Below are 230,686 nucleotides of genomic sequence, written 5' to 3' on the forward strand. Positions count from 1 at the left end.
TGCTTCTTATACGCTTGACGGAAAATCCACGGAAATGCTCGTTGTGTACAGCACGATGGACACCTCGGGTTGGAAACTGATCGGCATGGTGCCAACGTCCATGCTGGTCAAAGACGCCAAAGGCATTCTGACGACGACGCTGTGGATGGCTTTGGTTGACGCAGCCATTGCGGTATTGATCGGCATGTGGATGGTACGCATGATTGCCCGTCCGCTCGCCAAATTAAAGGATTTGATGCAAGAAGGAGCGAAGGGAAATCTGAGAGTGCGAACACCATTCACTTCGCGTGATGAAATCGGCCAATTGTCGTCCGCCTTCAACCTCATGATGGAGCAGATTACCAATCTCGTCGAGCAAACCAACCGTTCGGCCCGCGAGGTATTGGATACCGCTACCGAATTGAGCAGCGCTTCGAAGAAAACGGCGATTTCCGCTTCGGAAATTGCTGTCGCCACGGAGGAGATTGCCGGCGGAGCGAGCAGCTTGGCTACTGAAGCCGAGCGTGGCAATGAATTGACCGATAACATTTCGACCCAGATGGCCAGCGTGATATCGGCTAACGAACAGATGGGGCAATCCGCTCGCCATGTTGAACAGTCCAGCGAGCAGGGAACGCGGCATTTGAATCAGCTCATGACCAAAACGCAGAAGACCGAAGAAATGATTGGCGCACTCGTCAAAAAGGTCGATTCCCTTAAAGATAGCACGTCGTCCGTGCTCAAAGTGCTTGAAGTACTGCAAAACATTACGAAGCAAACGAATATTTTGTCCTTGAATGCGACCATTGAGGCCGCCCGAGCCGGAGCGGCAGGCAGAGGATTCATGGTTGTGGCGGACGAGGTTCGCCAGCTTGCGGAGCAATCCAGAAAATCCATCGACATGGTCGGCGAGATTGCCGACAACATTATGAACGAGATGAATGCAACGGTGGAAGCACTGTCTGCCGCGTATCCTTTGTTCAAAGAGCAAATGGATGCCGTTAAAGACACCAACGTCATTTTTGACTCGGTTCAGCAGCAAATGGGTGCTTTCGTTGAACGTCTGGATTCCGTGACGGATTCCATCGAGGATTTGAATGAAGCTCAAACGACGTTGTCCGAAGCGATGAGCAACGTAAGCGCAGTGGCAGAACAATCTTCGGCAACGTCCGAAGAGGTTGCTTCACTGAGCAGCGAGCAGCAAAACATCAGCAACCAACTGGTGAAACTGTCCGAGAAGCTGGAGAACGTCTCCGCCGAACTTAAAGATACATTGTCCCGGTTTACAGTCTAATGTGAGCTGTTAACCATTTCATTTCACGCCGTTCCGGCATCATCCGGAACGGTTTTTTTCTTTTCCGAATAATCCCAGTTTGGATGATGGATACTATCCCAAATGATGAGCGGAAGGCAGGGGATGATTATGGAACGGCAGCGGAGAATTTGGATCGGATGCATGATGTTGACGGGGTTGATCGCATTGCTTGTGCTCCGGCTCGGGTGGATTCAAACGATACAGGCCAATCGGGTCGTACCGGGCTTTCAACATACGCTGCGGGAAATGTCCGTATTGCAGCGGGAGCGCGGGGTTATGCTCGATTCGGGAAGGGGGCATTTCACGGATTTCCAAGGCAGGCCGATCACGGGAAATATGCATTGGGGGCTCGTGCTTTTTCCATCCCCCAACCCGTCGGAAAAGAAAGCTGCTGCTTCTGCAAACCATCTCGCCGCAGTGAAGTTGGCGAATATTTTGCATACCGCCCCTGAACAAATCTTAAGCGAATGGGAGCAAGGATATGCTCCCCATTTCTGGACGGCAGGCAAAAATGCTCCCGCTCCGTTAAATGAGCGGCAAATATTGCGCATTCGCCAATTGAAACCGGCCAACGCAGAGGTTTATCCGATGATGACGCGTTACGAAGGATTACAACGTTCAGGCATGCAGTGGCTCGGCTATTTGGCTGAACTGCCAAACGAGGCTGGAAAGCTGCAAGGTCACCGGGATGAGGTCAGGCAGCCTTTTGCTTTAAAACGAGGTGCAGCCGGACTGGAACGGACGTTGGAGCCGTTGTTGATGGGGGTCGGTCCCACGTTGTTGACCAGAATGGTGAATGGAGCGGGGGAAGCCATTCCAGAACTCGCTCCTCGCGTGATTGCACCCCATAACGGCCATTATCCGTTAAAAGTCGAAACGACCATCGATGTAGAAATGCAGCATAAACTGGAGCAGATGGCCGAGCGCTCCGGCATGAAAGAGGGGGCTGTTGTTGTATTGGATGCGGCGAACGCCGATGTACGCGCCATGGTGTCCATGCCGTTCTATAATGCTGCCCACGTCGATCCTGGGCAATCTTTCTGGGCCAATCGTGCCGTAAAGGAGGCTGCGCCCGGTTCCATCTTCAAAATCGTGACGGCGGCGGCAGCGCTTGAAACCCATGCCGTATCGGGCAAAGAGAAATTCCATTGCGAAGGCGATTGGGGGAAATACGGCCTTTCCTGCTGGAAAGAACACGGGCATGGTACGCTCAATCTGGAGCAGGGGTTTGCCCGCTCCTGCAACATCGTTTTTGCCGAGACGTCCGAACGACTCACGATGAAACAGCTTGAACGTACTGCGGATGAGCTTGGTTTGGCCCGAACAGTTGGATGGGAACATAAGCAAATGGCAGGCATGCCGCTCTTGCGCCATTTTGACCACGAAGATGCGGGCAGGGTCAGTCTGCCGACGGTTGTCGCGGATGATGAGGGGGCTAGGGCACAAACGGCAATCGGGCAGCGAGACACCCGGGTTACCCCGCTCCAAGCGGCCAACCTGGTCGTAACATTACTGCATGACGGCGAAGTGAGAGCCCCGCGACTGGTCCAGCGCATTCGTTATGCCGATGGAGGAACCATGCTGGACATGCCCCTGCAAACGTCGCCGTCCCGCTTCGGGCGCATCTCCCCGTCGACGGCGCATCGCCTGCTCACATGGATGGGCAAGGTGGTCAGCGATGGAACGGGAAAATCCCTGCAGCGCGCCAGGTGGCATGTTGCAGGGAAGTCGGGCACCGCTCAGGTTGTAAGGAAGGGCGAGAAGTTGAATCATCAATGGTTTATAGGCTACGGACCTGTGGAGCAACCGCGATATGCCGTTGCCGTATTGGTTCAGCATGTGAAGCCAGGTGGTCGCCATCAAGCGACGGATTTGTTCCGTCAAGTGATGGATTATTTGTCCGAATCCTCTTCATGAGCTTGGGACGCTGCAGGGAACTCGGCTTGATCACCCTCAGTCCCGGCTCTGGTTCCGCTCTCGTGAACAGGGGTGTCCATGACCAGAGGGGACGAATCGAACTCGTCTTTAGGCAGGTGAATCCATCGTTGAAGGTAGCCCTGCTGCAGCAGCTCTTTGAGCAGGATCAACAGCACCGGAGACAGGACCACCCCGGCTATGCCGAAAATCGAGAGCGAGATCAGCATGAAGGAAAGCATCAAATACGCGGAAGATACCCCGATGGAATTTCCGGATATTTTGGGCTCCAGCAGTTGGCGTGTCAGCATCGTCACGGCCAGCAATACGATTAACCCTATGGCTAGCGAACTGTCCCCCACTACGAAAAGATAGGCAATCCAGGGAATGAACACAACGGGCACGCCGAGCAGAGGCACAAGATCGACGACCGCGCATATAGCTGCAATGGTGAATGCGTTGTTCGTTCCCAGAATGAGCAGTCCAACGTAAATAATCACAAAGGTGATCAGCATCATGACGACCTGTGCCTTCAGGTAAGCACGAATCGTTTTGAAGACGTGGTTCCGCATGAAATCCACGGCATTCTTTAACGTTTTTGGCGTCTTGGTTCGCGCAAAATTGCGCCAGGATTCAATCTCGATGCTAAGGAAAAAGGCCAAAATGATCGCAATTCCAAAATTGGTGATAAACGTGGAAAATGACGTCAAAAATCCGATGATGTACTGTGCACCGTTCGTGACCCAACCCGAGAGAAGGCCTGTCAGCGTAGCAAAGTAATCGTTGATTTTTTCCATGATTCCGTCGGGCAACGCATCAGACGTATCCTGCGTCCAGATGACAAGGCTGGTAAATTCTTTTTGAAGCATCGCGATGTACGTAGGGAAGCTGCCTTGCAGATTGGCAATTTGCGACACAATAATCAACCCGATCCCAAAAAAGGCAGCCACAATCAGAGCCAAAAATAACAAAACCGAAATAGCAGAACCGGCAGCCTTGGGCAATCCCTTCCGGTGCAAGAACCTCGCCAAGGGTTCGATCATCCAATATACAAGAAAGGAAAGGAATACCGGTGCGGCGAGCTGATATAATCGACTAAAACCGTACATGATAAAATACACTGTCAATATCAGAAGTGCGATGTCAAACACGGTTCGTCCATATTTTCGGTACAACGGAAGCATGGGCTTTACTCCTTTGTCATGTCGTTAATCCATTTATTGTACACGATAGCCTTGTTTTTGGAAATCGGCATTCAAGAAAAGCGTGAACTGTGATAAAATTAAAGGTGGTTTACTTTTCATAGTCATCATTTAGGCAATTCAGCATTAGAAGCGGGGAATTCAAGCATGACAAATTTACTTCAGAGCATTTTGCTGTGGCTTTTGTACATCTCAACGTTCTATGCCTTTATTCCGAGCCTGATCAGTCGCATCTTCGGTTTGCGGGTATTCAGGCGTGGCAAAAGCGATACGGATTTTTCCTTGACTTTCGATGACGGGCCAGATCCCGTTTATACGCCAAGGCTGCTTCGGCTGCTGAAACAATATGACGCCAAGGCAACGTTTTTTGTCGTAGGGGAGCATGCTGCCAATCATCCGCAGCTGATCCGGGATATTTATGAGGAGGGACATCTTCTCGGCATTCATAACTATATCCATAAAACCAATTGGTTAATGCGGCCTCGTACAGTTCAGGAACAGATTCGGCGTACCGGTCAGATCATTGAGGAGATTACCGGGGAAAAAACGTGTTTTTACCGTCCACCGTGGGGCATTATGAATTTGTTTGATTTCTTCAGCAAAAAGGATCGTCAGATCGTTCTATGGTCATCCATGTTCGAGGATTGGAAAAGCCGTGTAGGTGCCAAAAAGCTGACAGAACGCATGCTCAAGGAACTGCGCGCCGGTGAAGTCATGCTGCTGCATGATCGCGGCACGACATTCGGAGCGGACGCGAATGCTCCGGAACAGATGCTGCAGGCGCTTGAGGTCGTATTGCAGAAGGCGCAAAAGCAGGGACTGCGAAGCGTGCGCATCGATACGTTGATGAGAGGGGGGAAAGAAGTGGCGGTATCCCGAAATGGACAACAGGAGTCGGCCAAACCACTCACCTTATGGAAACGCGTGATCGTTGCTGCTTGGTTAGGTTGGGAGAAATTGTTCCACTGGGTTTACCATTTGCGGACGGCATCGCCGAAGGACCCCATGCTTCATTATCGAACACGGGTGTATCATGGGGCACAGGTCGAGTTAGAAGGCGGAAAAAGGCTCCGCAATGGCGATCCGATGATCGAGCTGCATTTCGACAACAAAAAATTGTTCGAATTGGGCAGCACCTCTCGCTCCAGCATGCATTTAGCCATACGCATGATCCGTACGATGGAACAACAGCTTCCGGATCTGGCGCGCCAGATCGCGGCCGATCCCGAACTTTCATCCGCAAAAGCGTTGTATGGCGTGAGCATGATCAATCGCGGACCGGAGAAGTTTGGTTTTACGATTCGCGATTTGCCGCCAGGGCCGTTCAGTTCCGCCTCCAAAGTTTACCTCAAGCTGTTGCTAAGCGTCATTCATCCTTCCGGTACAAAGCGGCTGCGCGAGCGATCGGAAAAGCTTGTGCCCAAGTTGATTGTGATTCCCGTAGAAGACCTGCTGCAACGTTACGGCCAGACGGAATTTGTTGCAGCGAAGGCGAAGGAAACGGAAGAAGAGTTTGTTGCTCCCGAAAACGATATACTGGCAGAGCGGAGCTAAAGCACGCTGCCCCTGCGCTGAACAGACGAAAAAGGCTGCCCTTCATTCTGATGAAGGAGCAGCCTTTGTTCGTTCCGGTGTGTTGTGAAGCGGACCCCTAAAGATCCGCTTCGCCGATTAAATTTTCAATACACCGCCGTTGCTGGCGTTGGTTACGAGTTTGGAGTAACGGGCCAGATAACCGGTTTTTACTTTCGGTTCAAAGCCTTTCCAGCCAGCGCGGCGAGTTTCGAATTCTTCGTCGCTGATGTGCAATTGGATCACGCGGTTATTCAGGTCAAGCTCGATGATGTCCCCATCCTCAACAAAGGCGATCGGACCGCCTTCAGCCGCTTCCGGAGAGATATGACCGATGCTGATGCCGCGGGATGCGCCGGAGAAGCGTCCATCCGTGATCAAGCCGACTTTGGCGCCGAGCCCCATACCAACGATTTGGGAGGTAGGAGCAAGCATCTCAGGCATGCCCGGGCCGCCTTTCGGTCCTTCGTAACGGATAACGACGACATGACCCTCTTTGACTTTGCCGTTGGCGATGCCATACAGTGCATCATCCTGGGAGTCGAAGCAGATTGCAGGGCCTTTGTGATAGCCGCCAACCGACTTGTCAACCGCACCAACTTTGATGATGGCGCCTTGAGGGGCCAGGTTACCGAACAATACGGCCAAGCCGCCTTTTTCGGAATGGGGGTTATCCAGCGAATGAATCACGTTGTGATCCAGAATCGGCGAGTTTTCCACGTTTTCGCGGATCGTTTTGCCTGTTACGGTGATGCAGTCGGCGTGGATCGCACCCGGTTTTTTGAGCAGCTCGTTCAGCACGGCGCTTACGCCGCCCGCATTATGAACGTCTTCGATGTGAAGATCGGATGCAGGCGCAAGTTTGGCCAGATGCGGAACGCGGTTGGCTACTTCATTGATGCGTTCGATCGGGTATTCAAGACCCGCTTCGTGCGCCAGCGCCAGCGTATGCAGAACCGTATTCGTGGAACCGCCCATGGCCATATCCAGGGCAAACGCGTTGTCGATCGCTTCCAGCGTAACGATATCGCGAGGCTTGAGGTCCATTTTGATGAGTTCCATCAATTGTTTTGCAGACTGTTTAACGAACTCGCGGCGTTCAGGAGCTACCGCCAGGATGGTACCGTTGCCCGGCATAGCCAGACCCATCGCTTCGGCGAGGCAGTTCATGGAGTTGGCCGTGAACATACCTGAACAGGAGCCGCAGGTAGGACAACCGTACTGTTCGAGTTCCAGCAAACCTTTATCGTCGATTTTGCCGGCTTGATAAGCACCTACGCCTTCGAATACGGATGTCAGGGAGAGTGCTTTACCGTTGCTGTCGCGTCCGGCTTTCATCGGACCGCCGCTGACAAACACAGTAGGGATGTTGACGCGCAGTGCGCCCATCATCATGCCTGGCGTGATTTTGTCGCAGTTCGGAATACATACCATGCCATCGAACCAGTGAGCCGATACAACGGTCTCCAAGGAGTCCGCAATGATATCGCGGCTTGGCAGCGAGTAACGCATGCCGATGTGTCCCATCGCAATGCCGTCATCGACGCCGATGGTGTTGAATTCAAAAGGAACGCCGCCAGCTTCGCGGATGGCCTCCTTGACGATTTTACCGAATTCCTGCAGGTGAACGTGTCCTGGCACGATATCGATGTAAGAGTTACATACAGCAATGAACGGCTTGCCGAAATCCTCTTCTTTGACGCCCGCCGCGCGGAGCAAACTGCGGTGAGGTGCGCGGTCAAAACCTTTTTTGATCATATCGGAACGCATCTTCTTGGCTGACATGGTGTATTCCCCCCAAATATATATTGTGATCGAGCAACATGAATGGAAATAAAAAGGCAGTGCATCTGTCGTTTAATTTCATCTTGTACTCTAAAAAATAGACCGGTTTGGCCGGTATCAGGCTGCCATCGTTTAAACATTCCTTTGCTGCTTTAAACTCATGAAAAGCCCGGTTTTTCTATTGAGTCTATCACAATCGTCGTCATATTTCTACATTCAATAAGAAAGAAGCCGTCTGCCCAATTTACTGGAGCCCGGCTTCCTCTGGATGAAGCGAAGTGTTTCAAACATTGATGGGTGGAGCGCAAAAGCTTTAAACAGCTTCCTTCTTTGCGATATCTTTTGCAGGCTGCATCAGGCCGAACGCTTGAAAATGTGGTGCCGTTTCAATGAAAAACGAGTCAAATCCGGTTCGACCAAAGGACGAAACGTTTGCCGAACGGCCGGATGGGCGAGCGATACCGCAAACAGAAGAGCCACCGCGATGACGACCGGAATATACAAGCTGCTCTCAATCTGTCCAAAGATGCCAGACCAGACGGCCAAGCGGACGATAAAGCCGTGCAGCAGAAATACGTACAGCGTTCTTCGGCCGAGCTCGGTCATTCTGGAGGTCATGAACGGTACCCACGCAAGAAACATGGCGGCCGAGACCACCTGCAGCCCGTAAATGCCAAGCCGGTAAAAACCTGCATACCATTCGCGGTGTCCGAGTTCCATATAAGTCATGTTGCCGATCAGCCAACCATGCGCCACCCGTGGTCCGCCAAGTAAGAGCCATATCAGCATACCGGCCGAAAATATGGCGGCGAAGCGTCGTCCCCAGCCTGAACGCAGACGGGAACGGATGCTGCTGCCGTAATCGTATCCTATAATGAAGAAAGGCAGGAATACAAAAGTGCGGCTGAAGCTAAGCCAAAATCCGTCCACAGGCATGTACCCGGCAAGAACGCCGAGCAGGATGGACGCCGTCAAGCGGTGCACGGGTTTCCATGACAGGGTGAGCCGCAGCAGGAGCCTCCAGCAGAAATGGCTTGCCAAAAACCATAACAGCAAATAGGGAGCAAAGAAGGAAAGCCGCATGTGCGGCGTATGGAATAACGTATAATCCATCAAGGAATACAACGATTGAAACAGGATATATTGCAATGCGATGTGCGCCAGCGTGCTGCGCCCGGAAGTTCCCCTCAAGGAAGGTTTGGCAAAATATCCGGTCACCCAGACGAACAAAGGCATATGAAATGTATAGATCCAAAAGAAGAGTGCTTCGGCTTCTGCAAAGCGGGCGACAAGCGGTTCCAGCGCGTTCCCCACAAGTACGCATACGATGAGCAGAAAGCGCAGGTTATAAAAAAAGGATTCTTGATCATCGCGAAGTCGAATTCCGCCATTCATGCTGTCGCCCCCCAGTTGACTCGTCATAAGCGAGTCTTTTGCATCTGTATTAAGGGTAATACGGAAGTTGTGTATTGATTGTGATATAATTCACAAGGGAAAGCGCTATCCATTCCATGAACTGTGACAACAAAATGAACGGCAGGGATTGACAACGGTTACATCGAACATGACAATGGTAAAAGAAGATGAGGATTGTAAATATAGGGAGGAAAGAGATCATGCCTGTTATTGCTTCAGGAAGTCCCGAAATCATTACTTTCGGCGAGAGTATGGGATTGTTGACGGCAAAGGATACGAGAGGGCTGGAATATGCGGCTTCGCTGGATAAATCGTTCGGCGGTGCGGAGAGCAATCTGGCGATCGGCGTATCCCGGCTTGGACATACAAGCGGCTGGTTTGGCCGCCTTGGCAAGGATCCGATCGGCCATATGATTTTGAAGGCGATCCGCGGCGAAGGCGTGGACGTTTCGAGAGCCCGCATGAGCGATGCGGAACCGACGGGTTTGATGATTCGTGAGAACGCTTCCGGCAAAGCTTCCGTCCACTATTATAGGAAGCTTTCCGCCGCCAGCGCAATGACGCCGGATGATCTTGACGCGGATTATATCGCCGGTGCCAAAATATTGCATGTCACCGGCATTACGGCCGCCATCAGCGCGTCGGGGCTGGAAACGGTGGAGGCAGCCATACATATCGCCAAACAGGCTGGCGTGAAGGTGAGCTTTGACCCGAATCTGCGCCTGAAGCTATGGTCGGCCGAGGAAGCCCGTCCCGTGCTGCTTCGGCTTGCCGAGCAGGCCGACTACTTTTTGCCGGGGCTGGACGAGATGAAACTGCTTTACGATGAAGATAGCGATGCCAAGGTGTTAGAACGACTGTCCGCCATGAATGCAATCTGCATCGTGAAGGGCGGACCCGATTTGACCTATGCATTGGTCAATGGTACCCTAACGGAAGTTCCGTACTTCAAGGCAGATCACGTGCTCGATACGGTGGGTGCGGGGGACGGTTTCTGTGCCGGATTTTTGACGGGCATCCTGAAAGGGTATACTCCCCAGGAAGCGACAAGACTGGGTAACCTGACCGGTTCCATGGTCATTCAGGCCGTGGGTGACTGGGAGGCTTTACCGACCTGGGATCAGGTGGAGGCCAAATTGAACAACGTGGCTCATGTTGAGCGTTAGTTGTTGCTGAAATCATGCATGTCTCATCTTCTTTTTTGAAAATGTAAGGGATGTACCGAACAACCACATGGACAAGGGAGAGAACGAAATGAAGAAGCTTCAGCTGCTGCAGAAAATTACGGAAAATGGCGTTGTCGCCGTATTGCGCGGCGATTCCGCCGATCAGGTCATTGCCATGGCTGAACAGGCCATCGCGGGCGGCATCAAGGTAATCGAGATTACGATGACGGTGCCTAGCGCCCTGAAAGCCATTGAGAAACTGAGCCGCATGTATCACTGGAATACACAGGATCCCGAAAAGTTTGCCATCATCGGGGCCGGGACTGTCCTTGAAGCCCAGACGGCGCGTGCAGCCATCATGGCTGGGGCCGAGTTTGTCGTTGGACCGTCCTTGAACCCCGAAACGGTGCAGATCTGCAACCTGTATCGCATCCCTATCTTGCCGGGGGTGATGACGATTGCCGATGTTCAGCGGGCGCTTGAGCTTGGCGTGGACATCGTGAAGCTGTTCCCAGGCAATCTGTACGACCCATCTATCATCAAAACGATGAAAGGCCCGATGCCGCAGGCGAATTTCATGCCAACCGGCGGCGTTTCGCTTTCCAACCTGGGAGACTGGATCAAAGGGGGAGCGGTGGCCGTGGGCATCGGGTCCGACCTGACCAGCGAAGCGGTCAAAACGGGAGATTTGAGCCATGTGCGGCGGAAGGCGGAACAATACATGGACGCTTATCGCAAGGCCAAGGCCGAATAGAACGGAAATATGCGAAGACGAGGGCCATGCGGAAGCTTTGGCTCTTGTCTCGCGGAACCCGGTACCAGCGATAGCGGAGAAAGGTGATCGTCGTTGGCAAAAAATTATAATACAGGGCGCAAAAGAAGAGGCGTCGGCAAATTTTTGCTGGTGCTTTTGGCGCTTGTCGTCATTGGTTGCGGATATGTCGGTTGGAAGCTGTTGACCCCTTACGGGCCGCAGGAGCTGGCTGGCAAAGCTATGGAAACCTCGGAGCAGATTACCGTCAGCGAACAGGAAAAGTGGATTGATTTCGCTCCTGCAAAATCCATAGGAGTCAGCGTCATCTTTTATCCTGGCGGTTTGGTCAAACCGGAGAGTTATGCCCCGCTGGCTCGCGGGCTTGCCGAGATGGGACATCACACCATTATTGCCAAGATGCCTGTTAACCTGGCGGTACTGAAGCAGAACTTGGCGGATGACATTCGAAATGCATACCCGGAAGAACAATTCGTTATGGGCGGTCATTCGTTGGGCGGCTCGATGGCTGCGAGGTATGCTGCGTCTCATCCGGACGCGTTGAAAGGCATATTTTTTCTCGCCTCCTATCCTGATGAAAAAGGAAGCGTGAAATCGTTAGGCATGCCTGCTTTGTCCATTCTGGGCACGAAGGATGAGGTCGTCAATGCCGAAAAGTACCAAAAAGGCCGTTCATATTTGCCTGAAGATACCGTATATTACACGATTGAGGGAGGCAACCACTCGCAATTCGGCGATTACGGCCATCAGAGCGGAGACGGTGAAGCCGGCATCGATGTGCAGGAACAGCAGTCCCAGACCGTAAAAACAATCTCCGACTGGCTTCACGGCATCGAGTAATACATCCTTGTTTCCGGGAGGAATATCCATGGCAATACTTCAGGTGCAAGGCAGACAGATCGCCTGCGACGGCATTCTGTTCGACAAGGATGGCACGCTGCTGGAATTTTTGCAGTTATGGGGGCCGTGGGCCGAATCTTTGCTGAATCAGCTTGAACGGAAGCTGGAGCAGATGGGTGGCACGTTTACGCTGCCGAAGGAACAGGTCTTCGGTACGGTGCACGATCCGCATGGACGGATTGTGGGTTATGATCCGCAGGGCCCGCTGGCCATTGCCACCGTGGACGAAAGCACCGGTTTGCTGGCCGGGCAGCTCTATGCGGCGGGAATGGCGTGGAACGACGCGGTGACCGCAATCCGGAGCATGTCCACAGAAGCGATGTGCCATGTGCGGGAGAAGCGGCATGCCGAGCCTTTGCATGGGCTGCCCGCATTTGTCCGGAGCTGCATGGAAGCAGCGCTGCCGCTCGCCGTCGTCACCTCCGATAGCACGGCGGCAGCGGAAGAACATCTGGAATGGATGGGGCTGCGTCCTTTTTTTGCATCGATCGTGGGCTGCGACCGGGTGACCCTGGGCAAACCCGACGGAGAGTCGGCCTTGCTGGCTTGCCGTGAGCTGAACATTCGTCCGGAGTCTGCAGTAATCGTCGGCGACAGCAATGGCGATATGCAGATGGGGCGCAGCATAGGCGCTGCTTTGCTCATTGGCGTAAGTCCGCCAGGAGGCGAAGCGGCCCGGTTACGAGACGCCGATATCATGATTCGAGATTACGCTGAACTCAGCATCATCAAAGATGCCTGACGGAGCATCATCACATAAGGGGGAGAGAGGATGAACGCAACCGAGCAGCTCATTTCCTGGATTCGGGAAAGCGAGAAGATCGTTTTTTTTGGAGGGGCAGGAACTTCGACGGAAAGCGGAATTCCCGACTTTCGCTCCGCTGCAGGCCTATATCAGACGGAACAGCACTCCCCATATCCGCCGGAGGAGCTGCTGAGCCGCAGCTTTTTTGATCGGCATGCCGATATCTTCTTTGATTTCTACCGCAGCAAAATGCTTCATCCAAACGCAGAGCCGAACGGTTGCCACCGATTGCTTGCCCGTTTGGAGCAAGAAGGACGCCTGCAGGCCGTCATTACGCAAAACATCGACGGCCTGCATCAAAAAGCAGGCAGCCATACCGTGCTGGAACTGCACGGATCGGTCCACCGGAACTATTGCATGGACTGCAGACGTTTTCATACATTGGATCACATGATCGATTCTGCATCGATCGTGCCTCGCTGCACGGCTTGCGGCGGAATCGTCAAGCCGGACGTCGTGCTTTACGAGGAGCAGCTCGACCAATCGGTGTTGTTTGGGGCAGTCGATGCGATCTCTTCCGCGGATCTGCTGCTGGTTGGCGGAACGTCGCTGACCGTCCAGCCCGCCGCGCAGCTCATTACCTATTTTCGCGGAAAACATACGGTGCTGCTGAACGCAACGCCTACCGCCTACGATCATCGGGCCGATCTGTTGATTACCGATCCGATTGGTGAGGTAATGAATACTGTTGATCGGCTTCTCGGCTGACCGTGACATGTGTTGAATGACCGCATTTCTCGGCAGACAGCCGGCAAGGAAGCGGAACCTGGGGAAAGAAGGGATTCATTTATGGTCTATGTGGCAAGCGATGCACGCTACGAAACGATGAAATATAACCGTGTTGGACGTTCGGGTTTGAAGCTGCCGGCCATTTCGCTCGGGCTGTGGCATAATTTCGGCGGAATCAACAATGCGGAGAACGGCCGCAACATGATTACCCGGGCGTTTGACCTGGGCATCACCCATTTTGATTTGGCCAACAACTATGGCCCTCCCGCAGGTTCGGCGGAGCAGATGTTTGGACAGGTGCTGGCCCAGGACCTGAAGTCTTATCGGGATGAACTGGTCATTTCGACCAAAGCGGGGTATTACATGTGGCCAGGGCCTTACGGCGATTGGGGCTCCCGCAAATATCTGGTATCCAGCCTGGACCAAAGTTTGCGGCGCATGGGCCTGGATTATGTGGATATTTTTTATTCTCACCGCTTCGACCCGGACACACCGCTTGAGGAGACGATGGGAGCGCTTGACCATATCGTTCGATCCGGCAAAGCGCTATATGTCGGCATATCGAATTACCCGGCGGAGAAAACAAGGGAAGCGGCAGAAATTCTCAAAGGGCTCGGAACCCCGCTATTGATTCATCAACCGCGTTATTCCATGCTGGACCGCTGGATCGAGGATGGACTGCAGGATGTTCTGGAAGAGTATGGCGCAGGCAGTATCGCATTTTGCCCGCTGGAGCAAGGGGTGCTGACCAACAAATACCTCAACGGGATTCCGGAGGATTCCCGGGCCAAAGGGCCCTCGGTTTTCCTGAACGAAAACAACATTTCGCCGGAAACGCTGCGCAAGGTCCGCGCGCTGAACCAGATTGCGGCGGCGCGTGGACAGAGTCTGGCACAGTTCGCGCTGGCATGGGTGCTCCGCAACGGCAAAGTGACGTCCGCATTGATCGGCGCCAGCCGGCCGTCGCAGATCGAGGAGAATGTCGCGGCGCTCAGCCAGCCCGATTTCTCCGAGGAGGAACTGGAACGGATCGAATCGATCCTGCGGCCGGAGCATGGTGACCGCTCGAAAAAATAAAGGCGGCACAGTGCTCGCCCTACCGCTTAATGTGAATTTTCAAGAAAAAGGTGCAAATTCGGTTGATTCTGAACCGGGATTGCCCTTTTTTGCATTCCTTTATTTTTGTAAAGGCATGTCCCTCGAAAGAATGCGTTCCCGGTAGTGGCTCGGCGCTTCGCCGTGAAATCGCTTGAATTGTTTCGAAAAGTAGAGCGCATCCGGCAATCCAACCGAAGCCGAGACCTGTTCGATGGACAGATCCGGTCGTTCCCGCAGCAGCTGGCGCGATTTGTCGATGCGCAGCTTCAGCAGGTACGTCACGGGCGACAAGCCGGTTTCCTGTTTGAAAATGCGGGAAAGATAAGCGCGATTGTACCCCAGGCTGGCCGACATCTGTTCGATGGATACCGGATATGCATATTGCGTGGACATATATCGAATCATTTGTTTGACCGTGCGCCGAATGGAGGATTCCCCCGAGATGGGTGTCTCGTCCTGGGCCAGATGATTTTGGGCTTCGGCGAGGATCATGTACAGCATGCCAAGTGACGTAAAATGAGAGCTCTCCTTCCGCTCGGTGAATGCCGCCTGAATCCTGGCAAGCTGTTCTGCGACGCCGCAGGCCGTTCCGGCATGGAAAACGGATTTTTCTGGCCGGAATCCCGCATCATGCGTAAGTTTTGCTGCTTGTTTGCCGGTATAAGCCATCCAGCGGTACTGCCAAGGATCCCGCTCATCGGACTGGTAACTGACCAACTGGCCGGGATGAATGAGAAAACAGTCGCCTGCGGACAATTCGTAAGTATGAAGCTCGGTCTGGAAGGTTCCGGTTCCTTTTTCTACATAATGAAGCAGGAAGTAGTCGTATAGCTTGGGGCCAAGCGCATGCCCGGGCAGGGTTTCGCTCGCTCCGGCAAACAGGACATGCAATGTCCCTTGTTCATGGTACTTCGGATTGGAGGCGACCGAGTAGGTACGGGCACCGCTTTTGACCGAGAATTCCTGTTTCTTGTCAGCTGCTGCTTCCCGTGCGGGTGGCGGATCATGGTGCTGTTTGGCCATCCTGATGCTCCTTTTCATGTCTTTTTCCACTTTGATGATCGTGGCATACTCTTCTCATTATAGATATAAAGGTCACATTTATCCATATAGATCACACATGCATTCATTTCGATGGAGATCGCTTTCTTATATAATGAGCTTAGAAAAACAACAACATCGAGATGAGGTGCCGCATCAATGGACATCCAGCAATTGAAACAAAAGTTTATTGAAAGGTATGGAGAGAGCAAAGATGCCATTCGTGTATTCCACTCTCCGGGGCGCGTGAATCTGATCGGGGAACATATCGATTACAATGGTGGCTACGTTCTCCCGGCAGCGCTGGAATTCGGAACAACATTGATCATCCGGGAACGTCAGGACGACAAGCTGCAGCTGGCTTCGACGAATATGGAGTACGAAGGGCTGCTGGAGATTGCAACGATCGGCAAGGCGAAAACGGGAGAGTGGACGGATTACCCGGTCGGCGTCATGGTTGAACTGCAGGCCAAAGGCGTGAACGTCACCAGAGGATACGATTTTCTCTATCATGGCGAAATTCCGAATGGCGCGGGCCTCTCGTCCTCGGCTTCCCTCGAAGTGTTGACGGGATTCGCGATCCAGGCGCTGGAAGGGATCGAAAATATCGACACCGTACAGCTTGCCCTTCTTTCCCAAAAAGCGGAAAATGAATTTGTTGGCGTCAACTGCGGCATCATGGACCAGTTCGCCGTGGCGAACGGAGCCGAGGATCACGCGATTCTGTTGATGTGTGACACGCTTGAATACAAAAAGGTGCCTTTCCGTACCGGTGCATACAAGCTGATCATCGGCAATACCAACAAGCGCCGCGGTCTGGTGGACTCCGCGTATAACGAACGTCGTTCCCAGTGCGAGCAAGCGCTCGCGATTCTGAAGGAGCAGCGGCCGGAGCTCGGCTATCTGGCGCAGCTGACGCCGGAACAATTTGCAGAGCATGAAGGACACATCACGGACGAAAAGGTAAGACAGCGTGCACGGCACGTCGTTGAAGAAAACGCTCGCGTGCTTGCATCCGTAGAGGCGCTGAGCAATAACGACCTTGAGACGTTCGGCCAGCTGATGAACGCATCGCATGAATCGCTGCGCGATCTGTACGAGGTCAGTTGCGAAGAACTGGACGTGATGGTGGAAGAGGCAAGACGTATTCCGGGCACGCTTGGTGCGCGCATGACGGGCGCAGGATTTGGCGGATGTACAGTATCTTTAGTTCATGAAGATGATGCAGAACGTTTTGTGAAGGAAGTAGGAGCAGCGTACGAGTCTCGTACCGGACTAAAGGGCGAATTCTACGTTTGCGGTGTAGGCGACGGTGTCAAAGAATTGAAGGAGGCGAAGTAAGATGGCGATTTTGGTAACGGGTGGAGCAGGATATATTGGGTCTCATACAGTGGCGGCTTTGCTTGAGCGTGGAGAAGAAGTGGTTGTGCTTGACAACTTGCAGACAGGGCACCGGGAGGCGCTTCTGGGCGGTAAATTGTACGAGGGCGATTTGCGCGACAAAGAACTGCTGGCGAAGCTGTTCGCCGAAAATGAGATCGATGCGGTCATTCATTTTGCAGCAAACTCCCTGGTTGGCGAAAGCATGCAGAATCCGGTCAAGTACTACGACAATAACGTATTCGGTACGTTGTGCCTGCTGGAAGCGATGAACGCGGCGAACGTGCGCAAAATCGTCTTCTCGTCCACGGCGGCTACGTATGGCGAGCCGGAGAAGGTGCCGATCGAGGAAAGCGACCGCACCGAGCCAACGAACGTATATGGCGAAACCAAACTCATGATGGAACGCATGATGGCCTGGTTTGACAAGGTGCAGAATATCAAATACGTGTCCTTGCGTTACTTTAATGCAGCCGGGGCCCATGAAAGCGGCAAAATCGGGGAGGATCACCAGCCGGAAAGCCATCTGATCCCGCTGGTGCTGCAAACGGCGCTGAAGCAGCGCTCGCATATCGCGGTGTTTGGCGACGATTATCCGACGGAAGACGGCACTTGCATCCGCGACTATATCCACGTCAGCGATCTGGCCGACGCGCATCTGCGAGCGGTGGATTATTTGCGCAAGGGCGAGAACAGCAATGTGTTCAACTTGGGGAATGGCCAAGGCTTCTCCGTCAAACAAGTCATCGAAACGGCGAAAAAAGTAACCGGACTCGACATTCCGGTTGTGCAGGAGCCACGTCGCGCGGGTGACCCGGCTGTGCTGGTTGCGTCGTCCGCCAAAGCCAGATCGGTATTGGGATGGAACCCGACACGCTCGAAGCTGGAAGACGTCATTCAGAGCGCATGGGATTGGCATCAGTCTCACCCGCAAGGCTATGGAAACAACTAGGAGGCGAAAGGATATGTCACAGACAACCACTGGAGCAGGCACCACAGAACGGACCCCGGAGCAGCAGGAAGCACTGCATGCCATTGAGCGTCTGGTACTCTTTGCCCTGCGGAAACGACTGATTGAGGAAGCAGACCGCGATTACGGCCGCAACCTGCTGTTGGAGCAATTCGGTTTTTCCGAGCCTTACGATGGCGTGCTCGATGAAACCGTATTGGACGGACCGCAGCCTCTGATCGACACGTTGATCGACTACGGGTTCGAAATCGGGCTGATCCCGGAAAATACCGATACGTATCGCGACCTGCTCGACGCCAAGATCATGGGCCACTTGATGGCCAGACCTTCGGAAGTCGTTCGGGCGTTCCGCGAGAAGGCGGAGAGCGAAGGAATTGAGGCGGCGACAAGCCAATTCTACGACCTTTCGATCAACTCCAACTATATCCGTATGGACCGAGTTTCCAAAAACGTCTACTGGACGCAAGAGACGCCATACGGCGAGATGGAAATTACGATCAACTTGTCCAAACCGGAGAAAAGTCCGAAGGAAATCGCCATGGCGAAATTGCTGCCGCCGCCGGTGTATCCGAAATGTCAGCTGTGCCGCGAAAACGTCGGCTATGCGGGTCGGGTCAACCATCCGGCGCGCCAGAACCTGCGCATCATTCCGTTGGAGCTTAACGGTGAGCCATGGTTCTTCCAGTACTCGCCGTACGTGTACTATAACGAGCATTGCATCATTTTCCACCATGATCATGTGCCGATGAAACTGACGAAGGATACCTTGCGCAGATTGCTGGCTTTCGTTGGCGAGTATTCGCATTATTTCATCGGCTCGAACGCGGATCTGCCGATCGTGGGCGGCTCGATTCTGACGCATGACCACTTCCAGGGAGGGCGGCACACGTTTGCCATTCAGAAGGCCAAGGCGGAAGCGGTCTTCCGTCATCCGGACACACCGGGTCTTACCCTTAGTTTGGTGAAATGGCCGATGTCTGTACTTCGATTGTCTTCCCACGATCCGGCACAGCTGCTGGAGGCGGGAAATGCCGTTTACGAGGCTTGGAAAGGGTACAGCGATCCTTCCGCCGAGGTGGAAGCATTCAGCGAAGTGGATGGAGCGCGCGTTCCGCACAATACCGTGACGCCGATTGTACGGCGCAGCGAGAACGGCGGCTACGAGATGGATCTTGTCCTGCGGAACAACCGCACGAACGAGGAACATCCGGAAGGCATTTTCCACCCGCACCGCGAGATGCACCATTTGAAAAAGGAAAACATCGGCCTGATCGAAGTTATGGGCTTGGCGATTTTGCCGGGACGCCTTAAAGAAGAATTGGACGGCATCGCCGAAATCCTTGCCGGCAATAGCGAGCTGGCCGAAGCGGCAAAATCCGAAGAACATGAGCTGAACAAACATCTGCTTTGGACAGAAGAGCTGCAAAGTCGGTTCGGATGCCAGCTGGACAAGGAACAGGCAGTTGCGCTTGTGCAGCAGGAAGTCGGCCTGAAATTTTCGCAAATTTTGGAGCACGCCGGGGTATACAAACATGATGAGGCTGGCCGTGCGGCCTTCCGCCGGTTCATTGCCAGCATGGGATACACCGAATAGTTTGTTCGTTAAAGAAGGGTTGAAGAATGGATCCAGTCTCCCGGGAGGCAGGGTCCATTCTTATTTATATGCTTCCGCATCGCCTGCGAAACCAATTTCAAAACCCGGTGCTCTTCTTCATAGGCAAAACATGGAATTGCGATATTCCGCAATGTATAATGAAAAGGGAATAAAGTGTCATTGCGATTAAGGTATTCTGATTGGAATCCTTCATAATCCAGTCCGTGAAAGGTCACACTAACGAAGCTGTTTGTGAAGCATGTCTCCATTGAAATTCGTTTAGGACCATAAAGCAAATTTACGATCGAGCATAGATATATATATATTTGTTTTCATAGATATAGGGTATTATAATGGGGGTTGCGCTGAAAACATCAAATTCCTCTGGAGGCGACATAGATATGAAAACTTTTCAATTTTATAACCCGACCCGCCTGATTTTTGGCAAGGGCCAAGTTGAAACGCTGAAAACCGAAGTTCCGAAGTATGGCAAACGCGTTCTGCTGGTTTATGGCGGCGGCAGTATCAAACGCAACGGGTTGTACGACCAAGTGATCGGCCTGCTTAACGACATCGGTGCAGAAGTGACCGAACTGGCTGGCGTTGAACCGAACCCTCGTCTCGCAACCGTGCATAAAGGCGTGGATCTGTGCAAAACGAACGATATCGAACTGATCCTTGCTGTCGGCGGCGGCAGTGTCATCGACTGTGCCAAAGCGATCGCAGTAGGCGCCAAATACGAAGGGGACATGTGGGATTTTGCAGCACGCAAAGCCGTCGCGAAAGACGCTCTCCCGCTCGGAACGATTCTGACCATGGCGGCTACCGGATCGGAAATGAACTCGGGTTCCGTCATCACGAATCAGGATACCCAAGAAAAACTGGGATGGGGCAGCCCGGTTTCTTTCCCTACGTTCTCCATTCTCGACCCGGTGAATACGTATTCGGTGCCTCGTGACCAAACCGTTTACGGCATGGTCGACATGATGTCCCACGTGCTCGAGCATTATTTCCATCTGGATGAAAACACGCCCGTGCAGCTCGGTTTCTGCGAAACGATTCTGCGCACTGTGATGGATGTGGCCCCTCGCCTCATCGAAGATCTCGAAAACTATGAACTGCGCGAGACCATTCTGTACTGCGGTACGATGGCTCTCAACGGCGTGCTCAACATGGGCCTTGCAGGCGATTGGGCGACTCACAATATCGAGCATGCCGTGTCGGCTGTGTACGATATTCCGCATGGCGGCGGTCTGGCGATCCTGTTCCCGCACTGGATGAAGCATAATATCGACGTCAAAGTGGATCGCTTCAAACGTTTGGCGGTCAACGTATTCGGCGTGAATCCGGAAGGGAAATCGGACAAGCAGGTTGCCGAGGAAGGCATTGAAGCTCTTCGTCAATTCTGGACCTCCATCGGAGCGCCTAGCCGTTTGGCCGATTATGATATCGATGACAGCAAAATCGATGTTATGGCTGACAAAGCGATGCTGTTTGGTCCTTTCGGCAACTTCAAAAAGCTGCAGCGTGAGGATGTTGTATCCATCTACAAGGCATCTCTGTAAGCCTATATGGATCGTTTCATTTCAGATTTGGGCCGTAAGGTTCCCCAGCGGGGAGCTTTACGGCTTTTTTGCATGCTTTGAATGCGATCATGCCCAATAACGGGCGCTCAATACAAAAGAGGGAAGATTTTGAAACATATCCGGATTTGGTACGTATTTATTTACATGAGGAAAGTCATCTATCGAAATGGAGTTGCAGCAGAAGAGGGGAGGTAAAGGGATGGAGTCGATTTATTGGGGGTGTTTGATCGGGGGAGCGATATTTGCGGTCGTCAGCCTGATACTGGGAGATCTGATTGATGGTTTGCTGGATGGTGCTTTCGAGTTTCCGGGCGTTGATATTTTCAAACCGGTTGTACTGGCTGGTTCCATTACTGCTTTTGGCGGGGCGGGAATCATGCTGACGCGTTACAGCTCGGTAAGTACGATGGCCGCCTTGATTCTGGCCCTGTTGATCGGAGTCGCTGCAGCCATGCTGGTGTTCTTTGCTTATATTAAGCCGAGCCGCAACAGTGAGGTGTCCATCGGTTTCTCCATGCAGGAACTGGCGGGAAAGATCGGCGAGATCACGATTCCCGTGCCGGAAAAGGGTTTCGGGGAAGTCATGATACGCATTGCCTCGGGCAATACGATCCATACCGCATCGAGCTTCGAACATCGCCCCATTGCGGCTGGGGCGCGTGTCGTTGTAGTAGACATATCGGATGGCGTGCTGCGTGTGTCCGAATGGGAAGAGGATGTACTTAAGTAACACAGGGGTTTAGCGCGTATGATGTAGTATTGATTACCATTTACAACGAGAAGGGGAGAGATGTGGAATGAATCTGGATATGGAAGTGTTGTTGGTTCCCGCGATTGTTGTCGGCGTGATTTTGATTTTGGGTCTTGCGTTCTGGGCCAGATACAAAACGGTGGGTCCTGATGAAGCGATGATTGTAACCGGTTCATTTTTGGGCAACAAAAATATATCCGAGGACGAATCCGGCAGGAAAATCAAAATCGTGCGCGGCGGCGGTGCATTTATTTGGCCGGTCTTTCAGCAGTCCGAGTTCATCTCGCTGCTGTCCCACAAGCTCGACGTAACCACGCCGGAAGTTTATACCGAGCAAGGGGTGCCCGTTATTGCGGACGGCGTCGCGATCATCAAGGTAGGAAGTTCGGTCGAGGACGTGGCGACGGCAGCCGAGCAGTTTATCGGCAAACCGGTGGAAGCGCTGCGCGGGGAAGCACAGGAAGTGCTTGAAGGGCATCTGCGTGCCATCCTGGGCACAATGACGGTGGAAGAGGTCTATCGGAACCGTGATCGTTTTGCGCAGGAGGTTCAGGGCGTGGCAGCAAGAGATCTGAAGAAGATGGGTCTGCAAATCGTGTCATTCACCATTAAAGACGTCCGCGACAAGCAGGGTTACCTGGATGCGCTCGGTAAGCCAAGAATCGCTGCCGTGAAACGGGATGCCGAGATTGCCGAGGCTGAGGCCGTCAGAGATGCCAGAATTCAGAAGGCCAACGCGGAAGAGCAGGGACAAAAGGCGGAACTGCTGCGCGATACGAACATTGCGGAAGCCGAAAAGGATAAAGAGCTGAAAGTGGCGGCGTTTAAACGAGATCAGGATACAGCTAGAGCGGAAGCCGACCAGGCCTACCACATTCAGGAAGCCCGGGCGAAACAAACGGTGGTTGAAGAGCAGATGAAGGTTGAATTGGTTCGGAAAGAACGGGAAATCGACCTGCAGGCGAAAGAAATCATGGTTCGTGAGAAGCAATACGACGCGGAAGTGAAGAAAAAGGCCGAGGCGGATCGTTACGCCGTCGAGCAGGCTGCCGAAGCCGACAAGGCAAAACGAATGCGCGAAGCGGATGCGGTGCAGTATTCGATCGAGACGCAGGCCAAGGCAACGGCCGAGCAGAAGCGGCTTGAAGGTCAGGCCGTGGCTGATGCCGAACTGGCAAAAGGTTCGGCGGATGCCGAGGTTATCCGTCTGCGAGGTCTTGCCGAAGCGGAAGCCAAAGAAAAGCTGGCCGAGGCGTTCCAGAAGTTTGGCGAAGCCGCGGTATTGGACATCATCGTCAAAATGCTGCCTGAGCTTGCCGGCAAAATTGCGGAACCGATCTCTTCCATTGACAAGTTGACGGTCGTGGATACAGGCAAAGGCGAAGGTGCAGCTCGCGTGAGCAATTATGTCACCGAATTGATGGCGACTGCGCCGGAAATGCTTAAGAGCGTGTCCGGCATCGATGTGGAGCAGCTGATTCAGGGGTTAACCAAGCCCAAAACAGCGACGCCGGTTGCTGTGGCAGCATCGCCAACAGACACCATTTTGAATAAAGCGGGAACGGAAGAGTAGGGAATGCTTGTGCCGTAAGGCAGCTCTATTGACCTTGACGCGAAATTTTGTTACTTTTTAAGCGAGACGTCCGGCGTGGTTTGCCCGCGCCGGGTGTTTTTTCGTTCTTTTTATTTCATGTATGAAAAGACGTTGCAATCGACTATCGGAAGAATCAAGACGGTTTGATAAAAAGAGGTGCGAACATTGAGCGGCCTACACGTAGCCAAAGCCCTGAACAATAATGTAATCATTGCACAGCATCCCGAACATGGTGAGGTCGTCGTCATCGGCAAGGGCATAGGCTTTAACCGAAAAACAGGCGATATCCTTCCGCTGATGGCTGTGGAGAAAATGTTCATTTTGAAGAACCAGCAAGAGCAGGAGCAATATAAGCAGCTTCTTCCGCAAGTGGACGAGGCGTTGATCGAGATCATTAACGAGTTGGTTACGTATATTTCAGAGCGAGCGGACGCGCCGTTGAACGAGCATATTCATATCGCGCTCACGGATCATATTTCTTTTGCATTGAAGCGCAAGGAACAGGGCATCGTCATTCAAAATCCGTTCCTGTACGAAACCCGGGAGATATACCCTGAAGAGTTTCGGATGGGCGAGTATGCCGTCAGGCTGATCAAGGACAAAATGGGCGTAGATTTGGGAAGGGATGAAATCGGATTTATTGCGCTGCATATTTATAGCGCGATGACAAACCAGAACATCTCCCAGGTGCGGCAGCATTCGCAGTTAATTACGGATCTGGTGAATCTGGTCGCAGACCAGCTGGATTATTCTTTTGAAACGCAATCATTGGATTATTCCCGTCTGTTAACGCATCTACGGTTTGCCCTTGAGCGTATACGTCGCGGAGATAAAGTGGAGGAGCTTCACAAGCTGGATTCCCTGCTCAAATTGGAGTATCCCGAAATGTACTCGCTTGCATGGAAGCTGACCAAAGTGATGGAGCAACGACTAAAGCTGCCTGTTTATCCGGCAGAAGTTGGCTACTTAACGATACATCTTCAGCGGCTGAACCAGCGGAAAGAAGAAAATCAGTAAAATAAGCTCTGAAATAACACCGGAATAACGTTTTTTCTGTAAAGGCTTGCAATGCGTCCAAAGTGATGCTACAATGGTGACCGTAATCAAGCAACTGAATAAACATAAGCGACGTGTTACTGACTCGATCAGGCATGAGTTAATTAGAGTGTGATTGTTCTACCTTTTTAAGGGTATGCTATACCCCAAGGTAGGCACAGTTCACTTTTATTAGTTCATGCCTTTTTTGTGTTCCCTTGCTTGCATCACGACATACTCACATGAAAGGAAGAATACGACGCGATGTTTAAAAAGCTTTTTGGTGTATTGCAAAGAGTAGGTAAAGCTCTCATGCTGCCTGTAGCGATTCTGCCAGCCGCAGGTTTGCTGCTCGGAATTGGTAACATGCTGGTAAATCCGGATTTCCTGCAATATGTTACTGCGCTCGATACCCCTTGGGTAAACTCAATTGCAACCATCATGATGAACGCAGGTCAGATCGTATTTGATAATCTGGCATTGCTGTTTGCGGTCGGCGTAGCCGTCGGGCTGGCTGGAGGTGAAGGCGTTGCAGGACTTGCAGCCATCATCGGTTATCTGGTCATGAACGTAACTTTGGGCTCTGCCGTAGGTGTTACACCTGCCATGATTGGCAATGTGCCAGGTTATGCGAGTATCCTGGGTATTCCAACTTTAAGCACAGGGGTATTTGGAGGTATCATTGTCGGTATCATCGCAGCACTGTGCTACAATCGTTTCTTTAAAATTGAACTGCCGTCTTACCTTGGATTTTTCGCGGGTAAACGTTTTGTTCCAATTGTCACTTCGGTAGTTTCCCTGCTGCTCGGGTTGCTGCTCGTGGTCATCTGGCCTCCAATTCAGAATGGATTAAATGCCGTTTCTCACTTCATGGTTGATACAAGCCCGACCCTGTCGGCCTTCATCTTCGGTGTAGTAGAACGGTCACTGATTCCGTTCGGGCTGCATCACATTTTCTACTCCCCATTCTGGTTTGAGTTCGGAGAGTATGTGAACAAAGCGGGTGAAGTCATTCGCGGAGACCAAAAGATTTTCTTCAGCCAGCTGCGTGACGGCGTTGCGCTGACTGCCGGAACGTTCCAAGTCGGTAAATTCCCGTTCATGATGTTCGGTTTGCCAGCAGCCGCACTTGCGATGTACCATGAAGCAAGACCTGAACATAAAAAATATGTTGCTGGTATCATGGGTTCAGCTGCACTGACATCATTCCTGACGGGGATTACAGAGCCGCTGGAGTTCTCGTTCCTGTTCGTTGCACCGATTTTGTTTGCTGTACACTGTATCTTTGCGGGTTTATCGTTCATGACGATGCAGCTGCTTAATGTCAAAATCGGGATGACCTTCTCAGGCGGTTTCATTGACTTCCTGATCTTTGGTATCATTCCAAACCGCACGCCATGGTGGAACGTTATCATCGTTGGTTTGATTCTTGCTGTGATCTACTATTTCGGTTTCCGATTCATCATTCGCAAGTTCAAACTCAAAACGCCTGGACGTGAAGAAGCATCTCCTGAATCCTCATCCAGTGGCTCTTCAGGTTCCACGGACGATTTGCCGCATAACATCCTTGAAGCCTTTGGCGGCAAGGAAAACATTAAACATCTGGATGCATGTATTACTCGCTTGCGGATTGAAGTAAATGAGAAATCGAATGTGCAAAAAGACCGTTTGAAACAACTGGGTGCATCTGGTGTGCTTGAAGTGGGTAATAATGTTCAAGCCATCTTCGGAACGCGTTCCGATACGATTAAATCACAGATGCAGGATATCATTGCAGGACGCACGCCTGCACCAGCTCCGGCGGAAGAAATTAAACCAACTCCTGAAGAGGAGAAGGCGCAAGGAGAGCAAGGTGAGCGCATTGTACCAGAGGATATCGTTATGCCGGTGAACGGAGAGCTGCTTGATATTACAAACGTGCCTGATCCGGTCTTTTCTGAAAAAATGACAGGTGACGGTTTCGCTATTTTGCCGCATGATGGAACGATTACCTCCCCAGTGTATGGTAAAGTATTTAATGTATTTCCAAGCAAACACGCTGTAGGCATTATGTCCGACGGCGGCAAAGAAGTGCTTGTTCATATAGGTGTCAATACGGTGAAACTGAAAGGTCAAGGTTTCAACGTACTGGTTCAGGAAGGTGACCTGGTATCTGCTGGTCAGCCGATTATGGAAGTGGATCTGGAGTATGTAAAAGCAAACGCTCCGTCGATCATTTCTCCAGTCATTTTCACCAACCTGCCAGAAGGCTCCACGATAACACTCAAGAAGAGTGGAGTACTCAAAGTTGGCGATCAGCCGATCATTGAGATAAAATAAGAACTGTCCCAACGATGGCAAGCAAGTGTAAATATAATGCAATGCCTAAATCAAATTCATGAAAGCGAGATGATTGTAATGCAACAAACATTCAGAATTACAGACGAAGACGGTATCCACGCACGCCCGGCGACAGCCCTGGTTAATAAAGCAAACCAATTCAAAGGCGCAGAATCCTTTGCAGAAGCTAACGGTAAAAAAGTAACCCTGAAATCCATCCTGGGCGTTCTTTCCCTGGGTCTGGAGCAAGGCGACACCATCACGATCATCTCCGAAGGCGATGAGGCTGCTGACGCTCTTAAAGCACTGACTGACGTTATGGTTAACGAAGGGCTGGGCGAAATCCATGCTTAATGTTTCCGGGATCGCGGCTTCGGCGGGCATTGCCATCGCCAAGGCGTTTATCTTGGAGCATCCCGATTACTCTGTAGAGAAACGTCAAATTACCGATGTTGACGCAGAGATCGCTAAACTCGACTCGGCTTTGGGGAAATCCCAAGCTGAGCTCGAAGCGATCAAAGAGCGCACGATGCAAGAGCTTGGCGAGAAAAAAGCGGAAATTTTCGCTTCGCATTTGCTCATTCTGAACGACCCGGAACTGATTGATCCGGTCAAAGCGAAAATTGCGGAGGAAATGGTCAGTGCAGAGTTTGCATTGAACGAAACGGCTTCCCAATTTATCGAAATGTTCGAAAACATGAAAAGTGCTTACCTGCAGGAACGTGCAGCAGACATGCGCGACGTAACGAAGCGTGTGCTGAACCACCTGCTGGGCATCGAATTCATGAGCCCTGCCGAAATCAGTGAGGAAGTGATCGTGCTTGCGGAGGATTTGACGCCTTCCGACACGGCTCAGTTGAACCGCAAATATGTTAAAGGCTTTGCCACAAACATTGGCGGACGCACGTCCCACTCGGCAATCATGGCACGCTCCCTGGAAATTCCTGCGGTTGTGGGAACCAAGGACATCCTGACCCAAGCCAAACACGGTGATTTGATCATCGTTGACGGCCTGGACGGACATGTGCTCGTAAATCCTTCGGAGGACGTAGTCGCCGAGTATCGTTCCAAACAGGAACAATACGATGCACAACGCGCCGAGTGGAGAAAATTGCGTGACGAACCAACCGTGACGGTGGATGGCGTGCACGTTGAATTGGCGGCAAACATCGGTACGCCAAACGATGTTGCCGGCGTATTGGAAAACGGCGGCGAAGGCGTAGGCTTGTACCGTACCGAGTTCCTGTACATGGGCAGAGACAAACTTCCTTCCGAGGACGTTCAGTACAATGCGTACAAAACGGTGCTCGAAAAAATGGAAGGCAAACCTGTCGTTGTCCGCACGCTCGATATCGGTGGAGACAAGGAGCTTCCTTACCTTGACCTGCCGAAAGAAATGAATCCATTCTTAGGCTTCCGCGCGATTCGTCTGTGTCTGGACCGTCAAGATATTTTCCGTACACAGCTTCGTGCTTTGCTGCGCGCCAGCGTGCACGGGAACCTGCGCATCATGTTCCCGATGATCGCCACGCTCGGCGAGTTCCGTGAAGCAAAAGCCGTCCTGCTCGAAGAGAAGGACAAGCTGGTAGCTGAAGGGATTGCTGTTTCCGACAGCATCCAACTCGGTATCATGGTCGAAATCCCTTCGACTGCAGTTCTTGCGGATCAATTTGCCAAAGAGGTTGATTTCTTCAGTATCGGAACGAACGATCTGATTCAATACACCATGGCTGCTGACCGTATGAACGAACGTGTCTCTTACCTGTACCAACCATACAATCCTGCTATTTTGCGTTTGGTCAAAATGGTCATCGATGCGGCGCATCGTGAAGGAAAATGGGCTGGCATGTGTGGAGAGATGGCTGGAGACGAAACGGCAATTCCGTTGCTGCTTGGTCTTGGACTGGATGAGTTCAGCATGAGCGCAACCTCCATTCTGCCAGCTCGCAGTCAGATCACGAAATTGTCCCGTGCCGAGATGCAGGAACTTGCTGCCAAAGCACTGGATATGCAAACCGCTGAGCAAGTGGTTGAACTGGTTAAAAGCATCTAAGCATCACTGGGTTCGGGGTTTCCCCGATGTTTAAGGGTCTTTTCTTTTTCCGATTGAAGGGGCTGCAGCGATGCAGCATATGGATGCCGGTGTCTGCGTAAAGCGGATGCCGGCTTTTTTTCCTCGATTGCAAATGCCGGCCAAGAAAGCCGCACACGGTTGTCGATAACCTTGTGCGGCTTTTTGTTATGGCCTGATCAACTGCAGGCGCAGTTCAACACAGGCTTGCGTGCAGCAGTTGTTTCGTCGAGACGGGTCACAGGCGTGCCGTAGGGTGCATTGAGCACGACCTCCGGCGTTTCCTCAGCTTCCTTCGCGATGCGGATCATCGTATCGATGAAACCGTCAAGCGTTTCCTTGCTTTCCGTCTCGGTCGGTTCGATCATGATGCACTCTTCCACATTCAATGGGAAGTATACCGTTGGCGGATGGTAACCGAAATCGAGCAAACGTTTGGCGACGTCAAGCGTGCGTACGCCGTATTGCTTGAGGCCGCGTCCCGACATGACGAATTCATGCTTGCACACCCCCGGATACGGAATCTCGTAATAAGGAGCGAGCCGGGCCATCATGTAATTGGCGTTGAGAACGGCGCATTCGGAAACGCGGCGCAAGCCTTCCGGCCCGTAGGTGCGGATGTAAGCATATGCGCGTACCAAGATGCCGAAGTTGCCGTAAAATGCTTTGACCCGACCGATCGATTGGTCCCCGGCATGATCAAGCGTATATCGGCCTTCATCATCGCGTACGACGACAGGTTTTGGCAGGAACGGAATAAGCAGACTTTTCACGCCAACCGGACCGGCTCCAGGACCGCCGCCGCCATGCGGAGTGCTCATCGTTTTATGCAAATTGAGATGCACGACGTCGAAGCCCATGTCGCCAGGCCGGGCGATGCCCATGATGGCATTGGAATTTGCGCCGTCGTAATAGAGCAAGCCGCCGGCCTCATGCACGATCGAGGCAATTTCCTGAATGTCCTTTTCGAACAGGCCAAGCGTATTCGGATTGGTCAGCATCAGAGCCGCCGTATCGCTGCCGACGGCTGCGCGCAAGGCGTCCAGATCGACGAGCCCATCCGAACGGGAAGGGATGGTTACGGTCTCGAAGCCGGCAACGGTAGCGCTGGCCGGGTTGGTGCCGTGGGAGGAATCCGGCACGATGACTTTGGTGCGCGTTTCGCCCCGGCTTTCGTGATAGGCCCGGATCATCATCAGCCCCGTCCATTCGCCATGCGCGCCAGCGGCAGGTTGAAGGGTTACGGCATCCATGCCGGTCAGGCCGGCAAGGTCGTTTTGTAGCGTGTACAGTAGTTCAAGCGCCCCTTGGATGCTGGATTCGTGCTGATAGGGGTGGATTTTGGCAAAGCCGCTGTATCGGGCGACGTCTTCGTTGATTTTGGGATTGTATTTCATCGTGCACGATCCTAACGGGTAGAAGCCGTTATCCACGCCGAAGTTGCGACGGGAAAGGGCGGTGTAATGCCGGATGACATCCACTTCGTAAACCTCAGGCAATGCGGCTGCTTCGGAGCGAAGCATTTCCCGGGGAATCAGGGATTCGATCTCTTGCCTTGGCACATCGCATTCCGGCAGGGAATAGGCGACGCGCCCGGGGCTGCTCAACTCAAAAATAAGCGATTGCTCGGGAGTGACGTTGGCGGCGGGGTTCATCGCGGTTTCTGTGTTGGCATCCCTGTTATTTCCGTTTGTGTCTTGAACTGCGGATTTCGTTCCGGTTTGCGTTGTTGTCTCCTGCGTCACAGCGATCCCTCCAGTACACGTGCGAATTCGTCGATCTCTTCTTTGCTGCGGCGTTCGGTTACGGCAATCAGCAGATGTCCGGCCAGTTCCGGATAATGGCGCCCCAGATCATAACCGCCGATAAAACCTTCCTTGAGCCATTTCAACTGCAGTGCTTCGATATTCGTTCCTTCCGGCAGCCGAATGACAAATTCATTAAACGTAGGTGTGGAAAATGCAATGCTCACGCCCGGAATGGCTTGCAGAATCCGGCGGGCATAATGGCTCTTCTGAACATTCAGGTCGGCCACGTCGATCATGCCTTGTCTGCCCATGGTGGACATGTAGACGGAGGCGCTAAGGGCAAGCAGCGCTTGATTCGAGCAGATGTTGGACGTCGCCTTCTCGCGGCGAATGTGCTGCTCGCGGGCTTGCAGCGTCAGCACAAAACCGCGTTTGCCGCTGCGGTCGGTCGTCTGGCCGACGATGCGTCCGGGAATGCGGCGCATGTGAGCCTGGGATACGGCGAAATATCCGCAAGTCGGTCCGCCGAGCGAAGCGGCGATGCCAAGCGGCTGCGCGTCGCCGACGACGATGTCGGCGCCAAGCTTGCCGGGAGCTTCAAGCAGGCCAAGCGACAGCGGGTTCGCGCTAACGACGAGCAGGCCTTTGTGCGCATGCACGAGGTCTGCGGCCTGTTTTACATGTTCCAGAGCTCCGAAGAAGTTGGGGCTTTGAATCATGACGGCAGCGGTGTCCCCGGATACGGCGGCTTGCAGGGCATCCCAGTCGGTCACGCCGTCTTTGTGGCCAATCTCGACGATCTCCAGATTAAGGCCGTGAGCATATGCTTTCAGGACTTGGCGGGACTCGGGATGCACTGTGCTGGACACGATCAGCTGCTTGCGGCGGGTGGCCGCAGCAGCCAGATTCCCGGCTTCCGCAAAGGCTGTAGCGCCGTCATACATGCTGGCATTGGCAACGGCCATGCCGGTCAACTCACAGATGTATGACTGGAATTCAAAGATCGCTTGCAGCTCCCCTTGGCTGATTTCCGGTTGATATGGTGTGTAAGCTGTGTAAAATTCGGATCGCGAGATGACGTGATTGATGACGGAAGGAATGTGATGATCGTAAATGCCGGCGCCAAGAAAGCTGGCGTGTGTATCGAAATGGGCGTTAGCTCCGGCCTGTTTGGCCATATGGCGACTCAGCGCGTGTTCGTCGAGCCGGGAAGAAATGGGCAGTTCGCCCTGGAAACGAATGTCTTCGGGAATGTCGCGGAACAGGTCATCGATCGTATCCACGCCAACCGTTGCCAGCATGGCGTTCTGATCCTGCTCGGTCATCGGGATGTAACGGTGCTTGGTCATGTTAGATCAGCTCCTTGGATGGTCTCTTTTGCATCAGGTGTCTTTGGTGCGCGCGTCCGTTTGTAAAAAGGGGTTTTGACGACCTCGGCTTTCAATGTTTTGCCGCGAATCCCGATCTCAAGCGGAGTACCCAGCGCAGCATGCCTGCTGTCGATCAGGGCGAGCCCCAGATTGCGCTTCAGCGTAGGGGATTGGGTGCCGGTCGTCACTTCGCCGATCTGTACGCCATCCGCATAGATCGGATAGTGCGGCCGGGGAATTCCGCGCTCCAGCACTTCAATGCCGACCAGCTTGCGAGCAGGGCCTTCGTTCTTTTGCTGCAGCAGCGCTTCCTGACCGATAAACGGTCCGGCATTCCATTTCACGAACATGCCAAGCCCGGCTTCAAGCGGAGAAATGGTCGCGGACAGCTCCTGTCCGTACAACGGCAATCTTGCTTCAAAGCGCAGCGTATCCCTTGCGCCAAGTCCGGCAGGAATCAGTCCGTGCGGTGCTCCGGCTTGCAGCAGTCCTTTCCAGATCCGGGCGGCCTGATCGGCCGGGACGTAGAGCTCGAATCCATCTTCGCCCGTGTAACCCGTGCGTGAGAGCAGGAGCGTAACGCCGCATACGTCGGCATCGCGGACAAACCGGAACGGCTCGATGTCGCCGAGATTCGTACCCGTTGTGACTTTGGCCAGAATATCGGCAGCCAGCGGGCCTTGCAGCGCCAAAAGCGCGGTCTCTTCGGATACGTTGCTCATCTCAACACCGGCAATGATGTGCTCTTGCAGCCATGCCCAGTCCTTTTCGATATTGGAGGCGTTGACGACCAGCATATAGCGCTGTTCTTCCAGTTTGTAGATGAGCAGGTCATCGACGACCCCGCCACTCGGATAACACATCAATGTGTACTGAGCTTGCCCCGGAACCAGTGATGTCACGTCATTGGTTGTCATTTGCTGCAAAAAGGCCTCGGCTTGTTCGCCTTGGACTATGAATTCACCCATGTGGGATACATCAAACAATCCTGCACGTTCGCGCACGGCCTCATGCTCTTTCTGGATGCCGCTGAACTGCACGGGCAGTTCCCAGCCGCCAAAATCGATGCAGCGCATGCCTTCGAATTGCTGATAATGCGGGAAGAGAGGAGTTCTTAACAAATCGGACATCATATCACCTCGTTGTAGGCCGCCAGACGGGCCGAATGTGAAACGAAACCGCGGAAAAGGGATGGTCTATACGTCATGAGGAAGCTGCCCTATGCAGGATTCTTATGCACTGTTTTCGTTTTTTTGGGAAAAAGGAAAAGGACAGGCCAAAGAACCGGCATGCGGCAGCATGCTGAATTCCTGGGCTCTGTCCTTGGTACCTGAGAGTTACCCCGTCGCAGATTGCGTCAGGTTTCCCCTTGGGTGATCAAAACGCCCTTCTTGGGCGAATGGATGCTCTCCAGAGTTGCGTCCCGTAAAAGTCCTTTTGCCTGAGAGATTCACCCGCCGCTTGTCGGGGGTTTACTCCTTCGGCGCCACCACGTACGATCCCGAAGCGGGACGGGGTGATCTCTCCCTTTACGTTCATCCGCGAATATTGCTTCTGTCAGTTGTTTCTCACCTCAATTAAAACGCGTTAAAGCTATTTGTGTCAAGAACTATATCATAAGAATAGAGAATAAAAGCGAATATTTATTTCTTTTGACCTTTTAATGTTCGTGTTTCCGACAAGGTAGCGATTCCATATCCAGTATATGATTGAATGCCTATAAAAAGGATGTCACTTTTTGGAGGGTGAAAAGAATATATTGTTAGGTATATTGACATTTATGGCCGACATGTCATACGCTATGTTTTGGGAAAAAGGGAAGGTCAAGGAACGCATGCACTCCACTAATGAAAAAGCGAGGCGGATAACCAAATGAGCGAATTGAGAAACGATTTCCTGTACAGTGAAGAACACGAATGGGTGCAAACCGTCGGTGAAAATACTGTGCGTATAGGCATAACCGAATTCGCGCAGCATCAGCTGGGTGACATTGTGTTTGTTGAACTGCCTGACCTTGACTCGAATGTGCAAGCGGAGGCAGGCATTGGAACGATCGAATCCGTAAAGACGGTTTCGGATCTGTTTGCGCCCGTGGGAGGAATCGTTGTGGCCGTAAACGAGGCGCTGCAAGAGGCGCCGGAGCTGGTCAACACTTCTCCTTATGAAGAAGGCTGGATGGTTGAAATCCGCGTGGACGGCGATTTGAGCGCGGCGCTGTCAGGGCTGCTGGACGCGGATGCCTACCGGAAGCATACCGAAGAATAATCGTTTGCACTAATTTACGTATTATTACTGAAAATATAAGTGTATATTTCATGGGTTTGAAAAGCCGATGCGGCCAAGCTGCCGCTTGGCTTTTTTGCGTTGTTTAAGGGGAAAGTTTGAAAGGGTGTATCTCTTGTGCCTCTTAAAAAACACTGTTTTTTTATATTATGCATTCTTGTTTTAATAAGCCAGGGCTATGATTGGGCATGATACATAGAAGAATTGGTACGTTGCTGTTGAACTTGCGACAACGCAAAACAGATCCAATTTAAATCTTGTCATCAACGTTCATGACGGGAGTTGATTTTCATTTCGTTGTAAGGGATACCGTTTTCATTTAGTATGAACTTGAAAATCACGAATACAGGATTTGTACCTTTATTCATCTGAACTGCGTGTTGATATGTTCAGTCGAGTCAAGGTTTAACATGTTGAGGAGGTTATCAATATGAGTTCAGTGGACGCAAAGTCCGGGAAAGCCGAAGGACTGCGGGTAGGCGTGCAAAAGTTCGGACGTTTCCTGAGCGGCATGGTTATGCCGAACATGGGTGCATTTATCGCATGGGGCTTGATCACGGCTTTATTCATACCGAAGGGTTGGTTCCCTAACGCCGATTTTGCGCAGCTCGTTGATCCGATGATCAAATATTTGCTGCCATTGCTGATCGGTTATACGGGCGGCACGATGGTGCATGGCACGCGCGGGGGCGTCGTCGGTTCGATTATGACCATAGGCGTCATCGTGGGCAGCGACATTCCGATGTTTCTTGGCGCAATGATCGCAGGTCCGCTTGCGGCTTGGATCATCAAACAGTTTGACAAAGCCGTTGAAGGCAAGATCAAATCCGGTTTTGAAATGTTGGTCAACAACTTCTCTGCCGGTATTATTGGCGGAATTCTGGCCTTGATCGCCCTGAAAGGGATCGGTCCTCTGATCGAAGCGTTGAGCAAAGTTTTGTCAGCGGGTGTTCAAGGATTGATGGATCTGGGCTTGCTGCCACTCGTCAACCTGATCATCGAGCCGGGAAAAGTGCTCTTCCTGAACAATGCCATTAACCACGGGATTTTGACGCCTTTGGGAACGGATCAGGCTAGAGATCTCGGTCAATCCATACTGTTTATGCTGGAATCAAATCCGGGTCCCGGACTTGGTATCTTGCTGGCATATTGCTTCTTTGGCCGTGGTTCTGCGAAATCTTCGGCTCCAGGTGCTGCCATCATCCATTTCTTTGGCGGGATTCACGAAATTTATTTCCCTTACATCCTGATGAGACCGATCCTAATCCTGGCCACTATTGCGGGTGGCGTCGCTGGAACGCTGACGTTCATGTTGACGGGTGCGGGACTCGTATCCGCTCCATCTCCAGGAAGTATCATCGCCTATTTCTTGTTGACACCTAAGGGCGGGTACGTTCCGATGTTGGCAGGCGTAATCATTGCAGCGGTCGTTTCCTTCCTGGTTGCTGCCGTTCTGCTCAAAACGGGCAAACAAAAAGACGAGGATTTGGAAGCTGCATCCAACCGGATGAAAGAAATGAAAAATCAAGGCAAGACGGCGAACGAAACCGTAGCCAACGACAACCGTGAAGCAGACCGTGCGGCAGACATCGGGGCTTCCGCAGTGAAGAAAGATGTCAACAAAATCGTGTTCTCGTGCGACGCGGGAATGGGATCAAGCGCGATGGGTGCTTCGATTTTGCGGAAGAAAATGAAGCAGGCCGGTGTGGACGTGAACGTCACCAATACGGCGATCAGCGAAATTCCGCAGGATGCGGATATCGTCATTACGCAAAAAACGCTGACCGACCGGGCCAAAACGGTCGCGCCGAACGCGGAGCACATCTCCATTGAAAACTTCCTGAAGAGCCCGGAATACGAGGCACTGGTTGAACGCCTCAAATCCAATTCCTGAACGGAACCACAACAATGAATATTTCGAAGCGGCAACGCGAGATTTTGGAATTTCTCCTGCAGCAGACCAAAGAAGTGACCGCCGGGGACATCGCGGCCCGGATCAATGTGAGCACCAGAACGATATTGAGGGAACTTAGCGCATTGGAAGAAAAACTGGTCTCTTACGGGGTCGAAATCAAAAAAAAATCCGGGATCGGCATCTATTTAGATGCAGATCCCTCCTGTCTTTCACGGCTAAGACAACAGCTGTTTCAAGTCGAGCCGATGGAATGGACGCCCGAAGAGCGCAAAATTTACGCGCTCAGCCTGCTTCTGGACGATAATCAAGAGCCCATTAAGCTGCTCGCGATCGCATCCGATTTGAAAGTCACCGTCGTAACGGTCAGCCACGATCTCGATGAATTGCAATCATGGATCGAGGAGCAGGGACTCGTTCTGGTGAGAAGACGTGGATACGGCGTGGAAATTACCGGGAGCGAATCTTATATCCGTCGAGCAATGGTGGAACTTGCCATGGAGCATTTGGACGAATCGGATCTGTTCGGCGCCCGATCGGAGCACACCAACTCCAAGGCAAACAGCAAGCTGCTCGAAATCATCGGGCATGATCATGTATTGAAAGTAGAAAACGCCTTATGGCAGCCCGATATCGAATGGCTGGAGAACATGCCTGAGCGCCAGTACATGAGATTGCTGCTGCAATTGTCGGTGATGGCGGCCCGTGTCAACAAAGGCCGTGCGATCGAGAACGATATGCCGCACGTACAGATCCCTGAAGACAGTGTTCCGGAATACATGGCTTTGCGTCTCTGCACCATTCTTGCCAGTGAACTGGGCATCGAACTCGATTTGGCGGAGCGGAAATACGTTCACGGCCTGCTGATCGAAGCCAGGCAATTGATGCATACCACCCGGCTGCTGCCGGTGGATGATCTGCTTGTGCTTGACCGGGTCGTTTCGCTGATCGACAGCATGGAGAAGATCACGCATTACGATTTTCATGAAGACCGGCTGCTGCGCGAAGGTTTGATTGCCCATATGGAGCCTGTTCTGGAACGAATCGAAGGGCGGCAGCTGATCCGCAACCCTTTATTGCAGCAAATCCGTCAGGATTACGAAGCCTTGTTCGCGGACGTTAAACGAGCGGTGAATCAAGCTTGGCATGGCATTGAAGTACCTGATGAGGAAATCGGTTTTTTGGTCATGCATTTTGGAGCTTCCATTGAACGGTTGCGGACGCTGAAGCGCGAGGTCAGAGCCGTCATTGTGTGCACCAGCGGCATCGGATCGTCGCGCATGCTCTCAAGCAGGCTCGCCAAGGAAATTCCCGAAATTCGCATTGTGGACAGCGTGTCTTGGTACGAAGCGGCCCGAATTCCTAAGGAGCAGTACGATCTCGTATTGTCGACCGTGGATTTGCCGATGGAAAAGCACCAATACTACAAAGTCAGTCCGCTGTTGACCGGCGAGGAAAGCGAACAGCTTCGGCATTTTATCAAAACGACGACGCTGCAGCGGGAACACAGCCCGCCTTCAAGCGGGCATTCCCCTGTCGTTCGCGAAACGCAGTGGTCAGGACTTGAGGCCATGCTGGTAGAGATCGTGCGAATCATCGGCGAGTTCCAGGTATTTCCGTTGGACAATAAGGGCCTGGAATTGGATGAAACAGTCTATGCCATGTGCAAAATACAGCATGAGCGCGGCGTGCTTCAAGCTCCGCACAAAGTAACCAAATTGCTGGAGGCCCGTGAAAAAGCAGGCAGCCAGAAAATTCCGGGCACTTCGCTTGCCTTGTTTCACACGCGCAGCGAAGGCATCTACAGGGCAACGATCAGCTTGTTTCAACTGACGCAGCCGCTGCTGATGTCCGAAGACGACCCGGAAGGCGTCAGCCACGTCTTGCTGATGCTGGGCCCTTGGGAGCTGTCGAAGGAAAGCCTGGAGGTGCTTAGCGAAATCAGCGCCCTGCTTCTGCAGGAAGAAATGATCGAATTGTTGGAAAAAGGGAACAGGGATGATCTCATTCATTATCTTTCCCGTGAACTGGTCGGATTTTATCGCAGCAAAACCGAAATTGGAGGGCAACAACCATGAGTATTTTAACGACAGACAAAGTCGTCCTGAACGCGACGGCGCAAGATAAATATGAAGCGATTCGCATGGCCGGGCAAGTGCTGAAAAATGCTGGCCACATTACGGCGGAGTACATCGACAAAATGCTGGAGCGAGAAGAGATCGTATCGACGTACGTCGGTAACGGGCTTGCCATTCCGCATGGCACGAAGGAATCGAAAGGATTTATTTTGTCCACCGGCATCTCGGTTATTCAATTCCCGCAAGGTGTTGACTTTGGCGACGAGAAAGCATACATGGTCATCGGCATCGCCGCGCAAGGCGGAGACCACATGGAAATACTGACCAGCATCGCGGTCATTTGTGCAGAAGAAGAAAATATGGAGATTCTGCGCCATGCCAAAACGGCCGAAGAAATCATCACTCTTCTTGAAAGCGAAATGGAACTATGAAGGCATTACATTTTGGTGCAGGCAACATTGGACGGGGCTTTATCGGGCTGATCCTTTCCCGTGCAGGCTATGAGGTCGTTTTTTCGGACGTGAACCAAGGGCTTGTGTCCACGCTGCAGCAGCGCAAACAGTACACGGTGGAATTGGCGAACGAATCCAAAGACACGGAAACGGTCACCCATGTTGATGCTATCGACGGGACCAACCTGGACACCGTTGCGGAAACGGTGGCGGAAGCGGACCTTGTCACCACTGCCGTTGGCGTTAACATTTTGAAACATATTGCACCGGGTATTGCCAAAGGACTCGAAAAGCGGCTGGGCAAAGGCGGAGCGATCGAACCGCTGCACATCATCGCTTGCGAGAATGCGATCGGTGCCAGCACGCAGCTGAAAGACCATGTCTATTCGCTGCTGGAGGAGTCCACCCGACGCTTGGCAGACCAATATGTTTACTTCCCGGATTCCGCTGTGGACCGGATCGTTCCGATTCAGCATCATGAGGATCCGCTGCATGTTCAGGTAGAGCCTTTCTATGAATGGGTCGTGAATCGTTCACAGATGTCTCCTGCCCTCAACCCGATTGAAGGTGTCATGTATGTGGAGGATCTGGAACCGTACATCGAGCGCAAGCTGTTCACCGTAAACACGGGACATTGTGTTGCGGCTTATATCGGCAACGTCTACGGTTACGACACCATTCAGCAAGCCATTGCCGACGAGAAGGTCCGGTCCATCGTGCATGGTGCTTTGCAGGAGACGGGAAATGTGCTTGTGAAACGGTTTGGGTTCGATGCCGAGGAACACGGGAAATATATTTCGAAAATATTGGATCGTTTCCGCAATCCGTACCTTACGGACGAAGTCTCGCGCGTAGGAAGATCTCCGCTGCGCAAATTGTCCCCGAACGATCGGCTCGTACGCCCGGCTACCCAGGCTTACGAATACGGAATGGAGACCGTGCATTTGGCCATGGGTATGGCAGCGGCCTGCAAATTTGACGTGGCTGAGGACCCGGAAGCCGTCGAACTTCAAGGCCTGATTCGCCAAAAAGGCGTTGCTGCTGCGCTGAGCCAGGTGACATCCCTGGACGAATCCCATCCGGTGCTGCAACAGGCCGTGAAGTACCACTCTGAAATGTAACGTTCAATCAAGAGAGGACTGCTTGGAGCAGTTCATTTCAAACCAAAAGGAGCGAACCACCCCGGATGATCGGGGCGATTCGCTCCTTTTGTCATGCTTGAATTCTTCGAGACCACTCTTGGCGAGAGATTCCCCTTGTCGAGTAAACATTCAGACTAAGGGCATATGCTTCGTTCATGCGTTGGCACGCTTGGTATAATCTTCGACGCACCGCTGACAGATGCAGGACTTCCTGCGCTGCGCGGGCGGAATGCGATCCAGAATGCCTTCCGGAAATTCGGCGGCCTTGCACCAGCATTCCTCATGAGGCCGGCCTGCCGCGTACGTGCATCCGTTGGCTTCGCCGCACAACGGGCAGGTCAAAGCATTGGCTATGCGCAGGTTGTCGTGCACGGAGCCCGATTCCAAACTCATGGGCAGCCCCTCTTTCTAATAGCGTTCCTTTCCCCAGTATAACAGCTTCGGCTTCAATGTTCAGGAGGCGTTTCGATGATCAATCCATCCACGTGTTTTCTCGCCATCTGTTTACGTTTTTTTCGGTTCTCTTTGGTATCCAGCACGATGTCGAGATCGTAGTGATCCAGATCGGGATAGAGCTCTTCCGCAGCGATGTGCAGCGTCAGCCGTTTTTTGTGGATTTTGATTTTGTTTCCGCGCATCAACACACCGATGTTTCCGCGTTTGTCCTCCGTTTCGTACACTGTGCCCGTCTCGTTCAAATAGGCCGCGAATACACGGTCGCCTTTTCTGAATGCTTTGGTCCGGTGAGTGGATTCAGATTCATCCGAGTCCGAGGCTGGCTGTGCATTGGTCCGCTCGGGAACGGCGGCATCCCATTTCGAAGGTCGCTTGGCATGCTGCGGCCCTGCTCCAGTCTGAGACCGCGCCGGGATTGGAGCGAAGGCGGACGTCTGCCCGGAGGCGTGAGGGTCCGGATGCCCCAAGCCCTGCTGAGAAAAACGTTGTGCTTCCTGAACGGAACGCTGATCGCCTGGTTGGCTTCCTGAACGGGGGCGAATGGAATCCATTTCTTGTTCAGATACATCTCGTCGTTCCTTTTTCTCCGTTATTCCATGAGAAGAAACCGCTTTGGAACGTTCGATGATGCGTTCCGGCATGCCAAGCTTTTGCGCGATGGCGTAGGCGTAACTTTCGCCCGCTTCTCCGATCCGCAGCCGGTAAAGGGGCTGAAGGGAGACGGTATCGAATTCCATGCGCGCATTTTCGAATCCAGGCGTCGCCGCAGCGAAATGTTTGATCTCGCCGAAGTGGGTCGTTGCCACAACGGTGGCTCCCCGGCGGTGAAGCTCTTCAAGCATGGCAATGGACAACCCGACGCCTTCGCCGGGATCCGTACCGGAAGCCATCTCGTCGATCAATACCAGCGTGGATGGGCCGGCTTGCTCCAGAATGCCGATCATGTTCCGAATGTGGGCGGAGAAGGTGCTGAGCGCCTGTTCCATGCTTTGTCCGTCTCCAATATCTACCGCCATCTCTTCAAAGACGGCCATCTCGCTGCCTTCCGCAACAGGGACGAGCAGACCCGACTGCATCATGAGCGTAAGCAAGCCGAGCGTTTTGAGCGCGACCGTTTTGCCGCCCGTGTTCGGACCGGTGATGATCAGCGACGAGTAACTGTCCCCGATGGAGAAATCCAGCGGAACCATGGATGTGCCCATTAACGGATGTCTTGCCTGCAGCAAACGGGTGCGCCCCTCAGTATTGACTCGCACGACTACGCCGTCCACGCTTGCGGCAAATTTGGCTTTGGCAAACAGAAAATCCAGTATGCCTACCGTATCCACGTTAAGCTTGATCTCGTGGCTGTAGGATTCGGCCAGCGCGGTCAGGTCTCCCAATATTTTCATCTCTTCCCGCGATTCTTCCGTCTGAAGCGAAGACAGCTCCATTTGCAGTCCGACCAGCTCGGCAGGTTCGATGTAAACGGTTTGGCCGCTGCCGGACTCATCCAGCACGCTGCCCTTCACCTGTTTGCGGAACTCCTTTTTGATCGGCAGCACTGCCCTGCCGTTCCGTTGGCTGATGACATGCTCCTGCATGATCGAGCGGTGTTTGCTTACCAGCGCGTCCAGCTTTCGTTTCATGCGTTCGCTGCTGACAGCCATTTTTTTGCGGATGCGGGCCAGTTCCTTGCTGGCATGGTCCTGGATGCGCCCGGCGTGGATGGAGCGTTCAATCTCGCCCAGCAGCTGCTCCATTTGCATCATGGAGGCCGCATAACGGCTGACCGTAGGCGCAACCCCCGCTTTGCCCTCCATGTATTTCATCAGTTGGGCGCAGCTTCGCAGAAACTGGGCCAGATGACCGAAATCCTGTTCGTTGAACAAATATCCGGTACCAAGCAAATTCATGATGGTCTCCATGCCATCGAGTGAAGGGATGGGCACACTTGCTCCGTAACGGATCAAGGCAACGGCTTCGTCTGCCTCCCCAAGTCGTATTTGGATCATGCGGGCATCGGCGATCGGTTTCATGTCCTGGGCGTGCTTTCTGCCGAGATAGGACAGGGCACAGCTGGAAACGAGCTGTTGAATTCGATGATAATCAAGACGCTGCAGCGTTTGTTCTTTCATAAGGGAATCTCTCCTCAGTATAGATTTGGTATCCTCACTCGTTTTCGCATCACGGTGCAAGGTTTGGCCCGGAAACGCAAAAAAGGGCGAAGAATGAACATACGTCATTCTCCGCCCGCATACTGTACGGGAAAGAAGGGCAACCGGACCCAAACAAGAAAAACGTCAATTGTGAAGCATGCTGAAGATGCATACACAAAAGAGAGGCCGCGTTTCGCGGAGTTTTTCTTGAACGGCCAGAAAGAAGCTGCACGGAAGCTGCACACCTTTCTGACACAAAAAAACCGCACTGAACAACAGCGCGGCATTGGATCCGGTCCCATAACAATCCCGAAGATGATGGTTGATATCCGCTGTTCTTAACTAAGTACAGGGTTCTGGCGCAGCAAGAAACAAACATACGCCATTTGGGCATATGCACAGGTGCAAGGCCATAATCCTGAATATGAAGCTAATTAGTTAAGAACGCTCACCGACATCAAAATCTCTCCTTACGATTGAGGATATGCTTACACTATAAACTGGAAAATGCTCTGAAGTCAACAATGAATAAGAAATAGTGGACTTGAATAACGATGGGTTTTAAAATAACAATAGTAAATTAATCCAATGAAAGCGATATTATACAAAGGAGGTTGCTCTACTTGCCCAAATATTTGCTGCGATTGCTGTGCTTTACGATGATTCTTGGGGCTCTTCCGGTGATCGTGATCGGTTCGGTGTCCTATTCCATTGCTTCCCAAGACATTGAACAGAAAGTGCGTGAGAGCAATCTGCAAATTTTGCACCAGACCCAGATGAGAATGGAGCAGGTGTTGAGTAGCCTTCAGTTGTCCTCCATCCAATACGTGAATTCTCCGCTGGTGCTTCAAGCGATGAAACAGCCGCTCGACAGCAGCGAATTTGAGGAAATCAGGGATCTCACATCCGGGTTCAACAACCTGCAAGCGGTTACAAGCATTGATCAGGCTTATTTGGTCAATCTGGAACAAGACTGGGTTGTCTCCATGCGTTCTTTTGGCAAAGTGGACGATTTCAGCATACGCGACCGCGTCGATTCTTATTTGACATATACGAACAGTCTTTTTTGGGTCACGCGGAATGTGCATTCGGCCAAGGAGAGCGTGCCGGTATCCGCAGGAATGAACGAAACCGGGCAAGACGTCTCCCCGCCAAGCCTGATTTCTTCGGATAACGTGGTTAGCATGGTATTCAAAATTCCGATGGTGCCGGGCAATGTCAAGCCCAAGGGGTTCTTGGTCATCGACATCGCCGATGCGGAACTGGGTGCGTTCTTGAGCCGCAATCCCAACTCCGGCGATATGTACGTGCTGGACAAGGAGCGCCATTTCTTTCTGGACGATGTGGAGCAAGGAGAGAAATATGAGCTCCTGAACCGTGAAATCGATCAAAAGATTCGGTTGGCCGGCGAGACCGAGGGCTTTTTCAATGCAGAGGTGGGAGGCAAGCCGATGGCTGTCAGTTACAGACAATCACCGTTAAACGGCTGGTTGTACGTATCGGTGGTATCCCTCGACCAAATTACCGCCCAATCGCGAAAAATCGCGATCGTTACGGGCGTGGCGACCTTGGTCATGTTGTGTGTTACCGGCCTGGTTGCCGTGTATGGCAGTCGGCGGATGTACTCGCCCATTTCAAGGCTGCTGCAATTTACCAAAGGCCTGGATTCCCCTTCGGCGCAGGCGAATCGCAGGCAGGATGAATTCGGGTACATTGAGGAACAGCTGCAAACCCTGTTCAGCTCGGAGAAAACGTTGCGAGAGCAAATGAAGGGGCAGCACGTGCATTTGCAGGAATTTTTTATGACGAAGCTGTTAACCGGCAAAATATCCGAGGAGGATTTCAGATATCAGGGGCAACGGTATGATTTTCCCACAGATTGGTCCAGGCTGGGCGTGTTGACGCTGCAGATCGATACGATGGAAGGGACCAGGTATGAAGAGCAGGATCGGGATTTGCTGTTGTTTGCCGTGACCAACATGGTTGAGGAGCTGCTGCCTCCCGAGATGCGATTTACGCCGATCATGATCGATGATGCGCAGGTGACGGTGTTGGCCTCCAAGCTGGAGGACGAGGCTCAGCTGAAAGCATGGATGCATCAGCAGGCAGAGGGCATAAGGGAGCGGGTCGTGACCTATCTGCAATTGCCGGTGAGCATCGGCATCAGCCGTGCCTATACCGCGATCGGGGATACGCCGCAGGCTTACCATGAGAGTCGAGAGGCCCTGCGCGGAAGGGTAAGCCTGGGCAGCCGCATTATTTTGCATTATGAGGATATTCAGCCGCGAGGTCGGACCGAAGCGGCGCTCTATACCCAGCTGCGCATGATCGAAGATCAGTTGGCTTCCGCATTGAAGCAAGGGGATCAGGACAAGACCGATGAATACTTTGCGCAATATTTGGCTTTGCTCGCAGACAAAAAGCTGCATTTCAGCGAATATCCCGTCATTATGGTGCAGCTGCTGTCCAGGGTGTATCAGCTCGTTCAGGAGCAGGGAGGAGACGTGGCCGAGGTGCTCGGCGAGAAAGCATCGATGTCACGGTTATTGAAGTTATCCACGCTGGACGAAATGACGGGTTGGTTCCGCCGCCGTCTGTTCGAGCCTGTGATCCGCTTTTGCCATGAACGGGAAGAATCGCAATACATGAACATTGCCCATCGCATGATCCGGTTGATCGAGGAACGGTACGATCGTGAGTTGTCGCTTGAGGTATGCGCCGAGGAGCTGAATTTTCATCCGGTATATTTGAGCCGTGTGTTCAAGAAGGAAGCTGGCGTGAATTTTACCGAATACCTTGCCGAATACCGCATGGAAAAAGCCAAAACGTGGCTGCAGACGACCAACCTGAAAATTTCGGAAATCGCGGAAAAGTTGAATTATACGAATCCGACGGCGTTTATCCGCACGTTCCGCAAAATTACGGGAACCACGCCGGGGAAATACCGCGAGCAGCAGAGATGACCCTGCGTCGGGAAGCCGGCTGGGGATTTCGCGGAAATTGCCGGAGTCCTGTCTGGTTGTCTCCTGAATGGGATTGTCCTTGCAACGAATATAAAGCCTGCTACGCCTGCCATGGCGGGCAGGCTTTTTTCGGTGATTCCGTCCCCATAACAGCATGCAGCAAGCCGCTCCCCAGCATGATTCCCGGCCGGTTAAGGTCGGAGGATGCAGGTTAAAAACGGTCCATCCCGCTTGGAAACGTCATTGCCGAAAACGATGCAAACCCTTGCTGCATAAGGAAAAACAAGAAGCTAAAACAAGATGATAGCCAGTTACCCGTTTATCCCCGACAATGAGAACATGAATTTCAGGAAGTGATAAATGTAATCGTTTCCAAAGTGGGGAGGAAGACACTATGAAAGCCGAAACGGCGGCCCGGACAAAGCCCGCTGCCCGCAGTGACAAAACCTTGTTGTGGAGGGAAATCATCAAAAACCGGTGGCTGTACATCATGCTGCTGCCCGGCGTGCTTTACTTCATTATTTTCAAATACATACCCATGTATGGCATCACGATGGCGTTTCAGGATTATACGCCATACAAAGGCATCTTCGGCAGCGACTGGGTCGGGTTCAAGCACTTCCAGCGTTTTTTCGGGGAACCTCAATTCTGGATGCTTTTCCGCAATACGTTTTTGCTTGCGATTTATAACCTGATCTTTTTCTTTCCGCTGCCGATCGTGCTTGCGCTCATGTTGAATGAAGTTAGGCGGGAGCGCTTCAAACGGTTCGTGCAGACGCTGGTATACGTGCCGCATTTCGTCTCCTGGGTTGTCGTTGTCGGCGTATTCTACATGTTGTTCACGACCGAAGGCGGGGCCATCAACGAGATGCTTTACAGCCTGACGGGGCAGAAAATCGCCTTCCTGCTGGAACCGGGCTGGTTCCGTTCGATGATCGTGGGACAATCCATATGGAAAGAGGTCGGCTGGGGCACGATCATATTCCTTGCGGCGCTGTCCGGCGTGGATACACAGCTCTATGAAGCTGCCCGCATCGACGGAGCCAACCGCTGGCGCCAGACATGGCACATTACGCTGCCGGCCATCCGCAGCACCATCATCATTTTGCTCATTCTCCGTCTGGGCAATTTCCTGGACACGGGCTTTGAACAGATCTTCCTGATGCTGACGCCAACCAACCGGGACGTGGGCGAAGTCTTCGATACCTACGTGTATACGAAAGGTCTCACCCAAGCCCAATACAGCTATAGCGCCGCGGTAGGTCTCTTTAAATCGGTCGTCGGACTGGCGCTGGTGCTCGGTGCCAACAGGCTCGCCAAAAAATTCGGGGAGGAAGGCGTCTACTGATGCAGAGCATTGGACGTTCTTTACCAGACAGGAGTGAACTTAACCATGCAACAGGACAAAACGTGGGGTAACCGAATCTTCGATATCGTCAACCATGGCCTTCTGCTGTTGATCGGTATCGTGACCGTCATCCCGTTTATCTACATTCTGGCGGTATCCTTTACGAGCCCGCATGAGGTGGCCAAGGGCGGTTTCATTCTCTTTCCGAAAGAGTTCTCCTTGGCGGCTTACCGGTACATTTTTTCCACGGATACCCTGATTCGCAGTTTGGGCGTATCCATCTACATTACCGTGGTCGGCACGCTGATTAACCTGCTGTTCACGTCGCTCATGGCCTACCCGTTATCCCGCAAATATTTGCGCGGACGCCAGGCGATCCTGCTCGGCGTATTGTTCACGATGCTGTTCAGCGGCGGCATGATCCCTACCTATTTCGTCGTCAAATCGCTGCATCTGACCGATACGCTGTGGTCGCTCATGCTGCCTACGGCTATCAGCGCATTCAATCTGATCGTGCTCAAAAACTTCTTCCAGGCCATTCCTGACGAGCTGGAGGATGCGGCCAAGATCGACGGCTGCAACGACGTCGGCGTGCTGTTCCGTGTCGTGCTTCCCTTGTCGATGCCAGCGATGGCAACCTTCTCGCTATTTTACGCCGTTGCCCACTGGAATAGCTTCTTCAACGCGATCATCTACATCAACGATAGCGAAAAGTGGCCTGTGCAGGTGTGGCTGCGCGAAATCGTCATTTTGGCCCAGAGCCGGATCGGGGATACCAGCATCGAAGAGACGGAAATTCAGCCGCTGACCATCCGGATGGCCGTCATCGTCTTTTCCACGTTGCCGATCATGATCGTATATCCGTTTCTGCAAAAGCACTTTGCCAAAGGGGTGATGCTGGGTTCGGTAAAAGGTTGACCTTAATTTGCATGCGAACGTCAGGACCGATTAAAAAGGGGAGGTATTCATTTCTTATGAAAGCAACGAAAAAGAAAGCAGTGGCTGTACTGAGCACGCTGGCATTGGTAACCGGTTTGCTGGCAGGCTGCGGCGGGTCGGACTCCGGTCAGGCGGCGGAAGGCGGGGTTCAGAACATATCCATCGCCATCGCCCAAGTCGGCGACGTGCCGGCCAAAGGCAACGAGGTTCAGCAGAAAATCGAGGAATACACAAACACCAAGCTGGACATTCAGTGGATTCCCGCATCGGCGTACAACGACAAAATCAACGTCATGATCGCCTCCAGCGACCTGCCCAAAATCGTGAAGGTCCAGTACACGCCGACCGTGACCAATGCGATGCGCAATGACGTCTTTTGGGAAATCGGCCCGCTGCTGAAGGATTACAAAAACCTGTCCGCCCAGAACGAGCGCTTCTTCGAAAACGTCAAGGTAGACGGCAAAATTTACGGTGTGCCGGTATTCTCCGACATTGCCCGCGCGACGGTCATTTACCGGAAGGACTGGTTCGACAAGCTGAACCTGAGCGTGCCGACCACGCCGGACGAATGGTACGAAACGATCAAAACGCTGGCTACTTCCGATCCGGACGGTGACGGCCAGGACAATACGTTCGGGCTGATGCTGTTCAAGAAGTACAATGAGGACCAATATTCCTTCACGACCCGTCTCGGAGTCAGCTTCGGCGCGCCGAACAAGTGGAAGGTCGAGGATGACGGCAGCTTCACTCCCGAGTTCATGACACCGGAATACAAGCAGGTGCTGGATCTGCTGAAACGCCTGTACGACGAAAAATTGCTGAACCAGGACTTTGCCGTATTCGATTCGACGGAAGCGGAGAAAAAGTATGATTCCGGCCTTGTTGGCATGCGCATCGGCGTGGCCCAGAACGGCAAGAGCCAGCAGGAGCGCCTGTCCAAAAACGTGCCGGACGGCGTTGTGGACATCGCGGGACTCTTGGGTGTGAATGGTGATCGCGTAGCGGGGCAGACGGGCAACTCCGGCATCTTGGCTTTCCCGAAAGCAACCGTGGGTTCGGAAGAAGAGTTGAGAAGCCTGCTTTCTTTCCTCGACAAGCTGATGGAGCCTGAAATGGCCACACTTCTGATGCGCGGCATTGAGGACAAACATTTTGTCAAGGTTGGCGAAAATGAAGTGGAGATGAGCGATTTCGATGCGTTCCAACGCGAGGTGAAGCCGTATCGCGATAATCTGCCTTACGTCGAGGGTTATAACGTGCCCAAGCTGAAAGATACCGAACTGGGCGAGAAAGGAACGACGCTGGCCAAGGAACTGGCAGAGCATGCCGTGCCGAATCCCGCGCTGACGCTCTATTCCCCGACCTATGGTGACCGCGGGGCGGATCTGGACCAGATGATCGCGGATGCCCAGACGAAATACATCATGGGCAAGATCGACGAGAACGGCTGGAACCAGGAGATCGAGAACTGGAAGAAGGCGGGCGGAGACAAAATTCGTGAGGAATACGCGGAAGATTACAAAAAACAAGCTCAATAAGCAGCCGGAAGCGGAGGATGTCCATGAAGGAAACGTTGCAATTCACGCCGGTACGCATGGCAGAGCAATTTATGGAAAGTTACCGCCAGCATGAGCTGTATGCGAAATGGCACTACGAGAACGGATGCGTGTTGAGAGCGCTGGAAGAGCTTTATTTTCGCACAGGGGAACAACGGTACTTCGACTACATCCGCGAGTTGATGGACCACTTCATTCTGGAAGACGGAACGATCCGCACATACAAAGTGGAGGAATATAATCTGGACCAGATCAATCAGGGGAAATCGTTGTTTCTGCTCATGGAAGAAACGGGGGAAGCCAAATACCGCAAAGCCGCCGATCTGCTGATGGTCCAGTTAAAGGGGCAACCGCGCACAAGCGAGGGCGGGTTCTGGCACAAAAAAATCTATCCGTTCCAGATGTGGCTGGACGGCCTGTACATGGCAACGCCTTTCATGACCCGATACGGCGCGGCAACAGGGGATGGGCAGTGGTTCGACAAAGCGGCCTTGCAGCTGCTGTTAGTCGAGCGGCAAACGCGGGATCGGCGCAGCGGGTTGCTGTACCATGCATGGGATGAAAGCCGGGAACAGCGCTGGAGCTCGGGCGAGACCGGCTGTTCTCCGCATGTCTGGAGCCGGGCGATGGGCTGGTACGTCATGGCGGTCGTCGACACGCTCGATCATCTGCCGGTAGATCATGAACAGCGAGGCCAGATCGTAGGCATTTTTGAGCGGATCGCAAATGCGTTGGTGAACGTGCAGGACCAGCAGACCGGCCTGTGGCCGCACCTGCTGGATCAGCCGGGCCGTGAACGCAATTATTTGGAAGCTTCGGGCAGCTCCATGTTTGTGTACGCGCTGGCAAAAGGCGTTCGAAAAGGCTATCTCAGCGATACATTCAAGCCGGTTGCGGAAAAAGGATACCAAGGCCTGATACAGCATCTCTTGAAAACAGACCGCGAAGGCATGCTCTCCTTGACCCAGTGCAATGGAGGTGCTGGGCTTGGGGGTACTCCGTATCGTGACGGTTCATACGAGTATTACATGACCGAATCGATCCGGATCAATGATCCCAAATCGGTCGCTCCGTTCATTTTGGCAGGGACAGAGTTGGAACTGGCGTAAGGCCGGTTCCTTCTTCAACTCAATTATGATAGCGCATTCATAATATGGTAACCCAAAGGAGAGATGGTTCATGAGCCCACGAGTACGGATGTCCCGATTAGGCGCGGGGATGATGGTCTTGACCTTGTCCGCCGGATTGTTGGCAGGATGCGGAGGCGAAAAGGCGCCTGCCGAGGGGGAAGGCCCGTTTCCCATCAACATTTCGTTGATGCAGGTGGGCGACGTGCCTGCCAAGGAAAACGGGATCGAGAAAAAGATCGAGGAATATACGGGTACCGATCTGAATGTACAGTGGATACCGCAGTCGGCTTTTGACGACAAAGTCAACGTCATGGTGGCATCCGGCGAAATGCCCACCATCATGCGGGTGAATTATGTGCCAACCACGTTTAATGCAGCCCGATCTGGATTGTTCTGGGAACTGGGCCCTTACCTGAAGGATTACAAAAACCTGTCTGCCCAATCGAAGGCATACTTCGACAATATCAAGATTGACGGCAAAATCTACGGCATTCCCAATTTCCGGGACATTGGCCGTACGGCGATCGTATACCGGAAGGATTGGTTCGACAAGCTGAAGCTGGACGTTCCGAAGACGCTGGACGACTGGTACGACATCATGCTGGCGATGCGCAAAAACGATCCGGACGGCAACGGCAAGGAAGATACTTACGGCACATTGTTGTACAAAAAGTATAATGAAGGCGTGTCCTCCCCGCTCACGCGCATTGCCGTAAGCATTGGCGGCGTAAACAAGTGGGGCGTGGACGAGGCGGGCAAACTCACTCCCGAATTTCTGACGCCGGAGTATGTGGACACGATGAAGCTGTTCAAACGCTTATTCAGCGAAGGGCTGATCAACAGCGATTTTCCGGCCCTCGATCCTTCGGATGCGGACAAAAAGATCGACTCCGGCCTCGTCGGCATGAAGCTGAACGGCGTGGCCCAGAACGGGAAGTCCTTCCAGCAGCGTCTGACCCCCAATGTAGCGGACGGAGAAATTGACGTGGTTCCGTTCCAGGGCAAGGACGGCATACGCATTGCCGGCGAGCCAGGCAACTATGGCATGCTCGTGATTCCAAAAGCTTCCGTGCCGGACGAGGAGCAGTTGAAGCAGGTGCTCACCTTCCTTGACCAGCTTCTGGACGAAGAGTTAAGCACGTTGCAATTGCGCGGGCTTGAGGGAGTGCATTATACGAAAACGGCGGACGGCAAAACCGAATTCAAGGACTTTGATGGGTATCAACGCGAGGTGAAGCCGTACCGCGATAACCTGCTTAACATCGAAGGCTATAACGTTGCCGAGCTGGTTGATCTGCCCATCGGCATGAAGGGAACCAAAATGGCGCGCGAAAACGAGCAATATGCCATTGCGAATCCTGCGTTAACATTGTCATCGGATATCTACACCGAGCGCGGGCAAGAGCTGGATCAGATGATCTGGGACGCCCAGACCAAATATATTATGGGCAAAATCGACGACGCCGGCTGGGAGCAGGAGGTTGCGAACTGGAGAAAATCCGGAGGCGACCAGTTGATTCAGGAACTGGAAGCTTCCTATGCCGAATTGAACGGGAAATGATCCCGTAAACAAGTGACTGTAAACAGGCCGTGTTTCATGTCATCAAGACGTGAAGCATGGCCTGTTTTTGGTTTCCTGCTTATGGACGTGGCTCAGAACGGGTATACAAAGAAGAGCGTGCATTTCGTAGATTCATTCTCTTTTTTTTTATCAGGAAAGTCACAAACGTTGTCAATCTGAGGCGCTTGTTTACATATGCTGATTCTGGAAGCGATTGCTCTTCAACCAATGATGATGCTATGGCAAGCGGAGATTCAGCCGATATGTGATGCATGGTCCTAGGTTGACAAATGGCGTCCCGGTCCGTAACATCGGGACGAAACCGAAATTCATGGATACAAAGGCGGTGGGAACGATGCTGGAATGGACCGAATTTCGTTATGAGGGCAATGATCTTGGTTTAACCTATACTCGTGCTGCAAGCACGTTTAAGCTGTGGGCGCCCACAGCTCGGCAGGTTACGCTGCTGATTTTTGATGAGCAAGGGACTTATGGTGAGGATGGACGGGTAACCGAACACGAGGGCGGAATTTCCCATACCATGACTCGAAGTGCCGAAGGGATATGGAGTCTGCGCTTGGATGGGGATTGGAACAGCCATTATTATATGTACCGACTCGTTCACGAGGATGGGCGCATTGCCATTGCGCCGGACCCTTATGCGCACGCGGTCACAGCCAATGGGCAGCGCACGGCCATTATCGATATGGACGCAACGAATCCTGCTGATTGGGAGAATGATGCCAGACCCGCATTTTTGCATCCGATTGATGCCGTCGTTTACGAACTTCACGTTCGCGATTTCTCTTCCGATCCCCAAGCTGATATTCCGTTTAAAGGAAAATATCTGGCCTTTGCTGCATCAGGGCTGACGGATCGGGACGGAAATGCCATCGGGGTGGACCACCTCGCCGAATTGGGGATTACCCATGTGCATTTGATGCCTGTCGCGGATTACCAAACCGTGGATGAACTGCTTCTGGCGGATGCGGGTCCCCATGAAAGGCTGCCTTACAATTGGGGTTACGATCCCCAGCATTACAATGTGCCGGAAGGATCGTATTCGACCGATCCGCGGGACCCTTCAACAAGGATCCGCGAATTCAAGACCATGGTCCAATCCCTGCATAGGCAAGGCATTCGCGTCGTGCTTGACGTGGTATACAATCACACGTTCAGCGTGAATGAAGGACCTTTCGACCGGATTGTACCGGGGTATTATTACCGTTATTGGGAGAACGGGACGCTTAGTAACGGATCAGGGGTTGGCAATGAGCTGGCCACGGAGCGGCCGATGGTGCGGAAATACATTTTGGATTCCCTGCTTCATTGGGCAGAAGAATATCATGTAGACGGATTTCGTTTCGACCTAATGGGGCTGATCGATACGGACACGATGAACGAACTGACGCGAGAATTGAAAGAGAGAATTGATCCGGCGATACTGATTTATGGCGAGCCATGGACGGGCGGGGATTCGCCGCTGAATCGAAAAACGCTCAAAGGCGCCCAACGCGGTCAAGGCTTCGCCGTGTTCAACGATCATTTTCGTGGAGCCATTAAAGGGGACAGTGACGGTGCAGGCAAAGGATTCGCTACCGGAGCCGTCGGCAAGGAGAAAGACATCGTCGCAGGTGTTGCGGGAGCCATCGACGACTTTACGATCACGCCAGCGGAAACGATCAATTATGTTACGGCCCATGACAATCTCAATCTATGGGATAAAATCGCCACGACGATGAACTTGAGGCCCCAGCTTGGTTTTCCCGAATGGCAAGGGGGACAGCCGGTTGGCGGCGGGAGCGCGGAATCCGCAGTAAGGGCAGCAGACCCGTATCGTTTGGTGGATGAAGAAGATGTGCTGGAATGTGATATGGTTCGGCGTTCGTTGTTGTCTTCAGGCATTGTGCTGACCTCGCAGGGGATTCCGTTTCTGCATGCCGGAGATGAGATGCTGCGCTCGAAGTTTGGCGACCAGAACAGCTATCGCAGCGATGATGTGGTGAATTCGATCGTTTGGAAAAATAAATCCAGGTTCAGGGCCGTATTCGACTATTATCGCGGGCTGATTCAGCTGCGCCGGACGCACCCTGCCTTTCGCATGATTCATGCGGATCAGATCAGGAAGCACCTGCAATTCCTCCGGGCCGAAGGGCAAATGGTTGTTTTTATGCTTAAGGACGGAGCCAACAAGGATAGCTGGAACCGAATCGTTGTCATCTACAATGCTTCTGCCCAGCCTCAGCCGTTAACCCTGCCTGAAGGGACTTGGCATGTGGTCGTCAATGACCGGCGGGCCGGCACGGAGGCGATTGACAGCGTGCAAGGGACGGTGCTGGTTGAGCGTTTGTCGCTGATGGTGTTATATGACATGGAGCAGGCAGGCGTTACCGAACCCGCCGTGATCGAAGTCAATGCTCCGCGGCAGGCGTATAGCCCTGGCGAGAAGGCAAGGATACGCGCCGTCGTGCTTGACAGTTTGGGCAATGTAGTGCCGAATGCGAAGACGACGTGGACGTCTTCTGCCCCCGAGGTGCTCCGGATCGAAGAGGATGGAACGATCGAGGCAATCCAAGCCGGAGATGCGGTCATTACGGCCCGATACGGAGATATCGCTGCTTACAGTCTATTGCTGGTCGAAGAGCGATATGCCGAACGGCTCGAAATTGTTGGAGAAAACGTGTTGTATACGACGCGCATTAGCCGGCTGAGGGCATTGGTGCTGGATCAGTTCGGTCAGCCTCTATCGGGAATGCGCGTTCGCTGGCACTCTTCGCATCCGGAAACGGCCGCGGTCAGTTCCGCCGGGATCGTTCGCGGCTTGGCACCTGGCCATGTCCGGATTACAGCGGAGACGGAAGGAGTCCGGGGATCGATCGACATTGCGGTTCATAGGCAGACGTCGCGGTTGGTCACGCTTCGGTACGAGCGTCAGGATCGGCAGTATGACGGATGGGATGTATGGGTATGGGGCACGGGCATGCAGGATGGCGCCGTGCGCCTGGAAAGGAACGGCGATGCGGCGGAGGCGCGTTTCCGGGTGGCCTCCGGTCTGCAGCATCTCGGGCTGATCATTCGCCTGAATGAATGGGAGGCCAAGGATACGTGCGGCGACCGATACGTTGATATTACGCCCGAGGACGAGAATGTGCTGATCGTCGTCCAGAGTGGTTCCGACCATATGCAGGTGATACGCGATGCAGGGAGAATGAACGATCTCAGCAGTGCATAATGCTTCATAAAGAGTCATGTATGTATTTGAGCAAAGGCAGCCGGAGGATCTCCGGCTGCCTTTGCCGTGAACATCGGAGCCGATTGGCAAAAATGGATTAATGTGAAAAAATGAGCGGATTAACGTTTGAGATGCGGTGGCTTTGGGGTAAGTATAGATATGGCCCGAATGATGGCCGAAGATCATATTGTCGTGCAAAAGAGAGACCTGTGTGTCAAACGAAAACCTTGGCGCATGGACCATGAAGGAGGATGTTCAATCATGAAATCCAACGGAGAAATGGCTCAACTGACGGCTACACCCAGAACCGAAAAAAAAGGCGCCGCGCTGCGCCTGTTGAGACAAGGCGGCCGGATTCCAGCGGTAGTGTATGGACCGGGAATCGAGGGAACCGCCATACATGTCGATGAAAAAGAAATGCTCAAAGTGGCCCGAACCGGTCGTTCCGAAATGTTCAACCTTGAACTGGGAGGCGGAAAAAAAGTGCCTGTTCTGATCAAGGACCAGCAGGAGCGCAACGGCCGCCTGCTGCATGTGGACTTTTTGCAAATATCGAAGAATAAACCGGTTTCGGTCAGCATTCCGCTCGATTTCCAAGGGACGGCTGCCGGTTCCAAAGCGGGCGGCGTATTTCAGTCCCAGGAGGTACAGCTCGAGGTCGAAGGTTTGCCTGCCGATCTCCCGTCCTCCATTGAAGTGGATGTTAGCGGCTTGGAAATCGGGGATCGTCTGACTGCTTCCGACATTACCCTTGCCAAAGGGCTTAAACTGGTGACGCCTGCAGATTCCATCATTGCTTCAGTCATGCCGCCGCAAGCTTTGGTTGAGGAAGAAACAACCTCTGAAGAGGCTGATGCAGAATCGGCAGCTTCCGGAAAAGATATAGAAGAAGCATAATGTGTGATGGTTTCGAGGTGCTTGAAACCTGTGGCCCGGTCTTCTGACCGGGCCTTTTTGCCGCCTTGATCATGACAAAAGGCTTCGTCAATGTGACAATGGTTTGACATATGTTTTTTTATATTACGGCGAGTTGGGAAATTTGGAGACGAATTGGGATCGTTTGCGTAAAATAAAATATGTCGCCCTGGAATGGAGACATTTATTGGTTACCTTCTTTATCTAACAAGAGCTTCTGCTAAGGGCACGGAGTAAATGAAGAAAGAGGTTTGATGGCATGTTTGATCCAACCATTTACGACAATTTGAAAGTGGGGTTCGAGAACGCGCTTTATGATCTTGACAACTTGGACGAAATCATCCAGGTTACAGGCAGAAAGGATATCTTCGAGATGGCTGCAATGTCCAGGGAACTTGTTCTTCAATGCTGCCTGAGAGGGCAGCCGCAGGTGACGGCAGAAGTGATCCTTAAGAGTTCGCTCTCCGATCTTGCGGCTGAAATATTGGAAACGCCGGACAGCCGGCCTGGCTGCCGTTTACAATTACGCTATGAGCTGCTGGTTCAGGATCCGGGAGCGTCTTGTCCGGTGATTCGTTCCATCCTGGACGAGGGTTGGCCCGGACAGCGCGTGGAGCTAGAGGTTCATTATACATACGGGGGATCCAATGGTTACCGCATTACAGCAGATGTTCATTTTGTCCGCACCGTGAATGAAGAGCAGATGGAAGATATCACAGAGCTGTGTGACCATATGATCAACGTGCTCCCCCCGCTGCTGCAGCTTAGCCATTCATAAATCCGAAAAGCCCTGTTTCTTGATTCAAGAGACGGGGCTTTTTTTGTCGATTCAACCCTTTTGCGTATAGGCTAATAGGCGTAGGAACGCGAGATCTCCGCAAAAAATTTACGCAAGCAAGTAAGGGAAGGTATATTGGGATAGCGGGATAAGTGCAATCGGACTATGCCTGGAGGGTGAATTTGCGAAATTGATGTTGGGTCTAAAGATTTATTTCAGTACTAAAGGAACTAGTTTTCCTTGCCGATAAAATATCGAAGGGGAGAAACTGCATGACAGAGAAATTAATTCGTCTGCTGCGCATACTTCAAGCTATACAAGCGAATCCCGGAATTTCAGCCAAGGAATTGGCTTTGAAATGCGACACCACCGTTCGTACGATCTATCGAGATCTGCGGATTTTGGACAGGGTGGCCCCCATTATCAATGAGGGTTATGGAAAGGGTTATCGTTTTATAGGCGAGTTTGCCTTATATCCCTTGAACTTTACCGAACAGGAGGCGATGGTATTTTCCATGCTTCCGTCCGTGGTGGATACTTCGCAGCTGCCGGCTGGATTTGACTCGGCATTTGACAAGGTTATTTCGGCTCACACCAAATCAAAATCAAAAAATAGTGAAATCGTGGAAAACATTGCAGGCATTATTCGCATGGGTACTCCCGCATATCGGGAAGAAGGCAAAGATCCCAATCTGCTCATCCCCATTATTGAAGCGATCCTTGATCAGCAAACGATTCGAACCCAGTATCATACGCTTACGAACAATGAAATTACAGTCAGGGATATTGATCCCTATTATTTGATTCCGCGCGACCAGCGTTTCTATCTCATCGGTTACTGTCATATGCAGCAAAGGGTAAGATTGTTCAGAATCAGCCGTTTTCTCGATGTTTTGCAGACCAACAAGCATTTTGACAAGAGTGATTTCAATATCATTCAATATATGAAAAATACGTGGTCTGTCGACCGTGGCGACGAACATATTCATTTCAAGGTGAGATTTACCGAAAAAATAGCTCCCTACATAAAAGAAGAAGAGATGTTTGTCCGTCCGCGAATGACAGATCTGCCCGATGGCAGCTTGTTGTTCGAGGTAACGTTAAACAGCAGTCGAGAGTTTCTGCAATGGTTGTACCAATACGGACCTGAAGCAGAGGTCCTCGAGCCCCGGGAATATCGCAGAGAGATCCGGAATCAACTGATGGAATGGTTGAAAAGCTATGAGGGTGATCATTAGTTCAATCCCCTGTCCGGACAGGAGAAATAAACAACAGAAGGAGCAATATGATGATCAAATTATTTGTGGCCATGCAAGGAATGGAAAAGTATCATGGCACGGAAGCGTTGAATGTCGGAGATACTCTCTTTTTGGTCAAGGATCCGGATAACCGCACGGACCGTCAAGCCATTAAAGTCGTCATGCCGCCGATCGGCACTGTCGGTTATATCGTAAACAACTCGCTTGAAGTGCCCCATGGATGCTGGACAGGCAGCGGGGTATATGACGTATTCCACCAACAGACCTGTGCCAGAGTGCGATTCTGCATGAAGGACCTGATCATTCTGGAGATGATTGAAATGATGCATGTGCCCATTCCCCATATGGATTCGTTTATCAAGGGCCGGAAGATACAAGGCACTAAGCACGAGGGCAGAACAGGAGGGCAATAACATCATGCTGAAAAAAATTCAAAGGAGCTCATTCGCGGCTATCCGCGAATGAGCCGGGTATACGCTGCTTCCAGGTGCATGGCCGTACGTGACCAACTGTATCGGCTAACTGCGCAAATCCTTCCTTTTTGGCCCATGCTTTGGGCGAGTTCAGGGTTGGATGCGAGCTGATTCAGACGCAGGGCAAACGATTCCGGTTTGTCGTAGGCATACACCAGATATCCTTCGTTTCCAGTCTGGATGATCTCGCGAATACCTCCGTTGTCCGATGCAATGACGGGCAATCCGGATGCCATGGCTTCAACGTTGACGAGGCCAAATGCTTCATGTTTTTGCGATGGGCAGACGATACAATCGGCAGCACGATATAATCGTTCCATCCTTTCATGGGCGATCTGTCCGCAAAAAGTTGCCTGGACCTGTTTTCTGTCGGCTAAACGCCGCAGCTTGCGTACGTAACTTGGCGGCCCTTTACCCGCAATCAACAGCTGTACAGGGTGTTTCTGCTGAAGGATGGCGACGGCTCGAATGAGAACGTTCACGCCTTTGCGAGGTATGAGTCTTCCTGCGTAAAGAACGCAAAACGGTTGGGTGACCCCTAGTTGTTTGCGCAGCTGTTCTTTCTCGGCACGGCTTGCAGGAGCAAATCGATTCAAATCGGTTCCGAGCGGAACGATGCGCATGTGCTGTTTCAAAGAAGGAAATCGGCGACCAAGCCGCTCCTTAAGCGATCTGCTGTTGACGGCAATCAAGTCCGCCTGGCGAAGCATCGCCAGTCTGGACGCCCCCGGTTGTGCAAAGGTGAGGGAATGCAGGTAAAGCACAACCGGAATGTCGGGCAAGCTTCGTTTGATGGTAGCCATGGATCGTGGCCGGTTATCGACCTGGATCAGGTCGAAGGCTTCATTTTTCAATACACGGAGCACCGCCCTGGTATAACTGTCCGGGCTTGGAGCAGGAACGCGGCGAATGGTGATGCCTTGCCGTTGTTCTTTCTGCGGAAATCCCGGCACCGTGCGGCTAATAATGGTGACTTCGTGCCGTTCAGCGAGTTCGCGGGCAATGGCCAGAATGCAGATTTCAACAGATCCGTTTCCGGGCAGAGGCAGCTTTTCGGGTGCAACCATCGCTATTTTCATTCGCAGGTCCCTCCTTGTCCCGCATTCCCAATATAAGGTTCTCCCTATGATATGCCGGCTTCAGACGTTTTGACCCCATGCAACCAAGGGCGCCGCAGTACGTAATAAAATGAGAGGCCGATTCCACGCGTTCAACGTTCTCTCAAAAAAAACGTGGGGCCTGCCCAAATAAAGCTTGACTTCAAATGTCGTAATGAATATGATTAAAGCAGGTTATATGAAACATTGAAATGATTCAACTTTGAAAACTACATATCCTTCGTTAAAGGGGAGTAGCTTTTACAATAAAGTCGTCAATTCGGGATTTCATCCCCGGCTTTATTGGCAGCGTTTGTTGTTAGCGAGACCTTTACCAAGTTGTTATGCTGGGTAAAGGTCTTTTTATATGTAAAAAAAAGGATCTTTGCCAGCGATGGTAAAGGTCCTTTTTTTTGTACATCCTATAGAACCTAAGGAGGAGTCATTTTGGATTTGTCATTATTGTTGGAGTATGGTTGGGTATTAATTGTACTCGTTGTATTGGAAGGACTTCTGGCAGCGGATAATGCCTTGGTCCTGGCAATCATGGTTAAGCATTTGCCTGAGGAAAAGCGCAAAAAAGCGTTGTTTTACGGTTTGCTCGGCGCCTTCATTTTCCGTCTGGGCTCATTGTTCCTGATTTCGTTCCTCGTTGACGTGTGGCAGGTTCAGGCCATCGGTGCATTGTATCTGCTGTACATTTCTATTAACCATATCGTGAAAAAAATAATGAGCGGCCGCAATAAAACCGATGAAGCGGCAGAAGAAGCTCCTAAAAAGCCCAAAAAACAATCCGGTTTCTGGATGACCGTGTTTAAGGTCGAGGTCGCGGATATCGCTTTTGCCGTTGATTCCATCCTGGCGGCTGTCGCGCTGGCCGTAGCCTTGCCACCAAGTGGGCTGCCCAATATCGGAGGTTTGGACGGAGGCCAGTTCATCGTGATCTTCCTTGGCGGGTTTATCGGTCTTGTCATTATGCGTTTTGCTGCTTCGTTCTTTGTCAAATTGCTTCATTCCCGTCCCGGACTGGAAGTGGCCGCGTTTGTCATCGTTGGCTGGGTAGGGGTCAAGCTGGCCGTAATTACGTTGGCTCATCCGTCTCTCGGCGTGTTGGATGAACATTTTCCGGAAAATAAAATCTGGAAATTCGGGTTTTACGTCGTGTTGATCGCCATCGCTTTGTTCGGTTGGTTCATGTCTTCCAAAGTTCCGGAGAAGGAAGACGAGAACCCGGTCGGCGAGGTCGAAAAACAAGCGGGCTTGTGACGCAAAATGTTAGCCGCAGCATGACATGCACGATTTCCAATCGGCATGAGGCAGGAGTTCGGAAGAACTCCTGTTTTTTCTTTTTCCAAGAAAAGGGTTGACAATCTGAAAGGCACCAGCTTAATATGGTTTATAACAATTCATGAAGGGAGGCTGAAGGACATGATGGTGGGTTATGATTTCACCCAGGCACAACGCAGCACGTTTACAATTTCATATCCTGCTCATTGTCTCTTTGGCCTCTTACGGGCGACATAGGAATGGCGGCATATCGTTTGGAATCAGGGAGCGTTATTTCCTGGCCGTTTCGGTGTGCCTCACATAACCTATATCATGATGAATCATTGACAGCGGCATGCCAAATGCCGTCCTTGTCATTCATCGATGTACTTCAAGAAGCCATGGGCAATTTGTCCATGGTTTTTTTGTGTTTTTAATCCAATGGACGTTAACGGGCGATATGAACGATTTACATGAAAATCATGATCAAAAGGTTTTAACATGACTGCGGATATCCAATGAAGCTGCATGTTGAAACAACGGAAAGGGTTTGTACAACGTTTATGAATAATACGAATAAAACGAATATGAATATGTTATCTTCGGACCATACGATGAAAGCTTACCGGCATGAGGTAAACCTGCCTGCAGGCAATCTGACGGTATATGCGGCACAACAGCTTTTTTCATCGCTGGACTATAAGGTGTTCGAGATGGCCAACAACAATTTGCAAATTCCCGGCATTTCGTACATGAGCTACACGCCTGACGTGCATGTTGGCGTAGGAACGTGTATTGGCACCACAGCAGTATGGGATGCGCAGGACGGATACGTCTCTCCCAGCATCGTGGGAAGTGACATTGGCTGCGGCATGCGGGTGCATATGACCAATTTGCACAAGGACGACTTGAAAGACGTGAAACTGCGCCGGAAGTTGGTCAAGGCCATTGAGAAGGTATTGCCGATGGAAGCGAACCAGCGCGGGCATTACTCCGATCTTCGTTTGGAACACATCGTACGCAAAGGGCTTCACGGTTTGCCGAAAAAATACATTCCGGACAGCTATACGCCCAAAAAATCGACCTCCCTGACCCATGTGGAAAGCAGCAAGTTTGCTTTCGACGAGGAGGTATTGAACCTTGTGCCCGATATGACCTGGCATCGGTCGCATCGTCAGCTTGGCACGCTCGGCGGAGGAAATCATTTTGCCGAAATTCAGTCGATTGAGATTGCTGAAGAAAACCGCGACATTGCTGAAGCATGGGGGTTGAAAGACGGCCAAATTGTAGTAATGATCCATTCGGGATCCCGCGCTTGGGGCGGATATGTGAGCCAGACGAGTTCATCGGCCATCGCCAAAGTCATGCACCGGAACGGGCTCGGGACGTCTGACCCCAAGCTGGTCTTTGCGCCGCTCGAACATGCAGAGGGCAAGCATTACGTGAACATGATGTATTCCGCGCTCAATTATGCGGTGGTGAACCGCCATCTGATTGCGTTCTCCATCCGGGAAGCGTTTCGTGAAGTGTTTGGCCCAAAATGCGAGTTTCGCACGTTGTACGATCTGATGCATAACTATGCGTGGGAAGAAAAACATGAGGATGCGGGCAGTGTATTCGTGCATCGCAAAGGAGCGACGCGGGCATTGCCGGCAGGCCATCCCGATAATCCAAAACCTTATCTGGCCACAGGCCACCCCGCACTGATTCCGGGTTCGATGGGGACCGCCTCGTATATTATGGTGGGCCGGCCGCAGGGTGCGGACAACTATTATTCCATTTGCCATGGGGCAGGCCGCGTACGGTCGCGTTCGGCAACGAAGCGGCTCGTGACCGTCCAGGATTTCGAGTCGGCGCTGGGCGTGGGGACCGAGCATGAAATTGTGGTGAACCAGCGTTCGCTGGAATCCATCATCGACGAATCCCCGCAAGCATACAAAAATGTGGACGAAATTATTGAAAGTGTGACCGGCGCAGGGCTGGCACAGGTCGTGGCAAAGTGCAAACCGCTTGCGGCCGTGAAGGGAGCCAAATAAATGACGATACAGAACTTGAAGCCAAGTGAAGACAATACCACCATCTCATCCATCTATGCCTTTGACGAAAAGCATGATGGCCGCATTGAAGGTTATGCTACTTACGCTCGCCTGATCCGCGGCATCATTGCCGCATTGTACAAGCGATACGGAATTCGTTACGAGTTATATGCCAGCGATGACCCGAACAGCGAGTATTGGAGCTTGCTTGATGAAGATCTGCGTTCCGAAAGCCCGGATGTGGAGCTGGTCGCCCGGATTTTCGAGGATTTGGAATTGCGGACGCTCCATTACGACGATGATGATGGGGACGAGCCGTCTTATGGGGTGCAGTATTCCATTCGCAATAATGTGTTCGCTTATCCGAAATGGGGCGTTGCGCTTGTGCGAATCCCTTTTTTCCGCAGCAACGGCATTTACAATGAGGACTTTGTGTTTGCGGCGGGCGAAGAACATCTGAGGCAATTTCTAGGCAGCGTACGTGAGCGCGAGCGCCAGCAAAACATGAAGAAGGTGACCGTGTACACCGATGCCCGAAGCGGCATCCATCGGCAGACCGAGTCCATTACGCGTTCCGTAACGCGGGAGGAGGTTGTATTGTCCGAGGAGATCAAACAGGAAATTTTCCGCTCGCTGGACCAGTTCTTCGAGGCGGACCGCACCTTTTACCGCAAATATGACATTCCGTACAAACGGGGCATCTTGCTCTATGGCCATCCCGGGAATGGGAAAACAACCCTGGTCAAATCGATTGCGGCCAGCATTCCAGGCCCGGCAGCGTACTGGCAGATTACGGAATACACGACCAGCGAGTCCGTGCGCGAAGTATTCGATGCCGCCAAGCGGCTCGCGCCGATGGTACTGATCATCGAAGACATCGATTCGATGCCTGCCGAGGTGCGCTCGTTCTTCCTGAACACGTTGGACGGGGCCACGTCGAAGGAAGGCATCTTTCTGATCGGAACGACGAATTATCCTGAAAAAATAGATCCGGGCCTCATGAACCGTGCTGGTCGGTTCGACAGGGCTTACGAAATTCCAATGCCCGACGAAGCGCTGCGGCTGCAATATTTGCGGCAGCGCGGATTCGACGCCTTTGCGGACGAGGAGGGCACGCTGGAAGCGGCGAGACGTACCGAAACATTTTCGCTGGCCCAACTCGGGGAACTGTACGTCAGCGCCGCGCTGGAATGGCATCAGCATGGACAGGTGGACATCGGAAAGCTCATTCAGGGTATGCGCGGCGAACTGGACAAGAGCCATAAGCACAACTGGATGGAGCAGCCGGGCCAGGGTCGGGTAGGCTTTTTCTAAGTTTCAAAGCGGGAACGGGCCATGATGCAACAAATTTGCCTATCCAGGTTATACTAATGCTGTTTACATGAATCCGGCAGAACGCTGACCATCTTTTGGGGTGGGGGTGTTTAAAATTCGGCTCAACGGTTAATAGTAGACAGACACAACAATAACTTGTAATTGAGGTGAATGACATGGGTTGGTTATGGTCATTAATCGTAGGTGGTATCATTGGATGGTTGGCAGGTTTGATCGTAGGCCGTGACATTCCTGGCGGCGTCATCGGAAACATTGTAGCCGGGTTTATCGGCGGCTGGCTCGGTGGAGTCATTCTCGGGGACATGGGTCCTGAGATGGGCGGATTTTACATTGTTCCGGCATTGATCGGGGCCATTGTGCTGGTGGCGATCGTGAGCCTGATTTTCCGCTCCATGGGCCGCAGTCGGGGATAATCTGTCGTTAGAATGTTGAGTCCGGGCTTGAAGAGCATGCACTTGCATGACGATTGACTCGGAATGAAGAAGGTTAAGCGAGGCCGCTTCAAGCGGCCGCGTTTAACCTTCTTTTGTTGTGTGACGCTGGCAGACCGGGGAGAAGTCTGTTATCGTTAGATTGAGGCCAATCCTGTATTTTTGACCCGGGATGGCGAAACTTATATTTACGAAAATCAAGTGTGTTATGGAAATAGGGGAGATGAACAGCATGGAAAAGGCGACATTTGCCGGCGGGTGCTTCTGGTGCATGGTGACGCCGTTTGAAGAACAGCCGGGCATTCATGGCATCATATCAGGCTATACCGGCGGTCACGTCGATCATCCGACATATGAACAGGTCAAAACAGGGGAAACCGGACATTTGGAGGTTGTGGAAATTACGTTTGATCCGGAGGTGTTCCCGTATGAGCGGTTATTGGAATTGTACTGGCCGCAAATTGATCCGACCGATGATGGCGGACAATTCCAGGATCGGGGTTCCCAGTACCGCACAGCCATTTTTGTGCATAACGAGCGACAGCGCGAATCGGCAGAACGTTCGAAGCGGGAGCTTGCGGCAAGCGGACGCTTCAGCCAACCGATCGTGACCGAGATTCGCGACGCGTCCGTATTTTATCCGGCGGAGGACTACCATCAGGATTATCACAAAAAAAACGAGAAACATTACAAGGAAGATCGGGCCATGTCCGGACGGGATGAATTCATAGAACGCAACTGGAAGTAAGGAGGCTGACCGAGGCTGACTTCTTGATTGCAAAGCAACAAAGCCGGGAGGCTCCTGCTGGAGCGCTCCCGGCTTTTGTTTATTTTGCTCCTGTCCAGATCTCTACATCAATGGTGATCTGCGAGAGGGTGTGGCTTGCTTGCTGCAGCTGGTCATCCGAGCTATGCCATGATAGCGGAGTCATGTGCACGAGCGCAGCGCGTACGGCTTCGTCTACTTGAAGCGTATACGTAAGTGGAATTCGGCTTGTGAGCTTAAAATGCTCTTTGAAGCGCTCAAGCGACAGATGTTCTGGATTGCTTCGCTCTATGCGGCCTGAATGCAGCCGTTCCCTTAATTCCGTTAGATAAAGCTTTCGCGGCACAACTTTGATGAGCCTGCCGCCCGGTTGAAGGATTCGCATGAATTCCTCGTAATTGGAAGGGGACAGAATGTTGATTACAGCATCCAGCCGTTGGTCCGCAAACGGACTGCAGGCCAGGTCCCCCACCATCCAGATTTGGCTGTCGTAGGCCGAAGAGGCCATGGCGATGCCTTCTTTCGCGATATCCATACCCCAGCCTACGGCGGGCAGATGTTGAGTCACCTGTTGAAGAAGCGATCCTTCGCCTGCGCCGGCATCCAGAACATGGATGGGCTCGCGCTGCCGGAGAGCGTGTTCCGTAAGCTGCTCCCGAAGCACGGCAACCAAAGGAGCATAGAGACCCGTGCGGGACCATACTTCCCTTTTTGCGGCGAAGAGTCTTTTGTCATACCGGCCGTTGAACGGGCGGGTCAGAACATTGATATACCCTTGTCTGGCGTAGTCAAAGGTATGGTTTGCGGTGCATAGCACGGAGTCGGCATTAACCGCAGCCAGTTCATGATGGCATAAAGGACAATGAAGCATGTGGATATATGGACGCAGCAAGGCTGCGCTGCGTTCTCTTCGTTGGATGGACATATGGACGAGCACCCCATTCATTCAGATTTGATAACTGAAGAAAAGGGCATAACAAATAAACCTTCGCAATCATTCAAAAAAAAGCGAGGTTCAAGGTTATGCCCCTAGTTATCGATATCGAATGAATTGAATAATCATGGGATCGCTGCGCTCCTTACTTGTGCGGAAGTGAGTTTCAATGAAGATGGCGTCAATACAACGACTCAGTCTAACGCATAAGTCAAGCGATTCGACCTTGTCCATTATAACATCGGTTCCGATGCATTGCCAAAAAGGAAAGTTGCAAATGAAAGAGCGCCGTCCCCTTTTATAATATAAACCGCAATAATAAATCCCACTAGGCCACTGCGAGCGCAGTACCATCTCCGTTAACGTGTGGATGTTTTCTACGGTTTATTTAGAAGGAAAACAGCGCTCTAAAGTTTATTTGCCCGACGAAGCGGACGGGATCACGTATTTGTTCAGCGCATCCTGACGGATCGCATAAAACACGTTATCGATGTACGTTGCTGCATTTTCGAACAACGGTGATGTAGAGCTTGTATAGGTATGCACGGTTTTCAGCGTTTCCGGATCGAGGATATATCCCGTTTTGGCAAAATCAAGTCGGTACATGCCATCCTGTGTGCGAACCATCTGCATTAGAACAGGCTGCTCATCTTTGAAAATACGTTCCGTAACTTTACCTTTCATTGTGTAAAGCTCCAGCTTCTGTCCGGTCAGCAGGGTATAACCCTTGCCAGACGTTTGGATGTAGGCGTTGCCTGCAATGCTGCGTCCCCATGCCAATTTGCCGTCGGTACCGAAGCCCATCAGCTTGTTGCCCGTATTGGCGAAATTGGCACGCATAATGACAGAGCCGTCCTCGAGTACGGCAAGGGATTCGCCTCCGCCGTCTCCAATCGTGTTGGCATTGCTCGGGAACTGGTAGAAGGACAGGCGATTCAGCGTTTGATCATAAATTTCGACCTTCGGATTCGCTGCACGCTGCCAATAACCGCCGACTTTGGTTTGTTTGCTGGCATCTACGACGACTCGATGGTTGCCTGCTTGCAGCACTGCACCGTTGATCGTTTTGCTGCCGGTCAACGTCCCTTTTCGATCATACAGGGAGAGGGTGGAGCGAACGGTCCCGTTCGTTTGAACGCCTTGGCTTGAGCTGACCAGGAGCGTGTCGTTGTCAAGCAGGTAGATCTCGGAAGGAGCCTGAACGTTCTTCACCCAATTGGTTTTGCCGGATGTATTATACGAATACACTTTCTTGGTTCCATCGGAGTATGCCATGTAGACGTATGCCGTGCCGGTGCTGCTGTACAGGGATTTGGACGAGATCGTGTAAGGCCCGCTTTTTTCATGAAAAATGGTGCTCCATTTCAGCTGCCCGCTCGTGGCATCATAGGCTTGAAGAGAGTCAAGCTGCCAATCCAGGGTTGTATTGCTGCTCGTTTTGGTCACGGGCTGAGACGTATGCACATAAACGAGATTTTTGGTGGGAACGGCATGAAGCTCCTTGATCGAAACCTGTTCTTCCGTGTTGGCTTCGGACAACACCACGGAAGGGGACGTCCACGAAGGCTTCGTTAACGCTTCAGCGGAACCGGCTCCGGTAATGCCGAAGAACAGGGCGCTGCCGAGCAGCAAGGCCGTCAAAGCTTTGGTGTTTCTTTTGTGGGAATGATGCAAGAGATAGACCACCTTTCAGTTATCGAAATACATGTAACTGTTGAATTCTACCATTTCGAGTTGCATGAGTTCAACGGGATGATTGTAACCTTTTGTAGAGAAACGGGAATAAATTGTCGTTGTTTGGAGAATTATCGTCGTTTTTCGTGGTTACAAGGCATTCATTTTCTTTCTGCCAGGACGAAAGTTTGATATATTAATCGGATGAGAAGGCGTGGTTGGACTGCAGCCGGGCTGAAACGGACAAGGAGAAAATCTGATGAATGGGAACGATCAGGCAAGTATGCTGCTGGTAGGCTGCATCGTTTTTTTGCTTCTGCTGGCATGGGTCATACGTCGGCGAATGCAACGGGGACGGCGCATACGGCGGGAAGCCAACCCGCGGAAGATCACGATGCGCGATATCGATAAAATGGAGGATGGTTCCGAATTCGAGCTGTACCTGTTTCATCTGTTCCAACAGATGGGCTACGGAGAAGTGCATAAAACGACGAGCAGCCGGGATTTCGGCGCAGATCTGGTATTTGTGGACAGGCAAGGCCGTCGCAGCGTGGTCCAGGCCAAGCGGTACGGTGCCAACCATCCGGTGGGTCTTAGCGCCGTGCAGGAAATCTATGCGTCCATGCGCTATTACGAGGCGGATCGGTCGATCGTGCTGACGTCAGCGCGTTATACCGAGGCTTGCCGCACATTGGCTGCGGTCAACGGGGTGAAGCTGCTGGATCGGGAGGATTTGGATGAATTGATTGTTTTATTCAAATCAAGGCGGATCGATGAGGCCATGGAACTTATTGAAGACGACGACGACGTCCCGATCGAAACGTGGCAATCCCGCAGGAAAAGGACGGTTCGTCAACGGTGATGCTTGCCGTACGGCGTTCATTTGCGGTCCAGGGTTTTCCTCGAAGCAGCAGGGCGATGACACCTTCACTTGCAAGGCAGCACATGGTATATTTGGTGCATACCAATTTCAAAGGGAGTGTTGTACCGATGGCGCGTACGCAAACGCAAAAAGCACTGCGCAAAGCACAGCGGACGGGAACCTGGTGTCCGGAACAAAGCCGGAGAGTCAATGGGGATTACGGAGCCTTGTCCCAACATGTCAGAGTGATGCCGAGCAAACAGGAAAAACGGAATAAAGTCAAACATAAGAAGCGGATCATCCAGGATGGTGGCGCTTCTTTTTATATACCAAGAGGCTTACCTTTACATAGAAATATTCAAATGTCCGAATCCGTTGCCTGATCGCCGTCGCTGCTTTCCGGAAAATCTCCCTTGAATTGGATACAAATGATCGGAATGGTATGATAATGTCGATAGAAAGCGGCAGTGATCTAAGCCGGAATTATATTCAGTACGGAAAGGACGAATTTTACCCATGACAACTGTGCTGCATACAAGCAAAGCTGCGGTTCGGCGTCTCCTGCTCCACACCCAGTCTTTATTGGGACCATGGCCAACCCCATCCCGACAGTCCCAACCGGATGAAATTATGAACCTGATCCGTTCCCTCGGCTGCGTGCAAATCGACCCTGTCGCAGCCGTCGCCGGAAATCAGCATTTGGTGCTGGGGGCGCGTGACGCAGGTTATACGCCTGGCATTTTGCATGGGCTGTTGAAGGAACATCAAGTATTCGAATATTTTGCCAATGCCGCCTGCGTTATTCCGATGGAAGACTATTCGACCTATGAGCCGATTCGGGCCAGATACCGGGAGCGGCTGGCTCCTTCGCTGGAAAACGTTCGCCAAGCGGCAGACCACGTGCTGCAGCGATTGAGAGATGAAGGACCGCTGCCTTCGAAGGCCTTTCAGGCGACCCGGCGGGTAAGCGGATATTGGGACAGCCCTGATATGCTCAAAACGAAAGATACGTCATTGGCGATTAACCTGCTGCGGGATTCCGCCGCGATTCGCGTTGTAGCCAGACAAGGAACTGAACGTTATTTTGCGATTACGGAGGCGCATCTGGAACAGCAAGGATTGCAGTTCGGCGAAACATGGGATGCGGAAAAGCAAAAGCAGGCGCTGATGGACAAGTATGCCCATGCTTATCGCGTCATCGATGGACGAGACCCTCGGCTCGGCTGGTTTCCGCGAACGGCGGCCGAGCGTCGGTCCGAACTTGCTGCCAGGGTGCGGGACGGGAGATTGATCCCGCTGCAGGTGGAGGAAGTCGCCGCGCCGTATTATATTCGAGCCGAGGACGAACCGTTGCTGCGCGAGATGCAGCGGGAGGAAGCGCACTATGAACCGGTCGGTCCGGTCCGTTTTTTGCCGCCGCTGGACAATTTGTTGTGGAGAAGAGAGCGCATCGTCGATCTTTTTGATTTTCATTACAAATGGGAAATTTATACGCCCGAGTCGAAACGGACGTACGGATATTATGCCATGCCCATTCTTCATGGCGATCGGCTGATTGGGCGCATGGACCCTCGATTGGACCGGAAAACGGGCGAGCTTGCGATTCAGCTGCTGCATATTGAAGCAGGCGCGCCCGCGGCAGACGAGTGGCTGGATGATTTCAAGGAAGGGCTGGCGCTGTTCGCCGGCATGCACGGTGCACGTTCCATCACGGTCCGCAAGACGGACCCGAAGGGATTGAGCAGGTTGTTTCGCAAGCTCAAAACGCTTTGAAACGTGAGATGGGCTGCTAAAATGAATCGCATAGTGCGGCCGAGTATATAAGGATTATGCCCGAGCAAAATGACAAAAAGACAGTCCACACGCCATACATTGGTGCTGGACTGTCTCTTTGTCATTTAAGGATGTCGGCTTAGCGCTGATGCAGCACTTCGACGTTTGGATCGACGTCTGCATCGTAATCGACGCCTTCGGTTTCGAAGCCGAACAGTTGGAAAAACTCTTTACGGTACCCTTCCAGATCGGACAGCTCATAGATGTTGTCGGTCGTGATGCGGTTCCAGATGTCGGCAACCTCTTGCTGAACGTCCTCGCGCATCTCCCAATCGTCGATGCGAATACGTCCTTCCGCATCGGTTGGCACTTCGCCGCCTGCATACAAACGGTCTGCGAACAGACGCTGCAGCTGCTCGATACAGCCTTCATGCAGTCCTTTTTCTTTCATCACTTTATAGAGCGCAGAAATGTAAAGCGGCACCACCGGAATGGCGGAACTGGATTGGGTCACAAGCGCTTTGGCCACAGTCACGTACGCCCGGCCTCCGGTTGCGCCAAGACGTTCGTTCAATTGGCGTGCCGTCGCTTCGAGATGATCCTTCGCTTGGCCAATCGTTCCTTCGCGGTAAATAGCATGCGTCAGTTCCGGACCGATATAAGAGAACGCGATGGTGGTTGCGTTGTCGGCAAGCACGCCGCCTTCCTGCAAGGCATCGATCCACAGCTGCCAGTCTTCGCCGCCCATGACTTTTACCGTTTGGCGAATGTCTTCTTCCGTCGCAGATTCCAGTGTTACCTCACTGACTTCCCCTGTATGGAAGTTGACGGTTTTGTTGGTATAGGACGGACCAATTGGTTTCAACACGGAGTTGAATACTTCGCCGGTATTCGGATCGGTACGGCGTGCCGAAGCGACGCTGTATACGACGAGGTCGACTTGGCCCAGCTCGCTGCGGATCAATTCAACGGCGCGTTCTCTTGTTTCGTTGGCGAATGCATCGCCTGTAAGGCTGTACGATTTCAGTCCGGCTTCTTCGGCCGCGCGCTCGAATGCAGCGGAATTATACCAGCCTGCGGAAGCGGTGCGTTTGTCGGTGGACGTGCTCGGGCGATAGATGCCGATCGTGTTCGCTCCCGCGCCAAATGCGGCGACGATGCGCGAAGCCAGTCCGTAGCCGGTGGAGGCACCGATGACAAGCACGTTGCGCGGCCCGTTCAGCTTCGGCTGGGACTTCACGTATTCGATCTGCTCCCGTACTTGGGCGGCGCTGCCGACCGGATGGGAAGTTGTGCAAATAAAACCACGCGTTCTTGGTTTAATGATCATGATTAGCATCCTTTCATGTTCAGCTCATGTGTACATACCTTTCCATTGTAAAACAATTAGGCCCGAAACGGAAACCGTTTGGAATGATTTTGCCCGAATGCTGGCATTCGGTTTGCGAATTTGGGATGATAACAACTAGAGGGACGACCCCCGAGTTGGTTGGAAAGGAATGCTGTCATGCTAAAAGAACGGATTGAATTTCTAAGCAAACGAAAAGGCATTTCGCGCAAAGATCTGGTGGAAGGGCTGGTGACGCAGGCCCATTTCGCGAATATTCTTGCGCAGCGCTACCCGCTGCCCGAAGATTTGGCGGAAGCCATTGCAGTGCGGCTTGGCGTTCCGCCGTCCTATGTACTGCAAGCCGGGGCACAGGATGAAGGCACGCTGGCCCGGGCCGAAGCCGTCTTTGAACAGTTGTCGGTTCCGGCATCGATGCTTGCAGAGGAAACAGTGCATGCGCTGGACGACAGGGACGATGCACTAGTCGTGGAGCTGACCACCGCACTGATGAAGGCGGTCTATTATCAGCAACTGAACGATGCGGATGCCCATGAATACATCCATACATCCTATTTGAACTTTTACCTTGAGAAATACGGACGGCCCGACGACGTGGACCTTCCCGCCCCGCTGTCCAAAGCGCTTTTATATTACAAAGTGCAGTATTATCGCTCCAAGCATGCTTTTACCGACGTATTGACGCATGCCACGCGCCTTGGCGACCTTGTGGCACCTGGCAGCGAGTTCTGGCTGTCGGTGCAGAACATCAAAATGGAAGCTTATATTCAGGTCAAGCAGTATGAGGAGGCTAAACAGACGTTTGAGCTGACCATGCGGCAGGTGTACGATCGGCGGCTGTTTCACCGCTTGTCTGGACTGTACGTAGCATATAGCGGGTATTGTTTCGCAATGGGGCTCGCGCAAGAAGCGCTCTCGGCGCTGTCGATGGCGGAAGCCAATCTCGTCTACGCGGCGAATCAGGGCGATCTCGTGACGGCGATCGCCAACAACCGGATCGTCATGCTGACGATGACGGGCGAGCTGGATCAGGCCCAGGACGAGATCGACCGATTCGAAGCACTGCTCGGACGGGAACCGGAGGAGACCCGGCAGGCGATGGCGCCGCTGCTCTGGATATATCGCTGTGAGGTAGCCCTGGCCCGCAAAAACTGGGGCATGCTGGCCCATAGCGTGGACCGGCTGCAAAAATGCGCAATCACGCAGGATCAACAGATGGCTGCCACGTTTTATCAGAGCCAGCTGGCGCTTGCTCACGGCGAACGGGAGCCGTTTCTTGCGAAAGCGCTGGCCTGCCTGCCGTATTTTGAGTCGGTGCAGCATGCGCTGCGGCTCGAGCGGCTGTATGAGGGGTTGGCCGTCGTAAACGAGGAGCTGCGGCGGTACAAGGAGGCGGCGACGTATTATCGCAAGCTCGTATATTGGCTGCGAAAAAAATAAGCTCCATACCGCAAAACATTTCCCTAAAACAGTCATTAGATTGTGGTAAAGCTATCGTTTTTTTGCAGAAACGACCCTTGAGGGTATGCAAAACCGGGAAATCGGAGATTTAAACGGCCGATCTTTCCGGTTTTTTTGTATGCTTCCGAACCCGTATCCAATCAGGGGATGGCGTGTTTATAATGAAACTATAACCTATATAAACCGCAAAAAACATTCAAACCTTACGTAGAGGCAGAACCAATCTGGAGAAGCAAAGCGGTCGCCTAAAAGCTTTCTGAAAGAAAGCTGCATCGGAAGCATAGACTGATCAACGGATTTTCCCCTTGAAATAAGGGAATCAAAAAATCTGGGGATAACAGCGATCGGAAGATGGTACTGCACTCGCAGTGCCTTGTGTGACTGATTAGTGTGGTTTATATAGAACAAACCAAACGAGGGGTTGATCATGATGGGATGGTTCGGACGAAAAAACAAACAGGAAGATGCGATCGCAAAGGCCGATACATTGATGAACAAAGGATTGACGGGCATGCTGATGAAAGGGATGGTGCCGAAGCAGCATCGCAACGCGATCAATCAGAGCCTCGATTCGGCCAGACAGGCACAATTGGCGGCAAGCGGTTCGCTGCCCATGGCAGCAACGGCGACGGTGGTGAGCGTTACCGATACGGGCAAGCTGATCAACTTCGATCCCATCGTTGTGCTTGTTCTTGACGTGACCGAGACGGATGGCAGCAGGTATCGGCGAACGCTGGAGACGCTGGTGTCCAAAATGCAGATTCCCAGAGCTGGCGACCGGGTAGGTTTAGGAAAAAATCCCGCAAACCCGGCAGAACTGATCTACATGGGATGGATATCGGGCTGATGGCCACGGAATGAGCATGAGGCAGTGGATTCATCAATAAATTCATATAACAACGAATTGAATTGATTTTAAGAGGTGATAACGTGCTATCGTTTTTTAGACTAATCGGTATTTTGCTTGTATTCGGCGTAGGTTTCTCCCCTTTTCTGGCTCGACATCTATGGGATGATCCGTTCCTGATTATGGACGCTTGGTGGTATAAGCCAGCGATTTATGCGGGGTTTGGCCTGATTTTCATTCCGTCGTTGCTGAGCATGTTTTTAGGGACGCGCCGCATCAAATCGGGGCTCCCTGCGGTCGGCATCATTAACGCCATTCAGCAGACAGGCACCTACGTGAATGAACAGCCGGAGGTCAGGCTCCGGCTTACCGTCTCCCGCAAAGGACGGGAGAAGTATGATGCCGAGCTGCGCACGATCGTTCCGCTCACGTCATTGGCCCAATTCCAGCCGGGAAGCTTCGTGCCATTGATCGTCTCTGAGAAGGATGAGCGGAAGGTGGGGTTGGACCTGAAGGGACGGCTGTCGCAGGACGATTTGCAGGAACTGTTAAACGAGAAGATGGTGCAGCAGGGCGTATCGCCGGAAATGATGGAGATTGCGCGCACCGGGGAGAAGGCAATGGCCAAAATTATGGACGTAACTCCGCTGGGTAGCATTACATCCGGCAAGATCAAACTCCAGATCACGCTAAGCATAACGAAGAGCAGTGGAGAAACGTTTACCGTCACGACGCAAAAGGAAATCATGTCCTCCGCGCTGCCGCAGGTGCAGCAGGGACACATCATTCAGGTCATGTACTCGCCGCAGGACCCTTCCAAGGTAGTGTTTGCATTAAACGCACAGGAAGACCAATTAAGCCGCATGTTCTCTTCCTGAGGGGAAAAATTGAAACAGCCGCTCTCCAAGGAACGGCTGTTTGTAATTCATCATTTCAGCGATGCGGGACTTCCTTTGGCGGAGAGAAGCATGTCCCGGAATGACGGAAACAGCGGCTTTGCCATTGCTTCCAAGCGTGCGCGGCTTCCGGCATCTTCGGTTACGAATTCCTCGTGATCAAACCAGACAATATCATAATCCCCATCCGGAAGGGGGTTCTGCGTATCGCAGCAAACGGGACTTGCACCATCTTCATACGTGGCAATCGGAATATATCCATGCTGAATGAGCTGCTCCCAGTTCATCCACATCGTCCGTACGTCGCGTAAAGCATGATCGGAGGGCAGGTCCGGCAAAGTAACGATGAAGTCATCGTATCGAAGATTTACGTTCAACACGAAACGTGTAGTGAGATAAGCCAGATACAGCGGAGGAACGGGAGCGGCGAGGCGGTAAGTACGCTCCATCTCCCTTACTTGCTCTGCCGTGACCGTGGAGGCGACCATTTTCCAGCGCACCCAACCTTCTTCGTCGACCTTGCCATCTTGCATCGCTTGCGGCACGCCGTAGTCTTCAGCATCCGTTTTGGCGGGATAGGACATGACCATTTCCCGATGTGGCGTATCGAAATGGGCGTCCAGCCATTGGCCTATCCAATCTTCATACGTCTTAACGTGCAAGTCTGATCACTCTCCTTTGGTGCGTACATCATTCTTCCGTGCCAACGATCAAACGACTCCCAAACGCATGCGATAGGAGAATAGAGCGGTCCGGGTCTGACCCGCAAACACGTCTTCGGCTTGCTGCCTGAACGCATCTGCCAAACCGTTCAGCTCTTCCGCTCCTAGTTTCAATGCGGTTTGCAGTCCGCCTTGGCTAAGCGCGAGATTAACGAAACGTTCGGCCGTGAAGGTCTCGTGATGATGAAACACGATTTCCCGGACATAACGAAAGAGTCCCGACTTTTGAATCTGCTCCAAATGCCCTTCTTTACTCCATTTGTGGGCCTGGTGATCCGATTCCGATAGCGTGAATGCCAAATCATCGGCCTGTGCGATCAGACGTTGATAGGCCGTTTCCAACGACCAGTCCAGCACGGGCGGCCAATCGCAGTCATAGGCGGCGAAAATGCCCCCGGGGCGCAGCACACGCGCGAATTCCCGCAGGGTGGTCACGGGCTCCATCCAGTGGAAGGACTGGGAACATGTCAGCACGTCCACGCTTCCATCCGGAAGCCCGAGCTCGTGGGACATGCCGGAAACAAACCTCAGATTGTCCGGCTTGCCCGCAGCTTCCCATTTGGCTTCCGCAACGGCGCGCATGTCGTCGCTCGGCTCGATACCGATGATGCGCTCGGCGTGGTCCAGCCAAACCCACGAGGACAATCCGGTGCCGCAGCCAACGTCAGCGACAAGCCGCGGCTGCCCGCCCAGATAGGCGGTCAGGATTTCGACCACTTCCGTCGGGGCGGAAGGCCGATTTTGGTCGTACAGCGTGCCAAATCCTTTGAAGCGTTCAACATTGTTGCGTCGGATGTGTTGGATCATGGACAAGCCTCCTTGGCAAGAGATAGGTATAATTCGAAAAAAGACAACGCTGGTTCCATTATATCACTCCTCCTTACCCTCCACGCCACTTTCTTCCAGTAAATGTTGAACGGCCCGCCGATGCCGCCTCAACAATTCTCCCCTGACTCTCGCTGGTTCTACGACCGTGACTTCGGCACCGAAGGACATCAGAAAGGAATACAGCCGTTCGCCCTCGTCCAGGTGCATGACTACCCGCAGCGTACCGTCTTGTTCAGGGTGGATCGACACCGGATCAAAGAAATCATGTACTCTGTACGCCACAATATCCGAAAAAAGCAACTCGATCCGGACCAGTTCCTCCGGCGTTTGCATGGCTTCATCCGTCGGTAAAGCGAATGGATCAAGGACAGGCAGGCCGGGGACAAACCGCAGCTGGCTGATCCGTTTGATTTTGAAGGTTTCGACGACGGCCGTGCCGCTTTCAAGCTGCTTCAATCCTTTGAAGTACCAGGTGTTGTTTTTGAATACGAGTTTTACGGGCTGAGCCGTTTGCATGCTTGCCTCGCCATTGGAATCCACGTAATGGAATGAAATCGGTTGGCGCGCAAATATCGCCTGCTTCACCTGATTGAACAGCTCCATTTCTTTATCAGGAATGCTGCCCCACGGCGAATGCTCGAATTCGATCCAGTCCAGCTTGTGGTCGAACAGCGCCGTCAGCCTTTGCAGCATCCGGGCGCCATTCAGGTGGGGAATGGCACTGACGCTGTATAAACCGAGCAAAATTTCATTTTGCTCGTCCTCGCTGAGCAGCGATTTGTCCATGACATAGTGGTCCATCAAATGAATGCCGCCATGTTTGCCGGTCGTCGTATAAACCGGAATGCCAGCGGCGCTCAAACGGTCAATATCCCGGTAGACGGTGCGCACCGATATTTCGAACAGGCGCGCAAGCTCCGGGGCGGTCGTTTTCTTTTTTTCCAGCAGAAGCAGCAACATTTTGAATAATCGATTATGTTCCATATCATGATTATACCATGACAAACGTTGTCAGGGTATGAGTGGTACACTTGTGTTGAAGGCTTGACCAGACATGAAGGAGGATGCAGAGATGAAGATGAAAGACGGATTCTTTTGGGGCGGCGCTACGGCGGCCAACCAGTTTGAAGGCGGATGGAATCAGGGCGGCAAAGGACCAAGCACGTCCGACATGATGACCGGGGGTACGCACACGACGCCGCGTCGCATTACGCCTGTCCTGGAAGAAGGGACGTATTATCCGAGCCACGAGGCCGTTGATTTCTACGGCCATTACAAAGAAGATATCGCGATGATGGCCGAGATGGGCTTCAAAATGTTCCGCATGTCCATCAACTGGTCCCGGATTTATCCGAACGGTTACGACCTGGAGCCTAATGAAGAGGGCCTGAAATTTTACGACAACGTTTTTGCCGAGCTGAAAAAATACAACATCGAACCATTGGTTACGATCTCTCATTACGAAACGCCATTTGGGCTGACTCAAAAATATAACGGCTGGGCTTCCCGTGAAGTCATTGATTGCTATCTTCGCTATTGCGACACGATCTTCAACCGGTACAAAGACCAGGTCAAATACTGGCTGACATTTAATGAAATCAACTGCCTGACGATGCCGATGGGCGCGTACATGGCCGCGGGCATCCTGTTCGACGGCAAAACGACGCTGACGGACGGCATCGACGATCCGCAGACTCGTTTTCAGGCATTGCACCATCAGTTCGTGGCGAGCGCCAAAGCGGTGAAACTGGGCCATGAGATCAACCCTGACTTCAAAATCGGCTGCATGGTCGCGTTTATGACGACCTACCCGAACACGTGCAACCCGGATGATATTTTGCTTGCACAGAAAAAAGACCAAATCTCCAACATGATCTGCGGAGACGTGCAAGTCCGCGGAGCGTATCCCGGCTTTGCCAAACGTTTCTTCGCGGAACAAGGCATCCAGATCGAGATGCAGCCGGAGGACGAGCAAACGCTGAAAGAAGGCTGCGTAGACTTCTATTCCTTCAGTTATTACATGTCCCTCGTGGAAAGTGCTGATCCATCGGTGGAAAAAGTCGGAGGAAACTTGCTCGGCGGCGTCAAAAACCCGTATCTGGAAGCGTCCGATTGGGGCTGGCAGATCGATCCGCAAGGATTGAGATATACGCTGAACCATCTCTATGACCGCTACCAAATTCCACTCATGGTTGTGGAAAACGGCCTGGGAGCCGTGGACGTTGTGGAAGAGGACGGTTCCATCAACGACGATTACCGCATCCGGTATTTGCGCGACCATATCACGCAAATGAAGGAAGCGGTGGCTGACGGGGTGGATCTGATCGCATACACGATGTGGGGGTGCATCGACCTGGTCAGCGCATCGACGGGCGAGATGAAAAAGCGTTACGGATTCATTCACGTCAACAAAGACAACGACGGCAACGGCGATCTGAGCAGAACGCCGAAGAAAAGCTTCTACTGGTACAAAGACGTCATCGCGTCCAACGGCGAACAATTGTAATCCGTGATTTGGACAGGCCTTGCCGGATCATTCCGATCCGGCGAGGCCGTTTGGTTTGAAAAGGATCGCCGCTGGCGGTCCTTTCTTTTTTTGCATAAAATTTCGATTTATTTCCAACCTAATCTCAAGGAAAAACGCATGATGATGACGCAATCGTTACCATCCGATTCACTTGAGAAAGGGAGATCTCTGTGAACACTTCTGAAAATCGCTACGCGATGTCCCCGCTTCATCTATATTTCGTGCTCTATGTAAGCTTCGTCGGTGCAGGTTTGATGAATTTTCAACACAATATGCTGCGCGGCGCGGCGAATGACGGCTGGATCAGCATTTTGGCCGCAGCCGCCATCATCGGCCTGATCATCAAGATGATGTTTGTTCTGCTTGGCCGCCAATCTCCGGACCGATCCTCTCTTGTGCATATCAATCGTCGATACTGGGGTTCCTACCTGGGAGCCTTCATCAACTGGATGTTCATTCTGTACTTTATCATGGGGGCGCTCGTGACGTTCCAAACCTATGTCCATATCATCCAGCTCTGGGTTCTGCCAATGCAAAACGCGTGGATGCTTGGTCTGGTTATTCTCATCCTGATCTATTACTGCGTCTCGGGCGGGATTCGTTCGGTTGCCGGCATCTGTCTGTGGGGCACGTTGTTTATCCTGATTTTCGTTTTTCCCCAGACCTTTATGGTTGCCTCCTACCTGCATCCCCGCAATCTGCTTCCCGTGTTGGATCACGATGCGGGAGCGTTATGGGTGTCCACGCGGCAGATGCTGCATGAATTCATCGGCTGCGGGATACTGCTGGTGATCTATCCATACGTGAAGTCTCCGGAGCGTTCGGTGAAATGGGCGTATTCGGCATTGTTCACCGCAACGGCGGTTTACCTTGTTTTTTTCGTTCTTGCTTACATGTTTTTCAGCCCCGGACAGATGAAAGAGCATTTGTGGCCCACGCTCAGTCTCATCAGCATCATCGAACTGCCGCTCATCCAGCGCATGGAATATTTGGCGCTGTCCCTCTGGTTGCTGAAAATGTTGTCGATCATCGCTTTAAGCCTTTGGGCCTCCTGCCGCTGCATGAAGCTGCAAAGCGCCATCCGGCCCAGCCTTGGATTGAAGGCGATGATACTGCTCTTTGTGACGATGCTGTTCGTGGTCAAGGATACGGTCATGCTCGAAAAACTGACGGCCTGGTATGACTTGACAGGGGAAATGCTGATTCTGATGTACGTTCCGCTGTTATTTCTGGTTTCATTGATCCGGCGAAGCGACAGGGATCGTCCGAGACAGGGCGAGCCACTTCATCCAGGGAAAGGGGAGGGCGTATGAATACGGAGCAAAAAGAGACATCTCCGAATCCGGAGCATCAGGACAAAGACCTGCTCTCCTCCTGCCGCCGTTCCGACGACTTTATCGTTCAGAATATGGAATTGGACGGAAATGGTCTGGAGCTGCAGCTGTGTTACTACAAGACCTTGGTGGACAGCCGTCTGCTGGAATTGGTCATTCACGGATTGCAGGACCAACTTGCTCCCCGTGCGGGATTGGAGCTGCACGATCTGTTGCGCTGCATCCCGATCGAGGAAACGAAAGTCGAGCAGCAGACGGATCAGGTGATACCGCTGCTCCTTCAAGGAAATCTGATCATTCGTGAACATGCCCGGGCGGAGCAGGTTATTATTGTTCCGATGGTCGGTAAAGACGGGGTGCGGGGCGACAACGACACCGAGAACGAATTCAGCGTCATCGGCCCGAAGGTGGGGTTCGTGGAAGCATTGCCGGTGAATTTGCATTTGATTCGCATGCAGCTGCGGACGCCGAATCTGATCATCAAACAAATGACGCTCGGCTCTTTATCCCGATCCACCGTGGCCATCCTGTACGTCGAGGGCATCGCTCATCCCGAGAACGTATCCAGGATGGAGGAGAGACTGAGGGGGATCGACTTCGACGTAGTCTTCGACACGTCGCAACTGGATCAGCTGATCACGGACAATTCGCTGACCCCGTTCCCGCTGTTCACGACGACGGAGCGCCGCGATCGCGTCGTCTATGCCCTCATGCAGGGCCAAGTGGCCGTCATCAGCGAAGGCTCGCCAAGCATCGTGACGGGACCGTCCACGCTGTTCGATTTTTTCGTTTCGCCGGAGGATTATTATTTGCCTTGGGCGCTGGGTTCCTTTTTTCGATTGATTCGCATCTTTGGCGTCGTTTTCTCCCTGTTTGCTTCGGCTCTCTACGTGGCATTGATGACCTATCATTACGAAGTGGTGCCGAAGGAACTGCTCGGCAAGCTGATTGCGTCCCGGCAGAACGTGCCGTTCCCTCCCTTTATCGAAGCCATTTTTCTTGAAATTACGATTGAATTTCTGCGGGAGGCAGGAGCGAGATTGCCGAACCGGATCGGACAGACGCTGGGCGTGGTGGGGGGCATCATTCTTGGCCAGGCGGCCGTAGAGGCGGCCTTAACCAGCAACGTGCTGATCATTATCGTTTCGCTGTCCGCACTCGCTTCTTTCGTGACCCCGATCTATAAAATGTCCAATGCCATCCGCTTTTTGCGTTTTCCCATCATTTTGCTGGCAGCCATCTGGGGTGCGCTCGGCATCGCGATCGGGCTTTGCTTTCTGCTGGTGCACCTTTCCAGGCTGCGCTCGCTGGGTTCTCCGTATATGGCCCCCTTCTTTCCGCTGCGTTTCAAGGATCTCACAGACAGTTTGATTCGCGCGTCCTATGAGGTGACCGATACCAGACCGAGTTATCTTAAGCCTTTGTCCATGAGGCGCTACAATCCGAGGACATCCCGCCAAACGAATCGACTCGACGAGGAGTGACACGTATGGTTCGTGCATGCAAAATACTGCTGCTGTCCTTCACCCTGATGCTTCTCAGTTCGTGCAGGGATACCAGCATCATTAACGAGATCAGTCTGGTGCTGACCTCCGCGTACGACCTGAAAGACAACCAGATCCACAATGGCGTGCTGATCGGCGAATATACGGACAAGGACAAGAGCGGGGTAGACCTGCTGGAGATCGATTCGACCAACAGCTTCGACGTAATGCCGCGCATGAATGCACAGGCGAAAGAGCCGATCGAATACGGTCAACTGAGAGTCATGGTGCTGGGCGAGGCATATGTCGAGCGGGGAATCGCGGACATTCTGCAGGTGCTGGCCCATAACACCCGGGTGTCCCGAAGAATGCAAATGGCCGTGGCCGAGGGGGAAGCGCTGGAGCTGATCAAAAAGTCGATGAAATTCAACGATCCGCTGTTCCTGTTAAAGCTGATCGAGCAAAATTCCAATGCTCAAAACAGTCCCCATTTTAGCCTGCACCAGGCATTGTTCCAATATTTCAGCAAGGGACAGGACGTATACCTGCCTCGGCTCAGGCCGATCGGAGAGGACCGCATCGCCGTGGACGGGGTGGTCGTTTTCAAAGGGGACAAAGCTGCGTTGCAGATCAATGAAGAAGAAGGGCTCTGCCTGAAGCTGCTAACGGAAAACGCGAAAAACGGCAAGTTTCTGGCCCCGATCGGCGATTCGGCGAAGAACCGGCAGACCACTCCGCCCGGGGATGATTACGCGCTGCTGAAAATAACGTCTTCGTCGGTGAAGCATCGTTTGTTGGGCGGCCATTCGGCCGCACCTGCGATAGAAACCTCCGTGCAAATCCATGCTTCCGTCATCAAAGCGGCGCGCAACGAGTTTCTGCTTTCCGGCCGGGACATGAAAGCCCACGAAACCGAGATGAAGAAACATCTCGAAACCAAAATCAATCAACTGGTGCGCAAATTTCAACAAGCCAATGTTGACCCCGTCGCTTATGGCGAATATGTGCGAAGCTGCACTCCGCACTGGAACAGCGAGAAATTTTATGCGAATTACGGTTCTATGGACATTCGGGTCCATGTCGATTTGCATCTCATTCAGGATGGCATTGTGGAATGACATCGCTGTTCTGAAAATCTTTCCTTGAAAAATGCTTCGGCTGGCGAAGCCGTGAAGCTGCTTGGGACAGGCGCGACCGTCTTGTTACGCATTCAATTGCAGCATGTATTCATGGGGCGTAATGCCGAATACTCTGCGAAAATGCCGGTTCAGGTGTGTCAGGTCGGCAAAGCCGCATTCTGCCACGGCGGCATAGATATCCATTTGCCTTTCAATGACATGCCTTGCCCGCTCCACTTTGCAATTCAGGAAGAACTGGTATGGCGATATGCCTGAGAGTGCTTTGAACTCGCGGATAAATTTGTACTTGGACATGCCGAATTCGCTGCACAATGCCTCAAGTTGGAGTACGTCGTCCGTACTGCAAAACATGATTTCTTTGGCTTTCCGGACAAACTCGTGATGGGGCCTGAGTGCCGGACTCCGGGTTTCGGATCGGGCCAGAAAATGAACAAGGTCCAGCAAAAGTTCGCTGCACAGCGGCTCGTCCTGACGCTGAACGGCATCGTTCAGCTTCAAGATGCTGCTGGCCATTCTGCGGTCATAGACGATCGGCGCGTCGAAACGCAGCTCCTTTTTTCCCAGAATATCCTGTACGAGCTCCGGCCGAATGTACAGCATGACATAATCGATGCCGTCTTTGTCGTAGGAGCTGCCGTCATGGGACTGTTCCCGGTTGAACAGCATAACTCCGCCTTTATGGGAAGCTTGGTAATGCCCATCCAAATGGTATTGTTGAATGCCGCGCAGCGTGACCCCCACCGCATATTCCTCGTGGCAATGCTTTTTATAGGCGAATTCCGAGAAGCTGGCCGTCAGGGACAGCACGTCGGTCGTTTTTTTGTAGTTGAACATATCCATCCTGTCAGCCCCTCTCTATATGATCCCGGATACCATGATAGCTGAGTATACCAAAAATAATGCCATGAGTGTATTTGCTATTTTTCGGTGTTTTTGAAGCCAGGTGCGAAAGACGGCCCCGAAAACCAGCCAACTGGAGTACGCGAGAAAACCGATGAATGTAATCAGCAGCACGAAGATGAACGACGTTTGTGGATTGTTGTAATAGGGCAGCACATAGCTTGGAATGACGGTAAACGTAAACAGGATGACTTTGGGATTCACAAATTGCATCAGCAGGCCGTTTATAAAGCCGGTCGTATGCCCACCCGTCGATTCGGTTGAACCCATTTTATAGATTTGGAATGCCAGATAGAGCATGTAGACGCAGCCGATGATCTGAATGGTTCGAAGAATGCCCGGCAGCATGTCTGCCAGCAGATGATTGAGATACGCCGAGGCGGCCAGCAGCAGGCCAAAGGCCAGCGTAGCGCCCCATACATAGGACATCGTTTTTCGCACGCCCGCATGTTGGACGGAGGACAGAATGACCAGGTTGCTGGGTCCCGGGGTAAACGTGACGATGACGCAGTAGACGAGAAAGGACGTAAGATTCATGGTGCCTCCTTGGAATTGAAGTCCCCTGAATCATACCTTGGCGGCATATGTTCGTTATAGTACATTATTGCAGAAAAGTCGCTTTAGGTTGTTAGAATAGTGCTTAAGGGTTAGGAACATTGGGGTTGAATACGATAAAAAAATATAAAAAAGAAAAAGTTTTACCAAATCTATTGTTTTTATGATTCTTAAAGACTAATATTTCATTATGTCTTTTTTACTATAATGATCCAAAAGAGAGTCTTAAAGACTAAGTCGACTATAATTGCTGAAGGGAGGGATAACAAAACTAGCCTTTACCAATTTTTGAAGAGGGAGTCCATAAAAAATGAATAAGAAGTTTTCGAGAAAGATTGTAAGCGCTAGCCTTGCAACCGCACTTTTATTACCGGGAATAACTCCAACTTTTGCTTCATCCTTTGAAATTATGAATTCAAATGCGGAAACCATTTCTACAGAGAGTCTCAACAGCAAGTCCTTGTTCGGGGATATTTCAGGACATTGGGGACAAAAAGCAATTGAAGAGTGGACAGGATACGGCGTAGTAAAAGGATACAATGGCAAGTTTCGTCCTAACTCACCAGTAACAAGGGCTGAGTTTGCCGCCATGATTGACAATATTATGAAATACATAGAAGAGGGAAGCAATTCATTCTCGGATTTAGAATCGAATAAATGGTACTACGGTGCGATTCTAAAGCTGGACAAGGCAGGCGTTCTTAAAGGAACGAATGGTGAGGCTCTGGCGGAGAAAACCATTACGCGTCAGGAAGCGGCAGTGCTTTTGGCCGGAGCATTCCAAACGGCTGCTGGTACAGATTCGGTTACATTCAAAGACAGTGATCAAATCGCTGATTGGGCCAAAGCATCGGTACAAAGCCTCGTATCCGCATCAGTAATTAACGGCAGACCGGATGGATCGTTCGAGCCCCAGGCCAACCTTTCTCGAGCAGAAGCGGTCACTTTATTTGATCATTTGATACAGATGCTCGTCACAACCCCTGGAGAATATTCGCAAGACGTCCAAGGAAATATTGTGGTCAATACCCCTGATGTGATTTTGAAGGATATGACTATTTCCGGAGATTTGTATGTCACACAAGGTGTCGGAGAAGGTGAAGTAACCCTTGATAACGTCCAAATCAAAGGCAACGTTCACATTCAAGGCGGTGGGGAGCACTCCATTATTTTTAATAATGTAGATGTACAAGGAGCACTTGTCGTTAACAAATACAATGGCAAAGTGCGGATTCTTGCTACAGGAAGCACATCGGTATCTTTAACTGTACTTGAAAGCGGCGCTTTGGTTGTCACTAAGGACCTTACCGGTGGCGGATTTGAGACAGTTGAAATCCCGGCCGATATCCTTGCAGGCCAAGAAATCAAACTGGACGGCAACTTCAACAAAGTAGTGAACCATGCCGCGAATGTACAAATTACAGCGAGTGGGTCGATCAAGGAGTTTGTTGCTGAAGCAGAAACGAATATTACCGGAAACGTCAACATTGACAAGTCTTCAGGCAACTCAAGCATTGTAGTTAACGGTGCTGCTTATGTACCTTCGGCTGGAACGACAGGATCGAGTACAGGTACTGGAAATAGTGGTAATGCTGGAAATGCTGGAAATTCTGGTGGAAGTAGCACCGGAGGAGGAAATTCGGGAGGCTCTGCACCAGGGAATGGAAACGAATATGTTGCGGTGACAGGCCTAACGGTTGCACCTGCATCGGCTTCTCTTGTGGTTGGCCAAAAAACGCAACTTACCGCAACGGTTTCGCCCGGCAATGCGACCAATCCCAGAGTCAACTGGAAAGTAGCTGACGGCCAGACTTCGATCATTAGTGTAAGCGATTCTGGTTTAGTAACGGCCTTGACTCCCGGTACAGGAACAGTTATCGCTACGACTGAGGATGGAACATTTAGCTTTAGTTCAACGATTACGGTTTCAGCACCCGCATTGGGTATAACATTGTCTAAATATGAAGGGTCCATTGTAGATCCCGATACCCAACTGGATGAGGAAACAAAAACCAATAATGAACATGTTACGATACTAAGCAGCGATCAATCGTTAATTCAAGCAAATCATTACGATGCTTCGATAACAGCAACGCAAGCTTTGCAGGGAACGGTAACTACCTCTGTATACAGTGTTGTTTCTTTAACGGACGCAGATGCAAATCCGTTAGTGGATGTTTCTGGGGTAAAAGTAACTTTGGATGGGATGGAGTATAATCCTGAATTTGGAGTGGGACTGAGTCAAGGAAATGAAACCAACCGTTTCTTGCTCAAGTTAGACATCCATCAGCCAAGAAACATTGAACAGCATCAGCTCATCATCTCTCGTGAAGGGTATGCGGATACTTCTATGACGATTACGTATCGTCCGGAAGGAACAGTGGTTCTACAGGCAATCGATCCGATCGCAGGGGAGCTATTGGTAGGATCAGAGTTAAGTGCAGGAACAGTGCATTACGAAGGTGGGCCTGTAAATCAAGAGGCTTTGTATCAGTGGTATCATTCGGATACAGAGACAGGATTGTACAGTAAAATTGATGGGGCAACATTTGCAAAATATACGTTAACTGAAGACGATGGCGGAAAGTATATTCGTATTCATGTTGCGTCTGACGAAATCCAGGCTAGCGGTTCAGCCATAAGTGCAGCTTTCGGACCTGTTCAAACTCCCGTAAGCGCAAAGGAAGTATTCGCTGAAATCGAGAAAGTGTTCCTCGGGAAAAATACAGATAAAAATAACGTCATTAGTGATTTGTTTCTTCCGACTTCCCTGCCAGGCTATCCGGGAGTTCTAATCAGTTGGTCGACTGATAATGAGTCTGCATTGTCCAGCACAGGGGTCATCACCCGAATTGAAAAAGAGGATCAATTCGTAAAATTAACAGCGACTTTAAGCGGCGGAGCGGCAGGAACACATGAATACGATTTGACGATCAGGGCCGCTGGAACGAACAATGTAGGCATTGACGGATTTATCGATCCGTATTTTGTGAGCAGCTATCCACAAGCTTATATTAAAGATGGCACAATTCATGTTAAATATGCACTAAACGCGCCTGCGGAAGTCTACATGATTGTCAACGTTATTAATGGTGGGTGGAAGTCAGATGTAAAGGCTGTCCTTGAAGGGCATTCAGGGGAAAACAATAAGCTTATTTATACGAATCAATGGCCGTATTTTGAAATAACCTCCGATCAAATCAACCAGGTTCAGGATTTCGATACAGGGGTCAGAATCTCTGATAGTAATAAGTCAGAAGCCAAAGTGGAATTTGTTATTGCTAACCAATCCCAAGGGTATGTTTCAAGCGAAGTCACTCGAATTCAATTCGACCAGACCGTCGTCGGCAGTTTGGATACCCAACCTCCAGTTTCTTACGCAAAGTATATTAACAGAGATCTGGACTCGATTTATGTCTATTTCAACGAGAAACTAAACACAAGCAGCGTTCCTTCCATCCAAGACTTTACGCTGAGCAGTGGCCGCGTGGAATCTTTAAGCGTAGTTAACAAGCAGACAGGGATCCAACCGGCCTATGTCAAGCTTCATGTCAGTGGCATCACAGAGGCTGATTTGAGTACTCTGAGAGTCAGCTATAACGGCACTGCATTGAAGGACTTGAGCGATGCTGAAAATGAGGTAGTAAGCTTCTCCAATGCAAAAATTAATGCGTATAGTCCAAAATTCACAAATATTATGCTTAGTTCTGATCGTCGTTCTGTTTTGGTAGACATAGAGCCCGGCTGGGATCCGTATGATTTTCCTGAGTTGAATTTCGACGCGGCTTCTAGAGCAAGATTCAGTATGCAAATTGCAAGTGTGAGTTACAATCCGAATTTCATCAAATACAGCTATGGATCGAGCGAGATCACGTACACACTGCAATTTGATTCACCTCTTCCTGAAGGGGAAGCAACGTTAAAGTTCAATTCAACCGGATTGATCGATTGGGCCCAGGATTCATATCCAGAAGAGATAATATCAGGACCGATTTTGCAGCTTCCTGCTTCCGGGTCGCCAACAGCAAGTTATTCTCAACAAAACGGTAAAATTATTTTATCATTTGCGAACGGATTCGAAATAAGTAATTCTTCGACAGCGGCAGCAGGATTAACGTTGAAGATCGATGGCGTGGAATATGCTCTTCGCGGGTACCTGATGTCGCTTAACTGGAACAGCAAAAATCAAATTTATATTGATCTCAATGAAAAATATTCTTGGAAATTTAAACAGGCTGTGGAGCAAGGCAGCGACATTCAAATCAAATATTCAAAAGTCAATCAAGAAGACCAACAACAATTGTCTGATGCAGCTGGTGCACTTATTCCGGATTTCGATTATATTCAAGTTACCAAACAATAGTAACGGGCAAGGAAAAAGAAGCGACGAGAGAAACTTTCGTCGCTTCTTTTTTCAGTGAAGTAGGTTTCTCGATTTTGCAATCTTGCTCAAACATTCCTGTGAGGCTTACAATCACAGGCTTAAAAGTTATACTTGTAGATACATATACTATGTAAACCGCAAAAAACATACACACGTTAACGGAGAGGCAGAACCAATCTGGAGAAGCGAAGCGTTCGCATTTATCACCGGATTTTCCCCTTAAAAAAGGGGAATCAAAAAATCTGGGGATAACAGCGATCGGAAGATGGTACTGCGCTCGCAGTGGCCTTGTGTGATTGATTATTGCAGTTTATATATCAGAGGAGGACCCGAGTGATTACTGATGTGCGTACCGAATTGTTGTCCCTGGCCGAACCGGAATATCAAAAATTTGCGTCGGCGCTCATTCCCAACATCACGAATTTGCTCGGAGTGAGGTTGCCGGCGTTGCGCAAGGTGGCGAAGAGAATCGCGGCCGAAGACTGGCGCGGTTTCCTGGAGACGGCGAAGAACGACTATTTCGAAGAAGCCATGCTGCAGGCGATGGTGCTTGGTTATGTCAAAACCGATCTGGAGGAATGGCTGCGGCAGATTGCCCGCTTCGTTCCCAAGATCGATAACTGGTCCGTTTGCGACAGCTTTTGCATCGGATTGAAAAGGGCGAAACAGCATCAAGACGAAGTGTGGGCTTTTTTGCAGCCATACCTGATTTCTGACCAGGAATACGAGATTCGCTTCGGGGCGGTCATGCTCCTGAATTATTATATGGACGAGCATTATATCGACAGGGCGCTGGCTGCGTTGGACCGGATCAAGCATGAGGCATATTACGTCAAAATGGCCGTGGCTTGGGCCGTTTCGATCGCTTATGTGAAGCAGCCTGACATTACGATGCGTTATCTGCAAAACAATACGCTGGACGATTTCACCTACAACAAGGCGCTTCAAAAGATTACGGAATCGCTCCGCGTGGATGCAGAGACAAAAGCGTTGATTCGCAGCATGAAAAGAAAGACTGCCAAAGTGCAGCATACTGCACGGAGCAGCAAGGGTTGAACGGAATGGAGGACAACCGATGAGACAAAGCATAAAATGGACCGCGTTGGAGCTGGATGGGCAGCCCTGGATCCCGATGGCTACCGAAAAAGGGGTGTGCCGCATCGTGATGCCGAACGAAACGCTGCAGGACTGGAGCGCATGGGCTGCGCGGATCTCGCCGGAAGCGGAACTGCAGGAAGACGCGTCCGCGCTGGAACGAACGGGCATCGTCGATTGGCTGAAGGCATACTTCAACGGAGAACGGATGGCGGTATCGCGGGACATTCCGCTGGATTTGGTCGGAACGGCGTTTCAGAAGCAGGTATGGCAGGAACTTGGACGTGTGCCGTACGGGGAGACCCGGACGTATGGGGATATTGCCGTGGCCATCGGCAGACCTTCCGCCGTACGGGCTGTAGGCGCTGCGAACGGAGCAAATCCCATTCCCCTCCTTCTGCCATGCCATCGAATTATCGGGGCCAACCGGAAGCTGACCGGATTTCGCGGCGGCCTTGAATTGAAGCGAAGATTGCTGGACATGGAGCGCATAGACGGCGTGGCCGATGGCGGCCATGAGCGGTTTCGGTTTTAATGACTCGTGATGTGACGGGAAGGGAAGAGAAATGGAGGGTGGGCCTGAAATGAGGCGCACTACAGCGGAAAACCACGGGAAACCGTGGTTTTTTTTGCTGTCACATCTTCCGATATATGGGTTATGATGGATATGAATGAAGAAGGGTCGGGGAGAGGAGAGATGAAATGATGACGGATTCAAACTTCATTGGCATACTTCCCGGCATCGAGAGATTTGAAGAGGACATCCGGGAAATTGGCTACCCGGTAAAAGGGCGACCCGGATCTATGAAACAGCAGCGGCCCGAAAACGAAAAGAAAGGGTGACGGATGATGGCTGCTATCCCGCGAAAACTGCTTTCGGCATTGCTTGCGTCCATCGCATTTGCATGTATTCTAGGTCTTCTATCGGTAGGCATGAGGGGGGCGTACGATTTCCATATGTACGTTCTGATTTATGCGATTTACGGTACGCCGGGGCTTCTGTTGATTGGGATTCCCGTTTCGTTCCTCCTGGATTACGGGTTGGGCAAGATTCACACGGCAAATGCCGGTGTCAGAACGACGTTAACGACGATTGGGTATGCAATCGCTGGTTTTGCTGGAGGAACCATCTATTTGATCGTTATTACCTCCGGAAGGGCGCTCCAAAGTTCTTTTGGCGAGTGGCTGCCGCTGAGCTTGCTTGGCATTTTGGCCGCCTTGTTATTCGCGTGCATCGATCGAAGGCTGCTTGCCTCATCCAAAACGATTAAACCTCCGGTTGGATGAGCGATGCTCATTATAAAATATTGGAAGCGGAGGAATGGGGATGAGCAACTCAAAAGCACTTCTAGTTATCGACGTTCAGGTAGCCATGTTCGATGAAGCCGACCCTGTAGTCCAGGGAGAGGCGCTGCTTCAAAAAATCAAAAGTTTGATCGCCAAAGCACGCCAAAACGGTCATCCCGTGATCTACATTCAGCATACCGAAGGAGCGGGCACCCCGCTGGAACGGGGGGCGAACGGCTGGGGAATTCATCCAAGCATTGCGCCCCTGCAAGGGGATGCTATCGTCGAGAAATTGACGCCGGACTCCTTTTATGAAACGCAATTACATTTATTACTGCAAGAGATGGGCGTGAAAGAGCTCATCTTGTGCGGCATGCAGACAGAGGTATGCGTCGATACGACCTGCCGCAGCGCGTTCAGTCACGGGTATGGTGTAACGCTCGTGAGCGATGCGCACAGCACCTGGCATTCCCCGCAGCTGCAGGCAGGCCAGATCATCTCACATCATAATCATGTGCTGAGATTGTTCGCGACAGTGGCGGGCGAGGAAGAAATATGGACCGGCGGAGCATGACATGATTCGAATTTCCGCCAGGAGCCTTGTAACCGCATCTGGCAGAAATGTTTTTGAGGGGGAGTAGGGGAGGGGGAACCAGATTGCATGGCAGTGGTGTTTGTGCATTGAAAGATATTCATTGGATCGAGCTCCATCAGGACATTCGGGCACTCATGAACCAGCCATGGCATGTCGTCCCCTTGTCGCCAGGGATGGAGGCAGACGTATATCGGTACGGGTTCGAAGGCAGATCTTGTGTGCTCAAAATTTGGAACAAGGAATCCAGGCCCAATATCGCCAATCAGTATCGGCTGCTTTCCGAATTGCATCATCAAGGTGTGAAGGTGTCCATCCCTTATGGATGGGGCGAAGATGCAGAGCGGAATCAGGTTTTGCTTATGAACGACGCCGGCATCCCTGTAGACACGCTGACTTCAGAGAAGCTCAAGGACCTGGCGTTAATGCTGATGGAAGTACACCGCTTTAGGAAAAGCCCCCAGGATGATGATTTTATTCCAGCCTATGATTTCGCCGGTTACTTTTTTCCCGGCATTGCAAGTCATCCGGATCTGGAACGGATTTTATCCGATGCGCTTCAGCGCGTATCACTCAGGCGGGACTGCCTGATTCATGGAGACTACAATTTGTGGAACGTCCTGGAGGCGAACGGGTGCTGCACCATCATTGACTGGACGAACGGACAATGGGGCGATCCCAGATACGACGTCGCATGGTCTGTTTTCCTGATGGACGTCTATACCGGCCACAAATACGGAAAAACGTACCGTGTGGAATTTCTCCAGTGGAACGATTATGCCAGTGAGGATATGATTTGGTTCGAAGCCCTTGCCTGCTTGCGCTGGCTTTTGCTGAAACGGACCGGAGGCGTGCCTTTGCATGGCGAAACGCTGCAGCGTATGACGGCCATCCTGCATCGTAATCCATATGTAAGTACGGATTTGTTGCTCCGGTAGTTGAAGGGCGACAGTACGAATGGCGGCAACGTTTGAAACACGACACCCTGCAAGCTTCATTTCATGAAAGGGGGAAACATGAATGATGAATGTTTTATTAGTGGATGATGAGCCGTGGGTACTGGAAGGCCTGCGAACCATGGTGAATTGGGACAAATACGGTTTTCGAATCTGCGGAGAGGCCGAGAACGGCAATGCCGCCTGGTCGATGATTGAGGGGCTTCAGCCGGATCTGGTGTTTACAGATATTCACATGCCTTCCGTAAGTGGTCTCGAACTGATCGACCGTTCTATGCATGGGCTGGCCAAACCACCGCGATTCGTCATATTAAGCGGATATGACAACTTCGAATATGCCAAAACGGCGTTGGAACAGCGTGTGGAGGATTATTTGCTCAAACCTATTGATGAGGCCGAGATTGAAACCGTATTGGAGCAGATGAGCCGTAAAATCCAGGAGGAGCATGCTTCGAAGGAAGCGCATCAGCGCGAGCGTGCTTTATATGTGAATTGTTTGTTCAACCGTCTGCTGCAGGGTGAGGACGACAGCGAACTGCAAGCGGAGGTGATGGGCATGCTGCAAATGGAAGGTCGTGAGAGCATGGCCTGTCTTCTGATTGAAACGGATGCCGGCACAGAGGACGTGAAGGCACGGGTACGCCTGTTGGCCGACGAACATTGGTCAGAGCCTTTTATGGATGCCGAAGGAAGAATCGGCGTGTTCGCTGCCGAAAGCGGAGGATCTCTGGAGCGGCTTGAAACATTGGGGAGAAGTCTGTTTGAGACATACTCCGGCCATGCGTCGATCATTGTTTCATTCGGTCATCAATCAGGCGGAGTAGGCGCGCTGCGGTCAGCGTATGACAGAGCGTTATCCGCGCTGAAATGGAAGCGTTACCAGCATGGAGGCGGCTTCGTGCAGGATCAGGAATTGCCGCAGTACGAGGACGTGGCCTGCGTAAATCATAAAGCTCTGGCAAACCTGCTTGCAACGATTTTGTCGGGCGAACAAGACAGGCTGGAGGGAGAGGTGCATGCGCTGTTGACCAATTCGGACGCAGGAAGCCACGGGTCGGACATTGAATATGTCCGGGTTCAACTGCTGGCCCTCGAAATGGGGGTCCTCAAGCAGCTGAAGGAACTGGACGGGGATATGGACAGCTTTATGCTGCACGTTCAACAGATGCCGGTCGGCCTTACCGGCATACATTCCTATCCCGCGTTTCGGGAATATGCGCTCGAATTAAGCCGCATTGCCTCGAAGGCGCTGCAGGAGCAGCGGAAAGAAAAGGAATGCAGCACGGCCTTTCGGGTGGTGCAGTATGTCAATCAGGAGTTCCGGGAGAAACTGCAGCTTCAGGAGCTTGCTCAGAAATTTCATATGAATGCCAACTATTTGGGGCAAGCCTTCAAACAGCAGACCGGAAAGTCCTTTCGGGAGTATCTGAATGATAAACGGATTGAAGAGGCAAAGCGGCTGTTGCGCCAGAGCCGTCTAAGCATTGCCGATGTCGCGGTAAACTCAGGGTATCCGAATGCCGACTATTTTGTAAGTCAGTTCAAGCGAATGACGGGCATGTCCCCTTCCGCATACAGAAAGCAACCATAGTTCCGACTCGGAAAGTAACGAATGAAGGATGGCGATAGCAAATATGTTTAAAAAATTCCGATGGCGCGGCATCGTGAACGATATTCCTCTGAACTACAAGTTTATGCTGATCTACATTATCGGGATTTTGCTTCCCATCATCGCGAGCAATTATTTGTTCATGGATCGCATGACCGGTCTGATCAAGGAGCGCGAGGAACAGAATTTGCAAATATCGCTGGAGCGGGCCAGAAAGGACATTCATACGATGATTGACGGCGGCATCGCCGTCAGTCACGCCTTGATTACGGACAAGCTGTTGTCCGAATCGATGGATCGGGAGTACAACGGCCAGCTGGATTTCTACACCACGTTCGATGAGCAGCTCCGCCACCGGGTGACCTCGTATATTCCCGTGAACAACCAAATTCAGCGAATTGGCATCTACACGGACAATCCAACGATCGTGCCTGGCGGGGATTATTACTATCTGGACGATACGATGCGCGCCAGTACTTGGTTCAGGCAGTGGAAAGCGGCAGGAGAATCGCTGAGAGTGATCGCTTACCGCGATCAGGCTGCGAATGATCGGGCGGCGATCGCTTCGTATTTTAGCGTAATTGAAAAAATGGACTATTACAACGCGGACAATTCTTATCAAAAGCTGGTCCGCATTGACTTTTACCTTAATCGTTTCTACGACGTTATTGCCAGAGAAAAAAGCTCGTTGGATCTGTATCTGGTCAACGCCCAGAATCAAATCATCGTGTCGACGGATGACAAGTATCAGGGCGAGGTGGATAGCGACTACGCCTTGTTCGATATGAGCAAGACGGCAGACAAGGACCTACATATCGTTACGATTGGCACCGCCAGCTATGTGAAAGGCTGGAAGCTGATCGGCGTGCCCCAGGAAACACGCGTCAAACAAGCGATGCTGTCCATGCAGCTTTATTTCGGCATGCTCGCCGGCATCATTACACTGATTACGTCGGTTTTCATCTATGTCATGCTGCGGTCCTACAATTATCGGGTGAAGCGTCTGTCCAGACATATGCAAAAGGTGGGCAACGAGAAATTCGATCTGATCAACATTGATGGCGGAAAAGACGAGATCGGCCATCTGATCCGCAATTTCAATATGATGACCGCTCAGATCCATTCCTTGATCAACAATGTGTACAAACTTGAAATTCAGCAGCGAAGCCAGGAAGCCGAACGCATTCGTGCCGAGCTGAATTTGCTGCAAAGCCAGATGAATCCTCACTTTTTATTTAATACGCTGAATGCGCTGCTTGTCGTTAGCACCAAAAACAATTATGTAGATGTCAAGGATATCATCAAGGACCTCTCCAAACTGCTGCGCCGCCTGCTGAACTGGAAGGATGACCTGGTAACGCTGGAGGAGGAGATGAGTTTTACGGTCATGTACCTGGGGATCGAAAAGTTCCGTTTCCGGGACAAGTTTGAATATTACATTGACATCAGCGATGAAGCGAGGCATTATAAAATACCAAAAATGAGCATCCAGCAATTGGCAGAGAATGCTTGCAAGCATGGCATACAGGCTATTGAGGGTTTTGGCTATGTGAAGATCCGAGCCGAAATCGCAAGCGAGCGCCTGCGCATCGTTGTATCCGATAATGGCAAGGGCATGAACAAGGAGCGGCTGCAAGAGGTTCTGTACCACATGCGGAGCAAGGAGGAGAGCGGGGGCAGCAATATCGGCCTGCGCAACGTCTATCGTCGTCTTGAATTGTATTACGACGATAAGGTGAATTTCAGCCTGGTGAGCAGAATGGGCGAGGGGACCGAGGTGTCCTTTGAAATTCCGTTGCACCTGCTGGAGCATCAGGGTGGAGAAGGAGGCAAGGACATTGGCATTTAAAGTACTGCTGATCGATGATGAGCCTTGGGCGCTGGAGGGCTTGCAGCTGTGTATCCCTTGGGAAAGCCTTGGGTTTGAGGTGTGTGCCTTGTGTGGAAACGGGGCGGAAGGGTTGGAACGGATGGAAGAGCTGAAGCCGGATCTGGTCATGGTCGATATTCATATGCCGGTCATGGACGGGTTGGAGATGATCGAGGAATGGCGGCGCAGAGGCAACTGGTCAACCAAGTTTATTATTTTGACGGGATACAGCGATTTCGGGTATGCGCGAAAAGCGCTGAAATTCAGAGTTTCCCGGTATCTGCTCAAACCGCTGGATGAGGAACAGGCAGAGTCCGAGGTGCGCGCGATAGGTCAAGAGCTGATCAAGGAGCAGGAGCAGCTTTATATCGGACAGGTCGCGCAGAGAGAGCAGGAGATTTTGGCGATTAAGGAGGCGCTGACGGGTACAGCGCTATCCACAGAAGCTGCTCGATTCATGGAATCCCTGTCCCGGTCCGCCGATGTCTGGAATGTATGCCTGGTTCAGGTGTCCGGAGAGGATTATAGCCGATGGAACAGCATTGCAGCAGAGTTTCTGCACGGGTGGAACGCCATCTATATGATCCGCTTGCGCAACGATCTGGTTTCCATTGTGTTCGGAGATGCTGCCCACTCCTCCCAAGGATCGGGAGAAAGCGTAAGGAAGCGATTGGAGGCACTGGCTCGCCATCTGGCGGGCTTTCGTGCCTTTATGGCGATTGGCGCAGCCGAATCCTCGCTGACGCGCATCGGCCATTCGCGAATCACGGCCGAGGAAGCGCTGCTGCACGCCTTTTATGAAGCGGAGAGAAACGAAGTATTGGAATATGACGCGCTCAAGGAGCATGTTTTTCAAAGGCATTACGACCAGGTGGAGCTGCTGGATCGCATGCTGGGAACGTTTCATCTCATTGACCATGCGGCCTATCGGGCCGTTGTGGATCATATGAATCAATCCTTCCGTCAGACGCGGGTTCACCCGGATGAGGCCCGAAAATTCGTCATCTACCTTCTTCATGAAATTCGCGCGTATATGGGGGAACAAATGGAAAAGGATTCAGGCCCTTCGAATCGTCTGTTCGAGATCCCCAATCTGGATGAAGTCCTGTTGACCTTTGATGACTTGATCGGCATGCTGCATTCATGCGGACGAGTCTGCTTTGAATTGCTGCTGAAGGAGAATGCGGCCGAGGCCCAGGGCATTGTGCAGGATATCAATGACTATATCCATACGCATTTTCGCGAAGGATTGACCATTAAGCTGCTGGCGGAACGTTTCTTTCTGCACCCGGCTTATCTGGGGCAATTATTGATACGGAAAAACGGAATCGGCTTCAACGAGCTGCTCCATAATCTGCGCATTGAGGAAGCTTGCCGGCTGCTTCAGACGAATCTGTACAAAAACAGCGAGGTGGCAGAAAGGGTTGGATACGCCAGCTACAATCATTTTTTGAAACAATTTGAGAAGCGTCTTGAGATGTCCCCCAACGAATACAAGAAAACCTGAGCTTTTCTCGGAAAGAGCTATAATTCGAATATAGTTTCCAGACAGCTGTAAATTTATAATGAAATCATTCACATGAAAGGGCTTTCACAAAAGCAAGATCAAATTTTGGAGGTGCTTTATGGGGGACAGCAAGAAAAAGTTTTTCCGCATGGGGGCAACACTGCTGCTATCACTTAGCGTTGCACTGGCCGGCTGCTCAGGCGGCGGTGCAAATGAACCAGGCAGCGGCGAGGCAAGCAGCGGCAGCGAGGTTGGACCTGACAATCCGATCGAAATCTCGGTATTTCTGAACGAGGCCGGACAGCAGCCAACCGCAGACAACAAAATCTACAAGAAAATGAAGGAAGAGCTTGGCGTTACGTTCAAATTCGAATTTTTGGCCGGCGACAAAAACCAAAAGCTCGGCGTCATGATTGCCGGAGGAGATTATCCGGATCTGATCTCAGCGGATACCAAGCTGACTGCAGCCGGTTCGGTCATTCCGCTCGAAGACCTGATCGAGGAGCATGCGCCTAATCTGAAGAAGCATTATGAAAAGTACTGGAACCAGATGAAGGACCCTAACGACGGGCACATCTATTACCTGCCCAACTACGGGGCTTACAACGGCGAGGTAGCGGATACTTATTACAGTGGACCTGCCTTCTGGATTCAGAAAGCCGTGTTGAAAGAATTCGGTTACCCGACGCTGAAGACACTGGACGAATACTTTGAGTTGATCGCGAAATACAAGGAGAAATATCCAACCATCGACGGCAAGCCGACCATCGGCTTCGAGGTATTGAACTATGACTGGAAAAACTGGGGCCTTTTGAACCCGCCACAGCATTTGATCGGTCATCCGAATGATGGCGGCGTCGTTGTAAACGATGGCAAGGCAGAGATTTTTGCGGACAAGGATTACGCCAAAACGTACTATGAGAAGCTTAATGAAATTAACGCACAAGGCTTGCTCGACAAGGAAGCGTTTGCGCAAAACTACGATCAGTACATGGCTAAATTGTCCAGCGGCACAGTACTCGGCATGTTCGACCAGCACTGGAACTTCGGCAGCGCTGAAGATTCTTTGGTAACACAAGGCAAAATCGAACGCACGTATGTCGGCTTCCCGCTCGTGTACGATAGCAGCACGAAGGACTACTACCGCGACCGTGCAGCGCTCAACTTGAACAACGGTTTCGGTATTACCGTAAGCGCTAAAGATCCTGTAAAAATTATTAAAGTGCTCGACAAGTTGATGGAAGAAGAATGGCAGAAAACGCTCACTTGGGGCATTGAGGGCGAGGACTACTACGTCAACGACGAAGGACGCTTCATGAAAACGCAGGAACAACGCGACAACGCTGCGGATGCTGCATGGAAGCTGGCTAACAAAGCGGACGCCTACTATGCCACCGCACCGAAGCTGGAAGGTTATTTCAGCGATGGCAACGCCACTTCGGCAAGCAATCAGCCCGAAGAATATCAATCCAGCCTGAAACCGTTTGATAAGGAAGTTCTGGATGCATATGGATTCAACAGCTACGTGGATTTCTTCAGCGATCCGCCGGAAAATCCAATCTACTACCCGGCCTGGTCCGTCGATCTGGTTGAAGGTTCTCCAGCCAAGATTGCCAATACCAAGCTGAACGAATTGTCGACCAAATATTTGCCGAAAGCGATTCTGGCCAACCCATCGGAATTCGGCAGTGTCTGGAACGAATACGTTTCCGAAATTCAAAAGCTGGATATCAAGGCTTACGAAAGCCGGATCAATGAAGTATTGCAGTGGAGAATCGATAACTGGTCCGTGAAATAAGACAACGGTCATCAGGAAGGGAGGCAGCTTTCCTTCCTTCCTGTTTTTGCAAAAACGCGTATTGCTGGACGCAGTCTGTCATCTTGGAAAAACGTCGCTTGACGTTTTCTTTTCAATACAAAGCTGGATAGGGAGCTTGATATTATGGAGGAAATCGTAGTGGGCAACAAGCCGCTCGGCCCGAAGAAAAAACCGAAAATCCGACGGCTGACCTGGCAGAACATCAAAGCGCAGAGACAGCTGATCTGGATGTCTGTTCCTCTGCTTGCGTATATCGTTACCTTTGCTTACGTCCCTGTCTGGGGCTGGACCATGGCTTTTCAGGATTATAAGCCTGCAAGAAGCTTCTCACAGCAAACCTGGGTAGGATTCAAGCATTTTCAATTTTTATTCACGGATGACAACTTTTTGCGAGTGCTTCGCAATACGCTGGCGATGAGTGTGATCAACCTCATATTAGGCTTTGTAACCGCGATTATTCTGGCCCTGCTGCTCAATGAGATCAAAAAGGTCATGTGGAAGCGGACGGTGCAGACGATTTCGTATCTGCCCCACTTTTTATCGTGGATTATCGTTACCGGCATCGTGGCGACCTCGCTCGCTTCCGACGGCATCGTTAATGATATTTTAATGAAATTGCACCTCATCAATGAACCCATTCTCTGGCTGACGGAAGGAAAGTATTTCTGGGGAGTCGTTGCGGGTTCCCATGTCTGGAAGGAAGTCGGCTGGAACACGATTATTTATTTGGCGGCTATGGCCTCTATTGATCCGGCGCTGTATGAAGCCTCCGACATTGATGGAGCCAATCGGTACCAAAAAATGTGGAACATCACCCTGCCGGGAATCAAGCCAACCATTGTCATCCTGCTGATTATGTCGATCGGACATATTTTGGAAGCAGGCTTTGAGGTTCAATATTTGCTGGGCAACGGACTTGTTGTTGACTGGTCGGAAACGATTGATATCTTTGTGCTCAAATACGGGATTGCCCAGGGCAACTATTCGCTAGCTACTGCCGGCGGGATATTCAAAACCGTAGTCAGCATTACCATGTTGCTCATCGCGAATTGGACCGCCAAGCGGCTTGGGGAAGAGAGGCTGTTATAATCATGAAAAAAACTACATTGTCCGGTTCAGGGAATACGGCACTTTCCGTACGCCGCCCGGGTGGCAGGGGCATTGAACCGATTCTGTTCAACACCTTCAATACCATCTTTATGATTTTGCTGGTCATTGTCACGTTGTACCCGTTTCTGAACACGATTGTCGTTTCGTTCAATGCAGGGAATGACACCATCCGGGGTGGATTGTACTTATGGCCTCGCGAGTTCACGATGCAGAACTACAAAGCCGTGTTTGCATCAGGCACGATTTATAATGCGTTCATGGTTTCCGTGGCGCGTACGGTGCTTTCCACCGTGCTCAATATATTCCTGACCACCATGCTGGCCTATACGCTGAGCCGCCGGGAATATATTTTCCGCAAGCTGATCACGACCGTGTTTGTACTGACGATGTATTTCAACGCAGGGCTCATTCCGGGGTATTTCCTGATGAAGGACCTGCATTTGATCAATTCGTTCTGGGTGTATGTCATCCCGTCGCTGGTCAGCGCGTTTAACTTGATCGTCATCCGTACTTATATCTATACCATCCCCGAAAGCCTGATCGAATCAGCCAAAATAGACGGGGCCGGAGATTTCAGGATTTTCTGGAAAGTCATCTTTCCGCTGTGCAAACCCGTTTTGGCAACGATTGCGCTCTTCGTCGCGGTAGGGGCATGGAACTCCTGGTTCGATGCTTTTCTGTATACGTCCTCCCGTCAAGAGCTGAGCACGCTGCAATATGAATTGATGAAGCTGTTATCCTCCAGCATGAACGCCAACAGCAACCCTTCGGTAGCCAACGGCGTTGGGGTGGAGCATTCGACACAGGTAACGCCGATTTCAATCCGGGCCGCGATTACCATTGTTGCTTCGGTACCGATCCTGCTCGTATATCCGTTCATGCAAAAATACTTTGTCGTTGGACTTAACGTAGGGAGTGTGAAGGAATAATGCCACAGCTTCAATCGCATACGATCCGTTATGCCAATCCGATCCTGCCTGGATTTTATCCGGATCCGAGCATCGTGAAGGCGGAGGATTATTTTTACCTTGTTTGCAGTTCGTTCGAATATTTTCCCGGAGTACCGATTTTTCGGAGCCGGGATCTGATTCATTGGGAGCAGATCGGCAATGTACTGGACCGGATCAGCCAGCTTGATTTGACCGGGCAGAAAAGCTCGGACGGCATTTACGCTCCTGCGCTGCGTTACCACGCAGGCACGTTCTATATGATTACGACAGATGTGAGAGGCATCGGCAACTTCTACGTGACGGCAACCAACCCTGCCGGACCGTGGTCCGATCCGATTCGCATTCCGTATGGCGGAATTGACCCATCGCTGTTTTTTGACGATGACGGCAAAGTGTATGTTACGGCCCAGCAAGGCGCGGATTACGACTCTCACGCCATTCAGTATGAGATCGACATTGCGACGGGAGAGGCGCTCTCCGAACCGCAAGTCGTATGGCATGGAGACGGCGGTCCATGGACCGAAGGGCCGCATTTGTACAAAATCAACGGCATGTATTATATGATGTCCGCTTCGGGCGGAACGGCCAAGGAGCACCGCGAAATCATCGGCAGAAGCGATAAACCTTACGGTCCGTTCGAACGCTATCCAGAGCCCATCCTGACCCATCGCCATCTGGATCATCCAATCCAGTATTTGGGCCATGCCGATCTGGTGGAGGATCACCACGGCGACTGGTGGGCCGTATTTCTCGGCGTGCGGTTGACGGAGGAAGGATATAGCGTGCTGGGACGGGAAACGTTCCTCGCACCGGTCGTTTGGAATGACGGTTGGCCGCACATTGACAACAATGAAGGAATAGTGAGCCTGGATATGACGGTTCAGCGCCAGCCCGTGACGGCCCCTTCTTTGTTGGAGGAAAATGGAGCCATCGTTGTCGGCCGGGACGAATTCGATGGAGAACTTGGACCGCAATGGATGTTTGTACGCAATCCGACAGAGGGAGCATGCTCGCTTGCAGAAAAACCGGGTTTCCTGACGTTGTATGGTCAGGCGGCGGGTCTCGGCGACGTTGGCCAGCTCACGTTTGTCGGCCGGAGGCAGCAGCATCTGCATGCCAGCTTTACGGCATGTATGTCATTCGTGCCGGTCGCCGACGGGGAAGAAGCGGGGTTGTGCATCCGCCGGGATGAGGACGCGCACTACGAGCTTGGCATAAGACGGTTGGAAGACCGCAATGTGCTCTTTGCCCGTCTGACGGTGCGCGGAGAGTCGCACACGGTTCATGAAAGCGAAACGCAAGCGGAGCAGCTATGGCTCCGGATCGAATCGTCAGAAAAGGAATACAGGCTGGCTTGTTCCGAGGACGGGGAAAACTGGAGGGGTTTGGGGTCGGGTTCGGCGCGTGCCATCTCTCCGGAGGATTTTGTCCATAAAATGTGCTTCACCGGAGCGGTGATCGGGCTATACGCTACGGGCAACGGCCGGGCAAGCAGCACTCCTGCCCGTTTCGACTGGTTTGAGTATTCGATCTGACCTGCCGCCAACACAGGCTGCAAGCTTCAGCCCAAGAGGAACAGGGCAATAACGAGGAGGGAAATGATGGTTTCGTTTCGAACAGAGGCCCCACTGAAGGAATTGTACAAGGACGCTTTCCATATCGGAGCAGCAGTGAATCCGGGCACGATCGAACGCCAGCGTTCACTGCTTGCATATCACTTCAACAGCCTGACGGCGGAAAATGAAATGAAATTCTCCAGCGTGCATCCAAAGGAGGAACTGTATACATTCGAGGATGCGGATATCATCGCGGCCTTTGCCCGGGAGCATGGGATGGCGCTGCGCGGCCATACGCTGGTCTGGCATAACCAGACTCCCGAATGGCTGTTCGAGAACAAAGCTGGCGGGCTGGTGGAACGTGCTGTATTGCTGGAGCGATTGCGCGCACACATTCAAACCGTCGTTGGCAGATATAAGGACGTTATCTATGGTTGGGATGTCGTGAACGAGGTTATTTCGGATGATGCGAACGACGAAAATGCATTCCTGCGGCCTTCCAAATGGTTGGATATCGCGGGAGAGGACTTTATTGCCAAAGCGTTCGAATTCGCCCATGAAGCAGACCCGCAGGCGCTTTTGTTCTATAACGATTATAACGAGTCCAATCCGCACAAGCGGGAGCGCATTTATCGGCTCGTCCGTTCGCTGCTGGATCAAGGCGTGCCGATTCATGGCGTCGGCCTGCAGGCGCATTGGAATCTGTATGATCCGAGCCTGGACGATATGCGCGCCGCGATTGAGCGATATGCGCAGCTTGGCCTGCAGCTTCAGCTTACCGAACTGGATGTCTCGGTATTCCGCTTTGACGACAGGCGCACGGATCTGGTTCATCCTACGGAGGAGATGCTGGAGTTGCAGGCCGAGCGATACGAATCCATTTTCCGCCTGCTTTACGAATATAAGGAACATATCAGCGCCGTGACATTCTGGGGGGCAGCCGACGATTACACCTGGCTTGACGATTTCCCTGTCCGAGGGCGGAAAAACTGGCCTTTCCTGTTCGACGAGTCGCATCGTCCGAAGGAAGCCTATCAGCGTGTTGCGCAAATCGCCGCGCCCAAGTGAAGCTAGACGGATCACCCGTCATCGTTGAACCCGTCGCCGCGTCCAGAAGCTGGGCGCGGTTGCATATCTTTTGGAAGGAGCCATTTGCATGTCCGAATTGCCTAAACCGCATCAACCTTTAGTAACCCATATCTTTACTGCCGATCCGTCGGCGCATGTGTTCGAGGATCGCATCTATATCTATCCCTCCCATGATCTCGACCATGATGGTCCAGTGAATGACAACGGGGACCAGTACAAGATGGAGGATTATCATGTGCTGTCCATGACGGACATGGATTCACCCGTGACGGATCATGGCGAGGCGCTGCATGTGAAGGATGTCCCTTGGGCATCCAGCCAGATGTGGGCACCGGATGCCGCGTTCAGAAACGGCACTTATTATTTGTTTTTCCCTGCGCGGGACCATGATGGCATTTTCCGCATCGGTGTGGCTACATCGTCGTCTCCGGCAGGCCCGTTCAAGCCGGAGGAGCAGTACATTCAAGGCAGCTTCAGCATTGACCCCGCTGTGTTCGTCGACGAGGACGATCAGGCCTACATGTTCTTTGGCGGGCTATGGGGCGGACAGTTGGAGAAATGGCAGACAGGAAGCTACGTGGAACATGCGGAAGGTCCTGCCCCGGATGCTCCCGCCCTCGGACCAAGAGTGGCCAAACTGAGCGATGATATGCTATCGCTGGCTTCGGAGGCGCAGGAGATCGTCATCGTGGATCAGGAAGGCAAACCGCTGACCGCAGGCAACGAGGATTGCCGATATTTTGAAGGACCATGGATGCACAAGTACAATGGCAAATATTATTTGTCCTATTCTACAGGAACGACGCACAAACTGGTGTACGCCATCGGCGACAGCCCGGTGGGGCCGTTTACATTCCAAGGCACCATTTTGCCGCCCGTCATAGGCTGGACAACGCATCATTCCATTGTACAATTCCGGGAAAAGTGGTATCTGTTCTATCACGATTGCTCCCTTTCCGGCGGCGTCGACTACAAGCGCTGCGTGAAATTTGCCGAGTTGGCGTACAATCCGGATGGCACCATTCGCATGATTAACCCTTATCCCGAGAAGTAATGCGGGTGGAGAAGTTTTGTCGGCTTGGACGACATCGACAGTAACCTCTTGCCGATGTACTTTTCGCAGAGAACATTCTTGTCACGAATACGTGGCAAGAATGTTTTTTTTGCATGACATGTGGCTGACCATCTTACTTTAATCATGAAGCGGCGCACCACATGCATCCGGGCATGCATCCTCACAAGGGCATCAGCGGACAATCTTCAGGATGCAAGTCCTAATCTTCGCCTCTTTGCATATGAATTAAGCTATAAGGAGGCGGGACCATGGAACAAAAGGTTACGGAGTATTTCGAATTGAAACGGCAGCAAAAGGAGATTGAGCAGCGCTTGGCCGTACTGCGCGACGAAATCGTCGCATACTGCGAAGGGCAAGGAGTGTACGAGACGTGCATTGGGGGATTTTCCATCAAAACGGTGCTGCAGCACCGCAAGGAATACGATGACAACAAGCTGTATGCGTCTCTTGCCGATCCTGAGCTGTGGAGGCTCGCGTCCAGGGCGGATGGAAACAAGATCAAAAGCTTGATCAAGCTGGGCGTGCTGACTGAAGAAAGGCTTCGCTATGCCGTCACCGAGAAGCAGGTTATCGTGCTGCAGGTAGACAAGTTATAAAAGGAGGACGCAGGTTCCAACAGGGGCAAGCCGCTTCCAAGCTGCTGTACCCAAACCAAAATTGAAGATGACGATTCAGGCGGCATCTTTTGGTATCCCCCTACATTCGGGTGGAACCGGAAGATGTCTTTGTCGTGATCGGAAGATGGTACTGCACTCGCAGTGCCTTGTGTGATTGCTTAATGGGGTTTATATAGTTGCAGCCCAACACTTTCTTCCAAAATGAAATTAAGATGATATAATTAAATAAAGCAAAGACCATCGAAGGGGGTACGTTTTATGGATCACAACGAACGGGACGGTAACCAGGCCTCTTGCTGCACGCCGGGACGCGGAAAAACGGCGGTCAACATCAAGCCGGGGAAGCGTATTACCCTAAAACAGGCTTGCTGTCAGGAAAGCGACACAGAGAATGCACCTGCAGCGGAGCGCCCAGGCATGATTCGGTTGGAGGGTGGAACGTTCCGTATGGGAACGGACAGCACGGAAGGTTTCGAACAGGACGGAGAGGGACCGGCCAGGGGAGTCACGCTCTCATCGTTTTACATCGATCGTTATGCCGTGACGAATGCGCAGTTTGCCGATTTTGTCCAAGATACCAACTATGTCACGGAAGCCGAGCGGTTCGGCAACTCCTTTGTGTTTCATTTATTGCTACCGTCGGAACAAAGGCAGAACAGAGCCACGATGGTCATGCAGACGCCGTGGTGGCACATCGTGGAGGGTGCGGATTGGAAACATCCCGAAGGAAAGGGTTCCCATGTGGAAGATCGCATGAACCATCCCGTCGTTCATGTATCATGGAACGATGCGCTGGCTTATTGCAAATGGGCCGGAAAACGTCTGCCGACAGAGGCGGAGTGGGAATATGCTGCGCGCGGCGGTTTGGATCAGGCGAGGTATCCGTGGGGAGACGAGTTGACGCCGGACGGCAAACATATGTGCAACATTTGGCAAGGAAAGTTTCCGATCAGCAATGATGCCGAGGATGGATATGTCGGCACCGCGCCGGTAGATGCGTTTGAGCCAAACGGGTTTGGATTGTATAATGTGGCAGGCAATGTGTGGGAATGGTGTGCGGACGAGTTCGATCCGCATTATCATCGCCAATCGTCCAACATCAATCCGCTCGGCGTGAGCCGCGGAAATGCGCGATCCATGCGTGGAGGCTCGTACCTATGCCATGACTCCTATTGCAACCGGTACAGGGTCGCGGCACGCAACAAAAATACGCCTGACAGCTCCTCAGGCAATACCGGATTCCGCTGCGCTGCGGACGCGGATGATGAACAACGCGGCTGAGGCTTCCAGAAGCTAATGCAAGCACCCGTATAGGGTGCTTTTTTGGTCACGCCGATTGTCGTTTTCAGGCTGTGGCATACGAAAACAAACCTCTGTTCTCGCGGTTCGCGATCGTTCAGAGGTTTGTTTTTTGGCATGTGTTTGGCACGATTTGCAGATGGTCATCCATCCCATTCCTGCAAAATCATCAGCGCCGCGCCGGTGACCACGCCTTCGTCCCGCAGCTCCCCTTGAGAGAAGACCGGATCGTACTCGGGATAATGATAGATGTTTTTGCGGGCAATCTGAATGGCCGTCTCGTAGACCAGCGGATGCGCGTTGACGAGAGCTCCACCCAAAATGACGTATTCCGGATGAACCGTATTGATCAGGTTGGCCAGCCCGATGCCCAGATAAGAGGCGGTTTCCGTAAAAAGCTCCTTGACCAAAGCGTCGTTCTGTTCAAGCGCTTCAGCCAATGCCGCGAAATGGATTTGCTCCGGCGGCAGTCCGGACAGGACGCTTTCCCGGCCGATTTTGAGCTGAGCGCTTACCCGCTCCTCCAGCGACGGGACGGAGACGTAGGCTTCCAGGGCGCCGTAGTTGCCTTTGTCCCGCAGCCTTTTGCCGCCCGTCTGAATAATCATCTGTCCGATGGCCCCTTCGGTATCCGCCGCACCGCGCAGGATTTTGCCGCCGGACATGATGGCCGAGCGGATACTGACCCCCGAGTGCACATATAACATGTGTTCACAGGTATCGTCTCGCAGCGCCCAATGCTCCGCAAGCAAAGCCGTGTTGGCCCCATTGTCCAGCCGTGCCTTAATATGAAGCTGTTCCTCCAGCATACGGCAGATCGGCACGTTGTTCCACGCTTCGGACGGGAAAAAGTCCGGCTGCAGGATAATGCCTTGCTTCGGATCCAGAGGTCCGACAGCACCTATGCCGAGCCCGAGCACCTGCTCTGCGGCAATCTGATGTTTCTCCAGCATCGCTTGCGTTTCTTGGACTACCAGTTCCACGAAGCGCTCCGGCGTTAAATCACGATCCATTTTCCAGCGAGAGAGGGCCAGTGGTTGGAGGTGAAGGTCATATAACCCCAGCGAAGAGCTTATTCGCGATATATCCAGCCCAAGCAAATAGCCGTAGGATGGGTTGGTTTGGAACAGAATCGGCTTGCGTCCTCCGGTGGAGCTGCCCAATCCGGAAACGACGATCTTTTTTTGGCCCAGCATATCTTCCAAAATGCGTGTCATGCTGCTGCTCGTAATCGTGAAATATTCCAGCAGATCGGCTTTGGAGACGGTGCCAAGGTAAGCGATCCGATCGTAAATCTGTTTATGAATTGAAGAATGGGAACGTTTAAGCATCAGTATACGGCTCCATTTCCAAGTGAATGAGTCGGGATAGATAAATTCAGTATAACGGAAGAAAGTCACGTTTTCCAGCTAATGTTATAGGAATAATTGAGTTAATTCTATTATGGAATTAAGATGTGGAATTATGTGGTATTTTTTCAGGTTATGAAAGGGGGAATAACTTTTAGGCTAATATTTTTTGATGACTTTATTCCAAAATGGAATAAACATGCTATAATGAAGTATAAGAGTTATTGAACATGAAACGGGAAGGTGTTATATGAACACACAACGCAAAATTAACCTTAACCTCCTTGTCCAGTTGTGTGCCGTGTTTCTGAAGCTGGGTCCCTCTACCTTTGGGGGCGGTTATGCCATGATTGCTGCGATCGAGCGCGAGGTCGTCGAGAAAAAGAAATGGCTGGATCGCTCCGAAATGGCAGACATGATATCGGTGGCCGGTTCGGCACCGGGCGGCGTCGCCGTCAATTCGGCCGCGTTTGTCGGTTATAGAATGGCAGGAGTGATTGGCGCCATAGGTGCCGTTGCGGCGATTACGCTGCCTACGTTTATCATCGTATTTGTCCTCAGCCTGCTTGGCATGATGTTCCAGGACGTTCCCAAAGTACAGGCGGCTTTAAAAGGAATCCATGCAGCCATAGTGGCGCTGATCATCGTGGCTGCATTCAAGATGGGCAAACGGTCGATCATGGATGCCGCGACTTTGCTGCTGACCGCCGCAAGCGTATCCGTGCTGCTGTTCACCCAGGTTCATTCGCTGTACCTGATTATCGGTGGTCCGATCATCGGCGTGCTTGTAGTGTTTGTCAAACGTGCACTCGGCATGGCGGCACAAACGGAGAAGGAGGACAACGAGAACAAGCAGGAGCCTCATTTTCCCGAATATTACATCTGAAGGTGATTACATGCTGTGGGAATTATTTTGGTTGTTTTTAAAAGTGGGCTCCCTCTCGTTCGGCGGAGGATATGCGGTAATTACCCTTATTCAGCGGGAAGTGATGGATAAGGGTTGGATCGAACCGGAACGGTTCCAAGAACTCGTTTCCTTGGCCGGCATGGCCCCAGGCTCGATTGCCACCAATACGGCCACGCTGATCGGATATTCCGAGAGCGGGATCCCGGGAGCGATCGTATCCACGATCGGCATTATTTTGCCGTCGCTTGCCATCGTTATTTGTTTCACTGCGTTTTTCCTGCGTTTGCAGAACAATACGTGGGTCCGCTCCTCTTTTTATGGCCTTAGGCCAATCGTGACCGGACTCATCATTTACGCGGCCATTCACTTTGGCATTGGCGGCAATACCGGATCGCTGCTCGACTGGACGACGCTGGGGATGCTCGTCATCTGTGCAGGCTGCCTGCTTGGGATCATCAAGTACAAGCTGCATCCGTTCGTCGTCATTTTGCTTGCGGCAGCGGGCGGGATCGTTATATTTTAAATCGGAAAGAACAAAAGTCATTTGGGGCATGAGACCCAATCGTCGCTTTTGTTCTTTTTTTGCATGATTTATTATCTTTTGGAAACTCTACAACCTATATGGAGGTTTTGGAACGGGGGATGGACCATGTGGCAAACGATCATGCATCATCTGCCGAAATGGAACATGATAGCGGAAGCAGTATGGCTGACATTGTTTCCTTTGCTCATATGGCAGGTCTTTCAACAGATCCAGGCCTGGGACGGAAGGCACAGCAGGCGCAAACAGAGGATGGAAGAGGTACAAAAACAGCCTTCCGCTTACTCCGATGCGGACCGGCAGGACACCGAAACGGGGGATGGGGAAGCTGGCGAAGAAAGGCTGTCTTTTACGATGGATCATCTGCTGAATCTGGGCAAGTTCAGGGCTTCAGCCAGAGACATGCAGGACATCAACGAAAAAACAATCTATTTGCAAAATTTGAACGTGAAAGCGGTTCTGTTTTTCATTGACGGTCTGACCGATAAGTCCGGTTTGGACGAAAATGTGATCAAACCACTGCTGGATTGGGGCAGCGCGCCATTGGATTCGGAACGGTTCGCAGCAGATCGGACGCTGGAGGATTTTCTGATGCAGCAATTGCTGCCGATCGCAGAAATCGAATGGGTTGCGGATGTCAAGCAGGCGCTCCGCAAAGTTTTGTTCGGATCGGTGATGCTGCTGGTGGATGGTGCTCCCGGCGGGATTGTGCTTGGCATTTCCGGGGGAAAAAGCCGCTCGGTTGAAGAGCCCGTCTCCGAATCGGTCCTTCGCGGTCCACGCCTCGGTTTTACGGAGGTGCTGAGCGACAACACGGCGATGCTTCGCAGGCATGGCGAGAGCGCCAGCCTCTCGATGATATCCTACAAGGTGGGGACCCGGGTTGAAAAAGAACTGATGGTCGTCTATTTCAAGGATATTGCCAACCCCGGGCTTGTGGAAGAAGTGAAGCGGCGCGTCGGCACCATCGAGGTGGATGAAGTGATGGAAGCAGGTTACGTGGAGCAGCTGATCGAGGACAACTTTCTGAGTCCCTTCGCGCAAATCCAAAGTACCGAGCGTCCTGACAGGGTGATGGGGGCTTTGTTGGAAGGCAGGGTAGCCATTTTGCTCGACGGCTCCCCATATGCATTGCTAATGCCCGTAACTTACGGCATGATGCTGCAGTCTCCCGAAGACTATTATGAGCGGTGGCTGCCCAGTTCCCTGATTCGAATCCTTCGCTTTGTAGCCACGTTAATCTCGTTGTTCGCTCCGGCAGTTTACATTTCCTTCATTTCGTTTCATCCCGGCCTTATTCCGACGAAGCTGGTCGTTTCCATTATCGGCACCAGGCAGGGCGTTCCCTTCTCCACATTGATTGAAGCGATGATCATGGAAGTAGCGATCGAAATGCTGCGGGAAGCAGGCTTGCGATTGCCCAAACCGATTGGTCCGGCGATGGGGATCGTCGGCGGTTTGATTATCGGGCAAGCTGCGGTCAATGCTGGCATCGTCAGCCCCATTCTGGTCATTGTCGTGGCGGTGACGGCCATTTCGTCGTTTGCCACGCCGATGTACAGCGCAGGCATCTCCATGCGCTTGCTGCGGTTTCCGATCATGTTCAGCGCCGCGATCTTTGGGCTCTATGGCGTTATTATGTCTTTTCTGTTTTTGACGATCCATATGCTGAAGCTCAAAAGCTTTGGCATTCCCTACGTGACGATGGCGGTACCCCAGTCTTTTAAAGACTGGAAGGATTATTTAATCCGCGTGCCGCTGCAATTCATGAAAAGTCGGCCGAACGTATTGAAAACGAAAGATCCGAAACGCAGCGATTAACCCAGGAAGGGGGTGCAGCGATGTCAGCCGGGTTGCCTCAATCCAACCAGCTAACGACGTTACAAGCCATGAGTGTGATTGTTTGTTTCATCATTGGCGCGGAGCTGCTGATCTTGCCGAGGGAATTGGCCGAGGCAGTCGGCACGCCCGATGCCTGGATGACGGTGGCTGTCGGAGGAACATGCAGCTTTGTTAACGCATGGATCATCATCAAGCTGAGCCAGCGTTTTCCGGAAATGACCTTTTACGAATACGTGCAGGAAATTGCCGGTTCTTTCGTGGGCAAGTGCATCGGATTGATCTTGATCCTGTATTACATCAATGTGGCCAGTTACGAACTGCGATCCATGGAAGAAGTCACTTCGTTCTTTCTGCTGGAAGGAACGCCAGGCTGGGCCATCTTGGCTTTGTTTATATGGACATCCCTGTACCTGTGTATGGAGGGAATTACCACGATCGGGAAAGTGTGTCAAGTGATCTTTCCGATCATCGCTTTCGTCCTGATTCTGATTTTTTCGCTGGGTTTTCATATTTTCGATGTGGACAATCTTCGACCGGTGCTCGCCAAAGGGTTCATGCCTGTCCTGCATGGCATGGGATCGACCACGCTGACCTTCAGCGGGAGCGAATGTCTGTTGTTCATATTGTGCCGAATGCAAAACCCAAAGAGAGCGACGCTGATTGCCGGCTGGGGCATCGGGTTGGCTGTCGTATTTTATACGACGGCGGTGATCATTTGTATCGGCGCATTTTCGATTGATGGCGTCCTGACGCGGACCTGGCCCTTTTTTGATCTCGCGCGCAGCGTGGAGGTGGAGAACCTGTTGCTGGAACGCTTCGAATCCCTGCTGTTGTCCATCTGGATCATCCAGATTTTCGCCACGTTCACGATTGTGTTCTACTGTGCGGCTCTAGGGCTGTCCCAGATCACGAAAATGCCGTACAAATGGAGTCTGTATGTGATCGTGCCCTTCATCTGTGTGTTGTCCCAACTGCCTCAAAACATGAATGAAGTATTTGCTGTAGGCGCTTTTATTGGAAAAGCCAATTTGATCCTCTTTTCGTGTTTTCCGATCATCCTGCTCCTGCTTTCCGTTTGGAGGTCGAAACTTTCATGAAAAAAGCACGTCTCGGCATGCTGCTGATCAGCGCGCTCACAGGATGCATCCTGCTTGCGGGGTGCTGGAGCAGTTCACCGATTGAGGAGCGCAATCTCGAGGCCGGGATTGCGCTGGACTGGATTTCCCCGGACGAGAACGGCGCATCGTCAGCAGTGGGGAAGGAGAGCAATGACTCCAAACAATACATCCGGCGAACCGTGCAGTTTGTTTTGCCTGAGAAGGGGGATAATTCCGGTGCCGCTTCGCCGGGAAAAACGTTCTACAACGAACAGGAGACGGGAAATTCCAACATGGAAATGACCAGGGAAAGTTATCTCAGCAACCAGTCTCCGGCAGGCTTTCATCTGAAAACGATTGTCATCGGTTCGAAACTGCTGGAGCAGGTACCCATGAATGAGCTCTTGGACTTCTATCTGGCGGATAACGATATTCGATTGAGCTTGCTGCTTTTTACGAGCACGGGAATGGCCAGCGATGCGTTTAAAGAAACGCATTCCGGACAGACGCCGGCCTTCATGCTTAAGGACCTGTTCAACAACCGATCCCGCAGCGCCCGTATGGTCAAACCGGTTTCGCTCGCCAAAGTCATCGGTCCCTTGAAGTCGGGTTCAAGCTTCATCTTGCCCAATGTCATCGTCACGAAACAAGGTGTCAAGCTGTCCGGTGCGGGCATAATCCGTGGTAAAACGCGGGAATACGGCGGTCATTTAAGCGAAATCGATGTGGAGGGGCTGCAGTGGATCACCGGCGATCTGGCCGGAGGCATCGTGAGAGTCGCGGAGCCGGGTTCACAGCGAAATTTCACCTACGAAATCAAGTCTGCCAAAAGCGAAATCAAAGCCAACGTTCGGGGAGACGAGCTTTCGTTTCATGTCACGTTAACGTCGACCGGTCGAATCTCGGAAAGTTTTGTGAACAAAGAGAATAAGGGGAACAATGCATTGCTCGCCAAACAAGCCGATATCGTGGAGGAGCGGGTGATCGCGCTGGCACAGCAGGCCGTCGCCAAAATGAAATCGCTGCGGGCGGAAGCAGCCGGCTTCGGCAAAACCGTACGGATTCAGCATCCCGCCCTGTGGGAACAGCTCAAGGACGACTGGGACCGAGAGTTTGTTGCGATTCCCGTTACGTTTAGCGCGAAGGTTCATATTGAAGATTACGGGGCTTCGATCATGACGGTGGATTAAAGCCGAAGGACGGATCAGCTTCGTTTACATTCGTTTGTACGGAATATATGAATGCCGACTCTCGACAGAGAGTCTTTTTTTTGTGTACAGTGGGGACAAGATGAGGCTTACTCCATTGGCATGCAGTTTCACGAGAATGTGGGCGAAGCTCCGGATTTCGACGCACTGTCATCCCGTATTTCGAGCTGCTCCAGTCGTAAGGGGCCGAGCGGCCTTTGTCTTTGCCTTTTATGTCAGCCTTTCGTTTGCATCGGATGGTTCGGTAGCTTACACTGGATCATGCAGTGCTGTTTCGCCTACTCTAATTCCATACATTCGGGAGGACATATCCATGCATCAAACATCACATATTCATGAAGCGAGAGATTACATATTGGGCAAAATCGGCGCAAGCCGACCTGTTGTCGGCATGATTTTGGGCTCAGGCCTTGGGGCGCTGGCGGACGAGATCGAAAATGCAACGGTGATTCCGTATGCAAGCATTCCGCATTTTGCGCAATCCGAAGCCGTTGGCCATGCGAACGAACTCGTGATCGGTGAGCTGCAGGGCAAAACGGTTGTTGCGATGAAAGGGCGCCTTCACTATTATGAAGGATTTACGCTGGATGAAGTGACGTTCCCGGTTCGCATCATGAAGGCGCTGGGCGTGGAAAAGCTGATCGTTACCAACGCTTGCGGCGCGGTGAACACCGGCTTTGCGCCAGGTCAACTGATGCTGCTTACGGACCATATCAATTTGGTGGCCAACAATCCGCTCATCGGCCCGAACAATGATGAGCTTGGCGTTCGATTCCCCGACATGTCCGAGGTGTACAGCAGTGAACTGCGCCATCTGGCATTGCGGGTCGCCGAGGAACAAAATATCAGCCTGCAGCAAGGCGTGTATGCGTGGTGGACAGGACCAGCCTACGAAACGCCGGCCGAGATTCGCATGATTCGCACGCTGGGCGCGGATGCCGTCGGCATGTCCACCGTTCCGGAAGCAATCGTGGCGATCCATGGTGGCATGAAAGTGCTTGGCATTTCCTGCCTGACCAACATGGCGTGCGGCATTTTGGACCAGCCGCTGAGCCACGATGAGGTCATCGAAGTGGCTGCGCAGGTGAAAACGACGTTTATCGGTTTGGTCAAAGGCGTTTTAAAAGAAATGTAATCTGCTCCGGCAGCATGCCGGGAATCTTACGGGGAGAGGATGAAGCCGAATGGTCAGCAAAGCAGAAACGTTGTGGCAGCGCATATTTGCGAAAGGAGCAAACGAGCGTCCGGATTTCAGGGAGGCGTTGGGTTTGCAGCAGGGTGCAAGCGAAGAGGAGTTTCGCGATGTCGAGACCGGACTCGGCTTCTCCCTGCCTGAAGAAATGAAGGACCTCTATCGCGTGCACAATGGACAGGTGTGGGAGATCGGGACGGAGTGTTTCGTCTGCAACCTGACCCTGTCCCCGCTAGCGGAGGTGCTGGAGAATTGGCGTTTCCTGCAGGAGGAGTTCGAACCGGATGAAATGGAACCGGAGGCCGATGCCGAAATCAAACCGATGGCTTGGAATCCGAAATGGATTCCGATTGCCAGCAACGGCGGCGGGGATTACTTGTGTCTTGACATGGACCCGTCAGAACGTGGGCAGGCGGGGCAGGTGCTTTACTTTTGGCATGATTGGGGCAGGCGTGCGGTGGAGGCATCCGGATTGTTTGCATTTTTGGAGTTGTGTCTGGAAGAGGAGGAGCGTTTATGATTGTGCAAAAAGGACAAAAAGTGGAACTTACTAAAGGCAGGATATTTCCTGAATTGGCGATTGGGCTTACGTGGCATACGTCGGGACCATCCATCGATATCAACGCTTCTGCGTTTCTTCTTAATCATGAAGGGAGATGCACGAGAGACGATGATATGATTTTCTATAACCAACAATCGGGCAGGCAAGGAGCCGTTAGGCATAGTTTCGGTGGAGACGGGCAGATGGAATGCATTCATATTTCGTTTGGCAAAATCCCGCCCGACATCGATAAAATCGGAATCACGCTGACGATCCATGAAGGAGAAATCAACGGAAAAAATTTTTCCATGGTCCGGGACGCCTCATGCCTGATTTATGATCCTTCCAATGGCGAACAAATCGCTACATTTCATTTCGGAGACGGATTGAATCTGGAAACGGCCATCGTTGTGGGCGAACTGTACATTCATAACGGGGACTGGAAATTCAATGCCGTCGGGAGCGGGTTTCATGGCGGACTTGCCGCACTCGTCACCAATTACGGCCTTGCGCTGGAGGATGCCGCCGAAGAAGCTGCTGCCGCAATAGAAGAACCGCCCATGCCATTGAAGCTGGACCTTAAAAAGCAAGAAAGCATCAACATTAAGAAGTCTGAAAAAGTTACCGCCACGTTAGAATGGAAAAAAGACAAGGATCTGGATCTCTATTGCTTCTATGTGACGAAGGACAACGAGATCGGAAAAATTTATTATCGCAACCTGGGATCCGCTCTTGAACAACCCTACATACAGTTATACGGGGATGCATTATCCCATGGCAAAGAAACCATCGTCATCCATCGCCCCGAGGCATTGAAATACATTCTGTTTGCGGCATACAGCGCGCTCAGCAACGGGATTGGAAGTTTCAAATCCATGAAGGTCCGAGCAGTGGTCGACAATCATCAGGGGCAAGTTGTGACCACGCCGCTGCACCAGAAAAGCCATCTTTCATATTGGGTAGCGATTGCTCACATCGATTTTACCGATTCTAAGCAAATGCGCGTCTCACACGTAGAGCAATACTCTCGCAAAAACGTTGAACGCAGTCCGTTATTGTATGCTGATGGTACCTTTGCGATGGATGTCGGTCCGGAAGAGTTTAAGTAAGCTGACAATAATGGAGAACCACGTTAGCATCCATTTTTGCAACGATAAGAAATCATCCGTAAATGCAGGATGGTTTCTTTTTTTTGGATTCAGGGTGGGCCGGGGCATCCCTCATAAGAGCAAAAAAGATGAAGAAAAGGCGAAATGCACATGGAACGATTAAAAAAACGACCTCTCAATCCACTATAATGGGCGTGTTTCCATACGACGAACTGGAGGAGAGTTATGTTGAGAACGTTTCAAAACCCGGTACTGCCCGGATTTTATCCCGACCCGTCGGCCATTCGCGTAGGCGATGACTATTATCTGGTGACATCCAGTTTCGAATATTTTCCGGGCGTGCCGCTGTTCCACAGCAAGGATCTGGTTCACTGGCGGCAGCTTGGGCATGTGCTCGACCGCGCCTCCCAGCTCAATCTGGACGGCATCCTGCCTTCGCGAGGCATCTGGGCTCCCACGATCCGGTATCATGATGGCGTATTTTACATGATCACGACTTATGTCGACAACGACAAAAAAGAACATAACTTTTACGTCACAACCAGGGACCCGGCCGGCGACTGGTCGGACCCCATTTGGCTGGAGGACGCACCGGGCATCGATCCCTCACTCTTCTTCGATGAGGACGGCCGTGCATATTATACGGGCAATCGCGTCCCGCCGGAAGGGCAGGACCATCCCAAACATATGGATATTTGGCTGCAGGAAATTGACCTGAAACAAGGACGGCTGATCGGCGAAAAAGAAAGCATCTGGCAAGGCGCGCTCAAAGTCGCGCATGCTCAGGAAGGGCCGCACTTGTACCGCATCGGGGATTGGTACTATCTCTTGATCGCTGAAGGCGGAACAGGGCATACGCACGCGGTAACGATTGCCCGCAGCCGCAGCGTGCGCGGTCCATATGAAGGCCACAAGGCTAACCCGATCCTGACCCATCGGCATCTCGGCCGGGAGTATCCCATCGTCAACGTGGGCCATGGCGAATTGGTCCAGACGCAGCATGGCGATTGGTGGATGTTCTGTCTTGCTTCCCGAACGGCGGGTGGATATTACCGCAATCTGGGCAGGGAAACGTTTCTGGCTCCGGTAGTGTGGGAACAGGAATGGCCTGTCGTCAGCCCGGGTGCGGGCAGGCTGGAACTGGAGGTCCAGGCGCCGGATTTGCCGGAAACGGTCTGGCCCGCCGATCCCGTCCGGGACGAGTTCGATGGAAGCGGTCTTTCCCCGGTCTGGAACTTTCTCCGCACCCCGCGCGGCGACTTTTGGAGCCTTGCCGAACGTCCCGGTTATCTGCGGTTGAGGCTGAAGCAAGAAACGCTTTCCGGACAGGGCAATCCGGCCTTCGTCGGACGCCGCCAGCAGCATCTGAGCTTCAGGGCAGCCGTGCAGTTGGAGTTTAAGCCCGGGCATGAAGGCGAAACGGCGGGGCTAGCGCTGTTCCATAACGGGGATCATCATTTTCGATGCGAGATCGCCTTGGAGCGGGGCGAGCGTGTACTACGCCTGATGGAGCGCCAAGGCGGACGGGAGAGACGGCTGGCTGCGGCAGCATGGGCAGCCGATCGCATCCAACTGAAGGTAGAAGCACATCATCAGGATTACCGTTTCGACTATCGCGAGCATGACTCGGCGGAATGGACGCCTTTGTGCGAACACGCAGACGGCAGGCTGCTCAGCACGGACCGGGCCGGGGGATTTACGGGCACGTACATCGGCCTGTATGCTTGCACGCAGCCGGGCACAGACTCGACCGGAAACGAGGCATTGGAGAGCGCTGGAAGGGATGATGCATTCGCTGACTTCGGCTGGTTCGAATACGAGGGGCTGGATTAGAATCCGCGAGCATTACCCGGTCGAACAATGCTCACGCGTTGGACCCGCAGGGGAAGGAGAACTAATGACAGGAGGAACACGGAATGGATCACGTGAAAACAGCACAGGCAAGCCGCGCACGAACCATTGCAGAAATGATTCTGGGACAGTGTAATGATCGGGGAGAACATGAATATATATTGAAACGATGGGCTTATGTGCCCGGCATGCTGCTCATGGCCATGGGACGTGCAGGCGAGCAGCTTGGAGCGGCCGAATATGTTCGCTTTGTAAAAAGGCATATGGACGCTTTTGTAAACGAGGATGGATCGATTCGCACGTATTCGTTGGAAGAGTACAATCTCGATCAGATCAATCAGGGCAAAAACCTGTTTCCGCTCCTCCGGCAGACGGGGGACGAACGTTATGCGAAGGCTGCCCATTTGCTGGCAAATCAGTTGATCAGTCAGCCCCGGACGTCGGAAGGCGGCTTCTGGCACAAAAAAGTGTATCCCTTTCAAATGTGGCTGGACGGCTTATACATGGCATCCCCGTTTCTGGCGGAATATGCGAAGGTGTTTGCCCGTCCCGAGCTGATGGATGAGGTTGCTCACCAGCTTGAGCTGATCGAGCGCAAAACCCGCGATCCCCGGACTGGCCTGCTTTACCATGGATGGGACGAATCGCGGGAACAGGAGTGGGCCGATTCGTTGACAGGCCTGTCGTCGCACTTCTGGAGCCGGGCCATGGGATGGTATGCGATGGCGCTCGTGGACAGCCTGGAGCATTTCCCGGTCACTCATCCGCGGCGCGGCACGCTGGTAGGCATCTTCCACCGCATGTGCCATGCCTTGCTGCGCGTCCAGGACGAAGCCACGGGGCTGTGGTACCAGGTGCTGGATGAAGCGAAGCGCCCTGGCAACTATGTGGAAGCCTCAGGTTCCTGCATGTTCGTCTATGCACTAGCCAAAGGCATCAGGCTGGGGTATTTGGAGAAGTCTTTTGCCGCAGGCATGCTGCGCGGTTATGAAGGCATTGGAACACATCTGGTGTCAGAGGACGAACAAGGACTGCACTTGCATTCGATCTGCAATGGGGCCGGGTTAAGCAAGGATCGCAACGGCTCCTATGATTATTACATTTCGGAACAGGTCGTTGCCGATACACCGATGGGCGTAGCTCCCTATCTGCTGGCATCGTTGGAGGTGGAACGATACGGTTCCGCAAACGCCGGCTCTGTGCCCGGATAAGCGCGGTGCGGACTGAAATAATGGATGGCTGGACGATGGAATAAGGGAAAGCAGGCAATGCAATCCATCATGGCATGAACGGATAGGGGGGATCGATGTGATGGTCAAAAGCATGCAGTTCAACTTCACGGCTTTGCCAAAAAAGGGGTATCGGTCCGTTGTGCAGGAAGAGCAGGGCGTCGTCCCGCGTTATGACGATGCCGCCGGATATGGTTTCGTGGAAAGAACCTGCGCCCAGCCGCCACGAGAGGTTCATATTGAACAGATCATGCCGGTTCAAGAGGGGTGCGTCATCCTCGAGGAACGATTTGCGGATCGAAACGAATCCACGGAGAAGGATTTCAACCATTACGGCATGTGTTTCCGGGTCAAGGCCGAGCCTGGCGCATATCGGATACAGGTACGTACCACGTCCGGGCTTGGCGACACGATGATCGCGATCTCGGGCATGCATGCGGATGGCTTGCTGAATGCGGATTATTGGGATGCGGCACGGCTTGTACCCAATAGGACACGCGTTTTTCAGGACGAGCGGTTATGGAGTTACGACTATGTGAACGGACGCGACTTTATCGACGTTGAAATTGAACCTCGCCGGTTGGGCTGTCCTGTAGGCATCGCCGAGCTGGTGCTGACGCCCATACCGGTCTACCCGCGCCCTGAAAGCAAGCTGCCTGCACTGTTTACGCTCGGGGACTCCACCGTGAAATCCTATATTTTCATGGAAGCGCCGATGAGCGGCTGGGGGCAGGTGTTCGATGATTTGTTCGACCCGAGGCAGGTGCGGGTGATCAACTATGCCATGGGCGGACGGTCCTTCAAAAGCGCTTATACGGAAGGGCGCTTCAACGATATTTTGCTGACGGGAAATGCAGGGGACGTCGTGTTGATCCAGTTCGGGCACAACGACGAATCGCGTGACGAGAACCAGCGCTTTGGCAGAGGCGCGACGGAAGAAATGTACCGCACGTATATTCGCGAGGTGTACATTCCGGCGATCCGGTCCAGGCGGATGATCCCGATGCTGGTCACGCCAATGTCCCGGGTGGATGGGAATGCCGCGCCCGGGCATGTCTACGCGGACTCTTTCCGCGAGCGGCAATTTCCGAAGATCATGCGTGAACTGGCCGAACAGTTGAACGTGCCGCTGATCGATTTGAACCGGGAGAGCGTGCGGTACTATAACGAGATCGGTGTCGAAGGCACGACCGCCGTCTTCATGTCGATCGAAGCAGGGGAGACGCCGGGCAAAACCAATGACGGCAGTCTTGCGAACGGTCATCCGGCGCGCAAGATCGATGGCACGCATTTCAAAGAAAGCCTCTCCAAGTCGTTTGCCCGCATCGTGGCAATGTGTCTTGCGCGGCTTGCGGAGCAGGGGCAGCCTGATGCTGCCCGGGTTGCTTCGTGGCTGAAGCCGGAGGTGCAGGCAGCGATTCGGAATCAGGATTGGTCGGCCGTATATCCCGAGATGGCTGTCGATGCCATGACAGGACGCGGGGCGTATTACCGGAATCAGATTGAGAAGCTGGTCCAGCTGGGCGTTATGAAGCTGGATGAACGATCCTGCTTTCACCCGGAAGCGTTGATGGAGTTTGGCGAATTTCGACATGCATTGTCCCGGTTATTGGATCTGGCCCCAGACGTATTAGGTCGGGACGTGCAGGCGGAAGGGACATTGTCCAGAGAGACCATGGGCTGCATGCTGTTGGATGCCTTTGAGGCAAAATTCGGTGCGAAGGTGCTCCCGGCTTACATGACCGACTATAACGGGGAAGCAGTTCCCCCGGACCAACCGGACTATGATGCTCATTTGGCGCCCGACGAACGAGGAATCATGTATTATCCGCTTGTGTCCTTTGAACAGCTGCAGGATACGGACGAGATCGACCCGGCTCTCTACGATCGGGTGAGGAAGGCGTACATGCTGGGATTGTTGCGCTCAGAGAAAGACATTGAACGGGGAAGAGTCTGGAACGGCCGGGAACTGGAACCCAAAGCAGGGGTCACCCGGGAGAAAGCGGCCAAATCGTTATACTATATGTGGGTGCTTTCCCAGCCGATAAATATCGAAAACGACCTTTCCCGGCTGAAGACCAAGTCGGCGCATTGGGTCGGTTAAGGCTCCTCCAGTACTGTCAAAAGGGTTTCCGTGCGTTCAAGGTTGAATGCGGGAGCCCTTTTTGGTGTTGGGCGCTTACATAGATGGATACATTCATCCAAAGTTGAGGTTAGGGCGGAAAACGGATAATGCAACGAACCTAGGACGCGCTATTCAGGTAGTTTTGGCACTCAAGCCGCTCTAATGAACCTGAAACACGTTATTTCCTGGAAATGGTGCATAATCGCCCATTTTCCGGTCAAATAACGTGTCTGAGTTTCGTTAGAATTCCAATCGCTCTCCACAACATCATATAAGGTGTGGGAGGTTCGTTACAGCATGCGGCATGTGGTGGGGGCTAAGCCGCAGTTTCCGTGGATTCCAGGCAAGTCCAGCGAACGGGCTGACCCTTCAAAAGTTGATAGAATGGAGCGGCTTCGACTGGACCTCTCGGATTCGTGGCAGCAAAAAGGAGCTCCCGCAAGGGAGCCGCCATGTTGTGCGTATTTATTTTTTCGGCGCGTAGAACGTGCCTTCCACCTCGACGATGTCGTCCTGGTTCAGACGATCCACTTCGATAATGGTCCGCGGAGGATAAGGTCCGTCGCCCCACAGTTCTTCCTGGATTTGATTGACGATTGGACGATACCGGTACATGTCTGTGACGTACACGACGATCCGGGTAGCATCCCGCAGCGTGGCGCCTTCGGATTCGGCGATCAGCTTCATGTTGAGAAACGCTTGGCGAATGCGGCCTTCTTCGTCGGACACGAGATTGTTGGAGGCCGGATCGATGCCGCGCATGCCTGCCACATAAATGGTATCCCCTGCACGCGTTCCAAGATCCCATGTACCTGTAGTCTGGATGGCGCCTTGAGGAGCAAGGGTTTTGACGCCATTAGGCGACACGTTTGTTCCGTTCGCGGACGGCCCCTTCTGAGCTGCCTTCGATGTTTTCTCCGGCGCGTAGAATGTGCCTTCCACCTCAACGATGTCGTCCTGGTTCAAGCGGTCTACCTCGATGATCGTGCGCGGAGGATAGGGTCCGTCGCCCCACAGTTCTTCCTGAATCCGGTTCACGATCGGGCGATATCGATACATGTCGGTCACGTACACCACGAGACGGGTTGCATCCTGCAGCGTGGCGCCCTCGGATTCGGCAATCAGCTTCATGTTGAGAAACGCTTGGCGAATACGCCCTTCCTCGTCCGACACGAGCTTGTTGGTGGCCGGATCGATGCCGCGCATGCCTGCCACGTAAATGTTGTCGCCTGCCCGCGTTCCGAGATTCCACGTCCCCGTGGATTGGATCGCGCCTTGAGGAGCAAGGGTTTTGACGCCGTTAGGCGACACGTTCGTGCCGTTCGCGGACGGTCCCTTCTGAGCTGCTTTCGATGTTTTCTCCGGCGCATAGAATGTGCCCTCTACCTCGACGATGTCATCCTGGTTCAAGCGGTCCACTTCCACGATCGTACGCGGGGGGTACGGACCCTTGCCCCAAAGTTCTTCCTGGATCTGATTCACGATGGGCCGATACCGGTACATATCCGTCACATACACTACGAGGCGAGTCGCGTCCTGCAGCGTGGCGCCCTCGGATTCGGCAATCAGCTTCATGTTGAGAAACGCCTGGCGAATGCGGCCTTCTTCGTCAGCGACCAGTTTGTTGGTCGTGGGGTCAATGCCGCGCATGCCTGCCACGTAAACATAGTCTCCCGCGCGCGTTCCTACATCCCATGTGCCCGTGGACTGAATGGCGCCTTCCGGCGATAAGGTTTCCACGCCATGAGGCGAGACGATGGTCACTTTCGAAGCGAATGCGGGAACTCCGAATGCGGTGATGCCAATTTGCAATGCAAGCATGCCTGCGGTCAAACGCCGTACGGCTCTTCCTGTTTGTTTATTTGTCATCTCCAACTACCCTTCCTATGTAGGCATATTAAAATATTTCTCGACTACTATATCACAAGTACACATCCTGTCAATTGATTTATTGGGTATTTCATCCTAAATTTTTGGATGATAATGTATCTTTTGCGCAACTAAAAGACTACTATGCTAGCAAGTTTGAATAAAAATTTGCTGATATGCTCTAATTCCCAACAAGGAAAATGTCGAAATTTATAATTTTCATTAAATCAAAGGACTTTTAGCCTAAAGTTATCGGCCTGTCATGCCGAAATATATAAAACTGCCACTTTCTATGCATGACGATTATGGGTAGAACTATGATGCCGAAGAAAGGATAGGATTCATGAAGAAGCAAAAGACAAAACGCAGCAAGCCTGTCGTTCAACCTGGCGTCCCCAAAACCGGAAGGAAGTTTACGATCCGGGCACGCCTCACCTTGGCCTTTCTGGTGATTCTCGTCGTTCCGACAGCCGGTTTGGGATGGTTGTCGTATCTGACCGCCAAGGAAGACATCACGGAACAGTTTCTCAAAAATACGCGTCAATCGGTAGAAACCGTGAATACGCAAGTGGAAACACTGATCAACACTAGCCTGGAGGATCTGAAATACCTCTCGCAAACGGTGAACAAGGGCATGGTCGACGGTGACGAAAGTCCGCTGCTTCGTCAAATTTTGGACCCAATCAAAGCGGTGAAATCCGAGTACGACCATGTGCAATTTGCGACAACGGAAGGAAAGCTGCTCAACTCGCCGCAGCAGACCTTTGCGGAAGATTTCGATCCGAGGGAACGGGCGTGGTATACGCTGGCCATGGAGAATAAAGGGCAGACGCTCGTCAACAATCCGATTATTAGCCAGGACGGCAAAGTGATCGTTGTGCCTTCCATGGCCACCGCCGACGACTCCGGCGTAGTCAGCATCGTGCTTAGCCTGACCAATCTTGCTGAGCAAATCAACAAAATCAAAGTTGGCGAGACAGGTTATGTCTCCGTATTGGACAAAGATAACAAGTACATAACCCATCCGACGATTGAAATAGGTTCCGAAGATACCGAAAGCTACGTAGAGCAAATGAAAGTGGAACCGTCAGGGAATGTCGAGTATTCGTCAGACGGAACGGACAAAATTGCCGTGTACGCGACCAATGAGGCAACCGGGTGGAAAATCGTGGGTGTCATCGACGTGGAAGAAATTTCGGCAGCAAGCCGCGGAATATTGTATACCACGTTGGTGATCATTGCCGTCTCCATCGTGGGCGGAGCGCTGGTGGCCGCCTGGATCATTCGCTCCATCGACGCGCCGTTGAAACGGCTGATGGCGGCAACGAACAATATTGCCGCGGGTGACCTGACCAACGAGGTGAAGATCACTTCGAAGGATGAACTCGGCGAGTTGTCCGGCGCCGTGAATCAAATGTCCGCCAATTTGAGAAGTCTGGTGTCGCAGGTCGGATTCAATGCCGAGCAGGTGGCGGCAACCTCCGAGGAATTGTCCGCAAGCTCCGAGCAGACGCGGACAACTGCCGAGTACATCTCGGAAGCGGTGCAGCAGATCGCCGACGGTTCGGACCGGTTGGTGAACAACTCGGCCGCGTTTAATCAGGCGACCGAAGACATTTCCAAAGGCATGAACCAGGCATCGAGTTCCATCCAGTATGTTACGCAGCTGACCCAGTCCGCGAACGAAAAGGCGCAGGAAGGCGCCGAAGTCGTGAATCATGCGGTGGCCCAAATGAACACGATCCACGACAAAGTGAATCAAACGGCCGATGTCGTTCACAAGCTTGGACAGAAGACGGATGAAATCGGCGAAATCATCGGTTTGATCACCCAGATTTCCAGCCAAACGAATCTGCTCGCCCTCAATGCGGCCATCGAGGCCGCCCGTGCAGGGGAGCATGGCCGGGGATTTGCGGTCGTTGCTGACGAGGTCAGAAAGCTGGCCGAGCAATCTACGCGCTCCGCAGAGCAGATTCGCAAACTGGTGCAGGAAGTGCGTCAGGAAACCGGAAACGCGGTAGCCTCGATGAATGAAGGGACGGAAGTGGTCCGCGAGGGCATTTCATTGGTTTCCCGCACGGGAGAAGCCTTCGGCGTCATTGCCGATTCCATCGATCAGGCGGCGTCCGAAACGATCGAGGTTTCCGCGATCGTGGAGCAGGTGCACGCCAGCGCGCAGAGCATGGTTGAAATGGCCCAAAACGTGGCCGTTATTGCCGAGCAGTCGGCGGGGAACACGCAAAGCGTCGCAGCATCGACGGAACAGCAGAGCGCATCGATGGTCGAGGTGTCCGCGTCTGCGGACAGTCTGAGCAAAATGGCGCAGGAGCTTCAAGAACTGATCGGCAAATTCAAGGTATAGAAAGCAAGTTTCTGGGACGTCACCTTAGAATACGGTATTACATTGGGTGAAAAGAAGGAGAGAGCAGCGTATGACAGCGCGGCTCTCCTTTTTTTATGTCTGGAGGTGTGCTGGGCATACCCCATATGCCCGATTCGCGGATGCGGCAAAAACATGCCGCTATTCAATTATTAAATACGCCGATCGAACTTTTCTATTACACATGCCGCAAGTATTCCGTTAACATGATATATAACCTAGTTACCTGATAGGAATTTAAACCTATGGAGAAGCATGCCATGCCGCATTGGAAGCGAAACCTGTACATCTTATGGCTGGGCCTGTTTCTCAACTATATGGCGTATACGCTCTCTGTGCCCTTTTTTCCGTTGTTTCTGCAAAATGAGCTTGGCGTTCAGTCGGGACTTGAAGTCTGGTCGGGGATATCGATTTCCATCAGCTTTCTGATCAGCGGCTTGTGCGCGCCGTTCTGGGGATCGCTGGCGGACAGGCACGGCAGCAAGCTGATGCTGCTTCGCTCCGGCGTAGGCTTGGCTGCGGCCCATTTGGCCAATGCCTTTGTCCACGACCCGTATTCCTTTCTGGCCGTGCGCATATTTCAGGGGTTGATGGCCGGTTTCCATCCAGCTTCCGTCACGCTGGTTGGCACCAATACGCCGGAAAAGCATGTCGGTTACGCGATGGGCGTGATATCGACTTCCACGGCGGCAGGGGGCATTCTGGGACCCCTTGCCGGCGGCGTGATCAGCCAATGGGTCGGGCTGCGGGGCTGTTTTGTCGCTTCGGGCATCCTTACGCTGGTGTCTGCAATGATCGTCATGGGGGTTCGCGAAAACCAAGCGAAACGGGTGAGCGTCCGCACAGGCTGGATCGCCGATTTGAAGACTGCTGCCGCCACGCCGGGCTTGATGCGCATTTATGGCTTGATCCTGCTTGTATCCACCTCGGTCATGGTGCTGGAGCCCTTGCTTACGTTATATGTCGTCTCCATTGGAGGAAATCCGGATACGGCGACGCTTAGCGCAGGGATCGTATTCTCCGCAGTCGGCGCGGCCACGGTCATCATGGGCCCTCGCTGGGGCAGGATCGGCGGCAGGCTTGGATACGAGAAAACGTTGATGATCGGATTGGTTGGCGGCGGGATTGGCAATCTGCTGCAGGTACTCGCATTCAACCTGTATGTGTTCGGGGGAGTCCGCTTCGCTTACGGCCTTTTCTTTGCTGCCGTTTATCCAACGCTGAACGCGATGGTTGTGCGGCATGCAGCCCTTGAATTTCGGGGTAGAGCGGTAAGTTTGAGCCAATCCGCCAACCAGTTCGGCATTGTGCTTGGTCCGCTGGTCGGAGGTTTTATTGGCGGCTCGGCCGGCATTCCCGTCGTATTCCTGTTAACAGGCATCGCCCTGTTGGCTGCGGCGTGGATGGTGCGAAAGAGCGCGGTTACCCCACAAAAGCTGGAGCAGGACAATTCAGGCACTGTCGCCGGGGCAGGGCAAAGCAGCAACCACTAATTCATCCATTCGGGGAGGAATACACGATGAGCAAACGACAATTGAAACTGGGAGCCAATCTGAGCGGGGTCGGCAACAGCATCTCTTTCTGGCGGCATCCGGACATTCCGGTCAATGCCAGCGTCAGCATCGAATACTACAAACAGCAGGCGCGCAAGGCGGAGGAAGGCAAATTCGACCTGTTGTTTATCGCGGACGGTTTATATATCAACGAAAAATCCAACCCCCATTTCCTCAACCGTTTCGAGCCGATTACGCTGTTATCCACGCTGGCTGGCGCGACGTCGCACATCGGTCTTGTGGCTACGTTGTCGACCTCGTATAGCGAACCGTTCACCGTAGCAAGGCAGTTCGCTTCGTTGGATCAGATTAGCGGCGGACGGGCGGGTTGGAACGTCGTTACTTCTCCGCTCGAAGGCTCGGCCCTGAATTTCGGCAAAGGCGAGCATCCCGATCATTCGCTGCGCTACGAAATTGCCGAGGAACATTTGCAAGTCGTCAGAGGACTGTGGGATTCGTGGGAAGATGATGCCTTCGTAGGCGACAAGGAGGCCGGCATTTTCTTCGATCCGTCCAAGCTGCATGCGCTGAATCATCGCGGAAAGCATTTTTCCGTGCAGGGTCCACTCAACGTAGCCCGTTCCTCCCAAGGACACCCGGTCATCTTCCAAGCCGGTTCCTCGGAATCGGGCAAAAATCTTGCAGCCCGGTCGGCAGATGCGATCTATACCGCTCACGAAACTTTGGAAGAAGCCAGAGAATTCTACCGGGACGTAAAAGCGAGAGCGGCAGCCCATGGACGCAAACCGGAGGAACTGCTCATTTTCCCAGGCATCGGTCCGATCGTGGGGCGTACCGAAGAAGAAGCCGAGCGCAAATATCAAGAAATCGCCGCTCTCGTATCCATCGACCAAGCGCTGAATTACTTGGGGCGCTACTTCGAGCATTTCGATTTTTCGCAATATGCGCTGGATGAGCCGTTCCCGGACATCGGCGATTTGGGCAGCAACAGCTTCCGCAGCACGACGGACAAAATCAAGCAGCAGGCCCGCGAGCAAGGCTTGACCTTAAGGGAAGTGGCATTGCTGGCATCCACGCCGCGCACTTCCTTTATCGGCACGCCGGAGAAGATCGCGGACCTGATACAGGAATGGTTCGAGTCGGAAGCGGCGGATGGATTCAACATCCGGACGGTCGTGCCGAACGGCCTGGCGGATTTCGTAGACTTGGTGGTGCCCGTTTTGCAAGAACGCGGTTTGTTCCGCACGGCGTATGAGCAAACGACGCTGCGGGGCAATCTGGGCCTTGAAATTCCGTCCAACCGTTACGCATTGGAGTCGGTAAAGTAGAATTATAGATCAGCATCAGCAGGCAAAAAAAGCTGAACGTCAGACCACGTCTTCCTAGGGCGTGGTTTTTTCGTTTCATCCTGCGGCAAGCATGGATAAGCCCATCACCCCGGAACCGGGTGATGGGGGGAGAATCCGTTTTCAGGATTTTGGACAAACGTTTGCGCGGACATGCTTAAATCTGTCTTGGCAAGGTATAAAGTGAAGATTCCCGGACCATCAAGCGATGGGGGATGATAATCGGGTTCGGCGAGATTGCGCCTTCGTCGCCTTGGATGATCTTCAACAGCAATTGAACGGCGGAATAGCCAAGCTGATAGGTGCCGATATCGATGGAGCTCAGCGGCGGTGAAGCCAATTCGGACAGGGCGATATTGTTGAAGCTGACGACGCTGATGTCCTCGGGTACGCGATATCCCAACTCATCCAATGCACGCAATACGCCAAAAGCCACATGATCGTCGATGACCACGATCGCCGTCGGTCGGTTTGGCAGTGACATAAATAGCGACATGGCCCGGAATCCGCTGTCCTGCAAATATTCTCCTTCCAGAATCCAATCGGAATGGGTCGGCAGCTGCGCATCTTCCATCGCTTTGGCATATCCCGTCATGCGATCATGAGAAAGGGTGAACTCCGGCGGTCCGCTGACGAACCCGATGCGGGCATGTCCCTGCGCAATCAAATGGCTGGTCGCGTCATAAGCCGTTTGCACATTATCATTGTCCACCATGGGTGCATCAGGATGGGTTTCGCTGCGGCCGATCAGCACAAACGGAAAACGCTCCTCTTCCAGAAACACAATATGCGGATCTTCCCGTCGCGACGAAAGCAGCATAATGCCATCGACTCTTCTTCCATAGACCAGGCGGGAGATGGCGTCAAGGCCGTTGCCCGAAGTCGACTCGGTAGATAGCAGCACTTCATAATTCATGCGGGTGGCATGGCTCATGATGCCTCGCAGCAATTCCCCAAAGAAGTAGTTCTGAAACAGCTCCTCCGCCGGCCGCGGCAGCATGATGCCTAACGTTTGCGTTGTTTTGGACACCAGGCTCTTTGCCATGATGTTGGGATGATAGTTGTGTTCTTTCATGATCTGCCGGACCTTGACCGAGGTTTCGCGACTGATCCGGGGATGATTCGAGATCACCCGGGATACTGTAGAAGGGGATACTCCCGCCATTTTGGCAATATCTTTGATTGTAATCATGTGAAAAATCCCTTCCCTACCGTCATATCAAAACATGCTCCTATGTTAATTCATGGTTTGGAAGAAATCAATCGGCAAGTATGCGGGACAATACTCCAGAGAGGAAAATGAAGGAAAATAAAGACAGATCAAGCAAAACGTCACTTTTTCAAGACAGATAACAAATTTTGGGGCAATTTCGTCTAAAATCATTTGTGCAAACGTTTGTTCAAGGGGAGAACCCTAGTGTATGATGTGTGTATTATTACAGCGCTTACATGGACGATTTTTGGGTGTTAACGTCTGTTTCCTCCTTCTTGATGAATAAGCAAAGACGCTTGATTTGAATTTTGGGCAAACGTTTGTCCACGCGTAACACGCAGTCTTTGCTGTGATTCGAAGCTTTGGCGACAAGAGCACGGCAGAGGGGGAAAGAGCGCAACAATAACGCTTTACCAATCAGGGGGAAGGGGAAATGAGAATGAAGAAATGGCAGGGGATTCTACTCGCGGCATTCACGTCGTTATCGCTGGTTGCTTGTTCGGCAGGCGGAGGCGGGGGAACGGCGGGAACAACGCCGGTCGCCGAAGAAAATACGGAAGGACCGGCCGTCACTCCAGACACGCTGCAACCGGAACCAGGGGCCACGTTGGTCATTTGGGAAGACAAAAACCAGAGCAGCTTCATTGCGGACAGAATCAAACAATTCGAGGAGAAATACGGCGTGCCGGTCAAATTCGAAGAATTGCCGCCGACGGACCAGGTGACAAAGCTTACGACGGACGGACCGGCCGGATTGGCCGCGGACGTTGTCGTCTTCCCGCACGACAAAATCGGAAGTGCCTCCGAAGCGGGCCTGATTTTGCCCAACGACGTATTTGAATCGAGAACGAAGGAATCGACCAGCGAAAACGCTTTGAAGGCAGTAACGTTCAAGGACATTCTGTATGGATATCCGTACAGCGTGGAAACGTATGCCTTGTTCTATAACAAAGCGCTCTATCCGGAAGCGCCGAAATCGTTCGATGAAATCATCGACTTTGCCAAAACGTTCAACGATACCAAAAACAATAAATATGCACTCATGTGGGAGCTGCAGCAGTTTTACTACGACTTTGCGTTCCTGGCATCCCAAGGCGGATACATCTTCGGGGATGACGGCATGAACAGCGAGGATATCGGTTTGAACAACGAAGGCGCGCAAAAGGGCGGGGAATTCCTTCAAAAGCTGAGAGCCGAGGTCCTGCCTGTCAAGCTCGGCGACGTGAATTACGATATCAAAAAAGGATTGTTCAGCAGCGGCAAGCTCGCGATGGATATCAATGGACCATGGACGATCGCCGACTATCGCAATGCAGGCATCGATTTCGGCGTTGCGCCCCTTCCGCAAATCGAGGGACAACCGATGACCTCGTTCTCCGGCGTCAAGGCGTATTACGTCAATGCATTCACGCAATACCCGAATGCATCGAAACTGCTTGCGGCATTCCTCTCCAGCGAGGAATCGCAGATGCTTAATTTCGAGATGAACGGAACCCTTCCGGCAGATAAAAACGTGGCGGCAGACCCCAAAGTTCAAGGGGACGACATCACCAAAGCGTTCCTGGAGCAATTCAACCATTCAACGCCGATGCCTTCGCTTCCGGCCATGGATAGCGTATGGGGACCGATCTCTTCCGCCATTACGGACATTTGGGACGGGGGCAAAGACGTGAAGTCATCGCTCGACAATGCCGTCAAACAGATTAACGAGAGCCTTGCTACCACGAAATAATCGCGTCCGGACCGTGTTCGTTACGATGGATTGCTGAACGTTCGACTTCGACTACGGCAGCAGTCCATGGTGGCAAGGTACGGCCGGCGGATAAAGACCAGCCTGTCCGCACTGCGGGCAGGCCACTCTAATGCCGGAAGGAGCATATCCATGAAGCAGCAGCATGTTCCGGTGAACGTAAAACCGGAAGGAGCGAGGCAGCACCGCGTGACCGCGGCCGTGCTGTCCGTTATTTTGCAGGGACTGGGGCAGTTGTACAACGGCCAGTGGATCAAAGGACTGATTTTGATCGCGCTGGAAGCCGTAGGGCTTGCCTACCTCATTCCCCGCCTGAACCATGCGGTCTGGGGCATCTGGACCTTGGGCGAGAATACGCAGCGGTTCGTGAAGGTCAATGGATCGACCGTTCTGCAGAAAGGGGATCACTCGATCTTTTTGCTGCTGGATGGCTTGATCGTACTGTTGGTTCTGTTCGTATTTCTACTTATATATACGCTTAACGTAAGGGATGCATATTTAACGGGAAAATGGAGGGAAGAAGGCAAACAGCCGCGATCCGCCATGAATTCTCTTCGAAGCGCGCTGGATACCCAGTTCCCGTATCTGTTCCTTGCCATTCCTGCTTTGGGTGTCCTGTTCTTCACGATCATGCCGATCTTGTTCACCATCACGCTGGCTTTCACCAACTACTCGGCTCCGGATCACATTCCTCCAGCCAAACTCGTCGATTGGGTCGGGTTCGGCACGTTCAGCGACCTGGTCCAGTTGAAATCCTGGAGCCAGACGTTTATGGGCGTATTGGGTTGGACGGTCGTTTGGGCCGTGCTGGCCACCGTCACGACGTATTTTGGCGGCGTGTTGGTTGCGCTGCTGATTGAGCAGCGCGGCATTCGTTTTAAGAAGCTGTGGCGTACAATCTTCATTCTTCCTTATGCCATCCCGCAGATTATTTCCTTGCTCTTGATGCGCAACCTGTTCAACGGACAGTTCGGTCCGATCAATACGTACATGAGAGCGTTCGGTTTGGAAGGGCTGCCTTGGCTGACCGATCCGTTCTGGGCCAAAGTGACGGTCATCGTCGTGAACATGTGGATCGGCATCCCCGTCAGCATGGTGCTCATTTTGGGTGTGCTTACCGCCATTCCTCGTGATTTGTACGAAGCCGCCGAAGTGGACGGGGCGAGCAGCTTTCAGAAATTCCGCATCATTACGATGCCGTTCATCCTGTTTGCCACAACGCCTGTGCTGATCATGCAGTTCGCGGGCAATTTCAACAACTTCAACGTCATCTACCTGCTCACGAACGGCAACCCGCTTCGCGGCGATTACCAGTATGCCGGGTCTACCGATTTGCTCGTGACATGGCTGTACAAACTGACGCTCGATAACAACAAGTTCAACATGGCGTCGGCGGTAGGCATCATCATTTTCCTTATTATTGCATCGTTCTCCATTTGGAACTTCCGCCGTTCGAAATCATTCAAGGAGGAGGACATGATCCAATGAAGAAACGAAACAATCCGCTGCGGCTGGTCCTCAGCTATGTCCTGCTGGTCATCATTGCCATCGTTTCGATCTATCCCGTGCTGTGGATCGTTCTCTCGTCCTTGCGCCCGGGCGCCGCGTTATTCAGTGAAAGCCTGTGGCCGGAAGCGTTCACGCTGGCGCATTATGGTGAACTGTTCACGACCCCTTCTTTCCTGTACGGCAGATGGTACATGAATACGCTCAAAATCGCGTTCTTTACGATGATTTTCTCGACGCTGCTCGTCACGCTGGGAATGTATGCATTGTCCCGCTTCCGCTTCCGCGGGCGCAAGACCATCCTGTCCACGATGCTGATTCTGGGCATGTTCCCAAGCTTCATGAGCATGATCGCGATCTACATCATCCTGCTGCAAATTCAGCTGCTGGATACGCATGCCGCGCTGATTCTGGTGTATTCGTCGGGTGCCGTGCTGGGCGGTTTCATCGTCAAAGGGTTCTTCGATACGATTCCGCGCAGCCTGGATGAAGCGGCACGGATCGATGGAGCGAGCCATCTGCGCGTCTTCGTCAGCATCATTCTGCCGCTGTCCCGTCCGATGTTGACCTACGTGGCGCTCACCAGCTTCACGGGGGCATGGATGGACTTTATTTTCGCCCGGCTGGTGCTGCGCACCAAAGAAAATTGGACGCTGGCCGTAGGCATGTGGGATCTGGTCAGCCGATATCAGGACAGCAACTTTACGATGTTCGCCGCGGGTGCGGTGCTGATTGCGATTCCGATCACGCTGCTCTTCGTGTTCCTGCAGCGCTTCCTGGTACAGGGGCTTACGACAGGAGCCTCCAAAGGATAAACATACATTCATCACCTCTTCAGGCGCTTTGATCGAAGGAATTGCACAATGACTCCTTCTTTCGGAGCGCTTTTCATGCATGTCCTATTTACGGCTGGAATGATCGATACAAACGGGAGGGAAACGAAATTATGGATACTGTTCGTCCGGTGGATTCGGGCTCCGGCTCTGCGGATTTGCACCCAGGCATGGGTACGGCTTGTCCTGCAAACGATACCGCGTCCGAACCGGCATTGCGGCACAACAAAGCTTTTCGAAGACTGCTTTACGGCTACGGCATTTCCGTCTTCGGCGATTGTTTCAACGGCATTGCCATCAGCTTGTGGGTCTTGCAGACGACGGGCAGCGCCAAGAGCATGGCCGCCGTGCAAATTTGCAACATGGCGGTCAGCTTTGTTTTCGGTTCCCTTGCAGGCACGCTGGCAGATCGCTTTGACCGTCGCACATTGATGCTGTCCTCGGATCTGTTCCGGGCTTTTATGGCCGCGACCATTGCCGTAAGCCTGTTTGTGCTGCATGCCCCTTTTCCATTGCTGCTGCTCATGCTTGGCCTGTCGATGTTCTCCAGCTTGTTTCAGGCACCTGCCTTTTACGCTTCGGTTAGCCGCCTGGTCGGCAAGCCACATCTGCAGCAGGCTACGGGCGCAATCCATTTGGTCGACAACATTGCCCGGATCAGCGGACTTGCTGCGGCAGGAGCGGCGGTGGCGCTGATCGGCGGCTTCTATGCCATTCTCGTTACGGCAAGCACGTTTTTGCTCTCGGCGGTCTGCGTGGCGGCTGCCGGCCGTTTTCCATCCGTGGAACGGACAACGACCGCCAAAACCACCTTTGTTCAGGAGTGGAGAGGCTCCTTCGCTTATCTCTTCTCGCAGCCGCTTGTGCGCGCCATTGTTGTGCTGCAGCCGATTCTGCTGCTCTTTTTCATGTCTGCCATGATGCTCGTGCAGGTGATGGCGGTAAAGGTATGGCAAGCGAATCCGGTGCAATTCGGATTGATCGAAACCTGCATTCCGCTCGGGTACATGCTTGGTTCTGCCGGGCTTATGGCCATGGCGGGCCGGATGAAGCACCGGGGAAGGTGGATATTTGTTGGCCTCCTGCTGCTGGGACCGTTGTACGCGGCGTTATCCTACATCACTTCGCCGTATTGGGCTTTGCCGCTCATTGTAGCCGGCGGAGCCATGTTCGCCTGCTGCACGATGCTGCCGCAGATCATGGTTCGCGCTGAAGTGCCCGATGAACTTCAAGGGAGGGTTTATGGAGTCATGGGCACGCTCACAAGCACGGCGCCGATCATTGGCCTATCGGTCGTGTCCGTTTGGGCGGACCGCTACGGAGCTCCGGTGGTGCTGGAAGGACTGGGAGCTCTGCTTTTGTTGACCGCGTTTGTTATGGCAGTGGCCATGAAGCCCATCCGTGCTTATAAGTAGAAGGCATGCTTGGGACTTGAGGAAAACACGTACTGCGGTTTCGCCTGCTTGGTGCGATCGTTTAGTTTCCACTTGGGAATTCGTCCGGTCGGCGTCCGTTCCCCCGTTCATCTTGCGATCTGATGGTGGTCTTTGAATGCGATTGGTCGTATATTAATAGTATGCGGTTACATGCGGAGAACGTGGCCGTATGGCGCAATAATTATCAATTCTACATATAAAGGGATGAGCGAACATGGATTTTAAACCGCTTGCTTCATTTATCGACCGCATCACCGCTTGGCGTATTCCGTGGGCGGAAGTACTTGTCATGCATCGCAACGAAACGGTTTTCCGTTATCGCAACGGCTTTGCTAATTTGGAAGAGCAAACGCCCATCGGCGAAGGCGCGATCATCAACTTGTACTCCATGACCAAAATCATGACCTGCGTCGCAGCGCTTCAGCTTGTGGAGAGAGGACAAATGCTGCTTGGCGACCCGATCTCGAACTATCTGCCGGAATATGCCGAGATGACGGTCAGAAAAACTTTGCCGAACGGGGAAGTACGGCTGGAGAAAGCGACAAAAGCCATTACGGTGCGCGACCTGTTTACGATGACGGCCGGATTTTCCTATGACGTTGGAGCACCATCTATCCAGGAGGCCGTGAAGAGCACGAACGGAACGTTGTCGACGCGTGAATTTGCGAAGGCGCTTGCGAAAGAGCCGCTGCTGTTCGAGCCCGGGACGCAGTGGAATTACAGCATGTGCCACGATGTGCTTGGCGCTTTGATTGAAGTCGTGGATGGCAGACGGTTCGGCACATACTTAAAAGAGGAAATCACCGACCCGCTCGGCATGCACGATACGGCATTTGACCTGAATGACGAGCAGCAGGCCAGATTGATTCCGCAGTATGCGTACAATGACGAGCTTGGCAAAGCCGTTCGCATGGACGGCAACGGTTTCCGGGTAGGCACGGCGCTGGAAAGCGGGGGCGCAGGATTGTTGTCTACCGTCAGCGATTACGCGCTGTTCCTGAATGCGTTGACTGGGCGCGGCACAAGCCCGGACGGCGTACGCATCTTGTCACAGGCTTCGGTCGAACTGATGCGTACGGACCATCTGAATGATTTGACCCGAGGCGATTACTCCTGGGATCAAATGAAAGGCTACGGCTACGGGTTAGGCGTACGGACCCATGTCTCCAAGGCCGGCAGCGGCTCCTTGAGTCCGCTGGGCGAGTTCGGCTGGAGCGGCGCTGCCGGCTGCATGGCCATCATCGATCCGGATTCGGAACTTACGGTTATGTATGCGCAGCACCTGTTGAACAGTCAGGAGCCGTACATCCAGCCTCGCTTGAGAAATATCGTTTACGCTTGCTTATAGAGCAGATGGGAATTCTTGTTTATCCATTAATCAGCGATGCAGCTTGAAAAGCAAAACGGAAATACGGACACCCCGAGCATACGCGAAATGCGTGCTGCATCGGGGTGTTTGGTTTTGCCGAGTTATTTTATTGCCAGTTCACGTTTACGGTTGCGGTGCCGCTGGCTGGCGTGGTGAAGGTGTGATTCGATCCGCTTTCCCATGTGACGGTAGAGCCGTTTTTCTTGAAGAACTTGAACTCGAGCGGCGTTCCGGCAGGCACGCTAACGTCGTAATACCATGTCGGATAGGCGTGAATGACCTGGTTGAAGGTTGGCCCAACGGCGTTTGCTCCTGTGGACCAGTTGCCGAGCTCGGCAACGTTGCCGGTCAAGTACACGTTCTGGCCCAGGGATGTCGATGCATTATTGACAACGAATCGAACGGTGACCTGCTCGCCGGTCAAAATATTAAACCCGTTATAGCTGTTGCTGGTTACGCCGCCTGCGGTTACCTTCACCGCGTAATTGCCCGCTGCAACGGCAGGAACGGTAACTTTGATTTGGGTATCTTCCCACGATTGGATCGCAGATCCGCTTACGGCCGTCGTGCCGAAGTAAACGGTGCCTTTGGTTGCGCCGAAGCCGCGGCCGTCGATCGTGACGACGTTGCCGGGTTTGCCCATCATCGGTCCGACGTGCCCGATCGTCGGCGTGCTTTCGGAAGCCGTGTACTGCCACACTGCCGTCCCGCCTGCGGCCAACGTGAATGTAGGAACGCTGCCGTTGTTGGACGTAATGCTGTTGCCGTTCAGCGCGCCGCCAAGGACGTCCGTGTACGTTCCCGAAGGCAGGGACGTTGCAAGTCCGCTAATGGAGGCAGAGGACGATTGGTTGCGGTTGATCGCCACGACGGCAACGCTTTTGCCGAATTTGCGTTCATAGACGTACACGTCATTATTAATCCAGCGCTGCTGCGTCGAGCCGTAAGCGATGGCCGGATTGGATTTGCGCAGCGGAGCCAGCTTGCTGATCACGTTGAATGCCGTCGTTGTTTTGGAGAACGATGGCATTTTGGCGCGGTTGTTCGGATCGCCGTTTCCGGTCAGGTATTGTTCAGTGCCGTAATAGATGGCAGGCACGCCGCGGGATGTCAGCGTGAAGGCCAAGGCTTGTTCCAGCTGCCGGTTGTTGACCGCGCTTGTTTTGAAACGGTCCATGTCATGGTTATCGATAAAGGTCACCTGGTCATTGACTTGCGTGTAGTCTGCTGCTGTGCTGCTGATCATGGAATCCAGTGCATGCATGTTCGACGTGTTGTCGCGGAACACGTTCCGCACTTCGGCATTGAAGCGGAAATCAAGCAGGCTCATGCCTGAAGTGTTCGCGAATTTGGTGTTGTCCGCATCCGCAGCAGAAGAGCCGAGGAACCACTCACCGAACGTGAATACAGGCTGATGGCTGTAAATGCCCGACATCCAGCTCTTTTGCCAGCCTTCCGGCATGTGTTTGACCGCATCCACGCGGATGCCGTCGACGCCCATGTCAAGCCAGAGGTTGATGGCGTCTTTGAAGTATTTGTCAATGGTCGCATTGTTGTGGTTCAAGTCGGCGAGATCATAAAGGTTTTTGTAGATTCCGTTCTCGAGGGAAGAGAAGTCCGAGCCGCCGTTATGGTGGAAGTAACCGTTGGTGTCGTTGGTGTAACCGCCAAGGAGCGTGCCGTTGTCATACAGCTTGCCGTTCTCGGCGAACGAGGTATCGGTCTCCATGGCCGGTGACGTATGGTTTGGAGCAAAGTCGATGACGATTTTGATGCCTTTGGCATGAGCGGTCTGAATAAGGTTCTGGAAGTCGGTCATGGAACCGAAGTACGGGTTGGTTTTCTTGAAATCCCGCGCCCAGTATCCATGGTAGGAAGTGTTGTTGACGCCGGAGTAATTGACGACGGCATGGATGTTTTCTACCGGCTGCGAAATCCAGAGCGCCGTGATGCCCAGGTCCGTGAAATAGTTGTCGTTGATTTTGTTGATCAATCCCTGCCAGTCCCCGCCGCAGTACAATTTCAGGTTGGTACAGCTGGCATCGTACGCTGCTCCGGAAGGGTTGTTGGAGGGATCGCCGTCCAGAAAGCGGTCGGTGAATACCTGATAGATGACGTCCGTGCTGAAATTCTGCTTGTTCGTTACGGCAGTGTCGGGGTCTGCAAGCACGGAAGCCGCCGGCAGGAAGGGGAGTGCGCTCCCGGCCAGCAAGCCGAGGGTTAACGTGGTGCTGAGAATGATGCGTTTGGTCACATTCAACATGGTAATCCACCCTTCGCGATTAGAATATGTTATTATGTAATCCGTGGAAGTAAAAACGCTTACAATTGCGGACGGCCAATCATTTGCCAACCATGGACGGGTCTACCTCCTTCCTGCATGCAAAAACCCCGGCATCTCCTGCTGGAGTTACCGGGGTTGTCCTAGACCTTAGGTCTAAAAAGCATGGCCCTCGAGTTGTACATCACACCGTAATCATAAAAAACGGCAATGGGTTTGTCAATAACTTTTATTTTAGGTTTATTTTTCTTGTTTTCGTATTTACAAACCGCATCATTGGATTTACACTAATCGCAGAATCCACAATACAAGGGCCATGCATTTCGGAAACGATGATCCGATCCGAAACAACCCCGTCTCCTTCGAGGCGGGGTTGTTTGTCGTTGCAGGCAGCAGCGTAGAGAGGCGTTTCATTATTGCAAGGCATGATGAGCTGAGGGGAGCGATGATCCGTGATGAGTTCATTGGAGACAAGGTCGGTTATCGAATGTTTGAGCGAATTCAAGGCAACGCGGCTGGGCAACAGCCGAAATATCCATGTGTATCTGCCTCCGGGATATCATGAGCATACCGATAAAAGGTATCCGGTCGTTTATATGCATGCAGGCCAGCGCGCTTTCGGCCTCTCCAAGCCGGGCCAGGAAACGTGGCAGATGGATGTGGCGGCAGACCGCCTGATCGGTTTGGGGCTCATGGAGGAGCTGATTATTGTGGGCATCTCCCATGTTCGCCCGGTTACGCACAATGAGTTTTACCATTATGCTGCGCCGGTCCGCGAAGCTGTAGACGTGGGATGCTCGGGGCTGCTGTACGAACATTTCATCGTGCATGAGCTCAAGCCGTTCATTGACCGGCGATATCGGACGTTGACGGAGCCGGAGCATACGGGGATGATCGGATCATCCGCAGCCGCATTGTGCACGTTCCACATCGGCATGCGCCATCCGGACGTTTTTGGCAAGCTGATGATGTTGTCGCCGTTTTTTTATGACGTGCAGTTGGATGCGAGTTCCCCGGGACGGCTGAAAGAAGAGCCGATGATTCGGCTTCCCGCAGGAAAACCAGACGTACGGATGTGGATGGATATCGGGGATATGGAAGGTCTGTTCCTTCCAAGCCAAATTAGAGAGGTTGTCGACCAACTTCTGAACCTTGGTTACGTGGCTGGCAAGGACCTCATTTACCTGGAACAACCCGATGCCGGCCATCAGGAAGCCGATTGGGCCGAACGCGTACATCTTCCTTTGCTGTGCATGTTTGGCAAAAAAGGAAACCCGGTTTCCCTCGAACTCAAGGGCAGAAGTGTTCTAGGGTTGAAAGGAGATATGAAATGCCGAATTAATGCTCTGCTCCGCTATGACAACGGCGTTAAGGTCAGTCTGCTGGAAGGGACATACATTTCCGAACAACCTGACGTGCTCGAGGTACTGCCGGATGGAACGCTGATTCCCGTCGCTACCGGCAGGGCGGTCGTTCGGCTTCAGTTCGGGGAATTGACGGCGACCAAGGCGTACACCGTCGTGGAGGAGCTTTCCGGTCACGTTCTCATCTGCCTGAGTGCCCAATCGCCGTCTCGCGAACCTGCGGAAGACACCATATACGGCGGCATGGGCATGAAGCTGAAACATGTCGGAGACGGACATTACGAAGGATGCTTCGAAGTTCCGCGGGACAGCGGTTTCCGGTTCCGGTTTACGCGTGGTTTCCGCCGATTTGAGACCGACCCGGATGGTCGGCCGATGCCCAATCGCGTCTTCCGGGCCACGCATCCGCAGTCTCTCCATTATACGATCCGTTCCTGGGGCGACAGCCCGGCCAGAAACGAAACGAGGAGGTAAACCGATGTCATCCTTACGGCATGTTCAGCCACTGATGGATATTCCGTTTTATTATCCCTGCCATTTTCCGCTGATTCATGAGGTTTTGCGGCGCCAGGGCTGCCAGAGCAGCCTTGGCCTTCTGGCGGCCAGCCGATTGTTTACCCTTCCCTCGTGTTCGGACACGGGGCTGGTCAAGCCTTATTTTCACAAGCTGGATTACGAGGATGCCGTCTGGAGCATGGGGGAGCAGCGCGAAATGGGCAGTTTCGAGGAAGGGCTTGCCGCCATTCGTGAGCGCGTGGGAGAAGGTGAATTGTTCCTCGCAACGGGTTCGAGCTACCATTTGCCGTATGACGAGAACTTTCGGAATCCGGAGTATATCCATAAACATCTAAGGGAGGGTTCCCGCCTGCATCTGGTGGACCACTGGCTGGCCGTGTGCGATATCGGGGAACGGCATGTGGACGTGTATGATCCGGTCCCCTCCAAATATAAGGGGGCGGTCTCGCTTTCGGCCTTTCGCGATTTCTGGAAAGGGCACAAGGCGATGCCCGAGCTGGCGTCAGCCAAGCGAAAGGAAGAGCTGAGAACCTACGGAACGATGGAGGTTCGGGCCGCGGGCCAGCTGGATGATGACGGGTATCGAGAGGTGCTGCGCGCAGCCCTGGCTACGCAAATTCACGAGTTCCTGGCGGCCAGGCAGGTGAGGCAAGGGGAACGGAACTATTACTTTGGACAAGCCGTCACCGTAGAGCTGCTGCGCACGCTCCATATGGAAGGGAAAGAAGACGAAGGCGGGGCACGTTCCCGCGTTCAAGGGGAATCCGGGAATGAACGTGCACACCATTCTGTCTTCCGGAATGGGCAGCAGGGGGCGTTCGCTGCAATGTCTGAGGTTAACCTTTCCGGTGATTGGAAATCCAGTAATGCTGGTGTTTCCCGGCTACCGGGCCTATTGTTCGATATGCGATGGAGCCGGTATTTTTTCAGAGATTTACTGCTGGAAGCGGCTCGCGTGTTAGGCTCGCCGTACGACGCTTATCTTGAGGCCTGGCAGGGCCTGATCTTGCGTTGGGAACGCAGTCACAAGCTGCTGATGGCCAGGCTCGCAAAGCGTGATTCCGGTTGGAACGATGAGCTCAGTGGGGCCATCGGGCAACTGGCGAACGATGAATGGGCCTGGTACGAGAAGATGCAATCCATCCATGGCAGCGAATCCCGCTTTGTTCAGCGCGCATTTGCCGGGAATGAAAAGGCGAATTCGGCGGAGGCGAAGCGGGAAGAAACGCTGGCCCGCATCGTTCTGGAGAGCTGTCATGAACTGAATGCATATGGACGCGGCGGCATCCCGGTGGAGCTTGGACTGCATGCTCCGCTCTATGGCAGGAACGGCCGGTTGGATTCGCTTGGTTTGGTGTCGTTATTAGCCGTCGTGGAACAGGAGGTCGAGGATCGATACGGCATATCGGTCGCACTGACGGAGATGGCGGCTGCTTCGATGCCTGAAAGTCCTTACCGCACGGTCGGTTCGCTGGTGGGTTACCTGGAGGGCAAACTGCGTGCGCAGCGGGAAGGAGTGGAACCATGATCGAAACGTTACTGCGGCGATTCGAGGGATGGGGCTCCGCCCCGGCCATGGTATGGCAGAATGACGGTTACAGCTACGGATGGCTGCGCGGAGAGGTACGCAGGATGAACCGCCTGATCGGCAATGCCGGCATGGCGGGCTGCGTCGTTACGCTGGAGACAGACTATTCTCCCCATGCCGCTGCCGCTTTGCTGGCTCTGCTGGAGCAGCGCTGCATCGTTATTCCGCTGGCTCCGGACCTGGTTCGGAACAAGCGGGAGGAGTATATGGATTTGGCTGGAGCGGAATGGCGAATCGTGGCCAGGCGGGAGAAACACTCCGATACTGATGGGTATGGGGCCGACGTTGATGATGTAGGTGACACTTTATCGGAGGGGTTGCTTTGGAGTGCGGACAAGCTTCGTTCCGTGCCTGACGAAGATCGGTGTACGGCAACGTTAAGCGATGCCGTGCCTGGCGGTCTGGTGGCCTTAAGCGTAAAGCGATTCGAGGCGGACGGATTGCCGCCGCTATTAACCGAACTTCGTCAGCAGCAGGTCGGCGGTCTGGTCATTTTTTCTTCCGGTTCGACGGGACGAAGCAAGGCTGCCGTGCATCGCGCCGATCGGCTGCTGCAGCGGTTTCAAAGGCAGGGCCGCCCGCTGCGGACGATTCCTTTCATGCGTTTTGACCATATCGGCGGTTTCAATACGCTGCTGCAATCGCTGGCCAGCGGCGGCTGCCTGTGCATGATCCGCGAGCGATCGCCGGGGGAGGTGTGCAGAACGATCGAGCGGCATCGGGTGCAGGCCTTGCCCGTATCGCCGACGTTTATGAACCTGCTCCTGCTCAGCGGTGCGTACCGGGACTTTGATCTGTCCAGTCTGGAAGTGGTGTCGTATGGGTCTGAGGTGATGTCACAGGCGCTGCTCGAAGCATGGAACAGGGCGTTTCCTCACATTCGGACGGTTCAAGCTTACGGGATGTCCGAGCTCGGCATTTTGCCGACGCGCTCCAAAGCGTCGGGCTCCCTGTTGTTTGCCGTACGGGACGGGGAAGTGCAGTATCGCGTGGTGGACGGGCTGCTGGAAATTCGCACGGCAACGGCCATGCTCGGATATTTAAACGCGCCGTCGCCGTTTACCGAAGACGGTTGGCTGCGCACAGGAGATGCTGCCGTGCTGGAAGGGGAGTATCTCCGCATTCTGGGCCGCGATTCCGAGATCATCAATGTAGGCGGCCGCAAGGTCTATCCGGCAGAGGTGGAGGGCGTGCTGGAGCAGATGGAGGTCATTGAAGTGGCGGTCGTTTGCGGCGAACACAGCGGCATCACCGGCCAGCGTGTAACGGTCACCGTGCAGACAAGCCGGGAGATGCCCCTCGCCGAGCTGCGCCGGATGATCTGGGATTATTGCCGCGAACGCCTGCCGGATTACAAAATTCCGCAAAAGATCATCTTGGCGAAGGACGGCCTGACGAGCCCGCGCATGAAAAAGGTAAGGCAGCCCCTTGCCGTCTCGCCAGAACAAATCGAAACATAAGCCGAAGATAAGGCTGAAACATTAAACGTGAAAACACCCGCAGGGATGGCCCATCGACCATCGGTTCCTGCGGGTGTTTGGTTTGGGTTAACGTTGAGCCGAATACACTAGACTTCAAGTTTGAGCAGGCGGAAATCAAGCCCTTCCAACGCTATATCCAGCGTCGACGTTTCCGAGGTCAGCACTTCGCCGCTAAATGCATCGCGCCAGCTTGCTTCTTCCGGCATGGGCAATTGCAGCACCCGAGGCGACTCGGCGGCATTCATCAGCAGGCGGAAATGTTCGTGGCTCCCGTCATCGGTGCGTTCGATTATGATTGCGGCATCTTTTTGGGCGGCGTGCACGATGCGCCAATGGGAGCCGCGCAGCGCCGCATGGGTTTTGCGCAGCGTGATGATCCGCGTGTAGAAGTCGAGCAGTTCGCGGTTTTGCCGGGTTTCGTCCCATTCCATGCATTTCCGGCATCCCGGATCGTAGCCGCCTTCCAACCCGACTTCGTCGCCGTAGTAGATGCATGGTACTCCCGGGTAGGTCAACAGCAGCAGGACGGCAAGCTTCATGCGCCGAACGTCGCCCTCGCAGACCGTCAAGAGGCGCGGCGTGTCATGGCTGCCCAGCAGATTGAAGGCCGCCTCCGTGACGGATTGCGGATAAGCCGCGAGCAGATTTCCGATCTCTCCGGCGAAGGCAGCTCCGTCTAATTTGCCATGGACCGCATAATCCAGCACCGAATTGGTAAAAGGGTAGTTCATGACTGCATCGAACTGGTCCCCTTGCAGCCACATGATGGAATCGTGCCAGATCTCGCCGAGGATATACGCGTCCGGCTTGATGCTTTTGACCGTATCCCGGAACTCGCGCCAGAAGCGGTGATCCACTTCGTTCGCCACGTCCAGCCTCCATCCGTCGATGCCGATTTCCTGCACCCAATACCGGGCGACCTCAAGAAGGTAGGCTTTGACTTCGGGGTGCTCGGTGTTGAGCTTAGGCATGATCGGTTCGAAGGCAAACGTATCGTACGTCGGAATGCCGTCCTCGATCCGCAGCGGCCATTCGCGCACATGGAACCATTCGGCGTATGGCGAAGCCTGGCCGTTTTTCATTACATCGACGAAAGGCGGGAAGTCTCTTCCCGAATGGTTGAATACCGCATCGAGCACCACCCGAATGCCGCGGGCATGACATGCATCCACGAGCTCCTTAAGCTTGGCATTGGTGCCGAAATGAGGATCGACCCTCAAATAATCGGCCGTATTGTATTTGTGGTTGGTGCTGGCCTCGAACACCGGAGTAAAGTAAATGGCGTTTACGCCGAGCTGGTTCAAATGGTCGAGGTGGTCGATCACTCCCTGCAAATCTCCGCCGAAGAAATTGGTCGGGGTCGGTTCGCCGCCCCAAGGCTCCGCATCTTCGGGGCTGATGGACGGGTCGCCGTTCGCGAAACGCTCCGGAAAAATCTGATAAAAGACAGCGTCCTTCACCCATGCAGGCGCCTGGAAAATGTCCGCCGGATTCAGGAAAGGAAAGTCGTAAAATTCCAGCGGGTTTTCGGGCAGCTCGGTTTCGAATCCCCGTTCGGTCATCCAAATCCGTTCGCCGTCCTGCTCCAGTTCGAACCCGTAGCGCAATCTTCGATATGGAGGCTGCACTTCGATTTGCCAGTAATCGAACAGCTCGTCGCTGGCGAATTTGCGCATCGGAAGGGTACGGGCCGTGCGTTCCCAAGCGTATTTGTCCCCGATGACGGCGGATACCTGATCCAGATCGTCACGTCCGGTTCGCAGGCGGATATGCAGGGTGTTGCGATCATAAGCATAAGACCAGTTCAAGCGTGCACGATGATAAATAGCTTCAAGCTGCATTACACATTCACTCCTTGGATGGAATAGTGGTGGTGCAAATCAGGCCAGAAAACGCAAAAAAGGCACAACCTCCAATGTTCGCGAGGTTGTACCTTTCGGCAACATAGCCTTTAAATTATGTCATTATTATACAGTCGGACGGAGGAAAAGGGAAGCCATAAAATGATAAATTTTTTCCCGAAAAGAAATCATTTCCGGTTGTGTTTTGCTGCATTGGGTTTGTTGCGCTCACAACGAATATAACCGTTCGTATTTCTCGGTCAAATAACGAATCAATGGAGCGGTATCAATGCCTTGTCCCGTAATAGCGTGAATGAGTTCGTCAGCGGAACGCGATTTGCCGTATTGCTGGACATGCGTTGCCAGCCATTCGAGGATCGGTTCAAGTCGGTCTTCTTCGACCAGTTGGTCGTAGTCGGAAAGGTCTCGGCGGATCGCTTCATGAAGCTGCGCAGCGTAGACGAAACCGAGCGTATACGAAGGGAACAGTCCAAACCCGGCAGACCAATGTCCGTCTTGCAGAATGCCCTCCAGATGGGATGGCGGACGCACGCCGAGATATTCCTCGTACTTGTCGTTCCAGGCTTCAGGCAATGCATCGTAATCGACTTCCCCGGCAATGATAGCCAGTTCCAGTTCGTATCGAATGATAAGGTGCAGGTTGTAGGTCAGCTCGTCCGACTCGAAACGGTTCAGCGAAGGCCGTACGGCGTTCAGAGCTAAATAAAATTCGTCCAGCTCAACATTGGCGAACGGGTCCGGCTGCAATTGCTGCAGGCCTGGATAATGGTTCTGCCAGAAGCCCTTGTGCCTGCCGATAAATTTTTCGAAAAAGATGGATTGGGATTCATGTATGCCGTAGGAGGTAAAGATGCCAAGACCGGTATGGATCAATTCGGGATCGATATGCTGGGTATAGAGCGAGTGGCCCCCTTCGTGGAGCGCGCTCCATAATGAAATGCGCACGTCATTTTCTACATATTTCGACGCCACCCGCGCGTCATGGGGGTTAATGGCTGAGCTAAAAGGATGTACCGTTGCGCCGAATTTACCGGCATCGAAGTCGTATCGTATTGCATTTAACAACTGTATTCCGAGCTGTTCTTGTTTATCCAACGGAAACGGCCGAGTGAAGATGGATGTGTCCGGCTGTCTTGGCGCGGAGGTTACGCGTGCAATCAGGGGCAACAACGCCGATTTCAATTCTCCGAAGATACGGTTCAAGGTGCGGGCATTCAAATCGGGATCGAATTGCTGCACCAGCGCATCGTACGGATGCTCGTCATATCCCCAGTAGGAAGCAAATTTCAGGCTGAGATCGAAAATGGATTTCAGATGAGGAGCGAACAGGGAAAAATCATTGGCTGCCCTGGCTTCGAGCCAGGCTACGCTTGCGAGTCCTTGCCGATCTACGAATGCTCGATATTCCTCCACAGGGATAGCGCTCCAGCGCGTAAAAGCTCTGCGATGCTCTCGTACAATCCGCTTCGTGAGATCATCCGCATGTTCATCAGACTCTGCTTCTTCCAAAAGCTTGCCGAATTCCGGGTCCCTTTGTAATTTGAACAATTCTTCGGCAAGTGTACCTTTGGCACGTGCGGCGTGGATCGCGCCTTTGCGCGGCGCACCTGTTCGGGCATCCCAGTTCAGCAGGGTGAGCACCTGTTTGTAATGTTCGATTTTTTCGATATGTTGAAGCAATTTCGGATGCAGGTTCGTGATCGTTGGCATCGGTCAAGCTCCTTTCCCATAATCAGGATAATTTTTCAAGTATCTTAGCATCCGGCGTTTGTGGGTGTAAACGAAATCGACCCACTTTGTGGATTAACAAAAAATGAATTCATAGTTTATAAATGCTTATTTTACAAAACGCAGGCCTCCGTTTAGCCTTAGATTAAATTTCACTAATCCGACAAGTTAAGTCGTGATTATCGTTCCTGTCGGGCCTTACCCATCGGGAAGAATAGAAAGGGGATTGTCTTATGAAAAACAAATGGAAACCTGCGCTGCTCTTGATCCTGATCGTGCTGCTGCTCGCCGGCTGCGCTTCGGGAGGTCAGGGGCAAACGACGCAGGGAGCAGCTGCGTCCGGGAATGACGCACCCGCATCGGCCGAAGGCGAGGCCAAGCAAGGCCAGGTGCTGAATATCGGATATCCGACTCAGCCCGTGACGCTGGACGCCCACATTTCCTCCAATACGGCCGTAAAGGACGTGTCCCGCGAAATTTACGAACAATTGGTTACGCTGGACCAAAACGCCCAAGTCATTCCGCTATTGGCCGAGTCCTACGAAGTTAGCGAGGATCGATTGACGTACACGTTCCATCTTCGCCAAGGCGTGAAGTTTCACAATGGCAAGGAACTCCAAGCCGAGGATGTCGAGGCTTCATTGAATCGCTGGATCAGGTTGTCCAGCCATGGGAAAGCCAATTTTGTCGGTGCCGTTGCCAAAGCCAAAGACAAATATACGGTGGAGCTTCAGTTGAAAACGCCGTTCTTGCTGACGCTGCAGCTGTTGGCCGACCCCATTCCGGCTGCTGCCATTTATCCAAAAGAGGTGGTCGAAGCGGCCGAGGATACGGGCATTAAAGAGTTCATCGGCACAGGGCCTTATCAATTGGAGGAATGGAAGCAAGATCAGTACATTCACCTGAAAAAGTTCGATGATTACAGTGCGCGAACCGAACCGGCCGACGGTGCGGGAGGCAAGAAGGAAGCGATCGCCAGCGATCTCTACTTCCGCTTCGTGACGGATGAGTCCACGCGGTTGGCCGGGATTGCTTCCGGGGAGTACGACATTGCGCTCAACATTTCGGTGGACAATGAGCAGCAGGTCGCTTCGAATCCGGATCTGCAGACGTATCTGAGTCCAGGCGGTCTGATCGCTTACTTCTATAACAGCCAGAACGGCCTGTTTCAGAACGTGAAGCTGCGTCAGGCGGTCAACGCGATCCAGAATGCGGACGACATCCTGACATCGACGTTCCGGGACGAGCAATTTTATGTCAAAACATCCTCCCTGGTCCTGCCGGAATTCCCGAACTGGTACTCGGAGAAAGGCAAGGAAGCCTATAGCCAGGCGAATGCCGAGAAAGCCAAGCAGCTATTGCAAGAAGCGGGATACAACGGGGAGGAGATTACCATCTTCACCACTCGCGATTACGTGGACCAATACAATGTGGCCGTCGTGCTCCAGCAAGAGCTTGAATCGATCGGGGTGAAGGTAAAACTCGATGTGTACGATTGGCCTACCTTGCAGGAGAAGCTTGCGACAGGAAAGGGATGGGACATCTATCCGATGAGTTATGCATTCCGGCCAACGTTCTACCAGTATTCGTTCTGGGGAGGGGCCGCTGGGCTGCTGAAGAGCGAGAAGCTGGATGAGCTTCTTCAAGGCATTCGCACCGCTTCATCGGTGGAAGAAGCACGTCCGTTGATCGATGGACTGCAACAATTTGTATGGGACGAGGTGCCCTTCTCCATCATTGGGCACTCGAAACAAATTACGGCGCTGTCCAAAAACGTTCAGGGATTCCAAAACATCCTTGGACCGATTTTCTGGAATACGTCCAATACCAAGTAAAAAAGGCGGCAAATCGGCAGCCCAAGCTGCGGCGCATTCACGCATAAGGGCTGCCATTCTGCTAACTGATGCGAAGCGGGGGGATTTGATTGGGAGGATACATGGTTCGCCGGTTGCTTTCGCTGGTGCCTGTGCTGTTCGTCGTGGCGGTGGTCGTGTTCTCTATCATCCATCTGACGCCCGGCGATCCGGCGGCGATTCTGCTGGGTGAGGAGGCAACCCAGGCCGACATTGACGAAATGCGAAGCCGGATGGGACTGGATCGCCCGATTTACGAGCAATTCGGCATTTGGCTGCTGGGCCTGCTCTCCGGCGATTTGGGACAATCCGTTTTTCTGGACAAACCGGTTGTGCAAGCTTTCGTGGAAAGGTTGGGCCCCACGTTGTCTCTTGCCATCCTTGCCCAGATCATCGGTATTGCGCTGGCATTGACGCTAGGCATCACTGCGGCTAGACACAGAGGCGGCATCGTGGACCAATTCGTCATGGGGTTCTCGATGTTAGGCATCTCCATACCAAGCTTTTTGCTCGGCTCCCTGCTGGTCATCCTGTTCGGGGTCAAGCTGCAATGGCTTCCCGTTGCAGGATATCAACCGCTGGAGTCAGGCTTGTGGTCGCACCTGAAATACTTGCTGTTGCCCGGCATTGTGCTGGGCGTAATCCAAGCTGCCCTGATCGCACGCATGACGAGAGCGTCCATTCTGGACGTGCTGTCGGAGAACTTCATCAAAACGGCCAAAGCCAAGGGTGTAAAGGAAAAATGGATCATTTATACACATGCGCTCCGGGTTGCGTTCATTCCCATCCTGACTGTCATCGGCGAATCCTTTGGCGGTCTCGTAACAGGTGCAGCTGTCATCGAAACGCTGTTCAATATTCCGGGCGTGGGGCAATTGATCGTCAATTCCATCAGCCGCCGTGACTACACGGTTATTCAGGGCTCGGTGCTGCTCGTGACCGTGGCATACGTATTCGTGAACTTGATCGTCGATTTGTTATACGGCGTGGTTGATCCGCGCGTTCGTCTGAATAAAAAATAATTTCATCGTCATTAATTTTGACTACAAAAGGAGGAACGCCTATGTCGGCGAATTCGGGAGCCGCTCTGGCCCCGGCCGGGCTCCGCTCCGCCACAAACCGGCGCTTGGCCTTCAAGCGCATCACGCATAACCGCCTACTGGTGACGGGGGCGTTCATTCTGTTCCTGCTCTTGCTGCTCATTAGCTTCGGGCCGCTTCTGACGCCATACGGTCCGTTGCAGATCGATCCGGTCAACCGCCTGAAAGGGCCCAGTCTGGCTCATCCGTTCGGCACGGACAACTTCGGTCGCGACGTGTTCACCCGCGCGGTGTACGGACTGCGCATTTCGGTCATCGTGGGATTGGCGGTGACGGCCATCTCGTCGCTGATCGGCATGCTGATTGGATTGCTGTCGGCCAGTTACACGCTGTTGGACCATATCCTGATGCGCATCTGCGACGGGTTGTTCGCGTTTCCTTCCATCTTGCTCGCTATTTCGATCATGGCTGCACTCGGACCGCGTCCGGTGAATGTCGTCATCGCCTTAAGCATCATTTTCATTCCATCCGTGGCGCGAATCATTCGGGCCAAGGCGCTTGTGGTCAGGGAACTGACCTACATCGAGGCGTTGCATGCCCAAGGGGCAAGCCGTTGGCGGATCATCTGGATCCATATGGCTCCCAACACCTTATCGCCGCTCATCATTCAGGCCACGTTCATTTTTGCGGTATCCATTCTGACGGAAGCGTCGCTCAGTTTCCTTGGTGCGGGCATCCCATCGCCTGCGCCGAGTCTCGGAAACATGCTGTTCGACGGCAAAAACGTCATCTATAACGCTTGGTGGATGACCGTGTTTCCCGGCAGCTTCCTGTTGCTGGTCGTACTCGGCCTGAATTTGTTCGGCGACGGGCTCAGGGACCTGATGGACCCGCATGCACGCAAGGCGAAAGGAGGGAAGCGCCGTGGAAAAAGAGCCGTTGCTTGACGTACGGGACTTGAAAGTGTCCATTGCTACCGAACGAGGAACCATTCATGCGGTGGATGGCGTCACCTTCCGCGTTCATGCGGGAGAGACGCTTGGCATTGTAGGTGAATCCGGTTGCGGCAAAAGCGTCACCGCCGAATCGATCCTACGACTGTTTGACGAAGAGGCCGTACGGTACGGCGGAGAGGTCCGCTATGAGGGAACCAACTTGCTTGCGTTGTCCGTGCGGGAGATGGAGCGTATTCGAGGCAACGACATCTCGATGATTTTCCAGGACCCGATGTCTTCCTTGAGTCCGGTGCATACCATCGGCAAGCAGATTGCCGAAAGTTTGAGGCTCCATCGGGGGTTACGAGGCAAAAAGGCAAAAGAAGCGGCCGTGGAATTGCTGCGCAAAACGGGCATTCCGTCCCCGGAACGGCGCTTCGACGAGCATCCGCATGAAATATCGGGCGGCATGCGGCAGCGCGTCATGATCGCGATGGCCTTGGCTTGCAATCCCAAGCTGCTCATTGCGGATGAGCCGACTACAGCGCTCGATGTCACGATTCAGGCGCAGATCCTGGATTTGATCTCCAGCTTGAAGAATGAAAACCGCATGGGCGTCATCCTGATCACGCATGATCTGGGGGTCGTCGCCGAGACATGCTCCAGAGTGGCAGTCATGTATTTGGGCCAAGTCGTGGAGGAAGCGGATGTGGATGACCTGTTCTTCAACCCCCAGCATCCGTACACGTCGGGGCTGATGAGCTCCATCCCCCGGATTGACGGGGATCGCAGCGAGAAGCTGCATGTCATCGAAGGTACGGTGCCCTCCCTCCACCATGTTCCGGCCGGTTGCCGGTTCGCCTCCAGATGCGCGCATGCCAGCGAACGCTGCCTGAAGGAGACCCCGCCCTTGAAGGGCATCGGGGAAAATCATATAGTGCGCTGCTGGTATCCGGGTATCGCAGCGGCGACGCAGGAGAGGGGGGAGGAATATGAGCACATTGTCTGAGGAGCAGCCGCTGCTGCATATCGACGGATTGACCAAACATTTTCCGGTGAAATCGTCTCTGGGCAGAACGACGGGCCAAGTCAAGGCTGTGAACGGTGTATCTTTTGACGTCCATGCCGGGCAGACCTTCGGACTTGTGGGCGAGTCGGGCTGCGGCAAAAGCACGCTCGGCCGAACGATCCTTCGATTGATCGAACCGACGTCCGGAAACGCCGTTTATGACGGTACGGACATTTTCGGCCTAGGCAAAAGCCAGCTTCGAAGTTACCGCCAGCATATGCAGATGGTATTCCAGGACCCGTACACTTCGCTTGATCCGCGCAAGCGCGTTGGTTACACCATTGAGGAGCCATTGCTGATTCACCGCAAAGGCAGCAAGCGGCAACGGACCGAGAAAGCGTTGGAGCTGCTGTACAAAGTAGGTTTCAACGAGGAGCATTACAGTCGTTATCCGCACGAGTTCTCAGGCGGACAGCGCCAGCGTCTGGGCATTGCCAAAGCGCTGGCGCTCGATCCCAAGCTCATCATCTGTGACGAGCCGGTATCGGCGTTGGATGTCTCCATCCAATCGCAAGTCATTAATCTGCTGGAAGAAGTGCAGCAGGAGAGCGGCATCGCGTATCTGTTTATTGCGCATGATCTGAGCGTGGTACGACACATTGCCGATCGGATCGGAGTGATGTATTTGGGGCATATGGTCGAACAAGGACCGACGGAAGAACTGTTTGCCGATCCGCTGCATCCGTATACAAAATCACTGCTGTCGGCCGTGCCCGTGCCGAATCCGCGCCTGAAGAGAGAGCGGGTCGTCTTGAGCGGAGAAATTCCTTCTCCGCTGAACCCGCCGTCCGGATGCGTGTTTCACACCCGCTGTCCCTATGCGATGGATGTGTGCAGAGCCGTCGTGCCGGACAATCTTGCCGTTGCCCCGGGCAGGGAGGTACAGTGCCACCTTTATCAACACTGACCCGTTCTGAATGTTATATAGAAGAAAGAGAAGGAGGAGTATGATATGAGCTTTGCATGCGTTGCCGAAAAGTGGAAGGATGAAGCGATCCGGCTGCGCCGCCAGTTCCATCAGCATCCTGAACTGGGACATCAGGAATTCGAGACGGCCCGAACCGTTGCGGAGTTTCTGCAGGGAGCCGGTCTGGAAGTGCGGACCGGCGTCGGCGGCACGGGTGTCGTTGGGCTGCTTCATGGAAGCAGGCCGGGAAAGGTGCTGGCACTGCGGGCAGACATGGACGCACTACCGATGGAGGAAAAAACAGGCTTGCCCTTCGCCAGCCTTATTCCGGGGGTGATGCATGCCTGCGGACATGACGTACACACGGCTATTCTATTAGGCACGGCCGCGGCGCTGAGCGAATACCGCGAACATTTGCATGGCACGGTGAAGTTCATATTTCAGCCTGCCGAGGAAGTGAGAGGAGGCGCAACCGACTTAATCGCAGACGGTGTGCTGCACAGCCCGAAGGTGGACGCCATTGCGGCCCTTCATGTATGGCCGAACTTGCCTGCGGGAACGGTTGGTATCCGAAAAGGACCGATGCTGGCTGCGGCGGACGCGTTCGATATACGCATCACGGGTAAAGGAGGCCATGCTGCTTATCCCCATCAGACCGTGGATGCCGTCGTGATCGCGGCCCAGGTCATCAGCGCTTTGCAGACGATCGTGTCCAGAAATGCTTCGCCGCTCGATTCCGTCGTATTGTCGATTACGAAGCTTCAAAGCAACAGCAAGGCGTACAATATCATTGCCGATGAAGTGCTGTTGGCGGGCACCGTCCGCACGCACCGCACCAAAACGCGCGATGCGCTGCCGGAGCGTATCCGGCAATTGGTTCAGCGCGTTGCCGAAGGTTTCGGGGGACAAGCCGAATTGACGTATTATCGGGGAGGCTCGCCCGTCGTAAACGACGACCGGTTCGTGGACGTGATCCGTCAGGCCGGAGAGGCCATCGTGGGGCGGGAAGCTGTCGTTGAACTGCTGGAACCCTCCATGGGGGCCGAAGATTTCGGGGCTTATCTGGAGCATGTGCCGGGTGCGATGTTCCGCTTGGGGACCGTATCGGCGGAAGACGCCAGGTCACAGCTGCCTTTGCACAGCGATTCGATCATCTTTGACGAGCGCGCGATCGTCACGGGCATCGCGATCCTTGGGGAAACAGCGCTTCGCTATCTTGGCGGGAATTCGCAGGACGACCTCGTCATCGGGGTGGCCGGAAAGGTGGGCGATGCCCGTGACTGAACGGAAACCACCGATCGGGAAGGCAGGAACGGGGTATTGGACGGAGCGAGAAAGGGAAACGGAACAGGCTGAACGAGCGCGCCAGGCAGCGCTGGAAACCATCCTCGGCAGCATTGATGCTGGCTGTTTGACCGTATATAACGAAAACGTGGCTAAGGAAATACGTCTCTCAGGCTCGGCTGAGGAATTGCGTGCCTTCGAGTACATCCGTGATACGCTGGAGGGTTTCGGGTTGGAGCCAAAGCTGGAATTCCACGACGCGTTCATCAGCTTGCCAGGACACGCGGAACTGATCGTGGGCAGCGTCGCTTACGATGCCATTACGCATGCCATGTCGGCATCGACCGCGCGGTTGGACGTACCGCTTCAATATGTGGACGCGCAGGCCATCGGCGATCATGAGTTCAACGGAGGCGCTGCCGTCGTGCACGGCTTGGCGAACTGGACCGTGTTGGACCGACTTCAGCAGCAAGGAGCGAGCGCCGCGATTTTCATCAACAACGGGACGTACACCCATGAAATGATCGTATCGGCGGTATGGGGGAACCCTGCGTCTTTGGAAGACAGATACCCGGTTATTCCGGTCCTGTCTGTCAACCGGACGGATGGTGAACGAATCAAAGCCCAGCTGGAAAGCGGAAACGATGGCATCGTTCACGCTGTGATCCAGACGGAAGTAACGACCGGCTGGCTCCCTATTCCGACGTTGACGGCGGAAATCCGCGGACAGGCGGAGCCCGAGCAGTTCATTCTGTTCAGCGGCCATGTGGATTCCTGGCATTACGGCGCCATGGATAACGGTTCGGCCAATGCCGTCATGCTGGAGACGGCCCGCGTGCTCTCGTTGTACCGGGAACGTCTGCGGCGAAGCGTCAGGCTGGCTTTCTGGTCCGGCCATTCGCACGGCAGGTATGCAGGCTCTGCGTTATACAGCGATTTGCATTGGGAAGAGCTGTACGAGAATGGCGTATTGCACGTCAACATCGACTCGGTGGGTGCCGTTGGCGCGGTTAGCCTCGGTGCAGCCAACACGATGGCGGAGACGCGCTCCTTGTGCGCAGACGCTGTCCGCGTCGTCACGGATGAACCCTTCCGCGGGTCGCCTTTCGGCCGAGCCGGTGACCAATCTTTCTGGGGAGTCGGCTTGCCATCGGTCTTCATGGGTTTGTCCTACCAGCCCGACGGTTGGTTCGGCTGGTGGTGGCATACCACCGAGGATACGCTCGACAAGCTGGCCCCGGCGCATCTGGTACGCGATTGCAAAGTATATGCCGCCGCCATCTACCATGCCGCATCCGCGCCGATCGTGCCCATCGACCAGCGTGAAGCCGTTCATGCCCTGCAGGACAGGGTGAATGCCTATGCCAAACTGGCGGGAGAGCACCTCGACTTTGGACGCATCGAGCTTCGGCTTCGGCAGCTTGACCAGACGGTGGACGCATTCTATCGGTTGGTTGCTTCGGTCTCGCCGGGGCTGTCCGAACCGGGCCTTCGGGTTGCGAACCGGGTTGTGCTGGGACTCAGCCGCATATTGGTGCCCCTCAATTATGTCCGCGGCAGCGTGTATGGGCATGATCCGGCGATCAGCCAGCCGCTCGTACCGGCATTGGCGGATGCCGAGCTTCTGGCAGCATCCACTCCAGGCAGCGATGTTTATTATCGGTTGCGAACCGGGTTGGTGCGTGAAATGAACCGGTTCGGCCATGAGTTGAAACGAGCGGAACATTTGGTTGCTGCCGGAATGGACGAGTTGGAGAAAGCGGAAGCTCCCGCACATGTCGGGAACCATTGAATTCGGGAAAATGGGTGAAGAACATGCGTGAATGTGATCATCGTCGAGGTGAACAGGACGAAGAGGCGCGACTCGTCGATTTCAATCCGGCAAGCCTGGGCTTTGTAAAAGGATGAAGGGTTGCCCGTTGCGGGCATGAACACAACATAGATGATAAAAAGGAGTACGGATGCATGCCAGATCATCGATTCATTGGCAAAAAAGTAGTGATTACCGGGGCGGCAGGCGTGTTCGGCCGCTGGATTGCACGTGCTTATGCCGCTGAAGGAGCAAGGCTGTTTTTGACGGATCTACGCGAGGAGCCGTTGCGAAATGCTGCCTCTTCGTTGGAGGCGGTGGAGGTTCATACGCATGCGGCCGACCTTACCGACGAGAGCTCTGCGGACGGGTTGATCGCAGCGGTACAGCAGCATTGGGGGGCGCCCGATATCGTTATCAATAATGCGGGTATCTATCCATATCGGACATTGATGGAGATGGACCTGAAACAATGGAACGAGACGCTGGACCTGAATCTGGCCGCCCCGTTCCTGTTGACCCAGCGTTTTGCCAAACGGATGATCGAGAACGAAGTGCCGGGTTCGTTTATCAACATTAGTTCAGGGGCTGCCAGCACGGCTGGCGTAGGCATGGGCAATTATTCGGTCTCCAAGGTTGGTTTGGAAATGCTGACCAAAACGTTTGCGCTGGAGCTGGCCCCGTACCATATTAGAGTGAACGCGGTAGTTCCCGGTTACGCTCCGGGCAGCGAGGTAAGCGTGATGACGGAAGAGCACACGGAAATGATGATTCGTATTACGCCGCTTGGTCGCACTTCGGGGCCAGATGACGCGCCGCAAGCCATTTTGTATCTGACATCGGAACAGGCCAGCTTTATTACAGGGGCTGTGTTAACGGTGGATGGCGGACGTACGGCAGGGAGACTGAAGTAGGCTGAATTAGGCCGCACTGCCTTCAAGCCCGAACGCTAAAAAACTGCGGCACTGAGCCGCAGCTTTTACTCTGCCCGTGCGATCGGCGCCGGGGGCTGAAATTCGGGAATATGCAAATGGCGTTGCAGCAACGCGGAGCGAATATCCTGCATCAGTTTTGTCCCAGCAGAGCCTATGGGCATGTTGCGTTTGCGCAGAATGCCGACAAGCGGTCCGACGTTTAAATCTGATAGTTTTCTTATCGTTGTACCCGGAATTTCGGGAGCAATCGTTCCCACCGGAGCGATCGTGATCCCCAGTTTCGCTTGCACGTAGTACTTGTGCGATCGGATATTGCTGATTTCAATGGCCTGATAATCGTTTCCGATGTGTTCTTTCAACAGTTGTTCGATGCGGATCCGGATGGGGCAATTGGGAGGCGTGAATAACAGATGGTGGTCCTTCAGGTCTTTAAGACGGACTTCATTCATTTCGGCAAAAGGGTGATCCTCGTATACGAGCAGTGCCATCGGCTCAAACAGCAGCGGGTGAAACTCGGTATCCAGGCTGGCTTCCGGTGAAGGGCAAACGGCGAAATCGAGCTGCTCGTCAATCAAAAGTTCGTTCAGCAGCTTGCTGTCCCCGATGCGAACATTTAGTTTGACTTTGGGATGATGCGCCCTGAAGGCGGAGAGGATGGCTGGCAACCGATGGCTTGCCGTAGGCTCCGAAACGCCTAACCGTACATACCCTGCTTCGCCTTGTTGAATATCCGCAATGGTATGTGTCAGGAAATCGTATTCCCTCAGCAGCATTTCGGCACGCGCATAGAATATTTTCCCCGCTTCCGTCAGCTCGATCTTTTTGCCCCGATGAATCAGTTTGGCGCCGAGATCGGCTTCAAGCTTCTGCATGTGCAGCGTAATCGCTGGCTGAGAATACTGCAGCGCTTCTGCGGCCTGCTGGAAACTGCCCAGCTTCACGATGGTCTGAAAGGTTTTGATCATTCTCATTTCCATGGCATACACCTTTCTTTTTATATCGAGTTTGGATGCATGACGGCATTGTGACGGGCGTTGCTTGTTAAGTAGTATAGCATAGTTTCTCCTGGATTTGGTAAGCTTGTCTGCATGCGTACGGATAGATCGGATTCGTTTCGGAAGGGATGTCCTGGATGCAGATGGCTGTGGAATGTGCACGGCGTAACTTTTAGGCGTTCAGAGACTCTGATATTGACTAAGATAGGTTATACTTAAGCCCAGGAGCCATGAAGTTTCGTTTTGGTGGGCTAAGGGCTTTTTCGTTTTAATGCGAATGGTGGAAAAAGGAGAATGGAATCCATGGATATGCAGGTGAACATGCGATGGGCCGCAAAGGAAGATCAGGACAGGCTCGCCGATCTGCGGGCGGTTGTGTTGTATGACGATTTAAACCGCCTGGGCAGGTATGACGATGTGAACGTGCGCGAGCGGTTCCGAAAGACATTCGATCCTGAGCATACGTGGATCATTGAGGTGGACGGGAATGAGGCCGGATGCGTGGCGCTGAAGCCGAAGGGCGACGATGCGTATTTACTGGAGCATTTCTACATTGATCCTGCGTATCAGGGCAGGCGCATCGGTACACACGTGCTGAAGACATTGCTTGCGAGAGCCGAGGTGCAGGGGCGGATCGTTCATCTGAACGTCCTGCAAGGCAGTCCGGCACGGCGGTTGTACGAACGTTTCGGTTTTGCGGTGGACAGCGAGGATGAGGTGGACGTGTTTATGTCTGTACGGAGTTCTGAATAACGCGGGAGCAGTCAGTTGAAGCTTAGACGCAGCCTTTTGGCAGCTGGCTTCGGATAGACTGAAGGAGGGGCAATGAAGCCCCTTTTTTGTGTTGTCCGGAAGTTCATGAATCATGGCAACTGCTGTACTTGTTTATTTCAAATATCCGCGTTCTGCAAGCAAGGTTTCGGTATCACGCCACAGCTGCTGCTGTAACGCCACGTCCCGGGCAGGGGCGACAGCGTGGATCTCTTTTCCTGTTCCTACATTAAAATAACCTCCAGTGACCTGCCCGTATTTGGGCTCCGTTACCAAGCGCACCATCATATCCGTGCCCCGGCGCGGGTCGCCGATGCGGAGTGCGTTCAGGATGCGTTCGAGCACGGATGCGAACCGGAGTTCACGGCCAAGTCCGGTTACGTTGAAGCCGGGGTTCAGGGCATTCGTCGATATGCCGCTGCCTGCGCATCGGCGCGCCAATTCTGCGGTGAACATAATATTAAGCAGCTTGGTTTTGCCATAGATCGGGGAGGATCCGCGCGCCGTGAAGGGAGATGTGTCGGTCAAATCATCCGGCAAGGTTAGCGTTCCGTGACGGCGCGAAGCTTCGGATGCGACATTGACGATCCGCGCATTCCCGGCATTTCGCAGGGAAGTCAGCAGCGTATGCGTGAGCAGCCATGGCGACAGGTAATTGACGGCCATCATTTCGGGCAATCCTTCGGACGTTGTGCGAGGTTCGAACGCATGGAGTCCGGCATTGTTGAGGAGTACGTCGATTTTCGGGAAAGCCGTGCCGATTTCTTGTCCGATGCGCTGCACGTCCTGCATGGAAGACAAGTCTCCGTAGAAGAATTGAATCTGCGCGGAAGGCACGGTTTCTACAATGAGCTTATGAGTGGCAGCGGCGCGCTCTCGGCTTCGGGCAGTCAATACCAACTGCATGCCGCGTTTGGCCAGTTCAAGGGCGGCGAGCTGACCGAGCCCGCTGGTGGCGCCGGTAATGACAACGATCGGATGATTGGACTTGGACATGAATCATTCTCCTTTGGCGAATAAAATAAAATCCGTCCTCTGATTTTGACAAGAGGCTGCGAGGGGTTATATGATTGATATAAATCAACTATAATGATTAATTGATATTTGTCAATTAAATGAGTGGGAGGAATATTGGAGATGAAGGATTTTCAAGCGGATCTAACTGAACGGGAACGGTTGGAACTCGCGCTCGGAGAGCAGATCCAAGCGTTAATCAGCGCGTCGCATGCACTGCATGTGCAAACGGCGGCACGCTTCGACGCAGCCCTCCAACCTGCGGCATTTCACCTGATTCGCTGGCTGTATTCCCACGGCCGGGCGAGCGCGGCTGCGTTGGCCGAAGCGACGGCCATGGACCGCAGCTCGGTCAGCCGTTTGATCAAACAGCTGGAGCAAGCCGGTTACGTCAGCCGCGAGGTATCGCCGGAAGACCGCCGCGGCGTGCTGCTCTCGCTCACGGAGCAGGGACGGCAGCAGACGATCGAGGCGCTGAAGGAAAAGGAAGATGCGTTTTACGGGCGAATTTCCCATTGGGATGACCAGCGCTTGACTGATTTTACACAGATGCTGAGGGAGTTTAACGGAATGGAGAAATAGAGGGGAGATGAAGCGGCAAAAAAAATCCCATCCGAAACAGAGCATCGCAGCGCTGAAATTCGGAGGGGATCTTTGGTTTAAAACCATCAAGTCGGTTAAAGGACGACGTCCTTTTAGTATAGAATCTTCCTGTTTATTGCAAAGCATCAGGTAGTATCTACGGCTTGGCGTTGCGGATGCCAATGTCCCGGATGAATAGGTTTCCTTTGGCCGTCTGATCGAACACAAAGCTGATTTTGCGGATTCGTTCCGGGTTAAAATTAGAGTTGGTCTTGGCGAACTCGGCCAGGCTGAAGGTATAATTCTGAAAGATCGGCTCCTTGGTTGTCTGAAAGAATGCAAACGGCCGTTTTGCAAGGGACCCTTCGAACATCGGCAGCAGGGGAGAAACGCTGCTTAGCGGCAAACGGCCGGCATTTCCTTGGTCATCTTCAACCAAAACGGTTAGATCGACCAGCGCGTCTGTTCCGTCTTCTGCATCATGATCCGCATTCCCGTTAGCCAGGGAGAACACGATGGAACTCTGCTCGGTCGTTTCGATTCCCCGATCAGGCAAAACGACCCTGTAGGCAGGGACGGAAGAAGCTGTCGCGTGATCCCACTCCAGGGAAACGGCGCTATACTGCTCGACCGTATGGGCCATCTCCATCTTCTGCTCCTTCCATCCCCCAAGCGACTCTCCTTCCAAGCGGCCCCCCGACAACGTGGTCGTCTCAGGATCGCTGTCCTCGTCATAACTGCTGATCGTTGTTGTATTTGCATCCCAATAATTGCTGATATACATCGTCTCGGGCAGCCATTCCCTGGCGTGCCCAAGATCCTGAAACACGGTTTGGTACCCGGCTTGATCCTTCAGCGTGGCTTCCAAAAAAGACGAAATCAGCACCTTTGCCGCCAGTGCTTGCTGCTCCTCGGGAAGAAGCTCGGCCGTATTGAACAGCATGTTTCCCAAGCCGACACCATCGTGTTTGCCCCACTCGTTGTTGAATTGTCCATGGTTGGCTCCGTAGATGTACACATAGGATTTGAAAAATCCGTTGTTACCCGTAAATTGGGTCCGGTGATACTGATTTGCTCCGGCAAACGAAGAGACGTCCATATCGTTTGAACCGTGCAGGGCCAGATAGTTCACGTCTTTCAAGACGATCGGTTGTCCGGCCGGTTGATATTGCCCATCGGTGCCGGCAATCGAAACGATGGAACGGATGTTGAAATGGTAGTCGAACTTGATGTTGGCATCCTCGGGATAGGATGTCATTTCATTGTAAGCCGCCGCCGTGGTGACGGCTTCGCCGCCCCGGGAATGTCCGATCAGCCCGATGCGCTGCATATTCACCTTGCCATAGAACGGATTGCCTTCGGTGGAGTTCCATTTCTCCCATGTCTTGAGATGCTCCAGCATCAGCCATCCCCTGGCGCGATTCTCTCCTTTCAGAACGCTGAACATGAACAGGTCGTTGAATGGAGAAGTGTTCAGGTAGTTTTGATCGATGGAAGCCAGGATGAATCCCCGGCTTGCCAGCAGCTCGCCCAAATAAGCATAACCCGGGTCGGAAGGCTCCGTCGCAAGGTGATTGCCGTGTACGATCAACACCAGCGGGAACGGACCGTCGCCTTCGGGATACCAGACCGTCCCGTTTAACGGCATCGCTTCCGGCCCGAAACCGAACGTTTTTGTGCGTCTCGCCGCCCATTGGTCCACAAAGGCTGAACCGTCGACGGGTTCGGTTATAAGCATGCCTTGTTCTCCGAGATCTTTGCGAGATGTTGGATCGCTTCGGTAGGTTATCGATTTCACGCGGAATTTCCCAGGCTCCGCCGGATTGGATAATGTCGTGCGGTATTGTTCCGCCGATTTGACGGTTTGTAACGGATACGGCACGGTTAGCTCAGCTTTGCCTTCACTCATGAGCCAGTACCCCAGCATGCAGATCAGAATGAGAGCCGCTGCGGCAGCTGCTCCTGCCGTCCGTTTTTTCCAGATCTTAGTTTCCCGATAAGCTCCAGCCTTAAATCGATAGAGCACCGCACCGAGCAGGGAAAAGCAAATAATCATTACTAGAGCAACCAGCAGCGTTAACGGGATGGGACCAAAAAAACTGATCGACAACACACAGAACGAAGCAAGCATGGACCACACATATCGTGAAGGCATTTGTTTTGCCCAATGCAGCAACCCGGCAATGATTCCGGTAATACCCAGGATTACGGTCAAAAACAATGAAGTCCCGATTAAATAGTCCGCAACGCTTCGTGATCCCAAATAGTAGTATCCTTGCACCAATCCATTACATAACGTGACTAAGCTTAATACCGTGATCGCACCTGTCCACCCCGGCCCAAGGGGAGAAACGCGCTTCAGGGGCAATGTCGGCAAGGGTATTTTTTTAACGGAACGCTGGTCGTTTACCCTCTGTTTTTGCATGAAAGTTCACCTTCCTGTTCATGGTCCATTTTCGTTCAAACGATTCGTACGCTGGATACGTTAAGTATACGAAAGGCATCTTTCAACGGACTGTCTTTTTTCTTACTTTAATATTACGTTTAAGGAATTAAAAGGTTGGGGAAAAGTGGAGGATTTATAATATTATTGATAGATATAAACCGCAAAAACATAAACACGTTAACGAAGAGGCAGGACCAATCTGAAGAAGCGAAGCGTTCGCCTTTATCACCGGATTTCCCCTTGAAAAAGGGGATTCAAAAAAATCTGGGGATAACAGCGATCGGAAGATGGTACTGAACTCGCAGTGGCCAAGTGTGATTGATTAATGCGGTTTCTATAGTAACAACGATTATGAAATACAGGGGAGAGATGATGAATGGGGCATCGTGCAAATCTGTTACTGGTTGAACATCATACATATTCACTGTATTACAGTCATTGGGGCGGCATCTCGATGCCGGAAAATTTGTTTTGGGGCCCGGAAGGAGCATTGGAATTCATCAAACGTCAAGAGCCGACGACAGCATGGCTTGATACGGCGTGGGCGGAAGGGGGCGCGCTGATGGATTTGGATCGTCAAGTGCTGCTCTGGTACGGCGGGGAGGACGTGAATTACGAAATTCCGCTGCGCAGGCACCTGATTCGAATGATGAAGCCGCTATGGCCCGGGTGGTCCATTGAATGGGCATCGGCGGGCATTCTGGATCTGGCTGAATATGTCGGCCATCCCACGGATGAATTGACGGGGCGGACCAACAAGCCTGTAGAGCCTGCTGCATTAGCGCCGGAATCGGCGGAAGGCTGGGTGCGAACGATTGCGAGCATCGTTTTTTCGAACGGGGAACTACGATTATATCCGGCACAGTGGGAGATGGAGGAATATTTGCTGCAAGGTCCCGAACTGCTCGAACACTTGGACCAACATGTCGGACGCACGGAACTGGATTTGAAAGAATGGCCGGAGGAGATTCCGGATCAAGGATTTCATCTCGATATCCCAGCCCGAACGATCCATTTGTGGTATGCCCCTGGTCTGGGAGAAGTGATTCGCGAGGTCCGGGAGATTTGGTCAGGCTGGCATGTCGTCGATCTCAAGGACCAATTTGAGGAACATGTTTCTTTGGTACACGGTAAGCTTTGCTTCGTAAACGAGGAACCGGAAAAGCTCACGGAAAGACTATGCCGCTCATTGCTTAGAAACTACACCAGCCCGGTGAACACCATGATGGAAATTGCGCAGCAGCAGGAGGCTGCCGGAAAAAAAATCGAAGTGAATCCACAAGCATTAAAAGACGCCCCACTGGAGATTACGCAAGCGAAAAAAGCACAATTGCTGCAATATGCCATCGCTCGTCTGGGGGATGTGTGAAATGGTAAGCAACCGAGCCTTGAATTCTATTCGAACCCCGATTGGGTCGACCAAAGAACACAAGCTTCGTTCCATCGTTTATGCCACCGTGCTGGGAATCATCATGGGTGTAGCCGCAAAGTTAGTAGACAATGCAAGCATTAACCCCATATTTGATAATATCGGCGGACGCCTGGGGATCTGGGTATTTACGGCGACGCTTTTGTCGGTGTTTAGCTGCTCGCCCAAATGGGCGTCAGCGAACGTTTTTGCGTTTTTTGTTTCCATGCTTGCCGTTTATTACGTGTATACCACGCTGTTTCTGAAATTTTTCCCTGGAAAAGCCATCTTGTTCTGGGGCATATGTGCGTTGATATCTCCAGTCTGTGCGTATGTAATGTGGTATGCGCGTGGAAAAGGGTTCATCTCTGCTGCGATCCTATCGCTTCCCATCACCTTGCTGCTGGCGGAAGGGTATGAATTACGAAACGCATACTTGCCGATTCACACGCATTATTATTTGATCCCATGGCTTTATGCGATATACATATTAATGGTCGTAATCCTGCTGGCTGCCATCCCGAAGAACAAAAGGAATCTGTTGGTTGGTCTATCTTTAGCTATGATATTATGTTGGATATTTGTACAATGGGATGTGTTAGGCCGGATGTTCGGCGGAATGAACGGGGTGTTGTAAGGGAGGATTGTGGACGTTGTTGAAATCGATTCATAGTGCGAAGATGGGCACGGGAGTATAACGTCAGCAAAGAAAGATTTGCGGCGTGCATCGGGCTGTTGAATATTGGGATGAAGTAGGGGGTGAACAGTTTAGCTCACGGGGTCAAGCCCCACGGGCAGAGACGTCTACCCCGGCTACCCATACTAAACCTCCTACGAACAAAAGAGGTCAAACAGTAAAAAACTGGATGACCTCATAATACGAACGGGCAGTTTAGCCCAATACAACGTTTGTAAAACGTACTGTATAATGATATATTTGTATAGTATAATGAACGAAAGGGGATGTTACTTCTTGAATGCTATACACATCAGGATAGGAAACAACCTGCAACGTATTAGAAAACATAGGCAGTTAAGCTTAGATAAGCTTGCTGATTTAACAAAGGTTAGTAAAGGTATGCTTCATCAAATTGAGCGAGGAGAAACGCAGCCCACAGTGACAACCGTGTGGAAAATTGCTACGGGACTCAATATTTCGTTTTCATCTCTACTTAAAGAGGATGAGGCAGTAGTATCCATTGCAACTCGAAAAGAAATTCCAGATTTAACAGAAGACAATGGAAATTGTAGAGTATACTTGCTGTTTCCGTTTGACCCCCAAACACGTATTGAAACGTTTACGATTATTCTTAGTCCTACTTGTAACTATGTTTCACTCCCACACAATGATGGGGTTCAAGAGTACATCACAGTTATCTCTGGAGTGTTTAATCTACAGATTAAGGATGAAATATACGCCTTACAAGAAGGACAGGCTATAAGATTTGCAGGCAATGTTGAACACCGTTATATAAATAAATCGGACGAAGATGTGACGATACAGGTTGTTATGTATTATGCGGAATCTTAATTGCTTGTAATCATTAAGGAGGGATACACGTTGACAAGTCAACTTAAAGATAGTGCACAACAGGTGCAAAACAAACTAATAGAGTTGGGATATGCAAATAAAGTTATAGAACTACCTGACAGTACACGAACTGCACAGGAAGCTGCCGATACGATAGGTTGCGAGGTTGCACATATAGCTAAGTCAATTATCTTTCGACTCAAAAATAACGATAAACCCTTATTGGTGATAGCCAGTGGAGTAAATCGAATTAATGAAAAGCAAATTAACACCCATCTGAATGACAATTTAGGAAAAGCTGACGCTGATTTTGTACGTAAACACACAGGATTTGTTATTGGAGGCGTACCCCCTTTAGGACATAAAGAGCCAATCATCACTCTTATCGATGAAGACTTGTTACAATTTAGAGAGATATGGGCTGCTGCCGGACATCCAAGAGCAGTGTTTCAATTAACACCTGAAGAATTAGTGCAAATGACAAAAGGACGAGTAATCTGTGTTAAATAAATTTGTGTTAACTTTCTGTTATTTCGCTAACGGGAAACGATAGCTCAATAAATTCAAGTGAAGTCAATCGTAATAGTGATTGACTTCTTTGACTTTAAAGATTTCATTTAAACCATAATTTACACTTCCTCTAACTCAAATTGTACATTTTGAAGGTGTTACTTCCTGCAACCGATATTTTTAGTGATTTTTCATTCATAAAGGTCCTGAAACGGGCACTTTTTGCACATTTTCAAAGCGAAATAGGAATGTGTGTATGTAGATGGGTGAATTGAAAGCATAAGCTTGCCAAATGGCAAACTTATGGGTTAAGTCTCATTAATTTCTCCAGTCTGTGCGTATGTGATGTGGTATGCGCGTAGAAAAGGGTTCTGTAATCCTGCTGGCTGCCATCCCGAAGAACAAAACGAATCTGTTGGTTGGTCTATCTCTAGCAATGATATTATGTTGGATATTTGTACAATGGGATGTGTTAGGCCGGATGTTCGGCGGAATGAACGGTGTGTTGTAAGGGAGGATGGTAAACGTTGCTGAAATCGATTCATAGTGTGAAGATGGGCACATTGGTTTACGAAGAAATAAGTGAAGGATACACGCTTCGCGAAGGCACAGTGCACTGGACATTGGATGCGTCCGACAACAAAGTAAACATGCAAGAGATGATACACCGGGCTGAGAAGCTGTACGAGGGATTGTCTGAATTTGATCAACAGGCCAAGGCAAGGATCGCGGGTGAGTTAGTGACGTTCAAAAATGATTTCTGGCCAGAGTACGACGAGGATGACCCAAACCTGGACTGGGATCGGGTTGATGCGGGGGAGTATAACGTCAGCGAAGAAAGATTTGCGTCGTGCATCCGACTGTTGGATATTGTGATGAAGCAGGATTATATTTACTGCGAGTACGACGATGGAGAACTGTTTGGCGGTCACAGAATCCATGCGTATTTTGACAATGACTATAATCTGATCCGTGCGGATATTTAAAACTTGTTATAACGAAAACGGAAGAGTTCAAAACGGCCATCTGAGAGGCGTTCCGGGTGGGTACCGGCATTTCGATACGGCGGCATTTATGGCAACGAAAGATCGCTGGGTGAGGAAATTAGGCAAAGCGGAATCCGAGAGAATAATTTTTCATTACGTGCAAAGTGTGGAACACGAATCATGGTTACGAAGCAACGAAAAGCGCCTTTCAAACGACGATCGATAAATTGGGGGTTGATGTCCTGGACATGTATTTGATTCATTTTGCTTCGCCCAAGTATATCGAGACGTGGAAAGCGATGGAGGAGCTTTAGTTGGCAGGAAAAATCAAGGTCATCGGTATCGCGAACTTCGAGATCGAGCATCAGGAAAACCTGATGAGACACACCAGCATCCCCCCCATGGTCAACCAGATCGAAGCGCACCCGGAATTTCCGCAGTATGAACTGCGCGCTTATATGGATAAACATCATATCCTGCATGAAGCCTGGGGGCCGCTCGGACAAGGCAATAAAACGTTACTCTCCTATCGAACTTCAAAAGATAGCCGATCACCACCACAAAACGGTAGCTCAAATCATCCTGCGCTGGCATCTGGAACGCGGGGTTATCCTGATCCCGAAATCCTCGAATCCAAAGCGGATTAAGGAAAACAGCGAAATCTTCGATTTCTCATTAACGCCCGAGGAAATGGAGCGGATCCCCAAGCTGGATACAGGCACGAGATATTCGATTGATCCGAAGGGATATATTATTAATCCGGTGTTTAATGGGCTGATGAAGTTGTTTGTGAGGTGGGGGAGGAACCTTACAATACTATGGCCATGATATAAAGACTTTAAGTTGACGGTGCACGGGTAAGACGATGGGGAGCACTGAATGAATCAAGTGCCCCTCATTTTTATGAATGATAGATCACTTTATTTTGAGTTTTCAAATTCAATAACGTCAGAGTTTTCTTTCTTCGCAGCAAGTGTTTTTTTCTCATTATTCGGTAATAGCTGCTCAAATGTTACGTTATAAAGTTCTAGCGCTTTTTTCCAATCCCCGGTATTTGTTACCTCAGAAGCTTTAGAAAGAAACTTCTCATAGATCGCATTTTGTTTGTCAGTGGAAGGAACCTCATCATTTTTGAATTGCAATCCTAAGTAAAACATCTTTGTATCCGGATTATATGCATAGTGGGTTGAGGCGACTTCTGCTTCATCTGTTTCAATGTTTAGACTTGATTCTTTCATTGTTATAATCAAGTCATCGAGAGACACCTCGGTTTTCTCATTGCATGATATAAGTAATGCTGAGACCAGGACTATTAGAGTTATTGTAATGACAAAACGTAATTTAATCATTTTTACTCCTCCCATTATTTTAAATTTAACTTTTCTTTAAAGAAAACATAAAAGTTACTCAAGAGGATAAACGTTAACTGCTCTCTGAAAGTTGAATAATAATCATTTCTTTTCTTTTTATTAAGGTATGTTATCTGGCGAAAGTTGCTTCGCAAGGTTTAGCTTGGGGCCTAGACAGGTCAACAATTCAAAGGTTAAGTAAATGTGAAAATGTGAAAATGTGGTAATACAAAGTGGACTTAGATATATGATGATGAAATCCTAAGCACTTAATGTCCTATATTTAACTAATCGTATATAATAAGGATGACGTATAGGATATATGGTTGTTGATGGAGGGGATTAAGTGTTAGATAGCAGGAATGTACTTCGGTACTTCGTTGAATATGAAAAGAGAACAGCTCTGATGGAAAATTCGTTAAGCCAAGTGGAAGGTGAGTTATTTAGTGATGAGATTCTGAGTGATCCCACTAGGCTGGAACAACTTGTTCAGCAAAAGAGGAGGAGGGATATATTTAAGAAAATTACATCGTACCCCGATATTAATGATCATTTGGAAATAGGAAGATACAGGAAAGATGAACTAGACAGTCAGATTGAGCTTGTTGTTTCTGGCAATAAGTCAGTAGAGGAGTTTCTGACATGGCTTTCCTTTAAATATAAGGACAATAGGGCTAATTCAGAAAAGTTCATTAGCAATTTGTTAAATGATGCAATAACGATTTGTTACCCATTATTGAAGAAGACGACGAAAAAAGAGACTTCAACGAAACCATTAATCACTTTTATTGGACGTATTGAAGAGGAGAAGCTGAAAATAGAGCAGTTTTATATCAACCATGAGAGTTTGGGAATTGTGGTTGCCTGGTTAACGAATAATTCTACATTTGAGGTCGGTGAGATTGAGAAAGCAAATTTACTTGAACTAATGAATGCTAATGATTACTCTCAGCAGCAAGATATGCATGAAATCCTCAATATTTTTAGTACGGAACTGAAACGAAAATACCAAAAAGATCTAAATAACTTTAAGAGCTACGAAGGTTGGCAAATGCCTGCCCAAGTCTTTGTTACATTTGAAATGCTGGAGGAAATGAAACGACCAATTTTCCAAAAAGAAATAGAACGTATTCTTGAACTTACGACAGACGAATTTCCACTACCTGAACTTTTAAATACATATTTAACAGGTGGCCAGAATACTACAGCATATATTAAAGAAAATGCCGGGCTTTCTTTTCATTACGGCAGCTATACGGACCAATATCCAATTAACGAAAAACAGTGGCATGTTATTGAAGCGATCAATGACCACTCTCTACTTTCAGTGAACGGACCACCGGGGACTGGGAAAAGTACATTACTCAAAGAAGTATTCGCAGATAACATGGTGATGAAGGCAAAGACTTTGACTGATCTTTGGGAAAAGCCGTGGGAGAAGATTAAAGAGAGAGGCAAAGAGTTGTATCGGATTCCTTTCGAAGTAGACAACAGAACATTCTCCATGGTGCTCACAAGTACCAACAATAAAGCTGTAGATAATATCGGTCTGGAATTGCTCAAAGAAGTGTCTTACTTTACAGATTTTTTAAAACAGAAGACAGAGGGAGAGGAAACAAAAGGATTCTTCTGTGCAAGGTTAGGCAACGCTACTAATAAAATGGCTTTCACGACAGAGTTTGTTCCGGAGTTTATTGAAGGGTTGGAAGAAGCTAAGACTCAGAACATGGATGAGACAGCAAAAGGGCAATTTATTGCTGCTTATCAAGAATTGGAACACATACATAAGGATATTGAGAAGTGGGCCGCAGCGAAGGAGGAATTAATTCGTTTTTATGCCAGTCAAGGCCGAGTATTGAACGATCCTGCAACTGATCTGTCTTCGTATCAATTGGAATTAGAAATTAAGAGTGGTCAACTGAATACCATTAAAAATTCTATTCTGTCTCTAAAGAGTGTCATTCATGAACGAAAACAAAAAATTAGAGACTTGGAAGTTCAAATAGAATCTACAGTATTGGACCTCTCAGAATATACAGAGTTGATCAAAGAAGGCTACGACACGTTGGAGAAGTTTCGAGCCTGGAAAAAGAACGCTTGGCTGAAATGGCTTTTACCAAAAAGGAAAGCATTTTTCATACAATATCCTTCCGAGAATTATATTGAGAATCGTCTAATAAAGAAGAAAGAAAACGAAGAAGAGGAACTGAGAGCGACACTGCTTCTTAAGCGATCTGAGCAAGATCATCAGAGAGCAGAGATAGTAATTCTGAAGGACAACCTGCACGAACTGGAGCAACAGCAAACAAACTGTAATGAAGCCATCCAGTTTATTGGTCAGTTCATAGGAAAACTTGAAACATTTTTATCGTTGGACAAAGAGATTGCTGTTAAGTGGGGATTCGAGGATATTTCCCAATATAACGCATTTGCTTTTGCATCTGATCGAGTTGTTCTGGAAAAAAGGTATGAACTCTTTCAGCACTCACTGAGAGTAACAGAGCAATACGTGAAGTTACATGCGGAAGAAGTTTTGCACAATCTTAAAATGGTCTGTCAGGGGATGTGGTTTCAACCATTTTATAGTGAAGGAAATAAGCGGGATCAGGAATTTAATAAAGGCATCAGGGCCCTATGGAACACGGTTTTCTTATGTTTTCCTGTAGTTACATCAACTCTTCATTCGTTTGGAGAACGAACATTTCAATTATTACCAGGACTTATCGATACACTGCTTGTGGATGAAGCAGGTCAGATTATGCCGCATTATTTAAGTAGTCCTCTTTATAGATCTCAGAGAGCGGTTATTGTAGGAGATATTGAACAATTAGAACCCGTAAGGCTTTTGAAAACCAATGTAGTTGAAGAAATACCAGGAATCCCAGAGGAACATCATGAGCAAATATGTGTACAGCGCAATAGTGCGCAGAGTTACATTGACCGGAATTCAGATATTTACGAGTGGGATCATAGAGGTAAAAGAAAAGGATTAATTCTTACTGAACATCGCAGATGCGAAAAAAGTATCATGGAGTTTTCTAATCAACATGTATATGGGGGAATTCTGACCATTGTTAATCAGGACAATCATGATAAATTGTTTGGTAATAATCTCGTTGCGATTGATGTGAGGGGCTTAAAGAACATTAGGACACATACTAATATGTCTGAAATTAAAGTATGTCAGAGATTGGTTGATATTTATGTAGAGCAAAAGGGGATGAGTAAGAAGGACATAGGTATCATCACACCTTTCACGAAGCAAAAGGATAAGCTGCAAAAGGAAATTCCCGGTGTAGATATAGGAACGGTTCATGCGTTTCAAGGGCAGGAAAAGAAGATTATTATTTTTAGCTCGGTCATTGATAATTCGAAGCAAACGGGGATTGCCTCATTTGTTGGTGGAAGCACTAATCTGCTGAATGTTGCTCTATCTCGAGCCAAAGAACAGTTTGTTTTGGTAGGTAACATGGAAGTGATCTCTGAGCTCAAACAGAACCATCTAAAGAATGTGTTCGAGATTATTCAGAAAAGTGGAGTGTGTATAAGTCCGCTAGAAGAGAGCTTCCATACGATTGCTGAGGATATGGATGCGATGGCATTCAGTCTATATATCGATTCTTCAGAAGGCTCTCAAGAGTTGCTTGATCCGTTCTCTGTATACCTTCGTGAACATCTACCTGAGCGTCTCATTCTCAATCCAAGAGATCATTACTTGTTGCTGATGGAAGCTTTACGGCATGCAAACAAGTCGATAGTCATTTTTTCACCTTGGATTATGTCGTATATAGTCAATGACGAATTTGTTAGTTTAGTTCAAGCCGCGATGAGTAGACAGGTGGAAGTAAGAATTGGGTTTGGATATCAAGGTGGGAAAGGAATTGATCTTGGCAATATTCCTGGAATTGTGAAAAGGGATAATTCATATGGGGATTATGATAAAAACGTCAAGTCTGTTTCAACTCTTAAAGAAGTTATGGGAGAGTCGCTTAAATACATCCCTCCTATTCATTCTAAGATTTTGCTGGTTGATGATCGTTATCTCTTCCTAGGATCACATAACTGGCTTTCTAAGCTTGGCAAGCATAAACGAGACGAAATTAGTTGTTTGGTGACAGAAGATCGAATGATTAAGTATTTGCAGGAAAGATATATTCAGGAAAAGTTGAAATAGGACTCGAATTAATGTTGCTTTTTTAATTCGATCACAGGGAGGCGGTAACATGAAAGTGACTGAAGGAAGTGGAATATTTTCTAAATCAGACATAGGAGCACAGGCAGCTTGGAAAGGATTTTCTTCACAAACATTATATATTGCCTCTCGATTAATGTCTGATACTCACAACCATGATTTTTTCCCTGAAGATATTGAAGATTTAGTTATAAAAAATGAAGGGAAAATAATAGAGGCAATACAAATTAAAAATATTTCATCGGACTTAACTCTCTCATCTTTAGCTTCCGCGAAATCTTCTGTCGGAGGAGAAGGTTTTTATAAAAGAGTGTGTAGCATACACGAAGTAGATAATTCATTTTCAAAAGTAAGAGTTATTTATTTTAATAATTTAGGAGAGGAATTAAAAGGGTTAATTGATGGAGAAATTAGTTGTAAAAAATCAGTGCTGAAAAAATTAACTGAAAATCACGAGCTTACACTAGAATCTGCGGAATGGTTAATCTCATCTTTAGTTTTTGAAAAAGTAAATATTGAAGATCTTCAAGAACAGATATTAAAACAGTTAAAAGACTTTGTGCCAGTGATGGCAGCTCCTGATCTTGCTTATTCATTGCTCATCCAATATGTTTCTGATCTTTCTAATAAAAAAGGAAGTACTAGCCTCAAGTTATGGGAGGAGCAAATACATCAAATTGGAAGAGATATTTCAGCAATAGACGGTTACTACAAAGAATATAACAATTCCTTGATAAGACTATGCGATATCGCTACAGACAAAAGTTACAATAAGCTTAAAGATGAGTTTGATCAAGGAATATCTGCACATCCATCTCATGTACGTAATGGGCTTGATTTAAGTAGACGAACTTGGATTGACAAGATTAATCATAAAATTGAAGATAACAAAGCAGTAATCATAAGAGGGGTATCTGGACAGGGTAAAACAACTCTTTGTTATCGTTATCTACTTGATCATTATCCAGAACAATTAATTTTCTGCATTCGCTCAATCTCTTCTATTAGACAAGCAGAAAATTTAGCTAATGCTTTAAAAGGTATCACTAAACACACTGGAAATCTAATTGTATACATCGATGTCCATCCAGGGGAACAACAATGGATAATCCTAATACAGGAACTACAGGCACGTGGCATTGCTGTTCCGGTGTTAGTTTCTATACGTGAAGAGGACTTTAGAATGACTCGTATTGATTCTAGTTCTGTAAGTATTGAAATTATTGATTTAGACCTAACTAAACAAGAAGCGATGTCAATCTATCAGACAATTATAGATTCATCGCCACATGCTTATTTTCGAAGTTTCGAAGAAGCTTGGGCAAGATTTGGTGAAAATGGCCCATTAATAGAATTTGTTTACTTACTTACGAACAATCAAACATTGAAACAAAGGTTAAGAGCACAAATTGAAAATCTTTTAAGAGAAGGGCATCCTGACTCGTGGTTTTTATTATTACAACTTGTTAGCTTTGCAGGGAGAATTGGTTGTCCTCTTTATCTTGAACATGCGAAAAAAGTTGTTGGCATCAATAATATATTCTCTGCAATCCAACGTTTTAGTAATGAGTACTTGATAAAATCTTCAGATGATGGTTTGTTTTTGGAATCCCTTCATCCACAGAGAGCGCTCATTGTTTCGGAGATTATTTATGAAATTATTGGAGAGGATTCCTTCGAGCTTCTATTGTTAACTCTGGATTGCCTAGATAGTAAATATTATCAATATATCATGATGGATTTTTTCTCTAAACATTCTTATTCTAAAGAGATAGTCACTTTAATCTCTTTCAAAGGGCAAAAGGACTGGATAGCTTGTGCAGGTTTAATTAAAACGATGTTATGGCTTGATGTTAAGCGGTATGTTGAAGCTAATATAGAAGTGATTCAAGAAATTAAAAATAAATATGGAATTGGTTGGTTGAAATATATGCCTGTAGATATTTCAGGATACATGCGACCTAACGAATTTATTATTGAAAGACTTAATGGAGAGAAATCAAGAGAAGAGGTTGAGACAATAAAGAACTCATTGACCTCTCTACAGATTGATTATGAAGCTACAGATTCATTAATTCTCAATTTGAAACTTCCTTTAAACATGCCGATGCATGATAAAGAATGGTCACAATTAGGATATTCTTTATTTTGGTTGGCAAAGCGTGGTAAAAAGATAGAGATTCCTTTCTCAGTTGATGAAATTATTGATGAAATGTTAACTGGCGATGTTAAGTCAAAGGCGGACGCTTTAAGAGGACTTCATGAGATAATTAATGAAGAACTGTATATTTCAGCAAGGAATGTATTGTCTTCAAGAATAATTAAAGAATACTGTGTAATAAACCTAGATATTTCTGATTCAGACATACAGTGCTATTTTATCCCTCCTGTTTTTAATGATTATTATAAGGTAGGAAATTCAAACTCTTCTGAAACAAATTTTAACTTCTATTGGAGAAATAAGATGACAGCTTTGCTTGATCAGATATTTCCTGATAGGGAAAATATAGGGGTTAAGTTGATTGGAACTGATTTATTGCGTGATATAGGCATTGATGCATATAATAGCGAGTCTAAAATTAATAAAAAAAATCGTCCAGATCTATGGATTATGGAACTTAATGCCTGGGAACAGACGCGAATAGAGTATTTAGATCGACCCGATACATGGACACAATATGTAATGCAGGTAGACCATAGACGAAAAAATTCAAAGAAACTTATTTATTTTACCATTGACTATATTGATTTCATCTACAAGAAGAAACGACACGACAATGTACGTTGGGACAGAGTAATAGAGACTGCAAAAGAGTTTAAATATGCAATGAACAAAGAAATTTTACTGCCAAAAACTGCGGTTGATCCTTATTGTCTTATTAGAGAGAAAATGAACAGTGACTTTAATACTGGGAATATTGATATTTTAAATAAAGTAGGTATTGCCTCAGACTCTCTAGAAACCTCAATTCATCAGTACATTAATTTTGAAAAAGCATTTGCTGAAACATATAGAAAATTAGAGTGGTTTTATGATCAAATTGCAGATGTAATAATAGCAAGGTTACAAGGAGCTCGTTTAGATCATATTAAAAATTCCCGTTTAGCACTTTTCACTTTGTTTGGTGCTGTAAAATCATTAACAAGAATGCAAAAAGAATATGAATCACTGTTTAAAGAATACAGCACTATTGAAACAGTTTTTGTTACTGAAGAAACTGAAGAAATGCTTACTCTACTAAATATGTGGTCACATGTTCTTAATTATCCTATAAAAGGCGTTTCTATAGCCTACAATGCTAGAGAAATGTATAAAAAATCGAATGATAGAATTGAAAGAGCTTATGAATTAGCATCTGAGAGAATTGGAGGAAAAACAGTAACCGTAAATGGAGATATATATGTTCTTAGCAAGATTGAAGATTTAATGGATTCTTATGTTATAGAGGATGAATATGTAAAAATAGTTCTTAAGTTTCGTGAGGCTTTTAAATCAGCAATACCATATAACAGTTATAGATGGATATTGGAAACAAAATCACTAAACATGATTTACGTACCTATTTTTAAAGATGTACCACTGCTAAGTGGTTATACCATACCGCTACATCGATTACTTGATGCGGATGAAGCGGTGATTTCAAAGCCACTATTTCCGACTAGCTTACCAAAGGAATTGTTTTCATATTTGGATCTTGATGTTGTAGAGTTTGAAAAGTGGAGGTTGGCTTCAGGTAATCTAGGTCTTATTAGGATGCTAATTACTCAATATAATGATGTTATTCAAACGGCATCAGCTTCGAATAAATTATGTGGAGAAGGTATAGCAAAATATATAGAAATATTCAGTGCTCAATTTTCACAGATGTTAACGGAATTCTTAAATAATGTTACTCCTTCTTTTAAATTGCTTGAGTTAGTAGTAGATGCAGAGGTCGTTGAACTGGCTGGAGTTATTCAGAATGCTTTATATGAAATAGGCGGAATTTACGAATCTTTATCTGAACTTAAGACGGTAGTAGGCTTTGAAAGAATTATTGATTCCATTATTGTTTGTATGATACTTTTACAGTCCCACATAATTAGAGGGAGCAACGTTAATAGCATTATAGAATAATACCTCTTTTATCTACAATATAATTAAGTTGTATTAACTAACCCGAGGGATATCAGAAATGTTTCATCAATCAGACATCCCGAATCTCAATAATCTCCCTAATATCATCAATATCCAGCGCCTCAGCGATCCGCTCAATATGAGCAAAGTTGATATTCTCTCGTTTCCCAGACTGCAACTCACTCAACGCAGCATGGCGAATATCTGATAATCGGGCCAGTTCGCGAAGAGAGATGTTATGTTTTTCCGTTAGTTTGTGGATATTGACAACCACTTTCTTTGCCATGATAATCACTCCTGAAATTTCCATATGGACTTGACGTTACGCATGAGCGTACCATATACTTTTTGTATATCTGGTACTCTTATGCGTACCAATTTTAGGAGTGGTAACATGACAGCTACCAACATTGAAGCACTAACCGTAGAGTACACAAAGCTAATCGAGCGAGAAGATGAAGCCTTAAACGAACTTACAAGGTGTCGCAAACTCATCTCGGACGCGATGGACATCATTGCCAAGCAGGCTGGAGTACTTGAAATGGACACCGTGAAGCAAGCTGCTTACCATCTGCACTCCATGGAACAGGAACTGAACCGAAAATTGTTCGAGATTCGACTAGAGAAAAGCATGCTGGCGTATCGCATCAGTCACTCTACATAACGCGAAACCCACAAGGGACAGTGCGGGATCATGGTTTTACGATCTTGCACTGTCTTTTTCCATCACATCATAGCTACTTTAAATTTCAACTGAAGCATTGACTTTCCGCCCGACTCCACCTAAACTTCACTTATTAAAACTCTTTTAAAATAATCAACCGTGAAATCCAACATCGCGAAAGGAGGCTTGACACCGCCTTGAACCCGACAGCACACAATACGCAGCAGGTCAAACGAATCAACGTGGAGCTGGTAAAAAATACGCTGCGCACCATCCGCGTTGGCACGAAGGCGTCTATCGCGAATCTAACGAAACTCAGTGTCGCGACGTGTGGCACGATTCTGAACGAATTGCTCCAGACCGGGGAGATTATCGACCTTGGACCGGACGAATCAAGCGGGGGCAGACCCGCGAGCCGGTATCAGTTCAATGCGGATTACGCCAGCGTATTGTCCCTCATCGTTCGCATCGTAAATGGGGAGCGCTCGATCGTGGCGGTTAACGCCAACCTGAATGGCGAGGTACTGGATGAGCAGACGCTTCTGTACGATGAGATTACCCTCGTTACGATGGAGAAACTGGTTGCGGAGCTTGTTGACCGGTATCATAACGTGCAGGCGATCGGGATCGGTATTCCCGGCGTGGCGCATCATGGGGTGATCGGCATCTGCGACGTACCGGAGCTGGCGGAGCAGCCGCTTGGTCCGCGGCTCAAGGAGCAGTACGAGGACGTGGAAGTGGTCGTGGGCAACGACATGAACCTGACGGTGTACGGGCTGTACACTGAGCAGCATTTTGCCGAGGAAAAAAACTTTGCCGTGCTGTCGTTTTCCCCGAATTATTTTCCGGGTGCGGGCTTTATGATCGAAGGTCATCCTTTATCCGGCAACACCCATTTCGGGGGTGAAATTTCGTATCTGCCGTTTGGCATGACGCGGGAAAAACAGCTTGAAATGCTGAAAACGCCCGCAGGGCTGCTGCAATTGGTCGTGCACTCAATGGTCTCGATCATCGCGATTATCAATCCCGCGGCCATCGTCATCACGGGAGACGCCGTCGAGCCGGACATGCACGATGCCATTATTGAACGCTGTCTCGATACAATTCCGCAGGAGCATATGCCGAAGCTGCTCATTCACCAGGATACCCGGCGCGAATATGTAAATGGCCTTGTGGCGGTGACGCTGGAGAGCCTGACTTACCGAATCGAACGGGTCGAGAAACGCTGGTAAAGGGAAGCCGTGAACAAGTAAAGACGACCCGAGAAATAAGCAGGCGAGTAATTTTCAAACGAATGACGATTGCTGATAAAAGGGCTGAACCAACCCGAGCGAAGGATGCAAAAGCTGTCATTTTGTCCTGCATATGCGCTGGAAGAAAGCAGTACCAAGGAAGAAACGTTTGCTCCGGCTTACCTGAGTGATCTCCAGCAGTACCGCTTTCCCTCGCTCGGGGCATTATTCCGAAAACGAATTCGGAACGTTATCATCCCGTTTTGGCACGACCAGACACAATTTATATTAGGAAAAGTAAAGCTTGGTGTCCGCAGCACCATTTTTGATCTTTGGATCGGATTACAGGAGGACCTATTTTGAATCAGCGAGCGACGACGAAAAAGAAATTCAACAAGTTATATGCCATGCAGCTGGCAACGATCTTTCTAGGTTTTATCGTGTTTGGCATCTCGGAGAATATTAAAGGTCCCGCGATTCCGCGCATTCAATTCGACTTTAACCTGGATGAGAAACAGCTTGGGACGTTGTTGTCCCTGAACGCGCTCGGATATCTCATTGCCTGCTCGTTCACCGCGATTTTGGTGCGCAAATGGGGCATCAAGGCCGTTAGCATTATCTCTTTTGCCTCGATGATTTTGTCGGGCGTATTCATTTATTTGTCTCATACGTATCCACTTTTTGCTTCATCCTATTTTTTCATGTACATCGGAAACGGCATGCTGGAGATTGCACTTGCGATTCTGGGGGCACGGATTTTCGTAAAAAATACGGGCATGATGATGAACTTGTCCCATTTCTTCTATGGGGCCAGTTCGACGATTGCACCACTGCTCGCCACAGGCGTGATGTCGCTCACGGTGTTTGGACACCAGCTCGACTGGCGCGGCATGTACCTCGTCATGTTGGCGCTCTGTTTGCTGCCGATCATTGCTGCGCTGCGCAGTACGTTTCCGGGCGACGATCTGGCGCATGAGGACCGTATTTCCCTCAAAATGCTGACGCGTGATCCTGCACTCTGGATGATGGTCGCCATTCTGTCCTTCGGCGTTGTATCCGAGCTTGCGGTAGGCGGCTGGCTGGTCAACTTCCTGGAGAAAGCGTACGCGTGGGATACAGTCAAAGCCTCAGGCATGTTGTCGGCGTTTTTCCTCACATTCTCACTCGGGCGGCTGCTGCTTGGTCCGCTGACGGACCGCATCGGGTTTGTGCTGTCGCTCATCCTGTTCTCTGCGTTCTCGGCGGTGTGTACGTTCGCAGCGATTGGGGGCGGAGAAAGTCTGGCGTTCCTGTTCGCCGTATCCGGCGCAGGCATTGCGATGATCTATCCGACGGTCATGGCCTTCATTGCCAAAAGGTACCCCAAAGGCAGCGACACAGCGATTACGTTTACGGTCACGCTGATGGGCGTGGGCAGCGTCATCGGCAACTACGTGATCGGCTGGGTCATCGAAGGTGTGAAGGGTTTCTACGGTCAGACAACTGAAACCGGCCTGCTGCGCGGACTTCAGGCAGGATACGGGTTCATCGGACTATGCGCAGCGATTTGCGCGGTATCCGGCGTCGCGTTGTATGTATACCTGAAGCGCAAGCAGGAACTTATCTAGGAAATTTATTTACGCAGCAGATGCCACAGCATCGAAGTTGCTAAAAGCGAAACAGCATCCCTGTCGTGAAAACACGTGCAGGGATGTTTTTGTTTTTCAAAATAACGATGGACAAACGAGTCTCCGATGATATTCTTTCCATTAATAAGGGCAAAACGAACCATCTTCATTATCCTCTATGTAGATCATATGGATATTCAATTGTGGTGAGGAGGAGTATAATTGGAACAACAATCCAAAGAGAGGTGTGAAAAGGTCATGACGACAGTCACACTCAGCAAGTGGGGGAATAGCAGTGCCATTCGGATTCCCAATCAACTGCTTAAACGTCTTAATCTGGAGGAAGGTTCGGAGATTGAAATACGCGTTACGGAAAATAATGAATTGTTGCTGCGTCCCAAAACTAGACCTTCTGAATCCAATAAAGAGTTGCGTGCACACCTCAAAAATTTGCTTTCAAGAGTGAAAGAAGATCAGCGTCATGATGAAATCGATGTCGGCACGGAGGGTGCTGAATCGCTGTGAGTATTCCCAAGCGTTGCAATCGGATCAGGCTTGATAAACCTATATTTGTTTTTACATATAAAGAGAACTATAATAGTTGTTCCACAAAAATTCAGACTTCTTTGGAGGAAACAAACGTTATGAGATCTTTTCAGTATTATAATCCGACCCGGCTGATTTTCGGCCAAGGACAGCTTCAGGCATTGCAAACGGAAGTACCCAAATACGGAAAACGTATTTTGCTTGTATATGGCGGCGGGAGCATCAAACGCAGCGGGCTGTATGATCAGGTGATCGCCCAATTGAACGAAATCGGCGCAGAAGTGACCGAACTGGCAGGCGTCGAACCGAATCCGCGCCTATCTACGGTCCACAAAGGCGTGGAGTTATGCCGAACGCACCAGATCGAATTGGTGCTCGCGGTTGGCGGAGGCAGCGTGCTCGACTGCGGCAAAGCGATCGCGGTAGGGGCCAAATACGAGGGAGATATGTGGGATGTCGTTGTGCGAGAGGCCACACCGCAAGGCGGACTTCCGCTCGGAACGGTGCTGACGATGGCTGCAACGGGATCCGAGATGAACAACGGTTCGGTCATCACCAATGAGAATACGCAGGAAAAATGGGCCTGGTTCAGCGAATATTCCTATCCCGCGTTTTCGATCCTCGATCCGGTACATACGTATACCGTTCCTTTGGATCAGACCGTCTACGGCATGGTAGACATGATGTCGCACGTCTTCGAGCATTATTTCCATCCGGACACCAACACGCCGGTTCAACTCGGATTCTGCGAGACGATTCTCCGGACGGTGATTGATACGGCGCCTTTGCTCATTAAAGATCTGGAAAACTATGAACTTCGCGAAACCATTCTCTACTGTGGAACGATGGCACTGAACGATGTACTGAACATGGGTCTTGCCGGGGATTGGGCAACGCACAATATCGAACACGCGGTGTCGGCCGTGTATGACATTCCCCATGGCGGCGGACTGGCTATCCTTTTCCCGCACTGGATGAAGCATAATCTCGATGTCAATGTAGAGCGATTCAAACGACTCGCCGTAAACGTGTTTGGCGTATCCACGGAAGGCAAATCGGACAAACAGGTTGCCGAAGAAGGCATTGAAGCGCTGCGCAGCTTCTGGACTTCGATCGGAGCTCCCAGCCGCTTGGCCGATTACGACATTGATGGCAGCCAGATTGATGCGATGGCCGATAAAGCCATGCGTTTTGGACCATTCGGCTTTTTCAACCAATTGCAGCGCGAAGATGTCATCTCCATATACCAAGCTTCGCTTTAAGAAAAAATTCTGCGCCGGTCCTTGCCGCAAAGGCCGGTACAAACCAGGCACCGCATATCCCTTTGAACGAGGGATGGCGGTGCATTTTGTTTTGAACGATCGGGACATTCCAACTTTACAGTTACAGCTTGATGGCCCACATGAGTGATTACCTTTTATTACCATTCCTTTGCAAGGAATTTGGATTTTTATAAATTTCCAAATTTATAATTGCCACTCTTTCACTGATGAAATAGATGTCATCTGCCGATATAGAATCAAGGCATATGAACTGACATGTACAATGATGAAAGTGGAAGGTGAACGCAATCATGTTGAAACCCAAAGAAAAAGAGCGAATGCAGGGCATGTCGTTCAAGGTGAAGCTGCCTCTGATGATCGGATTGCTGGTCACGATCGTATTGGTGGTGACAGCAATGCTGTGCTACAGGGTAGCCGAGAGCATTACGCTGGACAAGAGCAAGGATGAAATACGGGCCACCTCGGACCGGATCGGCGAAGCGCTGTTTTCCTCGTTAAGCCTGGAAGAACAGTCCACGTTTCTGATTACGACCCATCAAACGTTCCATGAACTGCTGAGTCTTCGCAATGCGTCTGATCAGGATAACGATGCGTTCTTCGCAGAAAACAAGGAGCTGGTAGACAAGTCCAACGGCATATTAGCAGACAGTCTCGCGGGCATGGAGGGCAACAGCAACATCATCCTTCTGGACCGGAACGGCGTCGTGGTTGCCGCCAATGATCCTGAGGCAGTGGGCGGGGAACGCAGCGACCGTACATATTTCAAAGAGGCAATCCAGGGCCGCAACGTCATCAGCGAGGGGATCATCTCCAAACAGTTGGGCACACTGGGTACGGCCTTTGCGATGCCGTTACTGGATGACAACAAACAGGTGGAAGGAGTTCTGGTGTCCACGGCTTCAACCTCTTTTTTTGTTAACCAATTGCAGAACGTAAAAATCAATGAAGAAGGCAAAGTGATCATCCTCGACCGGGTAGGTACGGTAATGTTCAACTCCGCGGACGAGAAGATGGCTGGACAGAAAATGGAATCGGACGAGTACCAGTCCCTGATTGATCTTCCAGTCAGCGAAAAGCTGCAGCAGGGAGAAATCAGTACGGAGGAGAAAGTCGCATTTTACTCCAAAATCCCGAGATCGGATTGGACGGTGATCGTCGGGGATTCCATGAGTGACGTAAGCAAACCACTCGAAGCCATGAAGTACAAGATGTATATCGTGCTCTTCAGTGCGATTGCGGTCTCCATTGCGGCTGGAATTCTCATCTCAAGGTTGGTTACCCAACCGATTACTCGCGTGACCAAGCTGTTCGGACAGCTGGCGGAAGGCGATCTTACCGTGAAGGCCGAAGGCAAATATAGCGGAGAGTTCAAGCGGCTGGCGGACAGCTTCAACATGATGGCCGAGGCGAACAAACAGCTGATATCGCGCATGAACGATTCCATCGGCATTTTGCACGCCAGTACCGCGGAGCTGGATTCATCGACAAAGCAGACGGCGGTTTCGATCACCGACACGACGATAACGGCACAGGAAATTGCGCGTGCCATGGTATCCCAATCCAGTGATACAGAAGCGATCGTGGACAAGTTCATGAACGTGGGCGACAAAATCGAGCATGTCAACGAAGTTTCCCAGTCCGTCAAACAAAAGGCCGATGAAATCAAGGACGTCTTCCGCAACAATCAGGCGACGATTGATGCTTTGATTGCCGTCAATGATCGGAATGAGACCGAGGTGCGCAACATTTCCGATATTACGGTCCAGTTGGCCGAAAGCTCAAGCGGTATCCAGCAGATTACCGAGACCATTGCCGGCATTGCCAAACAAACGAAATTGCTTGCGCTGAATGCTTCCATCGAGGCTTCGCGTGCAGGCGATCAGGGACGCGGTTTTGCCGTCGTTGCCGCAGAGATCGGCAGCCTTGCGCAGCAGACGACCGCGCAGTCGGACGTCATCCACCAGATCGTCATGCAGACGATCGAACATGTGGAGCAGAATAATCGCAGCGTAAAGGCGATCGAGGCCATTGCCGAGCAGCATAAGCAGAGCGTGGCAGATACGCAGGAGATTTTCCGATTCGCGACCGAAAAAATGAACACCATCCTGAACCAGATCCAGGATATCGCGGGCCAGATCGCATCGATCGAACGCGACAAGGACGACGTGCTTGGATCGGCACAGAGTCTGTCCGCCTCCGGGGAAGAGGTATCGGCTTCGGTGGAAGAAGTCTCGGCGACGATGCAGGAGCAGACCGCCAAGACGGAAATGCTGGCCGACATGGTTCGTACCATCGATGACTTGACTAAACAGCTCGCCGAGGAATCTTCCCGCTTCAAAACGAAATAACCTATTCGGAACCTTGGCGCTGCCCTCATCGTCCGTTCCGAATGTAATCAACAAAGACGTGTATCGGACTGAATTCAAGTTCCATGGATTCAGGCTCGTGCACGTCTTTATTACGTTGATGGTCGGAAATGTAATGTATTGAGAATGATCGGTAAAAATAATTCTTTACCAATCATTCTCAATATGATAAGATCAATGCAGATGAAGGAACAAGATGTCTCAACCTGAATTAGAATGATCATTCTCGAATTCAATACAACAACCCAAATGTCGAAGGAGTTGGCCCACATGGTTCATTTTCAATCCAAAAATGGCGTCGTATCATGGAATGAGGAGCTGCAGAGCGTAATCATCGAATGGAAAGGGTTTGCTTACGGACAGGAATTTCAAACCATCCTTTTGGAAGGCGCAGCGTTGCTCCAAAAAATGAACGGCAGCAAAGTGCTGATGGATACGCGCAACGGAGCAGCGATTAAGGCCGATGACAAGGTATGGATCGGGGAATTTTTCATCCGACGGGCGTATGAGAGCGGGCTCAAATACATCGCTTTGCTGCAGCCGACCAGCGTCATCGCCAAGTTAAGCGTAAACCGGACGGTAGAGGGGCTTGGTGCGTTACCCTATCACCAGGAGAACTTCACCGATTGGAACGAAGCCGTGCAGTGGTTGTCCAACCCGGTTCCTTTGTTAAGCGCCATCAGCTGAAGATAAGGTACGCAAGTGGAGAGGCAATGTTCACCATCAAAGAGGATTTTTTATCTATTTTAGAATGATCATTCTCATATAGAAAGGTCGGTCCAAAATGACCAGAAAAACATTTGACGCGTTAATCATCGGTTTCGGCAAAGGCGGGAAAACGTTGGCTCCATTTCTGGCCGAGCAAGGCTGGAAGGTGGGTGTGGTGGAAAAGTCGCCCTCCATGTACGGCGGGACCTGCATTAATATCGGCTGCATCCCCACGAAAGCGTTGGCCTATCAAGCGCATCTCGCTTCACGGGAAGAAGGGAACGACCAGCAAACGAGACAGGCCAAGTACGCGCATGCCATGCAGGAAAAGAATGAGCTGGTCTCTCTGCTCCGCGACAAAAACTTCAATCAACTGAACAACCACCCTAACATCACCGTGCTGACCGGAACGGCTTCGTTTCATTCGCAGCATGAGGTCCGGGTGGAGACCGAGTCGGATACCATTATGGTGGAGGCCAAGCAGATCTTCATCAATACAGGGGCCAAACCGAACATTCCCGATCTTCCGGGCATCCATGGTCCCCGTGTCTATACGAGTACCGAAATGCTGGATTTGGCTAAACTCCCTTCCCGGTTGACGATTATCGGAGGCGGATATATCGGTTTGGAGTTTGCATCCATCTATGCCGGGTTCGGCTCGCAGGTGACTGTTCTTGAGAGCGGAAAGGTGTTTCTGCCGAGAGAAGATCGAGAGATTGCCGAAGAAGTGAAAAACGTGCTGGAGCAGAAGGGAATTCGCTTCCGGCTGCAGACGAACGTTACGAACATCGAAAGCCAGGGCGAAGCTGCACGGCTGCTCTTGTCCGGGCCTGACGGCGAAGAAGAATGGTTGGCAGATGCCGTGCTGGTCGCTGCGGGCAGACGGGCCAATACGGATGGATTGAATCTGGCAGCAGCAGGCGTAGAGGTGACGGAACGCGGGTTTATCCGAGTCGATGAAACACTTCGGACCACTGTCCCGCATATCTGGGCTATGGGCGACGTAAACGGCGGGCCGCAATTTACCTATATCTCGTTGGATGACTCCCGTATCGTTAAAAACCAGATGTTTGGCGACAAGACACGCACGACCGTCGACCGCCGATTCGTTCCTTACTCCGTTTTTATCGACCCTCCGTTGGCACATGTCGGATATACGGAACAGGAGGCGGTAAAAAGGGGGCATGCCGTCAAGACGGCAAAGCTGCCTCTTACGGCATCGACGAGGGCTCGCCAGTTGCAGCAGACGGATGGTCTGATGAAGGCGGTCGTGGATGCGGCTTCCGATCGATTGCTCGGATTTACGATGTTCGGAGCGGAGTCCAGCGAAGTCGTGAACATCGTTTCCGTATTCATGCAATCGGAGCAGCCGTTCACGGTGCTGCGCGACACCATTTTCACCCATCCGTCGATGGCCGAGACGATCAACGATCTGCTTGGCGCGATCCAATGACGTATCCCAAGTTTTTATAATGATATAAATTGATGAATTCAACTTGAAGGAGAGAACAAATACATGACGAAAAAAACGATGAAAGCTGTAGGTTTGTACAACTATTTACCGATTGAAGATCCGCAAAGCTTGATCGACATAGAGTTGGACACACCGACGCCAACAGGAAGGGATCTGCTGGTCAAGGTCAACGCCGTTTCGGTGAATCCCGTCGATTACAAAGTCCGTTCGCCGAAAGACCGCGAGGAGAGCGTACCCAAAGTGCTGGGATGGGACGTGTCGGGAGTCGTTGAACAGGTCGGGTCGGATGTCACGCTGTTCCAGCCAGGCGATGAAGTATTCTACGCGGGCAGCATTATGCGTCCCGGAGGCAACAGCGAGTTTCATCTGGTGGACGAACGGATCGTTGGCTCCAAGCCTTCCCGAGTGGGGTTTGCAGAGGCTGCGGCGCTCCCGTTGACATCCATTACCGCATGGGAAAGCTTGTACGACCGCTTGGGCATATCGCAGACGAAGGAGCACAATGAAGGAAAAAACATTCTGATCATCGGAGCGGCCGGGGGAGTCGGTTCAATCGCAACGCAGCTTGCGAAATATTCAGGATTGACGGTCGTCGGGACGGCTTCCCGTCCGGAATCGGCCGATTGGATCAAGGAACTGGGAGCGGATTACGTCATCAACCATTTCGAAGCATTAGTGCCGCAATTGAAAGCGATCGGCATGGAGCAGGTCGACTACATTTTGTGCTTAAACAGTACAGGGAAACACTGGGCGAACATGGCCGAAGCGATCGCGCCGCAAGGCAAGATTTGCTCGGTGGTCGAGACGGCTGAACCGTTAAACCTGACCTTGCTCATGAACAAAAGCGCCACGTTTGCCTGGGAGTTCATGTTTACGCGTTCAACGTACCAGACGCCGGACATGATTGAGCAGCACGCACTGTTAAACGAGATCGCGCGCCTCGTCGACGAAGGCGTGATTCGGACGACCACGAACGAAACATTGTCGCCAATCAACGCTGCGAACCTGCGCAAGGCACATGCGATGCTGGAGACGGGCCGGACCGTGGGGAAAATCGTCTTGGAAAAATTTTGAGGCATGCATGCGCAGAAAAAAGCAGAATATCGTCCAAGGGGCCTTCTCAGAAGGCCCCTTTTCTATGGGGAAATGCCGGAGATGTTCGCTTCCGCAAAACGGGAAAGGACAAACCTTGAGATGTCCTGATCCGTGACCCCGGTCTGCACAAGATCGGACAGAATGCTGCCCACCGCGCTGGCGAACTTGAAGCCATGGCCCGAAAATCCGCCGGCAATCCATACATGATCATGGGCAGGATGCCGATCGATGATAAAATGCTCGTCAGGCGTGAATTCGTATTTGCATACCGCTCCACGCTTCAATCTCCCCGCAGCGCGAGGCATCCGGCGTTCAAGCAGCCTGCGCAAGTCGCCTTCGTCGGTTTCTTCGCTGCCGAAGGGAGCCGGGGGAGAGCCTGGCGTCCACGGTTGGCCCGTATCGTGGCGGCCGATCTTTAACCCCGCCCCGCCGATGCTTGGAAACCCGTAGTACCCGCCCTCCGGTCCGGCCAGGGTGAAACCGGGGAAGTGCTCCTCCGCAAACAGTTCCTCCGATGCTTCGAACCATCCCACCGTTTTGCGCACGGCCCGAATGGGCAGGTTCACGAACGGTTCCAAAGTCCGGAACCATGCGCCTGTACTCAATATGAGCCGATTCGCGGAGTAGGTCGAGCCATCCGATGTTTTGACGCTCACGGTCTGCGGGCCGCATTCGACCTGCTGGACGAGCGTGTTCGTCAACAGGGTGGCTCCATGCGCTTCGGCCCGTTGTCGATACGCCTGAACGCAGCGTTCGCTGAACAGATAGCCTGCGTCAGGTTCATACATCGCTTCGTAATGCTCCGGCACGTCGATGCCGGGCCAGCGTTTCATGATCTCGCTTGCTCGCAGCAGTTCGTAACGCACACCTGCCTCATCCGCATGGGCCAAGCGGTCGCGGAAGGAGTAAACGCCCGGATCCACGATGTTAAGCACGCCGGAAGGAACGAGCAATTTGCTGCCCGAGGCATCCTCAAGCTCTTCCCAGAGCTGCTGAGCAAGCAGCGCCATCGCGATATAATCGGGTCCGCCGCTATAGACGTGGCGAATGAGACGGGGTTCACCGTGATGGCTGCCTTCGCCATGCGGGGGATCGAACGCATCGATCAGCAATGTTTTGAGCCCGCTCCGCGATAGATAATAACCCGCGCTCATGCCCATCGAGCCTGCCCCCACGATAATAACGTCATAGTTATGTGACATGGCCAACCCTCCCGTATCTTGGTACTCCAGAGAAAACCGCAAAAAAATATCCACACGTTAACGGAGAGGCGGAACCGATCTGAAGAAGCGAAGCGTGCGCTAAAAGCTTTCTGCAAGAAAGCTGAATCGGAAGCACGGCTTATCACCGGATTTTCCCTTTGAAAAAGGGAATTCGAAAAAATCCGGGGATAACAGTAATCGGAAGATGGTACTGCACTCGTAGTCGTCAAGTGAGATTGTTAGTGCGGTTTATATAGTAGCCTAATTTAGTCCTGATCTGCGAGGAAGTCAATACATTCGCTTATAAAGAAAGGCAATACCACCATCAAATTTTCGATAAGCCATGGCATTGTATGGTTATTGAAATCATGGTAGAGTTTTGAAACAAACATTCCGATAAGATTAGTCGGCATTTATGCGACCAAATTTCTTACAAAACTAACATGGGAGGAGCTAAGCGATGTTTTCCAATCCTGAATTCCGAGTGTTCGACATCCACGGCCATCTGCCATATAAACTGCTGCTGTCCCCGCACAAACCGCACGAATCAGTTTCGAATTATGGCAAGGAACGAAGCGAGCGCATGAGGCTTTCGTGGGATTTTCGGGCTCCTGAGGAGACCGCCGGGGAAGCGGCGAAACCTCTGATCGAACGTTGGGTGGATGAGCTGGACAAATACAAGATCGGCGGACTCAACTTTCTCACTGCGCTCGATAACGACAAGCTGGCCGAGCAAATCGCCGGATATCCCGACCGGTTCACCGGCTTTGCCTGCCATCCGATTGAAAGTGAAGATGCTGCCTCCGAGCTGGAGCGCGCCGTTGACGAATTGGGGCTTCGAGGATACAAACTGTTTGGCCCGCTCACACCGATCCCGTTCGATTCACCTTCATTGGACCCCGTCTGGAAATTCCTTGCAGAGCGCCGCCTGCCCGTCCTGATCCATTTCGGGATGCTGGGCCATGCGGGGGGGATCGTGCATCATCCCAACATTAACCCGCTGGCGATTTTCAATACGGCTCGGGCTTACCCGGACATTCCCTTCATCATTCCTCATTTTGGAGCAGGATATTTTCAGGAACTGCTGCATTTATGCTGGAGCTGTCCCAACGTATATATCGACACGTCAGGCTCCAACCAATGGGTGCGGTGGGTGCCGTATGAGCTGACACTGGAAATGCTGTTCCGCAAAACGTACGAATTGCTCGGACCGGAGCGAATCATTTTCGGCACGGATGCAAGCGGGTTCCCGCGCGGGTATCCATATCGGTATTTGCAGGATCAAGTCAGGGTATGCCGTGACCTGCGCTTCCGCGAGGCGGAGATCGAGCTGATCTTCGGCAACAATGCGAGACGTTTGCTTCACGTCCCATGGGGGAAAGAGGCAGGGCACAGGAATGAAGGTAAGGCCCGGCAATGAGGACCGTTCATAAATGAAGCGGCAGGCAAGGAAAACCAAACTATAGCAAAGGGGAAGTGGTCGACTTGGCACGATCCGGTTTATTTTCATTCGGTCTTGGGAAAGCACTGCGTTTGTGGGTTGTAGGTGCGCTGGTGTTAAGCATCACGGCCTGCTCGGCAAAGCCTTCCCAGGAAGCGGACACGGGAGCAAACACCGCTGCCGCCGGGCAGGCAGAGACAGTGACGATTGAATACTGGCAGTACGAGTTCCCGGCCAAGGTGGAGCTGATCGACGCGTTAATCAAGGAATTCGAGAGCGAACATCCCGACATCAAAGTCAAGCAAACCAATTTCCCTTACGACCAGTACAATCAAAAAGTAGCCACGCTGGTGCCTGCCGGCAAGGGACCGGACGTCATCAACCTGTACTATGGTTGGCTGCCCAAATACGTGCAGTCCGGGTATCTGCAGCCATTGCCGGAGAGCAGTTTCCCGGATATCGAAAACACGTTTTTCCCTTTCGTGCAAACGGCCAAACTGGATGGAAAGTATTACGCGCTGCCCACCGGCGTGAGAACCCTCGGATTGTTCTATAACAAGGACCTGTTTGCCAAAGCCGGACTGGACCCGGAGAAACCGCCGACGACGTGGGAGGAGCTGGTCACGGATGCCAAGGCACTGACGGAAACGGACCAGAACGGGCAGCTGGTGACGGAAGGATTTGCTTGGGAACCGGGTTCCCAGCTGCATCACTGGTTCCGCGACGGGTTGCTGTACCAGGCTGGAGGCAAAGATACGAGCGAGGATCGCCGGAAGATTCTGTGGAACGAATCGCCCGCAGGGCTGGAAGCATTCAAGTACTTGGTCGAATTCGCCACCGTGCATAAAGTCGGGATCAATGGTTTTTACACGGATGACGCGAATGCGTTCAAAACCGGGCATGCCGCAATGAACGTCGACGGTTCTTACCGATTGGGTTCGATCCAAAAAGACGCGCCGGACCTGAATTTCGCGGTTGCTCCCCTTCCGTCTTACAAAGGGAAATCGACCCAAGCCTCCTTCTGGGCCAATGCCATTCCGGCCAACGTGACCGGAGAGAAGCTGGAAGCCGCAACGGCGTTCCTGCAATTTTTGACGAGCAAGGGCGTGCAGGAGCAGTGGGTGGAAAAGGTGGGCGAACTGCCTGCGCAGAAGGAAGTGGCGCTTCAGGACAAGTATGTCAACGACCCGCTGCTGGGTCCGTTCATTTCGCAACTGAACGATGCCAATGCTCATTTCTTCATTGACGAAACCCAGGAACGAACCCTTTTCGTGAACGCGGTGGATGAAGTGCTGCTGAATCAGGTTCCCGTTGAGCAGGCTTTCAACGGCTTGGTGACCAAAACCCAACAGCTGTACGATGATTACTGGGCGAAACAGGACAAGAAAAAATAAAGCCTGACCAAAGGAGGCCATCGCAGCGATGAGAACAACCGGCGTCATTCCTTCTCGACCGAAACGACGTTTGTTTTCCGAACGAAGGATCCATAAGCTTCATTACAGGCATAAACGGCTGCTGTTCATTTATGGCGGATTGTCGATTCCGCTGCTTTATTTCGTGGTCATCCGCATTCTGCCGATCCTGTATTCCTTCAACGTCAGCTTTCGGGAATGGGGCATGCTCTCGCCCGACAAACCGTTCGTCGGCCTGGCAAACTATGCGGCATTGCTGGGCGATTCCCTTTTCCTCCAATCGCTGCTGAACACGGGCATCTACGTCATTGTTGGCGTGCCTGCGCAGCTGGTGACCGGGCTGGTCGTTGCGCTGCTGCTGCAGCAGGTGGTGAAGCTTCGCAGCCTGTTCCGGACCGCGTATTTCATTCCTTATGTGACCAGCGTCGTGGCCGTGAGCTGGGTATTCCGCTGGATTCTGATGAAAAACGGGATCTTGAATGCCTTGTTTATCGAGGCCGGGCTTGGCCCGCAATCGTTCCTGTACTCGCCCGCACAGGCGATCTTTTGGATCATCGCGGCGATGGTATGGCAAAATATCGGGTTCCAGATGCTTATCTTTTTGGCAGGACTCCAGAACATTCCGCAAATGTACTATGAAGCGGCCTCCATCGACGGCGCGACCGTCTGGCAGCGTTTCGTACATATTACGTTGCCGCTGCTGAACCCGGTCATACTGCTGTCCACGGTGCTGGCATCGATCGGTTTTCTGCAAACCTTTACCCAGGTGCTCAATATGACGGGCGGCGGTCCGCTCGATTCCACGATTTCCGTAGTGCTGCATATCTATAATCTCGCCTTCAAAAGCTTCGACATGGGGCTGGCCTCTGCGGCAACCGTCATTTTGTTTGTGATCATTTTCGGGTTGACGCTGATCCAGTTGAAGGTGATGGGCAACCGTTTCAGTCAGGAGTAAGGGAAAGGATGGTGAATGTTCAAGGATGAACAGATCCGCCGCATGGCCCAGGGCGATCATGAATGGACGCCGAAAGCATTTCGGAGCTGTGATCAGTTACGTGTTGCTTACGTTGGGGCTAGGATTGATGGTATTTCCGTTTCTGTGGATGATCTCGACTTCATTCAAAACGTTGGACGACATATACTCCCTAAGCCTGATTCCGCTCGAATTCACGTGGGCGCATTATGCAGCCATGTTTCGTGAAACGGCGTTTCCCCGGTGGATGCTGAACAGCCTGTACGTGGCGGTGATTGCTACGGCGAGCGTATGCGTGTTCGATACGATCACGGGATACATATTGGCTAAATTTTCGTTCCCGGGCAGGCAGGTGATCTTTGTGCTGATCCTTAGCACGCTGATGGTGCCCACCGAAATGCTCATTATCCCCTGGTATCTTGTCTCAAGCGGCCTGAACGGGATGGATACGTATTGGGGCATTCTGTTTCCGGGATTGATCACGGGATTCGGCATTTTCCTGATGAAACAGTTCATGGAGTCGTTGCCTGCCGAGCTGTTGGATGCGGCGCGCATCGACGGCATGGGTGAATGGGGCATTATGCTTAGGATCGCCGTTCCGCTCGTGAGACCCGCGCTGGCGACCCTGTCGATCCTGACGTTCCTCGGCAGCTGGAATTCGTTCATTTGGCCGCTGATCATCACGCAGAGCGAGGAGATGTTTACTATCCCGGTGGGCATGGCGTTTTTCTCAAGCGAAGCGAAGGACAGCAGTAATTGGGTGCAGATCATGACGGGCGCCACGCTTTCTGTGCTGCCGTTGATCGTGTTGTTTCTTTTTTTCCAAAAGCAAATCATTCGCGGGATCGCAACAACCGGCCTTAAATAAAGCGGAGCTTGAGATAGATGGGGACCTTGTCCTTGATGCTTTTCTCGCTTCACGCCTTAAAGCTTGCAAATGGATTTTTTCTCCGAATTCATTGGTTTCGCGCCGAGATATTCAACAGGCTATAACCTCCTTTCGCCACTTCAATTATTCAGTGAAAGGAGGTTTTATCTTTTTTCTTAACGGAGACCAGCAGCAGATGGAAAATAATCAGGCAACGAAACATTTGCTGTTCCATTGGCGTCCATTTAGGAAAGGATTGTAAATTTGAATGGAGAAGGTGGGAATTGGATGCAGATAGGAAGAAAAGTGATCGTTTCTTTAGTCGCATGTCTCTTATTCATTCCTTCTGTGGTTTCAGCTAAGGAAGCACAATTGAAGGCACCTGCGGTCAAAACAGTGAAGGCAAAAAAAATATACCCTCCAATCAAGGGCGAAGGAGTGAAACAAAAGGCAGAGGGGGATGGGGCCATGGCTGGCGAAGTGATTCTCAAACCACTGCAAACCCTGATGGACGAACATAGACTCAATGAAACAGAAGAAAAGATTGAAGTGAATATTATGCTTAAATATGATCTCAACATATCCAAAAAACACTTTTTGAAAACGAAGTTCTCTGCGTTTAAGGACGCTATAACCGACCAGGAAGGATTCGGAGGATACAGTTTTTTTGCCAAGTTGACGATCAAGGAAATCGAGGAAGTCAGTACATGGGATGCGGTTTCTACCATTTCACTTCCATCAGACACGGTGTCCATCTATTAAATTATATTGTGAAGCCTTTATTACGCTAATTCATGGGATTATGCGAAGTATAAAGGCTTTTTTTATGCTTTTTCAGAAGTATGACTTCTGGCTTGAGGTTTTCGGAATATCGCTTAAACTTTTTTCTCTTAGTAAAATAACCCCCTAGAATTCAACGGAATAACTAAGGGGTTTTACGAATGTCTATTCTTAGGTTGCACTTCACTTAGGGTGCTAGCTTTTTAACATATAAGCAGTTCCACGACGAGTACTTTATCGTACGAACCAACTGAGCGGCTGCGGCGAAGTGTCTGCGATGTCCCGAAGATCATGGACCTTGACATGATTGCCGTAAATCATGGAGTCACTGCTCAATCGGAAGGAAGGGAAACTGTCTTCTGATTGCAGGCGAAGGCAAGACTCGAAATAGATCTTTTGCTGTTTGTTGATGATAAATGGCAGCTTTCCGGCTTCAATGTGAATATCATCCTCGTCCGGCTCGTTCACGATCAGGAGCACCGCAATCCCGTCACAACCGCATCCATCCGTGTCATAGAACAGCTTGAATGTTCCTGGCCGGTCCTCCAGCTTCGCACGCAGCCTGGATTCCGCCAATGGGCTGACCTGAATGATCATAACGTCGATCACACTCCTCTAATCCTCTTATGAATTCGCTTACAATCCAGTATATGGGCGTGTGCCGCCGCTTAGAATGAGAAAGTCATAGGGAGCTTGATGCAAAATATGAGCAGGTTGTTTGGGCTACGGGGATGCGGAATGCCTTGGAGTACCGCCATTTAGGTGAGGGTGGCGCTGAGCTTATGTTGGAATCAGTGGAAAGATCCGTTTACAATGAGGGTGACATTGTTAATGATGTGCTGGATTAGCCTCGGGTGCCTCACGCTGCTTCATTTTTGGGCAGATTGGCGGATTGGCACGGAGGCATAAGGCTGGGAGAGAATGTGTATGTGGATATGCATGTGTATGCGAATGTGAATGTGAATGGTGAGATGCATCCCGTTGCATATGAGATATGTGCTCTTCTGTCAATAAAGTGGACACTCTCGTTTATGAAGTTTTTTGGTAATACTGTTGCTCGAATTCCCAGGGAGACAGGTAACCTAGTGTGCTGTGCGCGCGTTTGCGATTATAAAAGAATTCTAAGTAGCGATATAGTGTTTCATAGGCTTCTGCCTTCGTTTTGAATCTAGGGATACAATAGATCAGTTCTCGCTTCAATGTGCTGTGAAAGGCTTCAATACAAGCATTGTCATAGCAGTTTCCAGGCCTGCTCATACTCGCTTTCATACCATACTGCTCCAGCTTGCTTCGATACTCTTTGGAAGCATATTGTGCCCCACGGTCAGAGTGGTGGATGAGTCCTTTTGCTGGCATTTTCGCAGCATAGGCCTGGTTTAGCGCATCCATGACGAGATCAGTGGTCATGCGGTCGCTCAATTTCCAACCTACGATTTGCTTGGTATACAGGTCCAAAATGCTGGCTAAATACAGCCTCCCCTGACGACATGGAATGTAGGTAATGTCTGCAACCCATTTTTCGCCCGGTTTTGAAGCTGAGAAGTCTTGCTGAAGCTCATTGAAAGCTATCGGAAACGTATGTCTGGAATCCGTTGTACACACTTTAAACTTAAGCGAAACACAGGAACGAAGTCCGTTTTCGCGCATGATGAAGCCGACCGTACGCTCCGATACGACCCAACCTTCTTTTAAAAGTTCATTGCGAATACGAGGACTACCATACCTCGAATCCGAGTCATGATAGTGCCACAAAATTCGATTCGTAAGGCGTTTCCTCCGCTGATCTCGGTTGGATGGTGCAGCCAAACGCCATTTGTAGTAGCCACTCCGAGACACTTGCAAGACCTTGCACATCTTCTCCACTCGAAAGTCGGAGCGATACTCTTCGATGAATTGGAACCTCAGTTCTTTTCCTTGCTGAAGATGTGCAGCGCCTTTTTTAGGATAGCCAGTTCTTCTTTGAGATCTTCAATTTCACGGTCTTTCCGGCGTTGTTCTGCTTCATTTGCTCGGAGTGTTTGTTCGAGATTTCGGATCTTTTCAGGATGGTTGACGTTTTCCTGATCGAATTGCCGGTACTTAGTCATCCATTGACTCAGCGTACTTTTAGGAATATTTAAATCTTCCGCTACATCGGATAGCGTCTTTGTTTGCTCCTGAATGTACTTTACCGTTTGTTTCTTAAATTCTTCATTGTAACGTTGCCGTTGTTCTCCCATGCCGTAGACACCTCTTCTTTCGTTAGGTCTATTATTTCTGTTCCTTAACGATGTGTCCACTTTTTATTCTAGCTGCATGAGACACGCTAATATGCCTAAAAAAGTCACAAACACACGATTTTGCCCCAATAACGACGCTCAAGTTCGTTAGCGCTCAACCCCGCCGAAATGTGGCCAAATAAGACGTCTCATGTTCGTTGCCCGCCGATGATGTCCGGGGCCCAACTTCGCTCCGATGTTGGGGTGGGTAATCAAGGCAAATACAAAAGAGCATCCCGAGTGGATGGAGAAATCGCGGATGGTGTGGCAAAATTGTCTAGTGATTTATGGAGAAGCGTGATTAGAGGAGAAGGACTATATATATGCAGGATGAGCAGCAGGATGATGTTGGACGGACAGCATTCTCTGTGTGATTATAAACATAGCTGGTGATTCGACGAGCGAGTTGGATTGCAAACAAGTGCGGGCTGTAACCAATTTACGCATGATTATACAACGTCGGTCAAGGCCCGCAGTCTAACCTGGCAGCGTCAAATCGAGGAGGTGAGTGACGTGAAAATCGTCAAACTGAATGCGGAGCCGATGGATGGGTTCGATTACCTGAATGCCGTTCCGGGCGGAGAGGTCGTGGCGGCCAGGCTGCCGATCTATCATGCGATCGTTTCCGGGCTGCCGGAGCATCTTGATGCTTTGTTGGTGGCTTCGGATTTGCAGGGCATCGTGCCTGTGAAAGTGTGCAGTGGAAATGAAAGACAGGTCACCGGTCGGGGGTTGAGCGACAACGGGGGGAGCCCTTGCGTACACAATATGGAGCAGGACGACGTATACACTAACGAAAACACCAACAAATACGCCAATGAACAAATTGGCGGCAACAGTGGTATAAAGGGTGGAACCGGGAGCTGCGTCAGCGGTCGTGATCCAAACGCTGCAAATTTGTATGCCCTTAATATGGGCGAAGACGGTGCACGGGATCAAACCGTCGACCGGCTGCTCGGCGAGCTGCTGCCGGAACACGCGAAGCTGCTGCTGGAAGTGTACTGGCCGCAGCTCGATCCGCGCCGCACGGGCGTATTGCTGTGCGGCGACCTCTATGCCCGGCGCGGCAAGCGCGGCGCCAGCGGCAATCCGCTTCCCGTATGGCTGGCCTTCCGGGAAGCGTTCGGCTGGGTTGCCGGCGTCGACGGCAACCACGATCTCACCGATGAGGCATCCGCTCATCGGTTGCACCGCGCCGAAGGCATCCATTACCTGGATGCCCCGGGCGTGGTCAGCGCGGGCCCCGTTCCGGACGGCCCCGCGCCAAGCCATGCGGGCCCCGTGCCGGGCAGGCCCGCACCCCGCGCCGCAGGCCAGCAGCGACCGCTGCGCCTCGCTGGCCTGGGCGGCATCATCGGCCGGCCGGACAAGCCGAACCGGCTGCCGGAGAAGCAGTACCTGCAATCCCTGGCCAAGCTGCTGAAGCAGCAGCCGGATTGCCTGTTGCTGCACCAGAGCCCGGGCATTCCCGAACTCGGGTGTATGGGCGAACCGCTGATCCGGCAGGCGCTGGAGGCCGGGCCGGAGACGGTCGTTTTTTGCGGGCATACCCACTGGGAACAGCCGCTCGTCCAGCTGGATAACGGCACGCAAATTTTAAACGCCGATGGTCGGCTCTTTATTTTAACGAGGGAAGAAGCCGATAATGCAGGAAGATAAGGTCGTGGTATTTCGCCCGAATGCAAGGTTATGAAACCCATTTCATTGGCAATCCTTATCTGGTATGATTAGCAGGAAAACGAGAGAAAGAGAGAGGTTTGCCATGACGCCAATTACCATTTACGACATCGCCAAGGAAGCGAACGTATCCGTATCCACCGTCTCCCGCGTTCTGAACGACACGGCGCCCGTGCGCGCCAGCACCAGGGAGCGGATCATGTCGATCATCGAGAAACACCAGTTTCAGCCGAATGCACAGGCAAGAAGCCTGATCAAGAAGGAAACGGGCACGATCGCGATCATTTTGCCGGACATCACCAACCCGTTTTTCCCCGAAGTGTTCTGGGGGGCAGAGAATGAAGCGAGAGGCCTGGGTTATACGTTTTTTCTATGCAATACGGCAGGGGACTATGGACGGGAATCCGAATACTTGTCTATTTTGCGCGAGAAACGGGTCGATGGCATCATGTTTCTCGGCGGGCGGATCAACCTCCAGAACTGCCCGGAGAACATGGCGCAGGAAATGATCGATATGGGCAAACGCATGCCCATCGTGCTGGTGAACGGAAATATTGCCAAGGGCGGCTTTCGCCGGGTATATACGGATGAGGGGGCAGGCGCGGTGCTGGCCGTGGAGCATTTGCTGGAGCTGGGCCACCGGGAAATCGCGTTTGTAGGCGGATCGCCCGAGACGTCGACCACGATGGTCAAAGTGAAGGCGGTGCAAAAAAAACTGCGCGAACACGGGCTCGAACTCCCGAAGGACCGCCAACTGCTGGGCAGCTTCTCCATCGATGACGGCAAACGGTTGATGAACGAGCTGCTGGAACGCGACAATCCGCCGACGGCGGTCATTTGCGTCAACGACAACACGGCCATCGGAGCGATCAAAGCCACGATCGAACACGGACTATCCATCCCTGGCGATATTTCGATTGTGGGTTTCGACAACACGCCGCTGGCGGGTGCGGTTATCCCCGAACTGACGACCGTTTCGCAAAATACGTACCAGCTCGGCAAGCTCGGCGTAGACGTGCTGCATGAGCTGATCAATCAGGGAAAGCCCAAAAAACAGACCGTGCTGCAGCCGGAGCTGATTGTTCGCCAGAGCACGGGACCTGCCCCTCGTTAAGAGGGGAACATGTTTTTTTTGGAAAAGAAAGCGTTGACATTTCTGCGAAAGGTGAAATATAATGGGTTCGTAAATGAAACCCCTTTCATAAAAATGGATCGGGTTTTAATTTCCGGCTTTATGAAACCCATTTCATGAAATGGGTTTCACCAAAACATTCAACTTTCTAGGGGGCGCACGGTATGAAAAGAAGCTTGAAGATCATTTCGTTATTAATGCTCACAATGGTATTCGCACTAACGGCTTGCAGCAAAGGCGACAGCGGTGCATCCGGCGGTTCCGGCGGCAAGGTGGATCTCAGCATGACGATTTGGGGTTCGGAAGATGAGAAAAAGATCTATCAGGAACGGCTCGATATTGTGAAACAGACGTATCCCGACATTAATGTGAAACTGAACGTGGTTGCCGGAGACTATGACCAGAAAGTACAGACGATGATCGCGGGCGGTACCGCACCGGACATCATGATGATTGCGGAGAACTACCAGGCCTATGCTTCCAAAAATCAGATCATTCCGCTCGACGAAATGCTGCAAGCGAACAATGTCAGCATCTCGGAACGCTATTCGGACGATATTGCCAACCTGATGAAATACGACGGCAAACAATATGGCCTGCCTGACCGTGCGGGCGCCATGGTGCTTTTCTATAACAAGGATTTGTTCGACAAGGCGGGCGTGGAGTACCCGACCAAAGACTGGACCCAGGAAGACCTGCTTGCGGCAGCCCAGAAGCTGACCGTGAAGGAGAACGGCAAAACGGTGCAATGGGGCTACTATCCAGGCAGCTGGTGGCCGCAGTGGATGCAGCTGATCTACCAGAACGGCGGTTCGCTGTTCGACGATAGCGGCAAACCGACGTTCAACACCGAGCCTGTCCGCAAAGCGCTGCAATTTTTGAATGACCTGACTTTCAAATACGGCGCGTCCCCGACACCGACCGAAATCGCCGACATGGGCAACATCGGTGCCGATCCGCTGTTCGCGCAAGGCAAGATTGCGATGGAAACGACAGGTTTCTGGAACATCGGCTCCTTGGCCAAGGTCGAGGGCATCAACTGGGACATTTCCCCGATCTGGGGCGAAACGAATGCATTCTTTAACGGCTTCACGATCACGAACGCTTCCAAGCATAAGGAAGAAGCGTTCAAAATCATCGCCGCGTTGACGACGCCGGAGGCACAGATGCCGATGATCAAGGCGGGACAGGATGCGCCGGCAACGAAGGCCGGGCTGGAAAGCGACGAATTCCTGAATGCCGAGTACGGCGGCAAAAAGATCAACATGGCGGCGTTCAAGGAATCCACGATCTATGCCGAACCGTTCAACCCGCAGTGGAACGAAATGATGAAACTGATCAACGACAAACTCGGCGTGTACTTTAACGATAAAGCTTCCCTGGATGAGACGGTTACCGAAATCCAGAGCGGACTGGAAAGACTCTATAAATAGTATGGGCAGGGGAACGGATGGAAACGGGGCGCAGACGATCGGCGCTCTCCATCCGCTCCCGACGTCATGGGAGGGCTTAACGTGAGAAAAAAGGACGGGAAATGGTTTTATCTCTTTATCTCGCCTTGGCTGATCGGATTCCTTGGGCTGACGCTGGGACCGATCCTGTTTTCCATCTATATGAGCTTCACCAACTGGGACTTGTTCCAGTCCCCGGAGTTCATCGGTTTCGATAATTACCAAACGCTGCTGACCGATGACCCGCTGTTCTGGAAGTCGCTGGGCAACACGTTTTTCTACGCTCTGATCTCCATTCCGCTGGGCATGTCCATCTCGCTGTGGATCGCGTATTACCTGAACAAAAAGATCAAGGGCATCACGTTTTTCCGCATTTTGTTCTACCTGCCGTCGGTCGTGCCGGTCGTCGCGAGTTCCCTGCTGTTCATTCATCTCCTGGCGCCGACGGAAGGGCTCATCAACAAAGCGCTGGCCGTGTTCGGCATTCAGGGCCCTTCCTGGCTGCTCGACCCGAACTGGGTCAAACCCGCGCTGATCCTGATGTCGCTCTGGGGCGTCGGCGGCGGGGTCGTCCTGCTGCTGGCCGGGATGAAAGGCATACCGCAGGAACTGTACGAGGCGGCGGCCATTGACGGGGCCAAGAATACGCAGTCCTTTTTCCACATTACGTTTCCGATGCTCACACCCGTCATCTTCTTCAATCTCGTGACAGGTATCATCGGTGCGCTTCAAACCTTTGCGCAGGTGTTCATCGTGACCTCGGGAGGACCGGATAACGCCAGCCAGATGGTTGTGCCGTATTTGTTCCAGAACGCCTTCCAGTTCTACAAGATGGGATATGCTTCGGCCATTGCCTGGGTGCTGTTCATCGTCATTCTGGCCTTGACCCTGATCGTGTTCCGTTCATCGGCGCTATGGGTGCACTACGAGGAGGGAAAAGCCAATGAGTAATCCATCCAAGGCGGAGAAAGTCATCTCCTACATTTTTCTGATTCTGGTCGGCGTGCTGCTCGCTTCGCCCTTCGTGTACATGATCTCCATCTCGCTGGCCAGCGAGTCGACGACGGTCAAATCGGCGTTTACCTTCGTTCCGATGGAGTTTGAGTGGTCCAACTTTTATACGATCTTCACGAATAACAATTTGGGCACGTATCTGAAAAATTCGATCATCATCACCGTCTTCACCATTATCGGATCGGTGTTGTCCGCATCGGTCGTGTCTTACGGCTTTGCAAGGATCAAGGCGAAAGGAAGCCGCTTCCTGTTCGTTGTGCTGCTGAGCACGATGATGATTCCGGGCGAGGTTACGATGGTGCCGCAGTTCATCATCTTCCGTCATCTGGAATGGATCAATACGTTCTATCCGCTGATCGTGCCGAGCTTTTTTGCCGGAGCGTTCAACGTATTCCTGATCCGCCAATTCGTCATGAGCATTCCGAAGTCGCTGGACGAAGCGGCGATGATCGACGGCATGGGGCATCCGGGCATCTATTGGAAAATCATCATGCCGCTGACGTACCCGATCCTGGCGGCGATTGCGATTTTCTCGTTTTCGTGGAACTGGGGGAACTTCATGGGGCCGCTCATTTATATCAACGATCCCGAAAAAATGCCTCTGGCCCTCGGCGTTCAGCTCCTGACGACCGTAGGCGGAGGGCAAATGCCGCCGTGGAACCTGGTCATGGTTGCTTCCCTGTTCCTGACGATTCCGATGGTGCTGGTGTATTTGCTCGGCCAGCGATATGTCTATGAAGCGAACATCAGCGGAGGCAGCAGCGGCATCAAGTAACGCAGGGGTGCAGCAAATACGACAGCAAAGAACCCAACGTGAATCACATGCATGCCCGGACAGGGGTATGGAATAAACGTAAATGGGAAGGGCTGTGCGAACGATGGCGAACGACAAGCAACGCAGCGGCAAACGAAAATCCGGTTATATTGCGGCAGGCATTGCCCTGATCGCGTTACTGGCAGGAGGAGGAATACTGATGAGCCAAATGAATGCATCCCGAACGCTGACTTTCGAGGGGGAGCCGGTTCGCCTGAACATGGATCAGTCCTATGACCATTTTGAAGGCTGGGGCACGTCCCTGGCCTGGTGGGCCAACGATCTGGGCGAATGGAAGGATCAGGCGAAGCTGAATGAAGTGATGGACCTTGTGTTTGATCCGGTCAAAGGGCTGGGGCTGAACATTGTGCGGTACAACATCGGCGGCGAGGAAAATCCGGACATGAAAGCGCTTCGTCCCGGCGGCGACGTTCCGGGGTACCAGCCCGAACCGGGCGTATGGGACTGGGAAGCGGATGCCGGACAGCGGAAGGTTTTGCAGGGCTCGATCGAACGCGGCGTCAACATCGCCGAGGCCTTTTCCAATTCTCCGCCGTACTGGATGACCATCAGCGGATCGGTTACGGGAGCCGAGGACGGGAGCAACAACCTGAAGGAAGACCAATACGATGCCTTTGCCGATTATTTGACAGAGGTCGTGAAGCATTTCCGCGACGAATGGGGCATCACGTTCCGCACGCTTGATCCGCTCAACGAGCCTTCCTCCGATTGGTGGAAGAAGGGCAATATGCAGGAAGGCAGCCATTTCAGCGTCGACAAACAAATGGTAATCATCAAAAAGGTCGCAGCTTCGTTAAAAAGCAAAGGCTTGGACGGCACGGTCGTGAGCGCGGCGGACGACAACAGCATCGACGAAACGGTGGCCAACTTCAGCGTCTACGACCAAGACACGCTGGATGCGGTGGCGCAGATCAACACCCATTCCTATAATGGAAGCAAAATGGAAGAGCTGCGCGCGCTGGCGGAGAAGCACGGGAAAAAACTGTGGATGTCCGAGTACGGCACAGGCGGCAGCGAGCCGCACAGCCATGAAGATATGGTTTCGGTGCAGGAACTGGCCGAGCGGATCATGTTTGACCTGAAAATCATGCAGCCTTCCGCATGGGTATATTGGCAGGCCGTGGAGGACGAAGGCGCAAACAACAATTGGGGTTTCATTCATGCCAATTTCAATGGGGAAGAACATTACGAAATGACGAAACAGTATTACGGCATGGTGCAATTCACCAAGTTCATCCGTCCAGGAGCCATCATCATTCCGACGGATGAAGGGCGGACGCTTGCCGCGTATGATCAAGACGCCCATCGGCTGGTGCTGGTCATCCGCAACGAAATGTCGGCCGGAACGAAGGAATTTTCGCTCGAACCGTTTGAGCTTACAGAGGCTGATACCGCTCAAGTGTATCAAACCTCGCCGGAGCACAACATGGAGCAGCTGCAGGACATACCGGTGTATGCTAATGGGCTGAAGGTAGAGATTGGCGACAATTCGATCACAACCGTTGTGCTGGAAGGCGTCGACTTGAAATCGCAGTAGAATGAGAATGGCTGGACTGAATTTGCAGAGTGCTATAACTAGATTCAGTGCTTTGACGTTATGACATATGAAATGACATGTTGAATAGAGAGAGGGTGCGATTCATGGCGCAACATCCAACGCTTTTGCAAGGGCAACAGACCGAACTGAACCAACATGCCTTGGAACTGACCTATGACCGGCAAAGTTTTTGGCTGAATGGAGAGAGGATCTTTCTGAACAGCGCGACGATTCATTATTTTCGCATGCCGAAAGAAGAATGGCGCGATGTGCTGCTGAAAGCCAAACTGGCGGGCATGAACTGCATTGACACATATTTTGCCTGGAATGTGCACGAACCGGAGGAAGGGCAATGGGACTTCGAAGGCGACCGCGATTGCGGCGCCTTTCTGGACCTTTGCGCAGAGCTCGGCATGTGGGTGATTGCGCGGCCGGGGCCGTTCATTTGTGCGGAATGGGATTTCGGCGGATTTCCGTACTGGCTGGGAACGAAACCGGATATCGCCTTCCGGGAGAACAACGATGTCTACCTGCACTATGTGGATGCATATTTTGACCGGATCATACCGATCATCCGCGACCGCCAGCTGTCCGCCGGCGGCCCCGTCATTCTGGTTCAAGTGGAGAACGAGTATGGTTACCTGAAGGGCGACGATGCGGCAAGCGCTCATATGAACCGTCTTCGCGACGCGCTGCTGCAGCGCGGCATCGATGTTCCGTTGATTACCTGCGTGGGTGGGGCGGAAGGCACCATCGAAGGGGCCAATTTCTGGTCGGGAGCCGATGGGCATTATGCCAAACTGCGGGCCAAACAGCCGGATACGCCGAAAATGGTGACGGAATTTTGGACGGGGTGGTTCGAACATTGGGGCGGAGCTTCTGCCATTCAGAAGACGGCGCCTTTGCTTGAAAAACGCATCATGGAGATTTTGCGCGCAGGATATACAGGGATCAGCTATTACATGTTTTACGGCGGAACCAACTTTGGCGGTTATGGCGGCCGGACGGTAGGCAGCAGCGACATTTTCATGATTACGTCCTACGATTACGATGCGCCGCTGAACGAATACGGACGCGGGACGGCCAAGTATGATGTCACCAAAAGATGGTCGTATTTCGTGAATGCCTTCGACAGTGTGCTGCTGCAAGCCGAAGAAATTCCGGAGGAACAGCTGCAGGTCCGTCACGGTTCCGGCATTTCCGTACGCGGTAGGGCAGCGGGCGACCAACGTATTTTGTTTGTCGAGAGTCACAAGGAGGAGCGGGAGACGGTGCAGGTCACGCTGGAGGATGGCCGCACGTTGCCGATGTCGCTGCATCCGGGGCAGATCATGCCGCTGCTCGACCGCGTGCGCATTGCCAATGATGTGCATCTGACCGGTGGCACATTCATTGCGGGCAACGAGCAAGTGGGCGGTGAGCTGACGCTGTTCATTGCTGCTGACACAGGCCAGCGGTCCATCGTGGAGCTTGAGGCACCTTCGCTTCGCGTGCTGGACAGCACTATGGCTGCGTTGTACACGCATGATGCGGCAAAGGGAGCCTACCGCTTCGATCTGGCCCATTTCCGCGAACCGGGCGTGATCCGGCTGCAGTGCGGAAATACGTGCCTCCGCTTGATCGTGCTGGATATGGAGACGATGAACCGTACTTGGCGATTGGAGGGTGAGGCTTCAGGGGATGCCGTACGGTACGCGATTGGATTCGACGATGTACGGGTTCTGCCTTCCGGGCAGGTTCAAGGCATGCTGGCCGATGCGGATCGCACCATTCTGCTGCTCGGAGGCTGGGAGAACGGCGAGCGTTCTCTGAACGGACATGAGCTTTGCAATGCGTCGTCGGCGCAGCGAGCCGGGGCTTTACCTGTGCCGCCTAAGCTGTCGGCTCCAGAGGTATCGTTGGTCGAACTGTCGGCGGAATATGCTTCCCGCACCGGGCAACCGGAGGCGTTTTCGGATTATGGGCAGGATTTTGGATATCTGCTCTACGAGTGCGAATTTCAACGTGAAACGGCTGATGATGCCGTTCATCTGATCATGACGGGCGTGCAGGATAGCGCCAGAATTTACGTGAACGGCGTGGAGCAGGCGCTGGTGCGTCAGGTCGGCGCGGCTGCCGTGCCGATTCGCACGGTCAGTGGTCATAACAAGCTGCAAGTTCTCGTGCAGCAGATGGGCCGGCTTAATTTTTCTCCGTATCTGGGCGAATCCAAAGGGTTGTTCGGGCCGGTGGCTGCGGGAGGTGCCGTGCAGGATATCCGCCGCGATTGGCAGACGGAGCAGGGCACGATCCATTTGGATGAAGTCCATCCCGATGCGGAATCTTCGGTCATCCGTCGCTGTTTTGTGCTGGAAGAGGGCATGGATCGGGCCATCCTGGTCGGTGCAGTGAGCAAAGGGATTCGCATGAATGGCGTGGAAGTACCGATGGATGGATACCATGACTGGTTTGCTTTCACCACGTTGGATCTGTCGCCATACGTGAAGCAAGGAACGAATACGCTGGAAATGCCGTATCGGGCATCGCCGCTTGCCCGGCTGGAGCTCATCCTTTACCGCAGCACCGACGAGTTGTCCGGGTGGAAGATGGCCGGCAGCGATCAGCTGCTGCCGCGCTCATGGCAGCCGTATGCAGCAGAGGGTACATCTGCGGACGGGCGGGACCGTTCCATGCAGAAAGAACGTTCGTCTGCTTTGACTGGCCATCCTTTGGCCAAAGCTGCCTATGGTCGGCCTGTTTGGTACCGTTTCAGCTTCCAAAAACCAGATGTACCGGAGCCGTACCATGCCAACCTGATTGTCCGACTGACCGGCATGAGCAAAGGCACAGTGGTCCTGAATGGCCATGATCTGGGCCGCTACTGGCAGATCGGGCCGCAGGAGGACTACAAAATTCCGATGGCCTGGTTGAAGGAGGAGAACGAGCTGCTGCTGTTCGATGAGGAAGGCGCTTTGCCGGAACGGGTACGCTTATTGTACGATGCGCCATCGCGTTATCCATGGGTGCAGGTGGAGTAATCGGTACATTTGGATAGAGCCGGGGCAGAATGACTAATTGCGGGTAAGCATTTTCTTGTAATATCGAAGATGAGAACATTGAAAGTCGCTATTTTAGCGGCTTTTTTATATATTCTCATTCCAAGTTTGTGTCCCGAGCCAAGGACAAGACCTTGTACCGATTAGGCATATGTCTAACGGGTAATCGCCAGTTAATTCATTAAGCTAACAAGCTAACGGACAGGATAGTTCAAATACGTGGTATCATGTGGTGAGTAATTAATGGAGTTCACTTCCATCTGTTAGGCTGTAAAAACAAACGCTTGTGCCGCCTCAATTATCACTTTTTGGTGACTATATCACTAAAAAGTGGGTACTGTTTTTCTTGTAACTTTTCCCCCATACTATCGTTCATAGGAGGTTCATGAGGCAGACAGAGCATCCTACACCATATAAATCATTATAAAAGGAGTGTAATAGAATGGGGAAATTTGACGGGAAGGTAGCAGTTGTAACCGGAGGTACAAGCGGCATCGGTCTCGCGTCGGCACAACAGTTCGTAAAAGAAGGGGCTTACGTTTTTATCACGGGACGGAGACAACGTGAACTGGATGAAGCAGTAAAGCAGATCGGAAAGAATGTTACAGGTGTCCGAGGTGACATATCTAAATCGGAAGATCTAGATATATTATTCGAAACAGTTAAGCGAGAAAAGGGACACTTGGACATTCTCTTTGCAAATGCCGGATTAGGGTCATTCCTTCCATTAGGAGAAATTACAGAAGCACAATACTACAAGACTTTCGATGTCAACGTGAAAGGAACCATCTTTACAGTACAAAAAGCATTAGCTTTGTTTCCAAATAAAAGAGGTTCGATTATTCTAACGGGATCCACTGCTGGCTCGACGGGGATGCCAGCGTTTAGTATCTATGGTGCATCCAAGGCAGCGATCAGACAGCTCGTCCGCAGCTGGATTCTTGATATGAGAGGGACCGAAATTCGTATAAACATCCTTAGTCCGGGAACCATCGTAACGCCGGCGTACGATGAGTTATTTGGCTCTGAACTGGATCATATCCTGGAACAGGCAAAAAATGATATTCCGCTCGGCAGAGTGGGGCAGGTTGAAGAGATCTCCAATGCTGTCATGTTCCTGGCCTCTAATGAAAGCAGCTATATGAACGGCGTTGAATTATTCGTAGATGGCGGAGTAGCTCAAGTTTAACCAGGACATAATCATTTTCAAACGACAAAGATTTTTAAATCAACTTAAATGCGATTGTATTATCCCCTCCATGTAACGTTCAATTTTTCCTTCAGTGATCCTTGAAGGATCAAGCGATACATGAAGGGGATATTCTTAGGTAGGGAGATGGTGCATTGATATGAAAACATTTTTCTGTGAACTGGAAGTTACACTAGAGGTTATCGGAGGAAAGTGGAAGGGGCTTGTTCTGTACTATTTAATAAAAGGACCTAAACGGACGGGAGAGCTTAAGCGACTCGTTCATAATATATCGCAAAAGATGCTGATTCAAACTCTTCGGGAACTGGAAACAGACGGATTAATTCGCAGAAAGATGTACAATCAGGTACCGCCTAAGGTGGAATATTCAACGACGGAACTGGGTCAATCACTTGAACCCATTTTGAGATCGCTTTGTGATTGGGGGGGGAATTACGCAGAGCAATCCTTCGCTCCGGGCGAGATTGAGATTTTGTATCTGGATTAACTGTCGGGGGACAAGAGCATAGTCCCATTTGAAGTCGCTATTTTAGCGGCTTTTTGTTTTATCGGTACAAGTTCTTGTCCCGAACCAAAGACAAGAACTTGTACCGATTGCCGTAAAGGACAAGAACATAATCCGATTCGATTTGAATATCTGGTCACCAATACAGGAATTATGATCACAGGTGTACAACCTTCCTAATGGACATTCGTATATAGCACTGCTATAATAGAAGTATGAACACATATGACAAAATATTGGCAGCTGCTCTTAAGGTACTCGAAGAGGAAGGCGGAGCCCAATTTTCGACGCGAGCCGTAACTGCGATCGCGCAGGTTACAGCACCTACCCTCTACCACCATTTCGGCAATGCCGATGGACTTCTGAGTGCAGCTATAGTGGAAGCGTTCAAACAGTTATTTGAAAGCAAGATTGCCGCGGTGGAGTCGACCATTCCAGAGATGGCTCTTCGTCAAGGATGGGATGACTATGTCCGCTTCGCGGCAGCCCGTCCTCGGATTTATGCGGCGATGATGGGGCGGTTGCTCGAGGGAGCCCATATCGAGGCGGCAGATCAGTCGTACCAAGCATTGGTGCAAAATGTTCAGAGAGTCGCCGACGAAGGCAAACTGGCTGTGTCCGCTCAGGCTGCGGCAGATCTGGTCTGGGCTTCTGCGAATACGGCCTCTTGGCTGTATGTGACGGCCCAGGTTCGTAAGACACCCCCACCCCAGCCAGACGTCGTTGATCTCATTCGGGAAAGCGTAATGCAGATCATTTTGATCCAGAGGCCGGAAGCCGATTCAAAATGAGGAATTCGATGACAGAGCCTGGCGACCCCAGGCAAAGCCCTAATTTAGAGACGCATAAAAAAGATCGCGTATCCAACCTGGACCTCCAGGAGGATGGCGATCTTTTTTATGTTTGGAGGATGCGAGCATTCGTTCTCTTGGATTCCTGTTGCGTGACGGTGAAATGTGGTACGCGGAATGCATCATCAACGCCCGTCAAAGCAATGTTCAGACCACAGAACGATACTTCGAAAAAAAAATATAGCACCGCTATAGACAGTTTTGTATAGCGGTGCTATAATACCCGTATAACAGTGCTATACCGTGGTCCACATCTTATCAAACTCAGGAGGGTTACTATGCCATCTAAAACTCAAGAGCTGGTCGTCGTCACAGGTACGTCCAGCGGTATCGGCAGGGCTACTGCGGAGCAGCTCGCCGCTGAAGGATTTCATGTTTTGGCGGGGGTTCGTCGTCAGGAAGACGCCGACAAAATCAAACGCAAAAATATCGAACCGGTGATCGTCGATGTTACCAATATCAACACACTACAGGCGCTGGCCGAACGGGTGGAGCAAGATCCGCTTGGTCGCCCTTTGCGGGCCGTGGTCAACAATGCCGGCATCGCCGTTAATGCCCCTCTCGAGATGGTTCCGCTGGATGAATTTCGCCGCCAGATCGAAGTCAGCGTGATCGGACAGGTCGCGGTTATTCAGGCACTTACCCCGGCCTTGCTGAACAGCGGCGGGCGAGTAGTCAATATCGGTTCGCTTGGGGGCAAGGTTTCCATGCCCGGGTTCGGAATTTATTCGGCTGCAAAGTATGCTATGGAAGCGATCAATGACAGTCTCCGCAGGGAGATGTTCTCGTTTGGCCTCAAGGTCATCATGATCACTCCGGGTGGCGTCAGCACGGGCCTGTCGGAGCAAGGGATTACGACAGCGGAGCGACTGGCGAAATTGATGACGCCGGATCAGCACCGGCGCCATGATCGTCTTTTTGATGCCGTGAAGGCTCAGGCTGAAACGTGGGCCACGGACGGTATCCGCCCCGAGAAAGTGGCAGCAGTGGTTTCACGAGCCATCCACGTAAGTAAGCCACGCACCCGCTATACGGTCGGCCGCGATTCGGCACTGCTGACCCGACTGGTCCGTATTCTCCCGGACAAACTCCTCGATCGGATGCTCCGCAGCCAGATGAAGCTGCAGTAACGGATAGATATTTTTACGAATGCCCCATTACAAAACAGGAGAATGAATCATGTCACAACAACAGGTTGAACATGCCATTATTGTAGGTGGATCTTTAGGTGGTCTAATGATGGGGCTTGCGTTATCCCGTTCTGGTTATACAGTGACTATTCTTGAACGTGCAGATTCATCATTAAGAAATGGTGCTTTTATTCGCTTACACACAAAGCCTTATCATAATAGTGAAATTGAACGAGAATTAAGACACCTGGCATCCAATGGTAACAACAATGTTGAAGCCTGGTCAGCCATTCAAGAACGTTTGCGCAACGCGGTCGCTAAAGAACCCGGTATTACCCTTCAGCACCATACACGAATTGTTAGTGTTGGGCAAAATGAATCATCCGCTTGGGCGATCAGTGAAGAGGAGCATACGTTTAAAGGAGACTTCTTGATTGGTGCAGATGGATATCGCAGTATTGTCCGCCGTTATTTAAGCCCTGACAAACCATTTGCAGATTATGCCGGCTATCTGGCTTGGGTAGGGAAAGTGGATGAAAATTTGCTGCCAAAAACAGACTGGAAAAAACGGCAGCTTTCGAGCGCTTATTTCAGCGATAGTGCCGCCGGTAAATTGACAACTGCGGTGATGCCAGGGAAAGAGGGGGGAACCCATCCCGGCCAGCGATGGATAGGTTTTTGCTGGTTTGATCATTCGCATAATCCATTGCTGTCTGAATTAGGAGTGTTAAAGGACGGAATTGCCCAGCATTCTTTGTACGGTGAAGCTGTTCCGGATTCGCTGCTGAAAGAACTATCACAAACCAGCCAAGCCAACTGGAGTGAAGAAGAGGATGCCATTTTGCAAATCGCGATTAAGGATCGCAGTTTAATCGGGGCACCTGTAAATGAATACCTCCCTAATATATTGTCAAAAGGAAGAATAGCGATGATCGGCGACGCAGCTCATACCATGTCGCCAATGACGGGCGCAGGCTTTAATGACTCACTTGATGATACGGTTGCCATAATGGATGCCATTAAAAAGTATCCGAATTCGATAATAAATGCTTTGAGTGAATACCAAACACGCCGTTTAGATATAGTTCGTCGAGATGTTCTTGCGGGCCAAGGCTTTAATCGTACTTTTGGACGCCTATAACAGCGTTAAGCTAAGCCATAGATACATTGGAATTTTAAGCATAAACCGGGAATTTGCCTATATGAGAAGACGCTAAAGCCAAAATACGAAGTATTTATAAATTGAGGAGGAATTAGCATGAACGATACAAAGAACCGTTACGTTACTGTACTCTGGGAGGCGAGAGCTAAGGCAGGGAGAGAAGCCGAGATGAAGGCATTTATGACTGCTGCTGTCACTCCGTCGCGCAACGACCTGGGCAACATTGACTACGAGGCTCACGAGGTAGAAGGCCAGCCCGGTACATTCATCATCTACGAGCGCTGGGAAAACCGGGATGCTCTCGATCGGCACCTGAACGCCCCGCGGATGCAGGAACTGGTGCCCCAGCTCTTAGAACTGATGGAGGGATCTATTGAGGAAGGGATTCGACTCCTGCAGCCGTTCCGCCCAGCGCAGTAAAATGCAACACCGAGCGGAACTCATTAAGTTCTGTCCGTAAAGCGTGAGAGATATTTTCGTGAGCGCTTAAAGACTTTAGTGGAGGAGGCAAAACGTTGGCAACGATCGATGATTTTGCAGCACTAGATATTCGTGTCGGAACGATTAAGGAAGCGGAGTTTTTTGAAGAAGCAAAGGTCCCTGCGATAAAGCTTAAGATTGATTTTGGACCGGAGATCGGGACGAAATCTTCAAGTGCACAAATAACTAAGCGTTATAAGGTTGAGGAAATTGTAGGGAAGCAAATTATAGGAATCGTCAATTTTCCTCCTCGGCGCATTGCGGGATTCAAATCGGAGGTATTAGTTTTGGGAGGAGTCCCGGAAAAAGGAGATGTTATTCTCTTAAAGCCGGATACTGAAATGCCTAATGGTACGCCTATTGCGTAAAAATAAGGATCTACCTAAATTGGGCGATGTAATTAGTTGTAAAGCCGATTATTTAGCTGAGTACGGGTCCATTGTAAAGTTTGGGAATAGGGATGCTGGTATGATCCATATCTTTAAGCTCTCAAACACTTCATTGATGCAAATTCAGATCGCACAGCGTATCGCTTCGAAACATTGTTTTCATCAAAGAAATACTGCTTGGAAATAAAGGAATTTAAATTTTAAAAGCGTTAGCTTTAGGAGATAAACATGGATCTTAAATTAGCCAACAAAGTAGCTGTCGTTACCGGAGCAAGTAAAGGAATTGGACTCGCTATCGTTCGAAAATTTATCGAGGAAGGGGCAAGTGTCGTCGCGGTAAGTCGGACTTTAACGGAGGAATTGGCTGATCTTGTTGAACATAAATCAGTCAAACATCTACCTATTGATGTCAATATGGAACGCAATACAGTTGAACTTTCTAAAAAACTCGGTGAAGTGTTCGGCAGAGTCGACATTTTAATCAATAGTATCGGGGCGGTTGACAAGAGGAGAGGAGAAGGTTTTTTGGCTACGCCAAATGAGGAATGGGAACAACTTTATGATTTAAACCTGTTTAGCGTTGTTCGTTTTACTCAAGCAGCATTACCGCATATCCTAAATAACAATGAGGGTGCAATTGTAAATATCTCTTCAGTAAATGCACGGATGCCCGAATTGCTATTGCCTATATATGGCACCACCAAAGCGGCACTTAATAATTTGACGAAAATGCTGGCTGGTGAGTTTGGACCTCGTAATATTAGAGTTAATTCGATCTCACCTGGACCGGTAGTAACACCTTTGTGGCAAGACCCTGACAACGGAATGGCCAAAACAATCGGTTCATTTGCAGGGATGGATTCAGAAAAAGTTTTTGAAGAGCTACCTAAAATGGCTGGTATAACATTGGGGAAATTTGCAGAAGCCGGAGATATTGCGAACCTTACAGTTTTCCTTGCTTCGGAGCGAGCTTCAATGATTACCGGAGCGGATTATGTTATTGATGGGAATATGGTTAAAACGATTTAAACCGCAATGGTTCGATAAATTAAATTTGAACTTCTAAACGGGGCTCTTTATTTACTGATATCTTAATATGTTCTCTCCTTACTATAGAGTTCGATAATTCATCAGCTCAATAAAACAACAAAGCAGCTGATCAAAATGATCGGCTGCTTTTGTTCAATGAACGGGCAGGTTAGGGCAATAAATAATACTCATGATTAAGTTCTGAAATTTTCTTATTCCAATTTCACAATAAATATAAATGGTAAGAATTACATGATATCATTGGTATTATAGTATTATGTTACTAATTTAGAACGAAGGAGATGATTCGTATGAAATATGTAACAAAGGTGATTGAAAAGTAGTTTGTTTGCCTTTGACTCTTTTCAATCGAAATCAATAAACCAAATTATTTGAAAAGAGGAACATACTTATATGTACCATGATGAGAATTTGTTAATTCGGCCAATTGAGCATACTGATCTTTATCGTATTTGGGAATTAGTGTATAAGGATGAAACGCCTGAATGGAAAAGATGGGATGCTCCTTATTATCCGCATCAATCTAAAACGTATGAAGAATTTTTACCTATCGGTGAAAGCTGGATCAACCAACCAAACCTTTGGGTAATCGAAGTAGATCGAATTGTACGAGGTATGGTTTCTTATTATTGGGAACATGAGCCTTCGAAATGGCTTGAAATGGGAATTGTATTTCATGAGAGCAGTTCATGGGGGAAAGGAAATGGAACACGTGCATTAAAATTATGGATGGATCATTTATTTAATACAATGCCGCTTGTTCGTGTAGGTTTTACTACATGGTCAGGTAATGAAAGAATGATTCGAGTTGGTGAAAAACTAGGGATGCAAAATGAAGCGCGAATTCGAAAGGTTCGTTTCTACAATGGAAGTTATTATGATTCCATTCGAATGGGAATTTTAAGAGAAGAATGGGTAACGATTCATTCTGCTAACGGGGCAAGTTCGCTGAATGATGACTCGGTTTAACATTTGTAGTAAAGCTAAGTTTTTTGATATTACAGTGGTTTGGCAGCTAAGGGGACATCTTTTTCTTACTCTAAGCTTATGATTTTGCGGTAGGCACTTCCATAGCCCCGACTGAGAATGAACTTCGGGAACGATAATGTTGTAACAGAGCAACCCAGTGCAATTTGTGCAACTATTGAATGCAGATTCTGGTTGCGCGGTGGATGGGCAATCGATTTTTTACTCGGAAAGGTTACCCGTCCACATGACGATATAGACTTGGTAACATGGATACAGCACAGAGAGCAGCTAGAGCTTGCTCTTGTCGAAGCTGGTGATGAACAGATTTCTGTGAGAGAGCAGTTTCGCGGGAGACAGTCTGATTTTAGCAAAGATGGCGTAGATATTACATTTGGCTATATATCGAGTACTAATGATGGAAGTATTATTATGAATGGCTTACCAGAGTGGGTATGGCGACAGGATTCGTTGTTATCAAAAAGCTTTATGTTAAACGGAATATCAGCCCATGTCTTACACCCGAGACAACTTTTAGAGGAAAAAGAGGTTTACGAACAAAACGGTAGAGTACCTCGACCCAAGGATGAAGATAGCAAAAATATATTGTATCGTATAATAGCAGAGTTAAATTAGTCTTTGGAACAAGATACGCTGTTTCACAAACTGGAGAGTTATTCGGATCGAAAAGGAGAATGGAGATGACCGCAAAGTTGATCTTGAATTATACGGATGGAGATTTCATAGAAAAGATAGAAATACCGATTTATAAAGAGTATCGCAAGGATACCTCTTTTCAACTGTACCATTTAAATCGCAACCCTGCTCGTATTGTTCACAAAGAATTGTTAGTTATCGATGAATCGGGGATTGCACCAGGGAGTATGTTTCAAAGTGTTACCGAATTTTGTGAAAAAATTATCCCTTATTTATTGAGTAGGAAAAATGAGTCGCTATTTTTATTCGGGGAGTATTACGATGCAGAACAGGATAAGATGGTGGACATCGATGATATTGAGATTCCCTGTTTCGTAGGCGGGGAAGTCACTTTGCAAGAAGAAAAAAAGTAATCTTGGATCTGCAAAGGTTGCAGGTAAACGTTTGTGTATTTAAAACATGAGAGATTCTCTTGCGCAGCCTGAGAGGTACTTCAGAATGCCTTTGGACAATAAAACGAAGGGTGAGCGAACAGACTGTACACGTTATCGACCTCCCTCGCAAGCAGTAAGAATACTATAGACGTAGGGCATGAAATTTTCATGATTCTGTGCCCCGAGAGGGGCATGGTTGGCCAACGGGCAGGATCAGGAGAGAAAATGACATGTATAGCAATGAAATTCAAAAGCAGCGATACTCTCTGCTCGAAGCGAGCCAGGGAATACTGCTGCTCGTTTTTTTCGGATGCATGTTTAGATTTCTGGCATTATCGTTGCAAACGTATTAATCAACCTATATGAAGCACCGCTTTGCCGGAGAAATTCCGTTCCAGCAGATTACGGGCAACGGTATCTATTTCGGTCCAAGGCGCCTCGACTTCGATCCGGGGGACTAACCGCTCGTCTGTGACGAGCCGGGCCAGCAAACTCAGATCGTCCGCGACGGATTGACGAGTGAGTTCCTCACCTAGAAAAAAGCTGTACAAGGTTTTTCCTCCGCTGGTCACCAGATTCATCATGTCGAGCGTTGCGGTATTCGAAGAGGAAAATCCTACTGCAACGCAAACCCCTTGGGGCGCCAACTGCGGCAGCAATGCCGCCAGTGTATTGCCGCCTACTGAATCGATGATCAGATCGTACGGCCCGAACTTATGGGCTGAAGAAATTGCGGAATATCCAATGATCACTTCATCGGATCCGGCCTCCCGAACAATCTTGGCTTTCTCCTCCGTGCTTGCCGTGCCTACGACAAATGCGCCGGATTGGGCTGCAAGCTGATGGGCGAATAGCCCAACCCCGCCGGTAGAGCCTGTAATGAAAATGCGTTTGCCGAGCAGCATGCCGCCTTTACGGAGCGCATAAAGGGCCGTAAGCCCTGCTACGGGGAGGGTAGCCGCCTCCGTAAAAGTGAGCTTTTCTGGAATTTCGGCCAGCATCGATACGGGGGCAGCCACTTGCTCGCTCCAGGCTCCCATGGGAAGCAAACCGACAACCCTGGCCCCTTTTTGCGGACCTGCGCCGCTCCTGGCCGGCTCGATGACAATTCCGGCGAAATCCCAGCCGGGACGGCTGGATGTCTCCTGATGCTTAGCGTCGCTCACTTCACCGCGATTGAGAGAGAAGGCCTTCACTTGCACAAGTGCTTCCCAAGGCTTGGCCTCCGGGGCGTCAACTTCCTTGAGCGCCAAATGTGACGGGGCAAGCGGATCCACTACAATGGTACGAATCATATCCGTTTCTCCTCCATGTATCGTTATGTGTCATTTAATGACTTTCAATTTCAATGAGGAGTATACTTTAAATATATTTTCATCCCAAGTGCAGAACTACACTTCATAAGAGGAGGGAAGAGAGGATGGATATAGATGCGGAGAATTCCAGACATCGAATCGTAATGGGAGAAATTGAAGCGCTGCGGGTCAAACGCCAGCAAAAGCTTGCCGATCGGCCTCACCCGTCCTTGAAACGATTTACTCAACAAGAGTTGAACGACGAGGCTTTTCCTTCGTATAAAAATTTGCTGGTTGGACGTACCCGCCGTATCCCGGCTCGTCAGACGATTATCAATATTGCAGAATATCTTGAATGTACATCCGACGAGCGAAACGATTTGCTATTGGCGGCCGGTTATCTTCCGATCCGGACCGAATTGGAGGGGAGGTCGTTGGAGCGTGCATTGGAGTGGGCTCAGCAAACGATGAGGAGCATTCCTTTTCCCGCCATGATCGTAGCTCATACACAGGACATTCAGGGGTTAAATGAGCCGTTTCGTCATTTGTTCGATATTCCTCTTGACCGTTCATATGACGGTTTATTGAATAGGATCGATTTTCATTTTAATTCCGGTTTACCGATCCGGCCCCGCTCCACTTTTGACAAAGCGTCGACTGAGCAGTGGGAGGAGCATGCCATAAACTGGATCCACGCCTTTAAGAGGGAGCACATGCTTTCGCGTTATGATGCGTGGTATCAAAAGCTGTTGGATAAAGTCCAGAAATATAACGTGGACGAAGTTCTGAATGTGCCGGATGCAGAGCCAAAGATGGATCATACACAAACCATACTGGCCAGGATGGAAAGCTCCGGAGAGCTTGTTCCCATACGCTACAGACAGGTTTCGATTTCCGCAGGCAGCCGATTATATCCGCAAATTGTAGTTTTCCTCCCGGTAGATGCTGCTGCACGTACCGTTTTCGAGAACCTGGGATGTCCGGCTGATTGTAGTTTTGTCTAACCCAACACAACCAAGAGGATGAAACCAAAGAGTTATAGCGACAATCGTGTCAGCCTCAAAAACACATCTTGAACAACAAGCTCTGATATAATAAGCATATAGCAGCTATCTATTTTCTATGGAGGTGAAGCTATATTGAAAACCATCGGGGTAGGATTCTTACATGCATCGCTCTATGCAAAGCCAGTGAAGGATATGGCAATGCTTTGCATAGAGCTTAGGAACAATCACATTGCCAACGACGAATCGTAATATTCTACGAACTGGCTTTGCACCTTATTGATTGATTAAATAAGGAGTGAGGCCCATGAAATATTCAAAAGCCGAGTCTGTTTTTCCGGAAGAATTGCTACGTACCATTCAAGAATACGTTCAAGGCGAATTGGTTTATATCCCAAAACCCAAAGAGGCACACCTAAAATGGGGCGAGAAAACTCACAGCAAAAATAGGGTATCTGCTCGAAACGCCGAGATTAAATCCTTATTCCGCAATGGAGTTAGGATAGAGGAGTTGGCGGGCCGGTATTTCTTGTCCTGCGAAAGCATAAAGAAAATTGTCTATAAAAAGAACTGATGAAATCCGCTAAATCGTCGTATCGACGGTTTAGCGGATTTTGTGCAAAGATGAATTAAATCAACTTATACATAGTAACCGCACCTCTAAATCAATAGACTCAAGTTAAGGTTGTTGTGATGAAGGACGGCCGGATTATACGAAGGGGTGTACCGAATGAACGAAATCATAAAGAAGAAGCTGCTGGCCAAAAATGAACTGCTCATTAACATGGTGATCGAACGCGCAAAAAGAGATTTTCTAGACGATATCGCAATTATTGGGCTTACGGGTTCATTTAGCACCGGGGACTTTCATGAGAAGAGCGATCTTGATTTGATTATCATTAATCATACAGAAAGGGGATGGGAAATATCCGATTGCTTCATCTTGGATGACGTCGGATATGACATCTATTGCACGCCATGGGATTCAAGAATACAACAGCAATCCACCTTGGAGCGTCCCGACGTATCGAGCCTAACCGAGCTCCAAATACTCTACTATGCAAAGCCTGAGGATCTGGAAAAATTGAACGACTTCAGGCAAAAAGCGCTAGATGCACTTTCGAACCCGATCGGAGAAGCGTGTCTTCATCGAGCAAATAAATGGATCGACCTGGCTAAGCAAGCATACAGCGATACGATGCTCGGTGAAGATATCGGTTCAGTGCGACAGGCATCTGCGGGCGTTCTGTACAATCTGGTCAATGCCTTGGTCAGTATGAATAACACATGCATCAAAAGAGGAATCAAGCGATATTTGGAAGAGATCCGCTCGTTGCGCTATGTTCCGGATGATCTCGAATCCTTATACATGTCAATCATCGAAGCTCATACCATTGAAGATATCCGTATAGCGTCTTTTAACATGTTGAAAAGCGTTACGAAGTTACATCGCACGATGAGTGATAACTTCATTGTTAAACCTGTTCCGACCTTTGATAATCTGAGGGGAACATACGAAGAATTATGGTGCAACTACCGCAATAAAATGTTGAACAGCGTTATAACGAACGATGCTTCCTATGTCTTTCTTTCGGCCTTTGGAGCCCAAGGGTATCTTGATGAAATGGCTGTGGAGAAAGGAACCAAGAAATTTGATCTTATGCAGTACTTTGATGCAAGTGATTTACCAGTTATGAAAGAGAAGTTCCTTGAAGTGATGGATGAATATCTAGTCGAGTATGATAAGGTCGGCAGAGAAGTCGAACGTTTTACAACCTTCGAGCAACTATATGCCCATTATATGAATCATTGACCTTACACCCCAGTTGGTAAGAAGTCCGCGGAAACGGGATTGTAGACACTCTATCTGATAAAATAGGACTACGGGTTAGAGTATGAACAAGCAAAAAGGCGGAAGTATTAAGCTAACGGGAAACGTTTGAGTAAAACAACAAAGCAGCGGATCAAAGTGATCGGCTTCTTTTATTCACTAACGGACAGGTTAGAAGGAATAGAAGGATCTGTTGAATTACAATTTAAACTTAATTTTTCAACAATTTAATACATCAATTTTGGAACTTAATCCCTGAATATCCGTATTAAACTTTATAATGTGAAGAAAATAGTACTAAATAAGGATGGGGTTACTTTGGCTAGGAAACAAAATGCTGTACCATTTCTGAAACGATATTGGGTATCTTCTATTGGTGTGTTTTTGTTGTCACAAATATTCTTTCTCACATCTGAAGCAACAGGTTGGAAACTTAACTACAGAGATGCGAATGGAACGATATTTGGAAGGATTCTTGACACTCCTATTTTCACTGAATGGTTTAATTTCTACGAAACGCCTCAATATAATTTACTCACTGTCTTTTTTGGCATCTTTTTTCTTGTTCCTGGATTAGTGAGTGTGATAAAAAAGGTTTTTTCACGCTAAGTTAAGAAACTTACATACACTTTAGGAAAGCGAATACCGATTGCTGATTTAAGTTCGAATTGTGATGTGCCCAATGGTTTAACAGCATGATGCAAAGCACTTTGATGAATGTACATCATTAAAATACGGGGAAACTGGAGCTTAATAAAGCCAAGAAAGCAGCCGATCAAAGTGATCGGCTGCTTTTGTTCAACAATCGGGCAGGCTATTTCAGTGCCAATTATAAATTTAAGATGTAACTTTCGTTGACGGATAGCGTTATTAATAACGAGAAACGTCTTAAAGATTTTACAATAATTAACTAAAAGGGAATATGAGGGATCAGGTTGTGAATAAAAAGGGACTTTTCTTTGCCATTTTATCTTTATTTTTAATAACATCAACCGTAACCGCCTGTGACTCAACAAACTCAAGTGAAGAGAATACGTCTAATCCAAAGTCTGGTTTATTATCAAGCAAGTCCGCAAGTACACCCCTTACTAATTCTTTAAGTGAAGAAGAGAATAAACCCTCGCATTATATTGCTTCTGGAGGCGCAGTTGTACAGCAACCTTTTTCCGTAAAGCCGGGAGTTGGACATATAAAGCTTCTAATAAAGAACAACAGCAGCCATGAAGTCAATGTTAGTTTAACGCACGTAGATACGAATAAACTGTATTTCGTTAAAACGATGGCTCCCGAGGAATCTTTGGATTGGATAAATCTTTTTGAAGGTTTCGAACAAGGAATGCGTACCGGAGACTACTTACTTCAATGGAGTGGCGGTGGTTATCGTGTTGATGGGGAAGTATGGGGATCAGCTGGTTCAGACCCGGACGATATCGTCCATCTATCTTATTAAACTACCCTGAAAATTAACTCATGGCGTAACTCTAAAAAAGACAAAACGAAGCTAGGCGCAGCTTACAAGATTTTTAAAAAAAAGCTGCGCCTCTTGGTTTTTGAGAAGGTTAAAGCGGCACGCTGCCTTTCTTTGAGAGCTGCATTCGCCTGTACTGGGCACCGAGATCATGATCAGATCATCGTATGGAGTGAGAAGCTTCGATGAGTGCGGATCGAAGATATTTGTTGCCTTTACGTGTTTGGAGGACTTGCGTTTGCCCGCGATTCCCGAAATACGATCCAGTCGGTCAAGGTTTTTTTGGATGAAAAAACTCCCCTCACAGTAACAGGGTTTATTATTTCACCTGTCTACCGTATGGGGAGCATATCAATAGATTTGCGTATCAGGCTTTACTGTGAAGAGTAACTAGATAACCGTCTGGGTCGGCAAATGTAAAGGTTCGCCCGAATGGTCCATCTATTGGTGCAGATGTAATCTTTACACCTGCTGCAACAAGTTTATCATGGATTTCTTGCGTATCAGGGGCATGAAGCCAAAGAGCGACACCAAGTCCAGGCCGAGTACTTGAGCCGAGTTCAATTCCTGGTATTAGATCACGAAGAGCAAATGCAATAGGCTTTGTTTCAAAAACCACAGCATGAGGTGGTCCCGCCTGTGAGCGGACCAGTCCGAGATAGTTTTGATAGAATTCCGCAGAGCCTTCAAGATTACTCACTTGAAGTGAAATGAAGTCGGGTCCAATTGCTGACATAAAGAAATGTCCTCCTTTTTATATGGGCTATTTGCAATCTTCAAAGTCATGTAAATAACCTCGCTTTCAGTTTGTATATCTTGATTATACAAGCCTCCTATTGCCAACAGTATGTCAGTAGCGTATTTTCATTTTCTCGATTTGTTCTCTTACTCGTTTTTTGAATGATTCAGGTTCAGTGGCTACCACATATGCCCCCACCCAAGAATCCAACTCAGCCATTCTTCCGGTTGACGGACACGAAAAGTGACATGGTAACCGTCCTCTTTAGATTCAGTAGTTTCTATATAATGGGTCCTTTGCTTCTTCAACTCCTCGAAAAGGGGAATTACCAAAAAAGTAGCGCTATATCCTCAAAATGAAGGAGAGTCTAATGTGGCGGAAGAAGGAAGTGTTATATATTCATTAAAAGGAGATTTGAAGAACGAAAAGCTTATCATACATTGGAATAACGAGTCCGGAATCATCGTCATGTTCGGCCTTGTCCTTACGAATCTCCCATGCTATATTGGGGGACGTGAGGAGTGGAAAAAACGATGAAATTGGTATCATGGAACGTCAATGGCCTGCGGGCTTGCGTCAATAAAGGATTCGTGGATTATTACAACGAGGTTCAAGCGGACATTTTTTGCGTCCAGGAGACGAAGCTGCAAGAAGGTCAGATCGAGCTGGACCTGGGTGAGGGTGTCCATCAGTATTGGAACTATGCCATCAAAAAAGGATATTCCGGCACGGCCGTGTTCACCCGGATTGAACCGCTCTCCGTCCGTTACGGCATGGAAGAAGACAGCGAGCCGGAAGGACGGATGCTTACGCTGGAATTCGAGGCATTTTACCTGATCAACGTGTATACGCCCAATGCCAAGCGCGATCTGAGCCGCCTGCCTTATCGATTGGAGTGGGAGGATCGTTTTCGGGCGTACATTCTGGAATTGGAACAGCGCAAACCTGTCATCGTGTGCGGCGATTTGAATGTGGCCCATCAGGAGATCGATCTGAAAAATCCGAAGTCTAACCAAGGCAACTCCGGTTTTACGCTGGAGGAGCGCGGCAAGATGACCGATTTGCTGGCAGCGGGATACGTGGACAGTTTCCGCCATTTATATCCGGATCGTACGGATGTGTATAGCTGGTGGTCGTACATGCCGAAGGTGCGTGAGCGCAACGTGGGATGGCGCATCGATTATTTCCTGGTATCGGGCAAACTGCTGCCATTGGTTGAAGATGCCCGGATCGACTGCCACGTTATGGGCAGCGATCATTGCCCGGTAGGTTTGAATCTTCGACTATAATGTCATCATAACTGAATTTCATGCGTTTAACCCGCAGATTTCCGTTCGCCGGAGATTTGCGGGTTTTTGTTTTGACTTGGAACCATATGACTTGTCGAGCTTGTATGTTGGGTGAAGGTATGAGATCGAAACTGGACTTTGGTTGGGGAACGAACTGGACCCTGGAATGTTTCGGAAGCGGACCTGTTTTAGGTAAGATGAGACAACAGAGAAACCATCGAATATGGGGTAAAGGGAAGGGAAAGCATGGGGAAATGGCTGGGAAGGGGTTTGCAGTTATTCGGCGGATTCATTTTGACCATGGGCGTTCTGCTCGTGATCGGCATGATTTATGAAGTGCATCAGTCGAGGCAAGATTTGAGGGATTACATTCCGCCGGGAAAGCTGTACGAAGTTGACGGACGCAATATGCATCTGTACACGACAGGAACGGGCAAAACCACGGTTGTTTTTGCTTCAGGCTGGGGAACGCCGAATCCTTATGCCGATTTCAGTCCGCTATACGAAAGGCTAAGACCGTATGCAAAGCTTGCGGTATATGACCGGTTCGGGTATGGCTACAGCGATTATACGGATGCGCCGCGCGACATCGATACGATGACCCGGGAGATTCACCAATTGCTGAAGTCGGCAGGACAGCGTCCGCCGTTTATCATGGTGGGTCACTCCCTCGGGTCGCTGGAGGTGATTCGGTATGCGGAGATGTATCCGGATGAAGTCGCCGGCATCGTCATGATCGACGGAGGCAGCCCGAATTATTACTGCACCGAGGAGATGGAGATGCCCGAGTGGTATTTCGATTCGGCCCGCGCGTTGATCAAAACGGGCGTGGTCCGTGCATTGCTTCATTCCGACGAGATGACGAGCCAGTGGGTCATCGATCCCGGTTTGGTAACGGAGCCGATGCGAAAGGCGGCGACCATCTCCACCTTGAAGCTTGCTTATAACGAAAACATGATGGAAGAAATGTGGAATGCCCAGAACAATGCAAGGCGCGTGCTGGCCGAGCGAACGGAGTTTTCGTTTCCGCTGACGATTCTGACGGCAGATCCCGAGAATGCGGACGATCAGAGTATGGCCTGGAGAAAGGATCAAGCCGATTTTGCCGGTTGGTCCGGAAAGGGCAAGCAAGTCTTTGTCCCGAATGCAGATCATGGCTTGCACAACAGCCATCCGGATGTGGTTGTAAACGAAATTTTGCGAATGCTGAATATACGCGGCGACAGCAGCATATAAAGGGAAGCTGGAGCTGCGCGCAAGCTGCCGTGATGAAGCGAGCAAGGAGTGTATTCCATTAATGACAAGCAAGAACAAGCGGTGAACAAGATTGACGTTGAAACATGTCCTGCGTCCATGGCAGCATCGAGGCTGTTTTGGGTTTCAGGGCTTTTTCATTGATAACGAATGAGGGTCCTTTATTTGCCAGATCGACCTTGGGCCAACAAAATATCACCTGTCAGCGAAAAAGAATGCTCGATGCCGCCTTAACCCTTTCCTCCGGTAACGCGGAAAATTTTTTTTCTGCAAAATGGCGATTTAAACTGGAAACCTGACAAGTCACATGGTATGTTATATATTTATAGTATGTAAATCGAACCTTGGACTGAACGGTAATCGGACTTGTTCCATTTACATAGCAAAGCAACTATAGATGAAGACAGGGAGAGGATCGCAAATGGTAAGAGTAGGGATTGTAGGTTATGGGAACCTGGGTAAAGGCGTCGAGAAAGCCATCGCGCAAAACCCGGACATGGAGCTTATCGCAGTATTTACACGCCGTAACCCGGAACAAATGGTTGCTGAGGGTCCGGCTGTTCACTTCGAACATATCTCCGCAGCCGAGCAATACATCGGAAAAATCGATGTCATGATTCTGTGCGGCGGTTCCGCTACCGATCTTCCGGAGCAAACACCTGTCATTGCGCGTCTGTTCAATACGGTGGACAGCTTTGATACGCATGCCAAAATCCCTGAGTTCTATGACGCTGTAAACGCGGCAGCAGAGCAAGGCGGACATGTCAGCGTGATTTCTACGGGTTGGGACCCGGGCCTGTTCTCCATGAACCGCCTGTTGGCACAATCCATTTTGCCTGAAGGCAAAGAGTATACGTTCTGGGGCAAAGGCGTAAGCCAAGGACACTCCGATGCGATCCGACGCGTACCTGGCGTCAAAGCCGGCGTGCAATACACCGTTCCGGTAGAAGAAGTCATCGATCGCATTCGCGCAGGCGAAACGCCTGAGCTTGCTACGCGCGAGAAACATTTGAGACAATGTTTCGTCGTAGCCGAAGAAGGCGCGAACCACGACGAGATTCGTGAAACGATCGTTTCGATGCCGAACTATTTTGCCGATTACGATACAACGGTAACGTTCATTTCCGAAGAAGAATTGAAATCCGAGCATGCAGGCATGCCGCACGGCGGTTTCGTTATTCGCAGCGGAGTTACAGGAGCAGGCTCGAAGCAAATCATCGAGTTTGGTCTGAAGCTGGACAGCAATCCCGAATTCACGGCCAGCGTTCTGGTTGCATATGCGAGAGCGGCACATCGTTTGAGCGGCGAAGGACACAAGGGAGCCAAAACGGTATTTGACATTCCGCTGGGCCACCTGTCCCCGAAATCCGCGGACGAGCTTCGTCGCGACTTGCTGTAATCGTCAATATTCATACAAGTATAGGGATGAGTTGCTAAAAGCACTTCTCTCTATCAAAAAGGAGCGAACCTTGCCGGACAAGCATATCCGGGTGAGGTTTGCTCCTTTTGTGTTATAGGGATTTAGCGTAGTCGCTCAATTTCCTCGGATCGAGCTCAAAGGTTCCTCGGCGCACTCGAATATAACTCGCACGCGAGGTACGTTCCCGCTCTGACGAACTTCATGCACCTTATTAGGTTGTTTGGGCGATGGTCGATCGTCTTACGAACCTGAGACATCTTAATTAGGATGTTTGGGTTATTATGGGCAAGATATCGGCGAATTAGCGTGTCTAGGGTTCGTTAGATTTTTTTGAGGTCGAAAAAGGGTTAAATAAGGTGCCTCAGGTTCGTTAAAATTTCCATGACGTGAACATGAGCCGTACGGGTGGCAGCATCCACGGAGATGTTGCCACTTGCGAGTGTCTCTCGTATGTTGTGCAACGTCAGCACGCGTCCTCCGGACTCGTGTGAGGCACATCTGACGAGCCGTACCAAGCGAGGCTATCTCCGTGGTCCGATGTCCCATCTTTTCGCCAGCGGCAAGATACATCAGGATCGGCCTACAGCCGACTCCTAGCTGCTCTTCAGCCAGTGTTCAGGGTGTTTCAGATGTGTCGGCAGCTTGGTTTCCCGGCTGCCTTTGGCCGAATTGATCTGGGATTGGGTAAGGAAAATGCTCTCCCGCAAATCGGCATGACTCAGGTCGGCATCGCGCAAATCCGCGCCGATCAGGTCCGTTCTTCGCATGTCGGCATTTCGCAGATCCGCCGCGATCATAAGTGCACCGCGGAAGCTGGTCCCGCGAAGGTCGGCGCCCTTCAGCTTGGCACCGAGGAAATCCCAACCGGAGAGCTTTTTGCGTTTGGTTTTCCCGGAGCCCGAGCGATGACCACCTGCGCCTGCATCGGAATAGGCTTTGGCACGGACCATTTCGCTGGCTTGCAGCAGCAGGTCGTTCACGACAGAGCGATGGGCAGGCAGGTCCAGCCGCAGCATTGCGGCAGGCTCCAGGTTGGCCAGCTTCTCTGTTTCTTCATAAGCGTGCTGCAGCTCGGCATGAATAGAACGGGTGTCCTGAAGCTGAAGCATTTCCCGCACGTAACTGAGCATCTCGTGAATCTGTTTCAGGACCGGCAGGCAGTCGAACATCTCCGCAGCCAGTTCCGGATGTTGTCTCCAGTCCTTGCCTGCGTATGTCTCTTGGGATAACTTCTGCCCGGCGCCAAAGCAATCATAGACCGTACATCCTTTGAAGCCTTTCTGCCGAAGCCGGTCATGGATGCCGCAGCGATAATCCTGTCCCAGATTGGTGCAGGGCGTGCCGCCCGGTTTGTCAAAGGCGAAATCGGAGGATTTGCCATAGGGCAGCGCCACGCAGCACAAGCCGAAACATTGCTCGCAATCGGACGCCAAATGCGGATTGCCGCTCGTAGCGGAACGGATATTCAACAATGGGAACACTTCCTTTAGTTCGTATCAATATCAATGGTGTGGCTAAGTTAACGGCTTACTCGGGCACACGAGCGGCGCTCGACCACTTCGGTATTCACGCAAATATGGGCTCTGCTCGCGACATTGGCCGTCTGATTCAGAGGGTCCATCATCAGCCTTACGGCGGTTTGCGCCAAAGCGTCTTTCTTGACATGCACGGTCGTCAGTTCGGGGCTGATCACTTTGGCCTCGAAGATGTTGTCGAAGCCCATGACCGAAATGTCCTCAGGGACGCGAAGCCCCACGTTTTGCAGCGATTTGACGACGCTGATCGCCATATAGTCGTTTTCGCAGAAAATCGCGCTCGGCAGCTCCTTCAGCTCCCGGATGGACTGCTGGAACCGGTCCTGCGGCATGACCATCATCGGTTCGAATTCGAAAGTCAACGCGTCGTCGACCTTCAATTGCTGCTCGGCAAGCGCGGCCATGAAGCCTTCCTCCCGTTTCGTGAAATTGGAAATGCGAGCTCGGGATTTCACATAGCCGATGCGGCGATGGCCCAATCCAATCAGATGTTTGCCCGCCTGGTATCCCCCAAGCGAGTTGTTGATGGAGACAAAGTTGGCATCCAAATGATCGAAACACGTATCCAGAATGACGACATTTCGGTGGATGTCTTGAATCCGTTCAATCATGGGCGGCGTCAAGTTGGTTCCCAGCACCAACAGGCCGGCGGTAGGCTGATCCTTTTCCAGATTAGGCAGCTCCTGTTCCAGGTCGTTTACGTCAATCGAAGAGATGACGAGCGTGCTGCCATGCTGTTTGACCTGATCCGTAATGTGGTGGATCAATTCGTTAAAAAACGGAAGCGTATCGTAATGCTCGGTGACGATATCTGTATTTTTGCAGGCAACGAAACGAATAATAGCATTGGCATGCGATTTATGGGACTCCCTGCCAGTCTTGATCGTTCTTGGTTTGTAGCCATGGGCC

Annotated in this window: 183 protein-coding genes, 1 pseudogene and 1 riboswitch (2 of these 185 only partly in view); of the genes and pseudogenes, 147 read left to right on the forward strand and 37 right to left on the reverse strand. The window is 51.3% G+C overall.

Annotated features, from left to right (window positions below):
- Positions 1-1,273, forward strand: the 3' portion of a protein-coding gene (locus L6H98_RS12450) for a methyl-accepting chemotaxis protein (RefSeq protein WP_236415481.1). 1,010 nt of this gene lie to the left of the window's left edge; the window shows 1,273 of its 2,283 coding nt (coding positions 1,011-2,283); the start codon falls outside the window, past its left edge; it ends in the stop codon at positions 1,271-1,273.
- A gap of 123 nt (positions 1,274-1,396) precedes the next feature.
- The gene (locus L6H98_RS12455) at positions 1,397-3,211 is read left to right on the forward strand and encodes a penicillin-binding transpeptidase domain-containing protein (protein ID WP_236415482.1); all 1,815 of its coding nucleotides are present in this window, start codon (positions 1,397-1,399) and stop codon (positions 3,209-3,211) included.
- Here the strand turns inward: L6H98_RS12455 and L6H98_RS12460 are convergent.
- On the reverse strand, positions 3,187-4,392 hold the full coding sequence (locus L6H98_RS12460; RefSeq protein ID WP_236415483.1) for an AI-2E family transporter: 1,206 nt from the start codon (positions 4,390-4,392) through the stop codon (positions 3,187-3,189). The genes L6H98_RS12455 and L6H98_RS12460 overlap by 25 nt on opposite strands.
- 165 nt (positions 4,393-4,557) lie before the next feature.
- Between L6H98_RS12460 and L6H98_RS12465 the strand changes: the two genes are divergently transcribed.
- A complete protein-coding gene (locus L6H98_RS12465; RefSeq protein ID WP_236415484.1) occupies positions 4,558-5,964 on the forward strand; it encodes a polysaccharide deacetylase family protein in 1,407 nt (468 codons plus the stop codon).
- 117 nt (positions 5,965-6,081) lie between these two features.
- Here L6H98_RS12465 and ilvD read toward each other — a convergent pair whose 3' ends face one another.
- Together ilvD and L6H98_RS12475 are read right to left on the reverse strand one after the other, a co-directional pair.
- Positions 6,082-7,767, reverse strand: coding sequence for a dihydroxy-acid dehydratase (gene ilvD, locus L6H98_RS12470; RefSeq protein ID WP_236415485.1), 1,686 nt, complete (start codon positions 7,765-7,767; stop codon positions 6,082-6,084).
- A 354-nt stretch (positions 7,768-8,121) separates the two neighbouring features.
- Positions 8,122-9,162 carry a fucose 4-O-acetylase gene (locus L6H98_RS12475; RefSeq protein ID WP_236415487.1) on the reverse strand — a complete coding sequence of 347 codons (1,041 nt, stop codon included), beginning with the start codon at positions 9,160-9,162 and terminating at the stop codon, positions 8,122-8,124.
- Between the two features lie 221 nt (positions 9,163-9,383).
- Here L6H98_RS12475 and L6H98_RS12480 point away from each other — a divergent pair, with 221 nt between their 5' ends.
- The 6 genes from L6H98_RS12480 (at position 9,384) to mgrA (ending at position 14,632) form a co-directional block, all read left to right on the forward strand.
- Complete coding sequence (locus L6H98_RS12480; RefSeq protein ID WP_236415489.1) at positions 9,384-10,349, forward strand: sugar kinase; 966 nt, start codon at positions 9,384-9,386, stop codon at positions 10,347-10,349.
- A gap of 88 nt (positions 10,350-10,437) precedes the next feature.
- Positions 10,438-11,103 (forward strand): bifunctional 2-keto-4-hydroxyglutarate aldolase/2-keto-3-deoxy-6-phosphogluconate aldolase, encoded by a 666-nt coding sequence (locus tag L6H98_RS12485; RefSeq protein WP_236415491.1) that lies wholly within the window; start codon positions 10,438-10,440, stop codon positions 11,101-11,103.
- Positions 11,104-11,196: 93 nt separating this feature from the next.
- Positions 11,197-11,961, forward strand: a complete 765-nt coding sequence (locus tag L6H98_RS12490) for an alpha/beta fold hydrolase (RefSeq protein WP_236415492.1) — start codon at positions 11,197-11,199, stop codon at positions 11,959-11,961.
- A 28-nt stretch (positions 11,962-11,989) separates the two neighbouring features.
- A complete protein-coding gene (locus L6H98_RS12495) occupies positions 11,990-12,763 on the forward strand; it encodes an HAD-IA family hydrolase (protein ID WP_236415493.1) in 774 nt (257 codons plus the stop codon).
- 30 nt (positions 12,764-12,793) lie between these two features.
- Positions 12,794-13,534: an NAD-dependent protein deacylase gene (locus L6H98_RS12500; protein WP_236415494.1), complete on the forward strand. Its 741-nt coding sequence runs from the start codon at positions 12,794-12,796 to the stop codon at positions 13,532-13,534.
- A gap of 81 nt (positions 13,535-13,615) precedes the next feature.
- The gene (gene mgrA / locus L6H98_RS12505; protein ID WP_236415495.1) at positions 13,616-14,632 is read left to right on the forward strand and encodes an L-glyceraldehyde 3-phosphate reductase; all 1,017 of its coding nucleotides are present in this window, start codon (positions 13,616-13,618) and stop codon (positions 14,630-14,632) included.
- A gap of 99 nt (positions 14,633-14,731) precedes the next feature.
- Here mgrA and L6H98_RS12510 read toward each other — a convergent pair whose 3' ends face one another.
- Positions 14,732-15,676, reverse strand: a complete 945-nt coding sequence (locus L6H98_RS12510; protein ID WP_236415496.1) for an AraC family transcriptional regulator — start codon at positions 15,674-15,676, stop codon at positions 14,732-14,734.
- A 177-nt stretch (positions 15,677-15,853) separates the two neighbouring features.
- On the opposite strand from L6H98_RS12510, the gene L6H98_RS12515 reads away from it, so the two are divergent.
- From L6H98_RS12515 to ptsP, 10 genes are all read left to right on the forward strand, one after another.
- Positions 15,854-17,035, forward strand: a complete 1,182-nt coding sequence (locus L6H98_RS12515; protein ID WP_236415497.1) for a galactokinase — start codon at positions 15,854-15,856, stop codon at positions 17,033-17,035.
- A 1-nt stretch (position 17,036) separates the two neighbouring features.
- The gene (gene galE / locus L6H98_RS12520; RefSeq protein ID WP_236415498.1) at positions 17,037-18,026 is read left to right on the forward strand and encodes a UDP-glucose 4-epimerase GalE; all 990 of its coding nucleotides are present in this window, start codon (positions 17,037-17,039) and stop codon (positions 18,024-18,026) included.
- A 13-nt stretch (positions 18,027-18,039) separates the two neighbouring features.
- Complete coding sequence (locus L6H98_RS12525; protein ID WP_236415499.1) at positions 18,040-19,638, forward strand: UDP-glucose--hexose-1-phosphate uridylyltransferase; 1,599 nt, start codon at positions 18,040-18,042, stop codon at positions 19,636-19,638.
- 401 nt (positions 19,639-20,039) lie between these two features.
- Positions 20,040-21,203, forward strand: coding sequence for an iron-containing alcohol dehydrogenase (locus L6H98_RS12530; protein WP_236415500.1), 1,164 nt, complete (start codon positions 20,040-20,042; stop codon positions 21,201-21,203).
- Positions 21,204-21,423: 220 nt separating this feature from the next.
- Positions 21,424-21,954 (forward strand): NfeD family protein, encoded by a 531-nt coding sequence (locus tag L6H98_RS12535; protein WP_236415501.1) that lies wholly within the window; start codon positions 21,424-21,426, stop codon positions 21,952-21,954.
- A 67-nt stretch (positions 21,955-22,021) separates the two neighbouring features.
- Positions 22,022-23,548: a flotillin family protein gene (locus L6H98_RS12540; RefSeq protein WP_290371446.1), complete on the forward strand. Its 1,527-nt coding sequence runs from the start codon at positions 22,022-22,024 to the stop codon at positions 23,546-23,548.
- A 186-nt stretch (positions 23,549-23,734) separates the two neighbouring features.
- Positions 23,735-24,586, forward strand: a complete 852-nt coding sequence (locus L6H98_RS12545) for a PRD domain-containing protein (protein ID WP_236415502.1) — start codon at positions 23,735-23,737, stop codon at positions 24,584-24,586.
- A gap of 282 nt (positions 24,587-24,868) precedes the next feature.
- The gene (gene ptsG, locus L6H98_RS12550) at positions 24,869-26,923 is read left to right on the forward strand and encodes a glucose-specific PTS transporter subunit IIBC (RefSeq protein WP_236415503.1); all 2,055 of its coding nucleotides are present in this window, start codon (positions 24,869-24,871) and stop codon (positions 26,921-26,923) included.
- Between the two features lie 78 nt (positions 26,924-27,001).
- Positions 27,002-27,277 (forward strand): HPr family phosphocarrier protein, encoded by a 276-nt coding sequence (locus tag L6H98_RS12555; RefSeq protein WP_236415504.1) that lies wholly within the window; start codon positions 27,002-27,004, stop codon positions 27,275-27,277.
- Positions 27,270-28,976: a phosphoenolpyruvate--protein phosphotransferase gene (ptsP, locus tag L6H98_RS12560; RefSeq protein ID WP_236415505.1), complete on the forward strand. Its 1,707-nt coding sequence runs from the start codon at positions 27,270-27,272 to the stop codon at positions 28,974-28,976. Before L6H98_RS12555 ends, ptsP begins: the two co-directional genes overlap by 8 nt.
- A 197-nt stretch (positions 28,977-29,173) precedes the next feature.
- Here the strand turns inward: ptsP and gcvPB are convergent, their stop codons facing one another.
- The 3 genes from gcvPB to gcvT all read right to left on the reverse strand — a co-directional run bounded on the left by gcvPB (position 29,174) and on the right by gcvT (position 33,242).
- On the reverse strand, positions 29,174-30,649 hold the full coding sequence (gene gcvPB / locus L6H98_RS12565) for an aminomethyl-transferring glycine dehydrogenase subunit GcvPB (RefSeq protein WP_236415827.1): 1,476 nt from the start codon (positions 30,647-30,649) through the stop codon (positions 29,174-29,176).
- 86 nt (positions 30,650-30,735) lie between these two features.
- Positions 30,736-32,091, reverse strand: coding sequence for an aminomethyl-transferring glycine dehydrogenase subunit GcvPA (gcvPA, locus tag L6H98_RS12570; protein WP_236415506.1), 1,356 nt, complete (start codon positions 32,089-32,091; stop codon positions 30,736-30,738).
- Positions 32,088-33,242, reverse strand: a complete 1,155-nt coding sequence (gcvT, locus tag L6H98_RS12575; protein WP_236415828.1) for a glycine cleavage system aminomethyltransferase GcvT — start codon at positions 33,240-33,242, stop codon at positions 32,088-32,090. The genes gcvPA and gcvT overlap by 4 nt, the downstream gene beginning before the upstream one ends.
- A gap of 289 nt (positions 33,243-33,531) precedes the next feature.
- Positions 33,532-33,651, reverse strand: a riboswitch (glycine riboswitch).
- Between the two features lie 333 nt (positions 33,652-33,984).
- On the opposite strand from gcvT, the gene gcvH reads away from it, so the two are divergent.
- The 5 genes from gcvH (at position 33,985) to L6H98_RS12600 (ending at position 39,958) form a co-directional block, all read left to right on the forward strand.
- Positions 33,985-34,377 carry a glycine cleavage system protein GcvH gene (gene gcvH / locus L6H98_RS12580; RefSeq protein WP_236415507.1) on the forward strand — a complete coding sequence of 131 codons (393 nt, stop codon included), beginning with the start codon at positions 33,985-33,987 and terminating at the stop codon, positions 34,375-34,377.
- Between the two features lie 448 nt (positions 34,378-34,825).
- Positions 34,826-36,289, forward strand: a complete 1,464-nt coding sequence (locus L6H98_RS12585) for a PTS mannitol transporter subunit IICBA (RefSeq protein WP_236415509.1) — start codon at positions 34,826-34,828, stop codon at positions 36,287-36,289.
- Positions 36,290-36,303: 14 nt separating this feature from the next.
- Positions 36,304-38,385 carry a BglG family transcription antiterminator gene (locus tag L6H98_RS12590; protein ID WP_236415511.1) on the forward strand — a complete coding sequence of 694 codons (2,082 nt, stop codon included), beginning with the start codon at positions 36,304-36,306 and terminating at the stop codon, positions 38,383-38,385.
- Complete coding sequence (locus tag L6H98_RS12595; protein WP_236415513.1) at positions 38,382-38,816, forward strand: PTS sugar transporter subunit IIA; 435 nt, start codon at positions 38,382-38,384, stop codon at positions 38,814-38,816. Before L6H98_RS12590 ends, L6H98_RS12595 begins: the two co-directional genes overlap by 4 nt.
- Complete coding sequence (locus tag L6H98_RS12600) at positions 38,813-39,958, forward strand: mannitol-1-phosphate 5-dehydrogenase (RefSeq protein ID WP_236415515.1); 1,146 nt, start codon at positions 38,813-38,815, stop codon at positions 39,956-39,958. The genes L6H98_RS12595 and L6H98_RS12600 overlap by 4 nt, the downstream gene beginning before the upstream one ends.
- A gap of 174 nt (positions 39,959-40,132) precedes the next feature.
- On the opposite strand, the gene L6H98_RS12605 is transcribed toward L6H98_RS12600, so the two are convergent.
- Both L6H98_RS12605 and L6H98_RS12610 read right to left on the reverse strand, forming a co-directional pair.
- Positions 40,133-40,372: a cysteine-rich CWC family protein gene (locus L6H98_RS12605; protein WP_236415517.1), complete on the reverse strand. Its 240-nt coding sequence runs from the start codon at positions 40,370-40,372 to the stop codon at positions 40,133-40,135.
- Between the two features lie 53 nt (positions 40,373-40,425).
- Complete coding sequence (locus L6H98_RS12610) at positions 40,426-42,552, reverse strand: DNA mismatch repair protein MutS (RefSeq protein WP_236415519.1); 2,127 nt, start codon at positions 42,550-42,552, stop codon at positions 40,426-40,428.
- A gap of 644 nt (positions 42,553-43,196) precedes the next feature.
- Here L6H98_RS12610 and L6H98_RS12615 point away from each other — a divergent pair.
- The 11 genes from L6H98_RS12615 (at position 43,197) to L6H98_RS12665 (ending at position 58,667) form a co-directional block, all read left to right on the forward strand.
- A complete protein-coding gene (locus tag L6H98_RS12615; protein WP_236415520.1) occupies positions 43,197-45,536 on the forward strand; it encodes a helix-turn-helix domain-containing protein in 2,340 nt (779 codons plus the stop codon).
- A gap of 394 nt (positions 45,537-45,930) precedes the next feature.
- Positions 45,931-46,884 carry an ABC transporter permease subunit gene (locus tag L6H98_RS12620; protein ID WP_236415522.1) on the forward strand — a complete coding sequence of 318 codons (954 nt, stop codon included), beginning with the start codon at positions 45,931-45,933 and terminating at the stop codon, positions 46,882-46,884.
- 45 nt (positions 46,885-46,929) lie between these two features.
- Positions 46,930-47,802, forward strand: a complete 873-nt coding sequence (locus L6H98_RS12625; RefSeq protein ID WP_236415524.1) for a carbohydrate ABC transporter permease — start codon at positions 46,930-46,932, stop codon at positions 47,800-47,802.
- A gap of 56 nt (positions 47,803-47,858) precedes the next feature.
- Positions 47,859-49,361, forward strand: a complete 1,503-nt coding sequence (locus L6H98_RS12630; protein WP_236415525.1) for an extracellular solute-binding protein — start codon at positions 47,859-47,861, stop codon at positions 49,359-49,361.
- A gap of 23 nt (positions 49,362-49,384) precedes the next feature.
- Positions 49,385-50,488, forward strand: coding sequence for a glycoside hydrolase family 88 protein (locus tag L6H98_RS12635; protein ID WP_236415527.1), 1,104 nt, complete (start codon positions 49,385-49,387; stop codon positions 50,486-50,488).
- A gap of 70 nt (positions 50,489-50,558) precedes the next feature.
- Complete coding sequence (locus L6H98_RS12640) at positions 50,559-52,070, forward strand: extracellular solute-binding protein (RefSeq protein ID WP_236415529.1); 1,512 nt, start codon at positions 50,559-50,561, stop codon at positions 52,068-52,070.
- Between the two features lie 331 nt (positions 52,071-52,401).
- A complete protein-coding gene (gene pulA, locus L6H98_RS12645) occupies positions 52,402-55,302 on the forward strand; it encodes a type I pullulanase (RefSeq protein ID WP_236415530.1) in 2,901 nt (966 codons plus the stop codon).
- Positions 55,303-55,563: 261 nt separating this feature from the next.
- Positions 55,564-56,199, forward strand: coding sequence for a 50S ribosomal protein L25 (locus L6H98_RS12650; protein WP_236415532.1), 636 nt, complete (start codon positions 55,564-55,566; stop codon positions 56,197-56,199).
- Positions 56,200-56,476: 277 nt separating this feature from the next.
- The gene (locus tag L6H98_RS12655) at positions 56,477-56,995 is read left to right on the forward strand and encodes a hypothetical protein (protein WP_236415534.1); all 519 of its coding nucleotides are present in this window, start codon (positions 56,477-56,479) and stop codon (positions 56,993-56,995) included.
- Between the two features lie 272 nt (positions 56,996-57,267).
- Positions 57,268-58,233, forward strand: coding sequence for a transcriptional regulator (locus tag L6H98_RS12660; protein WP_236415536.1), 966 nt, complete (start codon positions 57,268-57,270; stop codon positions 58,231-58,233).
- A gap of 47 nt (positions 58,234-58,280) precedes the next feature.
- Entirely contained in the window at positions 58,281-58,667 is a 387-nt protein-coding gene (locus L6H98_RS12665; RefSeq protein WP_236415538.1) for an HIRAN domain-containing protein, read from the forward strand.
- A gap of 38 nt (positions 58,668-58,705) precedes the next feature.
- On the opposite strand, the gene L6H98_RS12670 is transcribed toward L6H98_RS12665, so the two are convergent.
- The gene (locus L6H98_RS12670; RefSeq protein WP_236415540.1) at positions 58,706-59,806 is read right to left on the reverse strand and encodes a glycosyltransferase family 4 protein; all 1,101 of its coding nucleotides are present in this window, start codon (positions 59,804-59,806) and stop codon (positions 58,706-58,708) included.
- Between the two features lie 465 nt (positions 59,807-60,271).
- Here L6H98_RS12670 and L6H98_RS12675 point away from each other — a divergent pair, with 465 nt between their 5' ends.
- From L6H98_RS12675 to msrA, 5 genes are all read left to right on the forward strand, one after another.
- A complete protein-coding gene (locus tag L6H98_RS12675; protein WP_236415542.1) occupies positions 60,272-61,090 on the forward strand; it encodes a TerC family protein in 819 nt (272 codons plus the stop codon).
- A 593-nt stretch (positions 61,091-61,683) separates the two neighbouring features.
- Positions 61,684-63,126 carry an RtcB family protein gene (locus L6H98_RS12680; protein WP_236415829.1) on the forward strand — a complete coding sequence of 481 codons (1,443 nt, stop codon included), beginning with the start codon at positions 61,684-61,686 and terminating at the stop codon, positions 63,124-63,126.
- Positions 63,127-64,440 (forward strand): AAA family ATPase, encoded by a 1,314-nt coding sequence (locus tag L6H98_RS12685; RefSeq protein WP_236415544.1) that lies wholly within the window; start codon positions 63,127-63,129, stop codon positions 64,438-64,440.
- A 176-nt stretch (positions 64,441-64,616) separates the two neighbouring features.
- Positions 64,617-64,874 carry a GlsB/YeaQ/YmgE family stress response membrane protein gene (locus L6H98_RS12690; RefSeq protein WP_236415546.1) on the forward strand — a complete coding sequence of 86 codons (258 nt, stop codon included), beginning with the start codon at positions 64,617-64,619 and terminating at the stop codon, positions 64,872-64,874.
- Positions 64,875-65,124: 250 nt separating this feature from the next.
- Complete coding sequence (gene msrA, locus L6H98_RS12695) at positions 65,125-65,640, forward strand: peptide-methionine (S)-S-oxide reductase MsrA (protein WP_236415548.1); 516 nt, start codon at positions 65,125-65,127, stop codon at positions 65,638-65,640.
- Between the two features lie 79 nt (positions 65,641-65,719).
- Here msrA and L6H98_RS12700 read toward each other — a convergent pair whose 3' ends face one another.
- Complete coding sequence (locus L6H98_RS12700) at positions 65,720-66,583, reverse strand: putative RNA methyltransferase (protein ID WP_236415550.1); 864 nt, start codon at positions 66,581-66,583, stop codon at positions 65,720-65,722.
- 423 nt (positions 66,584-67,006) lie between these two features.
- Positions 67,007-68,266, reverse strand: a complete 1,260-nt coding sequence (locus L6H98_RS12705; RefSeq protein WP_236415552.1) for a hypothetical protein — start codon at positions 68,264-68,266, stop codon at positions 67,007-67,009.
- 259 nt (positions 68,267-68,525) lie between these two features.
- Between L6H98_RS12705 and L6H98_RS12710 the strand changes: the two genes are divergently transcribed.
- The 3 genes from L6H98_RS12710 to L6H98_RS12720 all read left to right on the forward strand — a co-directional run bounded on the left by L6H98_RS12710 (position 68,526) and on the right by L6H98_RS12720 (position 70,901).
- The gene (locus tag L6H98_RS12710) at positions 68,526-69,128 is read left to right on the forward strand and encodes a restriction endonuclease (RefSeq protein ID WP_236415553.1); all 603 of its coding nucleotides are present in this window, start codon (positions 68,526-68,528) and stop codon (positions 69,126-69,128) included.
- Positions 69,129-69,256: 128 nt separating this feature from the next.
- A complete protein-coding gene (locus L6H98_RS12715; protein ID WP_236415554.1) occupies positions 69,257-69,511 on the forward strand; it encodes a hypothetical protein in 255 nt (84 codons plus the stop codon).
- Between the two features lie 133 nt (positions 69,512-69,644).
- Entirely contained in the window at positions 69,645-70,901 is a 1,257-nt protein-coding gene (locus L6H98_RS12720) for a crosslink repair DNA glycosylase YcaQ family protein (protein WP_236415555.1), read from the forward strand.
- A 139-nt stretch (positions 70,902-71,040) separates the two neighbouring features.
- On the opposite strand, the gene fabV is transcribed toward L6H98_RS12720, so the two are convergent.
- A complete protein-coding gene (fabV, locus tag L6H98_RS12725; RefSeq protein WP_236415556.1) occupies positions 71,041-72,231 on the reverse strand; it encodes an enoyl-ACP reductase FabV in 1,191 nt (396 codons plus the stop codon).
- 177 nt (positions 72,232-72,408) lie between these two features.
- Between fabV and L6H98_RS12730 the strand changes: the two genes are divergently transcribed.
- From L6H98_RS12730 to L6H98_RS12740, 3 genes are all read left to right on the forward strand, one after another.
- The gene (locus tag L6H98_RS12730) at positions 72,409-73,689 is read left to right on the forward strand and encodes an XRE family transcriptional regulator (protein WP_236415557.1); all 1,281 of its coding nucleotides are present in this window, start codon (positions 72,409-72,411) and stop codon (positions 73,687-73,689) included.
- Between the two features lie 448 nt (positions 73,690-74,137).
- Positions 74,138-74,557, forward strand: a complete 420-nt coding sequence (locus tag L6H98_RS12735; protein ID WP_236415558.1) for a hypothetical protein — start codon at positions 74,138-74,140, stop codon at positions 74,555-74,557.
- An 83-nt stretch (positions 74,558-74,640) separates the two neighbouring features.
- Positions 74,641-75,435, forward strand: coding sequence for a hypothetical protein (locus L6H98_RS12740; protein ID WP_236415559.1), 795 nt, complete (start codon positions 74,641-74,643; stop codon positions 75,433-75,435).
- A 50-nt stretch (positions 75,436-75,485) separates the two neighbouring features.
- Here L6H98_RS12740 and L6H98_RS12745 read toward each other — a convergent pair whose 3' ends face one another.
- From L6H98_RS12745 to L6H98_RS12755, 3 genes are all read right to left on the reverse strand, one after another.
- The gene (locus tag L6H98_RS12745) at positions 75,486-76,115 is read right to left on the reverse strand and encodes a hypothetical protein (protein ID WP_236415560.1); all 630 of its coding nucleotides are present in this window, start codon (positions 76,113-76,115) and stop codon (positions 75,486-75,488) included.
- Between the two features lie 48 nt (positions 76,116-76,163).
- Entirely contained in the window at positions 76,164-76,982 is an 819-nt protein-coding gene (locus L6H98_RS12750; protein ID WP_236415561.1) for a class I SAM-dependent methyltransferase, read from the reverse strand.
- Positions 76,983-77,045: 63 nt separating this feature from the next.
- Entirely contained in the window at positions 77,046-77,987 is a 942-nt protein-coding gene (locus tag L6H98_RS12755) for a YafY family protein (RefSeq protein WP_236415562.1), read from the reverse strand.
- A gap of 88 nt (positions 77,988-78,075) precedes the next feature.
- Between L6H98_RS12755 and L6H98_RS12760 the strand changes: the two genes are divergently transcribed.
- From L6H98_RS12760 to L6H98_RS12775, 4 genes are all read left to right on the forward strand, one after another.
- On the forward strand, positions 78,076-79,509 hold the full coding sequence (locus L6H98_RS12760) for a glycoside hydrolase family 1 protein (protein ID WP_236415563.1): 1,434 nt from the start codon (positions 78,076-78,078) through the stop codon (positions 79,507-79,509).
- Positions 79,510-79,700: 191 nt separating this feature from the next.
- Complete coding sequence (locus L6H98_RS12765; RefSeq protein WP_236415564.1) at positions 79,701-80,843, forward strand: GerAB/ArcD/ProY family transporter; 1,143 nt, start codon at positions 79,701-79,703, stop codon at positions 80,841-80,843.
- Positions 80,840-82,348 (forward strand): spore germination protein, encoded by a 1,509-nt coding sequence (locus tag L6H98_RS12770; RefSeq protein WP_236415565.1) that lies wholly within the window; start codon positions 80,840-80,842, stop codon positions 82,346-82,348. The genes L6H98_RS12765 and L6H98_RS12770 overlap by 4 nt, the downstream gene beginning before the upstream one ends.
- Positions 82,349-82,353: 5 nt before the next feature.
- Positions 82,354-83,466, forward strand: a complete 1,113-nt coding sequence (locus L6H98_RS12775) for a Ger(x)C family spore germination protein (protein WP_236415566.1) — start codon at positions 82,354-82,356, stop codon at positions 83,464-83,466.
- 84 nt (positions 83,467-83,550) lie between these two features.
- Here the strand turns inward: L6H98_RS12775 and L6H98_RS12780 are convergent, their stop codons facing one another.
- Together L6H98_RS12780 and L6H98_RS12785 are read right to left on the reverse strand one after the other, a co-directional pair.
- Positions 83,551-84,327, reverse strand: coding sequence for an AraC family transcriptional regulator (locus L6H98_RS12780; protein WP_236415567.1), 777 nt, complete (start codon positions 84,325-84,327; stop codon positions 83,551-83,553).
- Between the two features lie 15 nt (positions 84,328-84,342).
- Positions 84,343-84,924, reverse strand: a complete 582-nt coding sequence (locus tag L6H98_RS12785) for a LysE family transporter (RefSeq protein ID WP_236415569.1) — start codon at positions 84,922-84,924, stop codon at positions 84,343-84,345.
- 328 nt (positions 84,925-85,252) lie between these two features.
- Here L6H98_RS12785 and L6H98_RS12790 point away from each other — a divergent pair, with 328 nt between their 5' ends.
- The 17 genes from L6H98_RS12790 to L6H98_RS12870 all read left to right on the forward strand — a co-directional run bounded on the left by L6H98_RS12790 (position 85,253) and on the right by L6H98_RS12870 (position 107,739).
- Positions 85,253-89,305, forward strand: coding sequence for an S-layer homology domain-containing protein (locus tag L6H98_RS12790; protein WP_236415570.1), 4,053 nt, complete (start codon positions 85,253-85,255; stop codon positions 89,303-89,305).
- Between the two features lie 354 nt (positions 89,306-89,659).
- A complete protein-coding gene (locus tag L6H98_RS12795) occupies positions 89,660-90,382 on the forward strand; it encodes a DNA alkylation repair protein (protein WP_236415571.1) in 723 nt (240 codons plus the stop codon).
- Positions 90,383-90,401: 19 nt separating this feature from the next.
- On the forward strand, positions 90,402-90,956 hold the full coding sequence (locus L6H98_RS12800) for a methylated-DNA--[protein]-cysteine S-methyltransferase (RefSeq protein ID WP_236415572.1): 555 nt from the start codon (positions 90,402-90,404) through the stop codon (positions 90,954-90,956).
- 311 nt (positions 90,957-91,267) lie between these two features.
- The gene (locus tag L6H98_RS12805; protein ID WP_236415573.1) at positions 91,268-91,708 is read left to right on the forward strand and encodes a hypothetical protein; all 441 of its coding nucleotides are present in this window, start codon (positions 91,268-91,270) and stop codon (positions 91,706-91,708) included.
- 40 nt (positions 91,709-91,748) lie between these two features.
- Positions 91,749-92,282 (forward strand): cysteine hydrolase family protein, encoded by a 534-nt coding sequence (locus tag L6H98_RS12810; protein WP_236415574.1) that lies wholly within the window; start codon positions 91,749-91,751, stop codon positions 92,280-92,282.
- 107 nt (positions 92,283-92,389) lie between these two features.
- Positions 92,390-93,238: an aminoglycoside phosphotransferase family protein gene (locus tag L6H98_RS12815; protein WP_236415575.1), complete on the forward strand. Its 849-nt coding sequence runs from the start codon at positions 92,390-92,392 to the stop codon at positions 93,236-93,238.
- Positions 93,239-93,320: 82 nt separating this feature from the next.
- A complete protein-coding gene (locus tag L6H98_RS12820; protein ID WP_236415576.1) occupies positions 93,321-94,847 on the forward strand; it encodes a helix-turn-helix domain-containing protein in 1,527 nt (508 codons plus the stop codon).
- A gap of 43 nt (positions 94,848-94,890) precedes the next feature.
- A complete protein-coding gene (locus tag L6H98_RS12825) occupies positions 94,891-96,714 on the forward strand; it encodes a histidine kinase (protein WP_236415577.1) in 1,824 nt (607 codons plus the stop codon).
- A complete protein-coding gene (locus L6H98_RS12830) occupies positions 96,704-98,242 on the forward strand; it encodes a response regulator (RefSeq protein WP_236415578.1) in 1,539 nt (512 codons plus the stop codon). The genes L6H98_RS12825 and L6H98_RS12830 overlap by 11 nt, the downstream gene beginning before the upstream one ends.
- A gap of 118 nt (positions 98,243-98,360) precedes the next feature.
- Positions 98,361-100,040, forward strand: a complete 1,680-nt coding sequence (locus tag L6H98_RS12835; protein ID WP_236415580.1) for an ABC transporter substrate-binding protein — start codon at positions 98,361-98,363, stop codon at positions 100,038-100,040.
- 144 nt (positions 100,041-100,184) lie between these two features.
- Positions 100,185-101,150, forward strand: coding sequence for an ABC transporter permease subunit (locus L6H98_RS12840; RefSeq protein ID WP_236415582.1), 966 nt, complete (start codon positions 100,185-100,187; stop codon positions 101,148-101,150).
- 110 nt (positions 101,151-101,260) lie between these two features.
- Positions 101,261-102,100, forward strand: coding sequence for a carbohydrate ABC transporter permease (locus tag L6H98_RS12845; RefSeq protein ID WP_236415831.1), 840 nt, complete (start codon positions 101,261-101,263; stop codon positions 102,098-102,100).
- Positions 102,100-103,656: a glycoside hydrolase family 43 protein gene (locus L6H98_RS12850; RefSeq protein ID WP_236415584.1), complete on the forward strand. Its 1,557-nt coding sequence runs from the start codon at positions 102,100-102,102 to the stop codon at positions 103,654-103,656. The genes L6H98_RS12845 and L6H98_RS12850 overlap by 1 nt, the downstream gene beginning before the upstream one ends.
- A gap of 63 nt (positions 103,657-103,719) precedes the next feature.
- Positions 103,720-104,745, forward strand: coding sequence for an endo-1,4-beta-xylanase (locus tag L6H98_RS12855; protein WP_236415585.1), 1,026 nt, complete (start codon positions 103,720-103,722; stop codon positions 104,743-104,745).
- 88 nt (positions 104,746-104,833) lie between these two features.
- Positions 104,834-105,820, forward strand: a complete 987-nt coding sequence (locus tag L6H98_RS12860; protein WP_236415586.1) for a glycoside hydrolase family 43 protein — start codon at positions 104,834-104,836, stop codon at positions 105,818-105,820.
- A 269-nt stretch (positions 105,821-106,089) separates the two neighbouring features.
- A complete protein-coding gene (locus tag L6H98_RS12865; RefSeq protein WP_236415587.1) occupies positions 106,090-106,437 on the forward strand; it encodes a hypothetical protein in 348 nt (115 codons plus the stop codon).
- 279 nt (positions 106,438-106,716) lie between these two features.
- Positions 106,717-107,739, forward strand: coding sequence for a formylglycine-generating enzyme family protein (locus L6H98_RS12870; protein WP_236415589.1), 1,023 nt, complete (start codon positions 106,717-106,719; stop codon positions 107,737-107,739).
- A 161-nt stretch (positions 107,740-107,900) separates the two neighbouring features.
- Here the strand turns inward: L6H98_RS12870 and L6H98_RS12875 are convergent, their stop codons facing one another.
- Positions 107,901-109,088, reverse strand: a complete 1,188-nt coding sequence (locus L6H98_RS12875) for an ROK family protein (protein WP_236415592.1) — start codon at positions 109,086-109,088, stop codon at positions 107,901-107,903.
- Positions 109,089-109,356: 268 nt separating this feature from the next.
- Between L6H98_RS12875 and L6H98_RS12880 the strand changes: the two genes are divergently transcribed.
- From L6H98_RS12880 to L6H98_RS12930, 11 genes are all read left to right on the forward strand, one after another.
- Positions 109,357-109,992 carry a chromate transporter gene (locus L6H98_RS12880; RefSeq protein ID WP_236415594.1) on the forward strand — a complete coding sequence of 212 codons (636 nt, stop codon included), beginning with the start codon at positions 109,357-109,359 and terminating at the stop codon, positions 109,990-109,992.
- Between the two features lie 10 nt (positions 109,993-110,002).
- Complete coding sequence (locus tag L6H98_RS12885) at positions 110,003-110,536, forward strand: chromate transporter (protein ID WP_236415596.1); 534 nt, start codon at positions 110,003-110,005, stop codon at positions 110,534-110,536.
- Between the two features lie 126 nt (positions 110,537-110,662).
- The gene (locus tag L6H98_RS12890; RefSeq protein ID WP_236415598.1) at positions 110,663-112,375 is read left to right on the forward strand and encodes a spore germination protein; all 1,713 of its coding nucleotides are present in this window, start codon (positions 110,663-110,665) and stop codon (positions 112,373-112,375) included.
- Positions 112,376-112,395: 20 nt separating this feature from the next.
- Positions 112,396-113,493 carry a GerAB/ArcD/ProY family transporter gene (locus tag L6H98_RS12895; RefSeq protein WP_236415599.1) on the forward strand — a complete coding sequence of 366 codons (1,098 nt, stop codon included), beginning with the start codon at positions 112,396-112,398 and terminating at the stop codon, positions 113,491-113,493.
- The gene (locus L6H98_RS12900) at positions 113,490-114,683 is read left to right on the forward strand and encodes a Ger(x)C family spore germination protein (RefSeq protein ID WP_236415601.1); all 1,194 of its coding nucleotides are present in this window, start codon (positions 113,490-113,492) and stop codon (positions 114,681-114,683) included. Before L6H98_RS12895 ends, L6H98_RS12900 begins: the two co-directional genes overlap by 4 nt.
- Before the next feature lie 331 nt (positions 114,684-115,014).
- Entirely contained in the window at positions 115,015-115,836 is an 822-nt protein-coding gene (locus tag L6H98_RS12905; protein WP_236415604.1) for a purine-nucleoside phosphorylase, read from the forward strand.
- A 49-nt stretch (positions 115,837-115,885) separates the two neighbouring features.
- Positions 115,886-116,413 (forward strand): SMI1/KNR4 family protein, encoded by a 528-nt coding sequence (locus L6H98_RS12910; protein ID WP_236415605.1) that lies wholly within the window; start codon positions 115,886-115,888, stop codon positions 116,411-116,413.
- The gene (locus tag L6H98_RS12915; RefSeq protein WP_236415606.1) at positions 116,410-117,543 is read left to right on the forward strand and encodes a TerD family protein; all 1,134 of its coding nucleotides are present in this window, start codon (positions 116,410-116,412) and stop codon (positions 117,541-117,543) included. Before L6H98_RS12910 ends, L6H98_RS12915 begins: the two co-directional genes overlap by 4 nt.
- Positions 117,544-117,768: 225 nt before the next feature.
- On the forward strand, positions 117,769-119,376 hold the full coding sequence (locus tag L6H98_RS12920; RefSeq protein WP_236415607.1) for a glycoside hydrolase family 43 protein: 1,608 nt from the start codon (positions 117,769-117,771) through the stop codon (positions 119,374-119,376).
- Positions 119,377-119,459: 83 nt separating this feature from the next.
- A complete protein-coding gene (locus L6H98_RS12925) occupies positions 119,460-120,605 on the forward strand; it encodes a glycoside hydrolase family 88 protein (protein WP_236415608.1) in 1,146 nt (381 codons plus the stop codon).
- Between the two features lie 100 nt (positions 120,606-120,705).
- Positions 120,706-122,727, forward strand: a complete 2,022-nt coding sequence (locus L6H98_RS12930) for a GDSL-type esterase/lipase family protein (RefSeq protein WP_236415609.1) — start codon at positions 120,706-120,708, stop codon at positions 122,725-122,727.
- A gap of 486 nt (positions 122,728-123,213) precedes the next feature.
- On the opposite strand, the gene L6H98_RS12935 is transcribed toward L6H98_RS12930, so the two are convergent.
- Positions 123,214-124,617 (reverse strand): RidA family protein, encoded by a 1,404-nt coding sequence (locus L6H98_RS12935; RefSeq protein ID WP_236415610.1) that lies wholly within the window; start codon positions 124,615-124,617, stop codon positions 123,214-123,216.
- A gap of 343 nt (positions 124,618-124,960) precedes the next feature.
- On the opposite strand from L6H98_RS12935, the gene L6H98_RS12940 reads away from it, so the two are divergent.
- The 3 genes from L6H98_RS12940 to L6H98_RS12950 all read left to right on the forward strand — a co-directional run bounded on the left by L6H98_RS12940 (position 124,961) and on the right by L6H98_RS12950 (position 129,839).
- The gene (locus L6H98_RS12940) at positions 124,961-126,979 is read left to right on the forward strand and encodes a methyl-accepting chemotaxis protein (RefSeq protein ID WP_236415611.1); all 2,019 of its coding nucleotides are present in this window, start codon (positions 124,961-124,963) and stop codon (positions 126,977-126,979) included.
- Between the two features lie 278 nt (positions 126,980-127,257).
- Entirely contained in the window at positions 127,258-128,490 is a 1,233-nt protein-coding gene (locus tag L6H98_RS12945) for an MFS transporter (RefSeq protein WP_236415612.1), read from the forward strand.
- 26 nt (positions 128,491-128,516) lie between these two features.
- Positions 128,517-129,839 carry an LLM class flavin-dependent oxidoreductase gene (locus L6H98_RS12950; RefSeq protein ID WP_236415613.1) on the forward strand — a complete coding sequence of 441 codons (1,323 nt, stop codon included), beginning with the start codon at positions 128,517-128,519 and terminating at the stop codon, positions 129,837-129,839.
- A gap of 175 nt (positions 129,840-130,014) precedes the next feature.
- Here L6H98_RS12950 and L6H98_RS12955 read toward each other — a convergent pair whose 3' ends face one another.
- Positions 130,015-131,049: a LacI family DNA-binding transcriptional regulator gene (locus tag L6H98_RS12955; protein ID WP_236415615.1), complete on the reverse strand. Its 1,035-nt coding sequence runs from the start codon at positions 131,047-131,049 to the stop codon at positions 130,015-130,017.
- Between the two features lie 460 nt (positions 131,050-131,509).
- On the opposite strand from L6H98_RS12955, the gene L6H98_RS12960 reads away from it, so the two are divergent.
- The 5 genes from L6H98_RS12960 (at position 131,510) to L6H98_RS12980 (ending at position 137,943) form a co-directional block, all read left to right on the forward strand.
- Positions 131,510-132,802 carry a maltose ABC transporter substrate-binding protein gene (locus tag L6H98_RS12960; protein ID WP_236415833.1) on the forward strand — a complete coding sequence of 431 codons (1,293 nt, stop codon included), beginning with the start codon at positions 131,510-131,512 and terminating at the stop codon, positions 132,800-132,802.
- Positions 132,803-132,952: 150 nt separating this feature from the next.
- A complete protein-coding gene (locus L6H98_RS12965) occupies positions 132,953-134,308 on the forward strand; it encodes a sugar ABC transporter permease (protein ID WP_236415617.1) in 1,356 nt (451 codons plus the stop codon).
- A complete protein-coding gene (locus L6H98_RS12970) occupies positions 134,305-135,141 on the forward strand; it encodes a sugar ABC transporter permease (RefSeq protein WP_236415619.1) in 837 nt (278 codons plus the stop codon). The genes L6H98_RS12965 and L6H98_RS12970 overlap by 4 nt, the downstream gene beginning before the upstream one ends.
- A gap of 131 nt (positions 135,142-135,272) precedes the next feature.
- Complete coding sequence (locus L6H98_RS12975) at positions 135,273-136,574, forward strand: MFS transporter (RefSeq protein WP_236415621.1); 1,302 nt, start codon at positions 135,273-135,275, stop codon at positions 136,572-136,574.
- Between the two features lie 235 nt (positions 136,575-136,809).
- A complete protein-coding gene (locus L6H98_RS12980) occupies positions 136,810-137,943 on the forward strand; it encodes a serine hydrolase domain-containing protein (RefSeq protein ID WP_236415623.1) in 1,134 nt (377 codons plus the stop codon).
- Between the two features lie 127 nt (positions 137,944-138,070).
- Here the strand turns inward: L6H98_RS12980 and L6H98_RS12985 are convergent, their stop codons facing one another.
- The gene (locus L6H98_RS12985) at positions 138,071-140,227 is read right to left on the reverse strand and encodes an alpha-amylase family glycosyl hydrolase (RefSeq protein ID WP_236415625.1); all 2,157 of its coding nucleotides are present in this window, start codon (positions 140,225-140,227) and stop codon (positions 138,071-138,073) included.
- 473 nt (positions 140,228-140,700) lie between these two features.
- Between L6H98_RS12985 and L6H98_RS12990 the strand changes: the two genes are divergently transcribed.
- The 3 genes from L6H98_RS12990 to L6H98_RS13000 are packed head-to-tail and all read left to right on the forward strand — an operon-like array spanning position 140,701 to position 145,173.
- Entirely contained in the window at positions 140,701-142,083 is a 1,383-nt protein-coding gene (locus L6H98_RS12990; protein WP_236415835.1) for an alpha/beta hydrolase-fold protein, read from the forward strand.
- 4 nt (positions 142,084-142,087) lie between these two features.
- Positions 142,088-143,653, forward strand: a complete 1,566-nt coding sequence (locus L6H98_RS12995) for a hypothetical protein (RefSeq protein WP_236415627.1) — start codon at positions 142,088-142,090, stop codon at positions 143,651-143,653.
- Positions 143,650-145,173: a fatty acid--CoA ligase family protein gene (locus L6H98_RS13000; protein WP_236415628.1), complete on the forward strand. Its 1,524-nt coding sequence runs from the start codon at positions 143,650-143,652 to the stop codon at positions 145,171-145,173. The genes L6H98_RS12995 and L6H98_RS13000 overlap by 4 nt, the downstream gene beginning before the upstream one ends.
- Positions 145,174-145,280: 107 nt before the next feature.
- Here the strand turns inward: L6H98_RS13000 and L6H98_RS13005 are convergent, their stop codons facing one another.
- Positions 145,281-147,035, reverse strand: coding sequence for a glycoside hydrolase family 13 protein (locus tag L6H98_RS13005; RefSeq protein WP_236415629.1), 1,755 nt, complete (start codon positions 147,033-147,035; stop codon positions 145,281-145,283).
- Between the two features lie 228 nt (positions 147,036-147,263).
- A complete protein-coding gene (locus tag L6H98_RS13010) occupies positions 147,264-148,766 on the reverse strand; it encodes a carboxypeptidase M32 (RefSeq protein ID WP_236415630.1) in 1,503 nt (500 codons plus the stop codon).
- A 251-nt stretch (positions 148,767-149,017) separates the two neighbouring features.
- Between L6H98_RS13010 and L6H98_RS13015 the strand changes: the two genes are divergently transcribed.
- From L6H98_RS13015 to L6H98_RS13050, 8 genes are all read left to right on the forward strand, one after another.
- A complete protein-coding gene (locus L6H98_RS13015) occupies positions 149,018-150,619 on the forward strand; it encodes an ABC transporter substrate-binding protein (protein WP_236415631.1) in 1,602 nt (533 codons plus the stop codon).
- Positions 150,620-150,708: 89 nt separating this feature from the next.
- Positions 150,709-151,659: an ABC transporter permease gene (locus L6H98_RS13020; RefSeq protein ID WP_236415632.1), complete on the forward strand. Its 951-nt coding sequence runs from the start codon at positions 150,709-150,711 to the stop codon at positions 151,657-151,659.
- Between the two features lie 41 nt (positions 151,660-151,700).
- Entirely contained in the window at positions 151,701-152,624 is a 924-nt protein-coding gene (locus L6H98_RS13025) for an ABC transporter permease (protein ID WP_236415633.1), read from the forward strand.
- Entirely contained in the window at positions 152,602-153,621 is a 1,020-nt protein-coding gene (locus L6H98_RS13030; RefSeq protein ID WP_236415634.1) for an ABC transporter ATP-binding protein, read from the forward strand. The genes L6H98_RS13025 and L6H98_RS13030 overlap by 23 nt, the downstream gene beginning before the upstream one ends.
- On the forward strand, positions 153,605-154,588 hold the full coding sequence (locus tag L6H98_RS13035) for a dipeptide ABC transporter ATP-binding protein (protein ID WP_236415635.1): 984 nt from the start codon (positions 153,605-153,607) through the stop codon (positions 154,586-154,588). The genes L6H98_RS13030 and L6H98_RS13035 overlap by 17 nt, the downstream gene beginning before the upstream one ends.
- A 45-nt stretch (positions 154,589-154,633) precedes the next feature.
- A complete protein-coding gene (locus L6H98_RS13040; RefSeq protein WP_236415637.1) occupies positions 154,634-155,872 on the forward strand; it encodes a M20 family metallopeptidase in 1,239 nt (412 codons plus the stop codon).
- Complete coding sequence (locus L6H98_RS13045; protein WP_236415639.1) at positions 155,865-157,664, forward strand: M28 family peptidase; 1,800 nt, start codon at positions 155,865-155,867, stop codon at positions 157,662-157,664. The genes L6H98_RS13040 and L6H98_RS13045 overlap by 8 nt, the downstream gene beginning before the upstream one ends.
- A gap of 173 nt (positions 157,665-157,837) precedes the next feature.
- A complete protein-coding gene (locus L6H98_RS13050; RefSeq protein ID WP_236415640.1) occupies positions 157,838-158,596 on the forward strand; it encodes an SDR family NAD(P)-dependent oxidoreductase in 759 nt (252 codons plus the stop codon).
- A 65-nt stretch (positions 158,597-158,661) separates the two neighbouring features.
- Here the strand turns inward: L6H98_RS13050 and L6H98_RS13055 are convergent, their stop codons facing one another.
- On the reverse strand, positions 158,662-159,588 hold the full coding sequence (locus tag L6H98_RS13055; protein ID WP_236415642.1) for a LysR family transcriptional regulator: 927 nt from the start codon (positions 159,586-159,588) through the stop codon (positions 158,662-158,664).
- 327 nt (positions 159,589-159,915) lie between these two features.
- Between L6H98_RS13055 and L6H98_RS13060 the strand changes: the two genes are divergently transcribed.
- Positions 159,916-160,365: a GNAT family N-acetyltransferase gene (locus L6H98_RS13060; RefSeq protein WP_236415643.1), complete on the forward strand. Its 450-nt coding sequence runs from the start codon at positions 159,916-159,918 to the stop codon at positions 160,363-160,365.
- 132 nt (positions 160,366-160,497) lie between these two features.
- Here L6H98_RS13060 and L6H98_RS13065 read toward each other — a convergent pair whose 3' ends face one another.
- Positions 160,498-161,379, reverse strand: a complete 882-nt coding sequence (locus L6H98_RS13065; protein ID WP_236415644.1) for an SDR family NAD(P)-dependent oxidoreductase — start codon at positions 161,377-161,379, stop codon at positions 160,498-160,500.
- 141 nt (positions 161,380-161,520) lie between these two features.
- Here L6H98_RS13065 and L6H98_RS13070 point away from each other — a divergent pair, with 141 nt between their 5' ends.
- Positions 161,521-161,979 (forward strand): MarR family transcriptional regulator, encoded by a 459-nt coding sequence (locus tag L6H98_RS13070; RefSeq protein ID WP_236415645.1) that lies wholly within the window; start codon positions 161,521-161,523, stop codon positions 161,977-161,979.
- 157 nt (positions 161,980-162,136) lie between these two features.
- Here the strand turns inward: L6H98_RS13070 and L6H98_RS13075 are convergent, their stop codons facing one another.
- The gene (locus tag L6H98_RS13075) at positions 162,137-164,404 is read right to left on the reverse strand and encodes an MFS transporter (RefSeq protein ID WP_236415646.1); all 2,268 of its coding nucleotides are present in this window, start codon (positions 164,402-164,404) and stop codon (positions 162,137-162,139) included.
- 397 nt (positions 164,405-164,801) lie between these two features.
- Here L6H98_RS13075 and L6H98_RS13080 point away from each other — a divergent pair, with 397 nt between their 5' ends.
- From L6H98_RS13080 to L6H98_RS13105, 6 genes and pseudogenes are all read left to right on the forward strand, one after another.
- The gene (locus L6H98_RS13080) at positions 164,802-165,794 is read left to right on the forward strand and encodes a hypothetical protein (protein WP_236415647.1); all 993 of its coding nucleotides are present in this window, start codon (positions 164,802-164,804) and stop codon (positions 165,792-165,794) included.
- 1 nt (position 165,795) lies between these two features.
- Complete coding sequence (locus L6H98_RS13085; RefSeq protein ID WP_236415648.1) at positions 165,796-166,470, forward strand: hypothetical protein; 675 nt, start codon at positions 165,796-165,798, stop codon at positions 166,468-166,470.
- 336 nt (positions 166,471-166,806) lie between these two features.
- On the forward strand, positions 166,807-167,364 hold the full coding sequence (locus L6H98_RS13090; protein ID WP_236415649.1) for an XRE family transcriptional regulator: 558 nt from the start codon (positions 166,807-166,809) through the stop codon (positions 167,362-167,364).
- 30 nt (positions 167,365-167,394) lie between these two features.
- The gene (locus tag L6H98_RS13095) at positions 167,395-167,874 is read left to right on the forward strand and encodes a YbaK/EbsC family protein (protein ID WP_236415650.1); all 480 of its coding nucleotides are present in this window, start codon (positions 167,395-167,397) and stop codon (positions 167,872-167,874) included.
- Positions 167,875-168,428: 554 nt separating this feature from the next.
- Positions 168,429-168,860 (forward strand): DUF2262 domain-containing protein, encoded by a 432-nt coding sequence (locus tag L6H98_RS13100; protein WP_236415837.1) that lies wholly within the window; start codon positions 168,429-168,431, stop codon positions 168,858-168,860.
- Positions 168,861-169,024: 164 nt separating this feature from the next.
- Positions 169,025-169,688: pseudogene (locus tag L6H98_RS13105) on the forward strand (aldo/keto reductase).
- 92 nt (positions 169,689-169,780) lie between these two features.
- Here the strand turns inward: L6H98_RS13105 and L6H98_RS13110 are convergent.
- Complete coding sequence (locus L6H98_RS13110) at positions 169,781-170,209, reverse strand: hypothetical protein (RefSeq protein ID WP_236415652.1); 429 nt, start codon at positions 170,207-170,209, stop codon at positions 169,781-169,783.
- A 406-nt stretch (positions 170,210-170,615) separates the two neighbouring features.
- On the opposite strand from L6H98_RS13110, the gene L6H98_RS13115 reads away from it, so the two are divergent.
- Entirely contained in the window at positions 170,616-174,383 is a 3,768-nt protein-coding gene (locus L6H98_RS13115; RefSeq protein WP_236415654.1) for an AAA domain-containing protein, read from the forward strand.
- A 49-nt stretch (positions 174,384-174,432) separates the two neighbouring features.
- The gene (locus L6H98_RS13120) at positions 174,433-178,518 is read left to right on the forward strand and encodes a hypothetical protein (RefSeq protein ID WP_236415656.1); all 4,086 of its coding nucleotides are present in this window, start codon (positions 174,433-174,435) and stop codon (positions 178,516-178,518) included.
- Positions 178,519-178,588: 70 nt separating this feature from the next.
- On the opposite strand, the gene L6H98_RS13125 is transcribed toward L6H98_RS13120, so the two are convergent.
- Positions 178,589-178,804, reverse strand: coding sequence for a helix-turn-helix transcriptional regulator (locus tag L6H98_RS13125; RefSeq protein ID WP_192269803.1), 216 nt, complete (start codon positions 178,802-178,804; stop codon positions 178,589-178,591).
- A gap of 108 nt (positions 178,805-178,912) precedes the next feature.
- Between L6H98_RS13125 and L6H98_RS13130 the strand changes: the two genes are divergently transcribed.
- The 9 genes from L6H98_RS13130 to L6H98_RS13170 all read left to right on the forward strand — a co-directional run bounded on the left by L6H98_RS13130 (position 178,913) and on the right by L6H98_RS13170 (position 189,472).
- Positions 178,913-179,182, forward strand: a complete 270-nt coding sequence (locus tag L6H98_RS13130; protein WP_236415658.1) for a hypothetical protein — start codon at positions 178,913-178,915, stop codon at positions 179,180-179,182.
- A gap of 197 nt (positions 179,183-179,379) precedes the next feature.
- Positions 179,380-180,414 (forward strand): ROK family protein, encoded by a 1,035-nt coding sequence (locus L6H98_RS13135; RefSeq protein ID WP_236415660.1) that lies wholly within the window; start codon positions 179,380-179,382, stop codon positions 180,412-180,414.
- Positions 180,415-180,821: 407 nt separating this feature from the next.
- On the forward strand, positions 180,822-182,021 hold the full coding sequence (locus L6H98_RS13140) for an MFS transporter (RefSeq protein ID WP_236415839.1): 1,200 nt from the start codon (positions 180,822-180,824) through the stop codon (positions 182,019-182,021).
- 222 nt (positions 182,022-182,243) lie between these two features.
- Entirely contained in the window at positions 182,244-182,546 is a 303-nt protein-coding gene (locus tag L6H98_RS13145; protein WP_236415662.1) for an AbrB/MazE/SpoVT family DNA-binding domain-containing protein, read from the forward strand.
- Positions 182,547-182,665: 119 nt separating this feature from the next.
- On the forward strand, positions 182,666-183,829 hold the full coding sequence (locus tag L6H98_RS13150) for an iron-containing alcohol dehydrogenase (RefSeq protein ID WP_236415664.1): 1,164 nt from the start codon (positions 182,666-182,668) through the stop codon (positions 183,827-183,829).
- Between the two features lie 311 nt (positions 183,830-184,140).
- Positions 184,141-186,198: a methyl-accepting chemotaxis protein gene (locus tag L6H98_RS13155; protein ID WP_236415665.1), complete on the forward strand. Its 2,058-nt coding sequence runs from the start codon at positions 184,141-184,143 to the stop codon at positions 186,196-186,198.
- Between the two features lie 288 nt (positions 186,199-186,486).
- Complete coding sequence (locus L6H98_RS13160; protein WP_236415666.1) at positions 186,487-186,903, forward strand: hypothetical protein; 417 nt, start codon at positions 186,487-186,489, stop codon at positions 186,901-186,903.
- A 97-nt stretch (positions 186,904-187,000) separates the two neighbouring features.
- The gene (locus L6H98_RS13165) at positions 187,001-188,377 is read left to right on the forward strand and encodes an FAD-dependent oxidoreductase (RefSeq protein ID WP_236415667.1); all 1,377 of its coding nucleotides are present in this window, start codon (positions 187,001-187,003) and stop codon (positions 188,375-188,377) included.
- A 63-nt stretch (positions 188,378-188,440) separates the two neighbouring features.
- Positions 188,441-189,472: a zinc-binding alcohol dehydrogenase family protein gene (locus L6H98_RS13170; RefSeq protein WP_236415668.1), complete on the forward strand. Its 1,032-nt coding sequence runs from the start codon at positions 188,441-188,443 to the stop codon at positions 189,470-189,472.
- Positions 189,473-189,534: 62 nt separating this feature from the next.
- Here L6H98_RS13170 and solA read toward each other — a convergent pair whose 3' ends face one another.
- Positions 189,535-190,695, reverse strand: coding sequence for an N-methyl-L-tryptophan oxidase (gene solA / locus L6H98_RS13175; RefSeq protein WP_236415669.1), 1,161 nt, complete (start codon positions 190,693-190,695; stop codon positions 189,535-189,537).
- A 460-nt stretch (positions 190,696-191,155) separates the two neighbouring features.
- Here solA and L6H98_RS13180 point away from each other — a divergent pair, with 460 nt between their 5' ends.
- The 5 genes from L6H98_RS13180 (at position 191,156) to L6H98_RS13200 (ending at position 196,151) form a co-directional block, all read left to right on the forward strand.
- Positions 191,156-192,115, forward strand: coding sequence for an amidohydrolase family protein (locus L6H98_RS13180; protein ID WP_236415670.1), 960 nt, complete (start codon positions 191,156-191,158; stop codon positions 192,113-192,115).
- A 65-nt stretch (positions 192,116-192,180) separates the two neighbouring features.
- Positions 192,181-193,530 (forward strand): extracellular solute-binding protein, encoded by a 1,350-nt coding sequence (locus L6H98_RS13185; protein WP_236415671.1) that lies wholly within the window; start codon positions 192,181-192,183, stop codon positions 193,528-193,530.
- A 28-nt stretch (positions 193,531-193,558) separates the two neighbouring features.
- On the forward strand, positions 193,559-194,503 hold the full coding sequence (locus tag L6H98_RS13190; RefSeq protein ID WP_236415672.1) for a sugar ABC transporter permease: 945 nt from the start codon (positions 193,559-193,561) through the stop codon (positions 194,501-194,503).
- A 25-nt stretch (positions 194,504-194,528) separates the two neighbouring features.
- Positions 194,529-195,389 carry a carbohydrate ABC transporter permease gene (locus L6H98_RS13195; RefSeq protein ID WP_236415673.1) on the forward strand — a complete coding sequence of 287 codons (861 nt, stop codon included), beginning with the start codon at positions 194,529-194,531 and terminating at the stop codon, positions 195,387-195,389.
- 288 nt (positions 195,390-195,677) lie between these two features.
- Positions 195,678-196,151: a hypothetical protein gene (locus tag L6H98_RS13200; RefSeq protein WP_236415674.1), complete on the forward strand. Its 474-nt coding sequence runs from the start codon at positions 195,678-195,680 to the stop codon at positions 196,149-196,151.
- Positions 196,152-196,403: 252 nt separating this feature from the next.
- Here the strand turns inward: L6H98_RS13200 and L6H98_RS13205 are convergent, their stop codons facing one another.
- From L6H98_RS13205 to L6H98_RS13215, 3 genes are all read right to left on the reverse strand, one after another.
- Positions 196,404-196,778 carry an iron-sulfur cluster biosynthesis family protein gene (locus tag L6H98_RS13205; RefSeq protein WP_236415675.1) on the reverse strand — a complete coding sequence of 125 codons (375 nt, stop codon included), beginning with the start codon at positions 196,776-196,778 and terminating at the stop codon, positions 196,404-196,406.
- A 420-nt stretch (positions 196,779-197,198) separates the two neighbouring features.
- Positions 197,199-198,074 carry an IS3 family transposase gene (locus L6H98_RS13210; protein ID WP_356722936.1) on the reverse strand — a complete coding sequence of 292 codons (876 nt, stop codon included), beginning with the start codon at positions 198,072-198,074 and terminating at the stop codon, positions 197,199-197,201.
- On the reverse strand, positions 198,071-198,388 hold the full coding sequence (locus L6H98_RS13215; protein WP_236415676.1) for a transposase: 318 nt from the start codon (positions 198,386-198,388) through the stop codon (positions 198,071-198,073). Before L6H98_RS13215 ends, L6H98_RS13210 begins: the two co-directional genes overlap by 4 nt.
- Positions 198,389-198,838: 450 nt before the next feature.
- Between L6H98_RS13215 and L6H98_RS13220 the strand changes: the two genes are divergently transcribed.
- From L6H98_RS13220 to L6H98_RS13310, 18 genes are all read left to right on the forward strand, one after another.
- Positions 198,839-200,086, forward strand: a complete 1,248-nt coding sequence (locus L6H98_RS13220) for a metallophosphoesterase family protein (RefSeq protein WP_236415677.1) — start codon at positions 198,839-198,841, stop codon at positions 200,084-200,086.
- Positions 200,087-200,189: 103 nt separating this feature from the next.
- Complete coding sequence (locus L6H98_RS13225; protein ID WP_236415678.1) at positions 200,190-201,218, forward strand: LacI family DNA-binding transcriptional regulator; 1,029 nt, start codon at positions 200,190-200,192, stop codon at positions 201,216-201,218.
- 182 nt (positions 201,219-201,400) lie between these two features.
- A complete protein-coding gene (locus L6H98_RS13230) occupies positions 201,401-202,669 on the forward strand; it encodes a sugar ABC transporter substrate-binding protein (RefSeq protein ID WP_236415679.1) in 1,269 nt (422 codons plus the stop codon).
- 81 nt (positions 202,670-202,750) lie between these two features.
- Entirely contained in the window at positions 202,751-203,638 is an 888-nt protein-coding gene (locus L6H98_RS13235) for a sugar ABC transporter permease (RefSeq protein ID WP_236415681.1), read from the forward strand.
- Positions 203,631-204,476 carry a carbohydrate ABC transporter permease gene (locus tag L6H98_RS13240; RefSeq protein ID WP_236415684.1) on the forward strand — a complete coding sequence of 282 codons (846 nt, stop codon included), beginning with the start codon at positions 203,631-203,633 and terminating at the stop codon, positions 204,474-204,476. Before L6H98_RS13235 ends, L6H98_RS13240 begins: the two co-directional genes overlap by 8 nt.
- A 103-nt stretch (positions 204,477-204,579) precedes the next feature.
- Positions 204,580-206,073 carry a glycoside hydrolase gene (locus tag L6H98_RS13245; protein WP_236415686.1) on the forward strand — a complete coding sequence of 498 codons (1,494 nt, stop codon included), beginning with the start codon at positions 204,580-204,582 and terminating at the stop codon, positions 206,071-206,073.
- Between the two features lie 104 nt (positions 206,074-206,177).
- On the forward strand, positions 206,178-209,090 hold the full coding sequence (locus L6H98_RS13250; RefSeq protein ID WP_236415688.1) for a beta-galactosidase: 2,913 nt from the start codon (positions 206,178-206,180) through the stop codon (positions 209,088-209,090).
- 460 nt (positions 209,091-209,550) lie between these two features.
- Positions 209,551-210,297, forward strand: coding sequence for an SDR family oxidoreductase (locus L6H98_RS13255; protein WP_236415690.1), 747 nt, complete (start codon positions 209,551-209,553; stop codon positions 210,295-210,297).
- Positions 210,298-210,457: 160 nt separating this feature from the next.
- Positions 210,458-210,805 (forward strand): winged helix-turn-helix transcriptional regulator, encoded by a 348-nt coding sequence (locus L6H98_RS13260; protein WP_019685981.1) that lies wholly within the window; start codon positions 210,458-210,460, stop codon positions 210,803-210,805.
- A 233-nt stretch (positions 210,806-211,038) separates the two neighbouring features.
- Positions 211,039-211,614, forward strand: coding sequence for a TetR/AcrR family transcriptional regulator (locus tag L6H98_RS13265; protein WP_236415692.1), 576 nt, complete (start codon positions 211,039-211,041; stop codon positions 211,612-211,614).
- Between the two features lie 338 nt (positions 211,615-211,952).
- Complete coding sequence (locus tag L6H98_RS13270; protein WP_236415694.1) at positions 211,953-212,804, forward strand: SDR family NAD(P)-dependent oxidoreductase; 852 nt, start codon at positions 211,953-211,955, stop codon at positions 212,802-212,804.
- Between the two features lie 49 nt (positions 212,805-212,853).
- On the forward strand, positions 212,854-213,945 hold the full coding sequence (locus L6H98_RS13275) for an FAD-dependent monooxygenase (protein WP_236415696.1): 1,092 nt from the start codon (positions 212,854-212,856) through the stop codon (positions 213,943-213,945).
- Between the two features lie 117 nt (positions 213,946-214,062).
- Entirely contained in the window at positions 214,063-214,386 is a 324-nt protein-coding gene (locus tag L6H98_RS13280; RefSeq protein WP_076176551.1) for a putative quinol monooxygenase, read from the forward strand.
- Positions 214,387-214,481: 95 nt separating this feature from the next.
- A complete protein-coding gene (gene csaA / locus L6H98_RS13285; protein ID WP_236415698.1) occupies positions 214,482-214,814 on the forward strand; it encodes a chaperone CsaA in 333 nt (110 codons plus the stop codon).
- 249 nt (positions 214,815-215,063) lie between these two features.
- The gene (locus L6H98_RS13290) at positions 215,064-215,864 is read left to right on the forward strand and encodes an SDR family oxidoreductase (RefSeq protein ID WP_236415700.1); all 801 of its coding nucleotides are present in this window, start codon (positions 215,064-215,066) and stop codon (positions 215,862-215,864) included.
- A gap of 414 nt (positions 215,865-216,278) precedes the next feature.
- A complete protein-coding gene (locus L6H98_RS13295) occupies positions 216,279-216,854 on the forward strand; it encodes a GNAT family protein (protein ID WP_236415702.1) in 576 nt (191 codons plus the stop codon).
- A gap of 117 nt (positions 216,855-216,971) precedes the next feature.
- Positions 216,972-217,487: a hypothetical protein gene (locus L6H98_RS13305; RefSeq protein ID WP_290371447.1), complete on the forward strand. Its 516-nt coding sequence runs from the start codon at positions 216,972-216,974 to the stop codon at positions 217,485-217,487.
- A 65-nt stretch (positions 217,488-217,552) separates the two neighbouring features.
- Positions 217,553-217,921, forward strand: a complete 369-nt coding sequence (locus L6H98_RS13310; protein ID WP_236415704.1) for a hypothetical protein — start codon at positions 217,553-217,555, stop codon at positions 217,919-217,921.
- A gap of 374 nt (positions 217,922-218,295) precedes the next feature.
- Here the strand turns inward: L6H98_RS13310 and L6H98_RS13315 are convergent, their stop codons facing one another.
- Positions 218,296-219,237 (reverse strand): zinc-binding dehydrogenase, encoded by a 942-nt coding sequence (locus tag L6H98_RS13315; RefSeq protein ID WP_236415706.1) that lies wholly within the window; start codon positions 219,235-219,237, stop codon positions 218,296-218,298.
- 125 nt (positions 219,238-219,362) lie between these two features.
- On the opposite strand from L6H98_RS13315, the gene L6H98_RS13320 reads away from it, so the two are divergent.
- The 5 genes from L6H98_RS13320 (at position 219,363) to L6H98_RS13340 (ending at position 223,522) form a co-directional block, all read left to right on the forward strand.
- The gene (locus L6H98_RS13320) at positions 219,363-220,241 is read left to right on the forward strand and encodes a hypothetical protein (RefSeq protein ID WP_236415707.1); all 879 of its coding nucleotides are present in this window, start codon (positions 219,363-219,365) and stop codon (positions 220,239-220,241) included.
- A gap of 307 nt (positions 220,242-220,548) precedes the next feature.
- Entirely contained in the window at positions 220,549-220,815 is a 267-nt protein-coding gene (locus tag L6H98_RS13325; RefSeq protein ID WP_236415708.1) for a CD3324 family protein, read from the forward strand.
- Between the two features lie 156 nt (positions 220,816-220,971).
- Complete coding sequence (locus tag L6H98_RS13330; protein ID WP_236415709.1) at positions 220,972-222,054, forward strand: nucleotidyltransferase domain-containing protein; 1,083 nt, start codon at positions 220,972-220,974, stop codon at positions 222,052-222,054.
- 336 nt (positions 222,055-222,390) lie between these two features.
- Positions 222,391-222,681, forward strand: a complete 291-nt coding sequence (locus L6H98_RS13335; protein ID WP_236415710.1) for a YfzA family protein — start codon at positions 222,391-222,393, stop codon at positions 222,679-222,681.
- Between the two features lie 328 nt (positions 222,682-223,009).
- A complete protein-coding gene (locus L6H98_RS13340) occupies positions 223,010-223,522 on the forward strand; it encodes a pilus assembly protein (RefSeq protein WP_236415711.1) in 513 nt (170 codons plus the stop codon).
- Between the two features lie 385 nt (positions 223,523-223,907).
- Here L6H98_RS13340 and L6H98_RS13345 read toward each other — a convergent pair whose 3' ends face one another.
- Entirely contained in the window at positions 223,908-224,276 is a 369-nt protein-coding gene (locus tag L6H98_RS13345; protein ID WP_236415712.1) for a VOC family protein, read from the reverse strand.
- A 536-nt stretch (positions 224,277-224,812) separates the two neighbouring features.
- Between L6H98_RS13345 and L6H98_RS13350 the strand changes: the two genes are divergently transcribed.
- From L6H98_RS13350 to L6H98_RS13360, 3 genes are all read left to right on the forward strand, one after another.
- Entirely contained in the window at positions 224,813-225,568 is a 756-nt protein-coding gene (locus L6H98_RS13350) for an exodeoxyribonuclease III (RefSeq protein ID WP_236415713.1), read from the forward strand.
- 246 nt (positions 225,569-225,814) lie between these two features.
- A complete protein-coding gene (locus tag L6H98_RS13355) occupies positions 225,815-226,804 on the forward strand; it encodes an alpha/beta hydrolase (protein ID WP_236415714.1) in 990 nt (329 codons plus the stop codon).
- Positions 226,805-227,243: 439 nt separating this feature from the next.
- Positions 227,244-228,221 carry a diaminopimelate dehydrogenase gene (locus tag L6H98_RS13360; protein WP_236415715.1) on the forward strand — a complete coding sequence of 326 codons (978 nt, stop codon included), beginning with the start codon at positions 227,244-227,246 and terminating at the stop codon, positions 228,219-228,221.
- Between the two features lie 614 nt (positions 228,222-228,835).
- Here the strand turns inward: L6H98_RS13360 and L6H98_RS13365 are convergent.
- Together L6H98_RS13365 and L6H98_RS13370 are read right to left on the reverse strand one after the other, a co-directional pair.
- Entirely contained in the window at positions 228,836-229,714 is an 879-nt protein-coding gene (locus L6H98_RS13365; protein WP_236415716.1) for a pentapeptide repeat-containing protein, read from the reverse strand.
- Between the two features lie 47 nt (positions 229,715-229,761).
- On the reverse strand, positions 229,762-230,686 hold the 3' portion of the coding sequence (locus tag L6H98_RS13370) for a LacI family DNA-binding transcriptional regulator (protein WP_236415717.1). Its footprint extends 119 nt past the window's final position; only the last 925 of its 1,044 coding nucleotides appear in the window; its start codon lies beyond the right edge, outside the window; the stop codon is at positions 229,762-229,764.

This window comes from Paenibacillus sp. JJ-223 (assembly GCF_927798175.1).
Taxonomy (GTDB): domain Bacteria; phylum Bacillota; class Bacilli; order Paenibacillales; family Paenibacillaceae; genus Paenibacillus; species Paenibacillus hubeiensis.

What these genes read in the sequence shown, in the direction of transcription:
- L6H98_RS12455 (WP_236415482.1), top strand. Translation starts at nt 1,397, where the DNA reads ATGATTATGGAACGGCAGCGGAGAATTTGGATCGGATGCATGATGTTG.
- L6H98_RS12460 (WP_236415483.1), bottom strand. Translation starts at nt 4,392, where the DNA reads ATGCTTCCGTTGTACCGAAAATATGGACGAACCGTGTTTGACATCGCA.
- L6H98_RS12465 (WP_236415484.1), top strand. Translation starts at nt 4,558, where the DNA reads ATGACAAATTTACTTCAGAGCATTTTGCTGTGGCTTTTGTACATCTCA.
- ilvD (WP_236415485.1), bottom strand. Translation starts at nt 7,767, where the DNA reads ATGTCAGCCAAGAAGATGCGTTCCGATATGATCAAAAAAGGTTTTGAC.
- L6H98_RS12475 (WP_236415487.1), bottom strand. Translation starts at nt 9,162, where the DNA reads ATGAATGGCGGAATTCGACTTCGCGATGATCAAGAATCCTTTTTTTAT.
- L6H98_RS12480 (WP_236415489.1), top strand. Translation starts at nt 9,384, where the DNA reads ATGCCTGTTATTGCTTCAGGAAGTCCCGAAATCATTACTTTCGGCGAG.
- L6H98_RS12485 (WP_236415491.1), top strand. Translation starts at nt 10,438, where the DNA reads ATGAAGAAGCTTCAGCTGCTGCAGAAAATTACGGAAAATGGCGTTGTC.
- L6H98_RS12495 (WP_236415493.1), top strand. Translation starts at nt 11,990, where the DNA reads ATGGCAATACTTCAGGTGCAAGGCAGACAGATCGCCTGCGACGGCATT.
- L6H98_RS12500 (WP_236415494.1), top strand. Translation starts at nt 12,794, where the DNA reads ATGAACGCAACCGAGCAGCTCATTTCCTGGATTCGGGAAAGCGAGAAG.
- mgrA (WP_236415495.1), top strand. Translation starts at nt 13,616, where the DNA reads ATGGTCTATGTGGCAAGCGATGCACGCTACGAAACGATGAAATATAAC.
- L6H98_RS12510 (WP_236415496.1), bottom strand. Translation starts at nt 15,676, where the DNA reads ATGGCCAAACAGCACCATGATCCGCCACCCGCACGGGAAGCAGCAGCT.
- L6H98_RS12515 (WP_236415497.1), top strand. Translation starts at nt 15,854, where the DNA reads ATGGACATCCAGCAATTGAAACAAAAGTTTATTGAAAGGTATGGAGAG.
- galE (WP_236415498.1), top strand. Translation starts at nt 17,037, where the DNA reads ATGGCGATTTTGGTAACGGGTGGAGCAGGATATATTGGGTCTCATACA.
- L6H98_RS12525 (WP_236415499.1), top strand. Translation starts at nt 18,040, where the DNA reads ATGTCACAGACAACCACTGGAGCAGGCACCACAGAACGGACCCCGGAG.
- L6H98_RS12530 (WP_236415500.1), top strand. Translation starts at nt 20,040, where the DNA reads ATGAAAACTTTTCAATTTTATAACCCGACCCGCCTGATTTTTGGCAAG.
- L6H98_RS12535 (WP_236415501.1), top strand. Translation starts at nt 21,424, where the DNA reads ATGGAGTCGATTTATTGGGGGTGTTTGATCGGGGGAGCGATATTTGCG.
- L6H98_RS12540 (WP_290371446.1), top strand. Translation starts at nt 22,022, where the DNA reads ATGAATCTGGATATGGAAGTGTTGTTGGTTCCCGCGATTGTTGTCGGC.
- ptsG (WP_236415503.1), top strand. Translation starts at nt 24,869, where the DNA reads ATGTTTAAAAAGCTTTTTGGTGTATTGCAAAGAGTAGGTAAAGCTCTC.
- L6H98_RS12555 (WP_236415504.1), top strand. Translation starts at nt 27,002, where the DNA reads ATGCAACAAACATTCAGAATTACAGACGAAGACGGTATCCACGCACGC.
- ptsP (WP_236415505.1), top strand. Translation starts at nt 27,270, where the DNA reads ATGCTTAATGTTTCCGGGATCGCGGCTTCGGCGGGCATTGCCATCGCC.
- gcvPB (WP_236415827.1), bottom strand. Translation starts at nt 30,649, where the DNA reads ATGAACCCCGCCGCCAACGTCACTCCCGAGCAATCGCTTATTTTTGAG.
- gcvPA (WP_236415506.1), bottom strand. Translation starts at nt 32,091, where the DNA reads ATGACCAAGCACCGTTACATCCCGATGACCGAGCAGGATCAGAACGCC.
- gcvT (WP_236415828.1), bottom strand. Translation starts at nt 33,242, where the DNA reads ATGTCCGATTTGTTAAGAACTCCTCTCTTCCCGCATTATCAGCAATTC.
- gcvH (WP_236415507.1), top strand. Translation starts at nt 33,985, where the DNA reads ATGAGCGAATTGAGAAACGATTTCCTGTACAGTGAAGAACACGAATGG.
- L6H98_RS12585 (WP_236415509.1), top strand. Translation starts at nt 34,826, where the DNA reads ATGAGTTCAGTGGACGCAAAGTCCGGGAAAGCCGAAGGACTGCGGGTA.
- L6H98_RS12590 (WP_236415511.1), top strand. Translation starts at nt 36,304, where the DNA reads ATGAATATTTCGAAGCGGCAACGCGAGATTTTGGAATTTCTCCTGCAG.
- L6H98_RS12595 (WP_236415513.1), top strand. Translation starts at nt 38,382, where the DNA reads ATGAGTATTTTAACGACAGACAAAGTCGTCCTGAACGCGACGGCGCAA.
- L6H98_RS12600 (WP_236415515.1), top strand. Translation starts at nt 38,813, where the DNA reads ATGAAGGCATTACATTTTGGTGCAGGCAACATTGGACGGGGCTTTATC.
- L6H98_RS12605 (WP_236415517.1), bottom strand. Translation starts at nt 40,372, where the DNA reads ATGAGTTTGGAATCGGGCTCCGTGCACGACAACCTGCGCATAGCCAAT.
- L6H98_RS12610 (WP_236415519.1), bottom strand. Translation starts at nt 42,552, where the DNA reads ATGAAAGAACAAACGCTGCAGCGTCTTGATTATCATCGAATTCAACAG.
- L6H98_RS12620 (WP_236415522.1), top strand. Translation starts at nt 45,931, where the DNA reads ATGAAAGCCGAAACGGCGGCCCGGACAAAGCCCGCTGCCCGCAGTGAC.
- L6H98_RS12625 (WP_236415524.1), top strand. Translation starts at nt 46,930, where the DNA reads ATGCAACAGGACAAAACGTGGGGTAACCGAATCTTCGATATCGTCAAC.
- L6H98_RS12630 (WP_236415525.1), top strand. Translation starts at nt 47,859, where the DNA reads ATGAAAGCAACGAAAAAGAAAGCAGTGGCTGTACTGAGCACGCTGGCA.
- L6H98_RS12635 (WP_236415527.1), top strand. Translation starts at nt 49,385, where the DNA reads ATGAAGGAAACGTTGCAATTCACGCCGGTACGCATGGCAGAGCAATTT.
- L6H98_RS12640 (WP_236415529.1), top strand. Translation starts at nt 50,559, where the DNA reads ATGAGCCCACGAGTACGGATGTCCCGATTAGGCGCGGGGATGATGGTC.
- pulA (WP_236415530.1), top strand. Translation starts at nt 52,402, where the DNA reads ATGGATACAAAGGCGGTGGGAACGATGCTGGAATGGACCGAATTTCGT.
- L6H98_RS12650 (WP_236415532.1), top strand. Translation starts at nt 55,564, where the DNA reads ATGAAATCCAACGGAGAAATGGCTCAACTGACGGCTACACCCAGAACC.
- L6H98_RS12655 (WP_236415534.1), top strand. Translation starts at nt 56,477, where the DNA reads ATGTTTGATCCAACCATTTACGACAATTTGAAAGTGGGGTTCGAGAAC.
- L6H98_RS12660 (WP_236415536.1), top strand. Translation starts at nt 57,268, where the DNA reads ATGACAGAGAAATTAATTCGTCTGCTGCGCATACTTCAAGCTATACAA.
- L6H98_RS12665 (WP_236415538.1), top strand. Translation starts at nt 58,281, where the DNA reads ATGATGATCAAATTATTTGTGGCCATGCAAGGAATGGAAAAGTATCAT.
- L6H98_RS12670 (WP_236415540.1), bottom strand. Translation starts at nt 59,806, where the DNA reads ATGAAAATAGCGATGGTTGCACCCGAAAAGCTGCCTCTGCCCGGAAAC.
- L6H98_RS12680 (WP_236415829.1), top strand. Translation starts at nt 61,684, where the DNA reads ATGTTATCTTCGGACCATACGATGAAAGCTTACCGGCATGAGGTAAAC.
- L6H98_RS12685 (WP_236415544.1), top strand. Translation starts at nt 63,127, where the DNA reads ATGACGATACAGAACTTGAAGCCAAGTGAAGACAATACCACCATCTCA.
- L6H98_RS12690 (WP_236415546.1), top strand. Translation starts at nt 64,617, where the DNA reads ATGGGTTGGTTATGGTCATTAATCGTAGGTGGTATCATTGGATGGTTG.
- msrA (WP_236415548.1), top strand. Translation starts at nt 65,125, where the DNA reads ATGGAAAAGGCGACATTTGCCGGCGGGTGCTTCTGGTGCATGGTGACG.
- L6H98_RS12700 (WP_236415550.1), bottom strand. Translation starts at nt 66,583, where the DNA reads ATGTCCATCCAACGAAGAGAACGCAGCGCAGCCTTGCTGCGTCCATAT.
- L6H98_RS12710 (WP_236415553.1), top strand. Translation starts at nt 68,526, where the DNA reads ATGAATGGGAACGATCAGGCAAGTATGCTGCTGGTAGGCTGCATCGTT.
- L6H98_RS12715 (WP_236415554.1), top strand. Translation starts at nt 69,257, where the DNA reads ATGGCGCGTACGCAAACGCAAAAAGCACTGCGCAAAGCACAGCGGACG.
- L6H98_RS12720 (WP_236415555.1), top strand. Translation starts at nt 69,645, where the DNA reads ATGACAACTGTGCTGCATACAAGCAAAGCTGCGGTTCGGCGTCTCCTG.
- fabV (WP_236415556.1), bottom strand. Translation starts at nt 72,231, where the DNA reads ATGATCATTAAACCAAGAACGCGTGGTTTTATTTGCACAACTTCCCAT.
- L6H98_RS12730 (WP_236415557.1), top strand. Translation starts at nt 72,409, where the DNA reads ATGCTAAAAGAACGGATTGAATTTCTAAGCAAACGAAAAGGCATTTCG.
- L6H98_RS12735 (WP_236415558.1), top strand. Translation starts at nt 74,138, where the DNA reads ATGATGGGATGGTTCGGACGAAAAAACAAACAGGAAGATGCGATCGCA.
- L6H98_RS12750 (WP_236415561.1), bottom strand. Translation starts at nt 76,982, where the DNA reads ATGATCCAACACATCCGACGCAACAATGTTGAACGCTTCAAAGGATTT.
- L6H98_RS12755 (WP_236415562.1), bottom strand. Translation starts at nt 77,987, where the DNA reads ATGGAACATAATCGATTATTCAAAATGTTGCTGCTTCTGCTGGAAAAA.
- L6H98_RS12760 (WP_236415563.1), top strand. Translation starts at nt 78,076, where the DNA reads ATGAAGATGAAAGACGGATTCTTTTGGGGCGGCGCTACGGCGGCCAAC.
- L6H98_RS12770 (WP_236415565.1), top strand. Translation starts at nt 80,840, where the DNA reads ATGAATACGGAGCAAAAAGAGACATCTCCGAATCCGGAGCATCAGGAC.
- L6H98_RS12775 (WP_236415566.1), top strand. Translation starts at nt 82,354, where the DNA reads ATGGTTCGTGCATGCAAAATACTGCTGCTGTCCTTCACCCTGATGCTT.
- L6H98_RS12780 (WP_236415567.1), bottom strand. Translation starts at nt 84,327, where the DNA reads ATGGATATGTTCAACTACAAAAAAACGACCGACGTGCTGTCCCTGACG.
- L6H98_RS12785 (WP_236415569.1), bottom strand. Translation starts at nt 84,924, where the DNA reads ATGAATCTTACGTCCTTTCTCGTCTACTGCGTCATCGTCACGTTTACC.
- L6H98_RS12790 (WP_236415570.1), top strand. Translation starts at nt 85,253, where the DNA reads ATGAATAAGAAGTTTTCGAGAAAGATTGTAAGCGCTAGCCTTGCAACC.
- L6H98_RS12800 (WP_236415572.1), top strand. Translation starts at nt 90,402, where the DNA reads ATGAGACAAAGCATAAAATGGACCGCGTTGGAGCTGGATGGGCAGCCC.
- L6H98_RS12805 (WP_236415573.1), top strand. Translation starts at nt 91,268, where the DNA reads ATGATGGCTGCTATCCCGCGAAAACTGCTTTCGGCATTGCTTGCGTCC.
- L6H98_RS12810 (WP_236415574.1), top strand. Translation starts at nt 91,749, where the DNA reads ATGAGCAACTCAAAAGCACTTCTAGTTATCGACGTTCAGGTAGCCATG.
- L6H98_RS12820 (WP_236415576.1), top strand. Translation starts at nt 93,321, where the DNA reads ATGATGAATGTTTTATTAGTGGATGATGAGCCGTGGGTACTGGAAGGC.
- L6H98_RS12825 (WP_236415577.1), top strand. Translation starts at nt 94,891, where the DNA reads ATGTTTAAAAAATTCCGATGGCGCGGCATCGTGAACGATATTCCTCTG.
- L6H98_RS12835 (WP_236415580.1), top strand. Translation starts at nt 98,361, where the DNA reads ATGGGGGACAGCAAGAAAAAGTTTTTCCGCATGGGGGCAACACTGCTG.
- L6H98_RS12840 (WP_236415582.1), top strand. Translation starts at nt 100,185, where the DNA reads ATGGAGGAAATCGTAGTGGGCAACAAGCCGCTCGGCCCGAAGAAAAAA.
- L6H98_RS12845 (WP_236415831.1), top strand. Translation starts at nt 101,261, where the DNA reads ATGATTTTGCTGGTCATTGTCACGTTGTACCCGTTTCTGAACACGATT.
- L6H98_RS12850 (WP_236415584.1), top strand. Translation starts at nt 102,100, where the DNA reads ATGCCACAGCTTCAATCGCATACGATCCGTTATGCCAATCCGATCCTG.
- L6H98_RS12855 (WP_236415585.1), top strand. Translation starts at nt 103,720, where the DNA reads ATGATGGTTTCGTTTCGAACAGAGGCCCCACTGAAGGAATTGTACAAG.
- L6H98_RS12860 (WP_236415586.1), top strand. Translation starts at nt 104,834, where the DNA reads ATGTCCGAATTGCCTAAACCGCATCAACCTTTAGTAACCCATATCTTT.
- L6H98_RS12865 (WP_236415587.1), top strand. Translation starts at nt 106,090, where the DNA reads ATGGAACAAAAGGTTACGGAGTATTTCGAATTGAAACGGCAGCAAAAG.
- L6H98_RS12870 (WP_236415589.1), top strand. Translation starts at nt 106,717, where the DNA reads ATGGATCACAACGAACGGGACGGTAACCAGGCCTCTTGCTGCACGCCG.
- L6H98_RS12875 (WP_236415592.1), bottom strand. Translation starts at nt 109,088, where the DNA reads ATGCTTAAACGTTCCCATTCTTCAATTCATAAACAGATTTACGATCGG.
- L6H98_RS12880 (WP_236415594.1), top strand. Translation starts at nt 109,357, where the DNA reads ATGAACACACAACGCAAAATTAACCTTAACCTCCTTGTCCAGTTGTGT.
- L6H98_RS12885 (WP_236415596.1), top strand. Translation starts at nt 110,003, where the DNA reads ATGCTGTGGGAATTATTTTGGTTGTTTTTAAAAGTGGGCTCCCTCTCG.
- L6H98_RS12890 (WP_236415598.1), top strand. Translation starts at nt 110,663, where the DNA reads ATGTGGCAAACGATCATGCATCATCTGCCGAAATGGAACATGATAGCG.
- L6H98_RS12895 (WP_236415599.1), top strand. Translation starts at nt 112,396, where the DNA reads ATGTCAGCCGGGTTGCCTCAATCCAACCAGCTAACGACGTTACAAGCC.
- L6H98_RS12900 (WP_236415601.1), top strand. Translation starts at nt 113,490, where the DNA reads ATGAAAAAAGCACGTCTCGGCATGCTGCTGATCAGCGCGCTCACAGGA.
- L6H98_RS12905 (WP_236415604.1), top strand. Translation starts at nt 115,015, where the DNA reads ATGCATCAAACATCACATATTCATGAAGCGAGAGATTACATATTGGGC.
- L6H98_RS12910 (WP_236415605.1), top strand. Translation starts at nt 115,886, where the DNA reads ATGGTCAGCAAAGCAGAAACGTTGTGGCAGCGCATATTTGCGAAAGGA.
- L6H98_RS12915 (WP_236415606.1), top strand. Translation starts at nt 116,410, where the DNA reads ATGATTGTGCAAAAAGGACAAAAAGTGGAACTTACTAAAGGCAGGATA.
- L6H98_RS12920 (WP_236415607.1), top strand. Translation starts at nt 117,769, where the DNA reads ATGTTGAGAACGTTTCAAAACCCGGTACTGCCCGGATTTTATCCCGAC.
- L6H98_RS12925 (WP_236415608.1), top strand. Translation starts at nt 119,460, where the DNA reads ATGGATCACGTGAAAACAGCACAGGCAAGCCGCGCACGAACCATTGCA.
- L6H98_RS12930 (WP_236415609.1), top strand. Translation starts at nt 120,706, where the DNA reads ATGGTCAAAAGCATGCAGTTCAACTTCACGGCTTTGCCAAAAAAGGGG.
- L6H98_RS12935 (WP_236415610.1), bottom strand. Translation starts at nt 124,617, where the DNA reads ATGACAAATAAACAAACAGGAAGAGCCGTACGGCGTTTGACCGCAGGC.
- L6H98_RS12940 (WP_236415611.1), top strand. Translation starts at nt 124,961, where the DNA reads ATGAAGAAGCAAAAGACAAAACGCAGCAAGCCTGTCGTTCAACCTGGC.
- L6H98_RS12945 (WP_236415612.1), top strand. Translation starts at nt 127,258, where the DNA reads ATGCCGCATTGGAAGCGAAACCTGTACATCTTATGGCTGGGCCTGTTT.
- L6H98_RS12950 (WP_236415613.1), top strand. Translation starts at nt 128,517, where the DNA reads ATGAGCAAACGACAATTGAAACTGGGAGCCAATCTGAGCGGGGTCGGC.
- L6H98_RS12955 (WP_236415615.1), bottom strand. Translation starts at nt 131,049, where the DNA reads ATGATTACAATCAAAGATATTGCCAAAATGGCGGGAGTATCCCCTTCT.
- L6H98_RS12960 (WP_236415833.1), top strand. Translation starts at nt 131,510, where the DNA reads ATGAAGAAATGGCAGGGGATTCTACTCGCGGCATTCACGTCGTTATCG.
- L6H98_RS12965 (WP_236415617.1), top strand. Translation starts at nt 132,953, where the DNA reads ATGAAGCAGCAGCATGTTCCGGTGAACGTAAAACCGGAAGGAGCGAGG.
- L6H98_RS12970 (WP_236415619.1), top strand. Translation starts at nt 134,305, where the DNA reads ATGAAGAAACGAAACAATCCGCTGCGGCTGGTCCTCAGCTATGTCCTG.
- L6H98_RS12975 (WP_236415621.1), top strand. Translation starts at nt 135,273, where the DNA reads ATGGATACTGTTCGTCCGGTGGATTCGGGCTCCGGCTCTGCGGATTTG.
- L6H98_RS12980 (WP_236415623.1), top strand. Translation starts at nt 136,810, where the DNA reads ATGGATTTTAAACCGCTTGCTTCATTTATCGACCGCATCACCGCTTGG.
- L6H98_RS12985 (WP_236415625.1), bottom strand. Translation starts at nt 140,227, where the DNA reads ATGTTGAATGTGACCAAACGCATCATTCTCAGCACCACGTTAACCCTC.
- L6H98_RS12990 (WP_236415835.1), top strand. Translation starts at nt 140,701, where the DNA reads ATGAGTTCATTGGAGACAAGGTCGGTTATCGAATGTTTGAGCGAATTC.
- L6H98_RS12995 (WP_236415627.1), top strand. Translation starts at nt 142,088, where the DNA reads ATGTCATCCTTACGGCATGTTCAGCCACTGATGGATATTCCGTTTTAT.
- L6H98_RS13000 (WP_236415628.1), top strand. Translation starts at nt 143,650, where the DNA reads ATGATCGAAACGTTACTGCGGCGATTCGAGGGATGGGGCTCCGCCCCG.
- L6H98_RS13005 (WP_236415629.1), bottom strand. Translation starts at nt 147,035, where the DNA reads ATGCAGCTTGAAGCTATTTATCATCGTGCACGCTTGAACTGGTCTTAT.
- L6H98_RS13010 (WP_236415630.1), bottom strand. Translation starts at nt 148,766, where the DNA reads ATGCCAACGATCACGAACCTGCATCCGAAATTGCTTCAACATATCGAA.
- L6H98_RS13015 (WP_236415631.1), top strand. Translation starts at nt 149,018, where the DNA reads ATGAAAAACAAATGGAAACCTGCGCTGCTCTTGATCCTGATCGTGCTG.
- L6H98_RS13025 (WP_236415633.1), top strand. Translation starts at nt 151,701, where the DNA reads ATGTCGGCGAATTCGGGAGCCGCTCTGGCCCCGGCCGGGCTCCGCTCC.
- L6H98_RS13035 (WP_236415635.1), top strand. Translation starts at nt 153,605, where the DNA reads ATGAGCACATTGTCTGAGGAGCAGCCGCTGCTGCATATCGACGGATTG.
- L6H98_RS13040 (WP_236415637.1), top strand. Translation starts at nt 154,634, where the DNA reads ATGAGCTTTGCATGCGTTGCCGAAAAGTGGAAGGATGAAGCGATCCGG.
- L6H98_RS13050 (WP_236415640.1), top strand. Translation starts at nt 157,838, where the DNA reads ATGCCAGATCATCGATTCATTGGCAAAAAAGTAGTGATTACCGGGGCG.
- L6H98_RS13055 (WP_236415642.1), bottom strand. Translation starts at nt 159,588, where the DNA reads ATGAGAATGATCAAAACCTTTCAGACCATCGTGAAGCTGGGCAGTTTC.
- L6H98_RS13060 (WP_236415643.1), top strand. Translation starts at nt 159,916, where the DNA reads ATGGATATGCAGGTGAACATGCGATGGGCCGCAAAGGAAGATCAGGAC.
- L6H98_RS13065 (WP_236415644.1), bottom strand. Translation starts at nt 161,379, where the DNA reads ATGTCCAAGTCCAATCATCCGATCGTTGTCATTACCGGCGCCACCAGC.
- L6H98_RS13070 (WP_236415645.1), top strand. Translation starts at nt 161,521, where the DNA reads ATGAAGGATTTTCAAGCGGATCTAACTGAACGGGAACGGTTGGAACTC.
- L6H98_RS13075 (WP_236415646.1), bottom strand. Translation starts at nt 164,404, where the DNA reads ATGCAAAAACAGAGGGTAAACGACCAGCGTTCCGTTAAAAAAATACCC.
- L6H98_RS13080 (WP_236415647.1), top strand. Translation starts at nt 164,802, where the DNA reads ATGGGGCATCGTGCAAATCTGTTACTGGTTGAACATCATACATATTCA.
- L6H98_RS13085 (WP_236415648.1), top strand. Translation starts at nt 165,796, where the DNA reads ATGGTAAGCAACCGAGCCTTGAATTCTATTCGAACCCCGATTGGGTCG.
- L6H98_RS13100 (WP_236415837.1), top strand. Translation starts at nt 168,429, where the DNA reads ATGGGCACATTGGTTTACGAAGAAATAAGTGAAGGATACACGCTTCGC.
- L6H98_RS13110 (WP_236415652.1), bottom strand. Translation starts at nt 170,209, where the DNA reads ATGATTAAATTACGTTTTGTCATTACAATAACTCTAATAGTCCTGGTC.
- L6H98_RS13115 (WP_236415654.1), top strand. Translation starts at nt 170,616, where the DNA reads ATGGAAAATTCGTTAAGCCAAGTGGAAGGTGAGTTATTTAGTGATGAG.
- L6H98_RS13120 (WP_236415656.1), top strand. Translation starts at nt 174,433, where the DNA reads ATGAAAGTGACTGAAGGAAGTGGAATATTTTCTAAATCAGACATAGGA.
- L6H98_RS13125 (WP_192269803.1), bottom strand. Translation starts at nt 178,804, where the DNA reads ATGGCAAAGAAAGTGGTTGTCAATATCCACAAACTAACGGAAAAACAT.
- L6H98_RS13130 (WP_236415658.1), top strand. Translation starts at nt 178,913, where the DNA reads ATGACAGCTACCAACATTGAAGCACTAACCGTAGAGTACACAAAGCTA.
- L6H98_RS13140 (WP_236415839.1), top strand. Translation starts at nt 180,822, where the DNA reads ATGCAGCTGGCAACGATCTTTCTAGGTTTTATCGTGTTTGGCATCTCG.
- L6H98_RS13150 (WP_236415664.1), top strand. Translation starts at nt 182,666, where the DNA reads ATGAGATCTTTTCAGTATTATAATCCGACCCGGCTGATTTTCGGCCAA.
- L6H98_RS13155 (WP_236415665.1), top strand. Translation starts at nt 184,141, where the DNA reads ATGTTGAAACCCAAAGAAAAAGAGCGAATGCAGGGCATGTCGTTCAAG.
- L6H98_RS13160 (WP_236415666.1), top strand. Translation starts at nt 186,487, where the DNA reads ATGGTTCATTTTCAATCCAAAAATGGCGTCGTATCATGGAATGAGGAG.
- L6H98_RS13165 (WP_236415667.1), top strand. Translation starts at nt 187,001, where the DNA reads ATGACCAGAAAAACATTTGACGCGTTAATCATCGGTTTCGGCAAAGGC.
- L6H98_RS13170 (WP_236415668.1), top strand. Translation starts at nt 188,441, where the DNA reads ATGACGAAAAAAACGATGAAAGCTGTAGGTTTGTACAACTATTTACCG.
- solA (WP_236415669.1), bottom strand. Translation starts at nt 190,695, where the DNA reads ATGTCACATAACTATGACGTTATTATCGTGGGGGCAGGCTCGATGGGC.
- L6H98_RS13180 (WP_236415670.1), top strand. Translation starts at nt 191,156, where the DNA reads ATGTTTTCCAATCCTGAATTCCGAGTGTTCGACATCCACGGCCATCTG.
- L6H98_RS13190 (WP_236415672.1), top strand. Translation starts at nt 193,559, where the DNA reads ATGAGAACAACCGGCGTCATTCCTTCTCGACCGAAACGACGTTTGTTT.
- L6H98_RS13195 (WP_236415673.1), top strand. Translation starts at nt 194,529, where the DNA reads ATGAACAGATCCGCCGCATGGCCCAGGGCGATCATGAATGGACGCCGA.
- L6H98_RS13200 (WP_236415674.1), top strand. Translation starts at nt 195,678, where the DNA reads ATGCAGATAGGAAGAAAAGTGATCGTTTCTTTAGTCGCATGTCTCTTA.
- L6H98_RS13215 (WP_236415676.1), bottom strand. Translation starts at nt 198,388, where the DNA reads ATGGGAGAACAACGGCAACGTTACAATGAAGAATTTAAGAAACAAACG.
- L6H98_RS13225 (WP_236415678.1), top strand. Translation starts at nt 200,190, where the DNA reads ATGACGCCAATTACCATTTACGACATCGCCAAGGAAGCGAACGTATCC.
- L6H98_RS13230 (WP_236415679.1), top strand. Translation starts at nt 201,401, where the DNA reads ATGAAAAGAAGCTTGAAGATCATTTCGTTATTAATGCTCACAATGGTA.
- L6H98_RS13240 (WP_236415684.1), top strand. Translation starts at nt 203,631, where the DNA reads ATGAGTAATCCATCCAAGGCGGAGAAAGTCATCTCCTACATTTTTCTG.
- L6H98_RS13245 (WP_236415686.1), top strand. Translation starts at nt 204,580, where the DNA reads ATGGCGAACGACAAGCAACGCAGCGGCAAACGAAAATCCGGTTATATT.
- L6H98_RS13250 (WP_236415688.1), top strand. Translation starts at nt 206,178, where the DNA reads ATGGCGCAACATCCAACGCTTTTGCAAGGGCAACAGACCGAACTGAAC.
- L6H98_RS13255 (WP_236415690.1), top strand. Translation starts at nt 209,551, where the DNA reads ATGGGGAAATTTGACGGGAAGGTAGCAGTTGTAACCGGAGGTACAAGC.
- L6H98_RS13260 (WP_019685981.1), top strand. Translation starts at nt 210,458, where the DNA reads ATGAAAACATTTTTCTGTGAACTGGAAGTTACACTAGAGGTTATCGGA.
- L6H98_RS13265 (WP_236415692.1), top strand. Translation starts at nt 211,039, where the DNA reads ATGAACACATATGACAAAATATTGGCAGCTGCTCTTAAGGTACTCGAA.
- L6H98_RS13270 (WP_236415694.1), top strand. Translation starts at nt 211,953, where the DNA reads ATGCCATCTAAAACTCAAGAGCTGGTCGTCGTCACAGGTACGTCCAGC.
- L6H98_RS13275 (WP_236415696.1), top strand. Translation starts at nt 212,854, where the DNA reads ATGTCACAACAACAGGTTGAACATGCCATTATTGTAGGTGGATCTTTA.
- L6H98_RS13280 (WP_076176551.1), top strand. Translation starts at nt 214,063, where the DNA reads ATGAACGATACAAAGAACCGTTACGTTACTGTACTCTGGGAGGCGAGA.
- L6H98_RS13290 (WP_236415700.1), top strand. Translation starts at nt 215,064, where the DNA reads ATGGATCTTAAATTAGCCAACAAAGTAGCTGTCGTTACCGGAGCAAGT.
- L6H98_RS13295 (WP_236415702.1), top strand. Translation starts at nt 216,279, where the DNA reads ATGTACCATGATGAGAATTTGTTAATTCGGCCAATTGAGCATACTGAT.
- L6H98_RS13305 (WP_290371447.1), top strand. Translation starts at nt 216,972, where the DNA reads ATGAACTTCGGGAACGATAATGTTGTAACAGAGCAACCCAGTGCAATT.
- L6H98_RS13310 (WP_236415704.1), top strand. Translation starts at nt 217,553, where the DNA reads ATGACCGCAAAGTTGATCTTGAATTATACGGATGGAGATTTCATAGAA.
- L6H98_RS13315 (WP_236415706.1), bottom strand. Translation starts at nt 219,237, where the DNA reads ATGATTCGTACCATTGTAGTGGATCCGCTTGCCCCGTCACATTTGGCG.
- L6H98_RS13320 (WP_236415707.1), top strand. Translation starts at nt 219,363, where the DNA reads ATGGATATAGATGCGGAGAATTCCAGACATCGAATCGTAATGGGAGAA.
- L6H98_RS13325 (WP_236415708.1), top strand. Translation starts at nt 220,549, where the DNA reads ATGAAATATTCAAAAGCCGAGTCTGTTTTTCCGGAAGAATTGCTACGT.
- L6H98_RS13330 (WP_236415709.1), top strand. Translation starts at nt 220,972, where the DNA reads ATGAACGAAATCATAAAGAAGAAGCTGCTGGCCAAAAATGAACTGCTC.
- L6H98_RS13345 (WP_236415712.1), bottom strand. Translation starts at nt 224,276, where the DNA reads ATGTCAGCAATTGGACCCGACTTCATTTCACTTCAAGTGAGTAATCTT.
- L6H98_RS13350 (WP_236415713.1), top strand. Translation starts at nt 224,813, where the DNA reads ATGAAATTGGTATCATGGAACGTCAATGGCCTGCGGGCTTGCGTCAAT.
- L6H98_RS13355 (WP_236415714.1), top strand. Translation starts at nt 225,815, where the DNA reads ATGGGGAAATGGCTGGGAAGGGGTTTGCAGTTATTCGGCGGATTCATT.
- L6H98_RS13360 (WP_236415715.1), top strand. Translation starts at nt 227,244, where the DNA reads ATGGTAAGAGTAGGGATTGTAGGTTATGGGAACCTGGGTAAAGGCGTC.